Source organism: Bacteroides sp. RTP21281st1_H5_RTP21281_210402, assembly GCF_040918965.1.
Taxonomy (GTDB): Bacteria; Bacteroidota; Bacteroidia; order Bacteroidales; family Bacteroidaceae; genus Bacteroides; species Bacteroides congonensis.
This window is the reverse complement of record NZ_JBCOWR010000007.1, coordinates 1-230,686: the sequence shown is the minus strand read 5'-3', so window position 1 is coordinate 230,686 and position 230,686 is coordinate 1. Positions and strand designations below refer to the sequence as shown.

At 42.3% G+C, this 230,686-nt stretch carries 153 protein-coding genes, 2 tRNA genes and 2 pseudogenes (1 of these 157 cut by a window edge); 96 read left to right on the top strand and 61 right to left on the bottom strand.

The genetic code is table 11. The features are described from left to right. Together AB5443_RS12595 and AB5443_RS12590 are read left to right on the top strand one after the other, a co-directional pair. On the top strand, positions 1-1,188 hold the 3' portion of the coding sequence (locus AB5443_RS12595) for a M64 family metallopeptidase (RefSeq protein ID WP_195406759.1). Its footprint begins 408 nt before the window's first position; only the last 1,188 of its 1,596 coding nucleotides appear in the window; the start codon falls outside the window, past its left edge; its stop codon occupies positions 1,186-1,188. An 8-nt stretch (positions 1,189-1,196) separates the two neighbouring features. Beyond that, a complete protein-coding gene (locus tag AB5443_RS12590) occupies positions 1,197-3,278 on the top strand; it encodes a hypothetical protein (protein ID WP_368113655.1) in 2,082 nt (693 codons plus the stop codon). 67 nt (positions 3,279-3,345) lie between these two features. Here AB5443_RS12590 and AB5443_RS12585 read toward each other — a convergent pair whose 3' ends face one another. Further along, entirely contained in the window at positions 3,346-4,413 is a 1,068-nt protein-coding gene (locus tag AB5443_RS12585) for a M20 family metallo-hydrolase (RefSeq protein ID WP_368113654.1), read from the bottom strand. A 269-nt stretch (positions 4,414-4,682) separates the two neighbouring features. On the opposite strand from AB5443_RS12585, the gene AB5443_RS12580 reads away from it, so the two are divergent. From AB5443_RS12580 to AB5443_RS12525, 12 genes are all read left to right on the top strand, one after another. Further along, entirely contained in the window at positions 4,683-5,228 is a 546-nt protein-coding gene (locus AB5443_RS12580; protein ID WP_073346807.1) for an RNA polymerase sigma-70 factor, read from the top strand. A 52-nt stretch (positions 5,229-5,280) separates the two neighbouring features. After that, the gene (locus tag AB5443_RS12575) at positions 5,281-6,270 is read left to right on the top strand and encodes a FecR family protein (RefSeq protein ID WP_073346806.1); all 990 of its coding nucleotides are present in this window, start codon (positions 5,281-5,283) and stop codon (positions 6,268-6,270) included. A gap of 185 nt (positions 6,271-6,455) precedes the next feature. Beyond that, the gene (locus AB5443_RS12570) at positions 6,456-9,734 is read left to right on the top strand and encodes a SusC/RagA family TonB-linked outer membrane protein (RefSeq protein WP_368113652.1); all 3,279 of its coding nucleotides are present in this window, start codon (positions 6,456-6,458) and stop codon (positions 9,732-9,734) included. 19 nt (positions 9,735-9,753) lie between these two features. Next, positions 9,754-11,379, top strand: a complete 1,626-nt coding sequence (locus AB5443_RS12565; protein ID WP_195406764.1) for a RagB/SusD family nutrient uptake outer membrane protein — start codon at positions 9,754-9,756, stop codon at positions 11,377-11,379. Positions 11,380-11,390: 11 nt separating this feature from the next. Continuing rightward, positions 11,391-12,506, top strand: coding sequence for a glycoside hydrolase family 18 (locus AB5443_RS12560; RefSeq protein WP_044654820.1), 1,116 nt, complete (start codon positions 11,391-11,393; stop codon positions 12,504-12,506). Positions 12,507-12,534: 28 nt separating this feature from the next. Next, positions 12,535-13,737, top strand: a complete 1,203-nt coding sequence (locus tag AB5443_RS12555; protein WP_288359681.1) for a DUF1735 and LamG domain-containing protein — start codon at positions 12,535-12,537, stop codon at positions 13,735-13,737. 36 nt (positions 13,738-13,773) lie between these two features. Next, the gene (locus AB5443_RS12550) at positions 13,774-14,754 is read left to right on the top strand and encodes a DUF1735 domain-containing protein (RefSeq protein ID WP_073346802.1); all 981 of its coding nucleotides are present in this window, start codon (positions 13,774-13,776) and stop codon (positions 14,752-14,754) included. A gap of 133 nt (positions 14,755-14,887) precedes the next feature. Next, on the top strand, positions 14,888-15,607 hold the full coding sequence (locus AB5443_RS12545) for a hypothetical protein (protein WP_073347406.1): 720 nt from the start codon (positions 14,888-14,890) through the stop codon (positions 15,605-15,607). A gap of 303 nt (positions 15,608-15,910) precedes the next feature. After that, on the top strand, positions 15,911-17,464 hold the full coding sequence (locus AB5443_RS12540; RefSeq protein ID WP_368113649.1) for a tyrosine-type recombinase/integrase: 1,554 nt from the start codon (positions 15,911-15,913) through the stop codon (positions 17,462-17,464). 285 nt (positions 17,465-17,749) lie between these two features. Beyond that, positions 17,750-17,962: a hypothetical protein gene (locus tag AB5443_RS12535; RefSeq protein ID WP_368113648.1), complete on the top strand. Its 213-nt coding sequence runs from the start codon at positions 17,750-17,752 to the stop codon at positions 17,960-17,962. Then, positions 17,931-18,842: a hypothetical protein gene (locus AB5443_RS12530; protein WP_368106654.1), complete on the top strand. Its 912-nt coding sequence runs from the start codon at positions 17,931-17,933 to the stop codon at positions 18,840-18,842. The genes AB5443_RS12535 and AB5443_RS12530 overlap by 32 nt, the downstream gene beginning before the upstream one ends. A gap of 262 nt (positions 18,843-19,104) precedes the next feature. Further along, complete coding sequence (locus AB5443_RS12525) at positions 19,105-19,734, top strand: recombinase family protein (RefSeq protein ID WP_234132620.1); 630 nt, start codon at positions 19,105-19,107, stop codon at positions 19,732-19,734. A gap of 41 nt (positions 19,735-19,775) precedes the next feature. Here AB5443_RS12525 and AB5443_RS12520 read toward each other — a convergent pair whose 3' ends face one another. Then, complete coding sequence (locus AB5443_RS12520) at positions 19,776-20,363, bottom strand: hypothetical protein (protein ID WP_368113646.1); 588 nt, start codon at positions 20,361-20,363, stop codon at positions 19,776-19,778. A gap of 439 nt (positions 20,364-20,802) precedes the next feature. Here AB5443_RS12520 and AB5443_RS12515 point away from each other — a divergent pair, with 439 nt between their 5' ends. From AB5443_RS12515 to AB5443_RS12445, 15 genes are all read left to right on the top strand, one after another. Next, complete coding sequence (locus AB5443_RS12515) at positions 20,803-22,614, top strand: AMP-dependent synthetase/ligase (RefSeq protein ID WP_333698995.1); 1,812 nt, start codon at positions 20,803-20,805, stop codon at positions 22,612-22,614. 84 nt (positions 22,615-22,698) lie between these two features. After that, a protein-coding gene (gene prfB, locus AB5443_RS12510; protein WP_139260906.1) for a peptide chain release factor 2 occupies positions 22,699-23,815 on the top strand; the annotation gives its coding sequence in 2 pieces (ribosomal slippage) (positions 22,699-22,761 and positions 22,763-23,815; 1,116 coding nt in all). Between the two features lie 84 nt (positions 23,816-23,899). Further along, complete coding sequence (locus tag AB5443_RS12505) at positions 23,900-24,034, top strand: hypothetical protein (protein WP_022139008.1); 135 nt, start codon at positions 23,900-23,902, stop codon at positions 24,032-24,034. A 230-nt stretch (positions 24,035-24,264) separates the two neighbouring features. Further along, positions 24,265-25,317 carry a porin gene (locus AB5443_RS12500; RefSeq protein ID WP_368113645.1) on the top strand — a complete coding sequence of 351 codons (1,053 nt, stop codon included), beginning with the start codon at positions 24,265-24,267 and terminating at the stop codon, positions 25,315-25,317. A 22-nt stretch (positions 25,318-25,339) separates the two neighbouring features. Further along, positions 25,340-25,807, top strand: a complete 468-nt coding sequence (locus tag AB5443_RS12495) for a CYTH domain-containing protein (RefSeq protein ID WP_368113644.1) — start codon at positions 25,340-25,342, stop codon at positions 25,805-25,807. Positions 25,808-25,862: 55 nt separating this feature from the next. Beyond that, positions 25,863-27,155, top strand: a complete 1,293-nt coding sequence (locus AB5443_RS12490; protein ID WP_073347405.1) for a DUF4010 domain-containing protein — start codon at positions 25,863-25,865, stop codon at positions 27,153-27,155. A 407-nt stretch (positions 27,156-27,562) separates the two neighbouring features. Continuing rightward, complete coding sequence (locus AB5443_RS12485; protein WP_368113642.1) at positions 27,563-28,798, top strand: DUF3575 domain-containing protein; 1,236 nt, start codon at positions 27,563-27,565, stop codon at positions 28,796-28,798. After that, positions 28,795-30,147, top strand: a complete 1,353-nt coding sequence (locus tag AB5443_RS12480) for a hypothetical protein (RefSeq protein WP_368113640.1) — start codon at positions 28,795-28,797, stop codon at positions 30,145-30,147. The genes AB5443_RS12485 and AB5443_RS12480 overlap by 4 nt, the downstream gene beginning before the upstream one ends. 31 nt (positions 30,148-30,178) lie before the next feature. After that, positions 30,179-31,510, top strand: coding sequence for a hypothetical protein (locus tag AB5443_RS12475; protein ID WP_368113639.1), 1,332 nt, complete (start codon positions 30,179-30,181; stop codon positions 31,508-31,510). A 45-nt stretch (positions 31,511-31,555) separates the two neighbouring features. Beyond that, on the top strand, positions 31,556-32,779 hold the full coding sequence (locus AB5443_RS12470; RefSeq protein ID WP_368113637.1) for a fimbrillin family protein: 1,224 nt from the start codon (positions 31,556-31,558) through the stop codon (positions 32,777-32,779). A gap of 21 nt (positions 32,780-32,800) precedes the next feature. Further along, complete coding sequence (locus AB5443_RS12465; RefSeq protein WP_022139016.1) at positions 32,801-33,874, top strand: fimbrillin family protein; 1,074 nt, start codon at positions 32,801-32,803, stop codon at positions 33,872-33,874. 5 nt (positions 33,875-33,879) lie between these two features. Beyond that, positions 33,880-34,941: a fimbrillin family protein gene (locus tag AB5443_RS12460; RefSeq protein ID WP_368113635.1), complete on the top strand. Its 1,062-nt coding sequence runs from the start codon at positions 33,880-33,882 to the stop codon at positions 34,939-34,941. A gap of 4 nt (positions 34,942-34,945) precedes the next feature. Then, complete coding sequence (locus tag AB5443_RS12455) at positions 34,946-35,512, top strand: DUF3575 domain-containing protein (protein ID WP_073346795.1); 567 nt, start codon at positions 34,946-34,948, stop codon at positions 35,510-35,512. A gap of 50 nt (positions 35,513-35,562) precedes the next feature. Next, a complete protein-coding gene (locus AB5443_RS12450; protein ID WP_022139019.1) occupies positions 35,563-37,863 on the top strand; it encodes an rSC complex Rsc14/Ldb7 subunit superfamily in 2,301 nt (766 codons plus the stop codon). 22 nt (positions 37,864-37,885) lie between these two features. Next, positions 37,886-40,918 carry a hypothetical protein gene (locus AB5443_RS12445; RefSeq protein ID WP_368113633.1) on the top strand — a complete coding sequence of 1,011 codons (3,033 nt, stop codon included), beginning with the start codon at positions 37,886-37,888 and terminating at the stop codon, positions 40,916-40,918. Between the two features lie 104 nt (positions 40,919-41,022). Here the strand turns inward: AB5443_RS12445 and AB5443_RS12440 are convergent, their stop codons facing one another. After that, positions 41,023-42,195 carry a DNA/RNA non-specific endonuclease gene (locus AB5443_RS12440; protein WP_022139021.1) on the bottom strand — a complete coding sequence of 391 codons (1,173 nt, stop codon included), beginning with the start codon at positions 42,193-42,195 and terminating at the stop codon, positions 41,023-41,025. Next, positions 42,192-43,217 (bottom strand): endonuclease/exonuclease/phosphatase family protein, encoded by a 1,026-nt coding sequence (locus AB5443_RS12435; protein ID WP_022139022.1) that lies wholly within the window; start codon positions 43,215-43,217, stop codon positions 42,192-42,194. The genes AB5443_RS12440 and AB5443_RS12435 overlap by 4 nt, the downstream gene beginning before the upstream one ends. A 200-nt stretch (positions 43,218-43,417) precedes the next feature. Between AB5443_RS12435 and AB5443_RS12430 the strand changes: the two genes are divergently transcribed. The 5 genes from AB5443_RS12430 (at position 43,418) to AB5443_RS12410 (ending at position 51,674) form a co-directional block, all read left to right on the top strand. Then, entirely contained in the window at positions 43,418-45,946 is a 2,529-nt protein-coding gene (locus AB5443_RS12430) for a TonB-dependent receptor (RefSeq protein WP_022139023.1), read from the top strand. A gap of 47 nt (positions 45,947-45,993) precedes the next feature. Continuing rightward, positions 45,994-46,836, top strand: coding sequence for a DUF5689 domain-containing protein (locus tag AB5443_RS12425; protein WP_073346792.1), 843 nt, complete (start codon positions 45,994-45,996; stop codon positions 46,834-46,836). A gap of 20 nt (positions 46,837-46,856) precedes the next feature. Then, positions 46,857-48,872, top strand: coding sequence for a DUF6359 domain-containing protein (locus AB5443_RS12420; protein WP_368113631.1), 2,016 nt, complete (start codon positions 46,857-46,859; stop codon positions 48,870-48,872). Between the two features lie 150 nt (positions 48,873-49,022). Further along, complete coding sequence (locus AB5443_RS12415; RefSeq protein ID WP_368113630.1) at positions 49,023-49,877, top strand: DNA/RNA non-specific endonuclease; 855 nt, start codon at positions 49,023-49,025, stop codon at positions 49,875-49,877. A 234-nt stretch (positions 49,878-50,111) separates the two neighbouring features. Beyond that, positions 50,112-51,674, top strand: a complete 1,563-nt coding sequence (locus AB5443_RS12410; RefSeq protein ID WP_368113628.1) for an ATP-binding protein — start codon at positions 50,112-50,114, stop codon at positions 51,672-51,674. Positions 51,675-51,837: 163 nt separating this feature from the next. Here AB5443_RS12410 and AB5443_RS12405 read toward each other — a convergent pair whose 3' ends face one another. From AB5443_RS12405 to AB5443_RS12380, 6 genes are all read right to left on the bottom strand, one after another. Further along, positions 51,838-53,946, bottom strand: coding sequence for a BT4734/BF3469 family protein (locus AB5443_RS12405; protein ID WP_368113627.1), 2,109 nt, complete (start codon positions 53,944-53,946; stop codon positions 51,838-51,840). 25 nt (positions 53,947-53,971) lie between these two features. Then, a complete protein-coding gene (locus AB5443_RS12400) occupies positions 53,972-54,475 on the bottom strand; it encodes a hypothetical protein (RefSeq protein WP_195406781.1) in 504 nt (167 codons plus the stop codon). Continuing rightward, positions 54,475-55,551, bottom strand: a complete 1,077-nt coding sequence (locus tag AB5443_RS12395; protein ID WP_368113626.1) for a helix-turn-helix domain-containing protein — start codon at positions 55,549-55,551, stop codon at positions 54,475-54,477. The genes AB5443_RS12400 and AB5443_RS12395 overlap by 1 nt, the downstream gene beginning before the upstream one ends. A gap of 281 nt (positions 55,552-55,832) precedes the next feature. Further along, positions 55,833-56,063 (bottom strand): hypothetical protein, encoded by a 231-nt coding sequence (locus AB5443_RS12390; protein ID WP_368113624.1) that lies wholly within the window; start codon positions 56,061-56,063, stop codon positions 55,833-55,835. A 68-nt stretch (positions 56,064-56,131) separates the two neighbouring features. Continuing rightward, a complete protein-coding gene (locus tag AB5443_RS12385; protein WP_368113623.1) occupies positions 56,132-56,959 on the bottom strand; it encodes a nucleotidyl transferase AbiEii/AbiGii toxin family protein in 828 nt (275 codons plus the stop codon). Then, positions 56,956-57,582 carry a hypothetical protein gene (locus AB5443_RS12380; protein WP_277132726.1) on the bottom strand — a complete coding sequence of 209 codons (627 nt, stop codon included), beginning with the start codon at positions 57,580-57,582 and terminating at the stop codon, positions 56,956-56,958. Before AB5443_RS12380 ends, AB5443_RS12385 begins: the two co-directional genes overlap by 4 nt. 709 nt (positions 57,583-58,291) lie before the next feature. Here AB5443_RS12380 and AB5443_RS12375 point away from each other — a divergent pair. Further along, a complete protein-coding gene (locus AB5443_RS12375; protein ID WP_368113622.1) occupies positions 58,292-58,741 on the top strand; it encodes a hypothetical protein in 450 nt (149 codons plus the stop codon). Positions 58,742-58,973: 232 nt separating this feature from the next. Beyond that, the gene (locus AB5443_RS12370) at positions 58,974-61,538 is read left to right on the top strand and encodes an outer membrane beta-barrel family protein (RefSeq protein WP_195406784.1); all 2,565 of its coding nucleotides are present in this window, start codon (positions 58,974-58,976) and stop codon (positions 61,536-61,538) included. Between the two features lie 38 nt (positions 61,539-61,576). On the opposite strand, the gene AB5443_RS12365 is transcribed toward AB5443_RS12370, so the two are convergent. The 9 genes from AB5443_RS12365 to AB5443_RS12325 all read right to left on the bottom strand — a co-directional run bounded on the left by AB5443_RS12365 (position 61,577) and on the right by AB5443_RS12325 (position 76,038). Continuing rightward, entirely contained in the window at positions 61,577-62,977 is a 1,401-nt protein-coding gene (locus AB5443_RS12365; protein WP_368113621.1) for a glucoamylase family protein, read from the bottom strand. Between the two features lie 263 nt (positions 62,978-63,240). Next, the gene (bglX, locus tag AB5443_RS12360) at positions 63,241-65,550 is read right to left on the bottom strand and encodes a beta-glucosidase BglX (protein WP_368113620.1); all 2,310 of its coding nucleotides are present in this window, start codon (positions 65,548-65,550) and stop codon (positions 63,241-63,243) included. A gap of 15 nt (positions 65,551-65,565) precedes the next feature. Continuing rightward, positions 65,566-67,095, bottom strand: a complete 1,530-nt coding sequence (locus AB5443_RS12355; RefSeq protein ID WP_022139036.1) for a RagB/SusD family nutrient uptake outer membrane protein — start codon at positions 67,093-67,095, stop codon at positions 65,566-65,568. Positions 67,096-67,107: 12 nt separating this feature from the next. Next, positions 67,108-70,179, bottom strand: a complete 3,072-nt coding sequence (locus tag AB5443_RS12350; RefSeq protein WP_368113618.1) for a SusC/RagA family TonB-linked outer membrane protein — start codon at positions 70,177-70,179, stop codon at positions 67,108-67,110. A 175-nt stretch (positions 70,180-70,354) separates the two neighbouring features. Further along, positions 70,355-71,245 carry a PfkB family carbohydrate kinase gene (locus AB5443_RS12345; RefSeq protein WP_277132714.1) on the bottom strand — a complete coding sequence of 297 codons (891 nt, stop codon included), beginning with the start codon at positions 71,243-71,245 and terminating at the stop codon, positions 70,355-70,357. 60 nt (positions 71,246-71,305) lie between these two features. Continuing rightward, positions 71,306-71,387: transfer RNA gene (locus tag AB5443_RS12340), tRNA-Leu, on the bottom strand. Between the two features lie 72 nt (positions 71,388-71,459). Next, the gene (locus AB5443_RS12335) at positions 71,460-72,482 is read right to left on the bottom strand and encodes a S41 family peptidase (protein WP_368113617.1); all 1,023 of its coding nucleotides are present in this window, start codon (positions 72,480-72,482) and stop codon (positions 71,460-71,462) included. A 50-nt stretch (positions 72,483-72,532) separates the two neighbouring features. Beyond that, a complete protein-coding gene (locus AB5443_RS12330; RefSeq protein WP_073346779.1) occupies positions 72,533-73,393 on the bottom strand; it encodes a DUF3316 domain-containing protein in 861 nt (286 codons plus the stop codon). Continuing rightward, a complete protein-coding gene (locus AB5443_RS12325) occupies positions 73,393-76,038 on the bottom strand; it encodes a DNA gyrase/topoisomerase IV subunit A (RefSeq protein WP_195406790.1) in 2,646 nt (881 codons plus the stop codon). Before AB5443_RS12325 ends, AB5443_RS12330 begins: the two co-directional genes overlap by 1 nt. Positions 76,039-76,096: 58 nt before the next feature. Between AB5443_RS12325 and AB5443_RS12320 the strand changes: the two genes are divergently transcribed. Then, complete coding sequence (locus AB5443_RS12320; protein ID WP_022138370.1) at positions 76,097-76,252, top strand: hypothetical protein; 156 nt, start codon at positions 76,097-76,099, stop codon at positions 76,250-76,252. On the opposite strand, the gene AB5443_RS12315 is transcribed toward AB5443_RS12320, so the two are convergent. The 11 genes from AB5443_RS12315 to AB5443_RS12265 all read right to left on the bottom strand — a co-directional run bounded on the left by AB5443_RS12315 (position 76,249) and on the right by AB5443_RS12265 (position 95,205). Further along, positions 76,249-80,292 carry a two-component regulator propeller domain-containing protein gene (locus tag AB5443_RS12315; protein WP_368113616.1) on the bottom strand — a complete coding sequence of 1,348 codons (4,044 nt, stop codon included), beginning with the start codon at positions 80,290-80,292 and terminating at the stop codon, positions 76,249-76,251. The two genes, AB5443_RS12320 and AB5443_RS12315, sit on opposite strands and share 4 nt — an antisense overlap. A gap of 73 nt (positions 80,293-80,365) precedes the next feature. Beyond that, on the bottom strand, positions 80,366-81,457 hold the full coding sequence (locus tag AB5443_RS12310; RefSeq protein WP_368113614.1) for a hypothetical protein: 1,092 nt from the start codon (positions 81,455-81,457) through the stop codon (positions 80,366-80,368). A 3-nt stretch (positions 81,458-81,460) separates the two neighbouring features. Beyond that, positions 81,461-82,525: a hypothetical protein gene (locus AB5443_RS12305; RefSeq protein WP_368113613.1), complete on the bottom strand. Its 1,065-nt coding sequence runs from the start codon at positions 82,523-82,525 to the stop codon at positions 81,461-81,463. Positions 82,526-82,533: 8 nt separating this feature from the next. Further along, positions 82,534-84,894 (bottom strand): glycoside hydrolase family 20 protein, encoded by a 2,361-nt coding sequence (locus tag AB5443_RS12300; RefSeq protein WP_022138374.1) that lies wholly within the window; start codon positions 84,892-84,894, stop codon positions 82,534-82,536. Positions 84,895-84,900: 6 nt separating this feature from the next. Then, positions 84,901-85,659: a glucosamine-6-phosphate deaminase gene (locus tag AB5443_RS12295; protein WP_368113611.1), complete on the bottom strand. Its 759-nt coding sequence runs from the start codon at positions 85,657-85,659 to the stop codon at positions 84,901-84,903. Positions 85,660-85,676: 17 nt separating this feature from the next. Then, the gene (gene nagA / locus AB5443_RS12290) at positions 85,677-86,861 is read right to left on the bottom strand and encodes an N-acetylglucosamine-6-phosphate deacetylase (RefSeq protein ID WP_073347402.1); all 1,185 of its coding nucleotides are present in this window, start codon (positions 86,859-86,861) and stop codon (positions 85,677-85,679) included. After that, a complete protein-coding gene (locus tag AB5443_RS12285; RefSeq protein ID WP_368113610.1) occupies positions 86,858-88,162 on the bottom strand; it encodes a sugar MFS transporter in 1,305 nt (434 codons plus the stop codon). Before AB5443_RS12285 ends, nagA begins: the two co-directional genes overlap by 4 nt. A 77-nt stretch (positions 88,163-88,239) precedes the next feature. Continuing rightward, positions 88,240-90,096 carry a hypothetical protein gene (locus tag AB5443_RS12280; RefSeq protein ID WP_139260903.1) on the bottom strand — a complete coding sequence of 619 codons (1,857 nt, stop codon included), beginning with the start codon at positions 90,094-90,096 and terminating at the stop codon, positions 88,240-88,242. 17 nt (positions 90,097-90,113) lie between these two features. Next, positions 90,114-90,716: a fasciclin domain-containing protein gene (locus tag AB5443_RS12275; protein WP_022138379.1), complete on the bottom strand. Its 603-nt coding sequence runs from the start codon at positions 90,714-90,716 to the stop codon at positions 90,114-90,116. Between the two features lie 21 nt (positions 90,717-90,737). Further along, positions 90,738-92,147, bottom strand: a complete 1,410-nt coding sequence (locus AB5443_RS12270) for a RagB/SusD family nutrient uptake outer membrane protein (protein WP_022138380.1) — start codon at positions 92,145-92,147, stop codon at positions 90,738-90,740. A gap of 13 nt (positions 92,148-92,160) precedes the next feature. Beyond that, positions 92,161-95,205 (bottom strand): TonB-dependent receptor, encoded by a 3,045-nt coding sequence (locus tag AB5443_RS12265; RefSeq protein ID WP_195406805.1) that lies wholly within the window; start codon positions 95,203-95,205, stop codon positions 92,161-92,163. Between the two features lie 774 nt (positions 95,206-95,979). On the opposite strand from AB5443_RS12265, the gene AB5443_RS12260 reads away from it, so the two are divergent. The 3 genes from AB5443_RS12260 (at position 95,980) to AB5443_RS12250 (ending at position 98,745) form a co-directional block, all read left to right on the top strand. After that, a complete protein-coding gene (locus AB5443_RS12260) occupies positions 95,980-96,489 on the top strand; it encodes an HU family DNA-binding protein (protein ID WP_022138382.1) in 510 nt (169 codons plus the stop codon). Between the two features lie 103 nt (positions 96,490-96,592). Beyond that, complete coding sequence (locus AB5443_RS12255; RefSeq protein WP_303003755.1) at positions 96,593-98,134, top strand: glycine--tRNA ligase; 1,542 nt, start codon at positions 96,593-96,595, stop codon at positions 98,132-98,134. Positions 98,135-98,145: 11 nt separating this feature from the next. Beyond that, positions 98,146-98,745: an FKBP-type peptidyl-prolyl cis-trans isomerase gene (locus AB5443_RS12250; RefSeq protein WP_368113607.1), complete on the top strand. Its 600-nt coding sequence runs from the start codon at positions 98,146-98,148 to the stop codon at positions 98,743-98,745. A gap of 105 nt (positions 98,746-98,850) precedes the next feature. Here AB5443_RS12250 and AB5443_RS12245 read toward each other — a convergent pair. Then, positions 98,851-98,985: pseudogene (locus AB5443_RS12245) on the bottom strand (LacI family transcriptional regulator); the annotation flags it as partial. Positions 98,986-99,134: 149 nt separating this feature from the next. Between AB5443_RS12245 and AB5443_RS12240 the strand changes: the two are divergent. Further along, positions 99,135-100,307, top strand: coding sequence for an ATP-binding protein (locus AB5443_RS12240; protein ID WP_368113606.1), 1,173 nt, complete (start codon positions 99,135-99,137; stop codon positions 100,305-100,307). On the opposite strand, the gene AB5443_RS12235 is transcribed toward AB5443_RS12240, so the two are convergent. Beyond that, positions 100,304-101,326, bottom strand: coding sequence for a LacI family DNA-binding transcriptional regulator (locus AB5443_RS12235; protein WP_368113605.1), 1,023 nt, complete (start codon positions 101,324-101,326; stop codon positions 100,304-100,306). The two genes, AB5443_RS12240 and AB5443_RS12235, sit on opposite strands and share 4 nt — an antisense overlap. A 178-nt stretch (positions 101,327-101,504) precedes the next feature. Here AB5443_RS12235 and AB5443_RS12230 point away from each other — a divergent pair, with 178 nt between their 5' ends. From AB5443_RS12230 to AB5443_RS12125, 22 genes are all read left to right on the top strand, one after another. After that, entirely contained in the window at positions 101,505-102,437 is a 933-nt protein-coding gene (locus tag AB5443_RS12230; RefSeq protein WP_368113603.1) for an aldo/keto reductase, read from the top strand. Between the two features lie 15 nt (positions 102,438-102,452). Further along, positions 102,453-103,376, top strand: coding sequence for an amidohydrolase (locus AB5443_RS12225; protein ID WP_368113602.1), 924 nt, complete (start codon positions 102,453-102,455; stop codon positions 103,374-103,376). Positions 103,377-103,413: 37 nt separating this feature from the next. Further along, on the top strand, positions 103,414-104,688 hold the full coding sequence (gene fucP, locus AB5443_RS12220; RefSeq protein ID WP_368113601.1) for an L-fucose:H+ symporter permease: 1,275 nt from the start codon (positions 103,414-103,416) through the stop codon (positions 104,686-104,688). A 24-nt stretch (positions 104,689-104,712) separates the two neighbouring features. Beyond that, entirely contained in the window at positions 104,713-105,729 is a 1,017-nt protein-coding gene (locus tag AB5443_RS12215) for a zinc-binding alcohol dehydrogenase family protein (RefSeq protein ID WP_368113599.1), read from the top strand. 296 nt (positions 105,730-106,025) lie between these two features. Further along, positions 106,026-107,624 (top strand): glycoside hydrolase 43 family protein, encoded by a 1,599-nt coding sequence (locus AB5443_RS12210; protein ID WP_368113598.1) that lies wholly within the window; start codon positions 106,026-106,028, stop codon positions 107,622-107,624. 96 nt (positions 107,625-107,720) lie between these two features. Further along, entirely contained in the window at positions 107,721-110,306 is a 2,586-nt protein-coding gene (gene xyl3A / locus AB5443_RS12205) for a xylan 1,4-beta-xylosidase (RefSeq protein WP_368113597.1), read from the top strand. Between the two features lie 454 nt (positions 110,307-110,760). Next, on the top strand, positions 110,761-112,488 hold the full coding sequence (locus AB5443_RS12200) for a glycoside hydrolase family 43 protein (RefSeq protein ID WP_277132685.1): 1,728 nt from the start codon (positions 110,761-110,763) through the stop codon (positions 112,486-112,488). Positions 112,489-112,513: 25 nt separating this feature from the next. Next, positions 112,514-114,958: a TIM-barrel domain-containing protein gene (locus AB5443_RS12195; RefSeq protein WP_277132683.1), complete on the top strand. Its 2,445-nt coding sequence runs from the start codon at positions 112,514-112,516 to the stop codon at positions 114,956-114,958. A gap of 20 nt (positions 114,959-114,978) precedes the next feature. Next, entirely contained in the window at positions 114,979-116,955 is a 1,977-nt protein-coding gene (locus tag AB5443_RS12190; protein ID WP_277132681.1) for a glycoside hydrolase family 97 protein, read from the top strand. A gap of 111 nt (positions 116,956-117,066) precedes the next feature. Continuing rightward, on the top strand, positions 117,067-117,816 hold the full coding sequence (locus AB5443_RS12185; RefSeq protein WP_277132679.1) for an esterase family protein: 750 nt from the start codon (positions 117,067-117,069) through the stop codon (positions 117,814-117,816). Between the two features lie 11 nt (positions 117,817-117,827). Beyond that, on the top strand, positions 117,828-120,356 hold the full coding sequence (locus AB5443_RS12180; protein WP_368113596.1) for a TIM-barrel domain-containing protein: 2,529 nt from the start codon (positions 117,828-117,830) through the stop codon (positions 120,354-120,356). Between the two features lie 36 nt (positions 120,357-120,392). After that, positions 120,393-121,724: a glycoside hydrolase family 43 protein gene (locus tag AB5443_RS12175; protein WP_277132675.1), complete on the top strand. Its 1,332-nt coding sequence runs from the start codon at positions 120,393-120,395 to the stop codon at positions 121,722-121,724. 216 nt (positions 121,725-121,940) lie between these two features. After that, positions 121,941-123,677 carry a glycoside hydrolase family 43 protein gene (locus tag AB5443_RS12170; protein ID WP_277132673.1) on the top strand — a complete coding sequence of 579 codons (1,737 nt, stop codon included), beginning with the start codon at positions 121,941-121,943 and terminating at the stop codon, positions 123,675-123,677. A 118-nt stretch (positions 123,678-123,795) separates the two neighbouring features. Next, positions 123,796-126,924: a TonB-dependent receptor gene (locus tag AB5443_RS12165; protein WP_277132671.1), complete on the top strand. Its 3,129-nt coding sequence runs from the start codon at positions 123,796-123,798 to the stop codon at positions 126,922-126,924. Between the two features lie 12 nt (positions 126,925-126,936). Further along, complete coding sequence (locus AB5443_RS12160) at positions 126,937-128,832, top strand: RagB/SusD family nutrient uptake outer membrane protein (RefSeq protein ID WP_277132669.1); 1,896 nt, start codon at positions 126,937-126,939, stop codon at positions 128,830-128,832. Between the two features lie 34 nt (positions 128,833-128,866). Beyond that, positions 128,867-131,710 (top strand): SusC/RagA family TonB-linked outer membrane protein, encoded by a 2,844-nt coding sequence (locus AB5443_RS12155; RefSeq protein ID WP_277132667.1) that lies wholly within the window; start codon positions 128,867-128,869, stop codon positions 131,708-131,710. Between the two features lie 33 nt (positions 131,711-131,743). After that, positions 131,744-133,513: a RagB/SusD family nutrient uptake outer membrane protein gene (locus tag AB5443_RS12150; RefSeq protein WP_283139969.1), complete on the top strand. Its 1,770-nt coding sequence runs from the start codon at positions 131,744-131,746 to the stop codon at positions 133,511-133,513. A 30-nt stretch (positions 133,514-133,543) separates the two neighbouring features. Further along, positions 133,544-134,548 (top strand): DUF5627 domain-containing protein, encoded by a 1,005-nt coding sequence (locus tag AB5443_RS12145; protein ID WP_277132661.1) that lies wholly within the window; start codon positions 133,544-133,546, stop codon positions 134,546-134,548. Positions 134,549-134,556: 8 nt separating this feature from the next. Further along, a complete protein-coding gene (locus AB5443_RS12140; protein ID WP_338127991.1) occupies positions 134,557-136,809 on the top strand; it encodes an endo-1,4-beta-xylanase in 2,253 nt (750 codons plus the stop codon). Between the two features lie 93 nt (positions 136,810-136,902). Further along, positions 136,903-138,831 carry a cellulase family glycosylhydrolase gene (locus tag AB5443_RS12135; protein WP_277132659.1) on the top strand — a complete coding sequence of 643 codons (1,929 nt, stop codon included), beginning with the start codon at positions 136,903-136,905 and terminating at the stop codon, positions 138,829-138,831. Positions 138,832-138,853: 22 nt separating this feature from the next. Beyond that, positions 138,854-140,770, top strand: a complete 1,917-nt coding sequence (locus AB5443_RS12130; RefSeq protein ID WP_368113594.1) for a sialate O-acetylesterase — start codon at positions 138,854-138,856, stop codon at positions 140,768-140,770. An 11-nt stretch (positions 140,771-140,781) separates the two neighbouring features. After that, positions 140,782-142,161 carry a glycoside hydrolase family 43 protein gene (locus AB5443_RS12125; RefSeq protein ID WP_289782991.1) on the top strand — a complete coding sequence of 460 codons (1,380 nt, stop codon included), beginning with the start codon at positions 140,782-140,784 and terminating at the stop codon, positions 142,159-142,161. 21 nt (positions 142,162-142,182) lie between these two features. On the opposite strand, the gene AB5443_RS12120 is transcribed toward AB5443_RS12125, so the two are convergent. Both AB5443_RS12120 and AB5443_RS12115 read right to left on the bottom strand, forming a co-directional pair. Then, positions 142,183-146,202: a two-component regulator propeller domain-containing protein gene (locus AB5443_RS12120; RefSeq protein ID WP_277132831.1), complete on the bottom strand. Its 4,020-nt coding sequence runs from the start codon at positions 146,200-146,202 to the stop codon at positions 142,183-142,185. A 144-nt stretch (positions 146,203-146,346) separates the two neighbouring features. Continuing rightward, complete coding sequence (locus tag AB5443_RS12115; RefSeq protein ID WP_277132653.1) at positions 146,347-148,764, bottom strand: glycoside hydrolase family 95 protein; 2,418 nt, start codon at positions 148,762-148,764, stop codon at positions 146,347-146,349. A 522-nt stretch (positions 148,765-149,286) separates the two neighbouring features. Between AB5443_RS12115 and AB5443_RS12110 the strand changes: the two genes are divergently transcribed. After that, the gene (locus AB5443_RS12110; protein ID WP_022137183.1) at positions 149,287-149,805 is read left to right on the top strand and encodes an HU family DNA-binding protein; all 519 of its coding nucleotides are present in this window, start codon (positions 149,287-149,289) and stop codon (positions 149,803-149,805) included. 160 nt (positions 149,806-149,965) lie between these two features. On the opposite strand, the gene AB5443_RS12105 is transcribed toward AB5443_RS12110, so the two are convergent. Together AB5443_RS12105 and AB5443_RS12100 are read right to left on the bottom strand one after the other, a co-directional pair. Continuing rightward, complete coding sequence (locus AB5443_RS12105) at positions 149,966-151,927, bottom strand: sialate O-acetylesterase (RefSeq protein ID WP_368113592.1); 1,962 nt, start codon at positions 151,925-151,927, stop codon at positions 149,966-149,968. A 62-nt stretch (positions 151,928-151,989) separates the two neighbouring features. Beyond that, a complete protein-coding gene (locus AB5443_RS12100; RefSeq protein ID WP_022137185.1) occupies positions 151,990-152,457 on the bottom strand; it encodes a hypothetical protein in 468 nt (155 codons plus the stop codon). Between the two features lie 217 nt (positions 152,458-152,674). Between AB5443_RS12100 and AB5443_RS12095 the strand changes: the two genes are divergently transcribed. The 7 genes from AB5443_RS12095 to AB5443_RS12065 all read left to right on the top strand — a co-directional run bounded on the left by AB5443_RS12095 (position 152,675) and on the right by AB5443_RS12065 (position 167,393). Continuing rightward, a complete protein-coding gene (locus AB5443_RS12095; RefSeq protein ID WP_277132645.1) occupies positions 152,675-156,640 on the top strand; it encodes a two-component regulator propeller domain-containing protein in 3,966 nt (1,321 codons plus the stop codon). A 118-nt stretch (positions 156,641-156,758) separates the two neighbouring features. Beyond that, entirely contained in the window at positions 156,759-158,267 is a 1,509-nt protein-coding gene (locus AB5443_RS12090) for a hypothetical protein (protein WP_277132643.1), read from the top strand. A 150-nt stretch (positions 158,268-158,417) separates the two neighbouring features. Further along, on the top strand, positions 158,418-161,696 hold the full coding sequence (locus AB5443_RS12085; protein ID WP_195406819.1) for a TonB-dependent receptor: 3,279 nt from the start codon (positions 158,418-158,420) through the stop codon (positions 161,694-161,696). A gap of 14 nt (positions 161,697-161,710) precedes the next feature. Beyond that, entirely contained in the window at positions 161,711-163,570 is a 1,860-nt protein-coding gene (locus AB5443_RS12080; protein ID WP_368113590.1) for a RagB/SusD family nutrient uptake outer membrane protein, read from the top strand. Between the two features lie 10 nt (positions 163,571-163,580). Then, positions 163,581-164,936, top strand: coding sequence for a glycan-binding surface protein (locus AB5443_RS12075; RefSeq protein ID WP_022137190.1), 1,356 nt, complete (start codon positions 163,581-163,583; stop codon positions 164,934-164,936). Positions 164,937-164,961: 25 nt separating this feature from the next. Continuing rightward, positions 164,962-166,950 carry a glycan-binding surface protein gene (locus AB5443_RS12070; protein WP_277132639.1) on the top strand — a complete coding sequence of 663 codons (1,989 nt, stop codon included), beginning with the start codon at positions 164,962-164,964 and terminating at the stop codon, positions 166,948-166,950. An 11-nt stretch (positions 166,951-166,961) separates the two neighbouring features. Beyond that, positions 166,962-167,393, top strand: a complete 432-nt coding sequence (locus tag AB5443_RS12065) for a hypothetical protein (RefSeq protein ID WP_277132637.1) — start codon at positions 166,962-166,964, stop codon at positions 167,391-167,393. 121 nt (positions 167,394-167,514) lie between these two features. Here the strand turns inward: AB5443_RS12065 and AB5443_RS12060 are convergent, their stop codons facing one another. The 17 genes from AB5443_RS12060 to argR form a co-directional block, all read right to left on the bottom strand. After that, positions 167,515-170,052: a glycosyl hydrolase 115 family protein gene (locus AB5443_RS12060; protein WP_277132635.1), complete on the bottom strand. Its 2,538-nt coding sequence runs from the start codon at positions 170,050-170,052 to the stop codon at positions 167,515-167,517. A gap of 274 nt (positions 170,053-170,326) precedes the next feature. Then, the gene (murQ, locus tag AB5443_RS12055; RefSeq protein ID WP_022137194.1) at positions 170,327-171,133 is read right to left on the bottom strand and encodes an N-acetylmuramic acid 6-phosphate etherase; all 807 of its coding nucleotides are present in this window, start codon (positions 171,131-171,133) and stop codon (positions 170,327-170,329) included. A gap of 43 nt (positions 171,134-171,176) precedes the next feature. Next, positions 171,177-172,028, bottom strand: a complete 852-nt coding sequence (locus AB5443_RS12050; RefSeq protein ID WP_277132633.1) for an ATPase — start codon at positions 172,026-172,028, stop codon at positions 171,177-171,179. Then, positions 172,025-173,140: an acyltransferase family protein gene (locus AB5443_RS12045; RefSeq protein ID WP_277132631.1), complete on the bottom strand. Its 1,116-nt coding sequence runs from the start codon at positions 173,138-173,140 to the stop codon at positions 172,025-172,027. Before AB5443_RS12045 ends, AB5443_RS12050 begins: the two co-directional genes overlap by 4 nt. Positions 173,141-173,181: 41 nt before the next feature. Next, positions 173,182-174,465 (bottom strand): MFS transporter, encoded by a 1,284-nt coding sequence (locus AB5443_RS12040; RefSeq protein WP_022137197.1) that lies wholly within the window; start codon positions 174,463-174,465, stop codon positions 173,182-173,184. Between the two features lie 15 nt (positions 174,466-174,480). Further along, positions 174,481-175,821 (bottom strand): SpoIID/LytB domain-containing protein, encoded by a 1,341-nt coding sequence (locus AB5443_RS12035; RefSeq protein ID WP_277132628.1) that lies wholly within the window; start codon positions 175,819-175,821, stop codon positions 174,481-174,483. Then, positions 175,818-178,295: a DUF4922 domain-containing protein gene (locus AB5443_RS12030; protein WP_277132626.1), complete on the bottom strand. Its 2,478-nt coding sequence runs from the start codon at positions 178,293-178,295 to the stop codon at positions 175,818-175,820. Before AB5443_RS12030 ends, AB5443_RS12035 begins: the two co-directional genes overlap by 4 nt. Then, positions 178,295-179,788, bottom strand: a complete 1,494-nt coding sequence (locus AB5443_RS12025; protein WP_277132623.1) for a sodium:solute symporter — start codon at positions 179,786-179,788, stop codon at positions 178,295-178,297. Before AB5443_RS12025 ends, AB5443_RS12030 begins: the two co-directional genes overlap by 1 nt. A 283-nt stretch (positions 179,789-180,071) precedes the next feature. After that, entirely contained in the window at positions 180,072-182,249 is a 2,178-nt protein-coding gene (locus tag AB5443_RS12020) for a polysaccharide lyase 8 family protein (protein WP_277132621.1), read from the bottom strand. 189 nt (positions 182,250-182,438) lie between these two features. Continuing rightward, positions 182,439-184,094, bottom strand: a complete 1,656-nt coding sequence (locus AB5443_RS12015) for an AMP-binding protein (RefSeq protein WP_368113587.1) — start codon at positions 184,092-184,094, stop codon at positions 182,439-182,441. Positions 184,095-184,101: 7 nt separating this feature from the next. Continuing rightward, positions 184,102-184,656, bottom strand: a complete 555-nt coding sequence (locus tag AB5443_RS12010; RefSeq protein WP_022137203.1) for a helix-turn-helix domain-containing protein — start codon at positions 184,654-184,656, stop codon at positions 184,102-184,104. A gap of 39 nt (positions 184,657-184,695) precedes the next feature. Further along, entirely contained in the window at positions 184,696-185,469 is a 774-nt protein-coding gene (gene proC / locus AB5443_RS12005) for a pyrroline-5-carboxylate reductase (protein WP_044654756.1), read from the bottom strand. Positions 185,470-185,606: 137 nt separating this feature from the next. Continuing rightward, positions 185,607-186,728, bottom strand: coding sequence for an aspartate aminotransferase family protein (locus AB5443_RS12000; RefSeq protein WP_044654755.1), 1,122 nt, complete (start codon positions 186,726-186,728; stop codon positions 185,607-185,609). A gap of 13 nt (positions 186,729-186,741) precedes the next feature. Next, on the bottom strand, positions 186,742-187,710 hold the full coding sequence (gene argC / locus AB5443_RS11995) for an N-acetyl-gamma-glutamyl-phosphate reductase (protein WP_277132611.1): 969 nt from the start codon (positions 187,708-187,710) through the stop codon (positions 186,742-186,744). Continuing rightward, entirely contained in the window at positions 187,707-188,915 is a 1,209-nt protein-coding gene (locus AB5443_RS11990) for an argininosuccinate synthase (protein WP_022137207.1), read from the bottom strand. The genes argC and AB5443_RS11990 overlap by 4 nt, the downstream gene beginning before the upstream one ends. 14 nt (positions 188,916-188,929) lie before the next feature. After that, complete coding sequence (locus tag AB5443_RS11985) at positions 188,930-189,508, bottom strand: GNAT family N-acetyltransferase (RefSeq protein ID WP_044654753.1); 579 nt, start codon at positions 189,506-189,508, stop codon at positions 188,930-188,932. A 27-nt stretch (positions 189,509-189,535) separates the two neighbouring features. Beyond that, positions 189,536-190,009 carry an arginine repressor gene (argR, locus tag AB5443_RS11980; protein WP_022137208.1) on the bottom strand — a complete coding sequence of 158 codons (474 nt, stop codon included), beginning with the start codon at positions 190,007-190,009 and terminating at the stop codon, positions 189,536-189,538. Between the two features lie 235 nt (positions 190,010-190,244). Here argR and rhaB point away from each other — a divergent pair, with 235 nt between their 5' ends. The 9 genes and pseudogenes from rhaB (at position 190,245) to AB5443_RS11935 (ending at position 204,729) form a co-directional block, all read left to right on the top strand. Continuing rightward, positions 190,245-191,702 (top strand): rhamnulokinase, encoded by a 1,458-nt coding sequence (rhaB, locus tag AB5443_RS11975; RefSeq protein ID WP_368113586.1) that lies wholly within the window; start codon positions 190,245-190,247, stop codon positions 191,700-191,702. Between the two features lie 46 nt (positions 191,703-191,748). After that, positions 191,749-193,005, top strand: coding sequence for an L-rhamnose isomerase (locus AB5443_RS11970; protein ID WP_022137211.1), 1,257 nt, complete (start codon positions 191,749-191,751; stop codon positions 193,003-193,005). Positions 193,006-193,008: 3 nt separating this feature from the next. Then, positions 193,009-194,028, top strand: coding sequence for an L-rhamnose/proton symporter RhaT (rhaT, locus tag AB5443_RS11965; RefSeq protein ID WP_368113585.1), 1,020 nt, complete (start codon positions 193,009-193,011; stop codon positions 194,026-194,028). A 94-nt stretch (positions 194,029-194,122) separates the two neighbouring features. Further along, positions 194,123-194,932 carry a rhamnulose-1-phosphate aldolase gene (gene rhaD, locus AB5443_RS11960; protein ID WP_368113583.1) on the top strand — a complete coding sequence of 270 codons (810 nt, stop codon included), beginning with the start codon at positions 194,123-194,125 and terminating at the stop codon, positions 194,930-194,932. Positions 194,933-195,028: 96 nt separating this feature from the next. Beyond that, positions 195,029-196,183: a lactaldehyde reductase gene (gene fucO, locus AB5443_RS11955; protein WP_368113582.1), complete on the top strand. Its 1,155-nt coding sequence runs from the start codon at positions 195,029-195,031 to the stop codon at positions 196,181-196,183. A gap of 140 nt (positions 196,184-196,323) precedes the next feature. Beyond that, positions 196,324-197,223, top strand: coding sequence for an AraC family transcriptional regulator (locus AB5443_RS11950; protein ID WP_022137215.1), 900 nt, complete (start codon positions 196,324-196,326; stop codon positions 197,221-197,223). Between the two features lie 102 nt (positions 197,224-197,325). Next, complete coding sequence (locus AB5443_RS11945) at positions 197,326-201,351, top strand: two-component regulator propeller domain-containing protein (RefSeq protein WP_368113580.1); 4,026 nt, start codon at positions 197,326-197,328, stop codon at positions 201,349-201,351. Positions 201,352-201,683: 332 nt separating this feature from the next. Further along, a pseudogene (locus AB5443_RS11940) lies at positions 201,684-203,735 on the top strand (SusC/RagA family TonB-linked outer membrane protein); the annotation flags it as partial. Positions 203,736-203,919: 184 nt separating this feature from the next. After that, a complete protein-coding gene (locus tag AB5443_RS11935; RefSeq protein ID WP_277135488.1) occupies positions 203,920-204,729 on the top strand; it encodes a Fic family protein in 810 nt (269 codons plus the stop codon). Here AB5443_RS11935 and AB5443_RS11930 read toward each other — a convergent pair. After that, positions 204,697-204,936, bottom strand: coding sequence for an HTH domain-containing protein (locus tag AB5443_RS11930; protein ID WP_277135487.1), 240 nt, complete (start codon positions 204,934-204,936; stop codon positions 204,697-204,699). The two genes, AB5443_RS11935 and AB5443_RS11930, sit on opposite strands and share 33 nt — an antisense overlap. A gap of 32 nt (positions 204,937-204,968) precedes the next feature. Between AB5443_RS11930 and AB5443_RS11925 the strand changes: the two genes are divergently transcribed. The 5 genes from AB5443_RS11925 to AB5443_RS11905 all read left to right on the top strand — a co-directional run bounded on the left by AB5443_RS11925 (position 204,969) and on the right by AB5443_RS11905 (position 209,073). After that, on the top strand, positions 204,969-205,631 hold the full coding sequence (locus tag AB5443_RS11925) for a hypothetical protein (protein WP_277135486.1): 663 nt from the start codon (positions 204,969-204,971) through the stop codon (positions 205,629-205,631). A gap of 1,056 nt (positions 205,632-206,687) precedes the next feature. Further along, positions 206,688-207,371: an energy transducer TonB gene (locus AB5443_RS11920; protein ID WP_277135485.1), complete on the top strand. Its 684-nt coding sequence runs from the start codon at positions 206,688-206,690 to the stop codon at positions 207,369-207,371. Between the two features lie 171 nt (positions 207,372-207,542). Next, entirely contained in the window at positions 207,543-208,166 is a 624-nt protein-coding gene (locus AB5443_RS11915; RefSeq protein WP_277135484.1) for a hypothetical protein, read from the top strand. Positions 208,167-208,213: 47 nt separating this feature from the next. Beyond that, on the top strand, positions 208,214-208,777 hold the full coding sequence (locus AB5443_RS11910) for a cob(I)yrinic acid a,c-diamide adenosyltransferase (RefSeq protein WP_044654204.1): 564 nt from the start codon (positions 208,214-208,216) through the stop codon (positions 208,775-208,777). Between the two features lie 74 nt (positions 208,778-208,851). Further along, a complete protein-coding gene (locus AB5443_RS11905) occupies positions 208,852-209,073 on the top strand; it encodes a DUF2795 domain-containing protein (protein WP_002558131.1) in 222 nt (73 codons plus the stop codon). Positions 209,074-209,154: 81 nt separating this feature from the next. On the opposite strand, the gene AB5443_RS11900 is transcribed toward AB5443_RS11905, so the two are convergent. The 3 genes from AB5443_RS11900 to AB5443_RS11890 are packed head-to-tail and all read right to left on the bottom strand — an operon-like array spanning position 209,155 to position 212,758. After that, positions 209,155-210,342, bottom strand: coding sequence for a porin (locus AB5443_RS11900; RefSeq protein WP_277135483.1), 1,188 nt, complete (start codon positions 210,340-210,342; stop codon positions 209,155-209,157). Positions 210,343-210,357: 15 nt separating this feature from the next. Beyond that, on the bottom strand, positions 210,358-211,416 hold the full coding sequence (ansB, locus tag AB5443_RS11895) for an L-asparaginase 2 (protein ID WP_022139041.1): 1,059 nt from the start codon (positions 211,414-211,416) through the stop codon (positions 210,358-210,360). A 31-nt stretch (positions 211,417-211,447) separates the two neighbouring features. Next, positions 211,448-212,758 (bottom strand): anaerobic C4-dicarboxylate transporter family protein, encoded by a 1,311-nt coding sequence (locus tag AB5443_RS11890; protein ID WP_277135482.1) that lies wholly within the window; start codon positions 212,756-212,758, stop codon positions 211,448-211,450. A 181-nt stretch (positions 212,759-212,939) separates the two neighbouring features. Between AB5443_RS11890 and AB5443_RS11885 the strand changes: the two genes are divergently transcribed. The 4 genes from AB5443_RS11885 (at position 212,940) to AB5443_RS11870 (ending at position 220,053) form a co-directional block, all read left to right on the top strand. Further along, entirely contained in the window at positions 212,940-214,373 is a 1,434-nt protein-coding gene (locus tag AB5443_RS11885; RefSeq protein ID WP_044654367.1) for an aspartate ammonia-lyase, read from the top strand. A 702-nt stretch (positions 214,374-215,075) separates the two neighbouring features. Beyond that, positions 215,076-215,666, top strand: coding sequence for a porin family protein (locus AB5443_RS11880; RefSeq protein ID WP_195408523.1), 591 nt, complete (start codon positions 215,076-215,078; stop codon positions 215,664-215,666). A 79-nt stretch (positions 215,667-215,745) separates the two neighbouring features. Then, complete coding sequence (gene priA, locus AB5443_RS11875) at positions 215,746-218,202, top strand: primosomal protein N' (RefSeq protein ID WP_044654369.1); 2,457 nt, start codon at positions 215,746-215,748, stop codon at positions 218,200-218,202. A gap of 54 nt (positions 218,203-218,256) precedes the next feature. Beyond that, positions 218,257-220,053, top strand: coding sequence for a glycoside hydrolase domain-containing protein (locus AB5443_RS11870; protein ID WP_277135481.1), 1,797 nt, complete (start codon positions 218,257-218,259; stop codon positions 220,051-220,053). 190 nt (positions 220,054-220,243) lie between these two features. On the opposite strand, the gene AB5443_RS11865 is transcribed toward AB5443_RS11870, so the two are convergent. Then, positions 220,244-220,729, bottom strand: a complete 486-nt coding sequence (locus AB5443_RS11865) for a hypothetical protein (protein ID WP_073347341.1) — start codon at positions 220,727-220,729, stop codon at positions 220,244-220,246. Positions 220,730-220,944: 215 nt separating this feature from the next. On the opposite strand from AB5443_RS11865, the gene AB5443_RS11860 reads away from it, so the two are divergent. Then, entirely contained in the window at positions 220,945-221,415 is a 471-nt protein-coding gene (locus tag AB5443_RS11860; RefSeq protein ID WP_195408522.1) for a low molecular weight protein-tyrosine-phosphatase, read from the top strand. On the opposite strand, the gene AB5443_RS11855 is transcribed toward AB5443_RS11860, so the two are convergent. After that, entirely contained in the window at positions 221,390-223,462 is a 2,073-nt protein-coding gene (locus tag AB5443_RS11855; RefSeq protein WP_044654688.1) for an HD family phosphohydrolase, read from the bottom strand. The two genes, AB5443_RS11860 and AB5443_RS11855, sit on opposite strands and share 26 nt — an antisense overlap. 94 nt (positions 223,463-223,556) lie before the next feature. On the opposite strand from AB5443_RS11855, the gene gltX reads away from it, so the two are divergent. Both gltX and AB5443_RS11845 read left to right on the top strand, forming a co-directional pair. Beyond that, positions 223,557-225,074, top strand: a complete 1,518-nt coding sequence (gene gltX / locus AB5443_RS11850; protein ID WP_195408520.1) for a glutamate--tRNA ligase — start codon at positions 223,557-223,559, stop codon at positions 225,072-225,074. Between the two features lie 12 nt (positions 225,075-225,086). Beyond that, a complete protein-coding gene (locus tag AB5443_RS11845; RefSeq protein WP_044654683.1) occupies positions 225,087-226,310 on the top strand; it encodes a 3-deoxy-D-manno-octulosonic acid transferase in 1,224 nt (407 codons plus the stop codon). Positions 226,311-226,414: 104 nt separating this feature from the next. Here the strand turns inward: AB5443_RS11845 and AB5443_RS11840 are convergent, their stop codons facing one another. Next, positions 226,415-226,933, bottom strand: a complete 519-nt coding sequence (locus AB5443_RS11840) for a gamma carbonic anhydrase family protein (protein WP_195661645.1) — start codon at positions 226,931-226,933, stop codon at positions 226,415-226,417. Between the two features lie 149 nt (positions 226,934-227,082). Next, positions 227,083-228,864: an aminopeptidase P family protein gene (locus AB5443_RS11835; RefSeq protein ID WP_283140034.1), complete on the bottom strand. Its 1,782-nt coding sequence runs from the start codon at positions 228,862-228,864 to the stop codon at positions 227,083-227,085. 187 nt (positions 228,865-229,051) lie between these two features. Here AB5443_RS11835 and rpsU point away from each other — a divergent pair, with 187 nt between their 5' ends. From rpsU to AB5443_RS11815, 4 genes are all read left to right on the top strand, one after another. Beyond that, positions 229,052-229,243, top strand: a complete 192-nt coding sequence (gene rpsU, locus AB5443_RS11830; protein ID WP_022137136.1) for a 30S ribosomal protein S21 — start codon at positions 229,052-229,054, stop codon at positions 229,241-229,243. Between the two features lie 73 nt (positions 229,244-229,316). After that, on the top strand, positions 229,317-230,198 hold the full coding sequence (gene xerC / locus AB5443_RS11825; RefSeq protein WP_044655867.1) for a tyrosine recombinase XerC: 882 nt from the start codon (positions 229,317-229,319) through the stop codon (positions 230,196-230,198). A gap of 17 nt (positions 230,199-230,215) precedes the next feature. After that, positions 230,216-230,515, top strand: coding sequence for a ribosome-associated translation inhibitor RaiA (raiA, locus tag AB5443_RS11820; RefSeq protein WP_044655866.1), 300 nt, complete (start codon positions 230,216-230,218; stop codon positions 230,513-230,515). A gap of 97 nt (positions 230,516-230,612) precedes the next feature. Then, positions 230,613-230,686 (top strand) — tRNA-Thr (locus AB5443_RS11815).

Here is a 230,686-nt window from a genome sequence, read left to right as displayed (position 1 = left end):
GATTATAAAGTATATATATCAACAGATGCACGTAGTTGGATTACTCAATCTACACAAAGTAACTATGTTGGCATTTCAAACACAAATATTGGAGGACGACAATCTTTAATTTTAAATATTGCTAATAATTTGGAGCATGAAGAACGCCAGGCTAAGGTTGCTATATATAATGAAAAATTGTGTCTTTCTGATACTCTATATATAATACAAGAGGCAGATAATGGCAATTATTCCTATGTTGATGGTGAGTATTTGCAATTACAACGAGCAGTGAAAGGCAATGGTGTGAATTTGTTTATTTTTGGAGATGGTTTTACAAGTAAGGATTTGAGAAAAAATGGTCGTTATGAAGCTGTAATGAAACAAACGATGGATTATTTTTTCACTATTGAACCTTATCAATCTTATCGCGATTATTTCAATATCTATATGGTGATAGCAGAATCGGAAGAGGCAGGCGTAAGCATGAACGATACATTTGGAAGAAAAATAAATAATAAATTTTCCACAACTTTCGGTGATGGAACTTCAATAACTTGTAATGATGAGCTTTGTTTCGAATATGCTCGTAAAATAAAAGACTTGCCTAAAGATAAACCACTAACAATAGTTATGCCCTTGAATAGTACTAAATATGCTGGAACAACCTATTTGTATTCTAATGGAAACTCTATAGCATTGTGCCCAATGAGTACGGAAGCTTCTCCTAATGACTTTGAAGGATTGATACATCATGAAGCAGGTGGTCATGGTTTCGGCTTTTTGTGTGATGAATATGTTTATTATAATGCGCAAATGCCCGAAAGTCGTAAGAATGATTTGAGAGAATGGCAAAAACTGGGCTTTCAATGTAATTTGGATTTTACAGATAATTTGTCTACTATCTTGTGGAAAGATTTCATTGGAATAGATAAATATGCTCAAGTAGGTGCTTACGAAGGAGGTTATGAATATCAGTATGGAGTTTGGCGTTCTGAAGTGAATAGTTGCATGAATAATAATATACCTTATTATAACGCACAAAGCCGTTGGAGTATTGTGTCCCGCATTATGAAACTGGCTGAAGTGGATTTCACAGTTCAGGACTTTATTGAAGCGGATCATGTTACGTCATGGAATGGTATCACTCGTAGTGGTATTTCAGAGAAGAAACTGCCACCTTTAGGTAGTCCAAGGTGGATTAAATAATTTTTGGTATGATGTACAACAAACATATTTTTTTGTTATTAATCTATATTGTTTTATCCATAAACGTATTGGCTAAAGACTATTATAATACGAAGAATATATCTTATGAAATTTTACCGGACGGTACAGCCACAGTAAACAGTTGTAGGAAAGAAAAGAATATAATAATTCCTGAAATAATTACGTGTAAGGGTAGAACCTATACTGTCACCGGATTTCAAGGAAATATACTGTATGATGTGGAAACATTATCTTTACCTAAGACCATAGTATCAGATATCTCTTGTTATCAAGCGAAAAAACTCAGATATATATCTGTAAATGAGGAGAACCCTCATCTGAAAGCTGTCAATGGAGTACTTTACTCAAAAAATATGGAAAAACTTATTTGGTTTCCGAGTAATCATAAAGATTTGAAGGCCTTTATTCCAATAGGAGTAAAACGTATAAAGCAGAAAGCGTTTAATGAATGTAATATAAAGGAATTGTATATCCCATACAGCGTGTCATTTTTAGAGTCAGGGTGGCTCGGTGGATGCCACCGTTTAACTAAGATTGTTTATGAACGTAGTGGATTGTTTTATGATTTCTATGAATCTAAATATGATTATAAGAAGCTGAAGAAAAAAAATATAATTTGCGATATCGATCTGACTGCTTATTTGATGTTGGCTAACAGAGGTAATATACAAGCTCAATATACTTTGGGAGAATTTTTGTATATTGGAAATGTAAAATCGATACCTCAAAATGTAAATCAAGCTACAAATTGGTTTACTAAAGCAGGAGAACAAAATTATGTCCCAGCGATATTAAGGCTTATAGATATTTATAGTACTGTCAATATGAATCCAACCAAGGTTTTATATTGGAGAATAAAGGCGGCTGGACTAAAGCATAATCCATCAATGGTAGCTCTGGCTGATTTGTATTTTAAAGGGGAAGGAGTAAAGAAAGATACTGAAAAGGGAATACAATTGTATATCGAAGCCGCACAACTAGGTAACTACTATGCTGCTGGTTGTGTGGGTAACTTTTATTATAATGGATACAGACCTTATGTAATTCAAGATAAATCCCGTGCTATTGAATGGTTTAAGTATGCGGCTGAAGGAGGAAATGGTGAGGCAGCTTATCGTATGGGAATGTGTTATTATTTAAGCGATGGTGTTTGGAAGGATGAAAAAAAGGCCTTAAATTATTTGAAAATGGCTGTGAGTGCAAATTGTTCAATGGCAAACAATATTTATAGCCTTCTTGCTTATAGGGAAGCAGAGCGACAAATGGATGAAAAGGAATATGATGTAGCGGCAAATTGGTTTAATGAGGTAGTACAGTATGATAGAAATAATCTTGCAGCTTGTATAAATGCAGGCTATTGCTATTTAAGCCAGGCATATCCTGCTTATGAATCAGCAGAGTTATGTCTTAATCAAGCTTTGAAACTTGATCCTACTAACCAAGCGGCTAAAAATAATTTGGCAATAATAGCTAAATATAAGTCAACTAAAGCTCTGATCAAACAATATATTTCGAATGGAGATAGTTATTATAATACAGGTAATTATGAAAAAGCTGTGGACAGTTATAGTAAATCAATCTCAATGGAAAAGAATGATCCTTATCCATACTATATGATAGCGCATTGTTTTTTTGCTTGTGGAGCGTATCAAGAAACTATTGAGTTTTGTGATAAAGCTTTGGCGATAAAGAGCTATTATAATGATGCAAAGAAACTACGGAAAAGTGCAAAAAGTATTATAGTGCTTAATGCTATATCTCAAACTCTTAATGCTTTGTCTGGTACGCTCAATACTATTTATGCTAATAATTCTGTGTATAATACAAATACTACAAATTATTCCAGTAGTACTAATTCGACTCCGATAAAGATGGAAGTTTCAAGAAAAAGTAAAGAGTGTTCATTGTGTCATGGGACGGGATGGATAGATTCTAATGATACTCCGACTTTTTCATCAAATTCTAGTGAACAATGGTGTGACGGCTGTAAAAGAATGGTATCTGCTTCACATTGCCACCAGTGTAAACAATGTCCATCTTGTCGGGGAAAAGGGATTTCTCCATTTTAGGGGCATGGATTATAACTATTTTTTTAGTGAAGCAGAAAGAAGTGATTTTTCAGCTAGTAGTAAAATTTCAGATACTCAAGCCGTCCAATAACTCTAAATACAGCCCGACAGCTTCTTCTATCTCCTTCAACATGATATATTCCTCTGCCGTGTGCGAGCGTGAAGAGCGTCCCGGCCCTATTTTTACCGATGGAAAGGACATTAATGCCTGATCGGACAGAGTAGGAGAGCCGAAAGGAATGCATCCTATTTTTATAGCCTTCTGTACGAACGGATGCTTCTCGTCAATCCGTGAAGAATTGAGACGGTACGAACGTGCCTTGACATCACAAGAAATATGTTTCTTGATTTCAGCAAATAATTCTTCGTTGGAGTAAAGTTCATTACTGCGTATATCGACGACGAAAGTACATTTATCGGGAACAACATTATGTTGCGTACCTGCATTGATTACGGTAACACTCATTTTCACAGCTCCCAGTAGCGGAGATTCTTTCTCAAAATGATAATCACGGAACCAGGCGATATCATCCAATACCTTATATATGGCATTATCTCCTTCATTGCGTGCCGCATGTCCGGCTTTTCCTGTCGCGGTCACGTCCAAAACCATTAATCCTTTTTCGGCAATGGCAGGTTGCATCTCCGTAGGTTCGCCTACGATGGCGAATGAAACGGGCGGAAGTCCCGGCAATACACTTTCAATTCCATCTTTGCCCGAAACTTCCTCTTCGCAGGAAGCGAGATAAATCAGATTATACTTCTGCGAAGTACAACATAGTTGCAGGAACACCTGTAAGAGAGAGACAACACTGGCACCGGCATCATTGCTTCCCAAACCGTACAGTTTGCCGTTTTCTTCCCGCGGAGTGAACGGGTCTTTCCGCCAGCCGTTCACCGGCTTTACCGTGTCTATGTGGGAGTTAAGCAGGATAGTCGGCTTCTTCAGGTCGAACATCGGGCTGAGACACCATACATTGTTTCCCTTACGTCCGGTCTGCATACCCGCCATTTCGATATAGTTCTGCAGAAAATCGGCAGCCTGAGTCTCTTCCCGGCTGATTGAGGGGATACTAATCAATGATTTAAGTAGGCTTACAGCCTCGGTTGCCATATATGGAATGTCATATTTCATAGTTGGATATACTGCTTTAGCGTTGTAATTCAGATGTTATATTGTTACTAATTATTTTTACACAAAGATAGTCATTTTGCGCAATTGTTTCAAATAAAATTAATAAAGAAATGCTTATGTGTTGATTATTAGTTGTTTATGCCAAAGAAGGTCTTGAGAACTTTTTTTTTTGAATGTTTTCTTATGAAAAGGTTGTTGATAAATTATTTAATAATTAATTTTGTTGGAGGGTTTTATATTTTACTTGTTAATCTTAATGGATAAACATGATGATTATCACACGAATGGAAGATAAAGTTCTTCGTTTTAAAAAGTTTTTTGATCTGAATTTTCCCAAAGTAAAGACTTTCGCATGGCAATTGTTAAAATCAGAAGAAGATGCAGAAGATATAGCTCAAGATATTTTTGTTAAGCTATGGGAGAAACCGGATTTATGGTTAGAACGTGAAAAATTGGATAGTTATTTATATACAGTTGTACGAAACCATATCTATAATTTTTTGAAGCACAAGGCTGTAGAATATGACTATTTGGATGTCGCAGCAGAAAAAATGCGAATGGCGGAGCAGGGATTGCCTACGCCGGATGATGAATTTTGTGCTCATGAACTTGAGCTTTTTGTTCAGATGGCCCTTGAACGTATGCCGGAACAGCGTAGGCGTGTTTTTTTAATGAGCAGAGAGGAAGGAATGACTTCACCGGAAATTGCTGAGAAACTGAATGTTTCGGTTCGTACAGTTGAGCAACATATTTATAAAGCCCTTCAAGATCTAAAAAAAATCGTTTTATTTTTATTTTTTTTCTATTTAGACTAAGTATGTATGCCTGGCAAGTTGTCTCTTATATGTAACACTTGATTTGGTATAGATGAAAAGTAAATTGGAAAAACAGCTACGCTCTTTTATTGACTTTGATTATTCAAAGCGGACAATCGACAGATTTCACCGTTGGATGATCAGTTCTGATTCTGCAGAAGAGAAAGAAACAGCGCTTCATAATCTATGGTTTGAGACAAAAGGAAAGTCTGGGCGCGGTATGGAGCATTCGTTTCAGCAGGTATTGGATAAAATCGGCATTGAATACACTCCAATGGTTACAAATACAAACCGCTGGAATTTGTGGAAATCTGTTGCGGCAGCTGCTGTTATCATCTTTCTGTCTGTGACGGCTACTTTGTGGGTAAGTTACAATCATTTTGACAGGGACAACACCGTGATGGTGGAACATTATGTGAATAATGGATCTAAAGAGACAATCAGTCTTCCGGACGGAACTACCGTACATCTGAATTCCGGTTCATATGTATTTTATCCTGAAAATCTGGAGGGCAAGACCCGAACGGTTTATCTGATGGGAGAAGCAGAATTTAAAGTGGCAAAAGATCCGGAGAAACCTTTCATTGTGCGATCTTCAAATATGGCAATAACTGCCTTGGGAACAGAGTTTAATGTGAAAGCTTATCCGGAAGAAGATGTAATAACAGCTTCTTTGATCGAAGGAAAAGTACGAGTGGATTGCAATGATACGACCAGCTATGTCTTAACTCCCGGATATCAGGTTGTGTATAATAAATGTACGGCTGACTGCCAATTGCTGACTGCCAACATGAAAGATGTGACCGCATGGATGAGGGGGGAACTTGTGTTCGACAAGGTTACTCTCGCCGAAATTGTGCGGACGCTGGAACGTCATTATGGAATCACATTTCATATCTCAACAAAGAAATCTAATCAAGACCGTTATAATTTTGTATTCAGAAAAGACGCGACTTTGGAAGAGACATTGGAAGTGATGAAGGTGGTCATTGGTCAATTCAATTATCGATTGGAAGACAGTATCTGCTATATTATCTGGTAGAGAAAAACAATAAATATTTTTTGTTAAACTTAAATCTAATATGCTTATGTAAAAAAATATCCGGAAGAGGCTCCACCCTCTCCGGATATGAAATGATTTTTAGCCTTAAAACAAATAAGCAACTTCTTGCTTATTTAAGAAACGAGAAAAAATACATGATTTAAAACTAAAAACGTCGTAAAGATATGAATTTATATCTGGAAAACACTAGAAAAAGTATATTAATGACTTTTCTACTATTAATAGGGTCAATGCTTTATGCCCAAAGTAATAGTAAAATAACAATAAAAAAGAAGAATATTTCATTGCAAACAGCTTTGGCTGACGTTAGGGAACAGACCAAAATGTCTGTATCTTACAACAGTTCTCAACTCCCTAATACAAGAATATCTTTAGATATAAACAACCAGTCTTTGGAGCAGGCGCTGAATACTATTCTTGCCGGAACGGGGTTCACATATACTGTAAAAGATACTTATATAATGATTATTCCGGAACAGGCTGCTAAAAAATCTAAAAGCAGAAATGTGGCGGGTAATGTAGTGGATGGAAAAGGTGACCCGCTAATTGGAGTTACTGTGCTTGAAAAAGGGACTACTAACGGAACTGTAACTAATATAGATGGCAACTATCACATTACCACACAAGGTACCACTCCCATATTGGTGTTTTCCTATATCGGCTATCAGCCGAAGGAAGTAGCTGTAAAAGAAAATGTAATCAATGTGGTATTGGAAGATGGTTCACAGGCACTGGATGAAGTAGTTGTTACGGCTTTAGGTATCAAACGTGCTGAAAAAGCGCTTTCCTACAATGTACAGACTGTAAGTAATTCAGAACTGACCGCAGCCAAAGACGCTAACTTTATGAACAGCTTGAACGGTAAGGTGGCTGGTGTCAATATCCAGAAAAGTTCCTCTGGTGTGGGCGGTGCTACACGCGTCATCATGCGTGGTTCCAAATCTATTGTCGGCAACAACAATGCTTTGTATGTGGTTGATGGTATGCCCATTGGAAACCCTTCACGTGGTGTCATTCAAACAGAATATGGTGCAGTGGCCGGTAGTGAAAGCATCTCGGACTTTAACCCCGATGATATTGAAAGCATTTCTGTGCTGACAGGTCCTTCGGCAGCGGCTCTTTATGGTGCGGCTGCGGCCAACGGTGTGATTCTGATTAACACCAAGAAAGGTAGTGAGGGCAAGATGAAGATTAACTTCTCATCCAATACAGAATTCTCGAAACCGATGATATCACCGGAATTTCAAAACAGGTATGGTAACCGAGAAAACTCTTATCGAAGCTGGGGCGAGAAACTGGCTACACCTTCCTCATTTGATCCCATGGATTTTTTCAAGACTGGTATGAACACCATCAATTCGCTGAACATTTCTTCGGGTACCAGAACTAATCAAACGTTTATCTCTTTGGCCTCTACCAACTCTAAGGGTGTCATTAAAAACAATGAATATTACCGTTACAACTTCTCTTTCAGAAATACTGCGCTCATGCTGGATGACAAGTTGCATGTTGACTTGGGAGCCAGTTATGTCATTCAAGCCGAGCAGAACATGATTTCAGGCGGACGTTACTTCAACCCGTTGTTCCCGCTTTATCTGTTTCCCCGTGGCGAGGATTTCGAGAATGTGAAAATATTCGAGCGTTACAACGAAGAACGTCGTTTCCCTACCCAGAACTGGGAATATGGTGATCAGGGACTCTCCTTTGAAAATCCCTATTGGATTATCAACCGTGAGATGTTCCCTACCAAGAAAAACCGTTATATGCTTCACGGTAGAGTACAATATGATATTTTCGACTGGTTGAATATTGCCGGACGTGTGCGTTTGGATAAGACTCATTCCACCGAAGAACGTAAACTTCATGCTTCTACACTTGAACTGTATACAGGTTCTTCGAAAGGTAGCTACACGACTAAAGAGGAGTTCTATACTCAAACTTATGCTGACGTGATGGCTAATATTAACAAACGATTCGGTGCAGACTTTTCGCTGACGGCTAACGTGGGCGGTAGCTTTGAAGATCATTACACACGTAGCATTAATGTAGGTGGCAAACTGATGACCGTACCCAATCTTTTCTCGCTGGCCAATGTAGAACCCGCTTCAGGTAAAAGAGACCAAGAATATCTTCGTACACGCAACGTTGCTTTCTTTGCCAGTGCGGAACTGGGGTGGAAAAACATGCTCTATCTGTCAGCTACGGGACGTTGCGACTGGGCCTCTCAGTTGGTCAGCAATGGAGATACTCCCTGTATCTTTTATCCCTCCATCGGTTTGTCAGGTATCATTAGCGAAATGGTGAAATTGCCTGAATTTATTTCTTATTTAAAGCTGCGTACATCTTATACCGAGGTAGGCTCGCCTATTACACAGATAGGTATCACTCCCGGTACGGTGACTGATCCGATGTCGGGTGGTGTTATTAACCCGATTTCCACTTATCCGTATCCCGATTTCAAACCGGAACGGACCAAATCCTATGAAGTGGGTATCAACGCCCGTTTCCTGAACGGACGGATTTCTTTCGACGGAACTTTCTACCAATCCAATACATATAACCAGACTTTCCTTTCGGTCATGTCTCCTGCCACCGGTTATTCGGGTTTCTATGTTCAGGCTGGTAACGTGCGCAACCGAGGTGTGGAAATGACATTGGGTTACACTGATACGTTCGGTAAGGTGAACTATTCTACACACTTGACTTATACGGCCAACAAAAATAAGATTGTAGAAATGGTACACGACTATCGCAATCCTATCGACAACTCACTGGTAAATATTACAGAGTTGACTTTGAAGGAAGCTGGCGATGTGTATCTACGCGAAGGCTATTCCATGTCCGATGTCTTTACCACAGGTATTTTGCAGCGTGGCAGAGACGGCAGGCTCGTTGAAGAAGGAACCGGTTATCAGGTTGACCGCACCCAACGTATCCGTTTAGGTTCGGCCGATCCGGACTTTACTATGGGATGGCGTCACGATATCAGCTATAAGAATCTCTCGTTGGGTTTAATGATTACCGGACGTTTTGGAGGTATCGTCACATCACAGACACAGGCATTTATGGATGCATTCGGTGTGTCTAAGGTATCGGCTGAAGCTCGCGATAACGGTGGTGTAATGTTGGACGGACACCGATATGATGCCGAACGCTATTACAATACTGTGGGTGGACAGGGACTGATGAGTTACTATACTTACGATGCTACCAACATTCGTCTGCAGGAACTTTCGTTGACCTATTCGCTGCCGAAGAAGTGGCTGGGCAATGTTTTCAATAATGCCGCCATCTCCTTCGTGGGACGCAATCTCTTCATGTTCTATCGTAAGGCTCCGTTTGACCCCGACATGAACGGTTCTACAGGTACGTATAATCGTAGTGACTTTTTCATGGCTCCCAGCTTAAGGAACTTAGGATTTAGTATTAAGTTTAGCTTGTAACAACTAATATATTCAATTTATGAAAATACAGATAAAAAAGATAGTGGGGGTACTATTGGCATGTGCAGGGCTCATGACAAGCACCTCATGCGTGGATTTTGAAGAGATAAATAAAAACCCGTATCTACCAGACAAGGACATGGAGCAGAAGGACGGTGTGCTTAACGGTGCCTATATGCCGAATTTGGAAAAACATATCATTCCTGTACCGCTCAAAACAGATAATACAGACCTGACTAATGCTTATCAGATTTCCATCAACTTGTGTGGTGACTCGTGGGTAGGATATTTCTCACCACGTGACAACAAATGGAACGAGGCCTCCAATACTACTACATTCTTCTTTTCGGAAGGCTGGGTGAACCTGATGTATGAGTATGCTATCACCAACATCTTTGCGCCTTGGATTCAACTGAAGAATATCAACATGAGCGGTGAAAATCCCAATAAAGAAATGTACGCTATTGCACAGATATCTAAGATTATGGGGCTGCATCGTTCTACCGACAAGTTTGGCCCTATCCCTTACAAGCAGGTGGGAAACGGCTCATTCACTGTGGAATATGATTCTCAGGAGTCGGTGTATCGCTCATTCTTCGAAGAACTGGACGAAGCTGTCACTATCCTGTACGACTTTTATATGAAAGCGAACAGTACCGTACCTATGGCTTCGGACGTAGTGTATGAGGGTAATGTAGCCAAGTGGATACGTCTGGCCAACTCATTGATGTTACGACTTGCAATCCGTGTGCGCTATGCTGATGAGGAATTGGCACGTACATATGCTGAAAAGGCTATTAAGAATCCAATGGGTGTGATGGAAAACATAGACGATATGGCGAAGATGGATAGAGGTGCTAATTTGCAGACAAAACATCCGATGTACCAGATTGCTGACCCAGGGCAGTATAACGATAGCCGCATGGGGGCCACTATCCAATGTTACTTGAAAGGATATTCAGACTCGCGTATATCCAAATATTTTCAAGACCAAGGAAAGAAAGCTATACGTGCAGGTCTGCCGGTTACTCAAAAAGTGTATGACGGAGCATCACTGCCTAACATTTCGGAAGACGATCCTGTGTATTGGATGAGGGCTTCGGAGATAGACTTTCTGCGTGCAGAAGGAGCTTTGGCAGGCTTTGATATGGGCGGTGGAACTCCTCAACAGTATTATGAATCGGGTATTCGGAAATCTTTTGCTGAATGTGGTGTAAGCGTTGGCTCTTACCTGAATAGTAATACTCCTCCGCAGGCCTTTGTAGACCCGGTTAATGCGGCTTACAACTATGCAGCACCCAGTACCATCACCGTGAAGTGGAACGAAGCGGATGATGTGGAGAAAAAGTTGGAACGCATTATTACACAGAAGTATCTGGCCCTTTTCCCTGATGGTCAAGAAGCATGGAGCGAATGGAGACGCACAGGATATCCGCGACAGATTCCTCCGGTGAACAATTTCACTAACTCTGATGTGAAGAAAAGCGACGGTCACAAGGATGGCGTGCGCCGTATCCCATATCCGCGCGATGAATACGAACACAACGGTGAAAACCTGCAAAAAGCCATCCAACAATATTTGGGCGGCATGGATAAGGCTTCCGTAAATGTATGGTGGGATAAAAAAGAAAAAAGTAACTCTTAAACAATACAGAAATGATGAATAACATAAAAAAATGCTTCGTTTTATCACTCATGGCAAGTTTCATGTTTTCATGTACTGACATTGAAACCATCGACTTGGAAAAAGAAGCCGTAAAAGATCTGTACGAGAAACGTGATAAAGATAAATGGGCGGAAGAAGATGCCCAGAAACAACAGAACTATGAGGACTCTGTACGCATAGCCGAGGAGAACAAACGTCTCTATGAACTCTATCTTGCAGACTTAAGGGAGTACAAAGAGACCAAGCATCCGGTGATGTTCGGATGGTTCAACGCATGGAGTGCCGAAACTCCGGGCGAATACTCTAATCTGACGTTGCTTCCCGACAGTATGGATATCGTTTCAATTTGGGGTAACTGTTTTAATATCAATGAGAAACGCCTGAAACAGATGAGAGAGGTGCAGAACAAAGGCACCAAAGTCATTGTGGGCTGGATTGTGGAAAATGTGGGTAACGGACTTAGTAATACTCCTGAAGGAGGGTGGTCTGATAATCCGGAAACGGGAATCAAGCAATATGCACAAGCGATTTTGGACTCTATCGCCAAGTATGGGTATGATGGCTTCGACATCGACTATGAGCCTTCCTATTCCTCTCCCTTCAAACCTGGCAATCACTGCGGTGATTGGACTGCTAACTGGGCAGACAACAGGCCTATCATCTCTTGTAGCCAGAACGGTAATAAAGAGAATGAAAATCTCTTCTTTCAAACGTTGCGCGATGGCTTGGACAAACTGGAAGCCAAAGAAGGTAAGAAGAAGATTTTGAATATCAATGGTTCAATCCACTATCTGTCTCCAGAAATGGCACCTCTTTTCTCTTACTTTGTGGCACAATCCTATAACGGTGGCTATAGTGGGTGGACATCCAGAATAACCGACCGCTTGGGAAACAATGTGAAAGACCAGATTATTTATACCGAGACATTCGAAAACAATGTAAGCAACCAGAAAAGTTTTGAAAGGTATGCCAACTTTGTGGTTAACGAACTAAACCGCGAGGCCGGTGGTATCGGTGCTTATCACATTAATGCGGATTCATTCAACAAAAACGAATATCGTAATGTACGGGAGGCAATTTCTATCATGAATCCTCCTATCAAGTAATATAGTCACTTTATAAACAAAGAATAAAATGAAGAAACATATTATATTATTATTCTTGTCTTTAGGTCTTTTCGCTGCATGCGACATGGTCAGTGGTGAAGGAGAAGGGACCGACAATGCGGTCTACATGGGCAACGCCAATAGCAGTGGTATAATCTCTATGGTGGTAAATAACGAAAAAGGTGGTAGTGCTGTAATCACTCCTCGATTGGCCAATATTACCGACCAACCGGTGGAAATAACAGTAGAAGTAGATAAACAACTACTGGAGGAGTATAACGCTAAAACTGGTCTGGCACTGGAACCCATGTCGGTAGAGGACTTTGTGTTTGTCACTAAAGATAAGAAAGAAACACATGGAAAAGCCGTGGTGACCATTGGCCCCGGACAGTACAATGCCAGTGTTGAAGTAAAGATTCCGAGAGTGGATGAGAATAAATATCCTTATAGCAAGCGTTTTGCCATTCCGGTATCTGTCACTCATTCTTCTATGTATAAACTGTTGAGCTCACCGAAATCTACCATCATCCGTTTGAGCCGCGAACTGGTTACTTCTGTCGGACGATTCTCGCGTGCAGGAAGTATCGCACTGGTACCTAATGATGAGTTGAGAAAGCCTATGAATAATTGGACTATGCAGGTAAGTATGCTTTATCCGAGAATGACTAGCAGTAATCAAACCGTTATGTCAATAAGCTCCGGTACGGGTGATTTTTATACTCGTATTAACGAAGAGAGAGGTATTCAAATCAAGAATGGTCGTGATGGAGATGATACTTGGACCGACAAACCTTTATCTAGGGGGAAATGGCTGAACATCAGCTTTGTTCACAAGGATGCTTCCAGTATTTCAGTTTATGTGAATGGAGAATTGCAGAAGACGTTCGAGACTTCGCCTATCTATTTCTCAAACATAAAAAAGTGCTGTTTATATATAGGAAATACAGAATACTCCGGTGTTTATATTCGCGAAGCGCGTATGTGGAACAGAGCATTGACCGAAGGTGAAATAATAGATAAAGAATATTTACCTCAAGATCCAACAGATCCCAGTCTGATTATGTACATGCCTTTCAACACAGTGGAGAACAATGAAATGAAAGAACTGACAGGCAATTGGGAAATCTCGGATTTTCGCACATTGGATATCTGGGACGAGGATCCTCCTCAGATGTCGTATGTAGAGAATGTTCAATTCCCAGCTGAAGACTTGATCATTGTAGGAGAATAGTTTTCATGTTTGTGTAACAAATTAAAATCAAAACAGATGAAAAAAATAATTCAATTGTTGTATATACTGTTTGTCGTAGCTGCCTTTTCGTCTTGTAGCGATGACAATCAAGGAGAAGTGGTAAGTCAGGATTTGGCTTATCAGCTCGATGCAAACTATGTATTTGTGGATATTCCGGAAGAGTTTCCGTTTGATCCTTCCAACATTTTGTATTTGGATGGTAAGACTGTGTTGAAACTGAATGCCAGAAATGATGGAAAACAGACTACGATAACCGAAGGTACAGAGTTTACTTTTAATGTCAAAATGAAAAAAACTTTGGACCAAGATGTCAAGGTCTGTCTCAAAAAGGACCTCGACTTGTTGGAAGAATATACTTTGACAGAGTTTCCGGACGAAGCATACGAACTGAATGATGCCATCATAACTGCCGGAAGCAGAGAGGGGACGATTACTCTTGATATCACTAATCCGGATTTATTGAACAAACTGCCGGGATATGTTCTGCCACTTTGTTTGGAATTTGTAGATGTCGTCAGTGGAGTGAGAATATCGGGACAGTACTATAACGTGTTGATTGAGCTGAGCATCAAGTTGGAAAAAGACAATATTGATTCTTCCAATGATGTGATTGAAGGAGAGTATTTTAACGACAATGTTGTTTTTGAGTCAAGCAAAACCAGTAGGCTGGAATGCTTGTATGATGGAGACCGCTCCGGTAATACGTGGTATCCCGGCAGAAATGATTACCTGACAATGACTTTCCCGGAACCCATCAAAATTCTGGGTGTCAGACTCGACGTTGTTACCAATAGCTACAAGCTTGGAAGTTTGAATGTGTATGTGGATGAAGGCAACGGATTCATTTCGTATGGTAGATTTGTCAGAGATAACAATGGTGTCATATATATGAAATTTAAGAACCCTGTTAACATACGTGCTATCAAGTTTGATGGAATGTTGACAACCAGCGGTGGCACAGGACCGGACATCTATGAGATTACTTTCATTAAATAGTGTGAATTGATAGAAAGAACGCAAATTACACAAGTTAGACATTCAGAGGCTGATGTCTTTATCTTCCAATATAACTTGTGTAATTTGTGTTCTTCCTTTTTTATTATTGATTACCAGTTTAATATCTGATTATATGCCTAACATGCTATCTGATATTATTTCACGAAGAATTGTCATTGTTGGAATGTTTGTTATAGCTGTGATATGTTTTTGCACGGCTTGTAACACCAACTGTACTGATGTGGAACGCGTAGTCCGCAATCATCTCGAGCCCTATAGGGAGTTATATGCTCTTGCTTTGCAGACAGGTAAAGTTACCTTGCCTCTCGGGGGCAAATATCCGCATGTCACCCATCCTCTTCCGGGAGGTATGGAAACTCCCATCAGTAATGTGTGGATTGTAAATGGTAATTATATGGGCGAGACATACGAATGTCACGGATGTGACTCGTGCATGATTCGCTATCGGGACGCTGGTCTGATAACATATAATGTTATCCGTAGAGACAGTGCCTCAGTCAGGGCCACCGTATGGCTCACAGAAAAAGGAAAACAATACTTAATTGAACGGCATATATCCGGATTTCATCCTATTATAAATGCTTGGCGCCGAAGAGAACAGTTGGAAGTCGTGTTGGTGGCTAAAGAGAAGTTTGATGTGGAGATACATCCCTCGGACACAACAGCAGTATATCACTGCAAGGCATATCGAAAACTCGAAATTACCCCTTTCATTGAGGCGTTGGAGTCTGTCGGCGAAGAGGCTCGACCGGATTATGTGCGCAGACTTCGTGTAGACTTCAAAAGCAAGGAGTGTCCTATAGTGACTTGTACAGAAATGGAATCTATCTAAGGCCGTTTGAGGTATGTATTTTGAATGAAAACAGTGCAAGCGTATTATCCATAGTTAACCCCGAATAATGATGAAAAGGAAGCTTTTCATCATATCTTTAAACGCAATTTTTCCGTTTCTATTTTCCTTTTATTCAGACCATGAAATTAAAACTTCTGACTAATTTTGCGCAATAGTTTCAAATAAAAATACAACCGATTTCAGGAGAGGGTTATAGGAACTATCTGTTGTTAGTTCTTTAGTGGAAAAGGCTTTGTTAAGAACAGAATTTAAGTACCACTTTAAAGAACCGTTTTTAAGAACATGGAAGTATTACAGCAGCATTTTTTCGATTTAAGTTTGAATTACAATTTACGCAATCCCAAGAGTAAAAGACCTACCATTGTATATGCAGTGTTTCGTATTTCAGGGAAACAGTATAAGATTAACATCGGTGCAAAGGTTTATCCCAATCAATGGGATAGCCGTTTGCAGATGCCGATTATACACAATATTTCTAATCTTGATGTTGATAATAACAGAATTGTTCTAGCACAAATTAACCAAACAAGGTTGGCATTTGATAACGTCAGGTCGTATATTTGCAATAATCCGCATGAATTGGAGTATCCGAAGCGGTGTTTAGAGATTATCAAACAGAATTTTAATTTAAAACCTTATACTATGAAGAATAGGGACTCAATAACTCAATGGCTCATGGGGTACATTGAGGCAAATAAACGTGGTAATACATTAGTGAAAGAATTACAGAATGTAAACTTCTTAAGGCGATTTTTCAAAGAACATAGTCAGTACCAAGATGACTTTACCCAAATTAGTTTTGAGATGATAAATGATGCTTTCCGTTATATGGAACAGATGAAGCAGCCTAACGGGAAGCAGTATGCAGTATCAACGATACGTGAGGCGCAAAAGAAACTTAAGGCGGCTTTAAAGGTTGCTGCGGGTAGAGAGTTCCGTAAATTTAATTGGCAGGCAACAGAAATTGATGAGGTGCAAATCACGAAAAACCTTATACCTAAACCTGAACGGGGTGCAAAGAATGCTCCCCTTACTGCTGACGAGGTTGCAAAACTACGGGAATACGAGTGTAGTGGTAGCAGTAAAGTGGCAAGGGATTTATTTTTAATTCAATGTTATACAGGGCAGCGTAAATCAGACTTAATGCAGTTATTGGATAGTAAGAATATAGATTGGAGTAAGGGTATTATTACAGTCAATAAGCAGACTAAAGGCAAATGTGCAGCGTATATTCCGATAAAAGATACATTATTGGTAAATCTAATAAAAAATTATGAGGGACAACTTCAACGATTACCTGTAAAATATAATGATAATTTGCGGAAAGTGGCTAAAAATGCAGGATTGACACGAGTAGTTGAATATACGGAGCAGAGAGGGAAGATTGTCGAAGCACATAAAGGACATATCCATGAATTGATACATAATCATTTAGGGAGACATACTTTTATAAGCCGAATGGCAGAAGCAGGAGCACGTAAAGACGAAATAAAGTCTATTACGGGGCATACTTGCGACAGTACAGTTGATGATATATACACGCACATAGACCAACTGAAAGCAGCCCAAAAGGGGGCAGAGCATCAAAGGGGATTGTATGATACTAAAGGAAATGATACGGTTTCTTTCCCACAACAAGCGGCATCTAATAATGGAGTAGTGGATAGTGGCATATTAGATACTGTTGTTGATTTAAAAATTAAATGTCGGGATTTGCAACGAGAAAAGCAGGAACTTGCTTCAATAATTGCTCGCCAAGAATACGAAGATGCCATAGAAGAGATTGCATGGCTTCCCCCCACCGAAGAAGATTTTGTTATACACCCTATTGGGTAGGTGTATCGTTGCCGAATTTGTGTGAAAATATATAATTGTGAAATTGCGGGTAGAAGTACTTGTAGGGGGCTTTTTGTGTTTTGGAACTACTCAAAGTCAGATGAATTTGCGCAAGTATGGTATTTAGTGTATCCCCGCTCTTAAAATTAGCGTATGTTTCAACTTACCTACCTTACAGCCGTTTGCTGTGTACCTCAGAAAATTTTCTGTGAAAATAGTGGGGTTGAATATTGAACTTTTCTATCTATCTAACTACTTATTTATATATAATAATGGATTAATAGTATGAAAGAAGAAACAAAGAAGAAAATCAGCGCGCGCTTGCGAGGACGAAAGAAATCGGCAACCCATTGCAAAAACATTTCCCAAAGTCTTCAATGCTTGAAGAAGACTAAGGAGCATAAAGAACATCTTAGTGCTTCCCTAAAAGAATATCATAAAAATAACAGAGTAAAATCAGAAAGGCATGAGAAAGAAAAAGAGTATAATAAGCATTGATAAGTTGACCCTTTGCTATCGGGCAACGGATGAAGTTATAAGGAAATTGAATGAATATGATAAATTGGAAGACAGTGATAATAGTTTTACGCTTGTACGTGTGCCAAGTGATGAGGCTTTGTTTGCCAATAGTTTTCATGTAATGATTAAGTTTCCTTTCGGCGAAGCCGGACACGGCTTCGTTGAAAGGAAATTCGCCACATTAAAAACAAAATTGCGTAGCATGGGAGATGATAAAGTTAATTATGTGTGGTTGTATATTGAAAATTGGGTCTTCTATGAGGTGTTTGGCATATATGACAGTGGTAAATGTAATTGGTTGGCTTGTGTGGACTATATTGCGGATGAATTAGGATTAAGCCTCAACAACATTACGGATTTGCACGTGGCATTAGATACAAATATTAATTTTGCGAAGAAAATCAAACATGCGCAGTTTAATGATGATTATGAGGTGATATTAAACGGAAAGGCGCGTTTAGACAAGAAAGAAGTGTTAGATGAAATTTTGCATATACAAACGGGAGACCAATGTCGTTTAAAGACTTTAACTATTTGTATTAGCCCGAAGAAACAAGACGGACTGTCATTAAAGGTGTACGATAAGAAAAAAGAATTGGAAAAATCGAACAAAAAATATATTCCACAATGGAATGGACTTAATGATAAAGATTATCGGGTAGAATTAACGATAAAAAACGAGCATTTGAAAGAGTTTTATCAATGGAAAGGTGAAGTTATCCCCAATGAATTGCTAATGGCTACATTAGCGTCACAATCGCAAAGTCAAAATTTGCTTTTTGATATGCTTTATTATTTTTCTAATAGGCTACTGCGTTTTCGTTATGGTGGAAAGTGCATTTCAATTTTTCAACTTTGATATTAAGGTTGCTTTGGGCAGGGGTATTAGCAAACCACCCTGCGAAGCAGCTCTTTAAAGGTCTAATTGATTATCAATTAATATTTTATATGGTACAAAATGCGTAGCACTTATCTTTTATGTATTCAAAATGGAAGTGTATTCAAATAAATCTATAATGCGATAAAAAGAATACTGCATATTGTATTCAATTTATTCTTTGATTAATTTGCATACAATAAGATAAATGATTATCTTTGTCTCATAATTAAAAAGTCAAGATATGAGAGCGATAATATATGCACGTGTTAGTTCAACGACTGACCGACAAACAACCGATAGACAAGTGGAAGACCTAAAATCTTATGCGGAATATTCTAAAATGGAAGTTGTAAAAGTTTTTGAGGAAAAGATAAGTGGAGCAAAGAAGAATACGGAGCGTCCAATTCTCGTTGAGGCTTTGAACTATTGTCGGACGGAAAATATAGATATGTTGTTGGTATCTGAATTAAGTCGATTGGGGCGTAATGCTTTTGAAGTATTAGAAGCAGTGAAAGGTTTGGTTGATGACGGAATTAATTTATATATGCAAAAAGAAAAATTTACGCTATTGGACGATGAGAAACAACCGTCCATGTTTGCACCCATAATGCTTGCTACCTTGTCAACCTGCTCTCAATTAGAACGAGAGAACATCAAGTTCCGTCTGAACAGTGGGCGACAGCAGTATATTGCTAAGGGGGGACGGCTTGGGCGGAAAGCAGGCAGTGCGAAAAGTGCCGACAAAAAGAAAGAAGAGTATAAAGAGGTGATTAAATTGCTTCGACAAGGCTTATCAGTGCGAAAAGTGGCGAAATTGACTGATGTGTCAGCCTCAACAGTACAGCGTCTAAAAAAAGAATTTGACTTATAAAAAGGGACTCCATATTAGAGCCCCTTTTTGTGTTATGATAATCAGTTAGGACTATATTCTATTGTACCATTGATTATTGTTTCAGCTTTAGCGTTATAGTTGGTAAAACTGAAGTCTTTAAGTTCAAGTGTCATTTTATTGCCATTGATACTCTTTACCATTACATCTCCATGAGGATTAGATGCTCCATAGGTTTCTTCATCGCTCATACTTCCACCCATGAAAAAGAATAATTTGCGTGAAGAGATGATTAAATGACTTCCTTCTTTTAGATTCTTGATGCCTGTAAAGTCTTTGATAGTACCATTTTCAGTTTCTTTGTATTGTGTGGCGATAAATTGAAACTCACGCCAAGTAACAGCATCTTCATTTTCTTTCAGAACAGCGTTCAAGCAAATTTCATTGCTTGGTGCAATTTGACTTGCTGAATAGTCTGTGTAGTCAGCACTAATAACTTGATAGGTATTAACCACATTGGTAGCAGCATACTTAACAGATACTTTACTACTGCCATTACCGTCATCTGTGTTGTCGTCATCGTCATTACTACAAGCAGATAATGCGAACGATGAAATAGCTACAAGAACCATAAACGATACTTGGAAAACACTAATAAATTTCTTTTTCATTTTAAATAAGATTAATTTATTCAGCAGACCCGACTGAACGTTAATATAAGGAAAGAGGCGTGGGTACTGTTAGTTCATCTGCCGCCAAGGTATCGCCAAACACCCACACCACAAAAGAACAACAGCCCACGCCCCCGTATAACGAGTGCGTGAGCATTTAGTTGTCCATATCCTCTGTGGTGCTTAAAATTTGGCGATTTTTGGCAGCAAGGATATAACTAAACGCTTCTTCGTTTAAATCTTAATATGTCGTTGCAAAGGTATGAAATAAAAGTTTTATCTGCTTTATATTGTTACGGAAAAGTTCTATCTTTGCAATGTTCTTTATGGAGTAAAGAACCACTTTTAATAACCCCTCTTTTAAAGATTTCATTATCAGTATAGAATTAGTTTCAAATAAAACCAATACCTTTGCGCCATATTTACTAATACAAAGAGTATGACTTATCATCATTTATCTGTCTTAGTCCATCGTCAGGCTGAAAAATATGGCAACAAGGTAGCTCTGAAATATCGCGACTATGAGACAGCACAATGGATTCCGATTACATGGAATCAATTCTCCGGAACAGTGAGACAGGCAGCCAACGCACTTGTGGCACTGGGAGTAGAGGAACAAGAAAACATCGGAATCTTTTCGCAGAATAAACCTGAATGGTTTTATGTAGACTTTGGAGCATTTGCTAATCGGGCTGTTACTATTCCGTTCTATGCAACCAGTTCTCCGGCGCAAGCACAATATATTATTAACGATGCACAAATACGTTATCTTTTTGTAGGTGAACAATATCAGTATGATTCTGCTTTCAGTATCTTTGGTTTTTGCACTTCTCTGCAACAGTTGATTATCTTTGACCGTTCGGTGGTGAAAGACCCTCGTGACGTATCGTCTATCTATTTTGATGAGTTTATGGCGATGGGAGAAGGACTTTTGCAGAATGATGTGGTGGAAGAACGTACGGACCGTGCTTCTTATGATGACTTGGCGAATATCCTTTATACATCCGGAACAACGGGTGAGCCGAAAGGGGTGATGCTTCACCATTCCTGTTATTTGGAGCAGTTTCACACGCATGATGACCGCCTGACTACGATGTCCGATAAGGATGTATCCATGAACTTCCTTCCTTTGACTCATGTGTTCGAGAAAGCATGGTGTTATCTCTGTATCCATAAGGGAGTGCAGATTTGCATTAATCTTCGCCCGGCGGATATTCAGACCACCATTAAGGAGATTCGTCCGACACTGATGTGCAGTGTTCCCCGTTTTTGGGAAAAGGTATATGCCGGTGTACAGGAGAAAATAAATGAAACGACAGGTGTGAAGAAAGCGTTGATGCTCGATGCTATCCGGGTAGGCAGAATTCATAACTTGGATTATCTGCGTCAGGGTAAGACTCCGCCGGTGATGAACCAACTGAAATATAAGTTCTACGAAAAGACTATCTATTCTTTACTGAAGAAGACTATCGGTATTGAGAACGGTAACTTTTTTCCGACTGCCGGTGCTGCCGTGCCCGATGAAATCAATGAATTTGTTCATTCGGTAGGCATTAATATGGTGGTTGGTTATGGACTGACAGAGTCTACGGCTACTGTATCATGTACGTTGCCGGTTGGTTATGATATTGGTTCGGTAGGTGTTGTGTTGCCGGGAGTTGAAGTGAAGATTGGCGAAGACAATGAGATTCTGCTCCGTGGTAAAACTATCACGAAAGGGTATTATAAGAAAGCGGAAGCTACGGCTGCCGCTATTGAACCCGATGGATGGTTCCACACGGGTGACGCGGGATATTTCAAGAATGGGCAGCTTTTCCTGACGGAACGTATCAAGGACCTGTTCAAAACGTCGAACGGTAAGTATATTGCGCCACAGGCTTTGGAAACGAAGTTGGTTATCGACCGTTATATCGACCAGATTGCCATTATTGCCGATCAGCGTAAGTTTGTCTCTGCTCTGATTGTTCCTGTATACGGATATGTGAAAGAGTACGCAAAGGAAAAAGGTATCGAATATAAAGATATGGCTGAATTGTTGCGGCATCCCAAGATTGTCGGCCTGTTCCGTGCACGGATAGAAACTTTGCAACAGCAGTTTGCGCATTATGAGCAGATCAAACGTTTTACTTTACTTCCCGAACCGTTCAGCATGGAACGTGGGGAACTGACTAATACGTTGAAGTTGAAGCGGTCGGTCGTTTCGGAAAACTATAAAGATTTGATAGAAAAAATGTACGAAGAAAACGCATAGTCCGCTGTTCCTTTTTAGTAGCGGAATTTTGCTTATCTTTGTGCCCGATATCAGAAATTTGTAAATAATAAAATTCTAAATCAAATGATTACTATTGAACAACTTAAAGACGTGAAAGAGCGCACTGATGCGCTGAGGAGGTATCTTTGACGTCGACGGGAAGAAAATTCAAGTCGAAGAAGAACAATTAAGGACACAAGCTCCGGGGTTCTGGGACGACCAGAAGAGGGCTGAAGCTCAAATGAAACTGGTGAAAGACCTGCAAAAGTGGATTGACGGCTATAACGAAGTCAAGACGCTGGCAGACGAGCTCGAACTGTCATTTGATTTCTATAAGGAAGAATTGGTGACTGAGGAAGACGTGGACACGGCTTATGCGAAAGCTTACGAAGCTGTGGAAGCACTCGAACTCAAAAATATGCTTCGTGATGAGGCTGACCAGATGGCTTGTGTGTTGAAAATCAACTCCGGTGCCGGTGGTACGGAAAGTCAGGACTGGGCTTCCATGCTGATGCGTATGTATCTGCGCTATGCCGAGACGAACGGGTATAAGGCTACCATTGCCAACCTTCAGGAAGGTGACGAAGCCGGAATTAAAACCTGTACAATCAATATCGAAGGGGATTTTGCTTACGGTTACTTGAAAGGGGAAAACGGTGTGCATCGTCTGGTGCGTGTTTCTCCATATAATGCACAGGGCAAGCGTATGACTTCTTTTGCCTCTGTATTCGTCACTCCGTTGGTGGACGACAGTATTGAGGTGAATATCCTGCCTGCCAATATCTCATGGGATACCTTCCGAAGCGGTGGTGCCGGTGGGCAGAATGTGAACAAGGTAGAATCCGGTGTCCGTCTGCGTTATCAGTACAAAGACCCTTATACGGGCGAGGAAGAAGAAATCCTGATTGAAAATACCGAAACCCGCGACCAACCGAAGAACCGTGAGAATGCAATGCGCCAATTACGCTCTATCTTATATGATAAGGAGTTGCAGCACCGCATGGCTGAACAGGCAAAGGTGGAAGCCGGCAAGAAGAAAATCGAATGGGGCTCGCAGATACGAAGCTATGTGTTTGATGACCGCCGTGTGAAAGACCATCGTACCAACTATCAGACTTCGGATGTAAACGGAGTGATGGACGGTAAGATAGAAGATTTCATCAAAGCTTATCTGATGGAATTCTCTTCACAGGAATCATAAAATGCAAAATTAGCGAGTGTTATTTTTGGAAAGTTAAAAGAATTGTTCTTACTTTGTTAGCGTTGAACTTTAAAGCTAACTATTATGGGTAAGAGTAAGAAAAAAGCAGCAATAAGTAAGAAGGAAGAAGAGAAAGCCCAGAAAGTTGTCAAAATAGTATTCGTCTCATTAATTATTTTGGCGCTAATTATGCTGATAGCATATTCCTTTTTCGGCTGATTGATTCACTACAGATTATAGAGATGGTGCGGAGAGAATGAAACAGTTGCGTTTCATTTATTGAAAACTCCGGTAAATCATATAATCTGTGGTGAATTTTGTTTTGTAATGCTTCCGTAGCTGATGTAACGGGAATGTAACTTTTCCGTAACCTATCCGTATTCAAATTGTCATTTTTGTGTATCCTCGCAGTTGTACTTTTGCCACGAATTAAGTAGCAAACAACTGAAATGAGTAGAATTACAACAACAGTCGTTACACTTCTGCTAGCGACAGCAGCCTTCGGGCAGGCCAAAGAAGATGCCGGGGATGGCAAGAAACTGGAGATGGAAACAATGGAATTTAAGGATTATCTACCCGAAATTCATGGAACAATCCGGGGAAAATACGAGTTCCAGACAGAAACGCAGGAAAGTCGTTTCGAAGTGCGTAACGCGCGTTTCAGCGTTTCGGGGAATGTACATCCTTTGGTAGCTTATAAAGCCGAGATAGACCTTTCTGACGAAGGTTCTATTAAGATGCTCGATGCCTATGTGCGTGTCTTTCCGATGAAAGACCTGAATTTTACGCTTGGACAGATGCGTGTTCCTTTCACGATAGACGCCCATCGTTCTCCTCATCAGCAATATTTCGCCAACCGTTCGTTCATAGCCAAGCAAGTGGGAAATGTGCGTGATGTCGGTTTTACGACTGCCTATACCAATAAAGGTGGTCTTCCATTTATTCTTGAAGGCGGATTATTCAATGGTTCCGGTCTGACTAATCAGAAGGAATGGCATAAGACGCTCAATTATTCGGTGAAAGCACAGCTATTGCCTGATAAGAACTGGAATGTAACGCTCAGCACCCAAATGATAAAACCGGAAAATGTACGGATTAATATGTATGATGCCGGCATCTATTATCAGAACAATCGTTTTCATATTGAAGCGGAATATTTATATAAGATGTATGGACACGAAGCTTTTAAGGATGTACATGCAGTGAATAGTTTCATTAATTACGATTTACCGTTGAAAAAGGTATTCAATAAGATTTCTTTCCTTGCCCGTTATGACATGATGACAGACCATAGTGACGGCAAGATGGATGAAACAACCAAGACCTTAATAATCAATGATTATGCCCGCCATCGTGTGACAGGCGGAATCACACTAAGTCTTTCTAAAGCTTTTATTGCCGACCTGCGGCTGAACTTTGAGAAGTATTTCTATAAGAAGTCCGGCATACCTAAAGAATCGGAACAGGATAAAATCGTAATTGAGTTTATGACGAGATTTTAATTTTTATGGTTACTTTTGTGCCATGGCACAAGAAATAGAACGTAAATTTTTAGTCTCCGGAGAATTTAAATCTTTTGCATTTGCGCAAAGCCGTATTGTACAAGGGTATATTAGTAGTGCTCGCGGGAGAACTGTCCGGGTACGCATTCGGGACGATAAAGGCTATCTGACTATTAAGGGCGCTTCCAATGCTTCCGGCACCAGTCGCTATGAGTGGGAGAAGGAACTTTCTTTATCTGAAGCGGAAGAATTGATGAAACTTTGCGAACCGGGTATTATTGATAAAACTCGTTATTTGGTGCGCAGCGGTAAACATGTATTCGAAGTTGACGAGTTTTATGGTGAAAACGACGGTCTTGTCATTGCTGAAGTAGAACTGGAATCTGAAGATGAGGCTTTTGTAAAACCGGACTTTATAAGTGAAGAAGTGACAGGAGATATACGCTACTACAATTCCCAACTAATGAAAAAGCCGTATAAAACGTGGTGAATGTTAACAAATAAACCGTATATTTGTTCTTATCTAAAAAGGACGATGTATGGATATGGAACAGTTGTACAATTATGTGCCGCGTGAATTGGTTACTTTTATTCTGGTGACTTTGTTTTCTTTGCTAATCGGCCTCTCGCAGCGCCGGATCAGCTTGAAACGTGAGGGTGAAACCACTCTTTTCGGAACCGACCGTACATTTACTTTTATAGGTATTCTGGGTTATCTGCTCTATATATTGGATCCCACCGATATGCGTTTGTTTATGGGAGGTGGTGCAGTGTTGGGTTTGCTGTTGGGCTTAAACTATTACGTGAAGCAATCCCAATTCCATGTCTTTGGCGTTACCACTATTATTATTGCCTTGATTACTTATTGTATGGCTCCTATCGTAGCTACACAGCCTTCCTGGTTCTACGTTATGGTAATAGTGACAGTACTCCTATTAACTGAGCTCAAACATACTTTTACGGAATTCGCCCAACGGATGAAAAATGACGAAATGATTACGTTGGCAAAGTTCTTGGCCATCAGTGGTATTATATTGCCTATGCTTCCAAATAAGAATCTGATTCCCGATATAAATCTGACTCCTTATTCTATCTGGCTGGCAACAGTAGTAGTTTCCGGTATTTCTTATCTTTCGTATCTGTTGAAACGGTATGTATTCCATGAATCAGGTACTCTGGTTTCAGGTATTATTGGTGGATTGTACAGTAGTACGGCTACCATCTCCGTACTCGCCCGTAAGAGCCGGAAAGCTTCGGCGGAGGAAGCTACGGAATACGTTGCTGCCATGTTACTCGCTATTAGTATGATGTTCCTGCGTTTTATGATATTGATACTAATCTTTAGCAGAGAAATCTTTCTTGCCATTTATCCGTATCTGCTGATTATGTCGGTAGTGGCTGCTGTTGTAGGATGGTTTATTCATTCCCGGCAAAAACGTCCGAAAGGTCAGCCTGTCGATGAAGAAGATGATGACAGCAGCAACCCGCTAGAGTTTAAAGTGGCATTAATTTTTGCCGTACTCTTTGTTGTCTTTACTATTCTTACTCATTATACATTGGTCTATGCCGGTACAGGCGGATTGAACCTTCTTTCTTTTGTATCCGGTTTTAGCGATATCACTCCTTTCATATTAAACCTGTTGCAAAATACGGACACTGTCGCCGTACTGATTATTACGGCTTGTAGTATGCAGGCCATAATCAGTAATATATTGGTTAATATGCTCTACGCACTGTTTTTTGCCGGAAAGGGAAGCAAACTTCGTCCTTGGATTTTGGGAGGATTCGGTGTCGTGATTGGTTGTAACCTTGTTTTATTACTATTCTTCTATCTTTAAGAAAAATATTGCTATTCTGTTTGTTCTGCTAACTCATTTTCATTCTTGATATTATAACTTTTTGGGGGTAAATAGTACTAAAATAAGGAAGTTTGGACTTGTATTTTAAAATTCTTTATATTAAATCATCAATTTTATTTGTTATATTATGGCATTTGCCATACATTTGCGGTCAAAGTAGCATTGTATTAGGGAACAATGCGGACAAATAAACAAAAATAAGGGCGCAGACGCGAATTATGGGAAATGAGGGCGAACATAATGCTTTCCTTGTACAAGGGAAGCAAGTGTTATTTGTAGACAAGTACGTAAAGAAGGGGAAAAATTGTAGGATAAGAATACTGTCTTGTATTCTATTTTCTTTATTTTTCTTCACAGGAGTGGAGTGTTATGCTCAATCTCCGGCTATGCGTAAAAAGGCAGTAGAGAACAAGGATTCAATAATGCCTTTCAAGTCTCGACTGGCATTCAAGACGAATGCGGTCGACTGGCTTGTGCTATTACCTAATATTACTGCCGAATTTGATCTGTTCGGTTCTCCTTATAAACATTACACATTAAGCCTTGGTATAAAGGGTAATTGGAGTACTTCGCAGAATTACAAGCCTAGTATAGTATATAATCTGTTTGATACCCGCCTGGAATTTCGGAATTACTTCCGTACAACTCAGCGTAACTTCCACCATTTGGATTCAGCCAGTTTCTTTCAACGTTTAAAAGAAGAGGTGTTTACGATTAAGCGTTTCCACCCCCGTTATTGGCGTGCCTATTATTGGGGTGTATATGCCGATTATGCTAACTATAATTTTAAGTTCGGCAAACGTGGTATGCAGGGGTCTGCTCTAGGGTTTGGTGTATCGGGTGGTTTCAGCATTCCTCTATATGGTTATCGTGACAATTTTGTGGATCTGGAATTGGGAGCCAGCGTAGGGTTTGTCTATACTAAATATGATGCTTACCGACATGACGAGGAAAGTAATTGTTATCCCCGTTTACCTGAAAAGAGTAAGGGAGGACATCTGGTTCCATTCCCGGTCGTTAGTGACTTGCGTGTAGCGTTTGTCTATCGTTTCTCGACTTCTGTCAAGAATAAATATAAACTGATTGATTACGATAAGATTAATGCCCGTACGGAAGCCAAGCGGCAGAAACAATTGAGGCGTGACTCGATAAGTGAAGCCAGGACAAAGAACAGGGAGTTGAAAAAGTTACAGAAAGATTCTTTGAATCTGGCTAAGGACTCTTTATCACAAATAAAGGATTCACTGAAGAAACAGGAGAAATTGATGAAGGACTCTTTGGAGCAAGTTCGCAAACTTGATAAAGAACAGGCTAAATTAATGAAAGACTCTTTGGAACAAGTTCAGAAATTGGAGAAGGAGCAAGCTAAGCTAATGAAAGATTCTTTGGAAAACGTTGCCAAAGAGGAAAAGAAACGTTCGAAAGAAAAGAAAAAAGATAAAAAACAGGAAGAAGGTGTGGAAACACCGGAGATAAAAGAACAATCCCCAGATGAACAGCAACCTGTTCAGGAGAAGCAGTCTACGGAGTCAGAGTCGTCTGACCCGCAGACTGTGACTCCACAATCTTCAGGAAGTCGGGAGGATAATCCGGAAATTACAAATGCGGGAGGTGAAGAATGATGAAAGTAACTACTATTATATATCAGGTCATATTTGCGTCGTTATTGCTGGTCGGTTGTACGAAGGTGGATTTATGTGATGAGGGAACGCATCCTCATGTGGTGGATGGCTTTTCTGTCACATATAATTGGAGTGATTTAAACTTGTCAGCAGCCGAAACACCTGAACGTCTGTATTTCGTGGCAACCCGTATTTTGAATACACGACATATGGTTTATCAAACGGATAAAGACGGGAGATTTTTGATCGAAAAGAGTAAAGATGAAGAACCGGGAACTACGCCTGGCGGTGACAGTTCTGAAACTCCCGGAGATGATTCTGTGACTCGTGACGATAGCGGAACTGAGACTCCTGACGGCGGTACAGAACCGACAGATGAATATCAACCGGATATCAAACTTCCTGGTGGAGAATACTTTATGATGGCTTTTACAGATCCGAAATATCCGAAGGTAAAAGTAACGAAGAAAGACGATAAAGGAAATGACTTGAAAGATAATGATGGTAAGGTTATACAGGTAGAAGAGGAAGACAAGAGAGTATCGCTGGTTGGTTTAGATGAGTTTAAAGCCGATGAAGCTATTCCGGTCAGGCAAGTTAAGATGCGCCATAAGGAAGTAGTACAGAAAGATGTAAGTAAAGAACTGGTAGACAATCGGAAATGGGCGGATTTAAATCCTGGAATCGGCTATGTAAAGGATGCTGGCCGTAGATTGCTGGTAGCTCGTCGTGACTATTTAGAATTGGATGCCGGGAAGAATTATATACAGCCTTTTGATTTTACATCTCTTACCCAACATGTTGATATCCAGTTCACAGTTCAATTAGCAGCAGATGAGAAGAATAATCAGTTAGCAGAGGATGATATTCAAGATATTTATGTAGAAATGGCTGGTATTGCGCCGGAAGTCTCTTTATCTACAGGTATTTTGAATATTGCAGAGTTGAAAAGGGTGATTGTAAAAGTGATTGAAAAAGAAGTTTCCCAATCTGCTGAAGGAGAAAAGCCTGTTGTAACTCTTTCATGCAAAGCGTCTTTAGAAGTATTCGGATTGATAGGCGGTGTGGATAGTTACACAATAACAGGGCCGGGCGTTTGCTGTATCGTTTTGTATGTGAAAACTCCTACAGATGTTCGGGCTATTCATGCGAAGTCCAATCTGTCAAAACAAATCAAAGAACAGGAGATTACGATGGAAACAGGACAGGTGAATGAGCGCAAGAAAGTGAAAGACCGGGCTGCGTTGAAGATTGAGACGCCTTTCCGTATTGTAGGATTAAACCCGGAAATGGGTAGTGACGGTGTATGTGGATGGGAAGTTGTAGGTGATATTCATGTAGACATATAATGGAATGATGAAAAAAGAGCAGATAATATATATGAAGATTAAGCACTGTTTATTGATCGGATTTTGTTCGATACTGTTGTTTAATTGTTCCGGAGATACATATGTAGGAGAACTGACGACAGATGACGATGCTCCCTTAGTGGAGCCGATTCCTATTGTATTGAGTTTAGGTATGTCTGATTTTGAGATATTGACACGCGGAAGTGGTGAGGTCAATAATGGCAATGATGCGAGTTTCTGGGACAATGTGAAATTCTATGTATATGCTTTTAATAAGGATTCGCAAACGGATTTGTCCAAACCCTGGAGTGAGACAAACCAGGATTTCTGCTTGTTGGATGGGCATAGAACCGGAGGAGCAAATGTACAGGTTTCTGAGCACGGGAAAGAAGTAGGCGTAAAGAAAGAAGATTCCAATTTAATGCTTTTCTATCCGGATGAGAATTCTCAGGAGATCTATTATAATATGAAGAATACGAATCAGCCTTATAACTTCTTTGCTTATTATTTGGATGATTGGATGGGTGAGTGCCATCGTGAGAAAGATCATATTTATTATGATGTCGAACTGGATGGACGCAGAGACTTCATGTCTTCTATGGCAGATCCTGAGACCCAGAAAGATAAATACAAAGATAATCCATATGGGGATAAAATTCTGGGGCGGGCATTTAGTGCATATTCTGCCAATCATGGACTAAATCCGGTATTTCAGTTTGAGCATCATTTGGTTCTTCTCCGGTTTGTGGTTTGTAGGCCAGATGGCGGTTCAAACCAGAATGGTAGTGACATACCTTCGTTGGATCAGACTTTGACAGTTAAAAAGATCGAGTTGAATTCAAAATATAAAGGACGGTTTACAGTAGCGGTAAGTGACCCTGATGCGGATGATATGACAAAGCCCAAGAGGGGGATATCTTTTGATAACGAGGATTATACTTCTTTTGAACTAAGAAAGAAAAACGGGGAACTCGTTGGAAATGCCGGATGGTGTTTGGTAGCTGATTGTCCTATCTATGAGAATGTGACGGATGATGATAAAAAACATTATCGTTATGTTCTTGATAAAGACAAAGATAACGACCGTGATAGTGGTACAAGTTTATTGGTGGCACCTGCTGATTCTTATCGGGCAAAAATTACTTTGAGTGCGGAACAGGGACTGGAAGGGGCGTTGTATACGGAAGTTGATGTAGAACTGGAAAATAAAAATGATAATGGAATTTTTAGTGCAGGGAAAGCGTATACTATTTACTTGACAATTAATAGTTTGTCAGATATTAAGTCTGAAGTTGAAAGTGGTGTTTGGACAAATGGAGGAGATATAAATATTAGCCCCGACGATGAATACAAGGATGAATAAAAAGTGAAACTTACATATTATTATTAATTTAAATTTGTGTGATTTATGAAACGATTTTTTCTTTATGCAATGGTGGCAGCCGGAGTGTTGGCATCTTGTTCGCAGAGCGAAAATGAGGGTGTACCGGGAAATGAACCTGTAGATTTGACACCTAGCGCAGATGCTATCTTACTTTCTGCCGCCGCTCCTTCTGTAACTGTTAATGCTACCAGAAGTGCCGGTACTATCGGAGGTGATGGTGCTACTATTTCTAATACATGGAGTGGGCAAAAATTGTATATCTATGCTTGCCAGAAGGATTCTAAGACAGGCATAACAATGAGCGATAGAATTGCAGACCTGAATACTTATGCTTTGCGTGATGAAGAGGGAACAGTTGGAACGGGTGATAAGATTTCAGGTGTTAAATGGAAAAATGACGAATCTCGTTATTTCCCACGTAGTGGCGCTTATGATTTCTTTGGTTATTATGGAGATGATGCTGTAACTGGAGAAGCAAGATCTGAGGCTATGAATGGTACAAACGTACTGTATAAATCTTTTGTGATTAATGGTTCTCAGGATTTGATGATTGCAAAAGCTGAACTTTCTGAAGCAGATAAGGCCAAACTTGATGCTGAAGATATAAATAAGGCATACAGTTCTTATACAGCTCGTAGAGAAGTTCAGCCCTCAATGAAGTTTGAACACTTGTTGACTCGTCTTGTATTCAACATCAAAGGTATGGGAAGTTCTAAACCTGAGAATGTGTATGTACAATCTATTAAAGTAAAATCAAAAACTACCGGAAAGTTGGTATTTGTATATGCTGCAGATGCAAATAAGGGTATCAAATGGGATGGAAATGATGAAGGCTCTTTATTGTCTCTTCAGGAAAGAAATGGTAATGTAATGCAGCTGTTAACAGATAAAACGTACTATGCTTCGGCAGCTGATGCGGCAACTCCGACTGCTGTAGGTGAAGCATTGTTAGTTGAACCGGGTGTTGAAACCTATGATATTGAAGTTGTTGTTAAACAGGAAATTGATGAATCAGGTAATACGGTGCCTGTTGAACAGCAGACAGAAACATACAAGTTGACTTTGAAAGCTAGTGATGTAACTAAAGATGGTGCTGCTGCCGGTATTACTACTTTCGCTGCATCTACTTCTTATAATGTCACAATTGCTGTTTATGGCATCAAGAAGATTGAGCTTAAAGCAGAACTTGGTGAATGGATAGATGGTGGTGATATCAATATCAATCCTGATGATACATTTACAGAATAATAATAAACTAAATATCTGAATATGAATAAAAAATATCTATTTATACTGGGAGCGGCTGCAATATTGGCAAGTTGCTCAAATAATGACGTGGTAGATCAAAAAGAAGAGGTTAATATTCCTTTTGACGGAGCAGTTTCATTGAATGCCGGTTCTAACATTTCTATTACTCAAACAAGAGCCGTTGTTAGTAAATGGCAGGATACTCCGATTCGTGTGTGGGGATTAGACAATGCAGGCTCCGGCTGGAATACAGCTTCCGGTAACTTGTTTTCACCGGCTAATTATGTGGATGGAAAAGTTGCAACGGACGGAAAGGTCAAACTGGGAGGTGACAATGATGTCTATTTTTATCCTTTGAATAGCGATGTGAATTTCTCATTCTATGCTTGTAGTCCGATTCCGACTAACCCATCCTTATCTTCCAATAATGCTACCGTTACTTATGAAGTTACTGGTAACAAAGATATTCTTTGGGGCGAAGCAATAGCTGAAGATGTGGATTCTGCTGACGGAAAAACTTACTCCGGCTATAATGCTCGTTATTTCCGTAAAGGCGGGGTAACACCTGAATTAAAGTTCAAGCACTTGCTGACCCAATTACAGCTTTTTGGAATAGGTGGAGATGAAGGTTTGCTTGAAAATGGTAAAGTATGGCCTGTGAGCATTAAGAATATAACTGTGACTTCTCAGAAAACAGCTTCTTTGGCTGTTGCCGGTGTCAATAAAGGAATTCTGACTGGTACAGGCGCTAATGAGGAAATTCCTGCATATTTTGGTGATAATAAGTATACAACAAATGTAGCTTTGGAAACGAAAACTGAAAAAGATGCAGGAAATGTAATGTTATTGCCTACAGCGTCCGGGTCTTATGTGCTTAATGTTACTTTGTCTGCAATGGTAAATGGTCAGGAAAGAACACAGACCAATGAGGTTACCATCACTTACAAAAATGCGGAAGGTCAGATTTCTCCGTTTGAAGCAGGTAAAGCTTATAAGGTTAAGTTGACAATTTACGGTTTGCGTGTAGTTGATATCAATGCTACATTGGAAGAATGGAAGGATGCAGACCAGACTATTGATCAGGAAGTAAACTAATTCTTATGAATAAATGGATGATAGCAGGCGTAGTGTTGTCGTTTTTATTGGCATCATGTAGTAAGGATGACGATAATACGCCTCAATCAGGAAATAATACTAATATAAATGGTGGAGCTGTAGTTTCTTTCAGCTCCAACATTTTCGCTTCTGTTGTGGTTGAGGTAACAGGGCCGGGTACTCGTGCACCGATAACTGCTTTTGAACCGAATGCACAGTTGGGCGTTTTTGGTATTCCTGCCATACAGGGTAATCATAATAGCGACTGTGACTTGTTCAATAAAAAAAATGAGAGTGATTTCCAGGCAAATTTATTTAATGCTTGTTACACGTATGTGCCAGGTTATGAAACGTTACAGACGGAGAAATTGGCAACTTTCCCTAATACGAGTAATGCGGGCTTGATGATGTATGGCTATTACCCTTATACGGAAGAAGCGGAATGGCGTGAAGTGAACAGAGTAGCACAATGGGCTATACCTTGGAAACTTACTCCGAGTGATATGTCCGAAACGAAAGACTATATGTTCACCGGTCAAACACCGACATGGTATTCAGAAGTGGGTACAAATCCGATAATGTTGAATTTCCAGCATGCATTCGGACGTTTGGATTTCAGTTTCTATTCTACCAGTAAGCAAGTATGTGATGCTGGATATCGAATCCAGTCAGTAACAGTGTATTGCAATACAGGTGAATCCGGTTGGATGGCTTTGACAGATGGTACACTTTCTTTTTCTCCTAAGGATTTGATTTGCCTTCATTCGACAAATAATGCCGGAATTACATACAATACTCCGGGAGAGTCTGTCGCAAAGTTTATGTTCCCGCCTGAACAAACCTTGATACAGAAAATCACCTGTCAGGTAAAAGATGGTGGTAACAATTTGCGTGAGTACACTATCTATGATTACAAGTATTATGGTTATGATATCTCAATAAAGAAAGGTAAGACTACATTAATGCGCATTAATTTCTTGCCTAAAGATGCCACGCTTTCCGGACCGGCTAATGTGGATTCTTGGACAGGAGGTAATACCGTAGACGAAAATGTAAAGTTACAATAACGACATGACACGAATCGTAAAATATCTATTCTCCTTTGTTTTTCTGCTTCTTGCAGGAGCGCAGAGCTTGTGTGCCCAGCAAGTGGCAGTAAAAACCAACGGCTTGTCACTATTGGCAGGAGTGCCCAATTTAGGATGCGAACTGGTAGTAGGTGAACGTTCCAGTATTGATTTAAGTGTTTACGGGGGATATAAACCTTATGGAACAGACATCAAAATCATTGGAGTGCAGCCCGAATATCGCTATTGGTTCAATGGTCGTCCTATGGTACGTGAATATATAGGTATATCTGCTTTAGGCGCAAGTTATGACATTCATTGGGGAAAACATATTTACGAAGGAGATGCAGTAGGAATCGGTATAACGATGGGATATTCGATGGCATTGGGAAAACGTTTTAACCTCGAGTTCTCGGCAGGTTTCGGAGCTGTCCATTTCTGGCACCAACAATACTTTGAGAATGATAACTTTGAGGATTATGCAATCAATAATCCGGGGAAGACGAATGCGCATGGATATAAGCTGTTTCCGGCCAAACTAGCAGTTTCTATTTCTTATATTATTAGGTAGAAAGTAAGATTGTGGATATGAAAGTAAGTTTGATAAGAATAAACAGAGCTATGAGAATAGCTTTTCTTTTGACCTGTTATTTGGCTGCTTGCATTCAGATGAATGCGCAGGCACCCAAGTTGGTAATGGGACGTGTGTTGGATAAAGAAGCATCAGAGAAGAAGAGAAAACCAGTCCCGTTTGATATCTCTTCTATTGGTGATATAAAGATTTACTACTTCAATACCGTTCAGGAAGGAAAAGATATGGAAGCCGCTTTGAATCAGGACAATATCAGCCTTACCCTTTCTGCCATGTATGAAGTGCCCGACGCTACGGGAGCTTATCAGATTACTTTGCCGGAAACCGGATCGTTGGTTATCAAAGTAAGTACGGCGCCTGCCGTGTTTGAAGCGATCAATGGACGGCGTGAGATTACTACATATGTAGACATGGGACACATGATTAGTCAGGTGACGGTAGTAGGACAACGCACAGAGGTCACGTCTATGCCCGAAACACCTGACCAGTATGGTGATATGATTATCCTGAACGGTGCAAAAGTCGCAGTTCCTCAGATGATTGGCAAAGATAATGCCCGGATGATCGTTCAACCATATGTAATAAATAACAGTAAAGGAAAGAAAGTGGAAATGTATCGATTGCCACGCGTGTATGATGGCGTTCAGTATGCACTGACGCAAGAAAGAAGGATGGGATATGACATACAACATGATTCACTGTTTAATTTTATAGTTGAGAATGAGCCGCTTTCTGCAGAGAAGGCTTCCTATATGTGGAATGACACAATCAAACTTTCCAATGCACAGGATAATTTCCAGGTATTAGCCCTCATGCAGATGGAGGACTATACACGTCCTTATTATGAACGCCTGTTGGAGCTTTCCACACGTAGCCCGAGACGTCCGTTACGCTTTCTGGAATATTCGCTTGACCAATATGAACTGGATCCTAAAAAATACGAAGAGAAACCGAAAGTGGAACGTCGGACCGGTGTGGAAGATATTTCTCTAAGTTTCTTGTTAGGAAAAGCAGAATTGGATCCTGAAGATCCTAACAATGAAATACAACTGGACAAACTGAAAGCGAAACTGTTGGAAGTAGTGAATGGAGAAAGTTCTACTTTGAAGGAACTCCATTTATATAGTGTATCATCTCCGGAAGGTTCTTATGCGTCTAATATGGCTTTATCCCAACGCCGTCTGGCATATGCCCGTTCGTTGGTTTATTCGGTTATTCCGGCTCGCACAATGCAGCGGCTATACACTTATACACCGAATGACTCACGAGTAGCTACCTGGTTGGAAGTTGCAGATTTATTGGAACAGGACACGCTGCCCGATGAAGCTGCCGCCATCCGCGAGATTGTCGAAAAATATCCGAAGAACCAGGACTTGCAGTATCGGCAAGTGGCTGCCCTGCCTTATTATAATACGATCATTAAGGCACATCTTCCAAAGTTGCGTTCAATGAAATGTGAATACACAGCCGAAATCTATCGTGCGCTGACAAAAGAAGAAATACTGAACCGTTATCAGAATGATCCTGATTATCGTTCGGGAAAGAAGAATTTCGCCTTATATGAATATTGGCACTTGTTTAACATGGTGAAAGACCCCAAAGAGTTGGAGGAACTTTACCGTCGTGCATACAACTATTCTAAAGAATTGACTAACGGAAAGCCGTGGGTGTTGGCTGCGAATAATCTGGCAGTATCTTATTTGAAACGTGATACGGTCGATACGGAAGTCCTAAGGCCATTGGTTGACTTTTCCGTGAGAGGCTGCAACGTGGAGCGTACTTTTGACGGACGAGTGATTGGTGTAGATAATGTGGAAGAAGTAGTAGCCAATCAGTTGGCTATGTATCTTAAAAAGGGAGACTTCTCCGAAGCCAGCCGTTTGGCTCAGTTATTGCCTGATAGTGAAAAGAACAAAAAGATAAAAGCATTTGCTTTCTGTTTGGGTGGATATTATAAGGTAACCAGCGGATTGAATGATGCGGAAATAGCTCGGCGTCTCGAAACATTCGAACTGGTTAGAAACAGTTCACCTATCAATAATGTAGTGATGTGTCTGGCGATGAAAACACATGCATGGAATGAAAAGGCGGAGAAAGCATTGGAAGATTTACCTGCGGACGATCCGAAAACACTCTATCTGAAAGCAGTCCTTTATTGCCGGAAAGGTGACTTTTTTGCCATGCAGGCAGAAGAGGCTCTGACGAATTGTTTCAAAAAAGACAGCAGCTATATCTCGATAGCCGAATGGGATGGGGATATTAGTGAAGACTGTTTCAAATATGCCAAGATGGGTTATGAAGACGAAATGGCTACAGGAGGAAATGAGTAGCTTAAATAGATAAATAATGGTGATGAAAAGATATATATTGACGTATGTTTGTTGTGGAATGCTTGCCGGAAGTGTAATGGCTCAGCAACAGGATTCCATTGCAAAAATGCGAGATGCCGCTGCTGCCCAGGATTCCGCAATGCAACGAAGAAGTCAGGCGGATACAGCCTATCGTGTGAAGTACAACGCTCTGAAATATTCGATGCAGAAACGTTATCAACCTCAAGGCAGGGAGTTTGTCAATAAAAAGTTCCTTGACAACTTCTTTGTAAGTTTCTGGGGCGGATACAACCGTATTATTCCCCAAGGTGGGATGAATCTTTCCGGCGGACCGGAAATCGGATTGTCCGTATCAAAATTCTTTTCTCCCAAGAACGGGGTACGGTTGTATGGGAACTGGCAGTCTGCTAACCGGCAGAGTGATAATGAGAAATGGACTAACTATACTTTCGGCGTAGATCATATATTTAATCTGAGTACTGCCCTTGCCGGCTATAATCCTTATCGTATGCTAGAACTCTCTACGGTAGAGGGACTTGGAGTCCATCTCGCTTCTTTGGCTGGAGAGAAACAGAAAGCAGCCGATTTTCATCTGGGATTGCAAATGAAAATATCTACCGGGACCCGTCTGGATGTGTTTATGGAGCCGGGAATCTCTTTTTATACAGATGGAATTGATATTTCCGGAAACAATAACTCGCATGGCTATGATATCGGTTTCAACGCCCGGGTGGGTATGAATTATCGTTTAGGAACTTTTACCCCGCGTGGAAGTACGGAAGCTGGGGATGAGAACTTTCTGGATAATACATTTATCAGTGCGGGGATGGGTTTGCAGGCACAGAATTCCTCATTGGCCAGAGAGCAAGGACTGTTAGGCTCTACAGGCCCTATCTTTAGTGTGGCGGCAGGTAAGTGGTTTCTTGATTTGTTTGGTTTCCGCCTATCTGCATTCGGCTCTTATGATGTGTGGAAGGCAAATCAGAAGACCGGAATTGACAGAATGACCTTGTATGCAGGTGGACGGGCTGAAGTAATGCTGAATCCTTTCGCCTTTTTCAAGAAAGATGTGCGCTCGATGAAATGGGGAATTGTCCCGATGTTTGGTGTTGAACTTGGAATGATGAAAAAGCAGGATGAACGCGAACTTGTATCCAAATCGTACACCGGAATGACTGGTGGACTTCAATTCAAGTACTACCCGACGGAGAATCTCGCTTTCTTTGTAGAACCCCGTATGTCATTCGTACCTTATACATTTACGGAGAAAACAATTTCCGGAAAAGTGAATGAATATTCTTTCATGGATAAATTGATGAATGTAAGTGTAGGTGTTGAATTACGTCGCCCTACTCGTTCGCAATGGCAACAGTTGGCAAAACTGAGAGGTGATTTTACACCTTATTATTATACTTCCTATGCTGTCGGCATGACAATGCCGCAGCAATTGAACCGTCCTACTTCACGACGTCCGGGATTTATAATCGGAGCTGCAGTCGGACGTCAGTTCAGTTCACTTTCCGGAGTGCGCTTGGGGCTTGATTTTAACAATGCGGCTACCCGTATGGCAGATGACAAGACTGACCGTTATACTTTTACGAGCCTTTCTTTGGATTATATGTTTGATATATCTAATTGGGTGATAGGCTACGACCCGGAACGCAAGTTCGGTACGGAAGTCTTTGGCGGGCCGGTCATCACCCGTTGCTTTGAACCCGGTAAAACATATGTAGGAGGAGAAGGTGGTGTACGTCCTTATTGGAGACTGGGCGAACAGTTTGATATTTTTGCAGAGTCTAAGCTACGCCTTTATACGAAACGCTATATGAATTCCCGGGGAGGGGCGAAAGGGACTCCTTTGCAACTATCTTTTGCTCTAGGAACATCTTATCGATTTAATCCGATTCTACGTAAGAATTTGACGGAGAGTGGATTCGGTGACGGTACAATCTGGGGAAATACATTTATTAGTGGCGGAGTCGGCTTCCAGTCGTTGGTTGGCTCAAATCGTTCTATGGATGCTTTAGCTTCGGCAGGTCCGACAATGAGTGTATCTGTCGGTAAGTGGCTGTTGCCCTTTTGGGGACTGCGTTTCTCTGGTTTTGCCGGAATCAGCAGTTGGGGGCAGGCTTTGAGTGAATATGGAATCCTTTCCGACAAGCGGACGATGCAAGGTGGAATACGGGTGGAGAGTATGTTTGATATCCTTTCTTTCTGGAAGTATGATAAAGAGCGGCGATGGGGGATTGTCCCGATGCTTGGTTTGGAACTGGGAAAAGTCCGGAGACAGAGCGAGAAGATTAAAGTTAGTGCTGCGGGAGCCGCATATGCAGGTATAACAGCCGGCTTACAATGCAAATATTACGTATCTGACGCTATGGCATTGTTTATAGAACCTCGCTTCTCTCGTGTACCTTATTCTTATAGAGACATAAACGTAGAAAATAATTATGTAGGTCCGCGTACTCCGGCAGCGGATAATGTAATGAGTGTTCAGATAGGATTGGAATTCCGTCGCGCCGGTGGCAGGACGTTGAAGGAGTTGGCAGTGCTTAGAAAAGAATTTGAACCTTACTACTTTGCTTCGTGGAATGTAGGCGCCAATATGCCCGTTCATCGTGTGAAGTATGATTCGGGTACGGGACTTGGAGTATTGATAGGTGTATCGGGCGGACGTCAGTTCTTTCCATGTTCCGGAGCACGGGTTGGTTTGGATTATACAGCTTTGCCGGGTAGAAACGGTGCAGATGCGCGTAAATTGATTAGTGTTTCGGCCGATTACCTCTTTGACATCACTCATTTTATGGGTGGTTATAATCCTGAACGCAAATTTGGAGTAGAGATTTTGGCAGGTCCGGTACTGGCTTTTGGTTCAGAACCTAATAAGACAACCTTTGGTCTGGAAGGCGGCTTGCATTGTTATTATAAATTAATTAAAGGATTCGGAGTCTTTGCGGAACCTCGCCTGCGATATTATTTCAAGGATATCTTTGCAGGTGGCGACTTGACCCCTGTACATGCTGCGTTTTCGGTGGGGACTTCTTATCGATTCTGAAAGAAATCTGATTTTATCTACATATTCTTATTATACTAAAGCATCCCTATCTGCGATTGAGAAGATAGGGATGTTTAGAATAATATCATAGAAAATTAAATGTTTTACCAAGCCCAATCACTTTCTTTGTAGCTTCTTTCAACCTCAGATTCAATATTGTCAGGTAAATTGTGATAGAAATCAATACCGGTTATACTTTCTAATTCATCAATGGATTTGGCGCATTGTTTTATATTTTTTGATTTATCATATGTATGCTCTATGTAAAATCCTATTGCCTTATATTGTCCATTTTTATAAGATAGAATTGTAGAGAAGTAGTATTTAGGTATTTGTACTCCGTTCTTGCCCGTTGCGAGGATTGCATAATCTATAGAAGTTCCTTTTACAATATAAGTTGTATCCTGAGAATTAGATACTTTCCCCCACTCTTGTACTTTATTCTCTATAGCATCCCAAGTGCTGCCACCTTGGTTAAACCCGCTTATTAATTGTGGACTAATGTTAGAGTAATAAAAGGTTTGACTGTTTGCTTCACGATTATATAATCTATCGCTTGAGGCAACCATATGTCCTCTATTATATGGTTCATAGTAGTCACTTCGATCAGTTCTGTATTGCGCTGGAATGTTGGAATCTGTTTGATAGGCATCTTTGCGGTCTACATTCTTTTGAGAAGTTACATTGTCGAAGGTAAATGCTACCCATCGTACATGCTTTTTCGTACAGTCATATTCATAACTGTATGTGACAGTTTCTTTGCCATTGACTTTGGTAGTCCATGTATGAAATATATTCATACTTCCACCCTTTAATACAGGAATCTCAATTCTTCCTGCATATCCCGAAGGTCTTTCCGGATCCGGATCGGGGTCTGGATCTGGGTTTGGATCTGGATCAGGATTAGAACCGTTGCCAGCCAACTGCTTGATGGTGAATGTTGCCTTCTCTTTTCCTGAAGTTATTGTAATAGTTACATTACGTTCTGCACTGGTATTTGCTTTTATGTAGCCACTGATCGCCCCGTTTCCGCTACCGGATGTCCTACTTAATGTACACCATGTCTCACTACTTGAAGCGTCCCACGTTCCGCTTGCTTTTACTCGAATGATAAATCCACCACCGTTGGCATTGATTTGTGTTTGGTCAATGGAGGCGATACCTTGATTGGTATTACCCGGATTTTCTGGTAGGTCCGGAATATTCTGTTCGCTACAAGATACAACTGTGCTACAAACTATGAACAGAATAAATAGTTTAAATAATCCTTTTGTCATTTTACTTCTTTAATTAAATAAATTATGGTAGGTAAGTGATCGCTATATCCGTTTAGCCATACACCACCTGCTTGCGTTCGTTTTGGATATCCTTTATATTTCCCTTCTTTTTGGAACATGAAATCCCGACGGAAAATTTCATGTTTATAGTATTTCAATGAACTACGGTCGTTACCTAACAGATTTCCAGTAAATACAATTTGGTCAAATAAGTTCCATTTACCTCTATACATTAATGTTCCGTAGCCTTTTTTCAGTGTATCCCACCATGGATTGTATAAATCCCCCGGACCAACATCTGCCGGTTTCCTCTTGGCTCCAAGTGCCACAGCCATACTTTTGTCCATCGGGTCATCATTCATGTCTCCCATGATAACCACTTTTGCAGCAGAGTCCTCTCTTAGTAAGGAATCTTTTATTGCTCTGACTTGCTCACCCGCACGTTCGCGAGCAGCAGACGCAGCAGCGCGTGAAGGCCAATGGTTGACAATAAAATGCATTTTTTCTCCAGCTATATAACCGCTGGCAATAAGGAAGCCGCGTGTTTTATGTACTGTATCATTTATATATACATATGGAACGAGTTTGCTGTTTGAGAGTTCAAATAATTTCGGGTTGTAGAAGAATGCGCAATCTACGCCACGCTTGTCTTCGCCCTCATAATGAATATACTTATAATCTCTATCAGCTAAAGCAGGCTGTTTCAGAATATCTTCCAAAACTCTGTAGTTCTCGATTTCAGATACACCGATAATGGCAGGTCCCATTGGTAGCTTGTCCGTTGAAAGTTTACTTAAAATTTCCGACATATTCTTCAGCTTTGCCTTATATTTCATCGAATTCCATTGGTTCGTTCCATTGGGCAAATACTCATAGTCGTTCTTACCTTCATCATGGATTGTGTCGAATAAATTCTCCATGTTGTAGAAAGCTACACTGTAGAGGGCATATTTCTTTTCTTGTCCATAAGCCATTAGGACAAAAAAGACAAGTAGGCCGAGAGTCATTAAGTTTTTTTTCATCTTTAAAATTGATTTTAAAAGTGGGTAATTTGACATTCGTATGACAAATATCTAAAAAGAAAACGGAAAAACCGCCTATTGCAGTGACTTTTTTCGAAAAAAACATTGTTATTCATAAAATTCTTTGTTATTTTGCGTAACAGCTTATTTCATTTGTATTGCAAAATGAAAGACCAATTAACATTAATATAAATTAAATTATGAAACAACGACTAGGGTTAGCGATCGTGCTATTTTGCTTAACACCAGCACTTTTGGCTCAGCAAAAGGCGAAGCAAAATGCCCGTGAAGACAATGCTTCTTTCATGTTTACAGAATCACAATTGAACGAAGATGATGATGCAGCTCAGAGTACCTCTGCGTTAGTCACTTCCAACAATGATGTTTATCTGTCAAATGTAGGTTATCTGTTTAGCCCGATGAGATTTCGCGTAAGGGGATATGATTCCCAGTATAGCGATATGTACATCAATGGGGTACAATTCAATGATGTAGAAACAGGACGTTTCAGCTACGGATTAATCGGGGGATTAAATGACGCGACCCGTAATAAAGAAGGTATCGGTCCTTTTGAAGTCAATAATTTTACTTTTGGAGCGATAGGGGGAGCTACTAATATTAATTTACGTGCGAGTCAGTATGCTGCCGGTTCAAAACTCACATTATCAGGTAGTAACCGTAATTACATTTTGCGTGGAATGTACACTTATTCCACAGGTTTGATGAACAATGGCTGGGCGTTTACCGGTTCATTGGGATATCGTTGGGGAAATGAAGGTAATATTGAAGGTATTAAGTATAACTCTTTCTCTTATTTTCTTGGTGCAGAGAAAGTATTTAATGAACGCCACAGTCTTTCTTTAGCTACATGGGGAACACCTACAGAGAGAGGTCAACAAATGGCAGCTACTGAAGAAGCTTATTATTTAGCCAATAGCCATTATTACAATCCGAACTGGGGGTATCAAAATGGTGAGAAACGAAATGCACGTATTGTGCGTCAGTTTGAACCATCGGCTATTGCTTCTTGGAACTTCAATATTGATGATAATAAGAAATTGGTGACAAGTGCCGGATTCAAGTATTCTAATTATGGCAAGAGTGCTTTGGGGTGGAATGGTAATGCAGCAGACCCACGTCCGGATTATTATAAAAAGTTGCCTAGTTCTATTTTTGATGTATGGGAATCAGTTCCTACTCCTGACGAGTTGCAGCAATTTAATGAAGTAACTGATAACTGGAAGAATAATAAGGCTTATCGTCAATTGGATTGGGATGCTCTTTATTTTGCCAATAAACAAGCCAATTCATTGGGTAAGGAAGCGCTCTATTATGTAGAAGAACGTCATGACGACCAGTTAGCATTCAACTTCAACTCAGTATTCAACCATCAATGGAACGAACGTAACAGTTATGTTGCAGGAATCGCGGTGAATACAACGAAAGGTATGCACTATAAAAAAATGAAAGATTTGTTGGGTGCACAACTTTATACAGATGTTGATAAGTTTGCAGTGCGCGATCATGGTGCAAGTTCTACTATGGTACAGAATGACCTCGATAATCCGAACCGTCGTATCGGTGAAGGCGATAAGTTTGGTTACAATTATAATATTTATGTAAATAAACAGAGTGCTTGGATACGCTATCAAGGAAACAATGCCGGTTCGCTCAATTATTTTGTATCCGGTAAGATTGGGTCTACACAAATGTTCCGTGACGGACAAATGAGAAACGGACGTGCTCCATTGAAGTCATTGGGTAGCAGCGGTACTGCCAAGTTCTTGGAAGGGGGAGTGAAAGCCGGATTAAGCTGGGCTATCAATGGCAACCATTCGTTTACATTGAATGCAGGATATGAAGATCGTGCACCGCTTGCCTATAACTCTTTCATTGCTCCGCGTATTAAGAATGATTTTGTGAAAGATTTGAAAACAGAACGTATTTTCGGTGGTGATCTGACTTACAATTTCAATACTTCATGGGTAATGGGACGTTTAACCGGTTATTATACACGCTTCCAGAATCAGGTGGAAATGGATGCATTCTATAATGACAGTGAAGCACGTTTCACTTATCTTTCTATGAACGGTATTGAAAAGGAGCATTGGGGGATAGAAGCGGCAGCTACATTTAAGCTGACAAGTGAACTTTCATTAACCGCTATTGGTACTTGGAGTGATGCTAAATATACAAACAATCCTGATGCTGTGTTGACATACGAGAGTGAAAATGAGTCAAATCTTGATCGTGTTTATGCAAAAGGTCTGCATGCTAATGGAACACCGTTGTCTGCTTATAGCCTTGCCCTGGATTATAACATAAATGGTTGGTTCTTCAACCTGACAGGTAATTACTATGATCGTGTATACATTGACTTCTCAAGCTATCGTCGCCTTGGAAGTGTTTTGGATAAGAACGGTGCAGGTGTAGATGCTAACGGTAATCCGGTTCTTAATGTTCCGGGACAGGAAAAACTGGACGGAGGATTTATGCTTGATGCTTCTATCGGGAAATTTATTCGTTTGCGTAATGGCAAGAGTATTAGCCTTAACCTGAGTCTGACTAATATCTTGAATAATACAGATCTCCGTACAGGTGGCTTTGAACAAAACCGTGATGATAATTACAAAGACGGTGACGCGCGTATCTACAAGTTCTCTAAGAACTCCAAGTATTTCTATGCATTCCCGTTCAATGCTTTCTTGAATATTGGTTATAGATTTTAAGAATGTGTAGTTATCAATCCAAAACAAAAAGAAAGGAAGAAACGATTATGAAGAAATTACTATCTATATTATGTACCGGATTGCTGTTATGTGGTACAGTTCTTACTTCTTGCGAGAACTATGATGACCCGGTAACAGGTAATGCCTATGGCAATAATTCTATTCCGGAAGGGCGCACGATTTCAATCGCTGCGTTGAAAGAAAAATATAATGACTTTATTGATACGAGTAAAGATACTTATACTACTATTGAAGGTGAAACCCGTATTGAAGGTGTAATTACCTGTGATGACGAGAGTGGTAATCTGTACAAGAAGTTGGTCGTGGCAGACGAAACAGGTGCTATTGTTATTGGCGTTAATGCAACCGGCTTGTATGCATTTTGTCCGGTAGGTCAGAAAGTGGTAATCGATTGCAAGGGTTTACAGATAGGTAGTTACCGTAAGCAGGCGCAAATTGGTACTGTTTATAATAACTCAGTTGGACGTATGCCCGAGTATGTATGGAAGCAGCATGTTCGTCTGATTAATGAACCGAAGTTGTATTATGAGGAATTGAAACCGATTGAGGTTAGTACGCCTGCTGAGCTTGCTGCTATTGATTTGAAGGCAGCGCCGGTATTGGTTACTTTTAAAAACGTAAAGCTTTCCGAAGCAGACGGAACGGCAACCTACGCTCCTGGCGATGAAGGTTCCGTAAAGCGTTATTTCACTTATGCTGATGGTACAGAGAGTGGAAGTAACTTGTTCCTTTATACTAGTGCTTACGCAAACTTCTCAATGGAGGTAATGCCACAAGGTAGTGTGAATATTACAGGTATTTTGTTACGTTACAATAACCAGTGGGAGGTTGTTGTTCGTACTTTAAGCGATATCAAACGAAATAATTAATTCAATTAACACATATAATTATGAAAAAGATTCTAAATGCTTTATTCTTAACACTGCTTGCGGTGTTTACATTTAGTTCATGTAGTGATGTTCCTGCTCCTTATGATATATTGGGAGAAGGTGATGCTCCGGGAGTCGTAGGAGATGGTACTAAGGAAAATCCATATAATATTGAAGCTGCTCAGCAGAAACAAGATGGCTCTATCGCTTGGGTGCAAGGGTATATTGTAGGAGCAATTGAGAATGTATATGATGATAAAGGTGAATTTGCAGGTAATAAGGCTAGTTTTACTGCTCCTTTCAATATTACATCTAATATTTTGATAGCAGAAAGTCCTGACGAAACTAATGAAAGCAAATGTTTGCCGGTTAAAATAAAGAACGGAAGTGATTTGGCAAATGCTTTAAATCTGAAAGATCATCCGGATAATAAAGGAGGTCTGTTGTTGATTCAAGGTGAGTTGAGCAAGGGCTTTGGAAAGGCTGCGTTGATTAATACAACAGCTGCGGTGTTTAATAATCAACCAATTGGTGAGGAGCAAGGTGGTGAAGAGCCTGAACCACCGGTTGGTAATGTCACATTCTTTGAGGAGACATTTGCTTCAGACAAAGGCTCTTTTACTATCGAAGATAAAACACGTCCTGCTAAGGTTGAAGAAATCTGGAAGTGGGAATCTTATACACCGGAAGCTGGTGGTACTACTAGTACATATATGAAAGCTAGTGCTTTTATTTCTGCAACAGAAAAGGAAGCTTCAGAAAGTTGGTTGATATCTCCTGCTGTAGATTTGACAAAAGCAACAAGTGCTTCATTAACATTTGAGCATGCTCATAAATTCTGTGGCGATCCAACAAAAGAGTTAACTGTATGGGTGAAGGAAAGTACAGCTTCTGCCTGGACTCAAGTTACAATTCCAACATATGGAACCAATTCTGATTGGAAATTTGTTTCATCTGGTAATATTAACCTTTCTAGCTATGTAGGTAAAAATATTCAATTTGCTTTCAAATATATGAGTACTACTTCTGATGTAGGCACATGGGAAGTGAGAAATGTGAAAGTAACAGGAGAAGGTGAAGGAGGTGGTACTGTTGAACCAGGTCCGACACCGATTGAAGGTGAATTAATATTCACAGAGAAGTTTGGGTCGGATGTGGAAGCAAATATATTGGGAAGTACTACGGCTATTGCAAATTTTACTCATTGGGATAATAGTTATTCATATTCAGCTACTACTGCTGATATTCGTGCAATTGCTCATAGAACACCGGAGAATACGGAAGAATCTCGGAAAATAAATAATATTTGGTTCCCTGCTAGTAAAGCTGGTGAGTTTTTAATTAGTGAAATTAATGCAACAGGATATACCAAGTTTATTGTAGTTTATGAGATTGCATCTAATGTCTATAAGACGACAGAAATTGATGATCTGAATCATTTGAAACTCACATTTAATGATAAGGAAGTCACTCCTATTAGTAAAGAAGTTGTGGGTAATGGTAAAGTTAGTGGAATATTTCATGAAATGCAAGTTGAAATCTCGGTGGCTGGAACAGATAATTCCACTTTGAAATTTTCTACTAATGGAACCGACAATGCTTTTGGTATTCGTCTTTATAATATAAGATTATATGCTACTGAAAAGAGTGGTGAAGAGCCTAAACCTGAGGAAGCTGATGGTTCAGAAGCACATCCATACTCTGTGGAAGATGTAATAACGCTCAATAGCACAAAAAAAGGTCCATATTATGTGAAAGCTTATATTGTAGGTTCAGCAAACAATTCAATGGATAAGATTCAGACATCGGACTTTTCTGGGGATACTAATATTGTAATTGCCGACCAACAAAATGAAGCGGATAAAAGCAAGCTTGTTCCAGTACAGTTACCTTCTGGTGCCATACGTACTGAATGGGGATTAAAGACTAATCCTGGCAAACTAGGCAAACAAGTTCTTATACAGGCGAATCTGGAGAACTATTTCAGTGTTCCTGGTCTTAAATCTCCGACAAGTATTGTAGAGGTGGCAAAATAAATTGCTTGTGATACAAAGGAAGAGACTATTCCAAAGGTCTGAACGTTTAAATCTATGACTGTGATTTATGAGTGACAAGATTTGATTTGGATTTTTGGAATAGTCTCTTTTTTTATAGTCAGTTATTACTTAATATATAGGAAGAAGAAAATGAGGAATAGAATGAATGTTGTGTGGCTAGTTTGTATATGTCTATTATTGTCTGCTTGTGATAAAGATGACAATTACGATTCCAATAATTTTGCCACCGGCATCGTAGAACTTCCGGCTCTTCGCAATAGTACAAATGATGTATTCATAACTCACTCTACTACTTTCAACGGGCAGAAAATAACCTCTTTTAGTATGGAATATGATAAAAGTAAGAAACACTCCCGTTGGATTGCCTTTCGATTTGATAACCAAACAAAACAGCAAAATGTAGATCGTAGTAATGAACCGTTTGACGCAGACCCTTCTGTTGCTTCAGAGTATCAGCGTGTACAAGCAGACTTTGGAAGAAAAGGTTATGACCGGGGACATCTTTGCGCATCCGCCGACCGACTTTATTCTCGTGAAGTAAATGAACAAACATTCTATTACACCAACATGAGTCCGCAACGGAATGCATTCAATACAGGTGTTTGGTTAGCGTTGGAAGGGCAAGTACAGGCATGGGGGCGTAGTTGCACAGCTTCGGATACTTTGTATGTGGTAAAAGGTGGAACGATTGATAAAGAAGAACAGGTTAAAGAGTATATAGGCGGTGACCGTAGTAAGCCCGTTCCAAAATACTATTATATGGCTTTGTTGTTTAAGAAGGGAGATTCTTTTAAAGCGATAGCCTTTTGGATGGAACACACCGACAGCAAACCATCAAAAACAATAAAGTTAGCCGACTATGTATTATCTATAGATGAACTGGAAGAAAAGACAGGAATTGATTTCTTTCCCAATCTTAATGATAACTTGGAAAATGCACTTGAAGCCACTTACTCAACAAAAGCTTGGCCTGGGTTAGAATAAATATTACCGTAGATAATAAAGAGTTTCTCCAGTAATACTTTTATAAATGGATATAGTGACCACTTCCCGGCCTTGATTTATTTTGTGAAAGAAATACGTTAATAGTATTCTTATTATATTGTAAATGCATAGATTTGAATAACTTGATGTTATTTTAATCTATGCATTCGTTTTGCGGTATCTTTTTTTAATCCCTATATTTGTCTACATTTCATTTTAATAAAGATAGGCGTTATGGATAGCACTTTCAGAATATACCCGATAGGGATACAGAATTTTGAAGATTTGCGTAATAACAACAACGTGTATGTAGATAAGACGGAGTTGATATATCGTCTGGCAAATACCAATAAGGTATATTTTTTGAGCCGCCCCCGCCGTTTTGGGAAAAGTTTGCTGATATCTACTCTTGATGCTTATTTTCGAGGGAAGAAAGATTTGTTCCAAGAATTGGCGATGGAACGTTTGGAGAAAGAGTGGAATGTCTATCCGGTGTTGCATATAGATTTCAGCATGACAAAGTACACTGCGCTTTCCGACCTTGTGGGGCAGCTAAATCTGAACCTGTATGATTGGGAAAAACTTTATGGAAAGGAAGAAGTGGAAGAAACGCCGGCCGAACGTTTCCGGGGAGTGATTCGTCGTGCTTATGAAAAGACGGGCAAACCGGTAGTAGTGCTCGTTGACGAATATGACGCTCCTTTATTAGACAGTAATCATTTGCCGGAACTGCAAAATGCTCTTCGTGAAGAAATGCGGAAATTCTTCAGTCCTTTGAAAGCACAAGGGGAATATCTACGCTTTCTTTTCCTGACAGGTATCAGCAAATTCAGTCAGATAAGTATTTTCAGTGAATTGAATAACTTGCAGAATATCAGTATGCGGGATGATTATAGCGCTATCTGTGGTATTACCGAGCAGGAATTGCGTACGCAACTGAAAATTGATATTGAGATGATGGCACAGGCCAATGATGAAACCTATGAGGAGGCTTGCATGCATCTGAAACAACAGTATGACGGTTATCATTTCAGTAAGAAATGTGAAGATGTTTATAATCCGTTCAGTTTGTTTAATGCATTTGCTCAAAAGAGTTATGAAAATTTCTGGTTTTCTACCGGAACGCCTACTTTCTTGATAAACATATTGCAGCAAAGTAATTTCGATATTCGTGAATTGGACGGTGCTACGGCTACTGCCGAGCAGTTTGATGCCCCGACGAGTGCTATTACTGACCCTCTTCCCGTACTTTATCAAAGCGGTTATCTTACTATCAAAGGATATGACCCTGAATTTCAGCTTTATACACTTGCTTATCCCAATAAAGAGGTGCGGAAAAGGTTCATCGAATCTCTTATGCCTGCTTACGTGCATTTGCCTGCTCGGGAAAACACATTCTATGTAGTTTCTTTTATTAAGGATTTGCGAGCCGGAAAACTGACTGAGTGTTTGGAACGGATAAGGTCTTTCTTTGCTTCTATCCCCAATGATTTGGAGAATAAACAAGAGAAGCATTATCAGACTATCTTCTATCTATTGTTCCGGCTGATGGGACAGTATGTAGATGTGGAAGTAAAAAGTGCGATTGGGCGTGCAGATGTAGTCGTAAAACTGCATGATGCCATCTATGTCTTTGAATTCAAGATGGATGGCACCCCGGAAGAAGCGTTGGCGCAGATAAATAGTAGAGGATATGCTATACCTTATCAACCCGATCATCGGAAAGTTATAAAGATAGGAGTAAACTTCGACAGTACGACAAGAACTATCGGAGATTGGATAATTGCTGAGGAATAGTAGCTTTAAATACGAATCACTCCATAGTGATTTCACCAATTCCTCTTTCAACCTATCACCACCCCTCTGAAACTACTTATCCATCGTGCTTACAGAACGGTGATAGGTTGTTGCTAACCTATCACCTCATCTATCACCTATCACCGTCCTGAGAACTGTATATTTATTCCCTTTTCGGCTTGATCCGAACCACTTTGTAGACATTCCCCCGTTTGGCATGCAAGGAAGGCACTTGATTCCTCTGTAATATTCTGCCGAACTGAATAATATTGCAATTTGATACATGAATCCTGCTGTCATGCTGCACCTGTTCCAGTATCTCGATGGCGAGAAGTTGCTCGTATTCTTCATCTTCCCGCGCAGCCCGGAAATATTGATGGAATAATTGCTCGGCGATGGGGATGACCTGAAATTCCTGATTGCTTTCGGTCATCAGCTTTTCATCTTCGTGGTCGAACCAGTAACGTTCTCCCCTGTAAATATCATGCATTGCTTGTGCATAAAGTTGTTCATAGTCAATCGGGGAGCAGTCGATGGGGGCGGTTACGTTGATGACGATGTAGCGTCGGCTGCCGGAAGTGTCCGTCAGCAAGTCCTTGTGGTTGCTCGTTCCGATGAATGAAGCGTAGCGGCGCATCTCCTGCGTGGCTGTGCCATGAGGTCGGCGGACGTTGACCACCGGCTTTTGGAGGATATGTTTCAGGAAAGCCTGCTGATGCCCCCCGTTCTGGTCGAACTCGTCCATGTTGATGAGCGCGAAACGGTTCAGTGACAGTTCGGCATCTCTTTTATTGCTGAAATCAATGTGGTCGGTGTAGTATGTCTGCAATTCAGGCGGTAACAGGTTCCGGCAGAAGGTGGATTTCCGGTAGGCTTGCGGGCCGACAAGTAACGGGACGGTGCAGTTTGAATATTTGCGGTCGGTATGACGCCAGTGCGCTACCATGTTCAGAAACCAGCGGTAGAACAGGTCGGGCCAGTGGGCATTGTTGCAAGGGACACGGGCAGCTAGTTCACGAATCCGGTCGCGGCCGTCCCAACGGACGTCCACTCCGAAGAGGAAATCCTCGATAGGGTTGAATATCGGGATACGGTCGGAATCCAGATAGCGGGCGACGTCCCTGTCCCAAAGGCTGAGCCCTTCCAGACGGGCGTTCATGGCAATGCTGTTTCGTACCCGGTTGGTGATGGGGCGGAAGCAGAAACAAAATGTGTTCCGTTCACGATATTCCGTTACGGTGGTCATCGTGTTATAACGAAATTCGTACCGACGTTGCATGAATTCTTCCGTTCGGAGTTCCAGTTCCTGTTCGGTTGATAAGGGGGATTTTTGTCCGAATCCTTTGGCGGCGGTATATATATTCTTTACGGTCTGGCGGACAAGGAACTCTTTCTTCTTGGAGTAGAAATGAGCGATGGCCCAACGGGCGGTTTCTTCTTCTGGTATACCCGCCTGGAAGCAATTTTCCGCAAGGCGGACTAACAGCGGCTTGAGGTCCTCGTCCGAATGGAGATGCAGGTGGGGCTGGAGTTCGCTTAATGACTGGTAAGCCTTGTTCAGGGCGGCTTCGAAGAGGGAGGACAGGGTGTCGAAACTGTCGTAACCCGGAATCAGCCGTTTGAATGGGGATGTCTCCGCCTGTACGGATTCCTTGTAAGTGGTGTCCGACGGCATTTCCAGTGGTTGGCGCATATAAATGACGGTGGCATCGGGATTGTAATAAAGTTCCGGGTCATAGGTCTGTCGGCAGAATTGCTCCAATGTCGGATTTTTAAGTTCAATGGAGTAGGAGAGAGCCGGTTGGTACAGGCTGACTGCTTTTCTGTAGGCGTGAGCCTGGAATATTTCCGCTTCTTCCCGGGTTTCGGGTAGTGAACCGTCCGGGCGGGTGAAACGCAGCCATATTTTAACGGAATATCCGCCGGAGCCCATAAAGGCGGCGAGGGTTTGCGTCAGTTCCGCCGCTTCCTGTTTCACGCGGTTTACTTCTGTCCGGTTTGCCAGATGGTTGACTTCTATTTGCACAATGCCGTTGTATCCGGTCATTTGTGTGCCGTTGGCTGTTTTGCGGAAGTTGGCTGCCGGGATGACTTTGGTCAACCGTTGGGCTTCTTCCAGTTTGGTGTCCGGTGATGCGTAACGAATGTTTGTCCGAAGATTGCTAATCGGGCGGGCTTTCGTCTCATGCTTCATCGCTTCTATTTGTAGGTTTATATCCAGCGTCCGCATGGTTGAAGTCCCGCCGTTGTCCCGCATCAAAGTAAGTTTCATGTCAAGTGTATTTATTGTTTATTATTTATTTGCTCCATATCTCTATTCTTTTCTCAATTTCTTTAGATGGTAGTCTTCCGTTTATTTGCCTGAGCAGTTGGAGTTTCTCACAAGCTTTTTGGGGTGTGAGCAACTTCTCTTCTACCAGTTTGTCAAAAATGTATAGAATTCCGCGGACATTCGTTCCTTCTTTGATTGCGGTTTTGCGAAGTTTGCCATCTCCGGTAAGTAAGATATAACCGTTATCTTGTGCATATAACCAAACGGAACAGTCCTGGATGCTAACGTTGGTTTTATCCTGCATTTTTCGTTGAAAACTTACCAGTTCAATCATTTCGCGCATATCAAACTTTTTAATAAAAAGTTTGTCATAACCAAGTATCTTACTTTTTTGCTCCATTACTTTTAGTTCGTGGATGATAAAGTCTGTCGTGTGGATATGGATAGTTAATGAAAAGAATTCGTCCAACAGGTCTGCCGTGTATAAGTCGATAAAGATATTTGTATCGCTGACTACTACAATCTCCATTATATAAGATTTAATCGGTTACGTACATCTTCAATCGAAATATTCAAGAGAGAAGCTGCTTTTGAAGTTGTTATAATATCACTGGCTATGGCCCTGAATACAAGGCTCACAAAGCGTTTAGGCTTTTTCTCTTGAAATCTTGATGCGGTAACCAATCTCTTAAATCTCTTGTCTTGATTTTTCTTGATGTAGTAAGTGCGGCATCTAGCTTCTGTTATAATGTTGAGCTCTTTGGCTTTCATCATCATGGCGTCAATCGAGATACCATACAGGATTTGTAGGTCTGTCAGTTCATTTAATGATATATCTCTTCTGTTTTCTCCGATTATGCCACTGAAGACACAACTTGGAATCAACATTTCGTTGGCGAAAATGGTGCAGAGTCCTTCTTTTTGCCTGGAACTTAATGCCGGGTCGAAACAGGTATTGAACAAAAGGTGTCCTAATTCGTGCAAAGCAGTCATTCTGCGACGTTCGGATTGTTCGATGTTGGAGTTTAAGACAATGATAGGATATTTATTGTTCACCATTCCACTCAAACCGTCGAATCCTTCCGGTGCATCCACGTCTATAACTTTAATGAAATGTGTTTCCAACATTGCCTGGACATTATTGATGGCATCTTTGCCCAATTTCCATTCTTCGCGGAGACGGATAGCCTGCATTTTAATGTCCTGTGCATTGGAAATGATAGCATTGGAATAGGCAATGGGTTGAAATTTATTCTCCAACCCTAAGATATTCTCTATTTCCAGATAACGTTCTACTTTGTCACGTATCTTTTCCTTTATAGCATTGGTCTCAAATACTTTAACTTTATTCTTTTTCCTGAAACTGACCTCAAATTCGTCCAGTTCAAATAAGAAGGGACGGAAAAAATAGTCCGGGTCTAAGTTTAATGCATTGGAAATAGCTATAAGAACGGAGCTGTCCGGCATCATTTTCCCGTTCTCATATTTGGAAACAGATTGCTTGCTAATCAGATTGCCGATTTTTTCGCAAAGCATATCCATTGACCAGCCTGCCATAATTCGCGCGCTCTTTAAACGTTTTGCAAAAATCTCTTCTATCTTCATATCGGTAACCTTTTATTGGTTTACAAAAATACGAATAATTATTATAATGTCAACCGGTACAACTGTCTTTAATCTCTGAGGCATATAAGATTAATAATATTTAATGTGTTGTACCTGCTGTGATTAGCTTTAATGAAAATCAGATTATTAGGTTCTTTGGTGTTTGTTCTTCATTTGTTTCCTATAGTGAAACACTTGGTTTCAACGCTTGGAACACTTGGTTTCAACGCTTTGAAACTCTAGTTCCAAGCCTTTGAAACTAGAGTTTCAAGCCGCAGAAACTAAAGTTTCACCTGCATGAAACTATGGTTTCCTGCCTTGAAACTGATGTTGTCTCCTGTTGATACTTCTGTTTGCTCGTGGGCTTTGATTTGTATGCCGGCATTGTCTTTGCTGGGGTGGTGATAGGTGATAGATGAGGTGATAGGTTGTCGACAACCTATCACCGTTCTGTAAATGCGATGAATAAGGCGTTTCAGAATGGTGGTGATAGGTTGAAAGAGGATTTTCACTTTTGTATATGGAGAGGAGAATGGGGGATAAGCGAAACTTGCTGAATTTTTGATTAAGCGTAAAGTTTCTATTCAAATTTCATCATATCTGCCAACTGGACAAAATAGTCATTTGACCAGATATCCAGTTCTTTGGTGTTCTTGACGAAAGGTAGCACGTCACTCTTCACTTGATTCATATTTGCCGAAGCCAACCTGTCCTTCAATTGAGTTATGAATGCGTCACGTTCAATCACTTCATTGTTGAACTGGAGGGCACGTTCAGCAAGGTGCGTAAAACCAAGCGGTATGTTATGACGGACATACCACTCGAAATCGTACCAATCACGGCCTTTTACCCGATTCTTCCATGTCCGGTAAACCAATGCGTGCATTTTTCCGGCAAACAGATCCGGAAGAGTGAAGCAGCGAGTCATAAAAGAATGAGGCTGTAAAAGCAGCTTCTGCTCTGTCCTGAAATTCAAAGGAGGCCGGGTATCAACCTCAATTTTTATTTTTATAGATTTATCCGTCTGAAAGGAAATATCATAAACATCCGTGTTGTCTTTCAAAAAAGCAGATTCCACTTTGCCAAAATTCTTTTTGTCTTTCTTCTTAATCTCCACTTCCCTTCCCACAATGGCAAACTCGTCTATTAAGGGTTGAAAGAACTTTGTAAAATCAAATTCGTCATTGGAAGTAAGAAGAGAAAAATCCATGTCTTCGCTAAAACGCTGGAGACCATGAAATATTCGAAGGCAAGTACCACCGTAAAAAGCCGCCACATCAAAAAAACCACCATTATAAAGTCCGGCAAGTATCACTTGCTGGTTTACTTCAAAAGTAGCATTCCGTTTCTGTTGCTCTGTGTATAAATCGTATGCAGAAAGCATATTATCGTAAATATCATTCTTCATTTCTTCAACAATTTTAGTAATGTTCGTATTGAATCGGCTTTTTTGCCAACCTTGATATACTCCTCAAATATTTCAGCATTCATCTGTCTGAAATCTTCCAGTTCCATCCGGATATCTTCTTCCAAATAAGTTCCGGCATCCTTCAGATAACGAAGGTTTACTTTGGGTGAGCTTGCTATCAAATCACACAACGCCTTTTCGGGAGTTGCCATTACAAAAGCATAATCTTCTTTCCGTATACTGGTCAAACCGACCGAAAATGCCTTTTTCGTCATATTGGTATACTCGAACCGTCCCAACGGCGTATCAAAATCTTTGGAATGTTTCAAGGTCATAGACTGCATGGTATATACCGTTTCCGGTATCAAACCGTAATAACGGAGAGCCGATGACATGGAGACATACGAAGGTGCATAAAGATGATTGGCAATTAATTCCGCTGATAAAGTCTTACCTGTTATCTCCGGGTTGCATACATAAAGCCCTTTCTTGAGGCGGATAATTTGCTTGTCCCGCTCAAGCAACCTGACTTTTTGGTTTCCTCTTTTAATATGAGGGAAAAAGGATTCCAAAACAGAAGCTGTTACAGGTATATTGCCTAATCGTTGTAATGGGTTGTTCATAATGCAAATATAGCTATTTTTTGAACACTAAAACTTATAATATATGTTTTTCTGTTCAAAATATAACTGTTCCTTTTGAGGATTAGCTCAAATAGCAAGCGCAATTACAAGAAAAAGATTATTAGAAAAAGAGAAAATTGTTTGCGTTTCTTTGAGAAAGCCGTATATTCGACAATAAGGCATTTTCTAAAAAATATGTGATATGATTCATCTGTTTTGTGTGTGAAAGAACAGAAAGAATTATCGGCTGAAGAGTGTGACTTTTCAAAAAAAACATATATCTTTGCAATACGCTTTCTGCTCATCAGCGTGGTGAAACTTGCGGGAAGCGGTTTTTATTTTTTAGGGAATATGTAAAGTTTCATCTCTCTTACCCGAAATCTAGCGGTTTCATTTCACGGAGAGGTGATGCAACAGATATTCCACGTAAGCGGCTTATATCAACATATCCGTAAGAGATGTGTTATATATAAACGATTGACGTGGATGTCTGTTGTTATCATTATCTTGTGAAAAGGTTCGCTAGGCCTCGGGTAAAGATAATGGTGCAACAGCATTCACGTCTTTCTTGTATCCGGCCGGTTTGTTTGCCCCAAAAACTTAACCTAACCAATCCCCACCCGTCCGAAATACAGAAATCGTGAATGCTCGTTGTCCCACATAAACAAACAATATTCTTTTTTTGAAACACATAAAAAACAAATGCATTATGTCAACATGGATTAGCGTAGAAAAAGCGGCGGTCAAGTATGGATTCAATAAGGAAGTTATCATACTTTGGGCGGAAATGAAAAGATTTCCTGTGGGGTATGGTGAGCCTTCCCCTGTCATTGACGAAAGAAGTTTTCAGGAATTTATAGCTCAGATGAAGAAGGGGATTACGTCCGAATATATCGATACATTAGAAGAACTATGTATTCAGAAAACGAGGATTTGCGATTTGTATGCCGAAATCATTGGCGCTCAAGATAAAGAACTTCTGCGGCAAAGAGAGAAAATAGCCAAGATAGACCAGATACAGGCGGCGATGAAAATGCAGAACGACCGGATAGGGGATTGCAAGAAAGTGTTTACAGAATATGGCGGAACTTTTCGAGACAGTTGGTTGGAGAAACTGCGTAGAAGTTTGAGGCGGTTGTTGGCGGACAGGAAGTCTTAGAAATCCTAGGAGTCTTGGAAGCATTAGGATGATTTGGATTGATTTTAGAGGGATTCGGAATGATTTAGAATAGTTGGGAACAAGATTATAGTAATATATTTTATCTATTCGTTTTACTTTCTTAACTCCGAATATTTCGTAATAGGCGGAAAACCATCTACTTTTATCGCCATGATTGCAGCATTTCGGAAAATGCTGCGTCTAATAAATAAAAAACTAAATCATTCTAGTTATGAAACACAGACTATTACTACTATTGCTATTTATGTTTTCAACGTTAGTAGCGGGGTGGGCGCAAAAAGCCGTAACTCCTTCTTTTACAATCAAAGGCGTGCTTCTGGATTCTCTGACACAGGAAGGAGAACCGTATGCAACTATCAGAATTACAAAGAAAAATGCTCCCGATAAAGCTGTAAAAATGGCGGTGACCGGGGCAAACGGTAAATTCCAGGAGAAATTGAATGTACCGGCAGGCGATTATGTAATCAGCATTTCTTCGATAGGTAAAGCTCCTGTTGTGAAAGACTTCACTTTGAAATCTTCTACGAAAATTGTCGACCTCGGGACGTTGTATTCTTCGGAAGCCAATAATGAATTGAAGGGAGTGGAAGTTGTCGCCCAGAAACCTTTGGTGAAGGTAGATGTGGACAAGATTGAATATAACATTGAAGACGACCCCGACTCCAAGTCGAACAGTATCCTGGAGATGCTGCGCAAAGTTCCTTTGGTGACGGTGGACGGGGAAGATAATGTGCAGGTGAACGGGAGCAGTAGCTTCAAGATACATGTGAACGGGAAGCCGAATAACATGATGAGCAATAATCCGAAAGAAGTACTGAAAAGTATGCCTGCAAATACCATTAAATATATCGAGGTGATTACTTCGCCGGGGGCGAAGTATGATGCTGAAGGTGTAGGTGGCATTCTGAATATCGTTACTGTGGGTAGCGGATTTGAAGGATATACGGCTACTTTCAGAGGAAATGTCACTAACAACGGAGCCGGGGCCGGCACTTACGCGATGGTGAAACAGGGGAAGATGACTGTTTCTGTCAATTATAACTACGATTATAATAATAGCCCGCGTAGCTATTCGGACAGTTATCGCGAAAGCTACGAGCCGGGTGCAAGGGATGAGAAGTTTCTCGAGTCTCAAAGCAGTTCCAAGTCGAAAGGGAGCTTTCAATATGGTAACGTGGAGGCTAGTTATGAGATTGATACGTTGAGGCTTCTGACTATGGCTTTCGGGATGTATGGCAGCAATGACAAGAATAATAGCGACGGATATACGGTAATGTACAAGTCAAATCACGAGGATATCGCTTATCGTTACCGGACAGATAACCATGGGAAAGGTTCATGGTATTCCATGAATGGAAATATAGACTATCAGCGTACTTCCAGAAAAAACAAGGAACGGATGATTACCTTGTCCTATAAGGTAAATACGCAACCTCAGACTAATAATTCTTACAACACTTATCTGGATATATTCCCCGATGGGCAGAAAGATGACTTGGTTGAACGGTTGCGGTTGAGAAACTACCATTCGGATGGCAAGACGAATACGATGGAGCAGACTTTTCAGGTAGACTATACCACTCCGGTTGGTAAATTGCATACGATTGAGACGGGAGCGAAGTATATTTTCCGACGCAACAGCAGCGACAACGGGTTCTATGAAGCGGCAGGCGGAAGCGATGATTATGTGTACAACGAAAGCCGCAGCAGTGAGTACCGCCATCTGAACCATATCCTGTCGGCCTATGCGGGATATACCTTGAAGTATAAGGACTTTTCTTTCAAGCCGGGTGTCCGTTACGAGCAGACCATACAACGGGTGAAATATATTGTAGGTCCGGGCGAGGATTTTCATACGAACTACAGCGACTTGGTTCCGTCTGTCTCTTTGGGGATGAAAATCGGTAAGACGCAAAATCTGCGCGCAGGTTACAATATGCGTATCTGGCGTCCGGGAATCTGGAACCTGAATCCTTATTTTGACAATCAGAACCCTATGTTTATCAGTCAGGGAAATCCGGATTTGAAGAGTGAGAAAAGTCATGCTTTTGATATTGCATATAGCAATTTCAGTGCCAAATTCAATATCAATGTTTCGTTGCGCCATTCGTTCAATAACAACGGGATAGAGAGGGTGAGCCGCCTGATAACCGATGAGAACGGGGAAATCTTTGATGGCGACCCCGGACATCTTGCGCCGGAAGGAGCTCTGTATAGTACTTATGATAATATCGGCAAGAACCGGGATACGGGGTTGGCTCTCTATCTGAACTGGAATGCTTCTCCCAATACACGTATTTATGTGAACGGGCGGGGAAGTTACAGGGATTTGAAGAGCGAAGCGCAAGGGCTGCATAATTATGGATGGAACGCTTCGTGCCATGGCGGCATCCAGCATACACTTCCTCTGAAAATCCGTTTGAGCTTGAACGGTGGCGGGAGTACTCCGTACATCAGTTTGCAGGGGAAAGGTTCCGGCTATCAGTATTACAGTATCGGGGTGAACCGTTCGTTCCTGAAAGAAGACCGTCTTTCTTTAAATCTCTATTGCAGCAATGTTTTTGAGAAGTACAGAACGTACAGCAGCCATACGGAAGATACTAACTTTATGTCGAAAAGCAACAGCAGGTATCCCAGCCGTTATATCGGCTTCAGTATCAGCTATCGGATTGGTGAACTGAAAGCAAGCGTGAAGAAAACTGCCCGGAGTATCAGTAATGATGATGTGAAAGGTGGTGAAGGCGGTGGAAACACCGGTGGCGGAGGTGGTCAGTAAGGCTGCCACATCCACCGGTCGGAGTTTCTTTCTGGGGGTTATTTTCTCACATCCTGTTTGTTGGTATTAAAACCCAGCTTTGTCAGTCCCGCCTGTACGTCGGGGTGGCTCATGAAGAGGTTCCATAACAAGCCTGTGCGATAGTTTTCAATCATGACGGCGATAGGCCCTTGGTCGATGGCAAGGTAACGTTGCGGATACCAGTTGTCCGTTTCGCTGAAAGCGTCGTAGAATCCGAAAGGGCCGAATACTTTGTCGCCCATATTATAGAGGTGGCGCATCACTTGCATGGAGTATTCCGGCGTGTAGACGATGGATGAAAGTGCGGCGGTAGGAGAGATGACACCTTTGTCGTCCTGCTCGTTCGGTGAGTGGGCGGCATATCCGTCTACGGAGTAACTGGCAGTCAGTCCCCAGCAATCGGGGCCGAAACCTTTGTAATGTTTGGGGTTGCGGATGCAATAGGCACGGTTTACTAACGTCAGGTTACGCATTTCGTGGAAATAACTGGGGCAATATTCATCTTTCAGCCCCACAGGGTCGAGTCCGAGGAAAGAATATTGTGCCCAGAAAAGCGGCCCGGCTTCCGTCCCCTGATAGCGGAGATGCAGTTCGATTCCTTCCACTTTGTGTGGGGAGACGATGGCGCCGTTCTGTGCCCATCCGTCGTGGTAGACGGCGGCAGGTACTCCGTGCGTCGGCGAAGCGGCAGCAAGAATATACATAATCATGCATTCGTTGTAGCCATGAACGGGGAAATCCATTTCCCAACCATACGTAGGACTCCAATGCCAGTAGAGCACGTTCTGTCCACCTTTCCGGTACCAGTTCCAGTCAACGTCACGCCAGATTTGGTCGATGCGTCGGGCGAGCGTTTTTTCTTTCTCGTTTCCGTTTACGTAATATTGGTGTACGGTAAGAAGTCCCTGGATGAGGAAGGCGGTTTCCACAAGGTCGCCGCCATTGTCTTTCTGTCCGAAAGGTTTCACCTTTCCGGTGTCGCCATACCACCAGTGCGGATAAGCTCCGTGAAAGCGGTCGGCCTTCTCGAGAAAGGAGACGATGCGCTCCATGCGTGCCAATCCTTCTTCACGGGTGACATAGCCGCGGTCTATTCCGGCAAGGATAGCCATGATGCCGAAGCCGCTGCCGCCGGAAGTGACGACGTTGGCGTCGTCCTGCGGATATACGCCGTCTACATGATAGCGTTCGGGGGCAAGACCGCTGTTCGGTTCCGCACCTTCCCAGAAGTAGAGGAACGTCCGTCGCTGGACGGTATCCATCAGGGCGTCGTCCGAGAGTGAGTCGGTGACGGCGGAAAGGTTGTCGCTTTTGCTTTTCCCCTTACAGTTCTGGAAGGTCAGGGCTACGGCGGACAGGAACAGCAGCATGAGAGGGAGTGCGCTCATTTCTGCGAGTCTTTTATATTTATTGTTCATAATCAAGGTGATAATTTATTAGATTAACGTCAGTTCGATATAAGCCTGTACTTTTCGATTCTCCTCCTTCAGGAAGGAGGAGTCCCCGTAGGGGGAGGTGGTAGGTGAATTTGTAGGTCTATATATTACTGAATAACAGACTACTATATTTACCTACCACCCCGTCCTTCGGACACCCCTCCTTCCCGAAGGAGGGGAAGCCATGCGGGCAAACTTATATCGAACTCACGTTAGATTAGGCATGGTAATCCGTGCCTAAGAGTTTAGTTCAACGTAAATTTCGCCGTTTTCACATCCCGGCTGTTGGTACCTATCATCACTTCAAAGTCGCCCGGCTCGGCTACCAGTTGAAGGTCATAGTTGTAGTATCTCAACATTTCAGGAGCAATCTTGAAACGGACAATCTTCATTTCTCCCGGTTGCAGGAATATCTTTTCAAAACCTTTCAGTTCCTTTACGGGACGGGTGCTGCTGCCGACTATATCGCGGATATAGAGCTGCACGACTTCCGAGCCGGGCCATGTGCCGGTATTGGTCACTTCCACTGCTGCGGTCAGTGAACCGTTCATGTCCATGCTGGAGTGGCTGAGGTCAATGTCGCTGTAAGAGAAAGTGGTATAAGAAAGCCCGTAGCCGAACGGATAAAGCGGGTCATTGTCCACATCCAGGTAGTTGCTGCGGAACTTCTCGAACCATTTGCCTTCTTTCAACGGGCGTCCGGTATTCTTATGCGCATAGTAAAGAGGTATCTGACCGACGTTCTTCGGGAAAGTCATTGTCAGTTTGCCGCCCGGATTGACGTAGCCGAAGAGGGCGTCGCCGATGGCATAAGCTGCTTCACTGCCTCCGAACCATACATTCAGAATGGCAGGCACGTGTTCCTGTTCCCAGTTCAGCGTAAGCGGGCGGCCGGTGAATAGTACAAGTACTACCGGTTTTCCGGTTTTTACTAATTCTTTCAACAGGTTCTGCTGTACATCAGGGATATTCAGTTCTGTACGGCTGCTGCTTTCACCGCTCATTTCCGAAGATTCTCCAAGCGCTGCGATGATAATATCCGACTGGCGGGCTACGTTCAGAGCTTCGTCCAGCAATTGCTGGTCGGTGCGATTATCGCGATTCAGTGAACGGCCGAACATCGTTGCCCGTTCTTCGTAAGCGGCATCGCTAATCAGGTTGCTACCTTTGGCATACATGATATTCGCTTTTTCGGCAGTCATCTCTTTCAGTCCCTCTACTAATGAAGGGCAGCGGTCGAGCACGGCAGCTACGCTCCAAGTACCCGGCATATTGCTGCGGCTGTTTGCCAGCGGACCGATAACGGCGATATTTCCTTTGGGATTGAAAGGCAGTAACGGATTTCCGTTCGGGTTCCCGTCGGGGCTGTCGTTTTTCAAGAGAACGAAACTTTCGGCGGCTATTCTGCGGGCTGCGTCACGGTGCGCTTTCGTAAAGATGTCGCGTGCCGGACGTTTCGGGTCGCAATATTTATAAGGATTGTCAAACAAACCGAGTTTGTATTTCGCTTCCAGGATGCGGCGGCAGGCGGTATTCAGCGTTTCCATAGAAACCTTGCCTTCCTGGACGGATTTCTTCAGCGTGCCTACAAAGCCTTCGCTGACCATATCCATATCCACTCCGGCATTGATGGCACGGGCGGATACTGTCTGAAGGTCGCCGATGCCGTGGTCTATCATTTCGGAGATTCCTGTATAGTCGGTTACGACGAAACCGTTGAATCCCCATTGTCCGCGCAGGATGTCCGTCATCAGCCATTTGTTGGCGGTGGCAGGTATTCCGTCCACTTCGTTGAACGATGCCATCACGCTGCCTACACCGGCTTCGACGGCTGCTTCATAAGGCAGCATATAATCGTTGAACATCCGTTGGCGGCTCATATCCACGGTGTTGTAGTCACGTCCCGCTTCGCCTGCCCCGTATAGGGCAAAGTGCTTCACGCACGCCATGATTTCGTCGTTGCGTTGCATGTTCTTTCCTTGATAGCCGCGTACCATTGCTTCGGCAATCATGGCACCGAGGAACGGGTCTTCCCCGCTTCCCTCGGATACACGTCCCCAGCGGGGGTCGCGCGAGATGTCCACCATCGGGCTGAATGTCCATGAGATTCCGTCGGCACTGGCTTCTACGGCTGCGATACGGGCAGACTCTTCGATGGCTGCCATATCCCAGGTGCACGACAGGCCGAGCGGGATGGGGAACATCGTCTCATATCCGTGGATGACGTCCATGCCAAACAGTAACGGAATACCCAGGCGGGATTGTTCGACCGCCTGTTTCTGTACTTCGCGTATCTTCTCCACTCCTTTCAGGTTGAACAGTCCGCCTACTTCGCCTTTCTTGATTTTGGCGGCAATATCGCTGCTCTTGGCTTGTCCGGTGGTAATCTCTCCGGTGACGGGAAGGTTTAACTGCCCTATCTTTTCTTCCAATGTCATTCTTCTCATCAGGGCATCGATGAAGCGGTTCATGTCCTGTGGCGACTTTTGTGCCGCCACGTTCAGGAATCCTGCCAGAAGTAACAGAATGACGTAACTTAGTTTCTTATTTATCATATTATTATACTTGTTTTATTGATAATCCGGATTTTGTACCAGTACTCCTTTGGACTTGTCTATCTCGGTCTGAGGCAATGGAAGCAAGGCGTTCTTGTCCTGATAATTCTTGCCGGCTGCCTGCAATACTTGTTTGGCGATGCCCCAGCGGACCAGGTCGTAGAAACGGTCGAACTCAAGTCCCAGTTCCACGCGGCGTTCGTGGCGGATGGCTTCACGCAGTTCGCCTTGGTCGGTAGTTGTTACTTTGGGCAATATGTTGCTATTCGTACCTCTGGCACGTGCACGTACCTGTTCGAGGTAGTCTACCGCTTCGCCGGGGATACCTTTTTCATTGGCGGATTCGGCTCCCATCAGCAATACGTCCGCATAGCGGATGAGGCGGATATTTACCCAATAGCCTTTGTTGGTGTATTCCTTACGCAGGGCTGGGTCGGTGTAGGCTTTTTTATTGAAATAGGCTCCCATAGCCGGAGAAACCGGAGATTCGCCGTAAGGTTCGTTGGTATTCTCGGGGGTAATCGGCTCGTCGTCCGAATGACGGAAGTAGAGCAGGGTGGCGTTTTTACGCGGGTCGCCCTGTTCGTAGGCTTGTGCCATATATTCTGTCGCCATGTGCCATCCCCATCCCAAGTCCCATTGACCTGCTCCGCGCACACCTTGTACTTCGCAGAACTGGCTGCCGATAACATCGCTTTGGGGAAGAGCGGCGGTGGCGGTACATTGCAGTTCGAATACAGAACCGCCGTTGTTTTCGCCTTCGTCCGTAAATATCTCGTTGTACGGGGTTTTCAGGTTATAAAGCCCTTTCTTAATGACGTCGGTAGAGGCTGTGTACATATTGTTCCAGTCGTTGCGCATCATATAGGTACGCGCGTGAAGCGAACGTGCGGCTCCCCAAGTGAGGCGTCCGAGGTATTCGGTGCTCCATGTTTCCGGCAGTGACTCCTCGGCAGTTTTCAGGTCGGTGTCAATCTGCTCGTAGATTTTCTCGACGGTTGTTTTCGGAATATTGGCTTCCGAAGCGTCATTGATTTTGTAGGTCACGAGGGGGACTTCGCCGAAAGCTCTTACCAGATTGAAGTAGCAGTAGGCACGGAAGAATGAGGCTTCGCCTTTGTTGATGATATCTTCGGCTTCCGTTTGTCCGGCTGTCTCTTTATCTGCGATGGATTCGAGAATGTCATTGCACTGGTAGATGATGGCATAATTCTGTCCCCAGTAGGCGCCCAGCAGACCGTTGTTGGCGGTATATAGGAAGTCGTCGTACATTTCCGCTACGTCGGAACCGTCGCTGGCTATACTTCCCTTTTCCGAATCTTCGGAACGGAAGCAGTGGATGGCGAATGCGGGAGGACCGGCAGTGATGTTGTAATTACGCATCATCGTGTAGACATTGTAAATCTTACCGTTGACGAGCGCATTGGGGTTGTCGTCTTCGGTGAACTGTCCTTGCGGACTGCGGTCGAGAAAGTCGCTGCAACTGCCCAGAAACAGCGTGGCGGCGGCAATAAGAGCTGAAAATATATATTTATCCAGTTTCATATGAGTATGGTTTTAGAATGTTAAGTTGATTCCGAATGTATAAACTGCCGGTACGGGGTAACTGCCGTTGTCTACTCCGAATGCGGTGGCGGTGCCGCCCAGTTCGGGGGTATAGCCGGTGTTATGCTTCCACGTCTTCAGGTTCTGTATGTTGACATATACTTTGAGGGCTTGCAGGCGGATTTTCGCGAGCAGGCTTTTGTCGAATGCATAGGCAAGCTGCACATTGCGGATGCGGAAGAAACGGCCGCTTTCGATGTAATAATCCGAATTCAGCGTGTTGATGGAATGTTTGGAGTTCAGCAATGGCTGGCTGTCGGAAGTCCCTTCGCCGTGCCAGCGTCCCAAACGTTGCTCCATGTAGTTGAACTGGGCAAAGTTGTAGTTGTCCCACGTGCGGAAAATCTGGTTTCCGCCTTGTCCCATCATGTCGATGTCCAACGACCAGTTGCGGTAGTTCACTCCGAGAGAGAAACCGTAAGTTACTTTCGGGGTCGGGTTACCTATCATGGTTCGGTCTTCCGGGGTAATCTTGCCGTCACCGTTGACATCTGCGAATTTTAAATCACCGGGGGTGACAGTGGCAAGCGTATTCTCCGGGGATGAGTTGATGTCGGCTTGCGACTGGTAGACACCCGCTACCTTATATCCGTAGAAATAGCCGATAGGATAACCTGCCATCGTATAGCTCTGCTGCTTGTCTCCGGCAATGATGGAATATCCTTCCTGGACAAGGCTTTTCACTTCGTTCTTGATAGTGGTCAGGTTGGCGCTGACGCTATATCCCCATTCGCCTATCTGGTCGCGCCAGGTTACTGCCATTTCCACACCTTTGTTCTGAATCTGTCCCAAGTTGCCGATGCCCGGAACTGTTCCGGAGATACCGGGAACCTCTGCCAACAGGTCTTTTGTGTTTTTCTTGTAATAAACACCTTCGAAATGCAGGCGGTTGCGGAGCAGGTTAGTCTCAAATCCGGCTTCCCAGGCTTCTACCTTTTCCCAACGGAGATTCGGGTTGGGCAGATATGCCAGCTGGTATCCCGGATAAATGATGGAAGGCTTGCCGAATACGGCAGAGTAAGCGTTGCTCAACAACGGTTCGGCAGGATAGGCCCTGTCCAGGTTCTGGTTTCCCAGTGTACCGTAAGATGCCTTAATCTTCAACATATCCAGCCACTTGATGTCTTTCATGAATTCTTCTTCGCTTATCAGCCAGCCGCCGCCTAATGAGAAGAAGTTCTGCCATTCGTTGCCCGTATAGGAGAATGCTGAAGAACCGTCGCGGCGGAATGAACCGTTGAAGAGGTATTTGCCTTTATAATTGTAAATGACACGTGCGAGCATGGACAATGTGCTGCGTTCCCACTGCGTACTTCCGTTAGTGGCAGTGGCGGCATCTCCAATGCTGACAAACCACTTGTCGGGGTCGTTCGGTATCATCAGCCCTACTCCCTGCTTGCGTGCTCCGTCCAGCCGGCTCAGTGAGTTATAATAGGTAGTGAAGCCTGCGGTAGCAGTCAGGTTATGATTGCCGTTGTCGAAGCTGTTGGTATATGTCAGTACGTAGTCGCTCTGTACTTTCGTTTCATTTTCCTTGAATTGGCTGACTTCCGTTTTTCCTGTTCCCAAAGTGGCGATGTCACCATTGACGGTAGAGTCGTATACTTTGACAATAGGGGTGTAGGTACGTCCATTGTTGGATGCATAGTCCATGGAGAAGGTAGCTCTGAATTTGAAATGTTTCAGGAAATCCACTTCACCGTAGATATTGCCCGATGCGCGGTAGTTCTCGGCTTTGGTAGTGTTCGCCTTCAAATCTACGTCCACCATCGGGTTGTTGATTTGTGCCTTTTGGAATTCGGGCAGGGCGGTGTATAGTCCATATTCATTATTGTATACGGGAGCGATAGGAGTGGCACGAAGTGCGTTCAATACCTGTTTGGAATCGGCAGGGAGCATACGTGCACTGTTGAACTGGAATCCGACTTTCAGGAAGTCTGTGATTTTATAATCATTGCTGGCATTGATGGTCACCTTGCTGAATTTCTCATGCTCGATGTTGCCTTGCTCGTAAGAGTAGCCTACGCCCAGGTAGAAACTATGTTTGGGCGAAGCTCCCGTGATGCTGATATTGTTGTTGGTGATAAAAGCGTTCTGGAAAATCTCGTCCTGCCAGTTGGTGTTTGCATCCCATCCGGTGTAATCGAACGGAGCATCTCCCTGGTTGGCGAGTTGTTCGCTATACAACTCCTTGAATTGCGAGGCATTCACCATTTTCACCTTATCCACTACTTTCTTGAATCCGAAGGATGTGTTTATGTTCACTAAAGTCTGTCCTTCTTTCGCTTTTTTGGTGGTGATGATGATAACGCCGTTCGCACCGCGTACACCGAAGATGGCGAGGGATGACGGGTCTTTCAGAATCTCCATGGATTCGATGTCTTCGGGGTTGAGGAAGTTGATGTTGTCGTTGAACAGTCCGTCAACGATGTAGAGGGGTTTGTATCCGTTGATGGAGTTTGTACCGCGGATACGGATTTCCGGGTCGGCACCGGCACGTCCCGAGTTTACGATTTGCACGCCTGCCACCTTGCCTTGCAGGGAGGAAAGCGGGTTCATCGCCGGCTTGTTGGCCAGTTCTTCCCCTTTGATGTTGGTGATGGAACCCGTCAAGTCTCTTTTCTTCGCACTACCGTATCCGATAACCACTGTTTCGGCAAGTACTTGCGAATCTTCTTTCAGGGTGACGTTGATAACGGTCTGCGCACCCACTTTGATGCTTTGTGAAGTCATACCTACGTATGAAAATACAAGTACGTCCTCCGGGGTGACGGAGATTGAATACTTACCGTCCATATCTGTAATGGTTCCGGTGGAAGTTCCTTGTACGAGCACCGATGCACCGATTAACGGCTCATTGGCAGCATCCGTCACTGTTCCCGTCACTGTCTTTGCTTGTGCAAAGGCAGATGTGGTGGCAAGCAACAAGCAGGCGAGCGCCACTATGCTCTTAAACCAAGTAGTTTTCTTCTGAATCTGAAGATGTTGTAAAGGTCTAGTCCTCATTGCATTAAATTTTTCCATTTGTTACTATTTAGGTTGAAGTCTTTTTCTGCCGTCTGCCGGCGAAAGTAACAAAGTGAACAAACGAAATGCAAAAAAGATTTTGGAAAAAGAAAGAATGCCTGATTTTAACACAAAAGACAGGACAAACAGGCCCTGTCTTTTGTTTGGTTTTAATTATTCTATGTTTTGTTGTTTAAAACATTTCCTTTGCAGTCGTCATGCAGTGAATGACGTCTTCTTTGTTTCCGCTGAAAGGACCGGATTTCTCAATTTTCAATGTAGACATGGCTGCCGCAAAGCGTCCTGCTTCTTCGATGCTTGCACCTGATACCCGTTGGTACAAGTAGCCGATGGTATAAGTGTCTCCACATCCTGTCGCGTCTACTACTTTTTCGGGTTGGTAAGCCGGGATACGATAAAAATCAGTTCCGTCGAAAATAAGGGAACCCATGCTTCCGAGGGTGACCAGCACTTCTTTTACTCCCCATTCGTATAACCGACGGGCAGCTTCGTGCGGGTCGTCAAGACCTGTCAGCACTTCCATCTCGTGTTCGTTGACTTTCAGAAAGTGGATGTATTGAAGTGCTTCCCGTTTATCTGTCCAGTCTACAGGATACACGTGCGTGTCACGTACTTCGCGAAGGTAACCTTGTGAGTCCACCGCAATTAGTCCTTTTCGGGAAAGTGCTTTGATTACTTCCAATGAGAAATCATCAGCCAGCAAAGAACCGAGATGATAAATCTCCGCATTCACTCCTTCCAGTTCGGTAGCGGTGAACGGGTCAGCTTTGGCTAGTACACGTTGGGTACGGTCGTCAGGGTTGGCACCGTAGATATTTTCGAAATATACTGAATATTTGCTGGGTAGTGCGGTTACATCAATGTCAAGTTCGCGTAGTTGCTCTACCACATTCATTTCGGTAGCACCGACTGCTGTCACCAATGCGTAGTCAATATCATTAAAATGACGGATGGCGTGCGAACAATAAAAGGCAGTTCCGCCTGGCATATAGACCGTGTTTTGCGGGGTAACCACTTTGTCCAGTGTGATGTGACCGATACAGCAAAGTTGATGTTTATTCATATCCAATCAATTAAAAAAGCCTTCAAGACAGTATCTTGAAGGCTTTTAGTTTTATTTTTGTGCGGATGATAGGACTCGAACCTACACGCCTCACGGCACCAGATCCTAAGTCTGGCGCGGCTACCAATTACGCCACATCCGCATGTGTAGCTTTTTGTTTAGCGGTGCAAAGATAGGAAGATTTTCTGATTTGACAAATAATTCGGTAATAAAGTTATTCACTTAATATCTCGAATGCCTTTTCAATCAGAGTATCTTTATGCTTAAGTTGGTCTGATTCAGACATGTTGATGGCAACGTCCGGTGCAATACCTTCTTCCAGCGGTTGTTCGTTTTTGTCGAAGTGCGGGCTGGCAGAGAAACGGATGCTCCATCCGTTCGGCAATTCAGATGAGAAAGGAAGTCCCGAACCGCCACCGGTCCAATCGCCGACCTGGATAATTTCTGTATCTTCTATGCTGCGCATCGCATTAACAAAATCGTTTGTCGCACTATAACAACGGCGGTTGGTTAATATAACGACCTTTTTTTGCCAACGGATACTGCTGGATGGTTCCAGATAAATCGGTTCCTTCTTAGAGAAGTCATTATGTCCCGGTCCGGTTTTGTGCTGAATGTATCCGGTCAGCGTCTTTTGGTTGGTAAACCGGGCGGCGATACGGGTAGAGTTCGTCAGATTTCCACCGCCGTTGTCGCGTACATCAATGATTAATCCATTGCAAGGTGCCAGATAGAGGAGAACCTCGTCCAAGTTGCCGTTTCCGACTCCTGCGCTGAAACTTTCGTAACGGATATATCCTATATTATTATCGAATATCTTATATTTCAAGCCGGAAGCAGTGTAATAACCACTGCTGGCACTACCCAGGTAAGTTTGATAGAGAATATCTTCCCGGTAGTTCCAGTCATAGCCCTGATACCAGTCGTCATAAAAAGAAGTACGTTTGGCGGAGGAAAGATTGACATGTCCGTCTTTCAGGATATACAGCATCTGGCTTAGAATATCGAACAGGTCATCGTTGGACATGGTTGGTATAATCAGCTTTCTGTATTCTTCGTGAACGGCATCCCAGTCAATTCCTTTTGCTTCCAGAAAACAGTACTGTTCGTCAATAATCTTCCATAGTTGTTCGAAGTTGCCTATGGGATCATTGGCATACTCATCCTCTCTGATACAGCCGGTCAATATCGGCAGGCAGCAGAACAGCAAAAGTATTTGTATAATCTTATTTCTCATTCTTGTTATCTCTCACACTTTGAAGTTTCAACATTAAATTTTTTGTTCTCTTAATAAGCTCTTACCGCAGAGGGCAAGACTGATTCTTTTTTATTTCGGATACGGTATAGGTCTTTCACAAATCCTACCATGAATACATGGGAGTAGGTGTGTGTCTTGATATTATTTACTTTGTATTGCTGTAAATCAGCCAGATAGCTGAATCGCATTTTAGTGCATCCTATCGGAAGGTCGACAGTCAGCATCTGCCGGAGCGAAGGCTGATTGTGCAGGGAAGTGAATTTTATCACTCCGCTAGAGTTGCCCAAGGAGAATATCTCATAATAGGATTGTCCGTAGTGCGGTGAGAAAAGCATTCCCATTACAGGCAAATTGACCTGATAGCGCAACACCATCGGATAACGTTTTATTTTCAGATGCCAGATTGCCATTCCCGAAGCATCCAGGTTTACATAAGCTCTTGCGGAAGCAGGATTGTTGGTGTTTCGGAGATTGTAAACAAAGCCACCGTTAGCGTCTATCAATCCACCTGCCAGCAACTTGAAGTTCTCCGTCAGCCGGAACTGGTAGTGAAGACCATAATTCCAATTGACCAGACCTGAGAATGTATTATTGTTGTCGGCACGGTTATGCGTATAACCGATGTCTGCCTGGAAGAAATTCTGCACGGAAATATTCCCGTCGAACAGTTTGGTCATCCGAATCGTTTCGCGGGAAACACGGAAGTCGATTCCTTTGTATTCCTGAGGTGAAAGATAGGTGTCGAATACGTTGGTAAATCCGATACCGTACATGGTGGCACGTGTTACATAGCGATGGGTTTGCAGACTGTCGGTCTGCGCTTGTAATTTGGTGCAGAGGGCGAACAGGATGCATCCTGTCAGCCCCCAGTATATTAGTTTTTTCTTCATCAGAATAACTTCATCTGCCCAGTGATTTCGTCAATAATATCTCCTTCGCTCTTGCCGTTGTCCGGATCCAGATTCTCCGGTTCTTCTTCCGGTTCTTCCTGCGTTTGCTGTTCGGGTTCGGGGAAACGGGTCGGCTCAAGTTCGTTAATCGTCTCAACCGTGTAGGTGGTGATACGTTTGCCTTTTGCCTTGAACCCTTTGACAGCGATAAATTCATCCGCATCAATTTCCAGCGGGTCGCGGAAACTGTCATGTCCCCCGAATACAACTTCCAGGCGTGGGTAGTATTCATCGGTCAGTAAGATGAGACGGTTGTTCTTGTTCTCGCCCAGGTAGTTCTGCTTGCGGTTGGAACCTTCAAAACAGAAACGTTTCAGGTACGGATAATTTTGTTGGTCGGCATCATAAAGAGCGGCAGTCCATATCTTGTTGGGGTCGAACTTCTCAACGATGCTTACATTATCTTCGTAGTGGTTGCTCAGGTCGAAGTTACTGTTGTAGAAATCACCGTTGTTCAGGACTACCAGTATGGTGTCTTCACTCTGGAATTCGCCCAGATATTCACCCCGGCCGTCGTAGTTGAGGCGGAGAATGTCACGGTCGAACCATACTTTACGCCCGCCGAGGGTCGAACCGCCTTTTTGTTTCAGGGTGATTTTGTGTATCGGCAGACGGGTGAGGATGATACCGCGTGCCTGCCGGCCTTTAATACCCACTTCGCTGAAGTCTTGTTCGAAGATGATACGGCGTACGCGTGGGTTGGGTTTTAACGTAACCTTGATGATTTCGGCTTCTCCGTTCGGATTGGCACTGAAATAGGTGATACGTGAATCGGGGGTACCTTGGGTGACGTCATATTCACGGTCGCGGACTACGGAAGTCACGGCAAAGCGTTTGACATAGGTCGTTCCCTCTTTCCCATCGCGGTATGCTACGTTGTAAATCGTCCGTTTGTCGTTCTTCTTGAATACGTTGACGTAAAGAACATTCTTGCCGACAAACTTCTTGTCGGCAACAGGCGTAACGAGGTACTTACCGTCGCGGAAGAAGATGATGACATCATCAATATCCGAACAAGAAGCCACAAATTCGTCCTTCTTCAAGGCTGTTCCGATAAATCCTTCCTCACGGTTGATATAGAGCTTTTCGTTCGCTTCCACTACTTTGGCGGCTTCGATGGTGTCGAAGTTGCGCAGTTCCGTGCGGCGCGGGAAGTTCTTGCCGTATTTGTTCTTCAACATCAGATACCAGTTGACGGTATAATCTACGATATGCGCCAGATGGTCGTCAATTTCGGCGATGTCCTCTTTCATCCGGGCGATGAGTTCGTCCGCCTTGTCCGAGTTGAATTTCAGGATACGTCCCATTTTGATTTCCATCAGTTTGAGAATATCCTCTTTGGTCACTTCACGGATAAACTGCGGATAATAGGGTGTCAGACGTTCGTCGATATGTGCGCAGGCTGCGTCCATATCCTTGGACTGTTCAAATTCTTTGTCCTTATAGATGCGCTCTTCGATAAATATCTTCTCGAGAGAAGAGAAGTGCAGTGCTTCCAGTATTTCACCTTTCTTGATTTCCAGTTCCTGTTTCAGCAAGTCCATCGTGTTGTCTGCCGACTTTTTCAGGACTTTACTGACAGTGAGGAAGTGCGGTTTGCTATCGTCGATAACACAGCAGTTGGGCGAGATGCTCACTTCGCAATCGGTGAAAGCATAGAGGGCGTCTATCGTTTTGTCCGATGACGTGCCGGGTGCCAGATGCACCAATATTTCTACGTTGGCAGCCGTGTTGTCGTCTACCTTACGAATCTTGATTTTTCCTTTGTCGACAGCTTTCAGGATGGAGTCGATGACGGATGAAGTGGTCTTGCCGTAAGGAATCTCCGTGATGGCAAGTGTCTTGTTGTCGAGCTTGTTGATTTTCGCGCGTACTTTCACTGCTCCGCCGCGTTCGCCGTCATTGTATTTGGCTACGTCGATGGATCCGCCCGTCTGGAAGTCGGGATAGAGTTGGAATTCTTCGCCGCGCAGGTAACTGATAGAAGCGTCACAAAGTTCGTTGAAGTTGTGCGGCAGAATCTTGGAAGAAAGTCCTACGGCGATACCTTCCACTCCCTGTGCCAATAATAGCGGGAATTTCACGGGAAGAGTGACCGGTTCCTTGTTTCGTCCGTCATAAGACAGCTTCCATTCGGTAGTCTTGGGATTGAAAACGACATCCAAAGCAAACTTGGAAAGGCGCGCTTCGATATAACGGGGAGCGGCAGCACCGTCTCCGGTAAGGATGTTACCCCAGTTACCCTGGCAGTCGATTAACAAATCTTTCTGTCCGAGCTGCACCAGGGCATCTCCGATGGAAGCGTCACCATGCGGATGGAACTGCATGGTGTGTCCCACAATGTTGGCAACTTTGTTATATCGTCCGTCGTCCAGACGCTTCATGGAATGCAGGATACGTCGCTGAACAGGTTTTAAACCGTCGTTAATATGGGGGACGGCACGCTCAAGAATCACATACGAAGCATAGTCCAGAAACCAGTTCTGGTACATGCCTGTCAGTTGATGTTTTACGTTTTCGTCCCGCGCGTCCGCCGGTTTGTAGTCTGAATGTTCTTCCGGTATCTCGTTAATTTCGTCACTCATATATCAATCTTCGCTTTGCTTTTACAACAAATTTTCTTCCTGAACATCAAAAAAGGGGATGTCCACGCAAAAATACGAAATAAATTCATATGAGGACGAAAAGAACTCACGTTTTTCCATCCGTACGGTGGAAAAGCATATCGAGCTGGCTCTTCGCACGTTTAAGGAACAGTTGGGGGGATTCTTTACGTTGCTGATGGGTGTTCTATTTTAATTGCTCCCATTCCTTTCAACATACTCTGTTGGAGAGCATCCATAAACAGCTTTGAAACAGCTACAAAAATAGGAGTGACTGTTAAAACCGACTAAAGTTGAAACCTCTGAGACCGTAATCTTCTTTTCAATTAATAGGCGTGCAGCCATCTGTAAACGTGACCTACGCATAAATTCGGTAGGGGAGAAGTTGGTCAGTTGTTTGATCTTATAATAGAGATTCGTTTTACTCATTCCGATTTCATTGCAGAACTTCTCAATATTCAACTCTGGATTAGAGATGTTTTCTTCCATGACAGAATAAAGTTTCTGTAAGAAACGGTCATCAGCTGAAGTGATATTGGCTCCTATATCATGGGTATTAAAATTCTTGCTATATAAGTCTTTCAATTTCTCTCTGGAAGTGAGAAGATTCACAATGCGAGCTTTCAGATGCATCATATTAAATGGCTTGGTAATATAATCATCTGCCCCTATTTTCAATCCTTCTTCTACTTGTAGGACAGTTGTTCGTGCAGTGAGCAGGATAACGGGAATATGTCCGGTGCGTAAATCGTTTTTTATGATACGGCATAGTTGGATGCCGTCTGTCCGGGGCATCATAATATCACTTACTATCAAATCCGGCATATAGCCGAATGATTTTATTTTAGCTTCTTCTCCATCTGCAGCTTCTATGATATTATATAGTGTTGCCAAATTTCGTTTCATGTAGTGCCGCAATTCTTTATTGTCCTCTACGATTAATATTGTATGTTTTTTGTTTTTTGTGTGCTCCTCTGTTTCATCAGGTTGTTCGTCGGAATCAAATTCAGTTAGTGATAAATTAGTGTAGCGTGTAATATTTTCACTATCCTTGTAATTCTCAATAATTTCATCAGTCGACAAATGAGCATTCCCTAATGGCAATTCTACAAAGAAAGTACTTCCCTGTTCCAGTACGCTTTCCACATAGATACGTCCCTTGTGCATTTCTACAATTGCTTTTGTCAGGTATAATCCGATACCAGTACCGGGAGTAGACGAATCCGATTCGTTAACCTGATAGAAAGGATCGAAGATGGCGCTTAATTTATCCTCTGGAATACCGATACCTGTATCTTTTATTGTTAATAGGATAGAGCGGCTCCTTTCTTCATTATAAGTTATCCCTATTTCTATCTTCCCGCCATTAGATGTGTTTTTTATGGCATTAGACAATAAATTGAACAGAACTTTTTCCATTAATCCACGGTCATACCATAGATTAACAGGATTGTCTGTCATGTCGTAAGAGATAGTAATTCCTTTCGAATGTGTGAGTTCCTTGAATGCAAGTACAATTTCTTCGATAAATTTTGAAAAATTACCTTCCGCAGCTCTTAAATTCATTTTACCGGCTTCTTTTTTCCTGAAATCCATTAGTTGGTTAATTAGGAACAAGAGGCGTTTGGAATTGCTGTACATCAGTTCCAAAGGCTTTTTGATAGTAGAGGGTAAATCCGGTCGGTTTAATAATTCCTCTAGAGGTGCGATGATTAAAGTTAAAGGAGTACGTAACTCATGGGAAAAATTAGTGAATAAGTTGATACGGTCATTATGTAATTTCTCCGAGTTTTCCTGCTCCATTTGCTTTATATGTACATCATTCGTCAACTTTATTCTTACCTTTAAATAATGCAGGTATGAAACGGTGATGCCCAATAAAATGAGAATGTAGATTCCTATTGCCCACCAGGTTTTCCAGGGTGGTGGCAATACCTCCAACCGGACACAGATTCCTTCTTCATTCCATACATTATCATTGTTGCAGGCTTTTACATGGAATATATATTTGCCCGCAGGTAGGTTGGTATAATGCGCCATAGTCCGGTTGCTGACATGAATCCAGTTTTTATCAAACCCTTCCATATAATATGCGTACTGGTTCTGGTCGGAACGTATGAAATTCAGTGCACGATAGTCGAATGTGATATTTGATTCATTGTAATCCACTACAATTACATCTTCGTGTATGTTTAACTGTTTTAATGGTATCCTTTTATTATTAATTGAGATGTTTTTTATAACAACAGGCGGGATATTGGTATTTGTACTTCGGTGGGAAGGATTAAAAGATACAATGCCGATGTCACCTCCGAAATAACAGGTGGAATCTGTGCGCAAGCAAGAACGTAACGCGAACTCATTGACTTGAAATCCGGTGAAGTTGTTTATATTTTTCTCTTTTGGAGTAATTTTGGCAACTGACGAGAAGGTGGAAGCCCAAATATTCCCATTTGTGTCTCCTGTAATGGCGCAGATTGTATTTGATTTCAGACCATCATCAATCGTATATTGATGTGCGACTTCCTTGTCGCTTGTCAGGCCAATGATACCTTGCCTGGCAGTGGCTACCCAAATTTGGTTGTTAATGTCACGATATAACTGATTGACACAAATATTTAACCCATTTTTGTCTACATGAAGAAAGGAAGAGCAGTCTTGAGTTTGAAAGTTGTAGCGGTAGATTCCATGCGAATTGCTTCCTAATAAGAAATAACCGTCTCCATCCTCTAAGATAGAGCAAATATTGCTGAATGTAATTTCTTTACCAGAAGGTAAATAGAAACTGGTTTGTATATTTCCTTCTGCGGAAATGTAAACCAATCCTCTTGTACCGGAGATTCCTAACAAAATATTGCCTTTGGAGTCAGGATGGACTGTGATAATCGAAGAACCTCCTGGTAACGTGATAGTGCGAAGTGTTTTTTTCTGGTGAATATCAAAAAGAGAGAGTTTGCCGCTATTGGTTCCTATATATAATATGGAACCATTATTGTACAAACAAGTTACGATATTCGAACGGAAGTCGAAATCTCCTTCCTTATTGTTAATATTATAACGTACATATTCTCTTTTCAGAATGTCATAATGAAGTAGGCCTCCTCCTTCAAGTCCTATCCATATTCCGTTGACATCATTTACCAGTGGGCCTACAATACCCAGTAATCTTTTTCCTTCAAATGTAGGGGTGTAAAACTGGAAAAAGTTATTGTTTTGCAGATTGAAGTAATTGACTCCACCGGCCCATGTACCCAACCAAATGGTGTTGTCTTTATCACAATAAGCGGAATGAATGGAAAAGTGGGATAATCCGTTTTGATTATCAGATTTCTGTTGATAGGCAGTGAAGGTTTTCTTTTGAGGATTAAAAATGTTGATTCCGTTGAATGTGCCGACTAGAATATTACCAACATGGTCTTCTGTAATGCATCTGACTGAGTTGTTACTAATGCTATTAAGATTGTGAGCTTGATTAATGTAATGCGCTTTGATTGCTAACTGACGGTCTAATACAAATAAACCATTCTCAGATGTTCCGATATAAATGGAACCATCTGTTCCTTTATATAGTATTTTAATTCCAGAAATAATCTGTTTGTCGGGAAGGGGGAAGAATTCATTTTGTGAGGAGTTGAAAAGCAGCAATTCATTGTCAGTGCCGACCAAATAATTATTATCAGTATCCAAATCAATAATAGTATTGATCCGGAAATTTTTAGTGGTGTCCGGAGAATAATGAATGAAGTTCTGATAGTCGGAATCAAATAAATTAAGTCCGTTGTCTGTGCATATCCATACTTTTCCTTTGGAGTCTACATAAACTCTGCGGATGATACTTGAACTGAGCGAGTGTTCGTCACCTTCTTTAGCATAGAACTGTTCGAACTCTTCTGTTGTCGGAGAATATCGGTTTAATCCGTATAATGTGCCGATCCATAATGCTCCTTCTTTGTCTTTACCTAATGAGATCACATAATTATTGGATAAGGAAAGAGAATCATTAGTCCGGTTCTGAAAGACATCTATTGAATATCCATCATATCGTGCCATGCCATCTCTGGTGGCAAACCATATATATCCCTGATCATCCTGAATGATATCAAGTACACTCATTTGAGGCAGGCCCTGACGAGTGGTCAGAGATTCGAAAGAAACGTTCTCGGCATATACGGCTTTTGTATATACGAAGAATAAAATAACGAGTAAAATATGATAAGCAGATGAATAATGACGCATAAACAATTTGCAATTACCGATACAAATAAAAACAATTATTCTATAACCAGCAACAATACTGCCCCGTTTAAATTCAGTTGAGCATGTTTTCGATCATAGTTTCCAATCCGTTGTATTCAAAGAAGTCCATGCCGCGAAAACTTGGATGTTGTTTTCCCTGATTATAGATATCAGACAACGTTTCAATCAGATATTTCCATCCGTTGGGTTGCAAAGATGTATTCTCGTTACCTTCGTCACCGTAAGTGTTCACACTCACTTTGACGCATATACTTACTGCATTCTTATAGAGCTTATCCGCGTTTCCGAGTAAAGGAAGGCTACGGTTCCATATTACTTCTGCACGGTTATAATAAGCCATGACATGAACAGACTCACAATGTTGCAGAAACTGTGTCGTACTGCCATAAGATAACTGTCCCTCATTATATTTAGGCTGATACAGGAAAGATACTGATTCTTTAAGATTGAGAGGGGATAAATTAAAAGAAGCTCGTTGAAGAATAGTAAGTGTGCGTTTAAGAAGCAGATCATTTTCTTTCCCGATACCATAATGATGATTACTGTCCCAATAGATATCCAATCCTTCCGGAACCTGTTCAGCTCCCGACTTCAGGGTATGAGGTTCAAGATCGGCCATGATACCATCCAGCTTTTCAGTGCTATAGACTGTTTGATTATAAAGTTCCAAATTACCAGGATCTTCATAAAGAAGATCCTGGTCGATATATAGTTGGGGGTTACTCAACAGTAAAGCAAATACTTTGATATTATGTGAATGTAAGAATGAAATAAATGTTCTCATCCATTGGAAGTTACTACTGTTTATAGTGGATAAGGTCGATTTCGGAGTAGATACATAAACTTCATTGAATCCCAATAAAATGATCCGGGATGCTAATTTCTCGGGGGCATTCAAATATTTGTTGATAGTTTGAGAATATACATATATACCGTTTTGGTTGGAGTTAGTTGAGTGAGTAGTGACGTGAAACTGCTTTACTCTGTCCATTACGGATGTGGTAAAATCAGCTTGTTCAACTAAAATTTGGTTGTTTGGAGCTGTACCTCCATTATTGGGGGTCTCCTCTTGTTCTTCGCTTGTCTGGCAAGAGGCAAAAAATAATAAAAAGAATAAAGAGAGGTATGTTCCTGTATGTTTCATGAATCAATGATTGTTATTATTCTTTTCATAGTCTTTCCATATCATTTCAAAACCTTGAAACTCGAAAATATCGATACCTCTGAAGGATACGAACTGAGAAGATTTGTCCATTAAAAATTGAAGGGCGTTGATCATGTAATCCCAACCGTGCGTTTGGAAAGAAGTGATAGGACCTTCATCTCCAACTGTGCCCAAACTTGTCTTAACACATACACTAACCGTTTTTTCTTTGTCACTAGCTGCTACTAATATGGGTTTTGCCATTTCAAATACCCGTTCTGCCTTGTAGTTATAAGCCATGACGATTAGTTGGTTGCAATATTGTAAAAACTCTTTTGCACCTCCATGCTCCAGCAGTCCGTTATCTACCCTGGGCTGAAAAAAGAATCCTAATGCCTGGCTCAAAGGAAGTGGTTTCAATTCCTTTTGTGCCATTCTCATTACTTCCACTGTACGTTTCAATAGTAGGTCATTGTCTTTTCCCTTACCGAAATTATTTTTGGAATCCCAGTATAAAGTCAATCCTTTCGGATAGTCAATAAAACCTTTTTTGAGAATATGGGGCTCTAAGTCTGCTGATACACCGTCAAACCGTTGTTTCTTCTTTACTGAATAATTATAATCGATCACTAACTTACAATCATCCAACACACGCATATCCTCAACATATAAACGGGCGCTGCTTAATCTCAATGCATGTACTTTCATTCCATATAAGTGAGCTTCTTCTATGAATGCTTTTTGCCATTTCAAGTAGTCGTCAGACTTGCCGGACAGAGCCTTCTCTGAACCTAAATATACATCCGTAAAACCTAATACGGCTAAACGTGCCGCTAATACTTCCGGTGTTTTCAAATAGTCATCAATACTACGCTTGGTATAGATGTACACTCCGCTTCTGTATCCTTGTCCGGTCTTCAATACCTTTTTAAACTCGGCAGCCCGTTGCAACTGTTTCTCGCTAAGTTTTGCTTTAAGAGCCGGGTCTTCTGCTGCAAAAGACAAATTATACAGCAAACAGGCAAGAATTAAAAGAAGTGACTGTTTGGTTCTCATTATTCTATCCATATTAATCTTTACTTTATTTCAATTTCGTCAATAAATAGTAATCCCGGTTCTCCTTCCCGTTCTTTAGGAACAGGAAAATCACCTAAGTTGTGGGGTAACTTTCCGTTTTTGAATCTCAGTTTTACATAACGTGCCTTTTGAGATTCAAAATTAAACTTTTGCTCGAACATTTGCCATTTATTTTCTATGGTATAGGTAAATTTCTTAGAAACAATCCGTTTGAAAGAAATTGAGTCATTTGAAATTTCAATATCGACCGACTTGGGGGCAACGGCTTCCTGCCCATATCCATTCATCACTCCGTAACGTATTTCTTTGAAAGAAGTCAGGGTATCAAGATCGACAACAATCTCGGTGTATCGGGCTGGCTTGAAGGCAACCCAAGGATGCACATGGTTCAAGTAACCGCGTATGCCATTTGTCAGACCGCAGAAATTAAATTCACTGTAATCTTTGGCTCCCGGATTATCCGGCTTGAACCTATAAGCTACGTTCGAAGAAGTCTTTTTGCCGGTCGCCTTGTTTACAAAGAAAGATTTCTGAGTAACTTTACCAACTTGTTTACCATTATTGAAAATGGCCGCTTTGATATGGGTGTCCCTGGTGATTTTAATAGGTTGGGTATATGTAGCATCTTTTATGGTCGGTTCATTCCCATTCAGTGTATAATGGATTTCAGAACCGGGCATCATCCCTTTTAATCGTATTTCGAAAGATTGTGTACGGCGGTTGAATGTTCCGTCAATATAGGCATCGAAATAATTGCGGCATGCATGGACAGACTGATAATCCAAACGTTTGTAGTGCGGATTGAGATTCGTCAGGAATTCTTGATAACGTTCAGGCTTATTCGTTCCCCAGGCAACTTCCGCAAAAGCATAAAAACGAGGATACATATAGTAATCCACTACTTGAGGGGTTTTCATATATGGTGTCCATAATGCAGCTTCTGTGCCTAGGACGTATTGACTTAAATTTCCCTTTAGTAGCGTGGATAAAGGGTTGAAGCGATAGATTTGTTCCATAGGGAGAAAACTGCCGGATCCCACCGGAGCAAATTCCGGGTCTTCCTGATAATAATTTAAATAAGTATCTGCATTAGGAATCATAATAACAGGATGACCGGCTTGGGCAGCCTTAATACCACCTTGTTCACCTCTCCATGACATTACTGTTGAATTAGGAGCCAAGCCACCTTCCAATATTTCATCCCAACCAATCAGTTGTTTTCCCTTTGCGTTCAGAATCTTTTCTACACGATGAATGAAATAGCTTTGCAAACCACTCTCGCCCTTTAGTTTTAAATTCTTTATTAACTGTTGGCAATGTTTACATTGTTTCCAGGCCGCTTTTGGACATTCATCCCCGCCGATATGGATATACTTTCCGGGGAAAAGTTCCGCAACCTCAGTGAAGACATCATTCAGGAACTGAAATGTCGTCTCTTTCGGACAGAAAACATTATCAAAAATGCCGAAGTTTTTCACTACTTCATATTCTTTTTTTATTCCGCAGGACAATTCTGGATAAGCAGCTACTGCGGCAGAACTATGTCCTGGCAGTTCTATTTCGGGAATGATCGTGATATAACGTTGCTCTGCATATGCCACAATTTCCTTAATATCTTCTTGCGTATAGAATCCTTGGTGTTCTACTCCGTCGGGAATAACCGGTGCATGAAAATGTTTGTACCCTGTTTGAGTATATGGTCTGTATGCCCCGACTGAAGTAAGACGCGGATATTTCTTTATTTCAATTCGCCATCCCTGATCTTCTGTCAGGTGAAAGTGGAAATAATTGATTTTTTGGGCGGCTAACCGGTCTATAAATTCTAATACATATTGTTTGGGCATAAAATATCTGGCAACATCCAACATCATTCCCCGGTAACCGAAGCTGGGCTCATCTGCGATATGAGCACAAGGAATCTGCCATACCACCTGATTTCCTATGAAATCAGGTGAGCAGATTTCAGCTGGTAACAGTTGCAGGATGCTTTGCACTGCATAGAAGAAACCGACAGGTGATGCGGCTTTTACAATGATTTTCTCAGGTGATATGTTTAATAGATAAGCTTCTTTACCCAAAGACTTGTCTTGGGTGAAGACGATATCTGCATATATATTATCTTGAGCAATAGTCAATTGCAAACCTGATACTTTAGATAATCTATTTATGAAATCGGTAGCAATCTGATGAACCTCTTTATCCTTGGAAGGTATTGACAATTGCATATTACTTTGAAAAATAAAGTATCCTTCCATTGCCTGAAGGGCTTTGGGGTAGGGGATAATGGGGTACTTGCCGTAAGCATGAACCTGACCGATTCCTAATAGGATAATAGATAATAAAGATATAAAGTATTTCATATAAATCTATTTAGACATAAATATACTGGAACTGTCATTGTCAATGTATAATGTGGCATGGGGATGATTTCTTAAAATAGAAGCAGGACATTGGGGAGACACCGGTCCTCTTAATGTTTCGTTTACAGCCCATGCCTTTGTCTTTCCAGGCACTATGCAGAATAGATAATCAGCTCTGTACAGGGCGGGTACCGTAAGAGTGAGCGCATGAGTTGGAACTTTGTCAATATTGGCGAAACATCCGTCGTTAACTTGTTGTTGTCGGCACTTTTCATCAAGATCGACAACTTTCACCAAATGTGGATCTTGAAAGTCCGCCACATGAGGATCATTAAAAGCAATGTGTCCATTTTCTCCGATTCCCATGAATACAATATCAGTGGGGTTGTTTTGTAAGAGTGACGTATATTCCCGACACGCTTCTTGTATGTTTTCCGCCTGACCGTTCAGAAAGAAAACATTCCGAAAAGGTACTTTGGAAAAGATATGTCTCTGCAAGAAGTTGCCAAACCCTTGAGGTGCATCTTTTTCCAGCCCTATGTATTCATCCATATGAAATGCATTTACCCTTTTCCAGTCTATGTCTTCCATTTGACTCAGAGTATCCAAAAATTCATTTTGGGATGGAGCTGCCGCAAATATAATATTAGCGATATCCTTTTCTTTTAATAATTGTTTCAGGCATATGGCAGCTTCTGAAGCTGCCTGGATTCCCATTGAGATGCGGTTTTCGCTGATTTTTACTGATAAATTATCTATCTTCATATCTTTCGTTTTTTGTTTTATAAGTTTTCATATATAATATTTCCTTTGACCATGGTCATTTTAATATCGATGTTCTCATTGAATAAAATCAAATCGGCATCTTTTCCTTTCTGTAAACTACCTTTATGTTGTTGGATATCCATTATTCCGGCAGGAGTTGCCGATACCATTCTGACTGCGTCACATAAAGGTATTTCCGCTATTTTAGTGGCTGTACGCACCAATCTGTCAGCAGTCGCTACACTACCAGCGAAAGCCGAGCGATCCGGTAGTTTGGCAACTCCGTCTTCAATGAGCACCTCTTGTCCTTCTTCGATACTGCCAAGGATACTTTTTCCGTCCGGCATACCCGCGGCTCTCATTGAATCCGTAACCAAAGCAATATTTTCTGCTCCCTTAATTTTATAGACTAATTGCATCAGGCTTTTAGGTACATGTATTCCATCTGCAATAATCTCAAGAGTCATTCCATTTATCAGATAACCGCTCTCAATGACACCGGCATACCGGAAAGCATTTTTTCGGGTAATTCCTGACATGGCGGAATAGAAGTGAGTGATATGCCGGTATCCACAATCAAATGCTTTCAGAACTTCTTCATAAGTCGCATCTGTGTGGGCGATTGAAGGTAATATCCCTCTGTTATCCAAATAATTTCCCAACTCAAGTGCTCCCGGAAGTTCGGGGGCTATGCTCCACCGGGCTATGTGGTTGGTGTGGGATAGTATTTCCTGATAATCCGATGGAACAGGAGTTTTGAGAAATCTCGAATCCTGTGCTCCACGCTGACTGTGGGCGAAGTAAGGGCCTTCTAAATGTATCCCACCAAAGGCTGCTCCGTTGTGATTGCAGGAACATGCTTTCTCATACTTCTCAAAGCTATTGAAAAGAGCGTCATTGGTACTTGTCAGGGTGGTTGGATATAACAATGTAGTGCCATGACAGGCATGAACACGGGCTGCTTCCAAATAGGCTTCCACACTGCCGTCCATGAAGTCATGATTACCGGCTCCATGTGTATGCAAGTCTATAAAACCAGGGGAAACATACAGGCCGTTTCCATCGATTTCTTTTGCGTCATTGACTTCTATTTTACCAGTTGTCAGTTCTTCTATCACTCCGTCTTTTACAATGACAGTAGCATCCGATAGAATACGGGAAGCTGTTATCGCCCGGCAGTTATATATCTTAATGAGTTTCATATTCTCCATGTTTTTATTTTATAACCGTAAATCGCATAAAAAACAAGGTATATGAAGCAGGGAATTAATACCCAGTATCCCGTACGTACATCATAAACATCAGCGATGGCTCCATAAACCATCGGCAGGAAGGCGTTGCCACATAATGCCATGACCAAAAGCGAGGAGCCTAGGTTGGTATGATGTCCTAAGTCATGGATGGCAAGAGGCCATATACCGGCATATATTAATGCGTTCGGCAGCCCGAGCAGCACAAGGAAACATATGGATATATCTACTTGCATTCCCATGAAATCAACTTGTTTTGATAACATCACCACTCCTGTTGATAACAATAGCCCCAATACTGTACAAATTTGTAAAGCCCGGGTTTGAGAAATGATTTTAGGAATCAGGCATACGCCTATCGTATATCCTGTCAATGTACAGATCAATGTGTATGATGGAAAATGTTTGGCATCAATAAGACTTACATTCATACTTTCTGCATATCCGATAATAGTATCAATGGCAATAACCTGAGTTCCTACGTGGAAAAAGAGAGCCAAAACACCTAGTATCAGATAAGGATAATCCCAAATGCCGTCCTTCTTCTGTGAAGTTGCGGTTTTCTCTTTCTCCTGTTTTTGGAGATTCATTTCGGGGAGTGATGAGTAGCGAATGAATAATCCGAATATAAACAATATCAATGCAAGGATTGCATAGGGAATCATAACTCTGCCGATAAGTTCGTCGAGAACTGCCGTGCGTTCTTCTCCAACTAAGATATTTTGGTTGAGCTGTCTGAATAGCTCATTATCGGATGCTTTCAGGACCAATGCAGCAAAGATGAGGGGAGAGATTATTCCTGCAAACTTGTTACATAATCCCATGATACTGATTCGTTTGGCAGCACTTTCTATCGGCCCTATATTGGTAATATAGGGATTAGCGGCAGTTTGAAGAATAGCTAGTCCGGTTCCTAAAATGAATAAACCCGCCAAAAAGATACTATATGTTCTGGTGTATGCAGCGGGCACGAATAAAAGTGCTCCCAATGTCATTGTCCATAATCCGGTAGCCAACCCTTTTTTGATTCCTAATTTATTTAGCAGGAAGGAAGCCGGTACCGACATGATAAAATAAGCTATATAAAAAGCAAATGTTACCAAATAAGATTGAAAATGGTTCAGCTCGCATCCTATTCGGAAATATGGAATCAGTATGGAATTCACCCAGGAAACAAATCCAAAGATGAAGAATAGGAATCCCATAATGAATATAGGGTAGATAGACGACTCTTTTTTTATAGTATGGCTCATGTGTATTTATGATAATTTGTTTTTATTTGGTAGCAACAACTATGGATAGAGTTGCTACCAAATGGATTCCAGTCTGATTATTTTTCAATTTTTACTTTGATCATAAATTTGGAAGCTGCCAGATTTTGAGTAGTGCGTTCTACAAAGTGGTCGTAAGTGACGATTACTCGTTTGGCAACCCCGTTAATCGGCGTTTCGTATACTCCGACTGCTTCTGTTGCCGTTTCGAAGTTACCTTCGGTAAGTGATGCCACTTCTGCGAAGCCTGTTGCAAGCCGTTCCGCTTTCATATCGTTTATGGTAGCTTTATCAAAACCGCTTCTCTTTATATTGGAGGCTGTTCTGAAGTAAACGCCTTTCACATTGTCCCATTTATCCAAGCCGCATGTTGCATGTTTGAATTTGGTTATGCTTTGTTTTAAAGAAGCCACTCTTATGACTGTATTGCTACTGTAAGAAGAGAAGGCAATATCAACCTCTTGCCAATTGTCTTTTCCATCGCAGTAATCGAATGCTCTCGCTGCTGAGGCAGAGAAGAAGCAACCTGGAGTAGAATCTCCATGGTTAGGCGCACCATCCAATGACATAAGTACTGTATAATAGTAGTATCCTACATGTATATCATACGAAATGACGCTTTGTTTGCCGTTAATATCGGTTGCCGTTAATTTAAGACCTGCTAACTCTATATCTGCCGTATAATTTTGGTCAATAATCACCTCTCTGTCGTTCGTAATATGGATTTCGTTCGTACTTTCCTCTCCTTTACGAGTCGTTTGGGTAATTACAACGGATGTTATTCCGGCTTCAGAAGTTATTTTTCCGGTTAATGCTATAAGAGCATCAATACTTACCCCATTGAATTGTTCGGCTGTCTGATCGAGGATGATAGACGGGGCGGGTGCCAGTTCTTTCACCTTTATCGGTTTTTCTATAGTGGTTGTTTTACCTAACTGATCCGTGGCTTCTATAACTACTGCCTGTACATCAAACGTAACTCGTTCCAGGGTTACAGAGAAGTTGTATGCACTTTCGTCCGGATGAACAGTTTCCCCTATTTGTTCTTTGCCTTCAGCAGTTTTTCTGTAATAACTAACAGAAGTAACTTTGGATTGAGAGTTTATTTTCCCCGTGACAGTCAGGTCGGCAAATTCATTTACCTGAAGATCTCCTTCTGAATCAAACAGGATTTCCGGTGCGGGAATTTCCTCAAAATTGACTTTCAATGTTCCGATTTTTATTTTAACCATATCGGAAGAGCCTGCTCCTGCCGCAATTTTGATGGCAGTGGTTCCTACTTTAAATTGGAAACCGTCATCTTGGAGATTCAACACATACTCTTTTTCGTTATTGGTGAATTTCAGTGTGTCTTTTCCATTGATGGGTATGATTTTCTCTTGTCTGTTCACAACTTCAGAAAAAGCGATATATCGCAGGTTTTCTTCACTGCTTACTCTCACTGAAATAGAAGGCATCGGATCCCCTTCTCTGTAATCAATTTCATTAATACCTTCATTAAATGAAACAACCGGGGCATCACGTAATGGAATGACTTTGAAAGGTAATGTCAAAACGGATGTTTGTCCGTTTATGTCAGTTGCAGAGACTTTGAATCCAATCATATCTTCCGTATAGACAGGAGTTTGTGACAAAGAATAACTGTTCTTATTGAAGAAGTTGGTAACAGGATTGTCTATTTCCATTTCGATATCTCCTTCTTTCACTATACAGCTCTGAACGGATTTAAGTCCGACTTCTGAGTTGATAACACAAACAATAGATGGATTATTCGTTTTATTCAAGTCGATAGACATCGACTCTGTCATAAACAATATTTCAGGTGCGGGTCCTGTATGTTTATCATCATCATTACATGATAGCCAGCACAGGCTGACACATATAAATGAAATAATAATATATAGTTTCGATTTCATACTATGATAATTTAAGATTATGGTTTGTAAACGATTTCTTGACCTACTACATGTACAGCCCCATTGGTTGTCAGGATATTGCTGGTCATTGCTGTGACCGGAGTACTGTTGCCCAACATGTCGTTGATGACCAGACGTGAATAAGACTCGATAGAAGCAGAATTATTCAGCTTTAATGTCATAAAGGCATTCGGTGATTTCCATAAAGTAATCACATTGATCGGATCAAAATTGAGAGTGCCGAGTCCGTGGTAATATCCGTCTATCACATGATACAATAAGATGTTTGTTAATGTCTCTTTGTCCATGTCTTCAATAGATGCCACTCCATAGTTGGACAAGATACCATTTGCCCCTTTGAATGCATCATTATGAAGTAACAAGTAGGTGTATTTTTTTTCAGTCTGAGTATATATCGACAGATCTATCCCTGAACATTCGATGGCGGTCTGAAGAGATGAGAACGCATCCGGGCGTGACTGGATAAATTCCCATGTATTCATATAAACATTGTTGTCTATATTAGCTGGTTCATAATCATAACTGTCTTGTATATCCAGACAACTGAATAAACACAGACTGGAAATACATAATATGATATAAAGTTTTAAAGTTTTCATAAGTTTGCTGATCTTAGTTTGTTAATAACCGGGGTTCTGTTTTAAATTGAGATTCTGATTGATATGATCGCGATGAATGGGGAATAATACTTTTCTTTCATCATTCATTCCATTAATTGGTTCCATCACTTCTTGCCAACGGTTGCAGCGAACCAGGTCGAACCATCGTTTACCCTCACCGACAAACTCTTTTTGCCGCTCTTCCAGTATTGCGTCGAGAATCTCGTCACTACTTACAAAGTCGCTTGCATAAAATGGGTTTTCTCCACTACGGGTTCTTGTTCTGTTTAGCTCGGTGATAGCTTCCGGAGTTCTGTCCAATGCATTTAACGCTTCGGCATATAATAATACAATATCAGCGTAGCGGTATAGTACTAAATCATTGTCTGAATATACACGGCCTGTACCCACGAAAATGGTGCCATCCGGCCAAAACTTCTTTTTCAATTGCGTTTTGCCTTCACCTATGTCTTCCCATTGCGTACTGCCAAATCGTTTATCCAGTATGCCATACATACCTTTTATTTTATCGGATAGAAATACTCTGGGTTGGGAACTTGCAAAGTAGTTGATTGATTGGTTCTCACCGTTTCCCAATTGGTCATAGGCTAATTTGAATATCACTTCTATCGGGGTTTCGGCTTGATTGTCTTCTATAAAGATTGCTCTCCAGTCTTTTGCGAACGTTTCCGGAGTCAAAGCGGAGAGTCCCCAATTCCGCTTATTCAATATTTGTACCTTTTCTTTCATCGTACTTACCACTTTTTCATAATCATGTAACCATGCGTTTACGTCCATTGTGAGTGCGCATATAGTGGCGACATTAATTCGGGTACGGACAGTTGAAGTCTTGTCGATCAGATAATAAGCCTTTTCAAGGTCCGGTAAGATGACTTCCTGAAAAATGGTATTTTTATCTGTACGTTCCCGGTAGATACCTTGCGAGATTTCTTCTATTGGTTCTGTGTATAAAGGCACGTCGCCCCATACACGTACACAGTAGAAATAAGCCCATGCGCGTAAAGCATATGCTTCGGCTTGGAGATTATTCTTCTTGTTAGGTGTCATGGTAATGCGGGGAATGTATTTGATAGCCGCATTGGCTCTGCTGATGACACTGTACAAATCCGTCCATAGTGCAGCCTGATTGTCAACCTGTATATTGTTGTAAATCATCTCCTTTTGATCGAATGCATCTTTGTCGTGAGGAATATAGTTGTCGGCACGGAGTTCTCCCCAGTCCCACATTCCCGGTGAGATTGCTTTTGAAAAAGCGCTGTATATCGCGACAATTCCCACTTCCGCGTCTTTGTCCGTTTTCCAAAAGCTTCCGGCTGTCAGGTCACTAATTGGTTCTTCTGTTAGAAAATCGCTGCACGAAGCACATAGTAGCGATAATGTCAGGATGATAGTATAATATTTAGATTTCATGATTACTTGTTGTTTAGAATGTCACATTTACGCCTAGTCCATATTCTCTCTTTCTCGGATAACGATTCTGATCGATACCTAAAGTCAAAGGATCGCTTGTTCCCAATGAGAATTCAGGGTCATAACCTTTATAATTGGTAAAGGTCAAGAGATTGTTGCCATATACATAAACGGTAGCTGCTTTCATCCATACCGTATTTATCCATTTCTTAGGTAGTGAATAGCTTAGTTTTACATTGCGTAGCTTGATGTAAGAGGCGTCTTCAATGTAGAAACTGGATGGCGGAAGTCTGTTGTGTTCTTTGTTGATCGGAGCCGGATATTTGGCTATATCACCCGGTCCTGTCCACATATTGGCAATGGCATCCGGCGAAGGTGTTGCACCGTCATAGGAGAACTTGTTACGTTTAGCTTCCGCATAGTTGTAAATATCACCACCTAAGGAGTAGTAAAATGATATGTATAAAGAGATGCCTTTGTATGAGAAATTAGTGCTGAATCCGCCATATACGTCGGGTTGTGCGCAACCGATTTTTGTCTTGTCGGATACATCAATAATTCCGTCTCCGTTTATGTCTACATAATCCACGTCACCACCTTTTAACGGGTTACCATCCGAACTTTTCTTTTGTAGAATTTCTCCTGTATACTCTGTGCCGTTGATGAGATATTTTCCGGTAAAAGTTCCGTTGGTAAATTCCGGTGTCAGTTGGTTCCAGTCTTTGGTATAAGCATTGGATTCATCATAAGGATAGATTCCTAAATATTTGTATCCATAGAACTCTCCCAGCTTGGAGTTGGGTTGTACATAAATGGCATCATCCATTCCCTTATAGAAAGGGACTCCGTCTGCAATCTGTTTGATTCTGCTGGTATTGTGAGCAATATTGAAGTTCAATGACCAACTGAAGTCTTTCAGGCGAAGTACGTCATAGTCAAGTGAAAACTCAAAACCTTCATTCGACATTGAGCCTACATTCTTACGGATGGTAGTGAATCCGGTTTCTTTGGGAACTTCTACCTGACACAGTAATTTGTCTGTGTTCTTTTTATAGTAATCTGCTACAATTCGAACTTTACTGTTGAACAACTGTAGATCTAAACCTATGTTGTATTGAGTAGTTTCTTCCCAACTTAAACCATTATATGCCAAGTTGCTTGCTGCAATTCCGGAGACACCTTCATAAATGTAGTTCGGGCTATATAGCTGCCATGAATCGTAATCGCCGATTTCCTGATTACCAGTGATACCCCAACTGGCTCTTAGTTTTCCGTCACTTAAGAATCGCTTGCTCCATCTCATGAAACGTTCGTCGGAGAAACGCCATCCGATAGAAGCGGAAGGAAATACACCCCAGCGTTTGGATGAACCGAAACGTGAAGAACCGTCGGCACGGATATTGGCATTAAGCAGGTAACGGCTTTTATAATTGTATGCGGCGCGTCCGAAGAATGATGTCATAGAGTGGCGGTACATACGTGTATATGTCTTTTGTGTATCAAATAACGAAGCGGCATTCAATGTGTAAATCATATCAGTGGTATAGTCCAATCCCACTATATTCATGTTTTCTCTGGCCCATCCCTGTATACTGTTACCTACCATTACATTGATATTATGGAACTTGAAATTGTCGACATAGCTGAAATAGTTTTCGTTTGCCCAGTCGTAATTTAGTTCGGATAGATCTCTGCCGGTAGTACGTTCGGTTACCGCCAATTGCGGAGAGGGGCGATATGACTGATTCCGGTCAAGAATAAAGTTTCCCTGTACATTCGTATTGAACTTGAATTTACTGTTAAAGTTAACTTCCAGATATTCAAATATGGATGCCTTATAGTTCTGATTCTTTTGAACATCATCCATCATTACTGCATAAGGATTGCGCCTGCTGCTGATATTGGGTACATAACTGCCATCCGGGTTGAATATAGCCCAATAGGAAGGGCGCTCAAGTAACTGATTCAGCACGCCATCTTCGGAAATACCTTTTTTGTTGACTATGCTAAGGTGCAGCTTGCTGCCCAAAGTAATGTACTTGTTGGGTTTATATTCACCATTAATGCGAGTAGTAATACGTGTATAACTACTATTCTGGATGATACCTTTGTCAGAAAGTAAACCGGCACTTACGTAATATTTGAATTTATCAGAGGCTCCGCTTGCGCTTAAATCAAGTTGATCCCTGGATGCAGTACGGAAAATTAAATCCTGTAAGTCAATATCTTGGTTATTGAAGAAAGCCAATGAGTCTTTGATATTATATCCATTGACTCCATTAGTAAGTTTCTGACGAACTTTGTCATAGTATCTGCGTTCTGCTCCATTAGCTTTTGGCATCTTACGAGTCAGGGTACTGAAACTTTTCAGATAACGTATGTCCAATCTGGGACGACTTTTTTCACCTTGTTTGGTTGATATTAAAATAACGCCATTGGCGGAGCGTGAACCATAAATGGCTGCTGAAGCAGCATCTTTAAGAACCTCGATAGACTCGATATCCGCAGGGTTAATATCGTCAATGCTCTCAAAAGGAACTCCATCGACAACAAACAAAGGTTTTACTCCACCTTCGAAAGTGGAAGTTCCACGAATCCGAATATCAGAGCCTTCACCCGGTGCTCCGGAACCGGAAGTGATTTCAATACCTGCCATTTGTCCCTGTAGTACATCAGTGACTGAAATGGCATTTCTTTCCTCGATAGATTTCGAAGTGATGGAAGCGATGGAACCGGTGATATCCCTCTTTTTCATGGCTCCATATCCGACAACTACAATTTCATTTAATTCTTTCACAGATTCTTTCAGGATTACATTCAGAACCCTTTTGCCTTTCACCGCAATTTCCTGTTTCGCAAAACCTGTGTACGAGTATATGAGAGTACAGTTCTGATTTGGAACAGCAATTACATATTTACCATCCAGGTTGCTGACAACACCTGTTGAGCTACCTTTTATGAGGACACTGACTCCAGGTAGGGGATTGTTTTGGGTGTCGGTTACTACTCCAATTACTTTTAGCTCTTTATCTTGAGAAAAAGAGAGCGATGTATTCATGGCGCATAAGAGAATGAATGAAAATCTAAGTAGATTTTCCAATCGGTGGGATTTTAATCCGACTATTCTCTTAATGAATAGCAAGAATAAAAGTGAATGTTCTTTTTTCATATAGGTATTGTATTTAAAATTAATTTCTGTGTCTTATATTATATAAATTAGTAGTATGATAATCATAATGGAAATCAGTATAAAATATAAGATACCGATATAATCAAATTTAGAATTGGGTGTTTTCATATCATTTTTGTTTTTGCAAATGAAGTCAAAAAGTTGAATATCGCTTTTAAATATGATTCAAAAGGCTTGCAATTTTGTTCAAAAGATAGTTTAAGAGTGGATTGAAGGTGATTCGCAGCTATGCCAATGACGCAGGTTGAAGATATGTCGTCCTAATGGATAGCTGAACTTTACCTGGTTTCAACCATACAAGGCTCAATATGGTATCACATGTGAAGAGGATTTCTGTCGCCAGTGTGGCATAATCCTTACCCACGAAGAAAATCTACCGGTGCTAAATGAAGCTTGAGCTTCTCTTCTCAACAGCTTTATGAACTTTTATTGATATTGAATACGTAAATATAGATGAATTCTTTTGCTTTCTCTATAATAAATAATTAATTTTGTGGCAAGAAAAACTAGTCTGACACCCGGGTCTTGGTCATACCGAGATCCGGGTGTTGGTATATCTGACATCCGGGTCTCAGTATGACTGACACCCGGGTGTCGGTCAAATCATTATTAGTAAATCAAAAAAGAAAGGATTATAAGATTATGTCTATCCCTTATGTAGTAAGAAAGAAAGCGGATTTAACATCCGGGAAACGAAAAGAGTTATGGTATGGTGTCTCTAGTAAAATGCAGCGAAAAGGCGGAGTGAAAAACAAAGAACTTGCGGTACGTATGGCAAAGATGACGGGATTTCATCGTGGGCAGATAGAAGGTATCCTGTCGGAATTGGTTGAAAGTATCCAGGAATTACTGTCTTCGGGTCATTCGGTGACGATTGAAGGACTTGGAACATTTCAGACCGCATTGACAAGTCAGGGATGTGAGTCCCCCGAACAAGTAACACCTGGAAAGGTTTCTATCTCCCGTGTCTATTTTGTTGCGAATTCCAAGTTTAGTAGGGAATTGAAGAAAACGGAGTGTATGCGCATACCTTTTAAATATTATATGCCTGAAAGTATGTTGACCACAGAAATGAAGAAGGCGGATAAGGAAACGGAATTCGCAGAATTTAATATGGAAGGGTCAAAATTCGATGAAGAAGTTCAGGAATAAGATAAATTAATACCCTCGCTGTCTTATTTATGAGATAAATCCCTATCTTTGTGGCACTTTTTACGAAAAAAGGAAAATCAAATTAATAGATATAGAAAAGAAAATGGCACAAGAAGACGTTTTTAAGAAACTTGTATCGCACTGCAAAGAGTACGGTTTCGTATTTCCTTCAAGCGATATCTACGACGGACTGGGCGCTGTATATGACTATGGTCAGATGGGCGTTGAATTGAAAAACAACATTAAGAAATATTGGTGGGACAGCATGGTGCTGTTACACGAAAACATTGTCGGTATCGACTCTGCCATCTTTATGCACCCTACTATTTGGAAGGCTTCCGGACACGTAGACGCATTCAATGACCCTTTGATTGACAATAAAGATTCTAAAAAACGTTATCGTGCTGACGTGCTGATTGAAGACCAGTTGGCTAAGTATGACGATAAAATCAATAAGGAAGTAGCGAAAGCTGCCAAGAGATTCGGTGAAACGTTTGATGAGGCTCAATTCCGTTCTACTAACGGCCGTGTATTGGAACATCAGGCAAAGCGTGATGCACTTCATACACGTTTTGCGCAAGCTCTGAACGACAATAATTTGGAAGAATTGCGTCAGATTATCATTGATGAAGAAATCGTATGTCCGATTTCCGGTACGAAGAACTGGACGGAAGTTCGTCAGTTTAACCTGATGTTCTCTACTGAAATGGGTTCTACTTCAGACGGTGCAATGAAGATTTATCTCCGTCCGGAAACTGCTCAGGGTATTTTTGTAAACTACCTGAATGTACAGAAAACAGGTCGTATGAAAGTACCTTTTGGTATTGCACAGATTGGTAAGGCTTTCCGTAACGAGATTGTTGCCCGTCAGTTCATCTTCCGTATGCGTGAGTTTGAACAGATGGAAATGCAGTTCTTTGTAAAACCGGGAACTGAACTTGAATGGTTCAAGAAATGGAAAGAAATCCGTCTGAAATGGCATAAGGCACTGGGCTTTGGTGATGGCAGCTATCGTTATCATGACCATGATAAATTGGCTCACTACGCAAATGCGGCTACTGATATTGAATTCCTGATGCCGTTCGGATTCAAGGAAGTGGAAGGTATCCACTCCCGTACTAACTTCGACTTGTCTCAACACGAGAAATTCTCCGGAAAGAGTATTAAATACTTCGATCCCGAACTGAACGAATCATATACTCCGTATGTGATTGAAACTTCTATCGGTGTTGACCGTATGTTTCTTAGCATCATGAGCGCATCTTACTGCGAAGAGCAACTGGAAAATGGTGAAAGCCGTGTTGTTTTGAAATTACCTGCTGCCTTGGCACCGGTGAAACTGGCTGTTATGCCGTTGGTAAAGAAGGATGGGCTGCCTGAAAAAGCTCGTGAAATCATCGACAACTTGAAATTCCACTTCCATTGCCAATATGATGAAAAAGATAGTATCGGTAAGCGTTATCGCCGCCAGGATGCTATTGGTACACCGTACTGTGTGACAGTTGACCATCAGACATTAGAAGATAATTGCGTGACATTGCGTAACCGCGATACCATGCAACAAGAGCGTGTCGCTATCTCTGAACTGAATAATATTATCGCAGACAGAGTAAGCATCACTTCTCTATTGAAAACTTTACAATAAACCTTTGACGAATGAGTAAAAAGATCTATTTATTCTCCTTAGTATTACTGGCTCTTACGTTTACTGCTTGTAGTGAAACGGAAACGGTAGACAAGTATGATAATTGGCGTTCACGTAATGAAGCTTTTATTGATTCTTTAGCGAACGTATTTGAAGCGGGAACTGATCCTGAATTAAAGCGGATTAAAGTGATGCAAGGTCATGACTATATTTATTATAAGGAGAAAACTCCAATCAAAGTTAATAGTGTTACTACTGAAGTCGAAGGGGAAAGACCTACGTATACAGCAAATGTGACAGTCTTTTACAAAGGGACGAATATGTTAGGCGAGCGCTTCGATGGTTTTGAGGGAGCTGATCCTGTAGACGGTGATTCAAATGCTTCACAACCAGATACTCCTCCGGTTACGCTGTCATTATCAGATGTGGTCGAAGGTTGGAAGGAAGCGATTCCTTATATGAAGGTTGGCGAACGTTGGGTGATATATATACCTTGGAAATATGGTTATGGTAGTGCTGGAAATAGTAATACAACTCTCATTCCTGGTTATTCAGCTTTGATTTTTGATATTCAGTTGCTTGATGCAGATAGTGTTCAGGAAAACCTGTAAAGAGATTGAAAAATAGATTATGATTTAAGGAGAAGTTGTTTGATTGTTTATAGAACGTCGGACAACTTCTTTTTTTAGCATAATTCATCTTTTATTTTCATTCTCCTATATTGTATTTATACTCTCCCTAATCTGCAAATGTGTCGGAATCATCATCTATTTGACAGTTTTATCTCCTTTAATCTGTTTAATCAACAACTGGCAGGCTACTTCTCCCATTTTATACGTCTGATGGGATAACTATTTATCCTCTTTTATGGGATAGTAGTGATATCTTTTAATAGTTAATGAGTAAATTGCAGAATAAAACCAGCAATTTTTGCAAAAATTGCTGGTTTTATTCTGCAATTTACTCTATATTTGCCTACATTATTAATAAACAATGGATTATGGATACACTTTATAGGTCATTCAGGATGTTGCTTGATAGTACATCAACAGAATTTGTACGATATCTTCATGACCAAATAGAATGGGATAGTCGTTTAATTGCGATTCTGGGTGCTAGAGGTATTGGAAAGACAACGATGCTTTTGCAACATATCAAGTTGTATGATAGTATCGACGAAACTTTGTTTGTCACTGCTGATGATTTGTACTTTACCGAGCATAAGCTTGTAGATTTAGCTATGGATTTCTATCAACATGGAGGGAAAAAACTATATATTGATGAGATTCATAAATATAACGGTTGGGCTCGGGAAATAAAGAATATATATGATTTGATTCCTGAACTGAAAGTTGTATATACGGGGTCTTCTATATTAGAGTTGGAGACGGGTGAAGCAGACTTAAGTCGTAGGAAACTGGAATATCGTATGACTGGACTATCGTTTCGTGAGTATCTGGCTATCTCTCGCGGCTACCATCTGCCCGTTTATTCTTTGGATGATATCTTAAATCATAAAGTGGATTTCCCATACGATAAGGAGCGGCCTCTATTATTATTCAAAGAGTATCTACAACAAGGCTTTTATCCTTTCTTTAAAGAAAAAGGGTATTTAATTCGTTTACAAAGTATTATAAATCAAACCTTAGAGAATGATATACCTACGTTTGCCAAGATGAATATGACAACTGCGCAAAAAATAAAACGGCTTCTCTATATTATTGCTAAAAGTGTACCATTCAAGCCCAATTTCACAAAATTGGCTGCATTGCTTGATTTAAATAGGAATACAGTTTCCGATCTTATGTGCTATTTGGAAAAAGCAGGCATGATTAGTCAACTCCGTGCGGATACGGAAGGTATAAGATTATTGGGCAAAGTGGATAAGGTTTATTTGAATAACACTAATTTGGCTTATGCACTCTCTGACAATACTCCCGATATTGGTAATATTCGGGAAACTATGTTTTTTACAACAATGAAAGCCTTTTATCCAATCGTATCCTCATCTGTTTCGGACTTCTTAATTGGTGATTACACCTTTGAAATAGGCGGTAAGAATAAGACGCAGAAGCAGGTACGGGATGTGGAGAATGCTTATGTAGTGAAAGATGATATCGAATATGGCATGAGAAATATCATTCCGTTATGGATGTTCGGGTTTGTATATTAAGGTAACGGCTTGATGCTACTCTCCCTAATCTGCAAATGTGTCGGAATCATCAACTGTCTGACAGTTTTATCTCCTTTAATCTGCTCAATCAGCAACCGGCAGGCTGCTTCTCCCATTTTATAGGTCTGATGAGACACGGCTGATAATTTAGGCTCTACATAATTAGCATGCTGTTCATCCGTATATCCGATAATGGCAACATCATCCGGTATGCGAAGACCGTGGCTTTTGATAACTTCCATGGCTGCAAAAGCCAATGTGTCATTCATCGCAAGGATAGCATCGGGTGGCTGGGGAAGGGATAGTAATGTTTCTGTTGCAATCTTGCCTTCTTCATAATCAATCTTCCGGCAAACTACTAACTCTTTCTCGATAGGAATCCGGTTGTCGCGCAATGCTTCCAGATAACCATGCTTTCTTTTCTTTACAATATCCAAGTGATTTGCTCCACCGATAAAGGCTACCCGTTTACTGCCATTATCCAATAAATGCTGCGTAGCCATTTGTGCAGACTGCACCCCGTCCGCTACGACCGAAGAAAACTGATCCGTCAAACAAACACGGTCGAACAGGATAAGTGGCATATTGATGTCTTTCAAGGCGGAGATGTGGGAGAAATCGGTTGTTTCTTGAGACAGGCAGGCGATAATACCTTCCACACGCATATTGACCAAATTTTCGATATTCCGTTTTTCATGCTCATAAGATTCGTGTGATGTGGTGATAATCACAAAGTATCCGTTGGCGATAGCCATGTTTTCTATCCCATTCAAGATGGAAGCAAAGAAATGGGTAACAATATCAGGAACTATCACACCGATAATGCGCGGAGCATTTTTCCGTAAACTCATGGCAAAAGGGTTGGGGCGATAATTTATCTCTTTGGCTAGTTCCTTTGCTTTGGTACAAAGCTCACGACTGATTTCAGGGCTGTCTTTCAGCGCCCTGGATACAGTGGGAATCGAGACGCCCAATGCTTGGGCAAGATCCTTGAGTGAAGTATGTTTCCGGTATTCCATTTAAAGGTCTCTGACTTTGAATCTTTTACAAAGAAAGCACATTTCCGGATAAATAAAAGCATTGGAAGCAATATTTTTTACGTAAACCGTTACGTTGCTTTTTACGCTCTCCTTTGACCGACGGCAATCTTTCCTGACCTATTTTTGCTGCATACAAAACTATTTAAAACCTAAAAGTATGCAATACCATGAAATCGGAAAGACGGGGATGAAAGTTTCCTCTCTTAGTTTCGGAGCTTCTTCCTTAGGGGGAGTTTTCCATGATTTGAAAGAAAAAGAAGGTATCCAGGCAGTAGCTACTGCTGTTGAAGCTGGGATGAATTTTATAGATGTCTCTCCTTATTACGGACACTATAAAGCAGAAACCGTACTGGGGAAAGCACTGAAAGAACTTCCCAGAAACCGCTATTATCTGTCTACAAAGGTGGGACGTTATGGTAAAGACGGTGTGAATTTATGGGATTACTCTGCCAAGCGTGCTACCGAAAGTGTGTATGAGAGTATGGAACGCTTGAACATAGACTTTATCGACTTGATAAATGTGCACGATGTTGAATTTGCCGATTTAAACCAAGTTGTAAATGAGACACTACCAGCTTTGGTGGAATTGCGTGAGAAAGGTGTCGTAGGTCATGTCGGAATCACCGACTTGCAACTGGAGAATCTGAAATGGGTCATTGACCACTCTCCAAGCGGTACGGTTGAATCTGTCCTTAGTTTCTGCCATTATTGCCTGTGCGATGATAAACTGGCTGACTTCCTGGATTACTTTGAATCTGAAGAAATAGGTGTAATCAATGCTTCTCCGCTTTCAATGGGACTATTGAGCGAACGGGGTGTTCCCGCTTGGCATCCGGCTCCGAAACCACTGGTAGAAGCTTGTCGCAAAGCAATGGAACATTGCAAAGCGAAAAACTATCCAATAGAGAAACTTGCCATGCAATTCTCTGTCAGCAATCCTCGTATTGCTACCACTTTGTTCAGTACGACTAATCCTGAAAACGTGAAAAAGAATATCGCTTTCATCGAGGAACCGGTTGATTGGGAACTCGTTCGGGAAGTACAGGATATTATCGGAGAGCAGAAACGCGTAAGCTGGGCAAACTCATAAAACAGAACCGTTCGTATGGACTACACAATTATTGATGCACATGCTCATCTGTGGTTACGGCAGGATACGGTCGTAGATGGACTCCCTATCCGAACGCTTGAAAACGGCCGTTCGTTATTTATGGGAGAAATCCGGCAGATGGTTCCACCTTTTATGATAGACGGAGTGAATAGTGCGGAAGTCTTTCTGTCGAATATGGACTATGCGCAAGTGTCTGCCGCTGTCATTACACAAGAATTTATTGATGGCATACAGAACGAATATTTAGCCGGGGTTGTTGCCCGTTACCCCAATCGTTTCTTTGTATGCGGAATGTGTGAGTTTCGTAAACCGGGATTTCTGGAACAGGCAAAGGCGCTTATAGCCAAAGGCTTTAAAGCTATCAAGATTCCCGCACATCGTTTGTTGCTGAAAGAGGGCAGGGTGATGCTGAATAGCCAAGAGATGATGCAGATGTTCCACTATATGGAAGAGCGGAATGTGATGCTTTCCATTGATTTGGCGGATGGGGCGACACAAGTTCCTGAAATGGAAGAGATCATTCAGGAATGTCCCCGGCTGAAGATAGCTGTCGGACATTTCGGGATGGTCACGTTGCCGGATTGGCTCGAACAGATAAAGTTGGCACGCCACCCGAATGTAATGATTGAATCCGGAGGAATCACGTGGCTTTTCAATGATGAGTTCTATCCGTTCAAAGGCGCGGTTAGGGCTATTCGTGAAGCCGCGGATTTAGTTGGCATGGAGAAACTGATGTGGGGATCGGATTATCCGCGCACTATTACGGCTATTACCTACAAAATGTCCTATGACTTTGTACTGAAATCACCTGAATTGTCAGAGAAGGAAAAAGCGCTTTTCCTAGGAGAAAATGCCCGGAACTTCTATGGCTTTACAGACCTTCCCGTGCTTCCTTACATCAAGAACATGTCTGAATGATTGAGAAAATAACCACATTGTGAAACAATATTATACCATGAAAAAAAATACATATACAATACCTCTGGCTTTGGTCTTCTGCCTTTTCTTCTTGTGGGCGATAAGCAGTAATCTGCTTCCTACGATGATACGGCAGTTAATGAAGACCTGCGAACTGAATACCTTTGAGGCTTCCTTTACCGAAACAGCCTATTGGCTGGCCTATTTTATTTTCCCGATTCCCATAGCTATGTTTATGAAGCGTTATAGCTATAAGGCGGGAATCATCTTCGGACTGATATTGGCAGCTATCGGTGGCCTGCTGTTCTTCCCGGCAGCTATCCTGAAGGAGTATTGGGTTTACCTCTGCATCTTCTTCATTATCGCCACCGGCATGTGTTTTCTGGAAACAGCCGCCAATCCGTATGTCACCGTTTTGGGAGCTCCCGAAACAGCTCCCCGCCGACTGAACCTGGCACAATCCTTCAATGGGCTCGGTGCTTTCATCGCCGCCATGTTCCTGAGTAAACTCATCCTTAGTGGAACTCATTATACACCCGAAACTCTTCCGGTTGATTATCCGGGTGGTTGGCAAGCCTATATCCAACTGGAAACGGATGCCATGAAACTTCCCTACCTGATATTGGCTTTGCTGCTTGTCGCCATAGCTGTTGTCTTTGTATTCTCCAAACTGCCGAAGATTGGAGATGAAGGCGCAGAAGTTTCTTCTGATAAAGCGACGGCTGACAATAAGAAAGAAAAGCTGATTGATTTTGGAGTACTGAAGCATTCGCATCTGCGTTGGGGAGTCATCGCACAGTTCTTCTATAATGGCGGACAGACGGCTATCAACAGTCTTTTCCTCGTATATTGCTGTACGTATGCCGGACTGCCCGAAGATACGGCGACTACTTTCTTCGGATTGTATATGCTCGCTTTTCTTTTAGGACGCTGGATAGGTACGGGATTGATGGTAAAATTCCGTCCGCAGGATATGCTGTTAATCTATGCACTGATGAATATTCTCCTGTGCGGAGTTGTCATGATATGGGGCGGAATGGTTGGATTGTACGCAATGTTGGCTATTTCTTTCTTTATGTCCATCATGTATCCTACGCAGTTTTCGTTGGCATTGAAAGGATTGGGGAATCAGACGAAGAGCGGCTCTGCATTTCTTGTCATGGCGATTGTGGGCAACGCCTGTCTCCCGCAGTTGACTGCCTATTTTATGCATGCTAATGAGCACATCTATTATATGGCCTATTGCGTGCCGATGATTTGCTTTGTCTTCTGTGCCTATTACGGTTGGAAAGGTTATAAAGTAATCGATTAATAAATTTATTATCAAACATATCAAATGAAAGCAGTTCAAATTGTCAACCCCTCAGAAATGAAGGTGGTTGAACTGGAAAAACCGACCGTTGGCGCCGGTGAAGTATTAGTAAGAATCAAGTATGTCGGTTTTTGTGGTTCGGACTTAAACACGTTCCTAGGCAAGAATCCGATGGTGAAATTACCCGTGATACCGGGGCATGAAGTAGGGGCGGTAATTGAAGAAATCGGATCGGGTGTTCCGGCAGGTTTCGAGAAAGGAATGAATGTGACGCTGAATCCGTACACTAATTGCGGTAAATGTGCTTCCTGTCGGAATGGTCGTGTCAATGCCTGCGAACATAACGAAACGCTGGGAGTGCAACGCAATGGAGTGATGTGCGAATATGCCGTATTGCCTTGGACAAAGATTATTCCGGCAGGCAATATCTCTTCCCGTGACTGTGCGTTGATTGAACCGATGAGTGTCGGATTCCATGCCGTATCACGTGCGCAGGTAATTGATAACGAATTTGTGATGGTGATTGGATGTGGCATGATCGGTATAGGCGCAATTGTACGTGCTGCCCTAAGGGGAGCAACGGTAATTGCTGTCGATTTGGATGACGAAAAACTGGAACTGGCGAAGAAAGTCGGTGTATCTTATGTGGTTAACTCTAAGACAGAAAATGTACACGAGCGGATACAGGAAATAACGGAAGGATTCGGTGCTGATGTCGTGATTGAAGCTGTCGGAAGTCCGGTCACTTATGTAATGGCAGTGGATGAAGTCGGATTCACGGGGCGTGTGGTTTGCATCGGCTATGCCAAGAGCGAAGTGGCTTTCCAAACGAAGCTTTTCGTACAGAAAGAATTGGATATCCGTGGTTCCAGAAATGCGTTGCCAGCAGATTTCCGTGCCGTAATCAATTATATGAAAGAAGGGAATTGTCCGGTGGAAGAACTGATTTCGAAGATAGCAAAACCGGAAGGGGCTTTGGAAGCTATGCAGGAATGGACGGCGAATCCGGGAAAGGTATTCCGTATCTTGGTTGAGTTCTGATAAGTTCTTTTGATAAGTATAGTTGTTGATACCCGTTGTTCCGGGTATGTAATAAGTGAGAGGAGGCTGAAAACAGTCTCCTCTCTTTTGGAAATGGGGTAATGTAACATGAGTAAATATAGATGTAACATCCTTTATCCGATATGTAGCATCACAAAGAAATCATGTAGCATACTTTGGGTAATATATCTGTTTGCATTTTCTATTTTTGTGATGTGGAAGATAACAAGAAACATTTTAAATAATTAGCTTTCAAATAATAGATAATGTAGCCAGTTAATAAAAAAACGATGATTATGCTGAAAACAAAAATCAACACTATTTTACTGTGTACTCTTTTTACATTGTTCTTCCCGCTATCAGCCGGAGCACAATACCGTAATCCTATTCTTTATGCTGACGTGCCCGATATGTCTGTGTGTCGCGCAGGTGATTACTTTTACATGGTTTCCACTACTATGCACCTGATGCCGGGAGCGCCTGTCATGCGTTCGCCGGACATGAAACATTGGGAAACTATCAGCTACGTATTTCCCCGCATTGACGATGGTCCCCGTTATGATCTGCTCGAAGGCACTGCTTACGGGCAAGGACAATGGGCATCATCTATCCGCTATCATGACGGTAAATTCTATGTATGGTTTACAGCCAATGGTGCGCCCGGACGTGGGTTTGTCTATACTGCGACAGATCCGGCCGGTCCATGGAAACTTCTTTCGCGTCCTCCGCATTTCCATGACGGTTCGCTTCTGTTTGATGATGACGGGCGGGTGTATCTCTTTCACAGTACGGGACAGCTTACGGAGTTGAAACCCGATTTGGCCGATGTACTTCCCGGTGGCATCAATCAGCAAATATTTGAGCGGGATGCTGACGAACAAGGGCTGTTGGAAGGTAGTTCCGTCATCAAGCATAATGGAAAATATTATTTGTTGATGATTTCTATGGATTGGAGTATTCCCGGCCGTCTGCGTCGTGAAGTATGCTATCGTGCCGATAAGATTACCGGACCTTACGAAAAGCGTGTCATTCTTGAAACGGAGTTTGACGGGCATGGCGGTGTTGGTCAGGGATGCATCGTAGACGGGAAAAACGGTGAATGGTACGGGCTGATTTTTCAGGATCGTGGCGGGGTAGGGCGTGTACCGTGTCTTATGCCTTGTACATGGACGGAAGATGGTTGGCCTATGCTGGGAGACAAGGACGGGCACATTCCGAATGATACCATTTTATCGTATATGTCAATGGATGGTATCTGCGGTTCGGATGATTTTTCCGCTTCCGGGCTTTCCCTCTATTGGCAGTGGAATCATAACCCGGTCGACCGTGCATGGAGCCTTACCGACCGTCCCGGATTTCTGCGTTTGAAAACCTCTCGTGTGGTAGATAACCTGTTTGTTGCTCCCAATACGCTGACTCAGCGTATGGTAGGACCGAAATGCATGGGCACTGTCAGTCTCTCTCTGGGGGGAATGAAAGATGGTGACCGTGCGGGATTGTCGGCTTTTAATGGTGACAGCGGTGTGCTTACGATTGAAAAGAACGGAAATAAACTGTCTCTTGTGATGAGTGAACAGAAAAGCGTGTTTGAGAAAACGAAGCGTGCCATTAGCCGTGTGGATATAACCGAACAAGCCCGTATACCTCTTAACAAAGAGCTTGTCTATTTGCGTGTGGAAGGTGACTTTACCAATGGACGGGATGAGGCTCGTTTTTCTTATAGTCTTGATGGGAAAGCATGGATACCTGTCGGTCTGCCTGTCAAGATGAAATTTGACTACACCCGTATGTTTATGGGCAGTAAGTTTGCCATATTTAACTATGCTACACGTTCTGTGGGCGGTTATGTAGATGTGGACTCCTTTGATTATTCGTTCTGTGATGCGTCAATGTAACACACAAATATGTATTTGTAACCAATGAAACATTGTTTTATTGGAAAATAGGCTATTTTTGTTTCCAAATTAATCATAACTAATAAGTATAATATTATGAAAAGAGGTTGGATACCGATTATGGGTGTTTGTTTGGTGTTATCGTTTTCGGCATGTAAGCAATTGCTGCCTTACCAGGACACTTCTTTAACGGCAGAACAACGGGCGGAGGATTTGTTGCCCCGGTTGACTTTGGAAGAAAAAGTATCATTAATGCAAAATGCGTCACCTGCTATCCCCCGACTGGGAATTAAAGAATATGAGTGGTGGAATGAAGCGTTGCACGGTGTGGGACGTGCCGGATTGGCTACTGTTTTTCCCCAGTCTATCGGTATGGGAGCTTCTTTTAATGATTCATTATTATATGAAGTGTTCAATGCCACTTCCGATGAGGCTCGCGTAAAATCGCGTATTTTCGGTGAAGGTGGCGTGCTGAAACGCTATCAGGGATTAACATTCTGGACACCGAATGTCAATATATTCCGTGACCCTCGTTGGGGACGCGGTCAGGAAACATACGGTGAAGACCCTTATCTGACAGGACAAATGGGAATGGCTGTAGTCCGTGGCTTGCAAGGACCGGAAGATGCCAGGTATGATAAGCTGCACGCATGTGCCAAGCACTTTGCTGTTCATTCAGGTCCAGAGTGGAACCGGCATAGTTTTGATGCGGAGAATATAGATCCCCGGGATTTATGGGAAACCTATCTGCCTGCTTTTAAAGATTTGGTACAGAAAGCGCATGTAAAGGAAGTGATGTGTGCCTACAATCGTTTTGAGGGAGAGCCTTGTTGTGGCAGCAATCGCCTGTTGATGCAAATATTGCGGGATGAATGGGGATACAAAGGCATTGTAGTCTCTGACTGTGGAGCGATTTCTGATTTCTATAGGCCGGGAACGCATGGGACTCACCCGGACAAGGAACACGCTTCGGCTGGTGCTGTGCGGGCAGGCACGGACCTTGAATGTGGAAGTGAATATGCTTCACTGGCGGATGCTGTAAAAGCCGGTTTGATTGACGAAAAAGAAATAGATATTTCATTGAAACGTTTGTTGACAGCACGTTTTGAACTGGGAGAAATGGACGAACAACCGGCCTGGGCGGAAATTCCAACCTCTGTGTTGAATAGTAAGGAACATCAGGCATTGGCTTTGCGTATGGCTCGTGAATCATTGGTGCTCTTGCAGAATAAAAACAACATCCTGCCTCTGAATACCAATCTGAAAGTAGCCGTTATGGGACCTAATGCCAATGACTCCGTGATGCAGTGGGGAAATTATAACGGTATTCCGGCACATACGGTTACCTTATTGGAAGCTGTCCGTGCCAAACTACCGGAAGGACAAATCATATACGAACCGGGTTGTGACCGTGTGGACGGAAAGACACTCCAAAGCCTATTTGATGAATGTAGTATGAATGGTAAACCCGGTTTCTTGGCAGAATATTGGAATAATCGTGATCGTGAAGGGGAAGTGGTTGCTACCGATCAGATTTCCACTCCGTTCCATTTTGCGACAACAGGGGCTACTACATTTGCGCCCGGTGTGGAAATAACTAATTTCTCGGCTCGTTATGAATCTGTCTTTCGTCCTTCGCAGTCGGGTGATGTTGCTTTCCGTTTTCAATTGGACGGTGCGGTGACACTTATTATCGACGGCGAACAGGTGGCGGAAAAAGTATATGTAAAGAATCCGACGAATCTTTATACCTTGCAGGCAAAAGCTGGAAAAGAATATAGGGTCGAATTTCTGTTCACTCAGCGGAATGAAAGGGCAACCCTTGATTTTGATATGGGCAAAGAGATGGAAATCAATCTGGATAAGGCTGTAGAGAAAGTAAAAGATGCCGATGTGGTTCTTTTTGCAGGTGGAATTTCTCCAAGTCTGGAAGGAGAGGAAATGCCGGTTGCTGTTCCGGGATTTAAGGGTGGTGACCGTACGGATATTGAACTTCCGGACGTTCAACGTGATTTGTTGAAAGCTTTGAAGAAGGCTGGTAAAAAGGTTGTCTTTATCAATTATTCCGGTTCAGCTATCGGACTAGTGCCCGAAACGACTACTTGTGAAGCGATTCTGCAGGCATGGTATCCGGGACAGGCGGGTGGTACAGCTATCGTTGATGCTCTTTGGGGAGAGTATAATCCCGGTGGACGCCTGCCAGTCACTTTCTATAAGGATGTGAATCAATTGCCGGACTTTGAAGACTATTCCATGAAAGGGCGTACCTATCGATATATGCAACAGCAACCACTTTTCCCATTCGGTCACGGGTTGAGTTATACTGACTTTACTTATGGAGAAGCTAAATTGAGCAAGAATACAATCGCCAAAGGTGAAAATGTAGTATTGACTATTCCGGTAAGCAATGTCGGGCAACGTGATGGAGAAGAGGTGGTTCAGGTTTATTTGAGACGTCCGGGTGATAAGGAAGGTCCCCGTTATACCTTGCGTGCTTTCAAACGCGTTCATATTCCGGCAGGGAAAACTGAATCAGTAGCTATTCCTCTTACTGGTGTGAACTTTGAATGGTTTGATGTAGAGTCGAATACGATGCGTCCGTTGGAAGGTACTTATGAATTACTGTATGGAGGAACTTCTGATAGAAATAAGTTGAAAACGATTGTAATGAACGTACAGTAATACCGCTTTGGAATTTTGTTTATTTTTACAGATAGACAATCCGGATTTATTTATTGAATGAATAAAGAAAGAACGACCTTGTTCCTTTAAAAGGAACGGGTCGTTTCTTTTAAACCAAGCCCCCGTTTCTTTTAAACCAAGCCCCCGTTTCTTTTAAACCAACGGGGGCTTTCCTTTAAAGGAAAATGAATATTTGCTAATTATTGATATTCAGCATTTTATATGATGGAAGATAAAAGTGCTGAAATAATAGGTAATGTAGTTATTTATCTTACCATTTTTCTGTTTTGGGGCTTTTTGTTACATCAGAAAAGAATCATGTTACATGTCTGTGATAAATGTAACCTGTATATAGATGCCTGTATCATGATTGTACATATATGATAAAACCGAATCGATACATTTGCAAACACTACTATGGAACAGAAAATTATAGAAAATAAAAAGTGATAATATGAGAACATTAAAATTGATTTTGTCGGGCTGGCAATCCGTGGGGCTTGTCGTATTTTTTATGCTGTTTTTTAATATGGAGGTGAGTGGCAAGGGTAAAATAACGAAAAATGCTCCTGTCTTTACGCAATTTATTTATCAGGGGGAGGATGCTATTTATCAAAACAATCCTTTAAAGCCGGGTGAGTTCTATAATCCTATTTTGCAGGGTTGCTATCCCGATCCGAGTATAACGCGGAAAGGTAATGATTATTATTTAGTGTGCTCATCTTTTGCTATGTTTCCCGGGGTACCTATTTTCCATTCTAATGATCTGGTCAACTGGAAACAAATTGGTCATGTGCTGGACAGAATGTCACAATTAAAGGTTGAAGATTGTGGTATTAGTGCTGGTGTATATGCTCCTGCTATAAGATATAATCCCAATAATGATACGTTTTATATGATAACCACTCAATTTTCCGGTGGCTTTGGAAATATGGTGGTAAAGACAAAGAATCCGGAGAATGGCTGGAGTGATCCGATCAAACTTCAATTTGAAGGCATTGATCCTTCTCTTTTCTTTGATGATAATGGCAAGGCATACGTGGTACATAATGATGCTCCTGCTAAAGCAAACGAGCGTTACTCGGGACACCGTGTCATAAAAATATGGGATTATGATGTGGAGAATGATAAAGTGGTTCCGGGGACGGACCGGATCATCGTAAACGGTGGCGTCAATATAGAAGAAAAACCGATATGGATTGAGGCTCCTCATATCTATAAGAAAGATGGACGTTATTACTTAATGTGTGCGGAAGGAGGAACCGGAGGCTGGCATAGCGAAGTCATTTTTGTAAGTGATCATCCGAAAGGACCTTATCTTCCGTCAAATAATAATCCTATTTTAACTCAACGTTATTTTCCTGCAAATCGGGCGAATAAAGTAGACTGGGCTGGTCATGCAGACTTAGTGGAGGGACCCGACGGAAAATATTATGGTGTATTTTTAGGAATACGCCCCAATGAGAAGAACAGAGTGAATACCGGACGCGAAACTTTTATTCTTCCGGTGGACTGGAGCGGAACATTTCCCGTTTTCGAGAATGGGCTTATCCCTATGAAACCTACATTGAAGATGCCTTCGGGAGTAGAGAACCAAACAGGAAAAAACGGTTATTTGCCTAGTGGCAACTTTGTCTTTAAGGATGATTTCTCCGATAAGACATTAGACTTAAGATGGATTGGTCTTAGAGGTCCTCGTGAAGAATTCGTTGATATGACCGATAAAGGGTTGCGGATCATCCCTTTTACCTCAAATATCAATGAAGTGAAACCTACTTCTACCTTGTTCTACCGTCAGCAGCATAATCAATTTACAGCGGCAGCGACCATGGAGTACAAACCGAAAAATGAGAAAGATTTTGCCGGTATAACATGTTATCAAAATGAAAGATATCACTATGTTTTCGGTATCACTAAAAAGGGAAAAGACTATTACCTGATACTGCAAAGAACCGAAAAAGGACAAGCGAGTGTCCTGGGTGAGATGAAAATAGAAACAGAGAAACCTGTGACACTGCAAGTAACAGCCAATGGAGATGATTATCGTTTTAATTATTCGATTGATGGAAAGGGTTTCATAAATTTAGGAGGAACCGTTTCCGGTGATATTCTTTCTACTAATGTGGCTGGTGGCTTTACAGGAGCAATGATTGGACTGTATGCAACATCTGTTGGTAATTAATTAGAAACCTTATTATTCTATAATTATGAAAATACATCATCTATTTTGGGGTATATGTTTATGCTTCAGTACAAATGTTTTATTCGCACAGAACTATCAGAAAACATCGTCCGGCATCAAAACCACTGTAAATGCAGTGGATATAGAAGTACAATTTTTTGCGCCTGCTGTGGCGAGGATAATAAAGTCTCCGGAAGGTGTTGCCTATGAAAAAGAGAGTCTTTCTGTAATTGCCAAACCTGAAAAGGTGAGTTTCAAAGCTGATATACAAGATAATAAGATTGTATTGAACACCAGTGAACTAAGTGTCAGTGTGGACACCGGGACGGGAATTGTTTCTTATTTCTCAAAGGATGGCAAGTCGTTATTGGCAGAGAAATCCGGTATGCAGTTTATTGATTTCGATGATGCCGGGACAAAAACTTACCAGGTTTATCAACCTTTTGTATTAGATAAGGAAGAAGCCATTTATGGTTTGGGACAATTGCAAAATGGAAAGATGATTCAGCGGAACATGACTAAAAATCTGGTACAGGGTAACGTTGAAGATGTGTCACCTTTCTTCCAGTCTACTAAAGGATATGGTGTGTTTTGGGATAACTATTCGCCGACTCTTTTTACGGATAACGAAGTTGAAACATCTTTCCGTTCTGAAGTGGGGGACTGTGTGGATTATTACTTCATGTATGGGAAAAATGCCGACGGTGTTATAGCACAGGTACGCAGCTTGACCGGGCAAGCACCGATGTTTCCATTATGGACTTATGGTTACTGGCAAAGTAAAGAAAGATATAAGAGTCAGGAGGAAGTGGTAGACGTTGTTCGTAAATATCGTGAATTGGGTATTCCTTTGGATGGCATTATTCAGGATTGGCAATATTGGGGGCATAACTATTTGTGGAATGCGATGGATTTTCAGAATCCGACTTTCAATAATCCTCAAAAGATGATTGAGGATGTCCATGCGATGAACGCACACATGGCTATATCTATCTGGTCGTCATTCGGACCGATGACCAAACCTTATAGAGAATTGGACAAAAAAGGGATGTTGTTTAATTTCACTACCTGGCCGCAATCGGGATTGGAGTCATGGCCCCCCAATATGGAATATCCTTCCGGTGTAAGAGTGTATGATGCTTACAATCCCGAAGCGCGTGATATTTATTGGAAATATCTGAATGATGGAATTTTCAAGTTGGGAATGGATGCCTGGTGGATGGACTCTACCGAACCCGACCATTTGGACTGGAAGCCGGAGGATATGAATACCAAAACCTATCTGGGCTCGTTCCGTAAGGTGCGCAATGCTTATCCGTTGATGACTGTCGGAGGGGTTTACGACCATCAGCGTGCAGTGACTTCGGACAAACGGGTGTTTATTTTAACCCGTTCGGGATTTTTGGGGCAACAACGTTATGGTGCAAATGTATGGAGTGGTGATGTCGCTTCCACATGGGAGAGTTTTAGAAATCAGATTCCTGCCGGATTAAACTTTTCTTTGTGTGGTATGCCTCACTGGAATAGTGATATTGGTGGCTTTTTTGCAGGACATTATAATAAAAGCTGGAATGATGATAGTGCTTCGAAAAATCCATTGTATCAGGAACTTTATGTGCGTTGGTTGCAGTTTGGAACGTTCAATCCGATGATGCGTTCGCACGGGACGGATGTTTACAGGGAAATCTATAAGTTCGGAAAGAAGGGTGAGCCTGTATATGATGCTATCGAGAAGATGATAGGTTTACGTTACTCTCTGTTGCCTTATATTTATTCTATTTCTTGGGAGGTGAGCAATCGCCAATCGAGTTTTATGCGCGCTTTGATGATGGACTTTGTGGATGACAGAAAGGTGTGGGATATCAATGATGAATATATGTTTGGAAAATCGATCCTGGTGGCTCCGATTGCTCATGCGCAATATACACCGGAGGCTGTGGTAAAGGTGTCTGAAGAAGAGGGATGGAACAGGGATGGAGCGAAAAAAGCGAAAACAGACGTTGCTGTGGATTTCATGGAAACGAAATCTACCAAAATATACTTACCGGCAGGAACTCTATGGTATGACTTCTGGACGAACGAGAAACATGAAGGCGGAAAGGAAATTACCAAAGAGACTACACTTGATGTTATTCCATTGTATGTAAAAGCGGGTAGTATTATTCCTGTCGGTCCACAAGTTCAATATGCAACTGAAAAACCGTGGGATCATCTTGAATTGAAGGTATATGCGGGTGAGAATGGAAACTTCATTTTATATGAAGATGAATTTGATAATTACAATTACGAAAAAGGAGCTTATACGGAAATTCCAATCTCTTGGAATAATGCATCTCGTAAATTGACGATAGGGGCAAGAAAAGGTGCGTATGAGGGAATGTTGAAGAACCGTAAGTTTACTGTAACCCTTCAGGACGGAACTCAAAAAAGCGTCGATTATAATGGGAAGGCAGTTTCTGTAAGGTTTTGATTGTAATAGAATGTGTGATTATGTCAGTAGAAAGGAATCTGAGAAATAGAAATATGATGAAGTTTTTTATAGTAATGGCTATGTTATTGGGTAGTAGCGTTGCAAGTGCAGAAAATAAACAGATAACAAGTCCTGATGGAAAGTTGGTAGTAACAGTCTCAGATATGGATGGAAAACCTTCTTATTCTGTCAGTTATGACAATGTTCTCTTTTTGAAGTCATCTCCATTGGGGATTATTGCAAATATAGGAGATTTTTCATCGGGGATGTCGCTGGAGAAGAATGTTTCAACCAATAAAATAGATGAAACATACGAGTTGGCTTCTATTAAAAAGAGCAAGGTACATTATGTGGCGAATGAAGCTGTATTTTCGTTTACACAACAAGGGAAAACAATTTATGATGTTATATTCTGCATAAGTAATAACGATGTTGCTTTTAAATATAGGATGTATCCGCAAGGTGAGACACTAAGTTGCGTGGTTAAGCAAGAAGTCACAGGATTTGTGTTTCCTGACGGAACCACCACTTTCCTTTGTCCGCAAAGTAAACCGATGGGAGGATTTGCCCGTACTTCTTCAAGTTATGAGACGTCTTATACGGCAGATGATGTCGCAGAGAAAAATGGCTGGGGAGAAGGATATACATTTCCCTGCCTATTCCGTAATGGGGATAACGGTTGGATGCTTGTTTCCGAAACGGGAGTAAATAGCGGGTATTGTGCGAGCCGTTTGCTGGGGCACAAAGGAGGAGTATATACAATCGGGTTTCCGCAAGAAGGTGAAGCAAATGGGAATGGTACGGTTTCTCCGGGGATAGCATTACCGGGCGAGACGCCTTGGCGTACTATTACTGTGGGCAAGACTTTGGCTCCAATAGTGGAGACAACGGTTCCTTTTGATGTTGTAAAACCGCTTTATCCGGCAAAAGGAGAGTATACGTATGGACGGGGTTCATGGAGCTGGATTATCGGTATGGATGGAAGTACTAATTACAAAGAGCAACTCCGGTATATTGATTTCTCGGCAGCAATGGGGTACCAATCTGTGTTGGTGGATGCCTTGTGGGATAAACAAATAGGACGTGATAAAATTGAAGAATTGGCTAAATATGGGAAGGACAAAGGGGTAGCTCTTTATTTGTGGTATAATTCGAATGGGTATTGGAATGATGCTCCGCAAACTCCGAGAGGTATTATGGATAATGCGATAGCCCGACGTAAGGAGATGAAATGGATGCAAAGCATTGGTATCCGTGGAATAAAAGTTGACTTTTTCGGAGGTGACAAGCAAATGACTATGCAGTTGTATGAGGATATCTTGTTGGATGCAAACGAGTACGGCCTTCTGGTTATTTTTCATGGATGCACTTTGCCTCGTGGCTGGGAACGTATGTATCCTAACTTCGCATCGAGTGAGGCTGTATTGGCTAGTGAAAATCTTCATTTCTCTCAAGGCAGTTGTGATAATGAGGCCTTTAATGCTACCTTACACCCGTTTATTCGTAACACGGTAGGTAGCATGGATTTCGGAGGTAGTGCATTGAACAAATATTATAATGCGGATAATGCTCCACGGGGAAGCCGGCGGGTGACATCAGATGTCTACGCACTGGCTACGGCGGTTCTATTTCAGAGTCCGGTACAGCATTTCGCTTTGGCACCGAATAACCTGACCGATGCTCCGTCGTGGGCAATTGATTTTATGAAAGAGGTTCCCACGACTTGGGATGAGGTACGTTTCATTGACGGTTATCCTGGTAAATACGTTATTCTTGCCCGTCGTCATGGAGACAAATGGTATATTGCCGGAGTAAATGCGCAGAAGGAAACACTGAAACTTAAAGTTAATTTGCCGATGTTCTCCAATGGAGAAAAGGTGAGACTATTTAGTGATGATAAGGCATTGCAGGGTAGCGTAAAACAAATAGGAATAGGAAAGAAACAAGAATTGCAACTATCTATTCCTTGCAATGGCGGAATACTGATTACTAAGTAGTTTATTATGAAATGTAATATGAAGTATATTGTTGTATTTATATTCTTTTTCTGCATATTGGAGGAAGTCCACGCAAAGAGCCGGGTAGAATATAGAAAAATGCCATGCACAATGTTGCAAGGTATTACAGAGCGGGAATATACGATATATTTGCCGGATGATTATTATTTATCCGATACCTGTAGTTATCCGGTATTATACTTATTACACGGTGGGAATTGCTCGAATACAGATTGGGTTCATTGGGGTAATTTACAGGTGGTTGCTGACTCTCTGGTTGCCAAAGGACTGTCATCTAAGATGATTATCGTATGTCCGGAAGCGAATAAGAATAATATGATTTGGTTCAATGCTCCCCATTGGAAATATGAGGACTTTTTCTTTTACGAATTTGTGCCTTATATTGAAACTCATTACAGGATAAAGTCTGAAAAGAGATTCCGGTCAGTTGCCGGATACTCGATGGGCGGCGGAGCATCTATTGTGTATGGTCTATATCATCCGGAGATGTTTAATGTTGTATATGGTATGAGCAGCTATCTGCGCAGTCAGTATTTAGAGTTTCTGAAAGATGATCCTTCTGCTCCATGGCGTCAGCAATTAATTGATGATAATAATCCGATTCACACAATACAGTTAGGGACTGCAAACGAGATTTTGAAGTGGAAAAAGATACATTGGTTTATCGATTGTGGAGATAAAGATTTTACATATGAAGCTAATGTGGATCTGATTAAAGCTTTTCGCGACCGGAATATCCCTTATGAATTCCGGGTGAAGGGAGGAGGACACGATTGGAATTATTGGCGTATAGCGTTGTGCGATGCTATCGTTTATGTTTCACAAAAAATGGATTTATGACAATGTTGTTTATGAAGAAAAAATATCAGTTAGAACGATTTTTTGTGACATGGGTAATGATTCTGTTTATGATCTTAACAGATGCTTTCACTGCTTTTGCACAGGTTAAGCAGGCTACTGCTCTTGTAAATGGTATTTCTTGTGATTTGGAACAAGGCATATTAAAAGTAGAGTTTGTGACTCCGGATGTGGTAAGAGTTCAATATACGGGGGAAAATACGTTTATGGGAAACGGAACGGATGTTTGTTTGTCACGTGCAGTTGATAATCCTGTTCGTTGGGTATATACCCCAAATCCGGATTGTTATTTATTAAAATCGGATAGCTTGATAGTCAGAGTTGATTTAAGTACTGCTTCTATCACTTATTTGGATAAAGAGGGGGGATTATTATTGCAGGAAGATCAAAATATACCTCGAATCAGTGAAAAGAGAGTGACGAAGCAAGTCATATATGATGAACATTCAAAACATATAGAGAAAACTGCGGATGGTGATAAAGAAATAAAAAATGTTTTGCGTTATGATACCATAGGGCATACCTGGAAATATAGGATCAATTTTAAATGGCAACCGTTGGAGGCTTTATATGGGTGGGGAGCTCACATGGAAGACTATATGAATCTGCGTGGTAAGGAACTTTATCTGTGCCAGCATAATTTGAAAGCTATGGTACCGGTGCTAAATTCAACAGCCGGTTATGGATTACTGTTTGACGCGGGATGTGCCATGATGTTTAAGGATAACTCGGAAGGGAGTTTTGTAGAACTTGAAGCAGCTAAACAGATTGATTATTACTTTATGAAAGGTAAGACGATGGATGCTGTGGTTGCTAATTATCGTTTATTGACAGGCAATTCTCCAATGATGCCTCTCTATCTTTTTGGATATATTCAATCTAAAGAACGCTATGTCAGTTCCGATGATTTAATTAATACCTTAAAAGAGTATCGCCAAAGGCAAATACCGATCGATATGATTGTACAGGACTGGAACTATTGGCCGGAAGGCCAATGGGGGAATATGAGTATGAATCCTAAATTCTATCCGGATAAAAGAAAACTGGCAGATGAAATTCATTCTCTACATGCTAAATTAATGATATCAATATGGCCGAATGCCATGAACTGTCCTCAACATGAGGAATTTAAACGAAAGGGATGGTTGTTAAGCGGCACCTCTGTCTATGATGCTTTTAATCCGTTGGCAAGAAAATTATACTGGAGCTATGCGAATAATGAGTTTTTTGATAACGGCTTTGATGCTTGGTGGTGTGACGCTTCAGAACCATTGGATGCTGATTGGACTTTTATGAAGGATGGTTATGGAGCGGATAATCATCGGCAACGTTGGGAGTTAAACACGAATTTGCTGAATAGTGTATTGGGGGCAGAGCGAAGCCAGTTGTATTCATTATATCATGCGAAGGGAATTTATGAGAACCAACGTTCTACAAATGAAGATAAGCGTGTTGTAAATCTTACCCGTTCTAGTTACGCAGGTCAGCAACGTTATTCTACAATAACGTGGAACGGTGATACTTATGCAACTTGGCAATCTTTTGCTCAAATGATTCCTGCCGGGTTAAATTTTATGGCTACAGGCTGCCCTTATTGGACAGTAGATATTGGGGCCTTTTTTACAAAAAATGGACCTCAATGGTTTTGGAAAGGCGACTATGATAAAGGAGTGGCTGATATGGCTTATCGGGAATTATACACTCGTATGTTTCAATATGGAGCGTTCTTGCCGGTGTTTCGTAGTCATGGTTCCGATACTCCTCGTGAAGTATGGCGTTTTGGTAAACCGGGTGAACCTTTTTATGAAAGTTTGATTAAAATGATTCATTTGAGATATCGCTTACTTCCTTATATCTATTCTTTAGCAGGCAAGGTTCACCGTGAAAATTATACAATGACCAGAACACTTGCGTTTGACTTTGCCAAGGATATGCAGGTCGCTGATTTAAAAGATGAATTTATGTTCGGACCAGCTCTATTGGTTGCTCCTGTCACCAATCCTATGTATTATTCGGTGGATTCCCATCCTTTGGAAAATGTAGATAAGGTGCGTCGTGTGTATTTGCCGGATGGAGCCGATTGGATTGACTTTTGGACCGGAAAAAAATATAAGGGCGGACAATGGATTGTCGCTGAAACAACGATAAATAAAATTCCTCTATTGGTGCGTCAAGGATCTATCATTCCAATGGGGCCGGTTATGCAATATACATCGGAAAAAATAGATGCAGAGTGGGAGATACGGGTTTATCCGGGAGCCGATTCTTCATTTACGGTCTATGAAGATGAAGGCGACAATTACAATTATGAGAAGGGGGACTCTTCAAGTTTTGAAATAATTTGGAATGATAAAAATAACACATTGACAATCTCTGACCGGAAAGGTGGATATTCCGGTATGACTGTATCTCGCAAACTGAAGTTGGTAAAAGTTGATAGAAAGTCGGGAATAGATGTGACAGAAAGTATCAATGGAAAGACCATAGAGTATAGAGGAAAACAGCTGAAAATAAAAATGTAAAGTAGTAGAATCTAAAACCATTTAAAATAAAAGAATATGAGAAACTTAAAATTTTTAGGCGTGTCGTTTTTGTTGGCAATGACTGCCACTACTTCAGGAGTGGCACAAAATCCTATTATCCAGACAAAATATACCGCCGATCCGGCTCCGATGGTATATAATGATACCGTTTTCCTTTATACAACTCATGATGAGGATGATGCCGAAGGATTCAAAATGTTGGACTGGTTACTTTATACTTCCACCGATATGGTCAATTGGACCGATCATGGAGCTGTCGCTTCTCTGAAGAGTTTTGATTGGGTGAAACGTGATAACGGTGCTTGGGCAGAACAAGTCATCGAACGTAATGGCAAATTTTATATGTATTGCCCGATTCATGGTAATGGTATTGGCGTATTGGTCTCCGACTCTCCTTACGGCCCTTTTAAAGACCCATTGAACAAACCGTTGGTTTGGCAAAAGGAGCATTGGGATGATATTGACCCTACTGTATTTATTGATGATGACGGACAAGCGTATATGTATTGGGGCAATCCGAATGTTTATTATGTGAAACTGAATGAGGATATGATTTCATATTCGGGGGAAATTGTACAAGTGGAAAATAAACCGGAACATTACCAGGAAGGTCCGTGGGTGTATAAACGGAACGGGCATTATTACATGGCTTTTGCTTCAACTTGTTGCCCGGAAGGGATTGGCTATGCCATGAGCGACAAAGCTACCGGACCATGGAGTACAAAAGGATATATTATGCGTCCAACAGAGCGGAGTAGAGGAAATCATCCTGGAATTATCGATTATAAAGGTAGCTCTTATGTATTTGGCCTAAATTATGATTTGCTTCATTTGGAGACTTTGGAGCATAAGGAACGCCGTTCGGTATCTGTTGCAAAAATGCAATATAATCCGGATGGAACTATTAAGGAAGTTCCTTATTGGCAGGAGACGAAACTGGAACAGATTGAAAACTTTAATCCTTACCGTAGAGTGGAAGCTGAAACGATGGCTTGGGGATATGGTCTTAAAGCTGAAAATCATAAGAATGGTGGTTTGTATATAACCGATATTGATGATAATGAATATCTGTGTGTGCGTGGTGTCGACTTTGGCAAGAAGGGAGCAAAGAAATTCAGTGTAAGTGCAGCTTGTGTTGAAAAAGGCGGAATGATAGAAATTCGTCTGGACAGCACTGAAGGTCAGGTAATAGGCAGTGTCAGTATATCACCGACAGGAGGACTGGATATATATAAACAGATGTCAGGCCGGATAAAGAATGCAAAGGGTGTACATGATCTTTATTTCTGCTTTAAAGGAGAGAAAGGAAACAAACTTTTCAATCTGGATTATTGGGAATTTGAATAGCTTTTTATAAAAAGAGTAAGCTTGTAATATATTGATAATCAATGTTGTTGTTTGGGTGTGCTACAAGGGGAAAGATAGATGTAACATTGAAAATGAAGATGTTATTTAGGAAAAGAAGCCCGTAACATAATTATGTTTGTAGTTTTATGAGCTGGCATATCTTTGCAGAAAAAGATCAGTAATTCATATTTGATTATAAAGAAAATAAGAGGTATTATGAAGAATACACAGGTAATACAATTAATGTCAATCGTCCGGCTCTCCATATTTATGTTGGGGATAACAATGATGTCATGTAACTCAAAGAAAGAACAACAATTACCGGCTATTGGAAAATCTGTGGCTCTCTTTGATTATTTTTCTTATAAAGGAAATGATGATTTTTATATTTCCAATCCTCTGTCAGATGAAGACTATTTCTATAATCCTATTTTGCCGGGATGGTATTCTGATCCTAGTGTTTGCACAAATGGAGAAGGTGATTATTTCCTGGTAACATCTACATTCACTTATTTCCCCGGTGTTCCTATTTTTCACAGCAAAGACTTGGTGAATTGGAAACAGATAGGGCATGTGTTGAACCGTGCTTCGCAATTAGTGAATATGGAAGGACAGAAAGTGAGTGGCGGTATTTTTGCTCCGGCTATTTCTTATAATCCGTATAACAAGACATATTATATGGTAACAACCAATGTAGGAGCCGGAAATTTCTTTGTTAAGACGCAAGACCCGTTTGGTGAATGGTCGGAACCCGTCATGTTGCCGGAGGTCGGAGGTATTGATCCTTCTTTCTTTTTTGATGAAGATGGTAAGGCATATATTGTTAATAATGATGAGGCTCCGGATAATAAGCCTGAATATAGCGGACACCGTACTATACGTATACAAGAGTTTGATGTGAAAACAGATAAGACGATAGGTCCCCGTAAAATTCTTGTAAACAAAGGAGCTCAACCGGCAGACAAACCAATTTGGATAGAAGGCCCTCATTTATATAAAATAAATGGAAAGTATTTCTTGATGTCCGCCGAAGGTGGAACGGGGAACTGGCATTCAGAAGTGATTTTCCGTGGTGATTCTCCGATGGGTAAATTTCTTCCATGGAAAAACAATCCGATTCTGACGCAAAGACATTTGAATTCTGACCGTCCTAATTCGGTAACCTGTGCTGGCCATGCAGACTTGATTCAAACAAAAGAGGGAGATTGGTGGGCTGTTTTTCTGGCTTGTCGCCCTATTAATAATCAGTTTGAGAATTTGGGACGTGAAACATTTATGATGCCGGTGAAATGGAGTGAAGACGGATTCCCGTACATGACACAAGGCGATGATTTAGTTCCTATGATTGTAAAACGTGAAGGTGCGAAACGCGATACGACAGTTACTTATGGTAACTTCGAGTTAGTAGCGAACTTTGATTCTCCTGTACTTGACATGACTTGGATGACTTTGAGAGCTTCTGCTTCCGATTTATATTCATTGACGGAAACACCCGGATACCTGACCTTGAAGTGTGCAGATATTAGTGCTACGGAAAAGAAAACTCCGGCATTTGTTTGTCGTCGGTTACAACATCATAAATTTGAATGTGCTACACGTATGTTGTTCAATCCTTCTAACGATAAGGAAACAGCCGGAATGCTGTTGTTTAAAGATGAGACACATCAATATTTCTTAGCAGTCAGCAGAGATGACTTAGGTAAATGTATTACTCTCCAAAAGGTTGGAGAATTGGGTGCTGAGCTATTAGTACGACAGGATATTAGGGAAGAAATAAAAGTGATTGATTTAAAAATTATCTCAGAAGGTAATTATTACAACTTTTATTATTCGCTCATGGATGGAAACTGGGAATTGTTACATAAAAATGTGGATGCTAGTTATTTGTCTACATCTATTGCTGGGGGATTTACCGGTACTACTATTGGTTTGTATGCTACTTCGGAAAAATAATTAACCTTTAAATTTAGTATTATGAAATATAAAATTGAGAGTAGTTAGTATAAATAATTTATTTATGAGGCAAATTTAAAAAAAACGAGAATAATATTAATATCTTAAACTAATTGTAATGGAAAATGTAAAGAAACAATTTCAAAAGATTCTCTATCTTTTTCTATTGATGTTGTTGAGTGGCCTGACGGTCTCAGCACAGCGAGGAATCACGGTGAGAGGAACGGTAGAAGATGGTAATGGTGAACCTGTTATTGGTGCTTCTGTTGTTGTAAAAGGCAGTAGCTCAATCGGTACTGTATCTGATTTGAATGGTAATTTTGTATTGACAGTTCCCAGTGATAAGTCGATTCTTGTAGTTTCATTCATCGGAATGAGTTCTCAGGAAGTAAAAGCTACTGGTAAAGGAAAAATAACAGTGGTTTTAAAGGATGATTCTCAAATCCTTGAGGAAGTAGTAATAGTTGGTTATGGGCAACAAAAGAAGGCGAGTGTGGTAGGAGCCATTACACAAACTTCTGCTAAAGTGCTTGAACGTTCTGGTGGTGTATCTGATTTAGGTTCGGCCTTGACTGGTAATTTGCCGGGTGTTGTAACGACAGCTAGTACCGGTATGCCCGGTGAGGAAGATCCGCAAATCAAAATTCGTGGTATGAGTTCTTGGAATAATAGCTCACCTCTGATTTTGGTAGATGGCATTGAACGTCCGATGACCGGTGTTGATATTAGTTCTGTAGAATCTATTTCTGTTTTAAAAGATGCTTCGGCTACAGCTGTATATGGTGTAAAGGGAGCTAATGGTGTTATCTTGATTACGACAAAGCGCGGTCAAGAAGGTAAGGCTACGATTAATGCTGGTGCTAGTATGACATTAAAGTTACCTTCTAAACTACCCAATAAATTGGACTCTTATGATGCATTTATGCTTAGAAACGATGCCGTAGAGTATGAATTGGGGCTTGCTCCGGATTCTTGGAATTATATGATGCCACAGGCGCTTATGGATAAATATCGCAATCCGGCTAATCAGGCAGAGCGGGAAAGATATCCCAATATTGATTGGACTGACTGGATGTTTAAAAACTATGCTTTTGCAGAGAATGTGAATGTGAGTGCAAGTGGAGGTACTAAGTTTGTAAAATATTATGCTGCTATTGACTATCAGCACGAAGGTGACTTGTTTAAAGAATACGATAATGGACGTGGGTATCAGACGACATATGGATATAACCGCATTAATATGCGTAGTAATCTTGATTTTCAGTTAACTAAAACGACCTTGTTAAAAGCGAATATTGCTGGTTCCCACGGTGTGAAACAGGGCCCTCGTACAGATTACGAATACAATATTTGGGGAAGTGCTTATACTACTCCACCGAATGTGTTTATGCCTCGTTATGAAGATGGTACGTGGGGGTATGATCCGATAAATAATGCAAATAATTCTGTAGCAGGATTAGCGTTGGCTGGGCAAAACACTCGGACGACCACCCGTCTGACAACAGATTTCGTATTAGAACAAAAATTTGATTTCCTACTGAAAGGTTTGAGTGCAAAAGCGTCGATTTCTTGGGATAATGTGTTCTTGGAGCAAAATCGTGGTGTGAACTCTACCGATGGTGCATTATACAAATATATCAATCCGGATACAGGTGAAGTAAGTTATAATCCGTCGGTCGGTAGCCATAATTTCGATTTTCGCGAGCAAATAAATTGGAATCCAGAAGGAGGAAGCGTGGATAATGGTGCTACAGAGCGTCATATGTACTATTCGGCACAGATAGATTATAATAATACATTTGGCAAACATACGGTTGGAGCTATGGGATTGTTCAGCCGTCAAGAACGTGCCAAAGGTAGTATTGTGCCACATTACCGTGAAGATTGGGCTTTCCGTTTAACTTATAATTATGCAGACAAATATTTTATAGAATATAATGGTGCTTATAACGGTTCGGATAAGTTCAGTGCCGACAACCGTTTTGCTTTCTTTAATTCAGGTGCTATCGGCTGGATGATTAGCGAGGAAAAGTTTATGAAAAAATTGAAGTTCTTAGATATGTTAAAGGTAAGAGCTTCTTACGGTGAAATCGGTAATGATGAGATTGGAGATGAATGGGACACATCAAGACGTTGGCTGTATATGACTCAATGGAACTTGGGAGGAAATATAAAAACGGGTGCATATAATGTAGATAGTCCCTATACTTTCTATCGTGAGACTACTGTGGGGAATGAAGATATTCACTGGGAAGTGGTTCGGAAGTTTAATTTAGGAGTTGATTATTCCTTCTTTAACGGCTTGGTAGCAGGTAGTGTGGAATTCTTTAAAGATAAACGTACAGATGTCCTAATTAATGGTTCAGATCGTGCTACACCTTCTTATTTTGGAGGAATAACCAAAGCACCGTGGGCTAACTTGGGAAAAGTAAAGAATCAAGGGTATGAAGTAGAAGTTCGTCTCAATAAAGTGTTGAAGAATGGTTTGCGTTTGTGGGCAAATATGAACATGACTCATGCTAAAAATGAGATATTGGAACGGGATGAGGGTGAGCTACTTCCTGAATACCAGAAAAAAGCAGGAAAGCCAATTGGACAAACGTATACCTATGTAGACCATGGTTATACGCAGACAATGGATGATTTATATGGGAGTACACCGTTCGAGTCTGGTGATGATCAGAAATTGCCGGGTACTTTTGCCATTCTTGATTATAATGGCGACGGGGTTATTAATTCCTATGATCAGATTCCTTATGGATATTCTGCCGATCCTCAGAATACTTACAGCGCTTCTGTTGGTTTTGATTGGAAAAACTGGAGTTTCTTTGTTCAATTTTATGGCGTGAATAATGTGACGCGGCAAGTGGTGTTCTCTACATTCGGCAAAAAACAACTGATTGCTTACGATGAAGGTTCACGTTGGACTAAAAACATGACTAATCCGGATGTACCGATGCCACGCTGGGGGTCGACTACAAACGGTTATTATGACGCGGCACGCTATTTCTATGATGGCTCGTATATACGTCTTAAAAATATAGAACTGGCTTACACGTTTACAAAAGGCTGGGTCAAAAGTCTGGGAATATCCAATTTAAAATTATATGTAAACGGTAATAACTTATGGGTGTGGACACGTATGCCGGACGATCGTGAGTCTAATTTTGCTGGAACCGGATGGGCTTCACAAGGAGCATATCCTACGATAAAACGTGTTAATTTTGGCTTAAAATTCACATTATAAAATGATATAAAAATGAAAATATATATACGTACATTAATATACACCACCTTTTTGGCTGCATGTTTAGGTATGACTTCCTGCGAGGATTACTTGGACAAAGCACCTGAAAGTACAGTCTCTTCCGAGGATGCTTTCAAGAACTTTAAGAATTTTCAGGGTTTTACTGAGGAGCTATATTATTGCATCCCTGATTTTGCACATGGATATTGGAATAATTCTTTTAATTGGGGAGAAGATGAGATAATTTCTTTTGGTGTGGATTATCACATGGGATATAAGGTTGATATGGGAGACTTTTGGGGGTGGCAGTCTGAATTTGACGGTTGGCAGTCAGGATGGATGGACCGTTCCAGTACAGAGGCGAATTCATCAGACCGAATGAAAAAATCGATGTGGCCGTTGGCTTGGTATGGTATTCGTAAAACCAATTTAGGATTGGAAAACTTGAGTAAGATGACTGAGTCTACCCAAGAAGAAAAAGATTTGATCGCTGGTCAGCTTTATTTCTTTCGTGCATGGTTTCATTTTGAATTGATGCAGTATTTTGGTGGTCTGCCTTACATCGATAGTGTCCTTTCTTCTTCTGAGCCGTTGAGAAACCCACGTTTAAGTTATCAAGAATGTGCTGACCGTGCAGCAGAAGATTTTCGTCGTGCAGCTGATTTATTACCGATCAATTGGGATAATACTAATGCCGGAAAGGTGACTTATGGAAATAATCAACTGCGTATAAACAAAATTATGGCTTTGGGTTATTTAGGTAAAAATTATCTTTGGGCAGGTAGTCCGTTAATGAATTATGCATCTCAAGGAGGTACTTCTTATAATGCCGATTATTGTAAAAAAGCTGCAACTGCATTTGCAGAATTACTTGATTTAGTTGAAAAGGGACAGACGCAGTATGCATTGGTCGATTTTGAGCATTATTCTGATATATTTTATACATATAAACAGAATTTTATGAATCCAGGCTCTACGGAAGCTATTTTTCAGACCCCTATGTATGATGCATGGATGGGATCAGGATGGTCTTTAGGCCCTCAATTCGTTGCGTCTATGATGGCAGGTGAAACAAATAATGTCTTATTTACTCCAACTGCTAACTATGTGAATTATTACGGTACGGCAGACGGACTGCCGTTGGATGATCCGGATTCTGATTTTGACGAAGAATATCCTTGGCGTAATCGTGATCCTCGTTTTTATCATGATATTATATTCGATGGATTGCAAGTGATACAAAATACCAGTAAATTTAATGCAGAACAAGAAGCGGCAAAAATACAATTTGCTAATTTGTATACAGGTGGTAATTATCGTGACATAGCTAGCCAAAGCCGCACGGGATATCTTCTTCGTAAATTTGTTCCGCTTACAGTGAATAATTATGATGAAGGTCTTCGTGACTATGGAGATGCGCTTACTATTCAGGTCAGTTGGATGCGTTTAGCAGACATCTATTTGATGTATGCTGAATCTGTAGTAAACGGTTATGGTTCACCTACGGCAAATGCTTCAAGCTTGGCATTGACAGCACTGGATGCAGTAAATAAAATAAGAAAACGTGCTGGCGTGGATGATGTTGCTGTAAAATATACTGGCTCTGTAGATAAGTTTATGGGGGAGTTAAGAAGAGAGCGTGCGGTAGAGTTGGCATATGAAGGACATCGTTTTAATGACTTGCGTCGCTGGTTATTACTGAATGAATACCCTTACAATATTAAAACATCTCAAGAGTTTGAACGTGTTGGTGTGTTTGATGAGGCTGATCCTACACAGAATCGTGTAGCAAACTTTAGAGAAGCAACAATATTACAACGTAATTATTCGGATAAACATAACTGGATGCCTTTGAAAACTTCAGATGTAACTATTTATCCTGAATTTAATCAGAATCCGGGCTGGTAGTAATTTCCTTAAACTAATTAAATAGAAAAGAAAAATGAAATATATACGAGTAAAATCCATTTTATGTGTGGTAGTTGCAGCTTCATTCCTATACGCAGAAGCACAAACTCCGCAGGTTGGAGTGCAAGAAGCAAATCCTGATTCGTTGGAAACTACTCAGAAGGAAACTGTACAAGTGGCTTTTCGTAAAGTGAATCAAAATGATTTGTTAGGAGGGGTTTCCTTTGTAAATGTAGAGGAACTTATGAAAAAGAACTACAACACCTATAGTCTTACTGATATGCAAGGTTATGTAGGTGGTTGGAATGGAAGCAGTTTGTGGGCAATGGATAGTTATCTAGTACTAGTGGATGGAGTACCGCGTGATGCTGATAATGTGATGCCTTCAGAGATTGCGCAGATTTCTTTCCTGAAAGGTGCATCTGCAGTAGTACTGTATGGAAGTCGTGCAGCAAAAGGAGTTATCTATATCACTACTAAACGTGGAAAAGTTGGTGGAACAAGTATTGACGTACGTGGTAATACTGGGTTTCACGTGCCCGTCAGTTATCCTAATTACCTGGGATCTGCTGAATATATGACATTGTATAATGAAGCTCGTGCCAACGATGGATTGGATCCTACATATACTGAAAAAGATATCTATAACCATGCTTCCGGTTCGAATCCGTATCGTTATCCCGATTTGAACCTTTATTCTTCAGATTATCTTAAGAAAGCATATAATGAATCAGATGTGACGGCAGAAATATCCGGCGGATCGGAGAAGGCACGTTTTTATACCAATATCAATTTGTATAATGTAGGTTCATTGTTGAAATATGGTGAAGCTGATAAAGATCGCGTCACACGTTTCAGTGTGAGAGGTAACATTGACGTTTCGTTGGGGCAGTATGTAAAAAGTTACGTGAATGCAAATGCTACATTCTACGATGGGCGTGCTGCTAGTGGTGATTTTTGGGGAGCTGCATCTACATTACGGCCTAATCGCTTGTCTCCATTAATTCCTGTTGATTATTTAATGCCAAATGATGAAAATTCGTGGACCATGGTTAAGAATAGTAATAATTTGATCGATGGCAAATATCTATTGGGTGGAACTCAACTCGACCAAACGAATGCGTTGGCAGGTCTTTACGCATCGGGTGTCAATACATTTACTAGTCGTCAGTACCAGTTTGACATGGGTGTTGAGATTGATTTGTCGTCAGTTTTGAAAGGCTTGTCTTTTCAGACAAAGTTTGCTGTAGACTATGCAACTACTTATAATAAATATTATAGTAACAGTTATGCCACTTATGAACCGAAATGGGCTAATGTTAACGGCAAAGATGTAATCATCAGTTTAACTAAGTATGGTGAAGATAAAAAAGATGGTGTACAATATGTGTCCGGTAGTTGGAATCGCCAAACTATAGCTTTCTCAGGACAATTTAACTATAATACGAAGATCGCTGATGCACATAATCTTTCGGCTATGTTGATTGCAGCTGGTTATCAGCAAGGAGAAAGCGGTGTATATCATAAAACGAGTAATGTAAATCTGGGTTTACAAGTTGATTATGATTATTTGAATAAGTATTATGTTAGTTTCGGAAGCGCGTTGGTACATTCAGCCCGCCTGCCTGAAAATAACCGGAATGCATTTTCACCTTCTCTAACATTAGGATGGCGGCTTGGGAAAGAAAATTTCTTGGCTGATTCTTCTATAGTGGATGAATTGATGTTGACAGCTTCAGGTTCTATACTGCATACAGATTTGGATATTGCAGATTATTATATGTATCAGAGTACTTTCAACCAATCAGATGGAGCATGGTGGGGATGGGCAGATGGAAATCAAAGTCATGCTACAGAGTCGAAAAGAGGTATGAATAATGATCTATCTTTTATTAAACGTAAAGAGTTTAGTGTTGGCTTACGTGGAGCTTTGTGGAAAAAGTTAATATCTTTTGATGCATCTTTCTTTGCGAACACTATGGAAGGAATGTTAGTACAACCTTCAACAATTTATCCTAGCTATTTTAAGTCATACTGGCCTGAAAGTACATTGATTCCTTATGTAAACTATAACAACAGCAGCCGCACCGGATTTGACCTAGCTTTGAATTTTGAGAAGAAGATTGGGAATGTAAACGCGAATTTGGGTATGACTGGTACATATTATACTAATAAACATACGCGTGTAGATGAATTGTATGCCGATGAATATCGTTATCATAAAGGGCGTCCTACAGATGGTATATGGGGATTACGTACAGATGGTTTCTATCGTGATGAAGCGGATATTGCCGCATCTCCTTCTTCTTCTTTTGGAGAAGTAAAACCTGGTGATATTAAGTATATTGATCAGAATGGTGACAATGTAATAGACGAGAAAGATGAAGTTTACTTGGGTGAGCGTTATGGTTGGCAGGGAGCACCTTTCACAATGGGAATAAACTTGACACTCAAATGGAAAAATCTGACTTTTTTTGCGTTAGGAACCGGATATTTCGGTGCTTCAGCTATGAAGAACAGTGATTATTATTGGGTGTATGGTGATAAGAAATATTCGGAAGTTGTGAGAAACCGTTGGACTCCTGAAACTGCTGAAACGGCGACCTATCCTCGTTTGACTACCTTGAGTAATACCCACAATTTCCGTAATTCGGATTTCTGGATGTATAAAACGAATAGGTTTAATCTTGCTAAGATACAGGTAACTTATGATCTTCCCAGCTTCCTGTTCCGTGGTTCTTTTGTCCGTAGTTTGTCTGTTTATGCTTATGCTTCAAACTTATTGACAATATCTAAAGAGCGCGAAATATTGGATTTGAATACCGGCTCCGCTCCCCAGAACCGATTCTATAATCTAGGCTTTAAAATAGGTTTCTAATAATGTACATTTTATACATAAAAGAATAATCTTATGAAAGAGATAATAACTATTATAATTGCGGCTTTCCTGTTGGTTGGGTGTGATGATTTATTTTCACCGGCAATAGAAAATAATAAGCAAGTGAGCGACGGAAAGAACGATCCTCTTTTCGCAGAAGGCATTTTAGCAAATGCTTATACGCGAAATCCATATAATTCGCAGTCATTTAATGATGTGGCAACTGATGATGCGGTAACAAATCAAACAGATAATAGCTATCTGAAAATGGCTACTGGTTCGTGGACCTCCAATAATAATCCTATGGAACAGTGGTCCTCATGTAAAGCAGCAATTCAATATATTAATTTGTTTTTGGAAGAAGTCGACGAAGTTTCGTGGGTAGACGATTCATTGGTTAATTCCTTATTTTGCGATCGTTTAAAAGGAGAGGCATACGGATTACGTGCTATGTTTATGTTTTACTTGTTGCAGGCTCATGGCGGTTGGACGGCAGACGGAAAATTGTTAGGTGTTCCTATCGTTAATAAGGCGGAAAATGTAAGTGATAATTTCAATTATGCCCGTAATAGTTTTGATGAATGTATTCGTCAGATTTATGACGATGTTCAAATGGCAACAGATTTATTACCGTTGGATTATGAAAATATAGCTTCGGATGCTCAGGTGCCGGAGAAGTACCGTTTGAAAGGAACGTCAGTCAGCCAATATAATCTTGTGTTCGGTGAGATTTTCCGTATGCGCATGAGTGCTCGTATAGCAATGGCTTTTCGTGCTAAAGCTGCTTTGTTGGGAGCTAGTCCGGCGTTTGCTGATGGGACTACGGTGACATGGAAAGAGGCCGCAGATTATAATGGTGAGTTACTCGATCTAATCGGGGGAGTTTCCGGACTTGCTTCAAATGGTAATACCTGGTATAAAAATGCAGATGAAATAGCTAATCTTGGAGCAGGAGCGAATCCCAATGAGATGCTTTGGAGGAACAGCAAAGATGCTACGGCTTATGAGCTGGAACAAGCGCAGTTCCCACCTAGTTTATATGGTAGCGGGCAAATAAACCCGACACAAAACCTGGTAAATGCCTTTCCTATGGCGAATGGATATCCTATCACAATGGACGAAGCTAATTATAACGAGAACAATCCTTATGAGGATCGTGACCCACGTTTGAATCTTTATGTTGTTGTAAATGGAAGTAAGGTTGGGATCGATGAGAAAGTGATAGATACCAGTGTAGATAATACGACTGATAATGACGGGCTGAACAAGGAGAATAATCATTCTACCCGTACCGGATATTACCTTCGAAAGCATTTACGTGAGGATGTATATCTTAGTTCTACTAGCCAAAACGGTCAACCGCATTATAGTCCTCGTATTCGTTATACTGAAATTTTCCTCAATTATGCAGAAGCTGCAAATGAAGCGTGGGGACCAACAGGAACAGGAGGACATGGATATTCAGCCTATGACGTGGTGAAAGCTATCCGTAAAAGGGCCGGAGTGGGTGCTGATAACGGTGATGCATATTTAGAGAGTATTAAAAATGACAAGGATAAAATGCGTGAATTGATTCGCAATGAACGTCGTTTGGAATTGTGTTTCGAAGGATTCCGTTTTTGGGACTTACGCCGTTGGAAAGTCAGTTTGACTGAACCGGCTAAGGGAATACGTATCAGTCAAGGCAATTATACGGAATTCACGGTTGAGAATCGTAATTATGCAGATTATATGAATTATGGCCCGATACCTTATACTGAAGTGTTGAAGTTCGACGAACTGAAACAAAACCAGGGTTGGTAATTAAATTTTAAAACTTAAAGATATAAGAAAATGAAAAAGTTATATTATATATTCTCAGTAATTTCGTTGATGTTCTTTTCTGCTTGTGAGAATCAAGATTGGTCTTTTCCGGATTATGGAAAAACGACAGTTTACTTCTCTTATCAATATCCCATTAGAACAATTGTGCTCGGCAATGATGAGACATTTGACAACACGGTTGATAATCAACATAAATGTATAATTAAAGCAACGATGGGAGGTGTATACGAGAATAGTACAAATCCTACAGTAGACATTAGTGTTGTTAATTCGCTATGTGATAATTTGAAATTTGAGGGTGGTGGAAGCGTGCTTCCAATGCCTTCTGAATATTATAAATTATCTTCCGATAAGATTATCATTCCGAAAGGAGAGATAAGTGGAGGAGTGGAAGTGTGGCTTACAGATGCCTTTTTTGCCGATCCGAAATCAATTGAAACAACTTATGTAATTCCTTTAGTCATGTCGAATGTACAGAATGCTGATGCTATTTTAACAGGTACGCCCAATGTCGATGAACCGAACCGCTGTGTAGGTAGTGATTGGAGTGTACTTCCGAAGGATTATATTTTGTATGCTGTGAAATATGTAAATCCGTGGGACGGGATTTATCTGCGACGGGGAGTAGATATTGTCACTGTAGGTGGTGTTACAACGACCGTAGCTCGTCATCAGCAATATGTAGAGAATGATGAAGTATGCGAGTTTTCAACTATTTCTTTGAATAAGGCAGGATGGACTTGGGGTACAAATGACCAGGAGTGTAATTTGATTCTGACTTTCAATGAAAATAATGAATGTACTCTTTCTTCCGATACTCCCGGATGCAATGTCTCCGGCAGTGGGAAATATGTGGAAAAAGGAGAGAAAAATTCTTTCAATAATAAAGATCGTGACGTATTATATTTGGATTATACGGTTGATTTGGGAACTACAACTTATGCTACCAAGGATACTTTAGTAATGCGTGACCGTCAGGTGAAAGCTGAATGGTTCAAAGTTGTAAAAGAATAACTTAAAACATGGAAAAGATGAAACGATATATGAAACTACTTTCGATGATTGCTTTAGGGCTGTCTATAGGATCGTGTGTGGACGATGCTGTATTACCGTACGAAGTGCAGAAACCGGAAAGTATTGCCCAGTATGAGTACTTGAATGCATACGATGTTCTGAAATCTTATATAGATCGTTCTAAGTACCCCAATTTCAAATTGGGGACAGGAATAACTGCAAGCGATTTCAATAAAAAAGGGATTGCCTATGAGTTAGTGACTACCAATTTTGATGAGATGACAGCAGGAAATGCAATGAAGTATGCGTCTTGTGTATCAGATGAAGGAACTATGAATTTTAATACTGTAAGTGATTTCGTTCAGACAGCAAAAGAGGCAGGTATTACAATTTATGGACATACATTGGCATGGCATGCACAGCAAAATAATAAATATCTTAATGGTTTGATTGCTGATAAAGTGATTCCTGTTGATCCATCTACTGCAAATCATTATTTATCAATGCATCAGGATACTAAAGCTAATCCGTGGGATGGACAGGTATATTATACATTACCAAGTGGGGCTGTTTTGTCACAAGATACTGAATATACTTTGGCTTTTAGAGCTAAGGCATCAACTCCGTTTAATTTTCAATTGTGGTTGATGACTATGTCCTCTGTAGACACTACTATTAATGGAGGGACACAAATAGGAACGGAATGGAGTGATTATTCTTTTTCATTTAGCGTTTCGGCAACAGATGCAAATACTATAAAGTTTGTAGTGGGAGAATTGGAGGGTGATTTTTGTGTTGATAATGTTAAACTAACTGCTGCTAGTTCTGATGAGAATTTAATTAAGAATGGTGATTTTGAAGAGGAAAATTTATTTAATTGGGAGAAGTATAGTTGGCATGCTGTAACTTATGCTATTGCTACTGATACAGAAACCAGTGGTAATGCAGGTTATTGTCTTAAACTGACAAATGAAACAGCGAAGCCTAATAATTATAGTTCTCAAGCTTGGTATAAATTAGAAACGTTTCTGAAATCAGGAGTTGAATATACTTTTACTTGCATGGCAAAAGCGACAGGAGCATATGATGTGGCGGTATTCCTTCAATCTACTGTCGGAGGTGAACAAGGCTATTTCCCAAGTTTGGCTGTTGGGACTTCATGGAATAAATGCAGTATATCAATTACTCCGGGTAAAGAGGATTACTTTGATAAATTAACTTTGAATTTTGGAGATTTTGCTGGAACGATCTTGCTTGATAATGTGAAACTTGTTGAATCAGGTTCTGATGAGAACTTGATTTCCAATAGTGATTTTGAGGCAGCCAATATTGAAGGATGGTCTAGTTGGGACGGCTATGAATCTTTATCGGCCAATGGCGAAGGATATTCTACTGGTGAGCAAGTAGAAGAAATGCCGGCTGAGGAAAAGAAAGCTAAACTGACAGAGGCTATGGAAAATTGGATTCAAGGTATGATGCAGGCGTGTGGAGGTTATGTGACAACTTGGGATGCTGTGAACGAAGCTCTCTCTGGAGGAGACAATAATGGAGACGGAGTTTACGATTTGCAGTCTGCAACTCGCGGAACTGTATCTGCAGAAGATGCAAAAAATAATTTCTATTGGCAAGATTATTTGGGTGATGTAGATTATGTTCGTATAGTAGTCAGACTTGCCCGCAAATATTTTGAAGAAACCGGAGGGAATCCATCAGATTTGAAACTCTTTATTAATGATTATAATCTGGAATCTGATTGGGATGATAATGGAAAGATGAAGAGTATGCTCAAATGGATTGAACGTTGGGAAGAAGATGGCATAACCAAGATTGACGGTATAGGCACTCAAATGCATGTGTCATGCTATATGGACCCTATGACGCAGAAAAGTAAAGAAGACCATATTGTGAAGATGCTTGAATTGATGGCGTCAAGCGGAAAATTGATAAAAATATCAGAATTGGATATGGGAGTAGTAGGTACGGACGGTATCGACGTGAAAACAGAAGATATCACTTTTGAACAGGAACAAGCTATGGCTCAATATTACAATTTTATTGTGCGGAAATATTTTGAGATTATTCCGGTTGCACAGCAATACGGTATTACTCATTGGAGTCCGACAGATAGTCCTGCAAATTCTGGCTGGCGTGCAAATTCACCTATTGGGCTGTGGAATCTCGAGTATAGTCGCAAGCCCGCTTATGCAGGTTTTGCCGATGGATTGGCTGGAATAAAAAGTGATATTATCGAAGCAGAGTAGTATTTAAGGTAAACTCGTATGTAGGATAACTGATAGCGGGGAACATCCGGTAGTGTGATGAACCCCGTTTGTTATTCTATTAAATAGAAAATTATGAGAAACAAGTTGAATTTATTGATGCTCATAATCTTTATGAGCATGTTATATGCCTGTTCGGATGATGCAGTGATAGTGTCGGAAGAGGTTCCAGAGATTCCGAAAAAAACGGATGCTGAAGAGCCGGATGTCTCGGGGTTGCCTCGTCTGCGAGTTGTAGGACGCTATTTGAAAAACGAAAGGGGAGAGAGTGTCAATTTACATGGATTCGCTCAGACCTACAGTCCTTTCTTTAATCAAAATTCATGGAACAATTATGATGTGTCAGGTTGTTTACGTTATAATCAGGGACTGATAGACAAGATGCTTGATAAAGGTTGGAGAATGAATTTTATTCGTTTGCATATGGACCCCTATTGGAGTGACGATCCGACTCAGGAGTCTGTACGTTACGAAGGGCATGAACGATTCTCTCCAGTACGTTTTGAAAAATATCTGAGTGAAGTGTTTATACCCATGGCAGAATATGCCATTCGCAAGGGTTTGTATGTTGTAATGCGTCCGCCTGGAGTATGTCCGGAAAAAATAGCTGTAGGAGATGATTATAACCAGTATCTTGAAAAAGTGTGGAGCATAGTGTCGAAACATCCTAAGATTAAGGCTAATTCCGGTATAATGTTTGAATTAGCTAACGAACCGATAAACATCCTTGGTACTGATGGTACTTATGGCAGTAATAGACAAGTATATTTTGATAACGCAAAAAAGTTCTTTCAGACTATTGTTGATAAAATACGGGTGAATGCAACAAATATCATATGGATTCCGGGATTATCTTATCAGTCTTCTTTCAGTGGGTATGCAACTAATCCTGTGGAGGGTGATAATATTGGTTATGCAGTACATGCGTATCCGGGTTGGTATGGTAGTGATGCAGAAGAACCTAGTGCAGAGCTTGGTGGAGTGACGGGTGGTGGATATGAGAGCTTTCAGCGTGGTTGGAATGCGCAAGTTCAACCGATAGCTGATATTGCTCCGGTAATGGTCACGGAGATGGATTGGGCACCTGCCAAATATGATTCTTCTTGGGGAAAAAGTATAACGGGAACTGTAGGTGAGGCAGGATTTGGAGCTAATTTTAAGTATATTGCCGATAATACAGGCAATGTGAGTTGGTTGGTTTTTACGGATTGTAGTTTACTGGCACAATTTAAAGATGAAGAAGGACTTCCGGGAGCATATACTTTTCTGAATGATCCGGAAGCCTGTCCTTGGCCTGTGTATCATTGGTTTAAAGAATATGCAAGTGAAGAGGTGACTGAAAGTGAAATAACAGAACTTGAGATTGTTGGTGTAAAAGGGTATGTCGATATTTTGACAGGAAGTGACAGATTTTTGGTCGTAAAGGCCCTTTATGCGGATGGGCACCAACGTATGGTGACAAATGAAGTAACCTACAACAGTACTAATCCATCAATAGTAAAAGTGGAGGCTAATGGAAGAATAGTTGCATTGAAAGATGGCACATCTACTGTGACTGTTAACTACACTTCACAACAAGGTAGTAGAGCAATTAGTTTGGAAGTTCATGCTACGACATTCCCACTGACTGAGAAGGGGTTTGACGCTTCTATTTGGGAAACAGGTACATTTGATGAAAGTACGAAAACACTGGTGACGGGTAATTATGGCTTCGGTGGTTGGCAATACAGTAATGGTCTGGACTTGTCGGGATATAGACAATTGGTTGTAGAAATCGGAAATGACAACGATTGTAGTGCATCGTTCCGTTTGTTTGATGTGAATAATTACTGGTCGAATCCTGCAGTATATGATTTTGGTAACTCACGTCGCATTATGGTGGACTTGAACAATATGCTTAATAATAATCAAGAGAAACTGGATCCTTCTCATCTATATATTATTGGTTTTTGGACGGTAGGAGGTAAGCCATTGGTGATAGAGCGGATTTCTTTAGTTGAATAACAAGATATATATTAATTGTTAGATGAAAAAGATTATTTTATTAAGTTGTCTATTGTGTGCAGGCATATTTGCCTTTGCACAAGACCCTAATTTCCATATTTATCTTTGTCTTGGACAATCCAATATGGAAGGAAATGCAAAGATTGAAGCGCAGGATACGTGCAATGTCAATGAATGCTTTCTGATGATGGCGGCTGTTGATTGTCCGTCTTTGGGACGCGTCAAAGGACAGTGGTATAAGGCTGTTCCTCCGTTGGTACGTTGCCATACAGGGTTAACACCGGCCGATTATTTCGGACGTACGTTAGTGGAAAGGTTGCCTGATAATATTAAGGTAGGTGTCGTCAATGTAGCTGTTGGTGGTTGCAGGATTGAGCTGTTTGATGAGGAGAATTGCGAAGAGCATATTGCCTCTCAACCGGAATGGCTGAAAAATACCGCGAAAGCGTATGGTAATAATCCTTACCGCAGACTAAAAGAATTGGCTGTAGAAGCTCAAAAAGCCGGTGTGATTAAAGGTATCCTCTTGCATCAGGGCGAGTCTAATACCAGTGATAAAGAGTGGCCTCAAAAAGTAAAGAGAGTCTATGAGAATCTGTTGAGGGATTTGAATCTTCAGGCAAAGGATGTTCCCTTACTGGCGGGAGAAGTGGTGCATGCCGACCAGAATGGCAGATGTGCAAGCATGAATGAGATAATCAATACGCTGCCGCAAGTGATTCCGACCGCATACGTGATTCCTTCTTCGGGCTGTCCTGCCGCAGAAGATAATTTGCATTTCACGGCAGAAGGATACAAGAAATTGGGAGTTCGGTATGCCGAGAAACGACTCATTTTGTTAGAGAAAGAACCAAACTCCGGGATTACTACTGAACCGGCATCCACTAATATTCCGGGATATGACTATCCCCGGGTGGATAAAGAGGGGCGTGCTCATTTTCGTTTCTATGCTCCGCAGACTAGCAGGCTACAGGTGGATTGTTGCGGAAAGAAGTATGATATGTGGAAAGATGCCGGAGGACTCTGGACAGCAACGACCAACCCTCTGCCTGTAGGATTCCATTATTATTTCCTGATTGCAGACGGGGTGTCGGTAACAGATCCTTCCAGTTATACGTTCTTCGGTTGTTGCCGTATGGCAAGTGGCATCGAAATCCCTGAAGGTGAGGAGGGGAATTATTATCGTCCTCAACAGGTACCTCACGGGCAGGTTCGTTCCTGTACGTATTACTCCGAAACGCAGAAAGAGTTCCGTCGGTGTATGGTATATACGCCGGCAGAGTATGAAACTCATCCGAAGAAGCGCTATCCGGTATTGTATCTGCAACATGGCATGGGTGAAGATGAAACCGGCTGGAGCACGCAGGGAAAGATGAATCATATTATGGATAATTTGATTGCATCCGGCAAGTGTGTGCCGATGTTGGTAGTGATGGATAGCGGAGATGTGGAAGCTCCGTTCCGGGCGCGTCCCGGAAAGGATATAAATGAAGAGCGGGCTCTGTATGGTGCAACTTTTTATGATGTTATCCTGAAAGACTTGATACCTATGATAGACCGTACGTTCCGCACCAAGACCGACCGCGAACATCGTGCAATGGCAGGATTGTCGTGGGGAGGACACCAGACTTTTAATACTACACTGCCCCACCTAGACAAGTTCTCTTATATAGGGAGTTTTAGCGGAGCAATTTTCGGATTGGATATGAAAACTTGTTTTAACGGAGTATTTTCCGATGCGGACAAGTTCAATAAGAAAGTGAATTATTTCTTTCTCGGCTGTGGCACGGAGGAACAAATGGGAACAAAGAAAATGGTAGAATCACTTCGTGAATTGGGTATCAAAGTCGATTATTATGAATCAAAAGGTACGGGACATGAATGGTTAACTTGGAGACGTTGCCTGAAAGAGTTTCTTCCAAACCTGTTTAAACATTAAATAATATGAATATGAAACTTAAACAAGCTGCGGCAGTATTGCTGTTTTTAGGGATATTGCCACATCGTTTATCTGCGCAAAACCCGATTGTGCAAACTTGCTTTACTACAGACCCGGCTCCTATGGTGCACGACGGCACCTTGTATGTGTATACGGGACACGATGAAGACAAAGCGGATTTTTTCTGGATGCAGGAATGGCGCGTGTATTCTACCAAAGATATGGTGAACTGGACCGATCACGGCTCTCCTCTTGCCATCGAATCATTCGACTGGGCGGACGACCGTGCCTGGGCAGCACAATGTGTAGAGCGTAATGGTAAGTTTTATTGGTATGTCTGCCTGCATTCCAAACTTTCCAATACGATGGCAATCGGTGTGGCGGTAGGCGATTCGCCTGTCGGTCCTTTTAAAGATGCCATCGGCAAACCGCTTCATGACGGAAGCTGGGACTATATTGATCCTACGGTCTTCATTGATGATGACGGTCGTGCTTATTTGTATTGGGGAAATCCGAATATCTATTATGCAGAACTGAATGACGACATGATTTCCTTGAAAGGTGAAGTGGGCAAACTGGAACAGACTGTTGAGAGCTTTGGTGCACCCAATCCGGAAAAACGTGTCAAAGGTGTTAAGTATAAAGATACTTATACAGAAGGTCCATGGCTTCATAAACGGGAAGGAAAATACTATCTTCTTTATGCTGCCGGAGGTGTACCCGAACATATTGCCTATTCCATGAGTGACGGACCTCTTGGCCCGTGGAAGTATATGGGAGAAATCATGCCTTTACAAGATACGGGTTCGTTTACTAACCATTGTGGAGTGATAGACTATAAAGGCAATTCTTATTTCTTCTATCATACGGGTAAACTGCCGGGTGGTGGAGGCTTCGGGCGAAGTGCGGCGGTGGAGCAATTTAAGTATAACGCTGACGGCACTTTCCCGATTATTAATGCTACCTGGGAAGGGGTGTCACCGGTAGGTACGCTCAATCCTTACGAAAGGGTGGAAGCTGAAACTATTGCGTTTTCTGAAGGTGTGAAGTCCGAGCCAAATGTGAAAACCGGTATATATATATCTGAAATTCATAATGGAGATTATATAAAGGTACGTGAAGTGGATTTCGGCAATAAATCCCCCAAACGGTTCACTGCTACCGTTGCCAGTGCCCTTCGTGGCGGAACACTTGAAGTACGTACAGACAGTATAAGCGGACCATTAATTGCGGAACTGACTATTCCTTCAACGGGAGGTTGGGAATGCTGGAAAACATTGCAGACTGATATTGTAAAACCGGTCACAGGAATACAAGATATTTATTTTGTATTCAAAGGACGTAAAGGCTGCAAACTGTTTAACTTTGATTGGTACAAGTTTAACAGATAAACATGCTAGAGAGCAGTTGGGTTACTCTTCCTTTTTACTCAACTGCTCTTTCATATACATTGAAGGCGGCATTCCATACAATTCTTTGAATGTTGTCGAGAAATTATTAGGATCAGTGAATCCTGTTAACATGGCTATCTCGGATATGGTATGCTGTTTTTCGGACAATAGACGAGCGGCTTCTTTTAAACGTATATTACGTATAAAGTCACGGGTTGTCTGGTTGGTGAGCTCTTTGAGTTTCCTGTGAAGATGTACGCGGCTGATACCTACCTCGGTGGTGATTGTCTCTATTGTCAAGTTAGGGTTACTGATGTTTTCATTGATCACTTTCATAATACGTTCCATCAATTTCTCATCGGGTGATTTCACTTCCAGTTTCTGAACCTTGTTTTCCAGATTTTGCTGGCCTGTAAATACTTTGCGTAACTGCTGCCGTGTATTAATTAGATTTTCTACCGTCTTTTGCAGAATTTCGATATTGAATGGCTTCATGATATAGGCGTCGGCTCCTGTATTCAGACCTTCCAGGTTGTCTTCTTCCCTCGTTTTCGCAGTAAGCAAAATGACTGGGATATGGTTGAGGTTTACATTCTGCTTGATCTTCCGGCATAAGGTAAGTCCGTCCATTTCGGGCATCATGATGTCACTAATGACTAAATCCGGAGCCTTTTTAAATATTTGCTCTAATGCTTCTTTACCATTACGGCTTTCCATGATATGAAATTTGTCCCCAAACTCCTTCGCTATATAATTTCGGATTTCTTCGTCGTCTTCTACAATTAATACGTGATATTTAGTTTTTACCCTGACTTTCTTTTCTTCCTCATTTTCTATAATGGGAGAGATGACAGGAACAGTTGGTACGGCTACTGTTACCTTTTGCTCATTGTTGTCAACTTCTTCAGGTCGTAGATGCTTGTTACCCAACGGTAATCGGATAATAAAACGGCAACCCGGTTGTTCTTTATTATTTTCTACATAGATAATTCCATGATGTAATTCCACTAATGAACGAGTAAGATGTAATCCTATTCCCGTGCCTCCTTTCGGATTCTGTTGGCTGTTACGGATCTGATAGAAACGTTCGAAGATATGTTCTTTCTCCTGTTCATCGATGCCTGTTCCGGTATCCGCGATAATTATTTCGGCATATTGTTTCAAGGGATCGGGCAGTGTATTGTCTTCTCCCGTACGGATGGTAATATCTATGTTTCCTTTTTCAGGAGTAAACTTGAAGGCATTAGACAGAATATTCAGGATAATCTTATCAAAATTACCTGTGTCTACCCATACATTTAGTTCCCGGAGCGTACTGTGAAGTTGTAGCCGGATCTCTTTTGTATTTGCCTGTTGTCCGAAAGTAGTGCATAAATCCTCGATAAAAGGAATGATATTGGTTTCCCGGAACATCAGGAACATTTGGCCTTTATCAATTTTCCGGATATCCATTAGTTGATTGACGAGGTTTAGAATGCGCTCTGCATTTCTATAGATGATATGATATGTTTTCAAACGTTCTCTGTTGTCCTCATTCTTAATCAGTTTCTGTAGAGGGCTGATGATTAGAGACATTGGAGTGCGTATCTCATGAGAGATGTTGATAAAGAACTGCAATTTCGCTTCATTGATTTGTTCGGCATGGATATGTTGCAGCATTTCCTGATGCATTCTGTACCGATGTCTGATCTGAAGAATAATGATAAATATAATGGTCAGTAATAATAAGGAGTAAATAACTTTAGCCCACCATGAAGCATACCATGCAGGAGATATATAAATGGTAATTTCTTTTATATTTGAATACACCGTGTTGTCTTTTGCTCTGATTTTAAAGTTATAGGTACCGGGTTTCAGATTGCTGAATGAGATACGGTTTATACCTTTTGGCAGGCTGATCCATTTTTCGTCGTTGATGGAATAAAGGTAGTTGATATGTTCGGGGGCATTTAGCTCCAGAGTGGCAAACTCGATACTGAACACATTGTCTTTATGGGATAAATAAAACTCTTTTGCATTAAATACAGGGCAGTTGATAATATTATGAATGCCGGATCTCATCCCTTTCCTGACCGGATTGTTATGCAGGAAAAAGTCGGTAATCCGTATGTTCCATATTTTTGCCGGATTGATAATATCTTGGGGGCTGAAATAGGTGATGCCATTCATGCCGCCAAACCAGATGGTGCCTTGCTCATCTTTGAATGAGGCATTCTTGTAGAACTCATTCCCTTGTAATCCGTCACCTACATAATAATTGATGAATTTGTTATTTTTCTTTTGAAATTGGGATACTCCTGCGTTGCTGCTTATCCATAGGAAATCATTCTCGTCTCCTTGTATTGCATATATTGTATTGCTGGGCAATCCATCTGCGGTGGTATAGGTCGTTATTTCTTTGGTCTCCTTATTCCAACTTGACAGCCCTTCGGAACTTCCAAGCCATATAATTCCATGGTTGTCTTCATAAATTGAATAAATCACGTGTTGGGGTAGTATCTTGTAGCTCTGAAAATCAGGGGTGTCAAGGTCAATGCAGTTCATTCCGTCGTAAGTTCCTACATATAGCTTGTTGTCATTGGAGTAGTGCAGGCAACCTATCCATTCATTTATCAATGAAGAATTGGATTGCACAGATGTAAACTCCTTGGTTTTAAGATCATAATAAAACAGCCCGAAACCCATTGTCGCAACCCACAAACGTTTGTTCTTATCTTCTGCAAAGTCATATACACGTTGTATATAGTTGTTGTTCTTATCCATTAGCTTGTACTGGTAGCTACACTGTCCTGTTTGTTTATCCAGCTTCCCCATACCGTTGATAAATGATCCCACCCAGATGTTATCTTCAGAATCCTCATATAGCTTTATAACGGTTGAAGGCACTGAGTTGGGATGATTGGTATGTGAGAAGTGTTTTGCCGGTTCTAACTTTTCTGTAAGAGCATAAATTCCATCATTATCCGTTCCTATCCATAATATGCCGTTGTTGTCCTTGCAAAATGAAGTAATGCAACTGGAACCGATAATATTCTTGTCCATGGACTTATGGCCTATATACTTGAAACTGTTGGTTCGGGCAGGTATTTGTATGATCCCTTTCTGATAAACAGCCAGCCATAAGTTACCGGAGTTATCTTTCAGAATAGAATGTATTTTCGATTTATTGGAGTCAAAGTAACTGTTATCGAACCGATATTCGGAAATTTCATGAGTCTTGTTGTTATAGATATTCATACCTTTTCCGTCAGTTCCGATATATAACTCATTCGGGCTGGCGGAATAAAGGAAGCTGACAGGAAGTTCTTTTTTTTCTTTGAAGTCAACGGGAACGAAAGTATCGGATTTCTTCTCATAGGCGAATAATCCTTTTCTCATGCTCCCTACATAAATATTTCCCTGTGAATCCTCACAAATACTGTTGATGTATCCGTTGTCTTTAGACAAATATAGGGAAAGCCGGTTATCGGGATCGAGACGATATAATCCTTCTTCTCCTTTGGACATCCAGATATTCAGCTTTCTGTCTTCAATCATATACCCCGGTGAGGTTATGGAAGCATTAATCTGTTGAACAGTCAATTGGTTGTTTTTGATATTCAGTCTACACAATACATTGCCTGATATCCATATTTCCCCGTTTCTTCTTTCGATTATGGAAACGATGTTGCTTTCAAATATTTCTCCATTGTCTTCCCATTTCGCGAGTGGGGTAAAGTTATCAGTGGCGGGGTCATACATTTGGACTCCCATATATGTACCGATAAGCAGATGACCTTTGCTGTCTTCAAATACGGTACGGACAAAACTATGGGCCAATGAATGTTCATTGGCGGGTTCATGTTTGTAAATAGTGAATTTTGCACCGTCATAACGGTTCAGCCCGTCTTCTGTCGCAATCCAGATAAAGCCGTTCCGATCCTGATACATATGATTAATCAGACTGCTGGATAGTTCCCTGTCAGCAGTAAATAACTTGGGAGATTGCCCGTTGCATAACAAAGAAAATAATAGTAATAGAAAGGTTAATACACTTTTCATGTTCATCAGATCAATGTTTGTAGTACAAAAGAAACTAAAAACCTAAATATAACCTAATAAAAGAGGAACATTTTAAATGGCTTCTGAGGTTCAGGTTTGATGTTGTAACAAGACTAGGTGGACAATGTAACATGGATAAAGATGCTACCTGTTTATGACATAGGTTCTACCGGCCTTTGTCTCAATATCATATTCATATACCTTTGGCAATTGAGGAGATTGAGGCTCCAGCCCTTTTGCTGTCAGAGGCTTCTTAACCGGAGTGGCGGTGAATAGCGGATTCGGGCATTCTCTGTCTGCTTGTTTCAAGCCTTTTCCTTTCAGTGGAACATAAGACCGGATACGGAGGGTGCCACCTATATTAGATCGGATGATTGCTTTGTTCAATAAATTATTTTTCCAATCCATATCAACTGTAAAATTGCCCCGTGCTACTAAACCTTTCACACTTCCTTCTTTCCATTCATCAGGCAATGCGGGCAATAAATGTACGGCACCGTCATGACTTTGAAGTAACATTTCCGCTACTCCGGCTGTATAACCGAAATTACCGTCAATTTGGAAAGGTGGATGGGCATCCAGCATATTGGGATAGGTACGTCCGTTCGGATATTCTTTGGCCAGATTATCATCAGGCAATAGTTGAATCATATTTTTGATGATTTGGAAGGCATGGTTTCCATCCAGCATACGTGCCCAGAAATTGACTTTCCAACCGATGCTCCAACCGGTAGCCTTATCACCGCGTTGTAGCAATGTGTTTTTAGCTGCCTGAAATAATTTCGGATTTGAGTAAGGAGAAATTTGGCTGCCGGGGTATAACCCGTACAAATGTGAGATATGGCGGTGCTCGTCCTTGGGATTGTCAACATCTTCCAACCATTCTTGCAATTGGTTATGTTTTCCTATTTGCATGGGTGGAAGTTTCTCTAGTGTTTGTTTTAGAGAGTCTTGGAAAGAGGGAGTTTCACCTGTGATTTGTGAAGCCAATAAAGTATTATGTAGCGCGTCAAAAGCGATTTGGTTATCCATGGTGCATCCGGCAGTGATCGGACCATGTTCCGGTGATACGGAGGGAGCTACCACCAGCCATTTATAGGTAGGATGTTCCACCAGAAAGTCCATATAGAATTGTGCGGTTCCTTTCAGTATCGGATAATATTCTTTTAGAAATTCTTTATCTCCGGTGAAAAGATAATGTTGCCAGATATGTTGGGCCAACCAGGCACCGCCGCTAGGCCACATGCCGGCTGCTGCAAAATCGACTACACCACAGATTCTCCATAAATCGGTGTTATGATGTGCCACCCATCCTCGGCAACCATACATGGTTCGGGCTGTTTCTGCTCCTGTGACAGATAAATCTTTCAGCATAGAGAATAACGGACTATGTGTTTCACTTAAATTAGTGACTTCTGCCGGCCAATAGTTCATTTCTGTATTAATGTTGATAGTGTACTTGCTATCCCACGGGGCATGTATGCTGTTATTCCATATTCCTTGTAAATTGGCTGGTTGTCCTCCCGGTTGTGAAGAAGAAATCAGCAGATAACGTCCATATTGGAAAAGCAAGGCTGCCATTGCCATGTCTTTGCCTTTCCCGAAGTTCTCAATTCGCCGGGGAGTTTCTATTTGGGACGCCTCACTTGACGGCAAATGAAGTTGGACACGGTCGAATTGTTTTTTATAAAAGGAGATATGGTTTTTAAGAGCTTTTTCGTAAGGAATGAGTATTGCTTTTTCCAGATAATCAGTAGTCCGTCGGGATTCATCTGCGCTTACATTCTGGTAGTTTATGTAGTTTGTAGCTGCCGATATGTAAAGAATTGCTTCTGTACCGCCGTTTATCTGAAGAATATTGCCCGCCGGGTGGATAATACCGTCTGTTTTCACTCGAATCTGACATTCTGCCCGTAGTGCGGCTTTCATACCTTCCTGTTCTTCTCCCTGGCAGGTGATAGTCAGTTTGTCATTTTGAACATTGACCTCATTTTTCAGCGGACAGTTGTATGACACATTGAAACTTAATGCATTGGGTTGACTCGCCTTGATATGCATGATGATGACATTATCCGTGAATGAAGCGAAAGTGGTGCGGGTGTAGTTTATGCCATTCACTTGATAGCGGGTAGTGGTTGTTGCATTTTCCAGATTCAAGTCGCGGTAGAAGTCGGCGGCATCCTTATGCCCGGGGAATTCCAGATACAGATTTCCCAATGTCAGATAGCTCATTCCGTGTTGCCGGGTTAGAAAATTGGCATCGATGAGCCTTTGTGCTTCCTGATTTCTTCCTTCGAATATCAGTTTGCGCACAATAGGCAGGACATGTACTGCATTCGGGTTATTATTGTTATAGGGAGAGCCTGCCCAAAACGTTTCTTCATTAAGTTGCAGTTCTTCACGTTCGGTTCCTCCATATACCATGGCTCCAAGGCGGGAATTGCCGATAGGAAGAGCTTCCGACCAATTTTGGGCCGGTTGGCTGTACCAAAGTTTCAAATCTTGTCCTGAAACTAAATTACTTATTAGCAGGAGCAACAGGAAGAGTGTGTTTCTATTCATATTATAGTATTTGCTGCAAAGGTAGATTATTTATTTGTTATGAAAGATAAAATATGTATCCGATTATTGGTCTGTAAGTTGCTTCTTCCTGTGTTTATGTTACCAATACTATAGTGTATGTTACATTTTAGCAATATCACACCTCTTCCACTCTTACAAGCTTCCATCCTTGAAATACTGGCGCGATACTTTTCAGCTTCTATACTTTCCTGAACCACACTGGTATTCAAATAGCAAACCTTAAGATTTACATATGTTAATCTTAGGATTTACAATGATAAATCTTAAGGTTTACTTTTGATGGTATAAAAAGGGTATTTGAAGTATTATTTAGTCCCGCAATCACTCATTCCGAATGAATCTGCGACAATCCGAATGAATCTGAGTTAATCTGAATCAATCTGGCATAATCCAAGACAATCTGAGGCAATGTACGTCCATTTGTGAAATGGAGATGATTTACCTTTGCAAAGTAATCGATTACAAATAGTCTCAAGTAATAACTAAAAAAATAAAAAGATTATGGCTTTAATTTACAGGGCGATACAATCGGGAATCGCAAATAAAGAAGGTGAGAAATTGTGGCATTTGAGTTTGGTAAAAATGAAAGATGTAATTGTGACGCAGACGTTGGCTGAGCAAATAGCGGAAAAATCCTCGTTGAGTGCAGGTGATGTACATAATGTGATTAGGAATTTAATGTCTACCATGCGCATGTATTTGCTAAATAGCTATACAGTGAAGTTGGAAGGATTAGGCTCTTTTACGATGATTGCACAAACTAGAGGTAAGGGAGCAAAAACAGCAAAAGAAGTAAGTCCTAATCAGATCACTTACTTACGTTGCCAGTTTACCCCGGAATATACGCAGCCGGCAGGTAGTATACGTACACGTGCCTTGATACAGGGTGTGAAGTTTGCGTCAGTCGAACAGTTTAAAAACATGCTGATAGGTGGATTGAACGAAGGTGGCGATGAAGAAGATAAGGATGATAATGTGGGAGGTGGTGGCTCTGGGGAAACACCGGATCCGGCAGCTTAGTTGAAATGATTCTTTAATTTGATAAGAGGGGATATGTCGTTATGTACGATCTGTCCCCTCGATTCTTTTTGTTTTATGTCTTGCTTTGGATACTACTTATAACGTATGATTAACCTGCTTGAATAATGATGTTATATCCATAAACTTATTGTAATTCACGTTATAGGGGTGTCCTTACTGTCACCGAATATTTCACTTTAGAAACAACGGGCAATTGAAAACTGGATGCCGGAAGCCCTTCCGTGTTATAGATGGAAGAAGGGGGATTGTTTTCCCATGCATAGCGGATACTTGCCGGTATCCCTTTTCCGTCCCATTTGACTATAACGGTATTGCTTTCGGTATAGGCTTTGACAAACTTATATTTTCCATCATTGGCGGCAACGGCAATGCCTTCCAATGATTCAGCTTGTTTCAAGGTGCCCGTTCCTTGCATGAAGGAGACAATGATTCGCCCGTCTTTCAGTTCTGCCGATTCTGCCATAGGCCCTTCTGCTACGATATTTTTCTTGCCGAAAGCAAGTTTGTTCATTTGAAGTACACAGCGGTGTGCCAAATCTTTCTTGTTGAGCGGATGGATATCATTGCTCTCCCCCAAATCAATGGCAGTGGCCAGACCGGTATTCTTTAGCTGAAGACTCGCCTTGCGTTGGGCTTCACGCACTCGTGCGTTGCCGCTTTCTACAGGTACTTTACTTCTCTGCTGGTAATTGGCAAGTTGCACGATGATGAAAGGCAGATTCTTATTATTCCATTGTGTACGCCAGTCGTTGACGAGGTCAATCAGGTGACTTTCATAGAGCTTGCTGCCTTGAGGCCCTGTGTCTGATTCTCCCTGATACCAGATAATGCCCCGTATTCCATAGTTACGCAAAGGATGTATCATGCTGTTGTATAGTCCGGTTGGTTCATTCTGGAATCCGATAGTTGAAGGAATACGTTCCATAGTACACCCCATTTTATGTTTCCATATGGCGGCTAACGGAAGTGTCCGGCCGGCTATTTCCAATTGATAAGGCTTTCCCTTTACAAACTCCGGACATCCGGCGCTGCTGACAAGACGGATGACAATCTCATTTTCACCGGCACGGAGCGTACCTGCCGGAACTTGATAGATACGTGGCGGATATTGATAACTCGTTCTTCCTACACAGACACCGTTTATATAGGTAGCATCCGAATCTTTCAGCGTTCCTACGCGCAAAGTTGCTTTTTGTCCGGCCAGCGATTCGGGGATGCTGATTTTCTGGCGGAAATAATGCACTCCATTGAGAGGGCTGTTCCGGCTGCCGCCCCAATTGGAGTTGAATACATCTATTTCTTCCCAGTCCGAAGCGTCGAAGCTCTCGTGTATCCATTTTTCTTTGTTACCAAGGTCATCGGCCGCTTGCCGTTGATGCCATTGGCTTACCTGCGCTTGTTGAGCGTTTTTTACAGAATCCGGATAATCGGGATTGGAGTATTGCGACGACCGGAACTTTTCCTTGAAATTCTCATATTTCTCGAGCGACTGCCGTGTAGACCAGGATGCTATCTTCGTCCCGCCCCAACTGCTGTTGATAATACCGATTGCCACTTCCTTTTCTGCCTGCATTTCTTTGGCAAAGAAATAACACAAGGCTGCAAAATCCAGTGCGTCTTTCCGGTTGCATGTTTTCCACTCGTTTTCGCTATTCTCTTGAGGGGCGATGAAGTTGTAGGCATATTTGGTTTTAGTATACCGGATGAGATTGTTTTCATACGACATTATCTCATCCTTATACTTGTCCATAACCCGTTTCACGGTAAGCTCCATATTGGATTGTCCGCTGCACAGATATACATCACCGACATATACATCCTGTATACTTGTTTGGTTTATCTTCAATTCATAAGGGCCGCCTGCCTTATGTTCAGGCAGATTGATACTCCATTCTCCTGTTTTGGAGGCGCGTGTCTTGTATTGTTTGCCGTTGAAATCAACTACAATTGTCTCTTTAGGCTCAGCCCATCCCCAAATGGGAATGGGAGTTTCACGCTGCAGTACCATCCGATCCGAAAAGATTCCGGGAAGTTTTACTTCTGCCTGAGTGCTTATTGCATAAAGTAACAGGCACCAAATGATATAAATGTTCTTTTTCATGGATATTTTTTGGGGTAAGATTACCTCTTATATAGAAATAAGGGTAAAAGAGGAAAAGCCTGTTATTTTTTGGCAACCAACACGATATTGTTAATATCCACTTTTTTATTTTTTCCCATCCCGATACTGACTTTAGTTATGGAACTTGGGTCAATACTGATTTTTCCGGCTTTTTCATCTTTAAAAGCATTGAATTGTACTTTCTTCTTGCCTTGGGTATAGAAACCCATGGAAACTTTTACTGTTTCATCGTCCTGGGTATATTCTATTTTTAAAGAGCAAATGGCATTTGTGGCGTTTTCATCTAATTTTTCGAAGTTGGATGCTTCAAAGTTTATTCCGGTGTAATCACTGTAATCGTCTTCAGGAAATACCAAGTTTCCGAAACTGGTCGAAATCAGGGTTTGTCCTTCGACTGTCAGTTTATTATTGGCTTTGCACTGGCTGACTTCAATCGTCTTGTCCGCTTGTGCGTAGGCACTCATTATTCCCAAACATGCAACTAATGCTGCTACTAAAACCTTTTTCATGTTATTTTCTTTTAGAGGTTAATAATTAATTTAATCTGTGGACAAAGTTAGGCTATCTTTTCGAAAGGATAGAAAAAACCTGTTTCAATAATTTTTGTATATGTTACATTCTTCTTTCAGTATGAGGGGAACTGAATTTAAAAACAAATGAAACGAATTAAATAGTCCGGTTTTGAAAAGATTTGCTTTCTTTGCATAAAGAAAAGGACTGTTTACTATGAAAAGGCTATTATTGTTGATGATTGTGTTTTGGAGCGGGATTGTACGAATGGCCGCCGAGAATACATTGTTCTATGATTCCAGACAATTAACTTGTGACCTCATAACTTCCATTTGTCAGGATAAGGATGGATTTATCTGGATAGGGACAGATTATGGACTTAATAAATTCAATGGCGTACAATTCACTCATTATTATAATAACCCGGAGGACAGCACATCCTTGGCTGACAACTCGGTGAAGGCTTTGATGCTTGATGATGAAGGTACTTTATGGGTGGGCGGTATAGGCGGACTGCAATATTATGTTCCTGAAGAAAATGCTTTCCGGACAATTGCGTTTGACGGCAGTTCGTTCCTGCATATCATGTGCGTAGTCCAGTTGCGTTCGGGAGAGATATGGGCAGGCTCTTCCGGAAGAGGAATTTTCCGTATCCGAAAGGATACGGGCACTGGAAGCCTGATAACGGATATCCCCGAAGTGTCCGAACATGCCCATTATGGAGCGATATATGAAGACCGGCAGGGAACAATATGGATTGGAGAAAATGGAACCGGCCTGCTCCGATATGAGCCTTCCGCACGGACAAGCAAAATGTATGCAAAAACTGTTTTAGATGGTGGCTCTTCAATTTCCGGAATGGCTGAGGACCAGTCGGGCAATTTTCTTCTCTCCACCAGTACTACTGCCTATTATTATGATAAAGAATATGACCGTTTCACCCCAATAGAGCATAATGAATCTTGGCTGCCGATGCGCTCTATACTTGTCAGCCAGCAGGGGACACGCTATCTCGCGACTTTTGGCAAGGGGCTGAAAGTCATACAACCCGATTTGAAAGAACTTCGTACAGAGTCGGTCACTCTTCCATTTTTTGATTTCAATAATACCAAGGTACGCACTCTCTTTGAAGATCGTGACCAGAACCTGTGGATGGGGTGTTATCAAAAGGGGCTTGTCATGTTGTCCAAAGAATCTACGCCTTTTCATTTCTGGAGTATTCCCGATCGTGAATATCCGGGAGCCGGGGTGATTACCGCTTTGCATAAAGATGACGAAGGACATATTGTTAGTGGGATAGAGAACGAAGGAATATTTAAAATAACTTCTGAAGGGAATATAACCGAGCATTTGCTTGCAGGAAAGACATACTCATCCATATACAAGGATTATAGTGGCAATCTCTGGTTTGGCGGATATTATTCCGGACTTTATATGCAGGATACTGCAGGAAATGTGCATTTCATGCTGCCGGAGATTAAATTGAGGGACATAAAGAAAATCACAGGTGATGACAAAGGTAACCTATACCTTTCTTTATTCGGTTCCGGATTTATACGTTACCATATTCCCACCCAGACTATAACAGAATATCAAAGCGTTTCCGGCGGGATGAGGAACAACTGGATTTATGCATTGCTTTGCGATTCTAAAGACCGGTTGTGGATAGGGCACTGTAATGGCGTGGACTGCTTTGACCCCAAAACAGAAAAGTTTACTCCTGTGCCGAGTCCCGTATTGGGCAATTTTATTACCTATTCATTACTGGAAGATGTGCGTGGAAATATCTGGGCGGGAACGAACAAGGGGCTTATGTGCTATCATCCTGCAACGAAGGAACTGGGGTATTATAATGAAGAGAACGGGCTTTCTAATAATTTTGTATATGGATTGGCGGAAGATGAAAAGGGGAATATCTGGTGCAGCACCCTGAAAGGAATCAACTTGATAAAGGTGGCTGAAAATAAGATAGCTTCCTATTATTCGGAGCGTGGCTTGGTGGACAATGAGTACACCATCGGAGCAAGTTTCCAGTCTATGAATGGAGTAATCAATTTCGGTGGTGTGAAAGGAATTACGACTTTTCATCCCGATAGTGTTACTGTGCCGAAAGGGAAGGCGAACGTCATTCTTTCCAATCTTTATTTAGGAGGGGAAACTGTGACAGCTAAAAGCAAATCCGGAGGAAAAACAATTCTTGATGCTTTTGTCACACGTGCGGATAAAATCAGTCTGGCTTACGAGGACAACACATTTACAATGGAGTTCTCTACGCTGGATTACCGTAATTCGAGTAATATCTTTTATGAATATCGTATCAGGGAGTATGAGAAGAACTGGACTCCCACCCAATTGGGAGTGAACCAGATTACCTACAACCATTTAAATTCCGGTAGATACACATTTGAGATACGTGCCTGTGAGAACGGGCAGTACACTCCTGTCAAGGTGATTCAGATTGATATTGCGGCTCCGTGGTGGCGTTCGGTGCCGGCATATGTCTGCTATGTCTTGATATTGCTTGCCGTTGCGTTCCAGATTTATCTGGCTGTCCGCCGTAAGCATCAGAAAGAAATGAGCGAGGAGAAAATCAAGCTCTTTATAAATCTTTCGCATGAAATCCGTTCTCCGATGACTTTGATTGTGAGTCCGCTGGAGAACCTGTTGAAAAGAGACTATGATGCCGAAACGATGAAGATGCTGCGCTTGATGCAGAAAAATGCCGACCGTATTATAAATTTGATGAACCAGTTGCTAGATATGCGTAAAATAGAGAAAGGGCAGTTGCATATTCATTGTGTCGAGACTGATATGGTGGAATATATCAGGGAGTTGACATCCCTGTTCACTTATCAGGCACAGAAAAGGGACATAAATCTGCATTTTGACTATGAGCGGGATGGGCTGTCTGCCTGGATTGACCCTGATAACTTTGATAAAGTATTGGTGAACCTTTTGTCGAATGCCTTTAAATATACGCCGGATGGGGGTGAGATAAAGATTTGCCTGCGTGAGAAAGTAAATGAACTTGCTGCCGGAGATTTACAGCATTCCATTGAAATAGAAGTGACGGACAGCGGAACTGGTATTGATGCCAACAAACTGGAGAAGATATTCGAACGCTTTTATCAGGCACCTTCCAATGGTTCCAACGGGAGTCTCGGCTTCGGTATCGGACTGAATTTGTGCCGGATGATAGTCAAGTTACATCATGGCACTATCAATGCCTGCAACCGTCAGGATACACAAGGCAGCCGTTTCATAATCCATATCCCTTACGGGAAAGACCATTTGAAAAAGTCTGAGCTTGCGGATACGGAGAACAAAGCTAATCCGAGAATTGCTCCTGTCCTTGAGTTTGCTCACGAGAGCAATGAGGATGTAGCCCGGATAAAATATCATAAGACAAATTATAAGATTGTGATAGTGGATGATGATGATGAGATTCGTAATTTCCTCGAGACGGAATTAAGTTTGCAACATAAAGTCTATGTCTGCCGTAATGGTAAGGAGGCTCTGCAGACCATTTTGAAACAACAACCGGATCTTGTTGTCTCCGATGTCGTGATGCCCGAAATGGACGGAATCTCACTATTGAAAGCTATCCGCAGCAACCCGAACGTAAGCCATATTCCTTTTATTCTGCTGACATCAAAGGCGGAGTATAAGGATCGTATCGAAGGATTGAGCAAGGGAGCGGATGTGTATCTGGGCAAACCGTTTGTTGTTGAAGAATTGAGGATACATATCAAGAATCTGATTGAGACAAGGTTGCTGCTGAAGGGAAAGTTCTCCGGTGTCAGGGATCAGGAGGGGAAGATTGAGATGGCAGAAAACAAGTCGGGAGATGAACGGCTGATGGAACGGGTCATGAACGTCATTAACAAGTTCCTTGACGATTCGGAATTTAATGTGGAGATGCTTGCCCGTGAAGTGGGGTTAAGCCGTGTGCAGCTTCACCGGAAGATGAAGGACATTACGGGTGTTTCGACTTCCGCCTTTATCCGCAATTTGAGAATGAAAAAGGCGGCCGCCTTACTTCAGGAAGGGAAGCTGAATATTGCTGAAATAGCAGATGCGGTGGGGTTTGATAACCAGGCGAACTTTTCTACTGTCTTTAAGAAATTCTATGGTATGTCTCCCTCGGAATACGCTGTATCTATCAGAAATAAAGACGAATGATACCAATTTAAAAGTCCGTCTTACGTATAGTAAACATTGCGTTACATTTTATAAAGTGTCTGGAAGCACAAGGTTGTAACTTTGTATCGGTTGGAAATAATATTTAAATGATTGATACATGAATACACGAATCGTTGTGAGCGGGCTTTTATGGATTACCTTGGCAGTAATCGGATTGTCCGGATGCTCGGTAGAGCATCCGTCAGTGGAAAGTACGGAATCCGGCATTACTCAAGACGGGGATAATCTTGATAATGCGACTGTCATTCGAATAAATCCTTCGGATAAATATCAGACAGTGGAAGGGATTGGTGGCGGAATTGCCAATTATGAGAGCTGGTATTGCCGGCATCCCAATAAGAAAGAACTGTTTGATTTGATTTTCAAGGAGCTGGAGGTCTCCATGATTCGCATAGGAAACTGGTATGAAAAGAAAGTGTCGGGTGAGAATCCGGATATTCTCAAACAACAGAAAGAGCTTATGGATGCGGCAGACCTGAGGTTGGGGCGCGGCAATTTCTCAGTTATGATGTCCAACTGGCTCGTGACTCCCGATTTGATAGACCGACCGGGGGAAAAAGGAGCGACACTCAAAAAGAATAGTGACGGAGAATATATGTACAAGGAATTTGGTGAATGGTGTCGTATGACACTGGAAGCCTATCAGGAAGCGGGTATGACACCGGATTACCTGAGCATGATGAATGAACCGGACGGAGATAATAGTGCAGGAAATAAGGTCTGTCTAGGCTATGGTGCTGATAACTCGAGAAAAGCGGATTATGGAAAAGCCTTGGAAGCCACTTGCGAAGCATTGAAGGATATGTCTGACTGTCCCAAGCTTGTCGGGCCCGAAGTGCTCGGTATCGGGTACGGGACTTTCGGAAATTATTATAAAGCTTTGAATCCCGCTTTGTTGGATGCCGCTGCTTTTCATTGCTATCATGGCGGCAACACTGCTGATTATAAAGATAACGACCGTTATTCATCCGCCCATGCATTTAAATCGGAATTTTTGAACCTGTCCCGGCAGGTCGGTGACAAGCCGGTGATGATGACCGAAAACTGTTCTTATCATCCCGCGGTTCCTGAAGATGCTGTGAATATCGCCCATTTTATTTCCAACTCTTTCCGTTATGCAAATGCCGCTGTTTATTTACACTGGGCGTTGTTGTGGGGATATGCAGATGCTACTGAGCTGAAAGAGGGAGGTGACGGTTGCATTGCTGTCGAGTGGCCTTGGAGCAGTTCGCGTTGGACTACGGAGAAAGGCTATGTAGTAAGAAGCGAGTTTTATGGACTTAAGCACTTCACAAAGTATGTAAAACCCGGTTGGCGGCGGATTGGGACAGAGTTTGAACTTCAGGAGACGGAAGTGGTCGCTTTTCAAGACCCTGATGAGCGCCAGATAGCTGTTATCTTGATAAATTACTCGGAACAAAAGGAAAAAACAGTCAGATTGGAGAGTATCGGGAGCAAAGAAGTTTCTTCCGTAAGGAAAGTAATACGGACGGATACACGAAAAAACAGTTGGTATCAGGAACTGAAAGATACCGACCCGTTTGTTGGATTTGTGCTGCCGGCAATGAGCGTCACTACAGTTTATTTCAAATTAAAAACAAATTGAAACGTATTTAAAAGGCTGATAAACGTATGTACAAATGGATGTTACATCTCAAATAGTGTCATTGGATACGAATTTATACTTTTGTATCGGACGGTTAGCCGGATGATTTGATACGAGATTATGAAGCAATATTTTATAAATGTAATATATATGAAGAACAATTATTTCTTAAGATGTGTGCTGCTGGCCGGATTATTTCCGGTTTTCATGATTTTTGCAGTCACTCCTGCTTGTGCGGCCGGAGGTGCATTTTCTCCTCTTCCGCATTCTGTCTCCGAGGGAGATATTACAGTTACCGGTAAAGTGGTTGATGAGGGCGGGGAACCTTTGATTGGGGTTAGTATTCAGGTGAGAGGTACCAGTAAAGGTACTACGACTGATGTGAACGGTAGCTATACGTTGAATATGGCATCAGGTTCCACGCTTGTATTTTCATATATCGGGATGAAAACTGTCCAGCGGAAAGTTGCGAAAGGCGGCAGGATGGACGTCACCATGGAGAATGATGAGAACATGCTGGACGAAGTCGTGGCAATTGGATATGGCTCGATGAAACGTTCGGACTTGACCGGCTCGGTAGTGTCCGTCAGTGCCAAGTCTATTGAGGAATCAATGGCTTCGACCATTGACCAGGCATTGCAGGGACGTGCGGCAGGACTGCAAATGACGCAGAACTCCGGTGTTCCCGGTGGAGGTACTTCTATCCAGATTCGCGGCGTAAATTCACTAAACAGTACCAATGAGCCTATCTATGTAGTGGATGGAGTAATCATTTCCGGTGAGACAGGTTCCAATACGAGTAACGCCATAGCGGGCATCAATCCGGCTGATATTGAAAGTATCGAGATTCTGAAAGATGCTTCGGCCACGGCCATTTACGGTGCACAGGCGGCTAACGGAGTAATATTGATTACTATGAAATCGGGAGTGACCGGTAAGCCGCGGATTAATTTCCAGATTTCTATGGGAAATCAGGAAGTACCGAAGAAAATCGACATGATGAATTTGCGTGAGTATGCCCGTCACTATAATGAATTGTACGCTCTTATAAATGCCAGCAGAGTGAAAGATGCTTTCAGCCATCCCGAAACTTTAGGTGACGGTACTAACTGGCAGGATGAGATATTCCGTAATGCTCTGTTGCAGAACTATAACCTGTCGGTTCGCGGTGGGACAAAAACGGTCAGTTATAACTTGTCCGGCGGATATCTGAGCCAGGATGGTATTTGTATCGGTTCGGATTTTGAACGTTATACCTTCCGTATGGGAACAGAGATACAAGCTACTTCCAAAGTTCGTTTCGGAGGTACGGTGAATGTGTCCTATACCAAGCAAAGTACAGGTATGGCCAACTGGTCTATCATTCCCAATGCGCTTTATCAGGCTCCTGACGTTCCGGTGCGTGATGCAAGCGGTAATTTTACCGGGCCGGAAGAGGACGACCAGGCGAACTTGAGCAATTATAACAATCCGGTGGCATTGGCTGCATTAACCCAGCGGAATAATGAAAAAGGTGGTGCACGTGCCAATCTTTTCATGAAAATCAATCCTTGGAAATGGTTGACCTACCGGACTGACTTTACGGCAGACGGCAATATCGACAATTATCAATATTTCCTTCCCGAATATGAACTGGGATGGGCAAAGAACCCCTATCCTACGAATGAACACTCCAAAAACTACAGTCTCTACTGGGGCTGGAAGAATGTAGTGACGATGGAAAAGACATTCAAGCGCAAGCACAAGACAAGTCTGATGCTAGGACATGAGATGACTTCCAGAAATTCAGATTATCTTCAGGGAAAACGCACCCATGGAGATAATGTGCTGACAGACTTGGATGCCGGTGACGCCGCTTATTCGACCAATAGCGGAAGGGCAAGCAAAACAACTTACCTTTCTTACTTCAGCCGTTTGTTTTATAGTTATAACAACCGTTATCAGTTGACGGCTACGGTACGGCGTGACGGAACTTCCCGTTTTGCCAAAGGAAACCAGTGGGGGACATTTCCGTCGGTAGCTGTGGCATGGCGTCTTTCCGAAGAGTCATTCTGGCGTCCGCTGAGAGATGTGGTCAACAATTTCAAGTTACGTTTGAGCTATGGTGAGGTCGGAAATTCCAATGTCAGCTCCTTTGCTTATCAACGGATGGGCACATACGTACAATCTATCTGGGGGACGAGTTTGCAGACTGCCAATATCGCCAATCCCGATTTGACATGGGAAAGTACCCGTTCCTGGAATGCCGGTATTGACCTGAACTTCTTTAATAACCGCGTGGAGCTTATTTTGGACGCATATATCAAAAAAACAAGAAACCTCTTGTTGCAACAAGATTATCCGGGATATATGGGAACTACCGGCAATGGGGCTGCCGCTGCCCAATGGGCGAACATCGGTTCTATGGAAAATAAAGGTTTTGAATTTACATTGAATACCGTGAACATTTCCAACAGGGATTTCCAGTGGCGTACGAACGTGACGTTCAGCTTGAACCGCAACAAGGTGGCAAGCATGAATACGCAAAACGCGTTTATTGACAAGACCTATCAGAATAGCGGCCAGACCGAAGTAATCACCCGTACGGCAGTCGGCCATCCGGTCAGCCAGTTTTATGGTTACAAGGCAATCGGGCGTATCAACAGTGCTTCCGATTATTTGATAGATAACGGGGATGGAACCAGTACGGTGAAGATTGCCACTCCGGTGCTTCGGGTGGGCGATTGTGTCGTTAATTCGGGCACGGACAAAGGCAGCCTTGTCAAGCAGGTATATATCGGCGACTATATTTACGAAGATTTGAACAATGACGGAGTAATCGACGAGAAAGACCAGACCTATCTGGGAAGCCCGTTGCCTAAGTTTACCTATGGTATCAACAATACTTTCAAATACAAGAACTTCGATTTGACCGTTTTCCTGTACGGTTCGTATGGAAACAAGGCGATGAACTATTTGTCCCGCCGTATCACGAACCCTAATTCGAGCGGCAATGTGCACCGGTCGGTTGCCAATCATGCGCGTCTGGGGTATCTGGATGGTAATCCGGAGAACACTAATGTATGGAACATGTATATTCTGCCCGGTTCTAACGGCTTGTGCCGCATGTCTGTCAATGATGCCAATGACAACGACCGTATCAGCAGCCTTTACGTGGAAGATGCTTCTTTCCTTCGCATACAGAACATCGCTTTGGGCTACACACTGCCCAAGCAATGGCTGAAGAAGTTGAAGATAGAGAATGCACGGATTTATGCGAATATCAAAAATGTATATACATTCACGGGATATGACGGCTATGACCCGGAAATAGGTTCCACACAGGCACAGTATTCCTATTCCGGCCAGAGTATGTTGATGTACGGAGTGGATACGGGACGTTGCCCTTCTCCCCGGATTTATACGTTTGGCATTGACTTAACCTTTTAAATAAAAAAACTTCCATGAAAAAGAATATCATATTATCAATGGTTTTTGGAATGGTTGCGATGGCAAGCTTTACTTCCTGCAATGACTTCCTGCAGGTGAGTGCCACCAACCAGAAAGAAATGGACAAATCCTTTACTACCTATGACGAACTGCGTCTGGCTACGGCTTATCTGTATATGAAGCCTTGGTTCGGCTTTCACAGTACACGCCTGTTTGCGATGGGAGATGCACGCGGAAACAATATTTATGGTGATAACAACAACGAGACAGGCTATGCTCCTTACTGTCTTTTTACCGACAAACCGAATACCCCCGGTCTGGCAGATGCGTGGAACTCGCTTTATATTGTGGTCACACAAGCGGATTATATCATAAACGATTACGCTCCTCAGGGACGGATGCATTTTGAAGAAAGACTGGCCGATAGCTGTGAGGGCGAAGCGCGGTTTATGCGTGCGGCGGCTTACTATTATCTGGCTTCTTACTGGCATGATGTACCTGTCATGGAGAATCCGGTGGAGCATACAAACGCTTTCAATCTGGCACCGACACGTTTTGAAGATGTCATCCGTTATGGTATCCGTGATTTGGAGTACGCAGCGGAATATCTGCCGCTTTCGGATGCGGACGGGAGAGTGACAAGATATTCGGCATTGGGCTTGCTGGCGCGCTATTATGTCACATTGGCGGCGTACGCCCGTGGCGGACATTGTACGCAATCCACTCTCGACTATTATGAAGCGAGTGATGCCCACGACCTTGCGGAAATACTTTACGGACTGGCTAAAACGGCTGCCGGAGAAGTGATAACCGGCCAGGGCAGATACGGGCTGATGGAAGATTACGAAGAGATTTTCCGGGTACAGAACAACAACTGCAAGGAGGTGCTGTTTGCATTGCAGCCTTTGCAGGGTGTCGATTCTTACGGAATGGGGAATAGTAACGGAAGCGGCCTTTGTTCTTATTCGGAATTGTTGAATGGATTGAGTGCCTACAATTCTTCTTATATTTCTTATGATTGCCTGCGTATGCTGGTCAATTCGGGCGGACGTTCCCGGTTGCGTGCCAATGTGCTTTGTCCTGGAGAATACTACGACTATATAGGCACGCATACTGCCGAGGGCGGATGGTCTGCCGGATACAAAGGCGGGCAGAAAGCGGCCGGATTGGAAACCAATAAAAAGGTGGCGTTCAAGAAACAAGTGGTAGGCAGTGCGGAAGACACTAACAATATAGCTATTTCTGGAAATTCCGGTTTCTGCACACCGATGTTGCGCCTTTCGGAAGTTTATCTACTGTACGTTGAGGCATGTATGGGGACAAAGGATGAACTGACCGACCGGAATGCCTTGCAATATTACGATGATGTCCGGAAGCGTGCCTACAAATTGGAAATTGAGAATGACCCGGACTTCCGGTATTACGATACCAATTTCCTTACACGCAATGACTTGATGAAAGAATATCGTATGGAATTTTTCATGGAGGGGCTTTGGTGGCCTACTTTGGTGAGACGCTCCTTCTATGATATGAAGTGGGTGACAGAGTTTATTAACAATGAACTGGTTATCATGGCTGAAGGTGCTGAAGGAGAACTGGTGCGTAGCGACGAATGGGACAGTAACAGATGGTATGCTTATTACTATACGGTGAATAAGACAACGGAACAGGCAGCGTTCAGTTCGGACAGTCCCCGTCAGAGCGACGCTTCCAAATTGGCGGTGAGGGCAACCCATGCTCCGTTGGCGGAAGGGGATTATGTACACTCAAAGACATCCGATGATAATGTCTGGGCATTCTCTTACCCGGAAGTGGAAAGTACACGTGACCCGTTATTGAATACCGCGCCTGTTGCTTATGATTTTAACAAATAAGATTACTGCTATGAAAATGACAGATAAAATAATAAAGAATTTGTGTTGGAGCGCTCTGCTGCTGTTCTCCTTGTCAGGTATGTTCTCTTGCTCTGATGATGACGATGATGTCCGGATATACAGCGTGTGGAGCAATATGCTCGGTGAAGATGCCAGACAGATAACTTCCGTATATACAGGGACATGGATTCGTCTGGACGGTAGCGGGTTCAGTGGTTTGCGGGCTATTTATTGTAACGGTTTGCAGGTGACGGAATACAATTCCACTTATATGAGTGATTCTCACCTGACGTTCAAGGTTCCTTCCGGTGTTCCGATGGCTCATGAGATAGAGGATGAGTCGGTGAGGAACACAATCAGGATTTTGACTTCTCATGGGGAAGGAGTTTATCGTAATTTCATCTTTAAGGATGTCAACAAGATGCCAAGTGTGACGGATGTGTCTTATACATTACCCGAGGCGGGAGATTTCATCACTATTATGGGTAAGTACCTCAATAGTACTTCTGCCGTTTACTTCCCGGGTAATGACGGAAATGAAGTGCAGGTGCCTTATATTGAAGGCAATGAGGATTTGGTCATATCCGGTGACGGTACGCAGGTAACTGTCAGGGTGCCCGAAGGAGTAGGTGAACGGAGCGGTTCTCTCCGCATAGAAATGGCGGAAATAGGGGATAATTATTACACACCGAATTATATGTTCCATGACAAGGCAATGTTTGTCCATGATTATGACGGAACTTCCGCCTTGAATTACGGAGTAAGTTCCGGTGCGCCAATGAATTGTGCTTATTATCCGGCAGACGCGCCGGAGGCTTCCGAAGTTCCTGCCGGAGCCAAAGCGTATGTCTTTAGTATTCCTGCCGGTGCTCCGGCAACATTTCCGGTAGTTGCGGACAACAATTCGCCTTTTGGATATTTCCGTTTCAATACGGGAAAACAACTGGAATATCTGATTGGTCAGAGCAATGGGGAGTTTGCCAGAGAGACGGATGCCCGTAAAGTTGCTTTGCAGGCCGACATTTATATGAATCACGACTGGAGTACTGGTATCGTAGGGTGGCGTATGAACAAAAACGGCGGAAGAGGCAATGGCGAAAGCGCATGGAATGTGGCTTCGTGGACTAATAACAAGCCGTATAAATTCAACGGGCATTGGAAAACGCTTACTTTCCCGATACATACGAAGTTCGTTACGTTAGGAGAGGCGGCGGATGCCTGGAGTGCGGACAGTGGTATACATTCACTGTTTACCATACTTAACTTTGACATCTTGTCGACCGGACTTACGATGAAAGAGGCTGCCGATTTCCGGATGTTCGTGACCAACTTGCGTCTGGTACCTTATGTGACTCCGGAAGAATAAAGTGTAAACATGAAACAGATTAGATATGAAAACATTTAAATCGATTATACAATCAGGAACAATCACCTGTCTGATAATGACCTTTATTATGGGATTGTTCTCTTGCAGTGATGACAATGAAACGGCAGCGCAATTGTTGCCGCCTGCTATCCTGAAAGTCAGTGTTTGGGATGAAAACTCCGGGGAATGGAAAATTCCTGAAGCAGAAAGTAAAATCCGCATTGGTACTCCTCTCCGCATTGAGGGTACCAACATGGCGCAGACGATTGCCGTCTACATCAACGGTGGTCTTATCTCCGGTTTTCAGGCGGAAGAGAATGCCATAGAACTTGTGATACCGGACATTCCGGTAGATGAAGGGGAGATTAAGGAAGTGAACCTGAATTTGATACGGGTGGTAAATAAGGCGGGTGCCGCTACTTGTACGGCCGAAGATTTCCAGTTCTTCGGCAGGGCAGTCACAGTAACCGGCTTCTCTTTGTCGGAAAATGGCGGAAGAACGTGGACGGCAGTGCAAGAGCTGCCGATAGGCGGTAAGGTACGTATTGAGGGTATCGGGTTGAAAACAGCCAATGAATTGTATATCAATGGTGCTTCCGTTGACTTGACAGGCATTCCTGCCGAAGAAAAGAGCGACGCTTTCTTAATTGTAACTATTCCGGAAACTCTGCCTTTCGGAAGTGCTGTCGGGAATTCGGACAACCGGAATAAGATGCGGCTTGTGACTGCCTATGATGACCGGACGCTGGATTGTATCGTTATAGGCAAACAGGTTGAAATCACTGGTATTACAGATGCAAACGGCAATGTAATTACGGAAGCAGGGCGTAATTCGGTAGTTGTCATCGAAGGAAAATACTTTGCAACTTTCCAAAGACTGGCTTTCAACAATCAGGAAATAGTGCCGACAACGGTAGAAAGTAACCGTATCACTTTCACGGTTCCGGTAGATACGGAAGATTTTACTGTCGGTGGCGGAGAGCTGACTGTTGTAAATGCGTATGACGAAAATGGTGTCAGCCGTGAATTTACTCTTTTGGGGTTTGTCCCCAGTGTGACGGAGATTTCATATACAATGCCTAAACCCGGTAATGTAATCCGGCTTACAGGTGTCAATCTGTATGATAGGGCGAAAATCTTCTTCCCTTCTTCGACAGGTGAAAAGGAAGGTACGATTCAGAGCGTGTCATCGGATGCTACTTCCATGGAGGTACTTGTGCCTGAAGGTGTGGGAGATAAAGCCGGATATATCCGTATAGAGAGTGAAGGTGCGAATGTTGAAGTAAAAGGAATAGTCATGTTCTATAAACAAGGAGTGTTCCTGCAGGAGTTTACGGATGAAGAGTTGAAGTTGGGAGTTTCTTCAGGAAGTCTGACACAGAATAAATCTGCACTATATAACCCGGAGAATCGGCCCATAAACGATACTAACCCAGTGAATCCCGATTACTTTATTTACTTTAAGAATAGCTCTATTCCGGTGAGTACCAATAATCATGGAGCTTATTTAAGGTTCTGTACAAGAGCGCAGATAGAGAAAGTATTGGCAACGAATACGAACCTGACAACAGAGACTTTGATTAAAGACATCGCTATGCAGTTAGATGTGTATATGCCTGCACCTTGGATAAGTGGAATGTTGGCATGGCGTATAGATAAAGATGCAGGCAGTGTGAATGGCTCTCGTGTTTTGAATGTGGCTCCATGGACTGTGGGGAATTCGTTTGATTTTGGTGGCGAATGGCACACTCTTACCTATAAGTTTACAGATCTTGTATTGGCTACCGGTGAGGCGGAAACTATGACTTTGGGAGTTTGGTTAGGTAAATATGGAATGACAGCTAAGGACGTGGCTAAGATAGCTACCTCTTTGTTTACTTTCGTTAATGGTAATTGCATGTATAGAAGTGGTCAGACCGCAGATCCTCAATGGAACTGTGTTCCTATCACTGACTTTGAAATGGGACTTGCCAATATGCGCCTTGTCCCTCTTGCACCTATTGAATTTGAATAAAAAAGAATCACATGAGAGTATCAATGAAGAAAATCATATTTGTGTTTTGTCTGTTCGCCGCAATAGCGGCGAACGCAAAAGAAGAGCCCGTCCAACTTTTCCCCCGGACGTACGGTTACTTCTCCAAAGGGGATAGCGAAACGTGTACGATTACTTATAATCATGCCTACGGGCAGTACGGTTGGAAGAATACTAAGAATATGGATCTTTCTGCTTATAACTATATTGTATTGGAGATAGAACCGACAGATTCTCGTGTAGAAGTTCATGTCCTTTATGATGGTGCTGAAAAGAGTACCCGCATAGGGGAAATAGATGCCGGAAAAACAAAAGCTGTTTGCGAATTTAATAATATGCATAAGGTGAAGGCCATTTACATGGCTAAATCAAAGGTTGGCGTAACTAAGATTGTCAGGTTTGTATTAACAGATGAGATTGATTAAAGTGTTTAGTTCTTGAAATAAAAAGCTGATAAGAAGATTGTTGGAAGGATTCCTTTAAAGAAATAACCCTCGCTACGGAAGTAATTCTGTAGCGGGGGTTAATTTTTGTGTATAATTTTTCTTATTTACTTTCTCTCTTATTCTTCGATTCGTTCATAAACAGGTAGGATTTCTTGTATCCGCCGTAGTCTACAACCAGCTTTTCGAGTACGATACCCGGGTCAAGTGGTTTGAAGGTTAGTGTCTGTATTCCGTCTGATGTATCCGGTACATTCAGTTTGGCTTTTTTCTCGACAACGCGTCGTGCTACTGTCGGATAATATATGCTATACACATTTTCGGGAAGCTCGTTCAAGTTGTGATTGAAGTTGATAGTCTGCTCTTTGGCACCTTCGAATCCGATACTATATTCGTGTCCTTTACGGTCATGGAATGCAAGGGTCGATTTAACTATTACATGGACAGTTGCCTTTTTGATTTCTTTCGGCAGTTTTATTTTGTAGGAGATGGAAGCACCGTCGGTTGGCTGTGTGTAGGGCATCAGTGCCATGCCGCTCAGAGTGCGTCCCATATAAGGAATCACAGTCCATTCCGTGCCGGATGCCGGTTGGGCGGTGTAATAATGTTCGGCTTCAATGGCTACATATCCGTTCTGTCCTGTAAATACAAATCCGCCGACAGCTTTTTCCGGGTTTTTGATACGGAAAATCTCCGGCAACGTATCAGCAGGGAAATTGTCGTTCCATGATGTATAGCCGATATGTTTCTGAATCATCATGTTCTTCCATTTGCCGCCGGACATGACGTTGTTGTAATCATCACTCAACGCTTTGTCCCGTGCAAAAGCCTGCTCCACTTTGTCCGCCCATTCGTTAGCTTGCGGATTGTTTTCTTTATACAGTTTATGGTTCATGGCCTGTGCGTAATACATTTCATACAAATTTGCCATTGCCTGAACGGGGAAGAGAATCAACTGCTTGTAGGCATCCTTATATTCCGGTTTCAGTGAGAGGTATTGTCTCAAGGCTTCCGCTTCCAGCTTCAAGTACTCGTCGGATACTTGTTTCCATTCACCTGTTTCCAGATTATAAGTTTTACGGTCGAGCATTTCTCCCGTTACGCGTCCGTTGTATTTGCTATACAGGTTTAAGATACGTGCTGCTTCGTCTGCCTGGTCTTCGCCAAACTGTTGTGCGCAGAAACGGCGGGGATGATCCAATAAATTGGAAACGTTGAACTGCTTGGGATTCCACGCCATATCCATAAAAAGAGTAATGGGATATTCCATTGGTTTGAGGTCGCCTACGTTCAGTATCCATAACTTCTCTACACCGTAGTCATAGGTAAGTTGAAGCTGTTCCCACATATTTTGTATAGGAGTGACATTCAGCCATTTGGAATTTCTTGGAGCACCTACATAATCTACATGGTAATACATACCCCAACCACCCGGATGTTTGCGTTCCTTGGCGTTTGGCAGGCGGCATACGTTCCCCCAGTTGTCATCACATAGCAACATGATTACGTCATCGGGTACGCGCATTCCCTTGTCATAATAATCCAGCACTTCCTTGTATAATGCCCATAGTTGGGGAGTCTCTTTGGCAGGACGTTTGGTGACTTCTTCAATAATCTTCCGTTGGTTTTTGACTACATTTTCCAGAAGTTTCACATTGGTGCTTTTACTCATGGCTGCGTCACCGTCTCCGCGCATGCCGATAGTCACAATGTCTTCCGTTCCCTGCATGCGTTCGATACCTTCACGGAAGAACTGGTCGATAACCTTTTTATTGGTGGAGTAGTCCCATGCGCCATATTCTTTGCGTTTACGTGACCATTCCTGATGGTTGCGTGCCATCGGTTCGTGGTGGGACGTACCGATAATAACTCCCATCTCACTTGCAGTCTTGCTGTTCAGCGGGTCGTCCTGATAGAAAGCCCAACTCCACATGGCAGGCCAGAGGTAATTGCCTTTCAGGCGTAGTATCAGTTCGCAGACTTGTGCATAGAAGCGGTGGTCGCCATAATTGGTGCCGTAAGTATGTTTCACCCATCTGGTGAGGCATGGCGCTTCATCGTTCAGGAAGATACCCCGATAGGTTACGGCCGGTTCTCCGTCCGAATACTGCCCCGGTTTGATATACACATTCTGTTGTTTCTTGACAGGAACATCTGCCCACCAATACCAGGGGGATACTCCCATTTGTTCGGAGAGTTCATAGATACCGTAGATAGTACCGCGTCGGTCACTGCCGATGATAACCACTGCTTCTTCCACTCCCTTGCATGGATTGGAGATGACTTGCAGGATGTATTTTTCGTTTTTTCCACTCAGTTCCTTCGGGTTGATTTTGCCGGTAGCCATCAGTTTCTTAATAAAAGGAGTGTTGATAGTACCTGCGATGATACATCGGCCGGAACTTGCACTTGTCAGAAGCTCGGGTTTCGTTCCGCATACTTGCAGTATGTCTTGCCGGAGATTGCCGGCAGCTGTCATTACCCCTTTGTCTTCGGAAGGGTCTACATATATCGGACAAGGAACCCCATTGGAGATTAACGGGAAATGATTTCCTGCCGGTGTGAATACTACGAACTGTTCAGCGGCAAATGCCGCTATACTCACAAAGGAGAGATACAGGACTAAAAATAATTTTTTCATGGTTTCAATAACTTGATAAGTTGTTAATTATTTATCTTACTTTTCACTGCAACAGAGTCTTTGCCTGTTCAATGTTATGACGCAAAGGTATCTGATGTTTATAAGAACGGGCTTTTCATATGTTACAATTGTTTATACGGTTGATACCGGTAAACTTTTTCCCGAAGTTTTTCTTTCGTAAGATAAATAAGAAGGCTGCAAACTGTTTCGTTTACAGAAGAAATCTTTTTGATTTTGTATCAAACTCTTTTTGTCTTGTATACCAGGGGCGGCATTATGAATGCTGATATGCGTCAATAGCCTTCTTTACCGAGCCATGCAGCAATAACAGCTTTTGCGCATGTTCGTAGTCCAGACCCAGTTCTTCCATAATCATCCGTGTTCCTCTTTCCACTAACTTCTGATTGCTCAACTGCATATTCACCATCTTATTTCCTTTCACCCGTCCGAGTTGAATCATCACCGAAGTACTGATCATATTCAGAATCATTTTCTGTCCGGTGCCGGATTTCATGCGCGAACTTCCCGTCACATATTCCGGCCCGACAATCATTTCGATGGCTACATCGGCTTCTGCCGCCATCGGAGAATCGGGATTACTGGTGATACAACCAGTCAGGATGCCATGCTTGCGGGCTTCCCGTAGAGCACCGATTACATAAGGCGTAGTGCCGGAAGCCGCTATGCCGATAACGGTATCCTTATCGTTGATATGATACCCGGTAAGTTCTTCCCATCCCCGGTTCATATCGTCTTCGGCGCCTTCCACCGGATTGCGCAGGGCAGTATCTCCACCTGCTATCAGTCCGATAATCCACGTAGGCGGCATGCCGAATGTCGGCGGTATCTCCGAAGCATCCAGTACGCCCAGGCGACCGCTTGTGCCTGCACCCATATAGAAGATGCGTCCGCCCTGTTTCATACGGGGGACAATCAGGTTGACAAGTTGCTCGATTTGTGGAATGGCTTTCTGTACGGCCAGTGCCACTTTCTGATCTTCACGGTTGATGTCTTCTAATATTTCTCGTACAGGCTTCTTTTCTAAATCGTCGTAGAGGGATGATTGTTCGGTTATCTGCATTGGGATGATTACAAATATCTGATTATAAGTTACTAAGAATAAACTATAATTGGTCGCACGGAACAGTGTGATACCGGATTAACCCTTCCATCGGGCTTTGGAGAATCTTACCGATGCTGACGCCCGTTTCCTGTGCGGCTTCCTGCAATATCTCCCTGTAACAATAAGCTACCGAACCGATGAAATGTGCCGGATACTGTGCATAGTCATATTGCATCACATTTCTTCGTAGGAAAGCGATGAAACTGTTGAGGACTAACCGGCGGATGCCAGGCTCTTCCAAATGCTGCGCGATGAAAGGAGAAAGGCTTGCCAAAAAACGGTTCGGGAAAGGTTGACGGTAGACCCGGTCGATGATTTCGGGAGCTGTCAGGTCGAATTGTTTGAGGAATGCTTCCTTTACGGCAGGGGAGAGTTGGTTTTTCAGGATATCACCTACTAACAATTTTCCCAGCACTGCGCCGCTTCCTTCGTCGCCTAAGATAAATCCCAGTGGTGAGACGTTGTTGACAATTTCTTTTCCATTGTAAAAGCAGGAGTTGGAACCTGTTCCGAGGATACAGACAATACCTGCCTCGTGTCCGCATAGCCCGCGGGCAGCAGCCAACATATCCGAATAGGCTTTGATGTTGCCGACAATGGGTAAACTGTCGGCAATCGCCCGCCGGATGACGGGGGCTTTTTCGGGTGTACAGCCTGCACCGTAGAAATAGACGGAGTTAATCGTTCCTTCCGGTAGTTGCGGCAGGAGTGAATGGGCCAGTTCCTGTTGAACTTCTTCTTCCGATTGGAAGAAAGGGTTGAGCCCTTTCGTTCCGATTCGTTTGATAGGTGTGTCGTTGAGTACGACACACCAGTCGGTCTTGGTAGAACCGCTATCTGCAATCAGTATCATATCTTGATGTATATTTTCTTTTTATATAATATATATCCTATTGCCCAGTTGAGCAGGACGAATAGTATGGCATAAGCAAGGGAGCCCCCTTCATTCCCGAAAACGGGTTGTAGGACATTGGTATAAAAGGCCTGCTGCAAGGAAGTGCTTTCTCCCTGGCAAGTGACGGTTATGACGCCTAGCAGGATGGCGAGAACATCTGCCAGTACATAGATAAAGAGTGGATTCACTCCGAAAGACTCGAAAAAACGGCTCCATTTCTTGTATCCTTTTATGTCGATTATCCAAACAAGCAAAGCCAGCAGACTGGAACCTAGTCCGCAAGTGACCAGGACAAAAGTCGGTGACCATATCTTTTTGTTGAACGGGCAGCCGTAGCTGAGCAGGAAACCTGCGAAAGTGAGGATAGTTCCGATAAGGAAGAGCCGCTCTAGTTTTTCGCGGATATCTTTTACTTCCATCAATAGTTTGCCGACGCAGAAACCTATCAGTACGTGTGCGATGGAAGGAATAGTGCTGAGAAGCCCTTCTGGGTCGATGTGGTTGTCCTGATACATGTGTGCGTCTCCAAGGATGCTGCGGTCTACAATGGAAAGAATGTTTGTTTCATTGTAGGCGAATCCGTTGCCGGTGATGAGGATGATAAAGTAGCCTGCTAATAATACAAAAATCAGATAAGGTATATACTTGTGTTTGATAAGCAAAGCGATTAATGCGGACGCTCCGTAGCAAAGGGCAAGTCGCTGCATCACTCCCAAAACCCGGATTTGGGCAAAGGGGAGCGGGTCGTGATGGTAGCAAAGCAAGGCAAACCAGTTGATGGCAATGCCGATAAGGAAGATGACGATGGTTCTTTTGATAATCTTCAGGGCAGCGGGGGTACTGAACGTGAAGTTATACTTTCTGAGTGAGATGTAGGTAGAGATTCCCATGATAAACATGAAGAAAGGGAAAACCAGGTCTGTGGGGGTAAGACCGTTCCATTGAGCATGTTTAAGAGGAGAATATACGTATCCCCAAGACCCCGGATTATTTACCAGAATCATTCCTGCGATGGTAATGCCCCGCATTACATCGAGTGCCAACAGGCGTTTGTTACTTGTTACATTCATGACTGTTACTTGTTAATGTGTTAAGTTATTAAGTAAATTGTTTATTGTTTCTTTCCAAAAGAATCATCCAACCGGTTGCGAATCATTAATGAAGCGATAATGCCGGGTATGGTACAAATACATACCCAGATAAAGAAGCTGGTGTAACTGGTGTGTTCCTGTATCCAGCCTGCGGGCATTCCCGGAATCATCATGCCCAGTGCCATAAATCCCGTTCCGATAGCATAATGGGCAGTCTTGTGCTCGCCTTCCGCAATATAAATCAGATAAAGCATATAAGCTGTGAAGCCGAAGCCGTAGCCCAGTTGCTCGATAGCTACACAGATGGCTATAAACAGGGGATTATCCGGAGTGGTGGCAGCCATCCATACGTATAAAATATCCGGCAGGTTGATGGCTAGTGCCATGGGGAGTATCCATTTCCTGAATCCGTCTCGTGAAACAAGGAAGCCGCTGATAATTCCACCGACTAGCAGGGCTATGACACCTATCGTGCCGTAAATCATGCCGACTGTTGCCGTAGATAATCCCAGTCCGCCTTTATCCGTAGTATCGAGCAGGAAAGGAGAGGCTATTTTGGTTAATTGCGACTCTCCCAAACGGTAGGTGAGCAGGAAGAAGAACATAAGTCCCAAATGCTTTTTTTTGAAGAAAGTGACGAAAGTCAGGAGAAAATCTTCCAATAACTTTCCCGGTGTCAGTCCGGGGCGTTTGACATCAGAACTGGGGCGGGGCAGAATAAAGCGATGGTATAGGGTAAGCGCAAGAAATAATCCTGCCATAAAGTAAAATGTGATGCTCCATGCCAAAGGAATGTTGTTTTGCGATGTCTCCAACCATCCTGCCAGCATCACAAGAATACCTTGACCGAAAATATTGGCGAGCCGGTAGAATGTATTTCGGATACCTACAAAGAAAGATTGCTCTTTGTTGTTGAGCCCGAGCATATAGAAACCGTCCGCTGCTATGTCATGCGTAGCCGAACTGAACGCCAACAGCCAGAAAAAGGCAAGGGTGAATTGCACATAGTGGGGCGTAGGAATAAAAAAGGCTATTCCTGCAAATCCGGCAGCAATGAGTCCTTGCATGGCGATAACCCAGGCACGCTTCGTTTTAACCAAATCGACGAAAGGACTCCACAAAGGCTTGATAGTCCAGGGGAGATAAAGCCAGGAAGTATATAAGGCTATTTCCGTATTGGATAATCCCAGGCGCTTGTACATGATGACGGCAATAGTCATTACCGCTACATAGGGCAGCCCTTCTGCAAAGTAGAGGGTTGGAATCCAGCTCCAGGGATTTTTGTTTATGGTTGGCGTTGTCATGGTATCAGTCTGATTTTATTTATATTGTCTCTCAATCATACTACCGGGGTAGTAGTGAGATAGTATCTCTTCGTATTTATAACCTTGTTCTCCCATTACGGCAGCACCAATCTGGCAAAGCCCTACTCCATGTCCCCATCCGGCACCGGTGAGGATAAAGCGGGAAGGGATTTCTTGCTCTTTTTCTTTGTATTTTCTATCTTCTTCTTTGTATTCCTTATCCACAACGAAGGCTGAACTGTAGAGATGAGAGGTCGATAACGTACGGCGTATTTCCAGTTCTTTTCCGATGGTGAGTGTGCGTAGCGTGCCTACTATCTTCAGTCGGACGAGACGACCGGACGTTCCTCTTTCTACGGGAATTAAATCTATAATCTTCCCGAAATCAATGCCCGAGCGTTTGTGAATCAGTTCGGACAGTTCTTCTTGGGAATAGCTTACCTTCCAACGATAGAAGTCCGCAGTCTCCTGGTCGTAGTTATTTAAAACCTGACTGAGAATCTTCTTGTCCTGTGTGTTGCAGAATGCGACGGGCGAAGTGCGTATCCATTTGTCGGCTTCGGCTTCTATGGTCAGGTCAGGAAGTTTGTTTGTAGTTTGGCTGTCCCGTTGTCCGATAAGATAGGGATGCCTTACATTCTCCCAGCAGTTCTGGAATTCTTCAAAAGCGCCGCCGCAACATTTGGAGAAGCGGGCGTCACAAATCTTTCCTTCGTACATAAGTGTTTCACCCCGTGTAGCGGAAACAGCCTCAATAGCCCGTGACGTTGAGGCACGTGTGATTCCTTGATAACGCTGGCAATGGTCGTCGGCACATACATCAAAGTTCTTGTGGGCTTCATGGTCATACCATTTGATAAGTTGAGAGTGGGCTGCGTTATCCGGCTGCACAGTAACTCCCAATTCTCCATTCTCAACTCTCAATTTATTCAACAGCCAGCTTCGGGAAATAACCGCATGTGCTTTCAGGAGTTCCAAAGAAGCCGTTACGCTCATTTCTGATGAAATCACGCTGGTGAGATAATCTTCGATGGAAATTATATTGATGGCGGTCAGCTTGTCGTCTTCAACGATAATCTTCAATTCACCTTTGAATCTCTGAACTTCTTTACGTTCCCAATGGAAATTGATACCGATGGTTACGTCCTGCAATTCAAAAAAAGAAGACGTAGTTTGTTGGGGAGTGAAGGACAATTCATCATATTCTTTTTCCTGCCAATAGATTTTCCCTTTTCGATAAACGGCTTGCTGTATTCCGGAGATTGCTATTCCATCAGAAGAAATGAATTCATCCGGGAAAGAGAATTGAATCTCTTTCCCGGAAAGAATACCAACTGCTATTTGAGGCTCTGTCATAAGGCGGCTTTAATGCGTTCTGCTATTTCTTGTAGTTTTTCTTTAGATATCGATACTTCCTGATAGATGTCATATACCTTTTCAGGAGTCAGTTTCTCCATATCCTCTTCACGTACTATAGGGAATATGCCGTTCATTTCAGCAATAGCAGGACTGATGAGAATTTGTTCGTCTCCTTTTGCGAAATAGCAGTCAGGACGGTGTTTGCTGCGTAAGAAGATGCAGCATTTGTAAGGGTATCTGGTTGCGGCTTCAAGTTCGTCTTCGTAGTTATCTCCAAAAAAATCTTTGGTGCGTTCCAAGCCATACCAGGCAAGAATATTCATCATGGGTTCCTTGCCGTTACTATCAGCGGATAGAATGTCGTATATCAAATAGAAGATCTTTACCATTGTTTCCTTACTATCCGCTTGAACATTGATTAAGCTGGCCGGTGCGCATACATAATTTATTTGTAACTGATCGTCGTCTATTAAATCCGTACAATCGTTGGAGAGATCGTAAGAAATTCCAGCCATATATTCTTCTTTTGTACAGGCTTGAAAATGGGCATGATCGGGAGCGGAAGCACCGCATTCCGGCCCGTTATACATGAGGAAGTATTCTCTCATGATATCGGTGAATTCTATCATGTCATCAAAATATCCTGCTATGGATTGTGGGCGGTGCTCTTTGTCCGCGATGGTGAAGTGGTGTTCAAATACGGGGTAGGGGTTGACCAGTATCTGATAATTCTTATAGCTGAGGAATTCTTGTTCTTGCGGACGGTTTTTCTGGCAGAGGAAACAAGGTCGTGAGTGAACAGAGGCAGCATCTGTTTGTGCCGTAGCCGAAAGAATACGTTTCGGGTTAAGGAACGCACCTGCTTCTATGAGGGTCTTACCTATCCATTTGGAGAGATCTCTTTTTTGCTTTTTATATTGTTCCAATGTCCGATAATTCTCTTTGGCAAGTTCCCATGAAAGGGTCTGCTTTTGGAATAACTGTTCGATTTCCTGCTGAAAATTCTCTAATGTCGTTTTTTGTTGCAGGATGCGCTGTTCCAATTCCCACGTACGGAGCCGGTCTTTGTATAGATTATTCCGGTTGACTTTCTCAACAGGCAACGCGGCATCCGAATTACCTTCCCAACGGCGGCAGAGGTAAACGACATCATACACCCGCCCGATTTGATAGTCGTGTGAGATTCTCAGGCCGAGTGCATAGTCCTCTCCGTAACTTGTGTTCGGCACATTGATTTCCCGAAGAATTGGAGTATAAAAAGCTCTCGGTGCTCCCAGACCATTAATGCGCAAGGCGTTATTCCGTCCGTTATCGGGTGTCCATTCTTTATGGTCGATGATGCCGGGAGCTATCTCGTTCATGTTGAAGTCCGTCATCATGTAAGTGCCGATAACCATCGCGCAATTCTGTTCATAGAAAGCATTAACCATAATTTGCAGCGCATGTTCGTCTTTATACACGTCGTCGCTATCCAGTTGGACGGCAAACTTTCCGCATTTCTCGTGATGGATACCTACATTCCAACATCCACCTATACCGAGGTCATCTCTTTCGGGAATGACGTGAATCAGCCGCTTGTCCGAACTAAGTTCACGTAGAGCTTCACTGGTTCCGTCTGTCGAATGGTTGTCGATGACAATGACATTGAACGGAAAGGTCGTTTGCTGGTTCAGTGCCGAGCATACGGCATCTTTGATTGTGCGAATACGGTTGCGTACAGGTATAATAACAGAAGCTTCATATTCAAAAGTATGGGAAGAGAAGTCTACGGGACAGAAGTTGGGATAAAGATATCCGCCAATCTCCTTCAAATGGTTGGTGCATGCCTGTTCCATTTCAATCTGTACCTGGCGGTTTTTAGGGTCTACATAATCGAACTGCTTCTCACCGCTTTTCCGCTTGTCGCTTTCTACTTCGGTATATAGATATTCGTTGATATGTACCAGTCTGCTCTTTTGGGATGTTTTAAGTCTCAAATCATACAAGCCTGCATATTGATATTCCTCTTCCGTATCTTTTATCGCTTCCTTGAATGTGTTGGCATTGAACAGTAATACCGAACCGAAATCGAAATCATCTCGTAGGCTACCGGGTTGATAGTCAATGACCGGAGCAGGTTTTAGCACACCGTCCATTTGTTGGTAATGGTCTGCATAGACCATGCCTGCTTGGGTCATTTCCATGACTTGAACTATTCTTTCAAGAGCGAACATGCCTAGTCGCAGCGCAGTACGTTTGGTGTAAACTAAAGTATATGCTTTATCAGAATGTTCTGCAATAGCCCGCATCGCTTGTGTCGATTGCATTTTCTCTACGGAGATGAGTTCACATCCGGGGATGCAGACATTGGTAATCGGTGATGCCAATAAATAAATCTTGTCTACCAGTGTCGATGCCCGTAACTCCTTAACCGTCTGCATCGTTTCTTCCAACCTGCTGAAAGGAAGAAAACAGTTGATTGTTGTTTTCATTATTTTATTTCTTGTTTTGTAGTATGAGTTGTGAAAGATGTTTCTTTGTCTTGTCTTTTGATGAACAAACAAAGTCCGAGGAATGTGAACAGGGCATTGATAATCAACAACTCGTAACTGATTTGGTAACCGTTAAACCACGCTTCCGAATTTCTTTGCAGGATATAGCAAAGGACAGGAGAAGCAATAGCTACCAACGGAATATATTTATCATAAACTTGTTTCTTAGTGAAAATACCGAAGGCAAATAGTCCTAAGATAGGGCCATACGTATAACTGGCCAACGTATAGATAGCATCAATCACACTGGTATTGTTCAGCAGATTGAAAACGAAAATGACCGCCCCCATAACGACTGCCATGCCAATGTGTACATGCTTGCGAATCTTGCTAAGTGCCGCGTCCCCTTCTTTCTGTGCATGTAGGATGTCTACGGTAAAGGAAGTGGTCAGTGCTGTCAAGGCAGATCCTGCCGCTGAATAGGCGGAAGCTATCAGCCCGATAATGAACAATATCCCGACTATGCCGGGAAAATAATCTCCGGTGGCGACCATCGGAAATAGCTCGTCGCTTTTTCCTGGATTCTCAATACCTTGCTGCGTTGTAAAAGTATAAAGCAATACTCCCAACATCAGGAAAAGCAGAATGACAAAGAACTGGGAAATTCCGCTTGTAATCATATTCTTCTGTGAATCCCGGAAATTTTTGCAGCTTAGGTTGCGCTGCATCATATCCTGGTCGAGCCCGTTCATGGCAATGACGGTGAATATCCCCGCGAGGAATTGCTTGAAGAAATACCGCTTGTCATTGACATCATCAAAAAAGAATGTCTTGGAGAAGTCACTGTCCGAAATCGTAGTGACCAGACCGTTGAAATTCAGATGCAGACTGGAAGCGATATAATAGATACAAAGGACGACAGAAACTACCAGACAGAATGTTTTCAGGACATCTGTCCATATCAATGACTTCACCCCGCCGCGGAATGTATAGAGCCATACGATAAATACGGTTAGGATAACATTCAGCAAGAACGGGAGATGAAAAGGTTCGAAGATAAGCAGTTGCAATGTCAGGCAAACGAGAAAGAGCCGGACGGCTGCCCCCAACATCTTTGAAATAAAGAAGAACCATGCGCCCGTCTTATAGGATGAACTTCCGAACCTGTTTTCCAGATATTCGTAAATGGAAACTAAATTCATGCGGTAAAAGAGAGGAACGAGCACAAACGCTATGATAATCTGTCCGACAATAAATCCCAGTACCATTTGCAGATAAGAAAAGCTGCTTGCCTGCACCATACCCGGAACGGAAACAAAAGTAACTCCGGAAATCGTGGAACCGATCATGGCAAAGGCTACTATATACCAAGCTGATTTACGATTCCCTACAAAGAATCCTTCATTGTCGGCTTTGCGTCCTGCTATATAAGAAATAGTGAACAGGATTATAAAGTATGCCACAATAGTAATAGATATGACGGCTGGGCTCATTATCTGCTGTTTAAATTCGTTTGGAGATAAAATATCTTGAATTATGTAGCAAATATAGCTGTTTTCGATGATATAATCCAATAAACAGATGTAATAAAGAGCATTCTTCCTCTATACAAATTATCAGCCAGTGTTTTTTCTCAACCATTCTCACCCCTATGAGAAAAAATACTCATACTTATGAGAAAATTTTCTCATAGGTATGAGTATTTTTTCTCGTAAGAGTGAGAATAACCCCTCGCCAGAGCATGCTGACAAGGGGATTATGTGGAACTCAAATGGATTATTGTTTCTTGTAAAGAAGGTATTTCTTGGATGCACCGGCATAGATGCCAGTATTTTCAAAATCACATAGGATGCTTCGGGTATCTTTGGAAACCTTGGGAATACATACATCTACTTTGACACACGACTGGCTTTGTGCAGGGTCGGCAATATGCAATTCCGCATTGTCCTGATGGGTGTTTTTGAGCATTAGTGTACATGCTTTGTCCACCTTTACGGTAATCTCCTTATGAGTGAAAGTTCCTTTCCTATAAAATACCATTTGCCAGATATTCAGCTTTTTGTGTCTTACAATCTGCATCGAATCCGTATTGACTAGGATTTCAACAGGATTCTTTTTATTGTATGTGTCCATCTGCCGGGCGGAAGTTATCCCCGGTATTATGATATATGCATAGGTGGCGTTGTGAGGAGTAGTTCCGTGGTCAAATCCAAGAGTGAAGACTTCCCGGTGTTGCATCTCTTTCGATTCGGTATGGTTAATGTCATACCATGAGCCTGCTTGTTGCTCATTGTTCAGGTATATCCGCCCGCCTTGCGGAAAAATATATCCGATTCCGTTATGTAAAGTCCAGTCGGGAGAATCGTAGGAAAATTCTCCTTTCTTTATAGCTGTTTGTTTCTTGTTCTGTGATACTAGTATATTCTTGTCGTTCAGCAGGCATTGGTTGATTGTAGTGTATATAGGCGCGTGAGAAGTAGAATTGATTCCTGCTCCTAAACATACCACTTCATTATCGAAGAAGAACCATGCTTTTTTAGCACCGGTATTGACTCCTGCATAGTTATCTGTGTAGGAGTAGGCGGATACTCCGTAGATACTGTCGGATACACCGCCGGCAAAAGTCGATGTTCCCCTGGTCTGCCAGTCGCTTGCAGCCATCGGAATCGTAGCCAGTTGCGGAGCGGTTGTTCCGGGGATTCTGCACCAGTTCCATACAGGAAGGATATTAACGTATTCGTCTCCTTGTGTTGCTATATTGGTGCATCCGTCCGACAGGAAATAAGTCTTTAAGTTTTCTCCGTTACCGTATTCGCAACGCATGGTGCGGGTGGATACCATGCGGACATCGAAAGTATATCCGGGACGTACGTGCAGGGTATAATCTCCCCGGAAATAATGTGTGTGCAGTGGTTGCAACTTGTAACTGGCAGGCTGCTCACCTTTCAGACGTGCGATGATGGCCTTATATTCGTCGGCATGTTCCGGATCGAGAACAATCATTCGTTCGGCAAACAGTGCAGTGGCACTTTTGTCGGTTATATCTTTCCGGCTTATACCTCTGCCGAGTACGTCGAAGAGCATATGTTGGCCACGAATGGTCTGGTAATAAGTCCCGCGCATGAATTTGCTCAGAATCCGTATCTTTTCGGCATCCAACGCATATCGGGTTCCTTGCGTGTACATGGCTACCTGTGTGGTTCCTTTCAGAATTTCATCGCCGTATCCGCCGATATAAAGCTGTACCCCATGTTGAAAGTAAGAGTTGTCATGTTGGAAACCTTCTTTGACTGTGTATTCTATCGGGCTGTAAGCATTTTCGAGAGCCGTTTTCAAGTCGGTTTCGTTCTTTTCCAGACAGGCACGGTAAATCCAGTGAAGCGCAATGTCTGTCCGGTTGGCACCCGTCCATTTGGCAGGATCTCCGCCATCTTTACGTATGCGTTGCAAGGTTTTGGTTTCCAGTGCTGCCGGTATCTGTTTTTGACCGGTACGCATCTGTATAAGCAATATGCCGATTTTCTGTGGTTCGGCAATTTGGTTGTACCACCAGTTGTTACAGTGCGGATTGCGTTCATACCAATATTCCAGTCCTTTCACTATCTTATTATAGATATCTTCACTCTGATAGTAGGCGTTCTGCGGATTGGTATAGGCAAAAGCAAAATCATACAGTCGGTTTATGTGGATGAGAGGCTCCCAATTGGTGCGGTCGCGGCGGCTGTAGTCTACGTCGGTAAAACAGCCTTTGTCGGAGTTGTATTTGTTTAAAGCCTCGCCAATAAGTGGATTTTGTGCAAAATCTTTTCTTATTTTCTCCATTAGAGTTTCAAATTCATCATGATTGGAGATAACTTGCTTGTTGACTGTATTCTTATTGCTATCAGCTATGACAGGTGCAGACGTACACAAGATTAAAAGTAATATTCCGATAATGCGGCAAATAAGTTTCATGCTGGTTTTATTTTAAATGGTTGTATCAAGTCATTGCGGGACAAAGATATGGAAAACTATTGAATGAAAAAACAAGACTTCCTGTTTTGAGTGAATGTAAAGAAACAAACTGGGACTGTGGATGATAAAAAATGCCGGTTGTAATGGAAGTTACAGCCGGCATCCCATTTAGGATAGAACGTTTCTTATTTATTTTTCATCATTCTGACGAATTTCCACTCGGCGGATCTTGCCGCTGATTGTTTTCGGAAGTTCTTCCACAAATTCAATCACACGCGGATATTTATAAGGAGCAGTCACTTTCTTCACATGATTCTGTAATTCCTTAATGAGTTCTTCTCCGGCACGTGCTTTATAGTCTTTGGATAGAACAATCGTAGCTTTTACTACCTGTCCGCGAATCTCGTCGGGCACTCCGGTAATAGCACATTCCACAACAGCCGGATGAGTCATCAACGCACTTTCCACTTCGAACGGGCCGATGCGGTAACCGGAGCTCTTGATAACGTCGTCTGCACGACCGACAAACCAAAGGTAGCCGTCTTCGTCTTTCCAGGCAACGTCTCCAGTATAATAGATACCATCATGCCAGGCTTCGTGTGTACGTTCCGCATCGCGGTAGTACTCTTTGAAAAGTCCGAGAGGCTTGCCTTTGCTGGTGCGGATTACGATTTGTCCCTGCTCTCCGGCTTCAACCGAACGGCCTTCGTGGTCGATCAGGTCAACATCGTATTGCGGATTCGGCAGTCCCATGCTTCCCGGTTTCGGTTCCATCCAAGGCATGGTGGCGATAGTCAGGGTAGTTTCCGTCTGTCCGAAACCTTCCATCAGTTTGATACCTGTCAGTTTCTTGAATGTCTCGAATACGGCAGGATTCAGAGCTTCACCGGCAATCGTACAGTATTTGAGTGAAGACAAGTCGAACTTCGTCAGGTCTTCGTGAATCAGGAAGCGGAAGATAGTAGGCGGCGCGCAGAGGGAAGTGACATGATAATTCTGTATCATTTCCAAAATGGCGGCGGGAGTGAATTTCTCGTGGTCATACACGAAGATGTTTGCCCCGGCAATCCATTGTCCGTAAAGTTTCCCCCATACGGCTTTTCCCCAGCCCGTATCAGCGATGGTAAGGTGAAGGCTATTCTCGTCCAGATTATGCCAGAAGCTGCCTGTTACGATATGACCTAACGGATAGGTAAAATCATGTGCCACCATTTTAGGTTCGCCGGTAGTGCCGGAAGTGAAATACATCAGCGAAATATCATCGTTGGTATTTGCATGCCTCGGACGTACGAACGGGGCGGCATTCTCTATTCCTTGATGGAAATCTTCGAAACCTGCGGGGATTTCCGGACCGACACTGACCAGTTTCTCGACAGTCGGGCAGTCGGGAAGGGCATCTTTGATATGTTGCAGGATGATTCCTTCACCGGCGGCTACAATCATTTTGATGTCGGCAGCGTTGCAACGGTAGATAATATCCTTTTTTGTCAACAGGTGAGTGGCGGGGATAACGGTTGCTCCCAGCTTGTGAAGGGCAATGGTGCTGTACCAGAACTCGTAACGGCGTTTCAGAATCAGCATCACCATGTCGCCGCGACCGATGCCCAGGCTTTGGAAGTACGAGGCGGTCATGTCCGTATAGCGCTTCATGTCGGCAAATGAGAACTGGCGGCTCTCGCCTTTGTCATTTGTCCAGAGCAATGCGTTCTTGTCGGGTTGTTCGGCAGCCCAGGCATCTACTACGTCATAACCGAAGTTGAAGTTCTCCGGAACGTTTATTTTCAAGTTTTTGTTGAAATCCTCTTGTGAACTGAAAGAGGTCTGTGATAAAAATCTTTCTACCATGATATTATTACATAATTACTGCCAGAAAACGTACCGTTTTGCCATCGAGCGCTTTCATGCCATGTGGGAGTTTGGAATTAAAATAGATACTGTCGCCTTGGTTGAGGATGATTTCTTTGCCTTCGATATTGATAAGCATGCGTCCTTCAATCACAAGGTTGAATTCTTGTCCGTTGTGTTTGTTATAATGGATAGGTTCGTCGTCCCCTTTCGGTTCAACGGTAACGATGAACGGGTCGGCAGTGCGGTTCATGAAGCCCGATGCCAGTGACTGGTATTTATAGGCTTTCGTACGTTCAATGCTGACGCCTTTGCCTGCGCGGGTTACGAAATAACTACTCATCTTAGGTTCTTCGCCGAACATCAGGGCGTCGAGGGCAACATTATACGTACGTGCAATCTTCTGCAGCATGCTGACAGAAATGTCGTATTCTCCTGTTTCTGCAAGTCGGTATTCTTCAGCAGAGATGTCGCTGTCGCGGGCAATGTCCTCAGAAGTCAGTTCCAGTACATCACGCAATCCGCGAAGGCGTTCTGCTATCTGTTTAATTTGGTCATTCATACAAGTAGTCGGTATTTTATGATTAATAATTTTGTGGTTTTATTTGGATGCTTTCATCGCTTGGATGATAGCGGAAGTGAAGCCGTTATGCTCCAGTTCATTGATTCCTTTGATAGTGATTCCGCCCGGGGTAGTCACTTTGTCGATTTCTACGCTGGGGTGGGTGTCATTATTCAGAATCAGTGCGGCTGCCCCTTTCAGTGATTGGGCTACCATGGTCATGGCGTCTTTCGGGCGGATACCCATTTCGATGCCGGCTTGCATGGCTGCTTGCACGTATTTCAGGACGTAGGCGATGCCGCAGGAAGCCAGTGCGGTGGCTGCCGCTATTTTATCTTCGGGGATAAGCATCACTGTTCCCATTTCTTTGAAGAGTTGGAGAACGAATTTATCCTGTTCGTCGTTGGTATTTCGTGCGGCAACGAGTGTCATGCTTTCCAGTTCGCTGATAGCGGTGTTCGGGATAAGGCGGAACATCGGCATTTCCGGTGATACCACATAATGCGCCAGTTCCTCGAAACTGATGCCGGCGGCTACCGAGATAAGTATCTGTTTGCTTTTTAGTTTCAACTCGCGCATTACGGGTTGCATGAACCAAGGCTTTACGGCAAGGATAACGATGTCTGCTCCCAGCGCCGCTTCGGCATTGTTGTGAGTTGTAGAGATACCCGGAAATTCTTTTTTCAATTGTTCCAGTTTGCCTGCACTGGGGTTGGATATGATGATATCCGAGTCTTCTATCAGACTTCCTTTTGCCAGGCCGCGAGCGATGGAACCGCCCATATTGCCTGCACCGATGATAGCTATTTTCATATTACGCTTGTTTTTAATGAGTTGTCATAGACAAAGGTAACGGTAAATTGCGAAAAAACAAAAAGCAGCCTGAATAAGAAATAAATTTCTGATAGAGACTGCTTTTATCGTTGGCTGTTTATTAATCAAATGAGCGTTTAGAGTACCTTCTTGAAGCGCGCAAGGAACTCGTCCGCTTCTTCCATGCTGAGACAGAGAGGGGGCAGAAGACGAAGTACATTCGTGCCGCTTGCTCCGGTAAATACATGCTCGTCATAGATGAGACGGCTGCGCAGTTCTTTGATGGGTTCCTCGAATTCAAGTCCGATCATAAGTCCGCGTCCGCGTACTTCCTTGATTTGCGGGAATCTCTTGAGTTCTTCCAGCAGATAGTTACCTACTTTAGCTGCATTCTCTACCAGACTTTCCTGTTCGATGGCATCCATCACTGCGAGGGCTGCCGAACATGCCAGATGGTTTCCGCCGAAAGTAGTTCCTAATTGCCCGTACACAGGTTTGAACATCGGGCTGATAAGAACGCCTGCCATCGGGAATCCGTTTCCGATACCTTTGGCTACGGTGATAATATCCGGCTTGATGTCATTGTATTGGTGGGCGAAGAATTTACCGCTACGTCCGTATCCGCTCTGAATTTCATCGAGAATCAGGATAGTTCCTGTTTCGGTACATACTTTGCGGAGTTCCTGCATGAATTCGGTAGTCGGTATCTTGATACCCCCTACACCTTGTATTCCTTCAATGATAACGGCGCAAGTATCTCCCTTGGACAGTTCTTGCTTCATCGCTTCGATGTCGTTCAGCGGAAGATAAGTGACGTGTCCGTTGTTGTTGATGGGAGCGATGATGGACGGATTGTTGGTTGCTTCTACTGCTAGTGAAGTACGTCCGTGGAAAGCTTTGTTGAAAGATACGATTTTAGTGCGTCCGTTGTGGAACGAAGCCAGTTTCAAGGCATTTTCGTTGGCTTCGGCACCGCTGTTGATAAGAAACAGGCTGTAATCATCGTAGCCGGAAATCTTTCCCAGTCGTTCGGCTACTTCCTGCTGAAGCTTGTTGATTACCGAGTTCGAGTAGAAACCAAGTTTGGCTACCTGGTTACTAATCATCGCTACATAGTGGGGATGTGCGTGTCCGATAGAGATAACGGCATGACCGCCGTAGAGATCCAGATATTCTGTTCCGTTCTCGTCCCATACCTTACAGCCATCACCTTTGACTATGTTGATATTATATAAAGGGTATACGTCGAATAAATTCATAATTCTTTTGTTTTTAAAAAGCCGATGGCTTTAAGCGCAGTCCTACGGTTTCTTCCAGGTTGAACATCAGGTTCATGTTATGAACGGCCTGTCCGCTGGCACCTTTCAGCAAATTGTCGATACAGGAGATTATCAACAGCTTGTCGCCATGTTTCTCGAGGTGTAATAGACACTTGTTGGTATTGACTACTTGTTTGAGGTCTATATTCTTGTCTACGATGTGTACAAACGAGTCTTTCGCATAATATTCTTCGTACATACGGACGATTTCTTCCAGTGACACTTTGGTCTTTACTACTATCGTAGCGAAGATGCCGCGCGGGAAGTCGCCCCGGTATGGAATAAAATCAATGTCCGAATCAAAACTGTTCTGCAACTGTTGCAGTGACTGTTTGATTTCCGGTACGTGCTGATGGTCGAATGCTTTGTACACACTCATGTTATTGTTTCTCCAACTGAAATGACTGGTAGCTCCCGGTTTCACTCCGGCTCCGGTACTTCCCGTAATGGCGTTTACCATTACGTCGTCTGTCAACATCAGATTCTTTGCCAGCGGAAGCAAACCTAACTGGATGCAAGTGGCGAAACAACCGGGATTCGCTACATGCTTCGCCGTACAGGTAGCACGGCGGTTCAGTTCCGGCAGACCGTAGATGAAGTCATGGTCGTCACTCTTGATACGGTAGTCCATGGAGAGGTCAATAATCTTCAGGTCTTCCGGTATGTTGTGGCTTTCCATGAATTTCTTTGTGTCGCCGTGGGCTGTGCAGAAGAAAAGAACGTCGATTTCGTCCAGAGGTAATTGGTCGGTGAATCTGAGGTCTGTTTCTCCATATAAGCCTTCGTGTATGTCAGTGATTCTGTTTCCGGCATTACTGCTGCTGTTGATAAATACGATTTCAGTTTCCGGATGGTTAAGCAGCAGACGGATTAATTCGCCTGCCGTGTATCCTGCGCCACCAATGATTCCTGCTTTAATCATATCTCTTCGTCTTTATGGTTGTTATAGTAAACACGCAGCGGAGTGGAGGTCACTTTGATAAAGCCTTTCGCGTCTTCGGCTGTCCAGCCTTTCTGCATTTCACCGTATTCTCCGAATTTGGTTTTCACGAGGTCGTCTTCCGATTCCACGCCTACGGTAGAGAAGGAAAGCGGACGAAGTTCGAGGATAGCCGTACCGTTCACGTTGCGCTGGCTTTCCTGCAACATGGCTTCGATGTCGCGCATCACAGGTTCCAGATACTGGCTTTCGTGCAGGAACATACCGTACCAGTTGGCTACCTGATCTTTCCAGTATTGCTGCCATTTGCTCAGTGTATATTTCTCAAGGAAGCGGTGAGCGCCGATAATCAGCATCGGAGCGGCGGCTTCGAAACCTACACGGCCTTTGATACCGATAATCGTATCTCCTACATGCATATCACGCCCGATACCATAAGCGGCACCGATTTCTTCTACTTTCTGAATAGCTTTGATAGGGTCATCGAACTTCTCATCGTTGACAGCTTTCAGTTCACCCTTTTCGAAAGTAAGGCGGAGCTGTTCGCTACCTTCTTTTTCAACGTGTTTCAGATAAGCAGTTTCCGGCAATCCCTGTGCGGAATCGAGGATTTCGCCACCACAGATGGAAGTACCCCACAGACCTACGTTATACGAATATTTCAGTTTGGTGAAATCCGCGCTGAAACCATGTTTGTTCAGATAGTCTATTTCTTCCTGACGACTCAATGCCATGTCACGGGTCAGCGTGATGATTTCCACATTCGGAGCCAGTACGAGGAAAGTCATGTCGAAACGAATCTGGTCGTTACCTGCTCCGGTAGAACCGTGGGCGATAGCGTCCGCGCCGATTTCGTTGGCATAACGTGCGATAGCCAATGCCTGAAAGATACGTTCGGAACTGACCGAAATCGGATAAGTACCATTACGCAGCACATTTCCGTAAACCATATATTTCAAGCTCTTCTCGTAGTATTCCTGAGTGACGTCTATCGTTACATATTTCGCAGCTCCCAGTTTATAGGCGTTCTCTTCATTCGTTTTCAGTTGTTCTTCACTGAAACCGCCTGTATTGGCACAAGCTGCATATACTTCGTAACCTTTTTCTTTGGCGAGGTACATGACGGTGAACGATGTGTCCAGTCCGCCGCTGAATGCCACCACTACTTTTTTCTTCTTTTCTTCCATAGTGCTGTATATTTTTAAATGTTATTTCTTTCTTGTTCTTTTTTAATGTTCCGCGGTTCTGTCGGGTCGTACAGCATGGCTGTGCAGATGCAGAACTTGCGGTTCTTGGCAACCAGAATATCATGGTTGATACATCCTTCACATCCTTTCCAGAAAGCCTCGTCGTCTGTCAGTTCGTTGAAGGTAACGGGGACGTAGCCCAGTTCCGTATTCATCTTCATCACGGCTGCGCCGGAAGTCAGACTGAATATTTTCGCTTTCGGCCATCGGAGACGTGCCAGTTGGAAAGAAGCCTGTTTGATACGTTTCGCCAGTCCCAAACCACGGAAATCGGGATGAACAATCAGACCGGAAGTAGCTACATATTGCTTGTTTCCCCATGACTCGATGTAGGTGAATCCTGCGAATTCTTCTCCGCGGAGTGCAATAATGGCTTTTCCTTCTCTCATTTTTGTCGCTACGTATTCGTGTGTGCGTTCCGCGATTCCTGTTCCTCGTACGGCGGCAGCATTTCTGATAGTTTCCAAAATAGTGTCAACGTAAACCTCATGTGAGGCGTCGGCTACCATAACATCTATTTGTTGAGTGTCCATTTCTTTATATATATAATATAGGTATAATTATTCGATATTCGGAATGATGAGTGACAAGAGCTGACGTATCTTGCTGGTAGCAACTCCTTCACGCAACACCAGCATAATCGTATCGTCTCCGGCAATGGTTCCGAGAATTTCGGTGAACTCATTGTTGTCGATGTCATAAGCCATGCTGCTTGCATAACCGGGACGGGTACGGATAACGGCTATGTTACCGGAGAACTGCAAGGAGATGAATCCGTTGTTGCGTAACATTTCGCCGGCACTCTGGTCGGTAGAACGTTTATACATAATGTTGTTCGGCAGTACATATACATACTTACCGTTCATACTGGCAGCTTTGGCTACTTTCAGTTGTTTCAAATCTCGTGAGAGGGTGGCCTGCGTCAGTTCGAAGCCTTCGCGGTTCAGCTCTTGCAGCAGCTCTTCCTGCGAGCCTACCTCTTTGCTCGAGATAATCATTTTGATGGCGTCTAACCGATTTGCTTTCTTCTTCATTGTATAATTATTCTAATAACGCTGCAAAAGTATGCATTATTCGGGAGAAAATATGCATAAAACCATGCTTTTTTTGCATAAAAGTGAAAAATATGCTAAACTGTGGAAGTTTGGTTTTCTGTTTTGTGTCAAAATGTATATCCTTTCAATCAAAATACGTAAGGAACACGAGGCGGGAATCGCCTATCTTTGCAATGTAGGTAAATGGATACCTTAAATATATAGACAGAATACCATGAAACAAAACTTTTTTGCAGTCGATCTGGGCGCAACGAGCGGCCGTACAATCTTGGGAACTTTCATTGAAGGCGGATTAAACCTCGAGGAGATTAACCGTTTCCCCAACCATCTGATTGAAGTCGGTGGGCATTTTTATTGGGATATTTATGCATTATATCGTCATATCATTGACGGCTTGAAGCTGGTGGCTCACCGTGGAGAATCTATCGCTTCTATTGGTATTGATACATGGGGAGTGGATTTTGTGTGCATCGGAAAGGACGGAAACCTGCTTCGTCAGCCTTATGCGTATCGTGACCCGCATACGGTAGGAGCGCCGGAAGCTCTTTTCTCCCGTATTTCCCGTAGCGAAGTCTATGGCAAGACGGGTATTCAAATAATGAATTTTAATTCACTTTTCCAGTTGGACACTTTACGTCGTAATAATGACAGTGCATTGGCGGCGGCGGACAAGATTCTGTTTATGCCGGATGCATTGAGCTATATGTTGACCGGAGAAATGGTGACGGAATATACGATTGCTTCGACAGCCCAACTGGTGAATGCACAGACCCATCGTCTCGAACCGGAACTGTTGAAAGCAGTCGGCTTGAGTGAAAATAATTTCGGTCGTTTCGTATTTCCGGGTGAAAAGGTGGGAGTACTGACAGAAGAAGTACAGAAGATTACCGGATTGGGCGCTATCCCTGTGATTGCGGTAGCCGGACACGATACTGGTTCTGCTGTTGCCGCTGTTCCGGCATTAGACCGTAACTTTGCTTATCTAAGTAGCGGAACATGGTCGCTGATGGGTGTTGAAACGGATGCTCCGGTGATTAACGCTGAAACGGAAGCGTTGAACTTCACCAATGAAGGCGGTGTGGAAGGAACTATCCGCCTGCTGAAAAATATTTGTGGAATGTGGCTGTTGGAACGCTGCCGCTTGAATTGGGGGGATACGAGTTATCCCGAACTAATTAGCGAAGCGGATTCCTGTGAACCGTTCCGTAGCCTGATTAATCCCGATGATGATTGTTTCGCAAATCCTGCGGATATGGAGAAAGCCATAGCAGAATATTGCCATGCTACCGGACAGCCTGTTCCCGAACAGCGCGGACAAGTGGTACGCTGTATCTTCGAGAGTCTGGCTTTGCGTTATCGTCAGGTATTGGAGAACTTACGTTCGCTTTCTCCCCGCCCGATCGAGACATTGCACGTGATTGGCGGTGGTAGCCGTAACGACTTGCTGAATCAGTTTACAGCCAATGCCATTGGTATTCCGGTGGTTGCAGGCCCTTCCGAAGCTACTGCTATCGGTAATGTGATGATTCAGGCAATGGCGGCAGGAGAAGCTACGGATGTGGCAGGCATGCGCCGGTTGATAAACCGTTCCATTCCGTTGAAAACTTACCATCCGCAGGATACGGAAGCGTGGGATACGGCTTATATCCATTTTAAAAACTGTATCCGATAATTAAATAAATAACCGACAGAATAATCATTTTAAACAATAGAATATCATGAAAAAAGAAGAACTGATTCAGAAAGCGTATGAGATTGCTGTGGAACGTTATGCAGCAGTAGGTGTAGACACCGAACAAGTATTGAAAACTATGCAGGATTTCCATCTGTCGCTTCATTGCTGGCAGGCTGACGACGTGGCAGGATTCGAAGTGCAGGCAGGTTCATTGACAGGCGGTATCCAAGCTACCGGTAACTATCCGGGCAAAGCCCGCAACATCGACGAACTGCGTGCCGATATCTTGAAAGCCGCTTCTTATATCCCGGGTACTCACCGCCTGAATCTGCATGAAATCTACGGAGATTTTCAGGGCAAGGTAGTAGACCGTGACCAGGTGGAACCGGAGCATTTTAAGAGCTGGATAGAATGGGGTAAAGAACATAACATGAAACTTGACTTCAACTCTACTTCTTTCTCTCATCCGAAATCAGGTGATTTGTCACTGTCTAATCCTGACGAAGGCATCCGACAGTTCTGGATTGAGCATACAAAACGTTGCCGTGCGGTAGCCGAAGAAATGGGTAAGGCACAGGGCGACCCGTGTATCATGAATCTTTGGGTACACGACGGAAGTAAAGACATCACCGTAAACCGCATGAAGTATCGTGCATTGCTGAAAGACTCTCTGGATCAGATTTACGCTACCGAATATAAGAATATGAAGGACTGTATCGAATCCAAAGTGTTCGGTATCGGTCTGGAAAGCTATACAGTAGGTTCCAATGACTTCTATATCGGATATGGTGCTTCCCGCAACAAGATGATTACACTGGATACCGGTCACTTCCACCCGACAGAAAGTGTGGCTGACAAAGTATCTTCACTGTTGCTCTACGTTCCTGAACTGATGTTGCACGTAAGCCGTCCGGTTCGTTGGGATTCAGACCACGTTACTATCATGGACGACCCGACTATGGAACTGTTCCAGGAAATCGTTCGTTGTGGCGCATTAGACCGCGTACACTATGGTCTTGACTATTTCGATGCTTCTATCAACCGTATCGGTGCTTACGTAATCGGTAGCCGTGCCGCACAGAAATGCATGACCCGCGCCCTGCTCGAACCGATTGCCAAGTTGCGTGAATACGAAGCTAACGGACAGGGATTCCAACGTCTGGCTCTGCTTGAAGAAGAAAAAGCTCTTCCCTGGAATGCTGTATGGGATATGTTCTGCTTGAAGAACAATGTTCCGGTAGGTGAAGATTTCATTGCGGAAATCGAAAAGTACGAAGCCGAAGTAACTTCTAAACGATAAGTTATGGATATTTTAATCGGCTTGTTGATTATAGCCATCGGTAGTTTTTGCCAGTCCAGTTCCTATGTACCTATCAAAAAGGTGAAGGAATGGAGCTGGGAAAGCTTCTGGTTGATACAAGGTGTATTTGCCTGGTTAGTGTTCCCGTTCCTGGGTTCACTGCTGGGCGTGCCCCAAGGGAGCAGTTTGTTCGACTTGTGGAGAGCGGGAGGTGCTGGAATGAGCATCTTTTATGGTGTATTGTGGGGAGTAGGCGGTCTGACGTTCGGACTTTCCATGCGCTATCTGGGTGTTGCGTTGGGACAAAGTATCTCATTGGGTACTTGTGCCGGCTTTGGAACACTTCTTCCGGCTCTTTTCGCAGGGACAAATTTGTTCGAAGGTAACGGACTGATTCTTCTGCTGGGTGTTTGTATTACGTTGGCAGGTATCGCCGTTATCGGATATGCCGGCAGCTTGCGGGCGCAGAACATGAGTGAAGAAGAAAAACGTGCTGCCGTAAAAGACTTCGCATTGACAAAAGGGTTGCTCGTAGCATTGCTGGCAGGTGTGATGAGTGCTTGTTTCGCTTTGGGACTGGATGCCGGAACGCCTATCAAGGAAGCTGCTTTGGCAGGTGGTGTTGAAGGACTTTATGCCGGACTTCCTGTAATCTTCCTCGTTACGTTCGGTGGATTCCTGACGAATGCAGTGTATTGCCTGCAACAGAATGTGGCGAATAAATCCATGGGTGACTATGCGAAAGGAAAGGTATGGGGCAACAATCTGGTGTTCTGTGCCTTGGCTGGTGTACTGTGGTATATGCAGTTCTTCGGACTGGAAATGGGAAAGAGTTTCCTCACGGAAAGTCCTGTTTTACTGGCTTTCTCTTGGTGTATCCTGATGGCGTTGAATGTCACATTTAGTAATGTTTGGGGAATTATTCTGAAAGAATGGAAAGGCGTGTCAAACAAGACCATAACTGTGCTGATAGCTGGTCTGACCGTACTTATCTTCTCATTAGTGTTCCCAAATTTGTTTTAAAAAATTTAGGTGTGGGTTATACAGATTACGCAGTTTTTTTATAACTTGCGGCAAAATCAGTGTAATCTATGCCTAATTAAAATTATATTATAGAATGAAATCAATCTTAGAGAATCGTCCGGCACTTGCCAAAGAAGTAAATAAGGTAGCAGAAGTTGCCGGATACTTGTGGCAGAAAGGATGGGCTGAACGTAACGGTGGTAATATCACTGTTAATATCACAGAGTTTGTAGACGATGAAATCCATCAGATGAAACCGATCAGTGAAGTTAAATCTATCGGTGTGACTCTTCCTTATCTGAAAGGATGTTATTTCTACTGCAAGGGAACTAATAAACGCATGCGTGATTTAGCTCGTTGGCCGATGGCGAATGGTTCGGTGATCCGTATTTTGGATGACTGTGCCAGCTATGTAATTATCGCAGACGAGGCTGTGGCTCCGACATCGGAATTGCCTTCTCACTTGAGCGTACATAATGACCTGTTGAGCAAAAACTCTCCTTATAAAGCGTCTGTACATACACACCCGATAGAACTGATTGCCATGACACATTGTCCGAAATTCCTGGAAAAAGATGTGGCTACCAATCTGTTATGGAGTATGATTCCCGAAACAAAGGCATTCTGCCCGCGTGGTTTGGGTATCATTCCTTATAAATTGCCCAGTTCTGTAGAATTGGCGGAAGCTACCATCAAGGAATTGCAGGATTATGATGTTGTGATGTGGGAGAAACATGGTGTATTTGCAGTTGATTGCGATGCGATGCAGGCGTTCGACCAGATCGATGTACTTAATAAATCAGCTCTAATTTATATCGCAGCAAAAAATATGGGTTTTGAGCCGGATGGTATGAGTCAGGAACAGATGAAAGAAATGACAGTTGCTTTCAATTTGCCTAAATAATATTTTTACTAGTCATTGAATTTATAAACTTTAGCAACCGCAGCATTTTCTACCCTGGAAGGTGTTGCGGTTAATCCTTTAAACAAATAGACAACCATGAATCGCATTATTTTAAACGAAACTTCTTACTTTGGTGCCGGATGCCGGAGTGTGATTGCTGTGGAAGCAGCCAGACGTGGCTTTAAGAAAGCCTTTTTTGTAACGGATAAAGACCTGATTAAGTTTGGGGTAGCTGCCGAAATCATCAAGGTGTTTGATGAGAATCAGATTCCTTACGAACTTTATAGTGATGTAAAAGCTAATCCTACTATTGCAAATGTGCAAAACGGTGTGGCAGCTTACAAAGCTTCCGGAGCCGACTTTATTGTAGCTTTGGGTGGTGGCTCTTCTATTGATACAGCCAAGGGTATCGGTATTGTTGTGAACAACCCGGATTTTGCAGATGTGAAATCTTTGGAAGGTGTGGCTGATACGAAACACAAGGCAGTACCTACTTTCGCATTGCCTACTACTGCCGGAACGGCTGCCGAAGTAACCATCAATTATGTGATTATCGATGAAGACGCACGTAAAAAGATGGTTTGTGTAGACCCGAACGATATTCCTGCGGTGGCTATCGTAGACCCTGAACTGATGTATTCCATGCCGAAAGGTCTGACTGCCGCTACGGGTATGGATGCTTTGACGCATGCTATCGAAAGTTATATTACTCCGGGTGCCTGGGCTATGAGCGATATGTTCGAACTGAAAGCTATCGAAATGATTGCGCAGAACCTGAAAGCGGCTGTGGATAACGGTAAAGATGTAGTTGCCCGCGAAGCAATGTCGCAAGCGCAATATATCGCCGGTATGGGATTCTCTAACGTTGGTTTGGGAATCGTCCATTCGATGGCTCACCCGCTGGGTGCTTTCTATGATACTCCTCACGGTGTGGCAAATGCTTTGCTGTTGCCTTACGTGATGGAATATAACGCTGAGTCTCCCGCTGCTCCGAAGTATATCAATATTGCGAAAGCGATGGGCGTAGATACTACCGGAATGAGTGAGGCAGAAGGTGTAAAGGCGGCTATTGAAGCTGTAAAAGTTCTTTCTCTCAGTATTGGCATTCCTCAGAAACTGCATGAAATCAATGTGAAGGAAGAAGATATTCCGGCATTGGCAGTGGCGGCTTTCAATGATGTTTGTACGGGTGGCAATCCCCGTCCTACTTCGGTAGAAGACATTGAAGCTTTATATCATAAGGCTTTCTAAATCTGACAGTGTAGGTTTGTTTTAAATAGACATCCGGAGATGCTTCATAGTATACTCCGGATGTTTTTTGTTTCTTAGCGTGTGTTTTCTGAAAATAATTCCTATTTTTGTCCGGTTCAATTACATGAAAACACGTTGATATGACCGAGGACAATAGTTTAGGACTTGAATTTAAATATCTGATTGTAAATGACATGGATCGCAAGTTCGGTTTATGGGTCAATACGGTCGGTTATCAATCTATCCCGCCCGACTCTCCTTACCCGTTGAAAGAACATCCTTCCGGTTACTTTTTCAATGCTGAAAAAGGCAGGGTGCTTCGTGAGTACCAGTTGGTCTATATCACCAAAGGACGTGGTTTGTTTTCATCAGATTCAACTTCCGAAAAACAAGTTTGTAAAGGTCGGCTGATGGTATTGTTTCCCGGACAGTGGCATACCTATCGTCCTTTGCGGCAAACCGGTTGGACGGAATATTATATCGGATTTGAAGGGCCTGCGATAGATGCTATCGTGGATAATTCTTTTCTCTCTCAGGAGCAACAGATATTAGAGGTGGGAATCAATGAAGAACTGGTATCCTTGTTTTCCCGTGCTCTTGCAGTGGCCGAAGCGGACAAGATTTCCGCGCAACAATATCTTTCCGGTATTGTGCTCCATATGATTGGCATGATTCTCTCTGTTTCCAAGAATAAGATTTTCGAGATGAGCGATGTTGACCAGAAGATAGAGCAGGCAAAGATTATAATGAACGAAAATGTATCCGGTAATGTAGACCCGGAAGAACTGGCGATGCGGCTCAATATCAGCTATTCATGGTTCCGTCGTGTCTTTAAGGAATATACGGGCTATGCCCCCGCCAAATATTTTCAGGAGTTGAAACTTCGCAAAGCGAAGCAAATGCTGGTGGGTACTTCCCAATCAGTGAAAGAGATTTCTTTCTTTCTCGGTTTTCAGTCTACCGAATATTTCTTCTCTTTCTTTAAGAAGCGTACAGGGCTTACTCCGTTGGAATATCGTTCGTTCGGGCGGGAGGAATAAATCGTGTACTGTCCGATACTTATTGCTCCTATTTTGGGAATATCATAAAAACTGCTACTTTTGTGGCAAGATTAATGTGTGTTACAAATCTTATGTCTTCATATGTGCAAACATAGGCTACTTATATTTCGTCTGTTTATTTTTCTGTCTCTTTCTTGGTTTGTATTCCCTCTCAAATCACAGGAATACAAGTTCAAGGCATTGGGTGTTGAAGATGGATTATCTCAAATAACGGTCAGTGATATTTGTCAGGACGAGAAGTCGCGCATATGGATTGCTACTTTGGACGGCTTGAATTGCTACGACGGCAATCACATCAAAGTTTTCAATCATTTCCATAATGACTCTATCAGTTACGGTAATCTGTATGTCACCCAAATGATAGAAGACGGTCAGGGAAGCCTTTTTCTGTTGACCTCTACCGGACTTTTCCAATTTGATCTTGAAACGGAAAAATATTATTTGCTTCCGGTTTCCTCTCCTTCTACCATAGCGAAAGGAAAACAGGGAGTGTGGATTGCCGAAGAGGGAAAAGTATTCTTATATGATAAGGACACCCGTCATCTGAAACAGATGTATAAAGACCTGAAACTGCCGGATACCGGGCCAACTATGGTGGAGGGCGTGGAAGGAACTTTGTGGATTGCCTTGAAAGACGGTGGAGTAATGCGTGTGGATACTTGTGGCGGAACATTTTTGGATATCCCGGGAATAAAAGTTATGAAACTGATTAAGGGCAATGACCGGAATATTTGGATAGGTTCTCAGGAACATGGCGTTTTCTGTTTTTCTCCACAGGGTGTCATGATACACCACTACGAGTATGACGATAAAAGTATGTACGCAGTTCGGGACGATATGGCAAGAGCTCTGTGCCAGGACTTAGAAGGGAACATATGGATAGGATATAGAAGCGGACTAAGCAAGATAGAAGTAGCTACCGGTAAGATTTTTCATTATCAGTCAGACCCGAACCGGATAGGTTCTATGTCCAACCGTTCTGTAACTTCTCTTTATACGGATAAGCAGGGAACTGTTTGGGTGGGTACTTATTGGGGCGGAGTGAACTTCTTCTCCCCGGAATATCAGCATTTTGTCCATTTTCATGCATCAGGCAAAGGATTGTCTTTTCCGGTTGTAGGCGCTATGGCAGAAGATAAAGCCGGAAATATATGGATATGTACGGAAGGTGGCGGACTGGATTTATATCAACCGGAACAGGAGAAATTCAGGCATTTTAATGCGCATACGGGTTATCATTTCAGTACGGACTATTTAAAAGACATTGTCTTTGATGAGGCTGATAATTGTTTGTGGATTGCCGCCGACTTTACTAATAAGATAAATTGTTTTCATCTCGATACTTATCGGAATGATATATACGCTCTTGAATCGCCCGGAGAAGATAAGGTGGGCGAAGCTCTTTTTGCATTGGCTGGTACTCCCCGGAAATTATATATTGGCACTACCTCGGCAGTGGTCAGCCTGGATAAACAGACATTGAAGCCTGAAATACTAATTCATCAGAAAGAACTGTTTACACATAATTATAATACCTTGCTGCTTGATTCGAACAACAGACTGTGGTTTGCTTCTGATGAGGGTTGTGTTGCCTATATAATTGATGAAAAACGGTTTGAGACATATAAGATAAACCTGAAAAAGAAAGTCAGATCCCAAAAAGAACTTGTCAATGTCATCTATGAAGACAGGGAGGGGGATATTTGGGTAGGAACACATGGAAACGGGCTTTTCTTGTTGGATAAGAAAGACAGTTTGTTTCACTTGCATACACCTGAGAATGTGTTGTCGGGAGAAAATATCAGGGTGTTGGGCGAAACACCTTCCGGCAATTTGCTGATTGGTACCGGTCATGGGTTGTCGATGTTGGAAAAGAAAGAAGGGAAAATAATTAACTTTAATTCCAATACAGGATTCCCGCTGACTCTTGTAAACCGGAAATCCCTGCATGTATCCCGCAATCATAATATTTATATGGGGGGAGCTACGGGAATGGTTTCAATCCGTGAGAGCAGTTTGCACTATCCCCCGAAAATATATGATTTGGAATTGGCGCATCTGTATGTCAACAACAAAGAAATAACGACTGGCGATCCAACCGGTATCCTGAATAAATCCTTTGCATATACCGACCGGATCAAATTGAACTATTCACAGAATGTCTTTTCCATCGGTTTTTCCACAGACAACTTTCTGCATATAGGCGGCGGTGAAGTGGAATACCGGCTGATTGGCTATAATGACGAATGGAGTGAGAACCGTTTGGGAAATGACATAACTTATACGAATATCTCTCCTGATAATTATGTTTTCGAAATCAGGCTGAAGAACTTCCCGGAAGTTATCAGGTCGCTGAAGATAACGATAACTCCGCCTTTCTATGCTACTTGGTGGGCATATACTATTTATGTATGTGTGATTCTGACTATTCTTTTCTTTGTTATAAGAGAATACAGAATACGTTTGTTCTTGAAAACCTCGCTTGATTTCGAACTTCGTGAGAAACAATACATTGAAGAGATGAACCAGTCCAAACTGCGTTTCTTTACTAATATCTCGCATGAAATCCGAACCCCTATCACGCTTATCCTGGGACAGGTCGATTTGCTGTTGAACTCCGGGAAATTGTCTACTTATGCTTATTCGAAACTGCTGAATATACATAAGAATGCAGGTAACCTGAAATCCTTGATAACGGAACTACTCGATTTCAGAAAACAGGAGCAGGGACTTCTGAAACTGAAAATTTCCCAATTCGACTTGTATTCCCTGCTCAAGGAACATTATGTGCTATTTAAGGAATTGGCTGCCAACAGGAATATTTCATTTACTTTGCATGCCGATTGCGAACAATGTTTAGTGTGGGGCGACCGCTTGCAAATACAGAAAGTGGTTAATAACTTGCTGTCGAATGCTTTTAAATATACTTCAGACGGTGGAAGTATCACCCTTGAATTGGCTGACGGAACGGATGAATGTATGTTTTCAGTCTCTGATAATGGTGCAGGCATATCTGAAGAAGACTATGTGAAGATATTTGAACGATTCTATCAGGTCGAGAATATCGGGCAGTACGGCGGAACAGGCATCGGGCTTGCTCTTAGTCAGGGTATCGTAAAAGCCCATCAGGGAGACATTACAGTAGAAAGCCAGTTGGGAAAAGGTTCTAACTTTAAAGTTAGCTTAAAGAAAGGGGATGCTCATTTTGATTCGTCCGTTTCCCGGATTGAACCGGAACAGGATAAGGAATACATTTATTACTCGGAAGATAAAGAAGCGTTGATTAAAGAGGTGCAGTCGGCAAAGAATGAGAATGGAACTACCGACTGCAAGCTGTTAGTCATTGATGATAATGAAGAAATCAGAAATATCCTGATAGATATATTTTCTCCGTTATATACCGTTGAAACGGCAAGTAATGGAGAAGAAGGCTATGAGAAAGTAAAAGTAATGCAACCCGATTTAGTAATCTCGGATATTATGATGCCCGGAATGCCCGGAACGGAGTTGTGTGCCAAAATCAAGAATAATATAGAAACCTGCCATATTCCGGTTGTACTGCTGACTGCGCTTAGCGCTCCCGAACGAGAGCTTGAGGGGCTGCGAATCGGGGCGGACATCTATGTGGTGAAACCATTCAATATGCGCAGGCTGGTTATGCAGTGCAATAACCTGATTAATACCCGCAGGATTTTACAGAACAAATATGCCCGTCAGTTGGATAATAAGGCGGAAAAGATAGCTACGAATGAACTTGACCAAAAGTTTATCGAACAAGCTACCCGGGTAGTGGAAGATAATATGGAGAATCCCGAATTCAGCGTGGAAACTTTCTCACGGGAGATGGGAGTGGGGCGTACCGTTTTATTTCAAAAGATAAAAGGAATTACAGGGAGTACGCCAAATAATTTTATCATGAACCTGCGTCTGAAGAAAGCCGCGTATTTTCTGCTGAATGCTCCGGAGATGAATATCTCGGATATTGCTTACCGGCTGGGATTTGGAAATCCGCAATACTTCAACAAATGCTTTAAGGAACTTTTCAGTATTGCCCCTACGCAGTACCGGAAATCGCAGGATCTCCCTACACAGGACTCTGCAAAGTGAATAAAAATAGTCATCTGAATTTTTAGACCTGATAAAACGAACAATTCGATAGGGTGGATTATGCCCGAATATCATACTTTTGCGGTGTTGGATAATACCAACTTGTACTTGTGCTTTCTTTTATTTGGTGTGTACGCACACACGGATTTTAGCAAACCGGGTATTGTATAAACTTTATCTAATATAATAATATTTGTATAGTATTATGAAGAACATGTGCGTCTATGATAAGTATAAAATAATATCTTATTGAAAGAATCCATACATTTCTTCTGATTAATTAAGTAGAGAGTTAAACCTTGATAATTAACCAATTTAATTTTATTCTAGTTATGAAAAATTTGCTGAATGGGGCAAAAGTGCGGTTATTGCAGTCGTTTCTTTTGATTTCCTTGAGTCTCTTTTTCCTTGCCGGTCCGACTTATGCACAAGGTGGATTTGCAGTGAAAGGAGTGGTTGTGGATAAGACAGGATTTCCTTTACCCGGTGCCAATGTGATGGAGAAAGGAACATCTAATGGAGCTATAACAGACTTGGATGGGAATTTCTCTTTGAATGTTTCAAAGAAAGGAGTTACTCTGACCGTATCGTTCATGGGATACACTGCTAAGGATGTAGTGGTGAAAGATAAAACGATGAATATAACACTCGAAGAGAATTCCAAGTTGCTGGACGAAGTGGTGGTAGTCGGTTACGGTACGATGAAAAAGCGTGATGTGACGGGAGCTATTACCTCTATTTCAAGTGAGGCTATCGAGCAGAAGATGGCAACCAATGTGTTTGAAGCATTGCAGGGTACTACTGCCGGTGTGCAGGTAGTCTCCGGTTCAGGACAACCCGGTGAGTCTTCTTCTATCAAAATCCGTGGTACATCTACTTTCTCTGCCGAAGGAGTCACTCCCCTTTATATCGTGGATGGTGTGCCTTTGGAAAGTATTGACGGTATCAACACCAATGATATTACTTCCATGGAGATTTTGAAAGATGCCGCTTCAGCGGCCATCTACGGTTCGCGTTCTGCAAACGGTGTGATTATTATCACTACCAAGAGCGGACAGGAAGGTAAAGCACGTATTGATATAAAATATAATCACTCATGGGGTACATTATCTCATAAAGTGCCGCAGGCTAATCGCAGAGAACGTCTATTGTACGACCAGTACCGTAAAGAGTATTTTGAAACGTATGGCGGCGGTAATCCGAATGAAAGTATCGATATCCTGGACGACCCTTTGAACTCGTTCTTCAATGTAGATAACGATTATTTGGATATGATTACGACTACTGCACAGAAAGATCAGGTCGATGTCAGCGTAGGTGGTGGTACGAAGAAACTGAAATACTTCATTAATACCGGTTATTATAATGAAAAAGGTATTATCTCAAATACCGGTTTCCAAAGATTGAACACCCGTATCAACTCGGATTATTCACCGACAGACTGGATGAATATGGGTAGCCGTATCTCTCTGACTTATTCAAAGAAAAAAGGATTGAACGAAGGTACATTGTTGAGTGCGGTGTTGACTCGCCGTCCTTATTTCAATACTTACTACCCGGACGGTTCTTTGGTCGGAGTTTTCAACGGACAGAAGAATCCGATTGCGCAGATTAATTATACGACAGACTTTACAGATTCATATAAAGCTAACTTCTTCCAGTTCTTTGAAATCAAGTTTAACAAGTATCTGAAGTTTAGGGCAAATATCAATGCCAACTTCTATCTTGATAAACGTAAGAAACTGGAACCGAGCCTTATCACCGACGAATGGCAGAAACAGAATAAGGGATATTCTTATAATTACCTGAACTGGAACTGGATGAACGAGGACTTTATCACTTACGCCCGCAAAATAAAAGGGCACAACTTTAGTGCGATGGTCGGTGTCAGTGCCCAGCAATGGCGTTATGAAAACGAAACTTTTGTGGGCATAAATTCCTCTACGGACTTTATTTATACCATGAATGCATTTGCTGCAAACCTGGACTTATCGGCTACGGGCTCAACATTGAGTAATCACTCTATGGCTTCCGTCTTTGCTCGTGTGACTTACGATTATTTGGGAAAATACCTGTTCACAGCAAATATGCGTCGTGACGGTTCGTCTCGTTTTGCTAAAGAAAATAAATGGGGTAACTTTCCTTCCGTATCCGTAGGATGGCGTTTTTCCGACGAGAACTTTATGAAATTCTCCAAAAAGTTCCTGGAAGATGGTAAGATTCGTGTAAGTTACGGTATCACAGGTAATGAAGCTATCGGAAACTATGACTATATCTATTCTTATTCTCCCAGTTCTATTTACGATGGAGTTGGTGGCGTGATTCCTACCCGCATCGGTAAGGACAACCTGAAATGGGAAGAGACTAAACAATTCAACCTCGGGTCTGGGTACGAAGATGAAAGCTAAGTATTGAATAATCAAATACTTAGCTTTCCTTTTTGTCTGAATTTTCCCTGCATTTTTCCCACACGTGCAAAAAATATAGTAGTAAGTCATTATTTTCTTTGGCTGAACATAGTAAATACACTACCTTTGAAAAGAAATAAAGTTTATTAAATAAAAAGCAATGGAACAAGGTGTTTGGCAAGAAATAGGGCAGTTATATCAAAAGTTTCAGAAACTTGGTATCAATGAAGCGGTGGACTATGATAAGTACTACCTGTATTCTCTTATCACCCATTCCACAGCCATTGAAGGCTCAACGCTTACGGAGCTTGATACGCAGCTTCTCTTTGATGAAGGGGTAACAGCCAAAGGAAAACCATTAGTCCATCATCTAATGAATGAGGATTTGAAGAAAGCGTATGAACTGACCAAAGAGGAAAGTAAATACAATACAGCGATTACCCCTGCTTTCCTGCAAAAATTAAATTCAACACTGATGCGTACCACAGGCAGTGTGCATAGTGTAATGAGTGGTTCTTTTGATTCTTCCAAAGGAGAATACCGTTTATGTGGTGTTACGGCTGGTATAGGTGGACGTTCTTATATGAACTATCAAAAAGTACCTGCCAAAATAGAAGAACTTTGCAGCATCTTGCAAGAACGACAGAAGGCAGTGGAAACATTTCGGGAACAATACGAATTAAGTTTTAATGCCCACCTTAATTTGGCCACTATCCATCCGTGGGTGGATGGTAACGGCAGAACCGCCCGCTTACTTATGAACTACATCCAGTTTTGCTGCAATCTCTTTCCAACTAAGATTTTCAAGGAAGATAGAGATGCATATATTCTTTCTTTGCGTCAATCGCAAGAGGAAGAAACCAATCAGCCATTTTTGGATTTTATGGCAGGACAGTTAAAAAAATCCCTCTCTTTGGAGATTGAACGGTTCAATGCTTCACAAAAGAGAGGGGTTAGCCTTATGTTCTAAGCAGTTATACCTCTCTCCTTTTTTTACAATTTCCCAGTGACCGCCAAAATCAGGACCGATACGGCGGATGATGCCGTTTTTGGGCAACTCTTTTATATGACGAGTTATCGTTCTTCTGCTTTTACTAAGTAAATCAGCAATTCGAGAAGTGATGATTGTGGAATCTTTATTAATTAGTATGAGGATTTTATCTATGATATCTATCATATTATGTATATTTGTGTCAAATATGACAAACCATGAAAAAGTATTTAGCTATTATCTCAGCATTGTTTATGCTTGCCGCTTGCGATAAATCATCCGACCAGCCTGAACCTGAGTTTAAAACAGTGGGCTTGATTGATGAAATAAAGATATCGGATATCGAAGCTGTTTCTTCGGCGATTACAGAGGTGGCTTTCGTAGCCCGGTTCCACGGATTCAACAATCAAGGCTTTACTTTCGATGCAGACGGTAAAGATACCCGCGTGATGTTGAAAGTTCCTTTTGATGCGAAATGTACAACGTTAGTCCTGCCAGAAAACCCACCACAGGAGCTTTTGAGCAACATAGCATTGGATTTCCCCGAAGGATTCGAAATAAGTAATCCGGAGGCAAAGACCATCGCCTTTGTGGAGATAGCTTGCAATATCTCCGCTCAGAACCGTTTTTCGGACTTTCTTTATATGGTTTCAGATTCAGAAAATGTATGCTATGAACAGACATACATCTATTGCGACCGCTCCGCAACCATCACCGGAACAGGCGAAGATTGGTGGGGAAATCGTACAGTCTACAACCTGAATCTTCAAAAAGGATGGAATCTGGTGATCGAAAAAAAAGAACAACAAAATAACTCCGTAACCAACCTGATGCCTTCGGGCATGAAATGGAAGCAGAGCATGTGGATAGGAGGGAGATAAAACATATCTATATAAGAACTTGCTGTTCGTCGATTTCATCTGATTCTCGAAATGCCGATGAATAAGGTAATAGCGGGTGAAAGCAAGGGGTGAATTCAAGTGAAACCGGATACTATCGGCTTCACCTTGCTTCAAAATATCCCTTGAGCTAAATCCAATATCATTATAGCTAATCCAGATATGCTTATAGCTAATCGAAATATGCTAATAGCAAACTCACTGTCAAGTATTAGTAGATGAACTGTCAGATATTAATAGCCTAGTTGTCAGATGTTAACACCTTGGCTCTCATCTATTAATACTTGAACTGGTACATCTATATATTCAACGGATTGCATCTATATACTCACCGTATTGAATCTATATATTCAGCACGGTGGCTCTATATGTCCAGCAATCAGTATAAATAAATTCAAAAGGTGAAAGCGATAATGGAAAACTTTACCTTGTTTTTCCCTACGTTTTCACCCACTATCTCTTTATTCATCGATGTTTCAGATGTAAGGTGGAACTGATGGAACTTATGAATCAAAAGTTTATGTTATACTAATGAGAATCAGTAGTTGAAAACAAATCTGACATGTGGGCTAAAGAGTGCAGAGTGTGGGCTGAGCATCATTCCCTTTTTGCATTCAGATGTGCTTTCAGCCAAAAGTGTCGATTGAAAGGGGCTTTTTTAAAGATGGCTGAAAGCTGAAGGTCCTTTTTTACTAGTGTGTATCCTTCAAGTATAAAAAACTCATCTTTGCAACTTTGGCAGAATGCCATGTTGGAGAGTGATTCACAAATGTAGCACTTTCTATGGATATTAGGATCTTTTGTGTTGACTGTTTTTGGTTTATATTGTGATTGGAGAAAATAGCCGGTTTTATTCATAAATTTTATCCAAAAGAAGGAAAAAGAATAAAATAAACAAGGGCAAACGTAACGGCCTATCCATAAAAATACTATATTTAGTGCAGCTAGAGAGCACTTTAAGTAATGCTTAAGAGGAAAAACGAAAAGTAGTATATATACTATATATTTTCTATTATTAATTACTTAAACACATTTTTTATGGAAGCCAAAAAGTCAAAAAAGGCTGCGATTGAGAATCAACGTGGTTCTTGGTTGCTGATGGGTGCGGTTGTTGCGCTTGCTTTCATGTTTGTTTCGTTCGAATGGACACAGCATGATGTGAGATTAGCGGCAAATTCGTTAGTTAACGACCCCATCTTTGAAGAGGTACTCGTTCCGATTACGTATCCTGAAGAGAAACTGGAACCGCCTCCTCCACCGGAAATTAAAGTAACTGAAGAGTTTACTATAGTGTCTGATGATGAAGAGGTTACAAGTGCAGTGGCAACTGTATCAGAGGATTTGGGACAAATTAACAAGGTCGTTTGGGTACCGCCTGTTGTGGAAACTGAAAAGGTTGAAGAAGACGTCATTCATGTGACTGCTGAAATCATGCCTGAATTTCCCGGTGGGATGGCTGCTTTGATGAAGTATTTGGGTGCAAATATCAAGTATCCGACTATTTCTCAGGAAATGGGTTCGATGGGAAGAGTTATTGTTCAGTTTGTTGTTGACAAGGACGGGACGATTACGAATCCGGCAGTGGTACGAGGGGTGGATGCCTATTTGGACAAAGAAGCTATCCGTGTGATAAGCTCTATGCCGAAATGGAAGCCCGGAGTGCAGAATGGCAAGAAAGTACGAGTGAAATATACTGTGCCTGTGGTATTCAGACTACAGTAGTAACTTGGAATAGATGAGTAATGAGGGTCGGTTCCGCAAGGAGCCGGCCCTTTTCTAATGAAATCCGTTTTCTTTTATTGCCGGATGCTCATAACATTTCTTTCCCGGTTTGCTTCTGTGAAATAAAAAAACATATCTTTGCGTTACGAATAAAAAACGAATGATGGTTTTATGAATCTTCTACTCTGTATAAAAAGACCTTTTATCTGGCTTTCCCGTTTCCGCTATCGTTGCGGATATGGGGTACATTCCCCTTTTGCTTTCAGTCTGATAACAGATGTGATATATGAAAAGCTCCCTTACTATGCTTATGATTATTTGAAAAAGGAACAGAAAAAGTTGGTAAGGGAACGTGGGTACAGTAAGGGCACACAAAAAGTAAATCGTTTCTTGTTCAGGTTGGTCAACAGGATGCAGCCTGCTGCCATTGTTGAGGTGGGGCGTCCTTCGGTGACTTCCCTCTACCTGCAATCCGCCAAACCTTCCGCTTCTTATCTCTTCTCTTCCGATCTTTCTGAACTTTTCCTTGATGCGGATACGCCTGTCGATTTTCTCTATCTGAATGATTACCGGAATCCGGAATTGCTGGAAGAAGTTTTTAGGATTTGTGCACGGCGGACTACCTTGAAAAGTGTCTTTGTGATACAGGGAATCTGTTACTCGAAAGAGATGAAAGAGCTGTGGAAACGATTGCAAGAGGACGAGCGGGTAGGGATTACTTTTGACTTATACGACCTCGGTTTGCTCTTTTTTGATAAAACAAAAATAAAACAGCATTATATAGTCAACTTCTGATAACCTTTGTATGTTTACCTTATATAGATGATTAAAAAAAGAAGATTATGAAAAAGAGCCTTGTATATACAAAGACCGGTGATAAGGGCACTACCAGCCTGGTGGGCGGCAGCCGTGTACCGAAAACGCATATCCGCCTGGAAGCCTACGGCACAGTGGACGAATTGAATTCTCATTTGGGATGGCTGCATACCTATCTGTTGGATGAGGCAGACCGTGATTTTATTTTGGGGATTCAGCATAAGCTATTTGCCATTGGTTCGCATCTTGCCACCGATCAGGAAAAAACACAACTGAAAGCTGCCAGTGTCATCACTTCGGAAGATGTGGAAAGTATCGAACGGGAGATTGACAAACTGGACGAACAGCTGCCGGAACTTTGTGCTTTTATTATTCCGGGTGGAAGTCGCGGAGCGGCTGTCTGCCATGTATGCCGGACGATTTGCCGGAGAGCCGAAAGACGTATTCTTACTTTATCCGAAACTTGTACAATTTCGCCCGAAGTATTAGCTTTTGTCAACAGATTATCAGATTATTTGTTTGTTTTATCCCGAAAAATTAATTTTGATGAACAAAACAACGAAATATTTTGGGATAATAGTTGGAAATGATAGATTTTATTATACTTTTGCCGAAAAATTAGAAAGCAAGACAAATTTAGTATTCACTTTAAATACTCAAAATTATGTATTGGACATTGGAACTAGCATCAAAACTGGAAGATGCTCCCTGGCCGGCAACCAAGGACGAATTGATTGATTATGCCATGCGTTCGGGTGCTCCTCTTGAAGTTATTGAAAATCTCCAGGAGATGGAAGATGAAGGCGAAATCTATGAGAGTATCGAAGATATTTGGCCGGATTATCCTAGTAAGGAAGATTTTTTCTTTAACGAGGAAGAGTATTGATGTTAACAGAGAACAGAACATATAAAAATACCCGGTAGCTGTGTAAAGGCTATCGGGTATTTTTAATGTTTTACGATGTCTTTAGAATACAGGCATTTGCCAGATAAAGCCTACGGATATGCGGTTGGTACTGTAATTCTCCTGTCCCAGCACTTTGGCGCGGGAAGTGAAGTCGTACGAACGCCCTACGTAGGTGACGAAGAAGTGCAGGTTGGTTTCCATCGGATAAAATTCGACACCTGCGAGATAACCCCAGGAAGTACGGTAGTTTCCTTTTTCGATTCCTTCGGAGGCTTTGGTCACTGAAGCCGTCTCATACATACCTTTCACAAAGGCGTTCCATTTCGGCAGAAAACGATAGTTGCATTTGGCTACTACGGAAAGATAGCCGGTATCAAAAGCGTTGTGTCCGCCCGGACGACCTACGATATTGGTGATGATACCTTTGCGGTCGATATCCTCTTTCGAATACATGAAATCTACAAAAGCGTTCCATTTTCCGAGGTTCAGTTCATTTCCTAAAGCGTAATAATACATATTATGGCTCTTGGCTTCGTTCATGACCGAAGCCGACCAACGGGTCTTGAATACATTGTTGAAATTACCGTTCCAGTTCAGAGTATAAACCAATGGCATTTTGCCGGATTTCAGGTCGGGGATATTTCCTTCCGCGTCTTCCGTGATTCCGTAGGTGCTGTCGAAAGAACCGTTGCGGCTGTTCAGGACTTGCAGGTTGAGCTGCTGGTCGGGAGTGATATTATAGCCTACGTTCAATCCAGTCATAAAGTTACTCATATAATCAATCATGTCGCAGTATTGATAAACATCAATCGGGTTGAGGTCGAACTCGAAGCCACCATAAGCGGCACATTGCTTTCCGGCGAAAAGATTGAACTGGTCGTTCAGCTTGATGCCGATACCTGCGTAGTCGATGGAAGTCGGGAGATTGTCAATCATGCCGTTTGCGTCGTTCGAACGGTTGAGGCGTTGGCGATAGCGGTAAGAGAGCCAGTTGTTGATATTTCCTTTCGCTTCGATACGAAGTTGGTGCATGTTGAAGTCACCTTCCTGGAATCCATCCTGGAAGTGCGCGTCGAAACTGCCTTGTATATTCAGGTAAAGATTGAACTTATCCGTTTTCTTCTTTACGTCTGTCAGTTCTTCAAATAAGGGAGTGTTGGGCGAGAATTTGTCTTTCTTCTCTGTTTTTTGTGCATATACTCCCTGTATGCTGCCCGCCAGGAGCAGCATAAGGACTAATTTTTTCATAAGTCGGTCAGGTTTTTAGTATTCGTTAAAGTATTGCTGAATTTGTTTCCAGTCAGTGGTTTTGGTCAATGCGAGCATTAGCAAAACGCGTGACTTTTGCGGATTCAATTCCTGTGAAGCTACGAACTGGTACTTAGCGTCATCTACTTCTGCGTCAAGTGTAGTCGGTCCGGTAGGTACGCGGGAAGAACGGACAACGAGGATTCCCTTTCTGCGGGCGTCTATCAATGACGGGAAGATGTTCTTGTGGATATTTCCGTTGCCCACTCCTGCGTGGATGATTCCTTTGTAGCCGTTGTTGAGCAGCGGATTCATCATATCGGCTTCAATGTTGGAGTAACTGTATACGATACCGACTTTAGGCAGTGAAGTGAGGTGAGTTACATCGAATACAGACTGGGTCGTATGTTTTTTGAGAGTCACTTGGTTGTAGAATACTTTTCCGTTCAGGACATAACCCAGTGCACCGGAGTTGGGAGCCTGGAAAGTCTGTACGTCGACGGTGTTCATCTTCACTGTACTTTCTGCTCCGAGGATAAGTCCGTTCATGGCAACCAATACGCCTTTGTCTTTGGATTCTTTGGCAGAGGCGGTAACTACGGCATTGTAAAGATTCAGCGGGCCGTCAGCACTTAGTGCGGTGGAAGGACGCATGGCGCCTACCAGTACTACCGGTTTGTCGCTCTTGACGGTCAGGTTCAGGAAGTAAGCTGTTTCTTCCATTGTATCCGTTCCGTGAGTGATGACGATACCGTCGATATCCGGTCGCTTCAACAGTTCATTGATTTTCTTGGCGAGCGTCAGCCATACTTCATCGTTCATATCCTGTGAGCCGATTCTTACAATCTGTTCGCCTGTCACGTTGGCGATGTCCTTAATTTCGGGAACAGCATCGAGCAATGCGCCGATGGCAACCTGCCCTGCCGTGTAACTGGTTCCGGTAGCGGAACTTCCCGTGCCGGCAATGGTTCCTCCGGTGGCAAGAATATGAATATTCGGTTTTGCGGCAAATGCCATTGTTACGGTAAGTAGTAGTGCTGATACTACCAGACCAAATCTCTTGAATTGTTTCATAACTGAATGAAGTTTAGGTTAATAATATATATTAGAATATTTGTATAAAAAGCAGTCCCAATGCAATCGCGACGGCTGTCGATACCAGTCCGGGCATCATGAACGAATGATTCAACACATATCTGCCGATTTTTGTTGTCCCCGTCCGGTCGAAATTGATGGCGGCTACCACGGTGGGGTAGTTCGGGATAAAGAAATATCCGTTTACGGCGGGGAACAGGGCAATCAGCATATAAGGGGAGATACCCAACGCAATACCCAGTGGTACGAGTGCCCGCACAGTGGCTGCCTGGCTATATAACAGGATAGACATCACGAACAGTGCGATTCCGAAAAGCCATGGCATTTGGCGTACGATGCCCTCAATGGAGAAAGTAAGCTGTGCCATATTTCCTTGAAGGAAGGTATCGCCCATCCAGGCAATACCGAAGATAGCGATAACCGCTTGCATCCCGGCCGGGAATACAGAACCTTGCGTTGCTTTGATTCCGTCTGTCTTTGTCACTAATAAGATGATGGCTGCAGCCGATAACATGACAATTTCGATGATGGACGACATGCCCAATGTAACAATTTCACCGTCGATAAGGAAGGACGGGCGCATCCCTTCGAAAGAGCCGAAGAGTACGATAAAGGCAGTTGCCAATATGAAGATGATGACGGAAATCATGGCTGAACGTTTGTTCTTGACATCTTTAATCTCCACTTTCTTATCATTGAAAAGTCCTTCTTTCAGCCGTTTCTGATATTCGGGGTCTTCTATCAGGTCTTTGCCGACCTTCATGGAGAATAAAGCGCCTACCAGTACACCGACGATAGTCGCAGGAATCGTAATTTTAAGAATATCGAAGAGGGTGATATCAAATCCTGCCAACAATCCGAGCAGGGCGACAGTAGCGGCGGAGATAGGACTTGCCGTAATGGCTTGCTGGGAAGCGATGACCGCAATGCCGAGCGGACGTTCCGGGCGGATTTTTGTTTCGGTGGCGACTTCCGCTATCACGGGCAATACGGAATAAGCCACGTGTCCCGTTCCGGCAACGAACGTAAACAGGTAAGTAACCAACGGACTTAACAGTGTGACATGTGACGGATTTTTGCGTAGCAAATGTTCTGCCAGCTTTACCATGTAGTCAAGCCCGCCGGCAGCTTGCATACAAGCGGCTGCCGAGATGACGGCTGCAATCATCAGCATGACGTCGATAGGCGGGGCGGTGGGCTGTAAACCAAAAACGAACGTGAGTATCGCCAATCCAACGCCTCCCATAACGCCAAGACCGATGCCTCCCAGGCGTGCGCCAATAATAATGGCAGTCAGAACAAATGCTAATTGTAATATCATAGGTTATTTCTTATTTTAAGTTTAAACACAAAGATAAGTGTTTTCGTTCTTTGTATTTTCTTTTTCTTGTATTAACAACAAAAAACTTATTGAATAGTTTTTGCATATTTATAAAAACAATAACCTTCTTGGTTGGTTATATAAGTACTAACTAAAATGTTATTGTTATAAAACAACCGATATGGAACAGAATTTATCAAAAAAAACTCGTACAGAGAGCGACTTGATAGGAAGTCGTGAAGTGCCTGAGAGCGCATTGTATGGAGTACAGACACTCCGTGGTATTGAAAACTTTCGCATCAGCAAGTTTCATTTGAATGAGTATCCTTTATTTATTCAGGCATTGGCCATCACGAAAATGGGGGCTGCCGTCGCCAATCGTGAACTGGATTTGCTGACCGAGGAACAGACAGACGCTATCTTGAAAGCTTGTAAGGAAATCCTTGAAGGGAAACATCACGAACAATTTCCTGTCGACATGATTCAGGGCGGAGCCGGAACCACGACGAACATGAACGCCAATGAAGTAATAGCCAACCGTGCGTTGGAATTGTTGGGACATCAGCGTGGCGAATACCAGTATTGTTCTCCCAACGACCATGTGAACCGTTCGCAGTCCACCAATGACGCGTATCCTACCGCTATTCACATAGGTTTATATTATACTCACCTGAAACTGGTGAAACATTTTGTCGAGTTGATAGAATCTTTCCGCAAGAAAGGAAAAGAGTTTGCGCATGTGATTAAGATGGGGCGTACCCAGTTGGAAGACGCTGTGCCGATGACCCTCGGACAGACATTCAACGGATTTGCAAGCATCCTGGAACATGAAGTGAAGAACCTTGACTTTGCCGCACAGGATTTTCTGACGGTCAATATGGGAGCAACTGCTATCGGAACCGGTATCACTGCCGAACCGGGCTATGCCGAAAAGTGTATCGCCGCTTTGCGCAAAATCACCGGACTGGATATAAAACTTGCGGATGACCTGATAGGAGCTACTTCGGATACTTCCTGCATGGTAGGCTATTCGGCTGCCATGAGACGTGTGGCTGTCAAGATGAATAAGATATGTAATGATTTGCGGCTGCTGGCTTCCGGCCCTCGTTGCGGATTGGGAGAGATTAACTTGCCGGCAATGCAGCCGGGGTCTTCTATCATGCCGGGAAAAGTAAATCCGGTGATTCCCGAAGTCATGAACCAGATAGCCTATAAGGTAATAGGAAACGACCTCTGCGTAGCGATGAGCGGCGAAGCCGCCCAAATGGAACTGAATGCAATGGAACCGGTGATGGCGCAATGCTGTTTCGAATCTGCCGACTTGTTCATGAATGGTTTTGATACCTTGCGTACCTTGTGTGTGGACGGTATCACGGCAAATGAAGAAAAATGCCGTCGGGATGTGCATGACAGCATCGGCGTAGTGACAGCCTTGAATCCGGTAATCGGATATAAGAACTCAACGAAGATTGCCAAAGAAGCGTTAGAGACAGGAAAGGGAGTTTATGAACTTGTACTGGAACATAATATCCTTTCCAAAGAAGATTTGGATACCATTCTGAAACCGGAGAATATGATAAAACCGGTGAAGTTGGACATTCATCCGAATAGTTGATTGATGTTATAGTAAGTGGAAATAGAATCAATAGGGAAATCGCCGGAGTGGATTCATATCTGCTCCGGCGATTTTACTTATTATATCTTCTGTTTCGTGCGGGAACATTTGCTAACTTATCCGGTCATACGGTCTAATCACTTGTTTCCTGCCTTGAAACTCCAGTTTCATACGCTTGGAACTATAGTTTCAACGGCTTGAAACTAAATGTTTCATTACTTGAAACACTTCGTTTCAAGGCATGAAACACTTTGTTTCACTACATGAAACAGAAATAGCCTCTGGCTGTCTGATTATGTTTGCAGTAGACTTTATCTAAATTGGGCGGTGATAGGTGATAGATCCGGTGATAGGTTGCCAACAACCTATCACCGCTCTAAAAGTACGATGAATAAAGGGCTTGTGGAGCATGGTGATAGGTTGAAAGAGGATTTTCATTTTTTATATAGGAGAGAGTGGTCGGATAATACAGAACTTTCGGCATAGAACGGAACGGCTTCAATTGAATTGCAGTGTCTCTTTGACAAAGAAGATGGCTTTACGCATATCACCTTCGCATTTATCTACAATTGTACGTATATTTGCAAAGCGAGGGGCATACTTGGATGAACTACAACGACTTTGAGCGAACAAAAAACCGATAAATTGTGTTTATTTATTCTAATTATATATCTTTGTCCCGAATTATAAACACGTAAATTTATGAAAAAGATTTTTGGTGCTTTAATGATTGCTGTATGCATTGGTATGGCAATGCCTGCTCAGGCGCAAATACACTTTGGTGTAAAGGGAGGTTTGAACTTGTCAAAAGCAAGTTTCTCTAATGTGAGCGAAAACTTTAAGAAGGATAACTTTACCGGTTTCTTTATCGGACCGATGGCTGAGTTTAATATTCCAATCGTAGGATTGGGGGTAGATGCTTCCCTGCTTTTTGCCCAAAGAGGTATAAAAGTGTCTGAGGGGAATGATGAATACACTGTCAAGCAAAACGGTCTTGATATTCCGGTTAACTTGAAGTATAACATCGGTTTAGGAAGTCTGTTGGGACTTTATATTGCTGCCGGACCTGATTTTTATTTCGATTTTGCAGGAAATAAAACGATTGAAGGTGTAAAAACTGACAAGAAGAAAGCCGAAGTCGGTATTAACGTCGGCGCAGGTGTGAAATTGCTCAATCATTTGCAGGTTGGTGCCAATTATAACATACCGTTGGGTGACACTGCCAAGTTTGAAAATGAAGTCGGTTCTTATAAGACCAAGACCTGGCAAGTATCCGTTGCCTATATCTTTTAACAAAACATTTACTTTAACATAGCAGAACTGGAGGCTTTCGACTGTCGGAAGCCTCTTTTTTTATATCTTTGTGCCTGCAATGAAAAAATATGTAGATGTCATATTACCGCTTCCGCTTCCGAAGAGCTTTACTTACTCTTTGCCGGACGAGTGTGCGGAAGAAGTGAAGATAGGCTGCCGCGTGGTAGTTCCTTTCGGGCGAAAGAAGTTTTATACAGCTATCGTCCGCAACGTTCATTATTGTGCTCCGGCAGAATATGAAGTGAAAGATATATCGACATTACTGGATGCTTCTCCTATTTTATTGCCGAATCAGTTTAAATTCTGGGAATGGATAGCCGATTACTATCTTTGTACGCAGGGCGATGTATATAAAGCGGCATTACCCTCGGGACTGAAACTGGAGAGTGAAACGATTGTGGAATATAATCCCGACTTTGAAGCGGATGCTCCATTGCCGGAACGTGAACAGCGTATCTTGGATTTACTTGCCATAGATGCCCAACAAAGTGTCACTAAACTAGAGAAGGATAGCGGCATTAAGAATATCCTCACCGCCATTAAATCCCTGCTCGATAAAGAAGCGATTTTTGTAAAGGAAGAATTGCGCCGTACGTATAAACCCAAGACAGAAGCACGTGTACGACTGGCAGGAACGGCTGATGAGAAGCAACTTCATATTTTGTTTGATATACTGTCCCGTGCCCCGAAGCAACTGGCACTTCTCATGAAATATGTAGAATGTTCGGGCATTTTGGGAGATGGCGTTCCGAAAGAAATCTCCAAGAAAGAATTACTGCAACGGGCTAATGTCGCTCCAGCGGTATTGAATGGGTTGGTAGATAAGAAGATATTCGAGATTTACTACCATGAAATCGGCCGATTGAACAAGCAGGAGAAAGAGGTGGTTGAATTGAATGCCCTGAATGAATTTCAGCAACGGGCACACGATGAGATTGTACAATCTTTCCGGGAGAAAAATGTCTGCCTGCTCCATGGAGTGACATCTAGCGGTAAGACAGAAATATATATTCATCTGATAGAAGAAGCTATCCGTCAGGGCAAGCAGGTATTATACTTGTTGCCGGAAATTGCGCTGACTACTCAGATAACGGAACGCTTGCAGCGTGTCTTCGGTTCGCGCCTGGGCATTTACCATTCCAAATTTCCCGATGCCGAACGGGTTGAGATATGGCGGAAACAACTCGGAGAAAATGGTTATGATATAATTTTGGGTGTCCGTTCATCCGTATTTCTGCCTTTCCGGAATCTGGGACTGGTGATTGTGGACGAAGAACATGAAAATACGTATAAGCAGCAAGACCCGGCGCCCCGCTACCATGCCCGTAGTGCGGCGATTGTGTTGGCAGCCATGTATGGGGCCAAGACACTGCTGGGAACAGCTACGCCGTCCATCGAGTCATGGCAGAATGCGATGGATGGAAAATACGGCTTTGTACAACTGAAAGAACGGTATAAAGAAATCCAGTTGCCGGAGATTATTCCGGTTGATATACAGGAATTGCATCGCAAGAAGAGGATGGTGGGACAGTTCTCACCGCTTCTGATACAATATATGAAAGAAGCCTTGGAGCAGAAGGAACAGGTGATTCTTTTTCAGAACCGTCGTGGTTTTGCTCCGATGATAGAATGTCGTACCTGCGGTTGGGTGCCGAAGTGTAAGAACTGTGATGTAAGCCTTACCTATCATAAAGGAATCAATCAACTGACCTGCCACTATTGCGGATATACCTACCAACTTCCGAAGGCTTGTCCCGCTTGTGAAGGGACGGAACTGGTAAACCGCGGTTTTGGTACGGAAAAGATTGAAGATGATATTAAAGTCCTTTTCCCGGAAGCTGCCGTAGCACGGATGGACTTGGATACGACCCGTACCCGTTCCGCCTACGAGAAGATTATCGCGGACTTTGAACAAGGAAAGACGGACATACTCATCGGGACGCAAATGGTATCCAAGGGACTGGACTTCGACCATGTAAGTGTCGTTGGAATACTGAATGCGGATACCATGCTGAACTATCCCGACTTCCGTTCTTACGAGCGTGCTTTCCAACTGATGGCGCAAGTCTCGGGACGTGCCGGACGTAAGAACAAGCGCGGACGAGTGGTGCTGCAAACCAAAAGTATCGAGCACCCGATTATTCACCAGGTCATCGCCAATGATTATGAGGATATGGTGAACGGACAACTGGCGGAACGTCAGATGTTCCATTATCCGCCTTATTACCGCCTGGTATATGTCTATCTTAAAAATCATAATGAAGCCTTGCTCGACCAAATGGCGGCAGTGATGGCAAACAAATTGAGAGCTGTATTCGGTAACCGTGTGCTGGGGCCGGATAAACCGCCGGTTGCCCGTATCCAGACATTATTTATTAAAAAGATAGTGGTGAAGATTGAGCAGAATGCACCGATGGGACGTGCACGGGAACTATTGCTGCGCATCCAGCGTGAGATGATTGAAGACGAACATTATAAATCTTTGATTATCTATTATGATGTAGATCCTATGTGATGAAAGAAATTATTCCCCCTTATAAATAACCTTTATTCATTTAATTAACTAACCATGAAACGACTTACTATTATTTCTTTAGCCAGTCTATTTAGTATGAGTGCTCTGTTTGCCCAGCAAGGAGTTACTCAGTGTGGAACTCCGACAGGACAACCGAAATTCCCTTTAGGAACTTATCAGGAATTGCCCGACCCTACGACACCTTCCGAAAAGGAATGGGCGGCAGTCACAACGACGCAAGTCTCTTGGGGTACAACAGACACCCGCTATGCGAAGCATCGGCTTCCCTCATTGAAAAATCAGAAGAGTATTTCTCTGAAGGGTTGGCGTGGCGAACGCGTAAATGCGCAAGCTGTTGTATGGACAGGAGCAGAGTTGAAAGACCTGAACTTCAGCTTCTCCGACTTTAAAGACAAGAAAGGGAACATTCTTCCAAAAGAGGCATTGACTGCCGGATTTGTACGTTATGTGATGACAGATGAACTGAACAAGGATGGGAGAGGGGCTTGCGGTCACCGCAAATCGGTGGACTTCGATTCGCTGCTGGTAGCCGACCCGATTGACTCGAACCTGAAGTCAATGGCATTGCCTGCCCGCACCGTTCAACCTATCTGGGTGCAATGTTGGATCCCACAATCAGCTGCTCCCGGAACTTATAAAGGTGAGTTATTGGTCAACGACGGTTCACGCCTGTTGCAACGTCTGAATCTTGAAATAAATGTTTCTTCCCGCGTGCTTCCTCAGCCGTCGGAATGGGCTTTCCATCTGGACTTGTGGCAAAGTCCGTATGCCGTAGCCCGTTATTATCAGGTTCCTCTGTGGAGCCAGGAGCATCTTGACGCCATGCGTCCTTTGATGAAAATGCTGGCAAATGCCGGACAGAAGATTATTACGGCTACTTTGATGCATAAGCCTTGGAATGGTCAGACGGAAGATTATTTCGATACAATGGTGACCTGGATGAAGCGTGCCGACGGTACATGGGCATTTGACTATACTATCTTCGACCGTTGGGTGGAATTTATGATGAGCGTAGGCATTGACAAGCAGATTAACTGTTACTCAATGGTGCCCTGGGAGCTGTCTTTCCAATATTACGACCAGGCAACGAACTCTCTGAAAGCGGTAAAGACTGCTCCGGGCGAACAGGCTTATGAAGAAATGTGGGTGGCAATGCTTGCTTCTTTCTCCAAGCATCTGAAAGAAAAAGGCTGGTTTGATATTTGCACTATCGCCATGGACGAACGCCCGATGGAGGTGATGCAGAAAACATTGAAAGTGATTCGCAAGGCTGACCCGGATTTTAAAGTTTCGTTGGCAGGAAATTATCATGCGGAGATTGAACCGGATTTATATGATTATTGCATTGTAATCGGTCAGAACTACCCCGAAGATGTACGTATCCGCCGTAAAGCCGAGAATAAGCGCACCACCTATTATACTTGTTGCACGGAAGCGCATCCTAATACGTTTACTTTCTCTGACCCGGCGGAAGCTGCCTGGATGAGTTTCTATTCTTCAAAGAAATATTTGGACGGTTATCTGCGTTGGGCATATAATAGCTGGCCGTTGGAACCGTTGCTCGATTCACGTTTCCGTACGTGGGCTGCCGGAGATACGTATTTGGTCTATCCCGGAGCACGTAGCTGTATCCGCTTCGAACGTCTGATAGAAGGAGTACAGGCGCATGAGAAAATAAATATTCTCCGTCAGGAATTCGAGAAGAAAGGAAATAAAGCCGGATTAAAGAAAATAGAAAAGATGCTGGCTCCGTTCAATTTGGGAGATATGCCGGAAACTCCGGCAGCAGTCACCGTGAACCGGGCGAACCAGATATTGAACTCATTTTGAGAAGGATATAATATAATGGAGATTCATATTCATAGGAGTCTTATCGTTATTAGTATTATCCTTATCAATTAAATCGGTAAATTCAGATTCTCTTAAAAGAATATCAGCATTGGAAACGGAATGCTGATATTCTTTTTTTTCTTCCATTAAGCCAAATCAATAATAGGAGATATATTAATCCTTGACATATTTAAAAACCTCTGGATGAGCATTCTTTTGCTATATCATACCACTTTTTACCTCTGCTGAAGTTTGCTGCGATGTTATATGATATTTTGTCTATCAGTACTTGGTGTACTCCTAGCCTTTTTATCCGTTTCCCTAATCTGGTGTTTTCCTTTTGTTCTTCTGCAATCATTCCCAGATACATAATAGTGAAGTCTATTGAAATATCTAAAGCATCCTCGCCATATTTGGATGAAAGCGTTTTGATTTTCTCTAAAATGACTTCGTTTAAGTCAGGCGTTGTCTGGTTATATATTTCAATAAAGTCATTGTATAAATTTTGTGCATTATGCTTTGTAGCCCAATCTGCCAATCTTCGGAAATACTGCCAATCTTGAGGAGCGTATTTGGGTTGGTTAGGACGAGTTAAATATACACACCATTGGTCGAATTTTCCTTGAGCATATTCAAGGTAACTGCCATCGGCAAATTTGGTTATTGGCTTTCCCATACTTCCATTCTTTTTATAGGTTTATGCTTTATGTTATCGTTTGTATGGCAAAGAAAAGAAAAAAGAATGAAAAAAGACTAGTGGGATGTATGGAAAGGTTCATTCTATTAAGAAATTTTCTGTTATGTCTGAAATTCTTGTTTCGTGAATTTCAATTTCAATGTTGTAGTTTCGGTTTAAAATAGTGATATTTGTCGCATAGAATGTTTTTAAATATGAAGAAAATACTATTTGTTTGTCTCGGAAATATCTGCCGTAGTTCTACGGCAGAGGGCGTAATGCTTCATCTGATAAAAGAAGCGGGATTGGAAGATGAGTTTGTGATAGACTCTGCCGGAATCCTGTCCTATCATCAAGGCGAATTGCCGGATAGCCGGATGCGCGCCCATGCGGCACGGCGCGGTTATGAACTGGTGCACCGTTCGCGTCCTGTCCGTACGGAAGACTTTTATAATTTCGATTTAATCATCGGTATGGACGACCGGAATATAGATGATTTGAAGGACAAAGCCCCTTCTCCCGAAGAGTGGAAGAAGATTCATCGCATGACGGAATATTGTTTCCACATGCCTGCAGACCATGTCCCCGACCCCTACTATGGAGGAGCCGAGGGATTTGAATATGTGCTTGATGTCCTTGAAGATGCTTGTGCCGGCTTGCTTACTTCTTTAACTCAGGATAGCTGATCCGGGTATGATAGGCAATCTTTAATTTCTCTTTGAATACAGCTTTTACGGTTGCGATGTCCTTGAAAGTGATAGGACATTCTTTAAAATAACCTTCAGTAACCTGGGAGTCGATAATCTTGTCGACCAGGTTACTGATACTTTCTTCCGTATATTCAGGTAGGCTGCGTGACGCAGCTTCCACAGCATCCGCCATCATCAGGATAGCTTGTTCTTTAGTGAACGGATTAGGCCCGGGATAAGTGAATAATTCTTCATTCGGCTCTTCGTCCGGATGCTCATTCTTCCATGAAATATAGAAATATTTTGTTTTTCCCCGTCCGTGATGGGTACTGATAAAGTCTTTGACTGCTTTAGGCAGGTTATGTTTATCGGCTAACTTTAACCCGTCTGTGACATGGCTGATAACAACTTGCGCACTTTGTTCATAACCCAGGTTCTTGTGCGGATTGACTCCGCCCGACTGATTCTCCGTAAAGAAAGCCGGATTTTCCATCTTCCCTATATCATGGTATAAAGCTCCCGTACGAACCAACTGGCTTTTTGCACCGATACGGATGGCTGCTTCTGCCGCCAGATTAGCCACCTGCATGGAGTGCTGGAATGTACCGGGCACTGTCTCGGACATTTGTCTCAACAGGTCATTATTAATATTCGAAAGTTCCACCAAAGTAACATTAGAGGTAAATCCGAATGTCTTTTCGAGTAAGAATAATAACGGATAAGCGAATAACAACAAGATTCCGTTAATAAAGAAATAGGTGTACATCCGTATATTCAATTTCGAAAAGTCAGTCGAAAGCCCGTTTTCCGTCATCAGCTCGAAAGCAAAATAAATAGCGGCATAAGTCAATATGACTAATAGCGCCGTACGGAATAGCTGCGACCTCTGCGAAAGCTCCCTTAAACTGAATATCGCGATCATTCCGGCTGCCAACTGAGTCAGAATAAACTCGTGAGGAAAGCGCAGCGATATGGAGCAAATTAATATCGTGATGACATGTGTCAGAAAAGCCGTTCTCGAATCGTGGAATACACGGATAATAATCGGTAGCATCGCATAGGGTATGATATATACACTGGATACATTATGCGTCACCATAAAAGCAGTGATGATACTATAAAATACAATCAATGTGAAAAGTAACGATAGACTTCCTTTTCGCTGATAATAATCTTTCCTGAACAGATCAAGATAGAGCATAAAGCAAAGCATCAACATGCCGACAAATAGAATCTGTCCGCCAAGAATCAACCGGCTTTGTCCCATAGATTCATTGCGCTTGATAGATTCTTTGCGCAGTGATTCCAATATATTGTAAGTTGCGGGACTAATAATTTCTCCCCGGTCGATAATCTTTTGCCCACTGACTACCAATCCGTTTGCCCAGGAATAGTTGTTCAGCATCTCTTCTTTGGCTGTTTGGGTTCTTGGCTCGTCAAAGGTGAGGTTGGGAGTGATATATTCGTTCAGCGAACATTGTCTGAGGATTTCCCGGTTGAAGTGGGCGGAATCCGACGAGAGTAGATACTCATATGCTTTCTTTACAGTATAAATACCGTCGATAGGGTGCGCGTTGGCCAGTTTGTCATCAATGACCATGATAGACGCAGTGCTGTCTTTGTGTAACTGCTGTATGCTCTCCGTAGATACAATTCCCGCCTGATAGATTTCTTTTAAGGTTCGTTCGATGTAGCGCAGGTAATCTATGGAAGGAAGTATTCCTTTCAGATTTGTGTGGTAGTTCTCTTTCAGTTTGGCTATTGCGTCCTTCTCGATTTTCTTGTCAAGTTCGTAATAAGGCTGGAAAAGAGCCATCAGACTATCTTGTTCCCTTTTCACTACGGCATCGTCCTTATAAATAGGAAAGTCGAAAGTAGCTATCAGCTGCCCGTACTTCCAGGGTTTGTTTATGTCAAACTGATAGTTGAACTTGCCGTCACGCGGCAGGAAATAGACAATCAGTGCCACAGTGCCCACAAACAGCAGCGATTTATATAGCAAATCTCTCCATGAAAAACTCTTTTTCTTCTTCAAATGTTCCATATCCACTGAAATTTTTGCGAAAAGTACAAAAAAAAACAATAGTGTGGAAAAAAAGGTTTAATTTTGCCACGATTTACCTATACTAACCCAAATTATGGCAGAAAGAAAAGTAAGAGTTCGTTTTGCTCCGAGTCCTACTGGAGCATTGCACATCGGTGGTGTGCGTACAGCTTTGTATAATTATCTATTTGCGCGTCAACACGGCGGAGACCTGATATTTCGTATTGAAGATACTGACTCTAACCGGTTCGTTCCGGGAGCGGAAGAGTATATACTCGAATCTTTCAAGTGGTTGGGTATCCACTTTGATGAAGGCGTGAGCTTCGGTGGCGGACATGGCCCGTACCGTCAGTCCGAACGCCGCGAAATCTACAAGAAATATGTGCAGGTTTTGCTGGAAAATGGAAAAGCATACATCGCCTTTGATACTCCGGAAGAACTGGACGCTAAACGTGCTGAAATTGCAAACTTCCAATATGACGCATCTACCCGTGGAATGATGCGCAATTCACTGACTATGCCGAAAGAAGAAGTGGACGCACTGATTGCTGAAGGCAAACAATATGTAGTCCGTTTCAAAATCGAACCGAATGAGGATGTGCATGTGAACGACCTGATTCGTGGTGAAGTGATTATCAATTCATCTATCCTTGATGATAAGGTTCTTTATAAATCGGCAGACGAACTGCCTACTTACCACCTGGCAAATATTGTAGACGACCATTTGATGGAAGTCTCTCATGTCATTCGTGGTGAAGAATGGCTGCCTTCCGCTCCGTTGCATGTACTGTTGTATCGTGCTTTCGGTTGGGAAGATACAATGCCGGAATTTGCTCACCTGCCTTTGTTGTTGAAACCGGAAGGTAACGGAAAATTGAGCAAGCGTGACGGTGACCGTCTGGGATTCCCTGTATTCCCGTTGGAATGGCATGACCCGAAATCCGGAGACGTTTCTTCAGGTTATCGTGAATCCGGTTATCTGCCCGAAGCGGTTATCAATTTCCTTGCTTTGCTGGGATGGAATCCGGGCAATGACCAGGAAGTGATGTCGATGGACGAACTGATTAAGTTGTTCGACTTGCACCGTTGCAGCAAGTCGGGAGCCAAGTTCGACTATAAAAAAGGGATATGGTTCAACCATCAATATATCCAGCAGAAACCTGACGAAGAAATTGCTGAACTGTTCTTACCGGTGTTGAAAGAGCACGGTGTGGATGTTCCTTTTGAAAAGGTGGTGACTGTGGTTGGTATGATGAAAGACCGCGTAAGTTTCGTTAAAGAACTGTGGGATGTATGTAGCTTCTTCTTTGTAGCTCCTGCCGAATATGATGAAAAAACAGTAAAGAAACGTTGGAAAGAAGATTCTGCCAAATGCATGACTGAACTGGCGGAAGTGATTGCCGGCATTGAGGACTTTAGCATCGAAGGACAGGAAAAAGTCGTAATGGACTGGATTGCTGAAAAAGGCTATCATACAGGTAATATCATGAATGCTTTCCGTCTGACTTTGGTTGGCGAAGGAAAAGGCCCGCATATGTTCGATATTTCCTGGGTATTGGGTAAAGAAGAGACAGTGGCTCGTATGAAGCGGGCAGTAGAGGTTTTGAAGTAATCGACAAGTACTATGCTTTACGACCTGGCAATAGTCATTTATGACTTTATCGTCCATTTAGCTGCTCCGTTTAGCCGCAAGCCCCGAAAGATGATGAAGGGGCATTGGGTGGTATACGAACTTCTGCGCCAACAAGTGGAGAAAGGGGAGCGGTATATCTGGTTTCATGCTGCTTCACTGGGTGAGTTTGAGCAGGGGCGCCCTTTGATTGAAATGATTCGGGCAAAGTATCCTGACTATAAGATATTGCTGACATTCTTTTCTCCTTCCGGTTATGAAGTGCGCAAGCACTACCGGGGAGCGGACATTGTCTGTTATCTGCCGTTTGACAAACCGAGGAATGTGAAGAAGTTCCTTGATATAGCGAATCCTTGCATGGCGTTCTTTATCAAATACGAGTTTTGGAAAAACTATTTGGATGAACTTCACAAGCGTCGTATCCCGGTATATAGTGTATCGTCCATCTTCCGTCGCGAACAAATATTCTTTAAGTGGTACGGTGGAACTTACCGCAGTGTACTGAAAGACTTTGATCATCTGTTTGTGCAGAATGAGGCTTCAAAACGCTATTTGTCGAAGATCGGTATCAGCCGTGTGACAGTAGTAGGGGATACCCGCTTTGACCGGGTGTTGCAAATCCGTGAAGAGGCCAAAGACCTGCCATTGGTTGAAAAGTTCAAAGGCGACAATGCCTTTACTTTTGTAGCCGGAAGTTCATGGGGGCCGGACGAAGATTTATTCCTCGAATATTTCAACAATCATCCGGAAATGAAACTGATTATTGCTCCGCACGTGATAGACGAGAATCACCTGGTAGAAATAATCAGCAAACTGAAACGTCCGTATGTACGCTATACCCGTGCTGACGAAAAGAATGTATTGAAAGCGGACTGTCTGATTATAGACTGTTTCGGATTACTCTCTTCCATTTACCGGTATGGGGAAATAGCTTATGTCGGCGGTGGCTTTGGCGTAGGCATCCACAATACACTGGAAGCTGCCGTATATGGCATTCCCGTAATCTTCGGGCCGAAATATCAGAAGTTTATGGAAGCAGTGCAACTGCTTGAAGCAAAAGGTGCTTACTCTATTAAGGATTACGATGAACTGAAAACTTTATTAGACCGTTTCCTCACGGATGAGGTATTCTTGCGTGAAACCGGAACGAATGCCGGTTATTATGTGACTAGCAATGCCGGGGCGACGGAGAAGATAATGCATATGATAAATTTCTGATTTGGATGGAAAAAGTCTATAAAATAAATCGGTAATTTTATTTTGATAACAAAAGCCTGGCGGGATATTTCATTAAAGAATATTCCGCCAGGTTTTTGTTATGGTTAGTCTTCTTTATACCACTGTGAATACATCAGATAATTGTGAGCAATCTTTTGATTTAACTCCTTAGCTTGTTCCGGGTCTACTTTCTTAATAAATTTGGCAGGTACTCCTCCCCAAATACTACCCGGATCAATCACTGTATTGCTCAAAACTAAAGACCCGGCTGCAACAATTGCACCTTCACCGACTACAGCATGGTCTAGTATGGTTGACCCCATTCCGACTAACGCATAATCTTTGATAGTCGCTCCATGGATGGTCACATTGTGTCCTACAGAAACATGCTCCCCAATTTCAATTATTGATTTCTGATATAATGTATGTAGCACGCTTCCATCTTGGATATTGACTCCATTGCCGATTCGTATGGAGTTGACATCACCTCTCAAAACGGTGCTAAACCAAATGCTACAGTCATTTCCTATTTTTACATCTCCTATGATAGTTGCGTTATCTGCGAGAAAACAGTTTTCGCCGATTTCGGGAGTGAAGCCCCGTACTGATTTGATTAAAGCCATAAGATATATCTGTTCTAGTAATGTTTTTAATTGAATACTATTCTATATTGTCCGACACCCGGGTGTCGGACATCCTGACACCCGGGTCTTGGTAAGCCTGACACCCGGATGTCGTATGTACTGACACCCGGGTGTCAGGCATATTGTTTTTATATAGGAGCAGTAGCTTCCTGTAGCCAAACTTTTTCTTCTTCGTTAAGCGACGGCGATAACTTTTCGTAAACAGTCTGGTGATAGTTATTTAACCACTCTGTTTCCTCTGCCGTCAACATCTCTTTGATGATTCCCTTTTTGCAGATCGGGCATAGTGTGATAGTCTCGAATTTAAAGTACTCGCCAAACATACCCTCCTTATCTTTGCAAACTAACGTCAGATTCTCCGTGCGTATCCCGTGACTACCGGCTTTATATACGCCAGGTTCATTGGAAGTGACCATGCCCGGTTGTAGTACTACCGGGTTCTCATTCATACGGATACTTTGCGGACCTTCATGCACACTCAGGAAGTGACCGACCCCATGTCCTGTGCCATGAAGGAAATTCATTCCATGCTTCCAAATCGGGAGACGTGCCAGCACATCAAGTTGTGCGCCACGGGTTCCGGCAGGAAACTTGGCCATTGCCAATGCAATGTGTCCCTTTAATATTAAGGTATAGTCTGTTTTCTCTTCTTCAGTGAGCTGACCTAATGCAATTGTTCGTGTGATGTCGGTTGTTCCGTCCAAGTATTGGGCTCCTGAATCTAAAAGTAGAAATCCTTTGGGTTGGAGTGCTACATCACTTTCCGGTGTGGCCGAATAATGTACGATTGCTCCATGCTCCTTGTATCCTGCAATTGTGTCGAAACTTTCTCCCATATAAAGAGATTGGGCGGCTCTGAATTCATGTAGCTTTTTGTCTACGCTTAATTCTGTTTCTTTGCCGGAAGGAACTGCTTCCTCCAACCATTTGAGGAACTTGACAAGCGCCACGCCATCCCGCTGCATAGCCGCATGAATGCCGGCTATTTCATGTTCATTACGAATCGCTTTTAATAACGCTACGGGAGATTCTCCACGAACAATCAAACAATTCGGATTGATGGAGGAATAAATTGCGAAATTTGTTTTTTTAGGGTCGATAAGGATATTCTTACCGGTAAAGTTACTTAGGAAACTCTCTACTTTATCATAATCGTGCAGACTTACCTGTTGTTCCTTTAAATACGCTTCCACCTCTGGAGTGACTTTCTCCGGAGAGATAAAAAAAGTCGCGTCATCCTGTGTGATTAGTAAATAGCTGACTACTACCGGATTGCAATGTACGTCACTTCCTCTTAAATTGAGACTCCATGCTATTTCGTCCAAAGAAGATAAAAATAAAGCATAAACTCCCTTTTTTTTCAATTCTGTACGAATGGCGTCTATTTTTTCTTCACAGCTTTTTCCTGCATATTTAATATCGTAAATGAAAGCCGGAGAATCAGGTATAGAAGGGCGATCTTTCCAAATACCTTGCAGCGGATCACCGAAAATGTCGACTTGCAACTGATGAGCTGCAAGTTCTTCTTTCATCTGTTCCACCTGTTGTACGGAAAACATTTTTCCGTCGATACTCACAGAGTCGGCAGGTTTTAAGTTCCGGCAGAGAAATTCGGTGATGCTTGGAGTTTCCGGCAACATCTCCTTATAGATTGTAATGCCACTACCTTCCAGTTCTTTTTCAGCTTGCAGGAAGTAGCGTGAATCTGTCCATAGTCCGGCTTTATCCATTAATACGACGACAGTTCCTGCAGAACCTGTAAACCCCGAAATCCATTCGCGCGACATCCAGTGCGGGGCTACATATTCGCTCAGATGCGGGTCGGTGCTCGGAATGATTAATGCCTTGATTTGGTTGGGATGGAATGTCATGCGCAGCGCATGCAATCGTTCTTTTATACTCTGTTTCATACTTTATTATATTATTATAGGTACATAAGTGACTCAAAGGTACTAACTTTCTGTGTTTAATGCCTTGTTTATGAATAGTTTTTGAGAAATATTTGCCGAAAGTTTTGTGAATAAAGAAAGTATGTGTAATTTTGCGGCGCAATTTGACTGCGGAAATTTTTAATCATAACATATTAATAGTAACAAAATGATTGTAGTACCTGTAAAAGAAGGCGAAAACATTGAGAAATCGCTGAAGAAGTTTAAAAGAAAATTTGAGAAAACTGGTATCGTGAAAGAGTTGAGACGCAGACAGCAGTTTGACAAACCGTCTGTAACTAACAGACTTAAGAGAGAACGTGCAGTTTACGTACAAAAACTTCAGCAAATAGAAGATTAATAATTCGTAATTTCCTTTGAATTATTGAATTCTTTTCATACATTCGTTGCACGATTTTAGATGTAGCGATATTATGTTGATAGAATCTTTTCTTGATTATCTCCAGTATGAGCGGAATTATTCGGAAAAAACCGTTCTTGCGTACGGTGAAGATATAAAGCAACTGCAGGAGTTTGCTCAAGAAGAGTACGGAAAATTTGATCCGCTGAAGGTCGAGGCTGAACTCGTTCGTGAATGGATTGTTTCATTGATGGATAGAGGATATACCTCAACTTCTGTAAATCGTAAGCTAAGTTCGCTCCGGGCGTTTTATAAGTATCTTTTAAGACAAGGAGAGACGGCGATAGATCCTTTATGCAGAATAAAGGGGCCTAAGAACAAAAAGCCGTTGCCTGTGTTTTTGAAAGAAGACGAAATGAACCGGTTACTGGATGATACGGATTTTGGCGAAGGATTTAAAGGTTGTCGGGATCGATTGATTATTGAGGTGTTTTATGCTACTGGCATGAGACTTTCTGAATTAATAGGTTTGGATGATAAGGATGTGGATTTTTCGGCTTCTCTTCTGAAAGTGACCGGGAAAAGAAATAAGCAACGACTAATTCCGTTTGGTGATGAGTTGAGGGATTTATTGCTTGGATATATTGATATAAGAAACGAGATGATTCCGGTGAGGTCGGAGGCTTTCTTTATTAGAGAGAACGGCGAACGGCTTTATAAGAATCTGGTCTATAATTTAGTGAAACGGAACCTGTCAAAGGTGGCGACGCTGAAAAAAAAGAGTCCTCACGTGTTGAGGCATACTTTTGCTACCACGATGCTGAATAATGAGGCGGAGTTGGGTGCAGTAAAAGAACTTTTGGGTCACGAGAGTATAACAACTACCGAGATTTATACGCACGCTACATTTGAAGAGCTTAAAAAAGTGTATAAACAAGCTCATCCAAGAGCTTAAAAAACAAGGAGGTAAGTATGGATATTAGAATTCAATCAATTCACTTTGATGCGTCAGAGCAATTGCAGGCATTTATTCAGAAGAAAGTGTCTAAGTTGGAAAAATATTACGAAGATATAAAGAAAGTAGAGGTGTCATTAAAGGTAGTTAAGCCGGAAGTTGCTGATAATAAAGAAGCGGGCATTAAGATTCTTATTCCAAATGGAGAGTTTTATGCAAGCAAAGTGTGCGACACATTTGAAGAAGCAATTGATTTGGATGTGGAAGCGCTCGGTAAACAACTGGTTAAATACAAGGAAAAGCAACGTATCAAATAAAAAAAGCGCAAATATTTTGCGGAAAAGAAATAAATAACTAAATTTGCAGCCGTTTCGCTCGCGTTAGATCGTGACGGTTGCATTTTTTAGCTAGAACGCCTCTTTAGCTCAGTTGGCCAGAGCACGTGATTTGTAATCTCGGGGTCGTTGGTTCGAATCCGACAAGAGGCT

Excerpts from the sequence above, each read along its gene's own strand:
- AB5443_RS12590 (WP_368113655.1), top strand. The coding sequence starts at position 1,197 with ATGATGTACAACAAACATATTTTTTTGTTATTAATCTATATTGTTTTA.
- AB5443_RS12585 (WP_368113654.1), bottom strand. The coding sequence starts at position 4,413 with ATGAAATATGACATTCCATATATGGCAACCGAGGCTGTAAGCCTACTT.
- AB5443_RS12580 (WP_073346807.1), top strand. The coding sequence starts at position 4,683 with ATGATTATCACACGAATGGAAGATAAAGTTCTTCGTTTTAAAAAGTTT.
- AB5443_RS12575 (WP_073346806.1), top strand. The coding sequence starts at position 5,281 with ATGAAAAGTAAATTGGAAAAACAGCTACGCTCTTTTATTGACTTTGAT.
- AB5443_RS12570 (WP_368113652.1), top strand. The coding sequence starts at position 6,456 with ATGAATTTATATCTGGAAAACACTAGAAAAAGTATATTAATGACTTTT.
- AB5443_RS12565 (WP_195406764.1), top strand. The coding sequence starts at position 9,754 with ATGAAAATACAGATAAAAAAGATAGTGGGGGTACTATTGGCATGTGCA.
- AB5443_RS12560 (WP_044654820.1), top strand. The coding sequence starts at position 11,391 with ATGATGAATAACATAAAAAAATGCTTCGTTTTATCACTCATGGCAAGT.
- AB5443_RS12555 (WP_288359681.1), top strand. The coding sequence starts at position 12,535 with ATGAAGAAACATATTATATTATTATTCTTGTCTTTAGGTCTTTTCGCT.
- AB5443_RS12550 (WP_073346802.1), top strand. The coding sequence starts at position 13,774 with ATGAAAAAAATAATTCAATTGTTGTATATACTGTTTGTCGTAGCTGCC.
- AB5443_RS12545 (WP_073347406.1), top strand. The coding sequence starts at position 14,888 with ATGCCTAACATGCTATCTGATATTATTTCACGAAGAATTGTCATTGTT.
- AB5443_RS12540 (WP_368113649.1), top strand. The coding sequence starts at position 15,911 with ATGGAAGTATTACAGCAGCATTTTTTCGATTTAAGTTTGAATTACAAT.
- AB5443_RS12535 (WP_368113648.1), top strand. The coding sequence starts at position 17,750 with ATGAAAGAAGAAACAAAGAAGAAAATCAGCGCGCGCTTGCGAGGACGA.
- AB5443_RS12530 (WP_368106654.1), top strand. The coding sequence starts at position 17,931 with ATGAGAAAGAAAAAGAGTATAATAAGCATTGATAAGTTGACCCTTTGC.
- AB5443_RS12525 (WP_234132620.1), top strand. The coding sequence starts at position 19,105 with ATGAGAGCGATAATATATGCACGTGTTAGTTCAACGACTGACCGACAA.
- AB5443_RS12520 (WP_368113646.1), bottom strand. The coding sequence starts at position 20,363 with ATGAAAAAGAAATTTATTAGTGTTTTCCAAGTATCGTTTATGGTTCTT.
- AB5443_RS12515 (WP_333698995.1), top strand. The coding sequence starts at position 20,803 with ATGACTTATCATCATTTATCTGTCTTAGTCCATCGTCAGGCTGAAAAA.
- AB5443_RS12505 (WP_022139008.1), top strand. The coding sequence starts at position 23,900 with ATGGGTAAGAGTAAGAAAAAAGCAGCAATAAGTAAGAAGGAAGAAGAG.
- AB5443_RS12500 (WP_368113645.1), top strand. The coding sequence starts at position 24,265 with ATGAGTAGAATTACAACAACAGTCGTTACACTTCTGCTAGCGACAGCA.
- AB5443_RS12495 (WP_368113644.1), top strand. The coding sequence starts at position 25,340 with ATGGCACAAGAAATAGAACGTAAATTTTTAGTCTCCGGAGAATTTAAA.
- AB5443_RS12490 (WP_073347405.1), top strand. The coding sequence starts at position 25,863 with ATGGAACAGTTGTACAATTATGTGCCGCGTGAATTGGTTACTTTTATT.
- AB5443_RS12485 (WP_368113642.1), top strand. The coding sequence starts at position 27,563 with ATGCGTAAAAAGGCAGTAGAGAACAAGGATTCAATAATGCCTTTCAAG.
- AB5443_RS12480 (WP_368113640.1), top strand. The coding sequence starts at position 28,795 with ATGATGAAAGTAACTACTATTATATATCAGGTCATATTTGCGTCGTTA.
- AB5443_RS12475 (WP_368113639.1), top strand. The coding sequence starts at position 30,179 with ATGAAGATTAAGCACTGTTTATTGATCGGATTTTGTTCGATACTGTTG.
- AB5443_RS12470 (WP_368113637.1), top strand. The coding sequence starts at position 31,556 with ATGAAACGATTTTTTCTTTATGCAATGGTGGCAGCCGGAGTGTTGGCA.
- AB5443_RS12465 (WP_022139016.1), top strand. The coding sequence starts at position 32,801 with ATGAATAAAAAATATCTATTTATACTGGGAGCGGCTGCAATATTGGCA.
- AB5443_RS12460 (WP_368113635.1), top strand. The coding sequence starts at position 33,880 with ATGAATAAATGGATGATAGCAGGCGTAGTGTTGTCGTTTTTATTGGCA.
- AB5443_RS12455 (WP_073346795.1), top strand. The coding sequence starts at position 34,946 with ATGACACGAATCGTAAAATATCTATTCTCCTTTGTTTTTCTGCTTCTT.
- AB5443_RS12450 (WP_022139019.1), top strand. The coding sequence starts at position 35,563 with ATGAGAATAGCTTTTCTTTTGACCTGTTATTTGGCTGCTTGCATTCAG.
- AB5443_RS12445 (WP_368113633.1), top strand. The coding sequence starts at position 37,886 with ATGAAAAGATATATATTGACGTATGTTTGTTGTGGAATGCTTGCCGGA.
- AB5443_RS12440 (WP_022139021.1), bottom strand. The coding sequence starts at position 42,195 with ATGACAAAAGGATTATTTAAACTATTTATTCTGTTCATAGTTTGTAGC.
- AB5443_RS12435 (WP_022139022.1), bottom strand. The coding sequence starts at position 43,217 with ATGAAAAAAAACTTAATGACTCTCGGCCTACTTGTCTTTTTTGTCCTA.
- AB5443_RS12430 (WP_022139023.1), top strand. The coding sequence starts at position 43,418 with ATGAAACAACGACTAGGGTTAGCGATCGTGCTATTTTGCTTAACACCA.
- AB5443_RS12425 (WP_073346792.1), top strand. The coding sequence starts at position 45,994 with ATGAAGAAATTACTATCTATATTATGTACCGGATTGCTGTTATGTGGT.
- AB5443_RS12420 (WP_368113631.1), top strand. The coding sequence starts at position 46,857 with ATGAAAAAGATTCTAAATGCTTTATTCTTAACACTGCTTGCGGTGTTT.
- AB5443_RS12415 (WP_368113630.1), top strand. The coding sequence starts at position 49,023 with ATGAGGAATAGAATGAATGTTGTGTGGCTAGTTTGTATATGTCTATTA.
- AB5443_RS12410 (WP_368113628.1), top strand. The coding sequence starts at position 50,112 with ATGGATAGCACTTTCAGAATATACCCGATAGGGATACAGAATTTTGAA.
- AB5443_RS12405 (WP_368113627.1), bottom strand. The coding sequence starts at position 53,946 with ATGAAACTTACTTTGATGCGGGACAACGGCGGGACTTCAACCATGCGG.
- AB5443_RS12400 (WP_195406781.1), bottom strand. The coding sequence starts at position 54,475 with ATGGAGATTGTAGTAGTCAGCGATACAAATATCTTTATCGACTTATAC.
- AB5443_RS12395 (WP_368113626.1), bottom strand. The coding sequence starts at position 55,551 with ATGAAGATAGAAGAGATTTTTGCAAAACGTTTAAAGAGCGCGCGAATT.
- AB5443_RS12385 (WP_368113623.1), bottom strand. The coding sequence starts at position 56,959 with ATGAAGAATGATATTTACGATAATATGCTTTCTGCATACGATTTATAC.
- AB5443_RS12380 (WP_277132726.1), bottom strand. The coding sequence starts at position 57,582 with ATGAACAACCCATTACAACGATTAGGCAATATACCTGTAACAGCTTCT.
- AB5443_RS12375 (WP_368113622.1), top strand. The coding sequence starts at position 58,292 with ATGTCAACATGGATTAGCGTAGAAAAAGCGGCGGTCAAGTATGGATTC.
- AB5443_RS12370 (WP_195406784.1), top strand. The coding sequence starts at position 58,974 with ATGAAACACAGACTATTACTACTATTGCTATTTATGTTTTCAACGTTA.
- AB5443_RS12365 (WP_368113621.1), bottom strand. The coding sequence starts at position 62,977 with ATGAACAATAAATATAAAAGACTCGCAGAAATGAGCGCACTCCCTCTC.
- bglX (WP_368113620.1), bottom strand. The coding sequence starts at position 65,550 with ATGATAAATAAGAAACTAAGTTACGTCATTCTGTTACTTCTGGCAGGA.
- AB5443_RS12355 (WP_022139036.1), bottom strand. The coding sequence starts at position 67,095 with ATGAAACTGGATAAATATATATTTTCAGCTCTTATTGCCGCCGCCACG.
- AB5443_RS12350 (WP_368113618.1), bottom strand. The coding sequence starts at position 70,179 with ATGGAAAAATTTAATGCAATGAGGACTAGACCTTTACAACATCTTCAG.
- AB5443_RS12345 (WP_277132714.1), bottom strand. The coding sequence starts at position 71,245 with ATGAATAAACATCAACTTTGCTGTATCGGTCACATCACACTGGACAAA.
- AB5443_RS12335 (WP_368113617.1), bottom strand. The coding sequence starts at position 72,482 with ATGAGAAATAAGATTATACAAATACTTTTGCTGTTCTGCTGCCTGCCG.
- AB5443_RS12330 (WP_073346779.1), bottom strand. The coding sequence starts at position 73,393 with ATGAAGAAAAAACTAATATACTGGGGGCTGACAGGATGCATCCTGTTC.
- AB5443_RS12325 (WP_195406790.1), bottom strand. The coding sequence starts at position 76,038 with ATGAGTGACGAAATTAACGAGATACCGGAAGAACATTCAGACTACAAA.
- AB5443_RS12320 (WP_022138370.1), top strand. The coding sequence starts at position 76,097 with ATGTCCACGCAAAAATACGAAATAAATTCATATGAGGACGAAAAGAAC.
- AB5443_RS12315 (WP_368113616.1), bottom strand. The coding sequence starts at position 80,292 with ATGCGTCATTATTCATCTGCTTATCATATTTTACTCGTTATTTTATTC.
- AB5443_RS12310 (WP_368113614.1), bottom strand. The coding sequence starts at position 81,457 with ATGAAACATACAGGAACATACCTCTCTTTATTCTTTTTATTATTTTTT.
- AB5443_RS12305 (WP_368113613.1), bottom strand. The coding sequence starts at position 82,525 with ATGGATAGAATAATGAGAACCAAACAGTCACTTCTTTTAATTCTTGCC.
- AB5443_RS12300 (WP_022138374.1), bottom strand. The coding sequence starts at position 84,894 with ATGAAATACTTTATATCTTTATTATCTATTATCCTATTAGGAATCGGT.
- AB5443_RS12295 (WP_368113611.1), bottom strand. The coding sequence starts at position 85,659 with ATGAAGATAGATAATTTATCAGTAAAAATCAGCGAAAACCGCATCTCA.
- nagA (WP_073347402.1), bottom strand. The coding sequence starts at position 86,861 with ATGAAACTCATTAAGATATATAACTGCCGGGCGATAACAGCTTCCCGT.
- AB5443_RS12285 (WP_368113610.1), bottom strand. The coding sequence starts at position 88,162 with ATGAGCCATACTATAAAAAAAGAGTCGTCTATCTACCCTATATTCATT.
- AB5443_RS12280 (WP_139260903.1), bottom strand. The coding sequence starts at position 90,096 with ATGAAATCGAAACTATATATTATTATTTCATTTATATGTGTCAGCCTG.
- AB5443_RS12275 (WP_022138379.1), bottom strand. The coding sequence starts at position 90,716 with ATGAAAACTTTAAAACTTTATATCATATTATGTATTTCCAGTCTGTGT.
- AB5443_RS12270 (WP_022138380.1), bottom strand. The coding sequence starts at position 92,147 with ATGAAATCTAAATATTATACTATCATCCTGACATTATCGCTACTATGT.
- AB5443_RS12265 (WP_195406805.1), bottom strand. The coding sequence starts at position 95,205 with ATGAATACATCGCTCTCTTTTTCTCAAGATAAAGAGCTAAAAGTAATT.
- AB5443_RS12260 (WP_022138382.1), top strand. The coding sequence starts at position 95,980 with ATGTCTATCCCTTATGTAGTAAGAAAGAAAGCGGATTTAACATCCGGG.
- AB5443_RS12255 (WP_303003755.1), top strand. The coding sequence starts at position 96,593 with ATGGCACAAGAAGACGTTTTTAAGAAACTTGTATCGCACTGCAAAGAG.
- AB5443_RS12250 (WP_368113607.1), top strand. The coding sequence starts at position 98,146 with ATGAGTAAAAAGATCTATTTATTCTCCTTAGTATTACTGGCTCTTACG.
- AB5443_RS12240 (WP_368113606.1), top strand. The coding sequence starts at position 99,135 with ATGGATACACTTTATAGGTCATTCAGGATGTTGCTTGATAGTACATCA.
- AB5443_RS12235 (WP_368113605.1), bottom strand. The coding sequence starts at position 101,326 with ATGGAATACCGGAAACATACTTCACTCAAGGATCTTGCCCAAGCATTG.
- AB5443_RS12230 (WP_368113603.1), top strand. The coding sequence starts at position 101,505 with ATGCAATACCATGAAATCGGAAAGACGGGGATGAAAGTTTCCTCTCTT.
- AB5443_RS12225 (WP_368113602.1), top strand. The coding sequence starts at position 102,453 with ATGGACTACACAATTATTGATGCACATGCTCATCTGTGGTTACGGCAG.
- fucP (WP_368113601.1), top strand. The coding sequence starts at position 103,414 with ATGAAAAAAAATACATATACAATACCTCTGGCTTTGGTCTTCTGCCTT.
- AB5443_RS12215 (WP_368113599.1), top strand. The coding sequence starts at position 104,713 with ATGAAAGCAGTTCAAATTGTCAACCCCTCAGAAATGAAGGTGGTTGAA.
- AB5443_RS12210 (WP_368113598.1), top strand. The coding sequence starts at position 106,026 with ATGCTGAAAACAAAAATCAACACTATTTTACTGTGTACTCTTTTTACA.
- xyl3A (WP_368113597.1), top strand. The coding sequence starts at position 107,721 with ATGAAAAGAGGTTGGATACCGATTATGGGTGTTTGTTTGGTGTTATCG.
- AB5443_RS12200 (WP_277132685.1), top strand. The coding sequence starts at position 110,761 with ATGAGAACATTAAAATTGATTTTGTCGGGCTGGCAATCCGTGGGGCTT.
- AB5443_RS12195 (WP_277132683.1), top strand. The coding sequence starts at position 112,514 with ATGAAAATACATCATCTATTTTGGGGTATATGTTTATGCTTCAGTACA.
- AB5443_RS12190 (WP_277132681.1), top strand. The coding sequence starts at position 114,979 with ATGTCAGTAGAAAGGAATCTGAGAAATAGAAATATGATGAAGTTTTTT.
- AB5443_RS12185 (WP_277132679.1), top strand. The coding sequence starts at position 117,067 with ATGTTGCAAGGTATTACAGAGCGGGAATATACGATATATTTGCCGGAT.
- AB5443_RS12180 (WP_368113596.1), top strand. The coding sequence starts at position 117,828 with ATGAAGAAAAAATATCAGTTAGAACGATTTTTTGTGACATGGGTAATG.
- AB5443_RS12175 (WP_277132675.1), top strand. The coding sequence starts at position 120,393 with ATGAGAAACTTAAAATTTTTAGGCGTGTCGTTTTTGTTGGCAATGACT.
- AB5443_RS12170 (WP_277132673.1), top strand. The coding sequence starts at position 121,941 with ATGAAGAATACACAGGTAATACAATTAATGTCAATCGTCCGGCTCTCC.
- AB5443_RS12165 (WP_277132671.1), top strand. The coding sequence starts at position 123,796 with ATGGAAAATGTAAAGAAACAATTTCAAAAGATTCTCTATCTTTTTCTA.
- AB5443_RS12160 (WP_277132669.1), top strand. The coding sequence starts at position 126,937 with ATGAAAATATATATACGTACATTAATATACACCACCTTTTTGGCTGCA.
- AB5443_RS12155 (WP_277132667.1), top strand. The coding sequence starts at position 128,867 with ATGAAATATATACGAGTAAAATCCATTTTATGTGTGGTAGTTGCAGCT.
- AB5443_RS12150 (WP_283139969.1), top strand. The coding sequence starts at position 131,744 with ATGAAAGAGATAATAACTATTATAATTGCGGCTTTCCTGTTGGTTGGG.
- AB5443_RS12145 (WP_277132661.1), top strand. The coding sequence starts at position 133,544 with ATGAAAAAGTTATATTATATATTCTCAGTAATTTCGTTGATGTTCTTT.
- AB5443_RS12140 (WP_338127991.1), top strand. The coding sequence starts at position 134,557 with ATGGAAAAGATGAAACGATATATGAAACTACTTTCGATGATTGCTTTA.
- AB5443_RS12135 (WP_277132659.1), top strand. The coding sequence starts at position 136,903 with ATGAGAAACAAGTTGAATTTATTGATGCTCATAATCTTTATGAGCATG.
- AB5443_RS12130 (WP_368113594.1), top strand. The coding sequence starts at position 138,854 with ATGAAAAAGATTATTTTATTAAGTTGTCTATTGTGTGCAGGCATATTT.
- AB5443_RS12125 (WP_289782991.1), top strand. The coding sequence starts at position 140,782 with ATGAAACTTAAACAAGCTGCGGCAGTATTGCTGTTTTTAGGGATATTG.
- AB5443_RS12120 (WP_277132831.1), bottom strand. The coding sequence starts at position 146,202 with ATGAAAAGTGTATTAACCTTTCTATTACTATTATTTTCTTTGTTATGC.
- AB5443_RS12115 (WP_277132653.1), bottom strand. The coding sequence starts at position 148,764 with ATGAATAGAAACACACTCTTCCTGTTGCTCCTGCTAATAAGTAATTTA.
- AB5443_RS12110 (WP_022137183.1), top strand. The coding sequence starts at position 149,287 with ATGGCTTTAATTTACAGGGCGATACAATCGGGAATCGCAAATAAAGAA.
- AB5443_RS12105 (WP_368113592.1), bottom strand. The coding sequence starts at position 151,927 with ATGAAAAAGAACATTTATATCATTTGGTGCCTGTTACTTTATGCAATA.
- AB5443_RS12100 (WP_022137185.1), bottom strand. The coding sequence starts at position 152,457 with ATGAAAAAGGTTTTAGTAGCAGCATTAGTTGCATGTTTGGGAATAATG.
- AB5443_RS12095 (WP_277132645.1), top strand. The coding sequence starts at position 152,675 with ATGAAAAGGCTATTATTGTTGATGATTGTGTTTTGGAGCGGGATTGTA.
- AB5443_RS12090 (WP_277132643.1), top strand. The coding sequence starts at position 156,759 with ATGAATACACGAATCGTTGTGAGCGGGCTTTTATGGATTACCTTGGCA.
- AB5443_RS12085 (WP_195406819.1), top strand. The coding sequence starts at position 158,418 with ATGAAGAACAATTATTTCTTAAGATGTGTGCTGCTGGCCGGATTATTT.
- AB5443_RS12080 (WP_368113590.1), top strand. The coding sequence starts at position 161,711 with ATGAAAAAGAATATCATATTATCAATGGTTTTTGGAATGGTTGCGATG.
- AB5443_RS12075 (WP_022137190.1), top strand. The coding sequence starts at position 163,581 with ATGAAAATGACAGATAAAATAATAAAGAATTTGTGTTGGAGCGCTCTG.
- AB5443_RS12070 (WP_277132639.1), top strand. The coding sequence starts at position 164,962 with ATGAAAACATTTAAATCGATTATACAATCAGGAACAATCACCTGTCTG.
- AB5443_RS12065 (WP_277132637.1), top strand. The coding sequence starts at position 166,962 with ATGAGAGTATCAATGAAGAAAATCATATTTGTGTTTTGTCTGTTCGCC.
- AB5443_RS12060 (WP_277132635.1), bottom strand. The coding sequence starts at position 170,052 with ATGAAAAAATTATTTTTAGTCCTGTATCTCTCCTTTGTGAGTATAGCG.
- murQ (WP_022137194.1), bottom strand. The coding sequence starts at position 171,133 with ATGCAGATAACCGAACAATCATCCCTCTACGACGATTTAGAAAAGAAG.
- AB5443_RS12050 (WP_277132633.1), bottom strand. The coding sequence starts at position 172,028 with ATGATACTGATTGCAGATAGCGGTTCTACCAAGACCGACTGGTGTGTC.
- AB5443_RS12045 (WP_277132631.1), bottom strand. The coding sequence starts at position 173,140 with ATGAATGTAACAAGTAACAAACGCCTGTTGGCACTCGATGTAATGCGG.
- AB5443_RS12040 (WP_022137197.1), bottom strand. The coding sequence starts at position 174,465 with ATGACAACGCCAACCATAAACAAAAATCCCTGGAGCTGGATTCCAACC.
- AB5443_RS12035 (WP_277132628.1), bottom strand. The coding sequence starts at position 175,821 with ATGACAGAGCCTCAAATAGCAGTTGGTATTCTTTCCGGGAAAGAGATT.
- AB5443_RS12030 (WP_277132626.1), bottom strand. The coding sequence starts at position 178,295 with ATGAAAACAACAATCAACTGTTTTCTTCCTTTCAGCAGGTTGGAAGAA.
- AB5443_RS12025 (WP_277132623.1), bottom strand. The coding sequence starts at position 179,788 with ATGAGCCCAGCCGTCATATCTATTACTATTGTGGCATACTTTATAATC.
- AB5443_RS12020 (WP_277132621.1), bottom strand. The coding sequence starts at position 182,249 with ATGAAACTTATTTGCCGCATTATCGGAATATTACTTTTAATCTTGTGT.
- AB5443_RS12015 (WP_368113587.1), bottom strand. The coding sequence starts at position 184,094 with ATGGTAGAAAGATTTTTATCACAGACCTCTTTCAGTTCACAAGAGGAT.
- AB5443_RS12010 (WP_022137203.1), bottom strand. The coding sequence starts at position 184,656 with ATGAATGACCAAATTAAACAGATAGCAGAACGCCTTCGCGGATTGCGT.
- proC (WP_044654756.1), bottom strand. The coding sequence starts at position 185,469 with ATGAAAATAGCTATCATCGGTGCAGGCAATATGGGCGGTTCCATCGCT.
- AB5443_RS12000 (WP_044654755.1), bottom strand. The coding sequence starts at position 186,728 with ATGAATTTATTCGACGTATACCCTTTATATAATATCAACATAGTCAAA.
- argC (WP_277132611.1), bottom strand. The coding sequence starts at position 187,710 with ATGATTAAAGCAGGAATCATTGGTGGCGCAGGATACACGGCAGGCGAA.
- AB5443_RS11990 (WP_022137207.1), bottom strand. The coding sequence starts at position 188,915 with ATGGAAGAAAAGAAGAAAAAAGTAGTGGTGGCATTCAGCGGCGGACTG.
- AB5443_RS11985 (WP_044654753.1), bottom strand. The coding sequence starts at position 189,508 with ATGGACACTCAACAAATAGATGTTATGGTAGCCGACGCCTCACATGAG.
- argR (WP_022137208.1), bottom strand. The coding sequence starts at position 190,009 with ATGAAGAAGAAAGCAAATCGGTTAGACGCCATCAAAATGATTATCTCG.
- rhaB (WP_368113586.1), top strand. The coding sequence starts at position 190,245 with ATGAAACAAAACTTTTTTGCAGTCGATCTGGGCGCAACGAGCGGCCGT.
- AB5443_RS11970 (WP_022137211.1), top strand. The coding sequence starts at position 191,749 with ATGAAAAAAGAAGAACTGATTCAGAAAGCGTATGAGATTGCTGTGGAA.
- rhaT (WP_368113585.1), top strand. The coding sequence starts at position 193,009 with ATGGATATTTTAATCGGCTTGTTGATTATAGCCATCGGTAGTTTTTGC.
- rhaD (WP_368113583.1), top strand. The coding sequence starts at position 194,123 with ATGAAATCAATCTTAGAGAATCGTCCGGCACTTGCCAAAGAAGTAAAT.
- fucO (WP_368113582.1), top strand. The coding sequence starts at position 195,029 with ATGAATCGCATTATTTTAAACGAAACTTCTTACTTTGGTGCCGGATGC.
- AB5443_RS11950 (WP_022137215.1), top strand. The coding sequence starts at position 196,324 with ATGACCGAGGACAATAGTTTAGGACTTGAATTTAAATATCTGATTGTA.
- AB5443_RS11945 (WP_368113580.1), top strand. The coding sequence starts at position 197,326 with ATGTGCAAACATAGGCTACTTATATTTCGTCTGTTTATTTTTCTGTCT.
- AB5443_RS11935 (WP_277135488.1), top strand. The coding sequence starts at position 203,920 with ATGGAACAAGGTGTTTGGCAAGAAATAGGGCAGTTATATCAAAAGTTT.
- AB5443_RS11930 (WP_277135487.1), bottom strand. The coding sequence starts at position 204,936 with ATGATAGATATCATAGATAAAATCCTCATACTAATTAATAAAGATTCC.
- AB5443_RS11925 (WP_277135486.1), top strand. The coding sequence starts at position 204,969 with ATGAAAAAGTATTTAGCTATTATCTCAGCATTGTTTATGCTTGCCGCT.
- AB5443_RS11920 (WP_277135485.1), top strand. The coding sequence starts at position 206,688 with ATGGAAGCCAAAAAGTCAAAAAAGGCTGCGATTGAGAATCAACGTGGT.
- AB5443_RS11915 (WP_277135484.1), top strand. The coding sequence starts at position 207,543 with ATGAATCTTCTACTCTGTATAAAAAGACCTTTTATCTGGCTTTCCCGT.
- AB5443_RS11910 (WP_044654204.1), top strand. The coding sequence starts at position 208,214 with ATGAAAAAGAGCCTTGTATATACAAAGACCGGTGATAAGGGCACTACC.
- AB5443_RS11905 (WP_002558131.1), top strand. The coding sequence starts at position 208,852 with ATGTATTGGACATTGGAACTAGCATCAAAACTGGAAGATGCTCCCTGG.
- AB5443_RS11900 (WP_277135483.1), bottom strand. The coding sequence starts at position 210,342 with ATGAAAAAATTAGTCCTTATGCTGCTCCTGGCGGGCAGCATACAGGGA.
- ansB (WP_022139041.1), bottom strand. The coding sequence starts at position 211,416 with ATGAAACAATTCAAGAGATTTGGTCTGGTAGTATCAGCACTACTACTT.
- AB5443_RS11890 (WP_277135482.1), bottom strand. The coding sequence starts at position 212,758 with ATGATATTACAATTAGCATTTGTTCTGACTGCCATTATTATTGGCGCA.
- AB5443_RS11885 (WP_044654367.1), top strand. The coding sequence starts at position 212,940 with ATGGAACAGAATTTATCAAAAAAAACTCGTACAGAGAGCGACTTGATA.
- AB5443_RS11880 (WP_195408523.1), top strand. The coding sequence starts at position 215,076 with ATGAAAAAGATTTTTGGTGCTTTAATGATTGCTGTATGCATTGGTATG.
- priA (WP_044654369.1), top strand. The coding sequence starts at position 215,746 with ATGAAAAAATATGTAGATGTCATATTACCGCTTCCGCTTCCGAAGAGC.
- AB5443_RS11870 (WP_277135481.1), top strand. The coding sequence starts at position 218,257 with ATGAAACGACTTACTATTATTTCTTTAGCCAGTCTATTTAGTATGAGT.
- AB5443_RS11865 (WP_073347341.1), bottom strand. The coding sequence starts at position 220,729 with ATGGGAAAGCCAATAACCAAATTTGCCGATGGCAGTTACCTTGAATAT.
- AB5443_RS11860 (WP_195408522.1), top strand. The coding sequence starts at position 220,945 with ATGAAGAAAATACTATTTGTTTGTCTCGGAAATATCTGCCGTAGTTCT.
- AB5443_RS11855 (WP_044654688.1), bottom strand. The coding sequence starts at position 223,462 with ATGGAACATTTGAAGAAGAAAAAGAGTTTTTCATGGAGAGATTTGCTA.
- gltX (WP_195408520.1), top strand. The coding sequence starts at position 223,557 with ATGGCAGAAAGAAAAGTAAGAGTTCGTTTTGCTCCGAGTCCTACTGGA.
- AB5443_RS11845 (WP_044654683.1), top strand. The coding sequence starts at position 225,087 with ATGCTTTACGACCTGGCAATAGTCATTTATGACTTTATCGTCCATTTA.
- AB5443_RS11840 (WP_195661645.1), bottom strand. The coding sequence starts at position 226,933 with ATGGCTTTAATCAAATCAGTACGGGGCTTCACTCCCGAAATCGGCGAA.
- AB5443_RS11835 (WP_283140034.1), bottom strand. The coding sequence starts at position 228,864 with ATGAAACAGAGTATAAAAGAACGATTGCATGCGCTGCGCATGACATTC.
- rpsU (WP_022137136.1), top strand. The coding sequence starts at position 229,052 with ATGATTGTAGTACCTGTAAAAGAAGGCGAAAACATTGAGAAATCGCTG.
- xerC (WP_044655867.1), top strand. The coding sequence starts at position 229,317 with ATGTTGATAGAATCTTTTCTTGATTATCTCCAGTATGAGCGGAATTAT.
- raiA (WP_044655866.1), top strand. The coding sequence starts at position 230,216 with ATGGATATTAGAATTCAATCAATTCACTTTGATGCGTCAGAGCAATTG.